Here is a 230,686-nt window from a genome sequence, read left to right as displayed (position 1 = left end):
CCGGCTGACGGCGCGCCGAGAGGAACGTCGTGCCGGGCGGCAGCTCGAGCGTCGCGACGACGCCCGGCGCGGCCTGGGTGCCCGTCACCTTGATCTCGATCTCGTAGACCAGCTCGCCGCCGATCGGCGCCGGGTCGACGCGATCGTCAAGCGCAACTTTGAGTGGCCCGGCGAGCGCCGCGGTTGGCGCCAGGAGGAGGACGGCCGCGAAGAGGAAGGTGAGGAGCGCCATGGCGTCGGCGGTAGCAGCGTGGACGAGGTGCAGGCAAGCCAAAATCGCGGAACGAACGGACGTCGAAGAGCGTCGCGCGTCGTTCGAGCGCCGGACGCGCTTCGGGCGCACGTCGAGGCATGCGGGCGAACGTGGCCGCTCGTCCGATGCGGCAACGTCGGGTCGTGCGGCGCACCGTCGCGGCGGACGCTTCCCTGCGAGCTTCGTGGCCCACTCGCTGCGGCGCACCGATCGCGCCCGCTCTCTGACGTCGCGCGGCGGATCTGGTATGGGCCCCGCATGGTGCAGGCCCGCAACCCGGCGCTCGAGCCGCGCGACGAGCGGTCGGGCGACCGTACGTTCTACGTCTTCAACGCCGTGGTGTCGGTCGCGGCGCTGGCCTTCATCGCCTGGATCCTGCTGGTGCGCACCGCGGCCCCGCCGGGCGAGGTCGACCTCCGCTTCATGCCCGCGGTCAACGCGAGCTTGAACGCGCTCGCGACGGTGCTGCTCGCGGCGGGCTGGATCGCGATCCGACGCCGCGCGATCCACGTGCACAAGCGCCTCATGGTCGCGGCGTTCGCCGCCTCGGCGCTCTTCCTCGTCGGCTACCTCGCGTACCACTACGTGCACGGCGACACGCGCTACCAGGGCGAGGGCCTGCTGCGCGTCGTGTACTTCGTCGTGCTGATCACGCACGTGCTGCTGTCGATGGCGGTGGTGCCGATGGCGCTCGCCGCGTTCTGGTTCGCCTGGCGCGGGCAGTTCGCGCGCCACGCGCGGGTGACGCGCATCCTGCTGCCGATCTGGCTCTATGTCTCGGTCACCGGCGTCGTGATCTTCTTCATGCTGCGCGGCAGCGTCCCGTCCGTCCCGTGACGCGCTCGACCTTCCGGCACCGCGTCCCGTTCTACGAGACGGACGCGATGGGCATCGTCCACCACGCGAACTACGTGCGCTACCTCGAGCTCGCGCGCATCGCCTGGATGGACGAGCACGACCGACCGTACCGCGAGTACATCGCCGACGGTCTGCACTTCTCGACGACGCGCGTCGACCTGCGCTACGTGCGCCCCGCGTGCTTCGACGACGTGCTCGAGGTGACGACGTGGCTCGACTGGGTCGGCGGCGCGTCGCTCGGCATGGCGTACGAGATCACGCGCGACGGCGTGAAGATCGCCGAGGGCATCACCGAGCACGCGATGGTCGACGGCAGCGGGAGGCCGCGTCGCATCCCGCTCGAGCGCCGCGAGCGGCTCAGCGCGCTCGCCGCCGACCCAACGCCCCGCGCCGCGCGAAGACGGCGAGAAACGGCAGACCGCTAGCCGCGACCAGCAGCGCCACCGCGCACTCGAGCGGACGTCCGAGCAGCATCGCGACCGCGATCGCGACGTTCGCGACCAGGTAGAGCGCAGGCACCACCGGGTAGCCCCACGCGCGGTACGGACGCTGCGCCGTCGGACGGCTCCAGCGCAGCGCGTAGAGCGCGCTCGTGTCGGCGATCGTCGCCAGCACGATCGCGAAGGTCGTGTAGTTGAGGACGTTCGGGAAGCCCTGCAGGACGAGGATCAGCGCGATCGCGGTCACCGCCTGCGCGACGATCGCCACGTGCGGCGTGCGGAAGCGCTCGTGCACCCGCTCGGAGCCCGCGAAGAAGAGGCCGTCGAGCGCCATCGCGTACGCGATGCGCGGCCCGACCAGGATGGTCGCGTTCAAGCAGCCCAGGATCGAAAGCAGGATCAGCCCCGCGACCACCGTGCCGCCGAGCGGGCCGAAGAGCGCGATCGCCGCCGCCTCGCCCGCGCGCGGCTCGCCCGCGAAGACCTCCATCGGCAGCGCGTGCAGGTAGAGCGCGTTGAGCAGCAGGTAGAGCGCGGTGCAGACGCCGAGACCCAGGAACAGCGAGCGCGGCAGGTTGCGCTGCGGCTCGCGGATCTCGCTCGCGACGAACACCGACGCGTTCCAGCCGAGATAGCTGAACAGCACCGGCGACATCGCGAGCCCGAAGCCCGCGAGCGTCGCGTCGCCGGGTGCGAAGCTCTCCGTGCCCGCGCCCGGTGCCACGTGCGGCGTGAACAGCCAGCCCACGACGCCGAGCCCCGCGAGCGTCGCGACCTTGAGCGCGGCGCTCAGGTTGTTGACCAGCGCCCCCGGACGCACGCCGACGTAGTTCACCCACGACGTGACAACGGTCAGCGCCACCGCGACCGCGACCTTGCCGCCCCTGCCCAGGTCGACGAACGGCCCCAGCCCTTCCGCGAAGCCGATCGCCAGCGTCGCCACCGTGCCCGCGTAGATGACGAAGAACGAGAGCCAGCCGACGAGAAAGCCCGCCGCCGGGTGGTACGCCTCGCGCAGGTAGACGTAGTCGCCGCCCGCGTGCGGGTACATCGCGCCGAGCTCCGCGTTGGCGAGCGCGCCGGCGAGCGACAGCAGCCCGCCGAGCGCCCAGGCGAGGAGGAAGAGGCTCGGATCCGGCAAGCTCGACGCGACGACGCCCGGGGTGAGGAAGATGCCGACGCCGATCACCGAAGACACCACGAGCAGCGTCGCGTCAGTGAGCGACAGCGTGCGCTCGAGGCGGTCGTGCGGGTGGCGGTCGTCGTGCGGCGGCGCGGTCGGTGGCGCGGGCGAGGGGCGCTCGGGGGGCCTCGTCACGCGGCGGGGTTTAGCAGAGTGGGGTGCGTTGGGCTGCGGGGTGAAGTCGGAACTCAGGGAGCAGTCGACGCGATCGCGCTGACGCCGTCGTCGCGCTGCCCTGGCCCGTCACGGCAGCCGATGCGGTCGGTGATCGGCTGGGCAGTCGGTGTCGCACCAGTTGGTGCCGTCGGCGTAGGTCGAGTGGCGGGTCGAGCAGCCGATGATGCGGTCCGCGCCGTACTTTCTCTCGGAGTCGAGGCCGCGCGCTCCATGAGCGCGTCCTCGCAGTCAACCGCCTGATCTCAGGGCAGCTACCTTGCTTACGGCATTGGGCTACGACATCTTCACGCTGCCTCGGCCCAGGCGCTTGAAAGCACTTCTGCTTGCTGAAGAACCGTTTGTGTCGCTTTCTCCTGCTTGTCCGGAGGATACCCGTACTTGCGCAGGAGTCGCCTCACGTAGACCCGCAATTGCGCCCGCACGCTCTCGCGGATCGTCCAGTCGATGGTGACGTTCTTCTTGACCGTAGCGGCGAGCTCGCGCGCGATGGTTTTCAGCGTTTCGTCGTCTTGTTGCGGATGTGTGGCTGCCACTCCTTGGGGTCGGACCCTGAACCGGTCATGACGACCTTGAGCGCGCCTTCTTCATCGGATTCGCCATGCCATTCCGGGCGCAGCGCGATCAGCTCGCGGTAGAGCGAGACGGCGATGCGGCGGCTCATCACCACCACCATGGCCTTGCCCTCCATCGCCTCGCAACGCCTCTCGTAGCTCCACGAGGTCACGGGCGATGAGCTTTAGTCGCTTCTCGCTGCCGACCAGGGCCTCGAGCTGTGCCCACCTTCTCTTCAGCTGCTCCTTGCGCTCGACTTCCTCGCCCTCGGTGACTTCCTCGAACTGCGCATCGATCTTCGGGCGTTCCGTCTCCGAAAGTTCGAGCTTCGCGAGGCGGCTTTCGTAGTAGATCGGCACCGTAGCGCCGTCGTCCACCGCGCGCTGGATGTCGTAGATGCTGATGTAGTCGCTGAAGACCGCGCGCGTGTTGGCGTCAGTCTTCTCGATCGGCGTGCCGGTGAAGCCGACGAACGATGCGTTCGGTAGCGCATCGCGCATATGACGAGCGAAGCCGTCGATGAAGTCGTACTGACTTCGATGCGCCTCGTCGGCGATGACGACGATATTGCGCCGTTCCGAGAGCACGGGGTGGCGGTCGCCGCGTTTCCGGCAGGAACTTCTGAATGGTGGTGAAGACCACGCCGCCGGAGGCGACTTTCAGTTTCTCACGTAGGTCGGCGCGGTCCTTGGCTTGCACCGGCAGCTGGCGCACCAGGTCGTGGCAGCGGGCGAAGGTGCCGAAGAGCTGATCGTCGAGGTCGTTGCGGTCGGTGATCACGACGATGGTCGGGTTCTTCATCGCCGGGTGCAGGATCACGCGTCCCGCGTAGAAGGCCATCGTGAGGCTCTTGCCCGAGCCCTGCGCGTGCCAGACGACGCCCACGCGTCGATCGCCAGGTTCACCGCCCGGCTTGCGCCCTCTCCCGTACCGTCCCGATGCGTCCGCGACGTGCCACTCGGCGAGAGCCGCTGCGCGCAGCGTTTCTTCCACCGCAGCATTGACGGCGTGGAACTGGTGATAGCCGGCCATCTTCTTGACGAGCTTGCCGCCGCCCTCGTCCTCGAAGACAATGAAATAACGCAGAAGGTCGAGAAAACGGCGCCGCTCGAAAACGCCATTGAGCAACACCTCGAGCTGCGAAACCGTCGCCGGCGCATCGACTTCGCCGGAGAGTGCGCCAGGGCTTGAACCACTCCTTGCCGGCACCGAGCGTGCCGATGCGCGCTTCCACGCCGTCCGAGACGACGAGCACCGCGTTCGTCGTGAACAGAGCGGGAATCTGCGCCTGATAGGTCTCCAGCTGCTGCCTCATGGGCCGATCCAGTGGCTCACCGGGTGCATCAGGAACTCCTCGATCGGAATGCCGTCGCCGCCAACCAGCAGCTTGCGCTGAGGTTTGAAGGCCGCGGCGAAGGCATCCATCCCGGGCAGGGTGTCGGTGGAGCGACCGCTCTTGACCTCGATGGCGGTCAGCCGGCGGCCGGCGCGCACGACGAAATCCACTTCGCGATTGCGGTCGCGCCAATAGAAGAGGTTGCATTCACCGGCCATTGCGGCGTTGGCGAGATGCGCACCTACCGCGGATTCCGTCAGCCTGCCCCAGTACTCGCGGTCGGCACGTGCCTCATCGAAGGTGTAGTCGCCCAGCGCCGAGAACAGCGCGGTATTGAGCACCTGCAGCTTCGGGCTCGACGCGCGGCTGCGCACCGCTTGCCCCGCGAACTTGGGGAGGCCGACGAGCATGCCTGCGCCAGCCAGCAGGTCGAGGTAATGCGCCAGCGTGGTGGTGTTCCCCGCTTCCTGGAGCTGGCCGAGCATCTTGGTGTACGAAAGGACCTGTCCCGAGTAGCGGCACCCCAGCTCGAACAGCCGCCGCAGCAGCGCCGGCTTGTCCACGCGGGTGAGCAGCAGCACGTCGCGGGCGATGGTGGTCTCGATCAGCGCGTCGCGCACATAGCGCACCCATCGCGCGGGCTCGTCCACGAGCGGCGCCGCGCCGGGGTAACCGCCGTAGAACATGCTCTTCTCGACTGGCCAGCCGAAGGCCTGCTGCATCTCCTGCGCCGACCAGTGTGGCAGGTAGAGAATTTCGAATCGCCCTGCGAGGCTCTCGGACAGGCCGCGCTGGATCAGCAGCGGCGCCGAGCCGAGCAGCACGACCTTCAGCGCCCGCCGCCTGCGGGTGTCCTCGTCCCACAGGCGCTTCACCGTCTCGGACCAGCCGGGGATCTTCTGCACCTCGTCGAGCACGAGCACGGCGCCGTCCCCGAGCAGCCGCCCCGCATCCCACTGCTGGGCGATCCACTCGGCCCCGCGCAGCGTCGGCTCGTCGGCGCTGACAAAATGCGCCGGCATGCCGGCCTGCTCGACCACCTGCTGTGCCAGCGTGGTCTTTCCCACCTGGCGCGGCCCCGCCACCACCTGGATGAAACGCCGCCGCTCCGCCAGCCGGCGGGCGAGGACGGAAGCCTGGGGGCGCTGATACGCCATTACAAATTACTCAATGCCCTGAGCAATTTTACTCAGGGCAATGAGCGTGGTCAAGCGAGGTCGGCCGTTTCTGCTTCCTGGATCTCCTTGAGCGTGCGGCCGCCGGCATCCTTCCATTCGACGCGGCCATTGGCCGATCGTCCGAGCAGCACCCCTGCGGCGGTCGACGGTGAATTGAACGTGTAGTCCTGCGTCAGCCTGTAGGCGTCGCCCTCGAGTGCGAATACGCCTTGCTCGAGCAGCGACCTTCGGAGTGCCACCATGTAGGCATGACAGGAAGGAACCTCAGTCTTGACCGCGCGGGATCCGGCGCGCACCACGAAGCCCTCGCTGCCATCGACGCCGCGTGCCTCGATCCCCTTCGCCTTGAGGAACAGCTCCCGAGAATACGTGGCGCCTGCTCTGGCCTTCTCGAACAGGTTGATGCCCACGATGGGCAGACACAGCAGTAGGTCTTCAAGGAATCCTTCTGCATCAGCGGCATCCGCCTCGGACAAGGCCGGTCGCTGCGGCACGTTCCCATTGTCAAGCTCCGCGCGCTTCGCTTCTGCCGCAAGCTCGACCAACCGCGCTTCGAGGTACTGGACGTGTGCCTTGTTCAGATTCTGATCCTTGCTTGTGAACACCGCGGCGTGGGTCCAGAAGTCCTTCTGTCGGGCATGCTGATCCAGGCGCGACTGCACGACGTCGCCTTCACCCACATAGACGCGAGGCAACTGCCCGGACTCACCGGGTCCCCAGAGAATGTAGACGCCAGTGCGGCCGAGTTCTGGTCGCTTGCGCGCCCCCGCGTACTGCGCGCGGGGGAACACCAGTCCCTGTCCGGTCCAGTTGGACTTCTCGACGATCCGCAGTCCTTCAGGTTCTCCGGAGGGGATGAAGATGCGGGCGGAGAATCCCTTCGCTGTCGTCATGTTTCGACCCTTTCCAAGAATTCTTCTGCGTCTCGAACTCGAAGCGTGCCGGACACGAGCTTGGGTAGTAACGCATCGCGTAGAGCGCCGAGCATTCGAGCCTCCTGCCGGCACTCATGTGTGCGGTCAATGAGCGGCTTTGTGAGGCGTTCAAAGGCGCCAATAACCGTACGAGGTGGATTGAGTGTGGCGAGTCGCAGGATTGCCTCGGGCTGCATTCGCTGGTGACTCTTGGATGTTCCAGTAACTAGACCTTCCAGCTCTCGGCGAAAGCCGCGCGATCTCATCAGACAGTACGCATACGTGCGGCCGAAGGGCGAGCGAGGCGCGAACACAACGAACTCGGTAGAGCAAACGGCTCGTTCGCTCGGTCCAACCTCCAGGAGCCAGACGCGCTCTATTTCCGGATTGAGCTTCGAGAGCAGGATGGTGCCCGGTGGAACACGGGTCTTCTGACTCTTGATGGCTGCTCCGGGTTCCGTTGCCGACGATTGACCGTGGTCGAAAGCGGGGATGCTGAAATGACGGAAGATGAGGTTGGGGGAATCTGCCGGATTCTCGTTCTCACGAAGACGCTCGACGACATCTCCGAACGTTCCAACCCCCCATCCCTTCGGAATCTCTCCAAGTTCCGAGTCCTCGAAGGAGTCACGGAAGAGGTCGGCGATGTGTTTGGGGAGACCGGGATCGTGGCCTTCGGCCTTCGCGCGGACGGGGTCGAAGTCCACGAACCAGGACTTGAACAGCGCCCGTGCCATCGCCTCCAGCGTCTCGCTTATTCGCCGGTTCAGTTCGATCTTGTCGTCCAGCGTGCCAAGGATGTGGGCGATGGCGCGTTGTTCGTTAAGGTCGGTTCGAACGAAAACGCGGGCTTGATGAAGGTGATTGTGATTCAGTCCTGGAACCGCCGCCTTATCGGAATATGCAGAGAAATCTAAGGCGCGGAGGAAGTAGCTAATGAAACGCGGGTCATTGCCTCTGAAGTCACGTACGTAGAGCGTGGTGTTTTAATGGCCAGAAATCCTGGGGAATGTAGAAGACTTGGCCGAGCGTTCCATATCGGTCAGTGACGACTCCCGGCCCCTTGACCATTGCCTCGTCGTGATAATTGGTTACACCAGAGGACGAGACGATAGGCACCGTGCCGTGCCGACGGGCTTGTTGGGGAAGATCGTAGCCGCGCTTCAGCTCAATTTCTTCGCCGAGTGCACACGCGCCACTCACCCGCCATATCCCAGCTCCTTCAGATTGGCGGCAATCATGGCATCCAGCCTCGCGGCCTCAGCCTGCTGCTCTCGTAGCTGTACGACGAGGCGCTTCATCTTCTCCTCGAATGGCTCCCCGTCGTCCTCCTGCATTTCGCGCCGACATAGCGGCCGGGCGTGAGCACGTAGCCGTGCTTGCGGATCTCCCTCGAGCGTGGCGCTTTTGCAGAAGCCAGGGATGTCCTTGTACTCGCCGGCGTCCTTGTCGCCGCGCCAGGCGTGGGGGCGGTATCGCGAATTCGGAGGATGCGCGAAAGCAGGAAGCCCTTGAGGCAGTGGGCGGTGAGGCAATACGCCCACGTGTACCCGCGGAATCCGTCGCCCGGCCTGATCTAGCCAGCGCGCACACCTCGAGACCAGCGTCCCGTGAAATGACTGAATTTTCGCGTGCACGTGCCCGCCACCGATGCTGCGGACGGGGGACTTGCGATGCCCTTTGAGATGGATCGCAGTAGCGAGAGGTGGGGGGTCAGCGTCCGGTCTGAGCAAAACCGGCTCGAACAGGCTCCACGGAGGTTGGTGCGGGCGCTCGCGTCATAGACCGTGCTCTCTGGTGTCCATGCCAGGGTAGCGGTTCAGGTCGGTGGATGCCTGATTGACTCGACTTGAAAAGTCGATGTGCTGCGAGGTCGAGGTCTCGGGGCGACCGGCGGAGAAAGTCCTCGCCGGTCGGATGCGAACGCGGCGGCGACCCTCGCGACATCACCCACGTCGTGGGCGGCGTGAGCCGACGCCCTCGTCGCGCTTCACCTCGACGACGGTGGGTTTGTGAAGTCGCGGCGGTCTGCGGCTGACGATCGTCCCCTAGCGCCGCGGCCCTTCGCGGCGCCGCCGTTGATGCGGTCGGTGGTCGGCGGGCAGTCGGTGTCGCACCAGTTGGTGTCGTCGGCGTAGATCGCGTCGCCGTCCGAGCCGGCCATGATGCGGTCCGCGCCGCAGGTGCCCTCGATCGAGTCGTAGCCGCGCCGGCCGACGAGGGTGTCGTCGCCCTGGCCGCCGACGATGTAGTCGTCGCCGAGGCTGCCGTTGGTGCTCGCGTTGGCGAAGTAGGGCGGGGGCTCGCGGGAGAAGTACTCGAGCTCGTCGTCGCCCGCGGCACCGACCAGCCTGACCAGCACGTGCGACAGGATGACGTAGACGACGTCGTGGCCGGGACCGGCGTTGATGTCGACCTTCGACAGGTCGGTGAACGTGCACTTGACCTGGTAGCTGGTCCACTGCGGGAGGTAGAGGTCCTCGGGCCGACCCGCCGAGACGTCCTCGGGCTCGGAGATCGCGACGCAGCCGGGCCCGGGAACGATGTCGCCAGCCTCCTCGGCGATGTAGGCGGCGCCCTCGTCGCGCTTCACCTTGAGGGTGATGATGTTGCCGAAGCGACCTCGTTGGGGTTCCCCTTGGTGACGTCGCGCACCTTGAGCGTCTAGCCGGCGACCCAGACGCGCGTCGCGGACGCGTGCGCCGGACCGACCGCGGAGGGCACCAGCAGCGCGCTCGCGGCGAGCGCGGTGAGACGGACGCGGTTCCTCTCGGTCCCTCCTTCGCAGCGCTCGTCGGGTCGCGGCGCGGTGAGCCGCGTGGCGACCGCGGCGCGTCAGGGGTTGCAGTTCTTCGCGATCTTGTCGACGCCGTCCGTGTCGACGCTGTCCTCGCCGTCGCCGCAGTTGATGCGGTCGGTGGTCGGCGGGCAGTCGGTGTCGCACCAGTTGGTGTCGTCGGCGTAGATCGCGTCCCAGCCCGAGCCGGCGTTGATCTTGTCCGAGCCGCAGGTGCCCTCGATGTAGTCGTCGCCGCGCTGGCCGACGATCGTGTCGTCGCCCTGGCCGCCGACCAGGTAGTCGTCGCCGAGGCCGCCGTTGATGTTCGAGGTGGAGAAGTAGGGCGGCGGCTCGCACGAGAAGTACTCGAGGTCGTCGTCGCCGGCGCCGCCGACGATCTTCACCGGCACGTGCGACAGCAGCACGTAGGCGAAGTCGTCACCGGGGCCGGTGTTGATGTCGACCTTCCGGAGGTCGGTGAAGGTGCACTTGACCTGGTAGCTCGTGTACTGCGGCAGGTAGAGGTCCTCGGGACGTCCGGCGGAGATGTCCTCGCCGTCGGTGATCGGGACGCAGCCGGGGCCGGCGACGACCTCGCCCCAGTCGTCGGCGATGTACGCCGCGCGCTCGTCGCGCTTCACCTTGAGGACGATGGCGTTGGTGAAGTCGACCTCGTTGGGGTTGCCCTTGGTGATGTCGCGCACCTTGAGCGTCTTGCCGGCGATCCAGACGCGCGTCACGGCGGCTTCCGCCGGAACCGCCACGGTGAGTGCGAGCAGCGCGCTCGCAGCGAGCACGGTGGTGAGGAAGCGGTGGTTCATCTCGTCCCTCCTTCGCAGCGACTTCACGTCGAGAGAAAGCACGAATGCGAGCGCGCGACAAGCAAAAAAGCAACCGGATCGCTTCGTCCGCGAACGACGCGCGCAATCGCGACGCAATCGCGACCGTGCAGGGGAGGGTGGTGGTCGAAGCGACGCGCCTGGTGGTCGAGCTGGACCGGCCTGGTTCATCTCGACCACCGCTCCGAGCGCGCCGACCGATCGTCCGGCGACACCGGACAGCCGCGCCTGACCAGCCGAAACCGACGAGCCCGATCTGGCCAGCTCGATCGGCCGCGCCCGCTCGCGCGCGCGCGCTCAGCGATCGCGCCAGCGCCCGTTCTCGTGCACGACCTCCGCGAGCGGACGCCGCGGACGCCAGCCGACCTCCTCGAGCATCGGCTGCGAGCGGAACGCGATCGGGTGCCCGACGCAGAGGTAGGCGACCGGCTCCACGCCGTCGGGCAGCGCGAGCTCCTCGCGCAGCACCGCGGGCTCGACGATGCTCACCCAGCCGACGCCGATGCCTTCCGCCCGGGCCGCGAGCCAGAGGTTCTGCACCGCGCAGCAGGCGCTGAAGCGCAGCGCCTCGGGCTGCGAGATCGTGCCGAGCACGGCCTCGTCGCCCGGACGGAGGTCGACCGCGACGCAGACGTTGAGCGGCGCGGTGACGATGCCCTCGAGCTGCAGCGACAGGTACTTCTCGCGCCGCTCGCCGCGGAAGCGCTCGGCCTCGCGCGCGCGGCAGCGGAGAAAGCTCTCGCGGATCCGCGCGCGCTGCTCGCGGTCGCGCACCAGCACGAAGCCCCAGGGCTGCGAGAAGCCGACGCTCGGCGCGTGGTGCGCGGCATCGAGGATGCGCTCGAGCACCTCCGGGTCGACGTCGCGCTCGGGGGCGAAGTGACGCACGTCGCGCCGCGTGCGGATCACCTCGTAGACCGCGCGACGAACGTCTTCGGCGAGCGCGAACGGCTCCTGCGGGACGAGCAGCTCGTCAGGAGCGCGCACCGCCGCCACCGCTCGACTGGGCGCGGCCGCGCTCCTGCACCTTGGCGCGCCGCGCGGCGATCGCCTCGGGCGTCACGCGGCTCGCGTGCGCGCGCGACGCCTCGGCCTCGATGCGCATGCCGTCCGCGAAGGTCACGGCGTAGCCCTCGTCGATCACCCGCTTGTAGGCGCGCAGCAGCTCGGGGTCGCACGACAGCATGTCGCGCGCGAGCGCCTGGCAGGTCGGCAGCAGCTCCTCGGGCGCGACGACGCGGTTCACGAGCCCCCACGCCTCGGCCTGCTGCGCGGAGAGGTAGTTGCCGGTCAGCGACAGCTCCTTCGCGCGGTAGATGCCGATCGTGCGCGACAGCTTCTGGCTCAAGCCCCACCCGGGCATGATGCCGACGCGCGCGTGCGTGTCGGCGAAGCGCGCCTCGGTCGACGCGATCAGCACGTCGCAGGCGAGCGCGAGCTCGAAGCCGCCGGTGATGGCGAAGCCGTTGATCGCGCCGATGATCGGCTGCTCGAGGCGGGCCATCGTCTTGACCAGCTCGCCGCCCGAGATCGCGGCCTCGGTCTCGTTGGCCGCGGTGTCGCCGGCCTCGCCGCCGAGCTCTTTCAGGTCGAGACCTGCGCAGAAGGCGCGCCCGGCGCCGGTCAGGATGACGACGCGCGTCTCCGGATCCGTCGCGAGCTCGCCGAACGTCTGGATCAGCGCGCGGCGCAGCGCGCGCGACAGCGCGTTCATCGCCTGCGGACGGTTCAGCGTCAGGGTGGCGATGCCGTCCGCCTTCTCGACCTTGAGGACCTGCTCTTCCATGCCCCTGCACTGACGCGCCGCATGCCGGTTTGCAACTCGACCTCTCGCAGAAGGGGCCGCCCCCTTTATCCCCGCCGACGACTTCGGCTATGGTCCGCGGCTATGGCTTTCAGCTTCTCGGACGTTCCCTTCGACATGGGCTCGCAGATCGAGGCCCGGGGTCTGCACCCCGAGCTCGGCCCGCGCCCCTTTCTCCACCACGGCGCGAAGACCTGGACCTACCGGCGCTACCGCGACGAGTCCGTGCGCATGGCGCACTTCCTCTTGCGGCGCCTCGGCTACATCGAGGAGGGCAGGCCGGGCAACGTCGCGATGCTGCTCGAGAACCACCTCGAGCTGCTGAGCCTGTACGGCGGCTGCGCGTACGCCGGGCTGAAGCTCTTCGGCGTCAACACGGGTCTGCGCGGCGAGACGCTCGCGGGCGTCATCAACCAGTCGCGCTCGCGCATCCTGATCGTCGACCAGCGCCTGCAGGACGAGGTGATGCGCATCATCTCCGACCTCGAGACCGTGCCGCGCGAGAACGTGCTCTTCCTGCGCAGCTACCAGGATCAGGAGGTCGCGGGCCCCGATCTGATGGAGTGCGTGACCAACGAGATCGGGCCGGTCGAGAAGGAGCTCGAGCGTCCGGACGTCAAGGTCGACCCGAACGAGCCGCTGATGGTGATCTACACCTCGGGCACGACCGGGCTGCCGAAGGGCATCCTCAACAACCACATGAAGCTCCTGCTGATCGGCATGGCCGTGTCGTCGAACCTCGGGCTCACCGAGAACGACATCGGCTACGCCTGCATGCCGCTGTTCCACTCGAACGCGATGTTCCTGGGCTTCCAGCCCGCGTTCCACGTCGGCGGCCAGCTCGCGCTGCGCGAGCGCTTCAGCGCGTCGAGCTTCCTGCCGGACGTCTTCCGGCACGGCGTGACCTACTGGAACTACGTCGGCGAGCCCGTGCACTACGTGCTCGGCGCGATCTCGCGCGAGTACGGCGGCGACGAGGAGCGCATCCTGCGCGAGGTCACGAACAACCCGAAGAACAAGCTCAAGTACGCGGTCGGCAACGGCGCCGCGGCACCGGACATCGAAAAGTTCACCAAGTGGCTCGGGCTCGAGGACATGTTCGAGCTCTACGGCTCGACCGAGGCCGCGATCAGCACCTTCCGCCGCAAGGGCGACCCGCGCGGCTCGGTCGGCGAGATCACCGATCCGGCCGTCAAGATCCTCAACGAGAAGGGCGAGGAGTGCCCGCCGGCGATCCTCGACGCGGACGGCAAGATCACGAACTACGCGGAAGCCGTGGGCGAGATCTGCCGCTGCGCGCCCGACACCGGCCTCTTCCAGGGCTACTACGACAACCCGCAGGCCAACAGCTCGAAGTACCGCGACGGCGTCTACCACTCGGGCGACCTCGGCCACATCCTGATCCGCGACGGCAAGCGCTACCTGTTCTTCGACGGCCGCACGGACGACTGGATCCGCAAGGACGGCGAGAACTTCTCGGCGCTGCAGGTCGCGCGCCTGATCCAGGAGCACGACGACATCGTGCTCGCGGCGGCCTACGGCGTGCCGTGCTCGGTGTCGGACGAGCTGGTGATGGTGGCGCTCAAGCTGCGCGAGGGCGCGACCTTCGATCCGCAGAGCTTCTTCGACTTCTGCGAGGCGCAGGTCACGGGCGGCGGCATGGACCGCAAGTGGTTCCCGGACTTCGTCCGCATCGTCGACGAGTTCGAGTACACGCAGACCGAGAAGATCTTGGTGCGCAACCTGAAGAAGGTGCACTTCGATCTGAACCGGCTCGGCGACGACGCGCGCATCTACTGGCGGCGCCGCGGCGACACCACGTTCCATCCGTTCACGCGGAGCGCGTACGAGGAGCTGCGTCGCGAGTTCGCCGAGCGCGAGAAGCTCGATCTGCTCGATCGCTAGCTGCGGAGCGGGCGCTCGACCGTCGATTCCTCGTCGAGGCGCCGCCGGTGCGCGGCGAGGAGGTCGCTTCGGGTCACGATGCCGACCACGGCGTGCGGGCGCTCGCGCTCGACCACCGGCAGGCGGCCGACGTTCTCGCGCAGCATGTGGTCGGCGGCCTCGCGCAGCGAGTTGTCGGGGTGGACGACCGCGGGCGGGCGCTTGACGAGCTCGCGGATGCGGCGCGTGGCGTCGGCGCGCGCGTCGTCGCCGTCGAACAGGTCGCGGCGCGTCAGCACGCCGATCAGGCGTCCGTCGGCGGCCGTGACCGGGAAGCCCTGGTGGGTGGTCGGCGGCGTGTGCGAGCGTAGCCAGTGCTTGACGTCGGCGACCGTGGCGTCGGCATCGAGCGTCACCACCGGGTTGCTCGCGACGTCGCGCACCAGCACCTGATCGAGGAAGTCGGCGGCGTACTCGCCGAGCACGCGCGCGCCGCGCCGCACGATCTTCTCGGTCATGATCGAGTTGCGCAGCAGCAGGCACGAGACGAGGTAGGCCGAGCTGCAGCCGGCGAGGAGCGGCAGGAGCCCCATCGGCTGCTGCGTGGTCTCGAACGCGAACACCACCGACGCGAGCACCGCGCGCGAAGCGCCCGCGAAGATCGCCGCCATCCCGACCAGCGCGCCGATCCGCGGGTCGATCGCCGCGTCGGGAAGCATTGCTTGCGCGGACGCGCCGAGCAGGGCGCCGAGCGCGCCGCCGACGGTGAAGAGCGGCGCCAGCGTGCCGCCCGAGGTGCCGCTGCCGAGCGCGATCGCCCACGACGCGAGCTTCGCGACGCACAGCACGAGCAGCGGCGCGCCGAGGATGCGTCCCGACAGGATGTCGTCGATGTTGTCGTAGCCGACGCCGAGCGTGCGCGGCACGAGGTAGCCCGCGACGCCGACCGCGACCGCGCCGAGCGCCGGCCACCACATCCAGTGGATCGGCAGGCGGGCGAAGCCGTCCTCGATCGCGTACACGAGCCGCGTCACCGCGACCGCCGCGAAGCCGATCACGAGCCCGAGCCCGGCGTAGACGGCGAGGGCGAGGTCGGTCGGCCGCGCGAGCTCCGGCATCGCGAACGCCGGCTCGGCGCCGACCAGCGCGAGGCGCACGCCGGTCGCGGCGACGCTCGCGAGCGCGACCGGAATCAGCGAGCGCGGCCGGTACTCGAAGAGCAGCAGCTCGACCGCGAGCAGCACCGCCGACACCGGGCTGCCGAAGGTCGCCGCCATGCCGCCAGCGGCGCCCGCGGCGAGCAGCGTCTTGCGCTCGTGCGCGGTGATGTGCAGCACCTGGCCGACGAGCGAGCCGAGCGCGCCGCCGGTCGCGATGATCGGCCCCTCGGCGCCGAACGGTCCGCCCGTGCCGATCGCGATCGCGGCCGACAGAGGCTTCAAGAACGTCACCCGCGGCGCGATGCGGCTGCGGTTGAAGAGCACCTGCTCCATCGCCTCGGGGATGCCGTGGCCGCGGATCGCGTGCGAGCCGTAGCGCGCGAGCAGCCCGACGACGAGCCCGCCGACGACCGGCACGAGCACCACCGCCAGGCCGAGGTGATTGTCCGCCGGCGACGCCGGCGCGACGCTCAGGCGTCCGAAGAACGCGGCGTTGGTGAAGAGCGCGATCAGCGCGGTCAGGAGCTGCGCGACGAAGCCCGCCGCGCAGCCGACCGCGAGCGCGCACGCGCTGACGTACAGGATGCGCGGCGTGACGAGCGTCGTCGCGCGCGGTGCTGCGAGCTCGAGCGAGGGCGAGACCGGCAGCGCGCCCGACGTGGTGCCGGCTGGCGCGGGCTGCAGCTCGCTCACGTCGACCGCTTCCGCGCCCGGGCCCGCGCGCGGCGGGCGCCGTCCTCGAAGAACATCTCCGCGGCGCCGTCCGCGATGCCCATCTCGCGTACCAGCGCCTCGAGGCCGCGGCCGAGCGCCTCGCGCTCGCGCGCCGGCATGCGCTCGAGCGCCGCGACGACGCGCGCCTGCGCCGGCTCGGCGGGCACGCGGCGCACGAGCGCGCGGCCGCGCGGCGTGAGCGCGATCTCGGCGCGCCGGCGGTCGTCCTGCGCGCGCCGGCGCACGACGAGCCCGGCCTCCGCGAGCCGCGTCACCACCACCGACACCGAGCTCTGGTCCGTGAACGTCCGCTCCGCGAGCTCGTTCACCGACATCTCTCCCTCGTGCGCGAGGACGTGCAGCACGAAGAGCTGCGCCGCGCTCACGCCGTGCTTGCGCTCGGCGACGCGCGCGGTGAGGCGCAGCTCGCGGACGATGCGGCGCAGCGCCTCGAGGATCGTCCGCGTGTCGCGCCCGTCGCCCGTGCGCGCGCTCTTGCGGGGCGCCGGCAATTGCATGGTATCCAATACGACTTAGGGAAGCCGTTTGGCGCGCGCAAGGGACGCTTCGGGTTGCCACGGCTGCGGCGTCCTGCTCTGGTCGCGCGAGGAGGGTCCCATGTCGGCGCACTACCACGATCCCGAAGACATCAAGCGGCTGCGCGAGATGAAGCAGCTCGCGCCCGCCGAGTACGAAGCGTGGCTCGGCCTCGAGCGCATCGTCGGGCGCGAGGACGGCGCGATCCCGCGCAAGTACCGCGAGCTGATCGCGATCGCGGTCGCGCTCACGACGCAGTGTCCGTACTGCATCGAGGCGCACGCGCGCGCCGCGAAGAAGGCGGGCGCGACGCGAGAGGAGATCACCGAGGCGACCTTCATCGCATCCGCGCTGCGCGCCGGCGCCGCGGCGACGCACGGCACGATGGCGCTCAAGCTGTTCGACGCCGCGTAGAAATCGGAGGCTCGGGCGGGCCGCCGGCGCTCCTCCCGGAGGGGGGTGGCGCGCTCGGCGGCCGTCAGCCCGGCGCGCGATGCGTCCGCGCGCCTGTCCGCCCGCGGTCGGGTTCAATCCGCGGCCGTCAGCTCGGCGGCGGCAGGTCGAGCAGCTTCGCGAGCCCCTGCGTGCAGGTGTTGTTGCGCTCGAAGTCGTCGGGCGTCGGCAGGTTCGCCGCGCGCACCAGCGCGGCGATGCGGATCATGATGATCGCGAAGCGGCAGGCCGCGAAGACCTCGTAGTAGTGCAGGTCGCGCACCTTGCGCCCCATCAGCTCCTCGTAGCGCGCGATCGTCTCCTCGCGCGTCGGGAAGCCTGCGAGGCGCGGCACGCCGATGCCGTCCGAGTGGTGCCAGTCGAGGAACAGCCACCAGCCGAGGTCCTGCTCGGGGTTGCCGAGCGATACCATCTCCCAGTCGAGCACCGCGACGCAGCGGTTCTGGTCGAAGATCATGTTGCCGATGCGCGCGTCGCCCCAGCACAGCGCGACCGGCTCGTCCTTCGGCTGGTTGGCGACGAGCCACTCGAGCGCCGGCTCGACCGTCGGCTGCGGACGCCCCTCCGCCGCCCACTCGAAGAATTTTTGGTAGTACGCGAGCTGCTGGGCGAGCGGCGTCGCGCCGCGCTCGGGGTGGTCGAGAAAGCCGAAGCCGAGCGCCTTCCAGTCGAGCTTGTGGACGCGCGCGAGCTTGTCGAGCCCGTCCCACCACAGCGCGGCGCGGCCCTCGGGCGTCATGTCCACGCACGGGCCCGAGACGTGGTACGGCGGATGGTCCGGCGGCACGATGCCCTCGATGCGGTCCATGACGTAGAAGCTCGCGCCGAGCACGTCGGGCGCCTCCTCGAACCAGCGCAGGTTCGGCACCGGAACGTCGGTCGGCGCGAGCCGCTGCATGACGTCGTACTGCAGGCGCAGGTCGTACTCGGGAAAGACCTGCGCCTGCGGCCGCACGCGGATCACGAGCGGCTCCGTGCGACGCTCGCCGCCTTGCGCGTACGCGAGGTCGCAGAGCAGCGTCTCGTTCGAGAAGCCCATGCCGGGCGAGAGCAGGTTCTCCACCGCGACGTCGCGGGCGTCGGGCAGCTTGCCCGCGAAGTACTCGGTGAGCCGTGTGCGCGCGAGGTCGAGGTCCCGTTGATCGCCGATCGCCATCCTGCCGTCCTCCGCGGCCGACCTCGCTATCACATCGGCGGCGCGCGAGGCGACCGCAGCAGACCTGCTTGCCGCGAGATCGCCGACGCGACATGGTGCCGCGCGTGGCGACCTTCATCGACGTCGCGGGGGCGCGCAAGCGCGAGGGCTTGCGCCTGGTGCTGACCGCCGGCGTGCCCGGCCCGTGGAGCGAGGCCGCGAAGGGCATCTTCTACGTCAAGCGCCTGCCGGTGACCTACGTGCGCCAGGAGCTCGGCGGCGCGAACGAGGAGCTGCGCGAGTGGACCGGCCAGACGAGCGCGCCGGTCGCGGTGTGGAACGACGAGCGGCCGCGGACGACGTCGCTCGAGATCCTGTTCCTCGCCGAGCGCCTCGCGCCCGAGCCGCCGCTGATCCCGCGCGACCCCGAGCTGCGCGCGCAGATGTTCGGGCTGTGCCACGAGCTGATCGGCGAGCAGGGCTTCGGCTGGAGCCGGCGGCTGATGCTGCTGCACCCGATCCTCGCGGGCGCGGGCGACGCTGCACCCGAGGGCATGCGGCGCATGGCGGCGAAGTACGGCTACTCGCCGGAGGCGGCGGCCGCCGCTCCGGCGCGCGCCGCGGAGGTGCTGCGCCTGCTCGCAAGCCAGCTCGCGCGCCAGCGCGCGGCGGGGAGCCGCTTCCTGATCGGCGACCATCTCACGGCGCTCGACATCTACTGGGCGACCTTCGCCGTGCTGGTGGCGCCGCTGCCGGAAGAGCTCTGCCCGATGCCGGCCGCGATCCGCGCGGTCTACGCGATCGACGACGAGGTCGTGCGTCCCGCGCTCGACCCCTCGCTGCTCGAGCACCGCGACTTCGTCTACCGGGAGTACCTCGAGCTGCCGGTCGACTGCCTCGACGACGCCGCGCGCGAGCGCGCCTGACGCGCACCGCGCGGCGCGGCCTTGCGCGGCGCAGCGGCGCTCGCGACAACGCTGCGATGGCTTCGAAACCCGCGCCCGCAGACGACCTCGTCGCGTACGCCGCCGCGTCGCGCGCGAGCTACGAGAAGCACCTGCGCGAGCTGGTCGAGATCCCGAGCGTCTCGGTCGACCCCGCGCGCAAGAAGGACGTGCGCCGCGCCGCCGAGCGCGCGGCCGCGCTCGTGCGCTGGGCGGGCGGCGAGGCGCGGCTGATCGAGACCGGCGGCCACCCGCTCGTGCACGGTCGCCTCGGCAAGGACCCGCGCCTGCCGACGGTCACGATCTACAACCACATCGACGTCCAGCCCGCCGACGAGCCCGAGTGGCGCACCGATCCGTTCCGGCTGAAGATTGACGGCGAGCGCTACGTCGCGCGCGGCACCACCGACGACAAGGGACCGGCGCTCGCAGCGCTCTACGGCGCGCGCTGGGCGCGCGAGCACGACGTGCGGGTGAACGTCGCATTCCTCTGGGAGCTCGAGGAGGAGATCGGCTCGCCGCACTTCGCGGCGACGCTGCGCAAGCACCGCGCGGTGCTCGCCACCGACTCGGTGATCGTCAGCGACACGGTGTGGGTGTCGCGCACGCGCCCCGCGTGCCCCGCCGGTCTGCGCGGCCTGCAGGGCTTCCGGCTGTCGCTGCGCACCGGCGAGACCGATCAGCACTCGGGCACGACCGGCGGCGCCGCGCGCAACCCGGTCGCCGAGATCGCGGAGGTCGTGGCGTCGATGCTCGACGCGAAGACTGGCCGCGTCAAGATCAAAGGATTCTACGACGACGTCGAAAAGCCGACGCGGGCGGAGCTCGAGGACCTCCGGCGCTGCGGCTTCAGCGTCGCCGCGTTCAAGAAGGACCACCTGTTCCGCTCGATTCGCACGAGCGACGCGCTCGACGCGATGAAGCGCCTCTGGCTCATGCCGACGCTCGAGGTGCACGGCATCGCGGGCGGCTACCAGGGACCGGGCGTCAAGACCATCGTGCCGCCGGCGGCGACGGCCATCATCTCCTGCCGCCTCGTGCCCAACATGCGGCCCGAGAAGATCGTGCGGCTCGTGCGCGAGCACGTCCGTCGCGTGAACCCCGACGTGCGCGTCGAGCCGGAGCACGCGCTGCCGGCGTACAAGGGACGCACGACCGGTCCGTACGCCGACGCGGTGCGCGCGGCGATGAAGGCCGCGTTCGGACGCGAGCCGGTGTTCGTGCGCGAGGGCGGCTCGATCGGCGCCGTGCTCGCGATGGAGCAGATCCTGCGCGCGCCGGTCTACTTCCTCGGGCTGTCGCTGCCCGAGCACGGCTACCACGCGCCGAACGAGAACTTCGACTGGCGTCAAGCATCGGGTGGGATCGTCGCCTTCGGGCGCTACTTCGAGAGGATCGCGGCGCTCGGGCGCGGCGTCCGTCCGTAGCGGCGGCGGTCGTCGGAACCCGCCGCCGGCGTCCGTCGCGACGTCGCGTCGGTCAGCGCTACAGCTCGACCTCGCGCCCGAGCAGGATGACGCGCTCGGGCGGGATTCCGAGCGCGCTCGTCATCGGCGGCGTCAAGCGCGCGAGCAGCGCGAAGAGCTGCTTGCGCCAGCGCGCCATGCGCGACGGACCGGTCGCGAGCAGGCGGTCGGCGGAGACGAAGAAGTCCGTGCTCGCGACGTCGAGCAAGAGCCCGTGGGTCGCGCAGCACGCGGCGATCGTCGCGATGTGCGGCCTTTCCATGAAGCCGAAGAACGCGAGCACGCGGTAGACGCCCTCGCCGAGGTCGAGCACGATGGTGCGATTCTCGTCGCGCACGCGCGGCTGCTGCGCGCTGCCGGTCGACAGCAGCACGACCCGCTCGTGCAGCACGTGATTGACGGCGAGGTTGCGCTCGAGGATGGCGGGAATGCTGCCGGTGTTGCTCGTCCAGTACACGACGGTGCCGGGCACGCGGCGCGGCGGCTGCTCGCGCAGCTCCTGCACGAAGCGCTCGACCGGCGTGCCCTGACGAATCAGCACGGACGCGAGCTCGCTGCGGCCGCGCTTCCAGGTGGTCATGACGGTGTAGGCCGCGAGCGCGATCGCGATCGGCACCCAGCCGCCCGACGCGATCTTGTCGAGGTTCGCGATCAGGAAGGCGAGGTCGACGACGAGGAAGGCGCCGGTCACCGCGGCCGCGGCGGGCAGCGGCCAGCCCCAGTGACGACGCGCCACCTGGTAGAAGAGGACGCTGGTGATCGTCATCGTGCCGGTCACGGCGATGCCGTACGCGTCGGCGAGCGCGTCCGAGCTGCGGAAGCTCAGCACCAGCAGGATGCACAGCGCCATCAGGCCGTAGTTCACGTGCGGCATGTAGATCTGGCCGCGCTCGACGTCCGAGGTGTGGATGATCGGAAAGCGCGGCGCGTAGCCCAGCACGACGGCCTGCTGCGTGAGCGAGAAGGCGCCCGTGATCAGCGCCTGCGAGGCGATGATGGTCGCGAGCGTCGCGAGCCCGACGAGCGGGTAGAGCCCCCACTCTGGCGCGAGGTCGAAGAACGGATGCCGGCTCGCGACGCCGCCCTCGAGCAGCAGCACGCCCTGCCCGAAGTAATTGAGCACGAGCGCCGGGAAGACCACCGCGTACCACGCGGTGCGGATCGGGCGCGCGCCGAAGTGGCCGAGGTCCGCGTACAGCGCCTCGCAGCCGGTGACGACGAGCACGATCGAGCCGAGCACGAAGACCGCGTCCGCGACGTGCGAGGTGAGGACCGCGAGCCCGTAGCGCGGATCGAGGGCGTGCAGCACCGACGGGTGACCGGGCTGCTCGAGCAGGATCGCGCGCGCGCCGAGCACGCCGATGACGACGAACCAGACGAGCATCGTCGGCCCGAACACGGCCGCGACGCGCCCGGTGCCGTGCTTCTGCACGAGGAAGAGCGCCGCGAGCACGAGGACCGTGAGCGGCACGACGACCGGCCGGAACGCCGTGGTCGCGACCTCGAGGCCTTCCATCGCCGACAGCACCGAGATCGCCGGCGTGATGACGCCGTCGCCATAGAGCAGCGCCGCGCCGAAGATGCCGAGCGCCGCGAGAACGTGCGCGCCGCGGCGCGGGCTCGCGTCGTCGGTCGGAGCGTGGTGCGACGTCGCGAGCGCGAGCAACGCCAAGATGCCGCCCTCGCCCTGGTTGTCCGCGCGCAGCAGCACGGTGAGATACTTGACGGCGACCACGAGGACCAGCGCCCAGAAGACCAGCGACAGGACGCCGAGGACGTTCTCGGGCGTCTGCGGCACCGCGCGCGGTCCGATGAAGCACTGGCGCAGCGCGTAGAGCGGCGACGTGCCGATGTCGCCGTACACCACGCCGAGCGCGCCGAGCGCGACGAGCGGTAGCGCCTGCGCGCGCTGTCCCGGCCGCACCGTCCGCTCGGCCGCGCTGCGGTCGTACGGACGCGGCTCCCGCGGCGTGGCGTGCGCCACGCCGCTCGCCGTCCCACGATCGCCCATCAAGCCGTTTGTCGGCGCAACGGCCGCGGAAGTCCAATTCTCCGCCCGCCGTGGCGCCGCGCGGGGCTCACTCGCGCCGCTCGCGCCGGTGACGCCGGCTCAGCGCGTGCTCGCGGAGCGCGTCGCGGCGGGCTTCGCCGGCAGCTTGGCCTCCGCGGCGGCCGACGGTCGCGCCGACGGCTTCGCGGCTGCGGCGGGTGACGGTTTCGCGGGCGCCGCCGACGCAGGCGCGGCCTCCGGCGCCGGACAGCCCTGCGTGCGCTGCACCACGCCCGCGACCGGCACCGTCTCGCCCTGGAAGCGGCCGTGCAGCGCGTCGACGCCGCACTGCGGGCGCGCGAGCGGCGTCAGCTCCTCGCGCTGCTTGCGCTTCTGGTCGGTGCTGACGCCGAGCCGCTCGTCGCGCCCCGCGACGAGACCGGGCTGCGCCTCGCCGTCGCGGTTGAACGACCACGCGAGCTGTGCCGGACCGAGCGGCAGCGGGTCGCCCGCATCACCCGGCGCGCCCGTCGACCAGACGTGCCACGTCTTTCCGTAGCTGTTCATCTTGTCCTTCATCAGCGCGCGCTCGGCGGCGTCGGGGATGCCGGGTGCGACGAGCTGGCCCGAGAGGATCTCGTAGTCGTGCGGATGCCAGTAGCGGCGCTCTTCGACGGGCAGCGTCTCGAACAGCTTCTCGGAGATGATGTACTCGATGCCGTTCATGCGCGCGTCGGCGCCGTTGCCGTCGAACAGCACGCACTGCGCGAAGTCCTGGTTCACCTGGTGGCAGTAGTGGTGCGCCTCCATCTGGTGCGCCGGATCGTCCTTCATCGGGTGGAAGCCCACCAGGTACACGTCGAGCCCGTCGAGCGGCTCGTTGCCCTGCAGCAGCGCGGCACCCGCTTCCAGCATCTTGGTGCGCGCCGTCTTGTCGGCGCCGGGCGGCGTCTGCGCTTTCGGATCGGCGGCCTGCGCGCCGAGCAGGTAGCCTGCGAGCGCGACGGGTCCCAGCAGCAACAGCGCGATCGTGCGCGCGACGCGCGTGGTGGGGCTCGGCAGCTTCATCGACACCTCCGCTCGGGCGGGGCCGGCCCAGCCCCAAGCCTAGTCGCGAGCCGCGGTGGGGAGAAGCCCTCGCGCGCCGATCAGACGCGCGGTCCGGTGAACACCGGGGCGAAGCCGCCACCCGCGGTGCGGAAGTTCGTCGTCTGGCCCTGGTAGAGGCGCGCGGCGACGAGCTGCACGCGGCCGTCGTAGACGTAGTTGCGCAGATCGAGCTTCAGTGGACGCTCGACGCCGTCGAGCTCGATCGTGCGCTCGCTCGGCGGCACGATGCGCTGCGCGACGTACGGCCGCTCGAGGACCGTTTGCCACGCCGTGCGCGTCAGCTTGTCGCCGCGATACGCCGCCTTGCCGCCGTAGCCGTCGACCGGCTTGAAGAACCGGCCGCGACGCTCGCGCCACCACTCTTCGGCACGCGCGGGATCGACCAGCACCGTGCGCGGCACGGCGGCTTCGAGCGTGCGCACGGTCGCGTCGTCGACGCCGAGCGCGCGCAGACGCTCGGGATCGGAGAGCAGCGTCAGGTTGCGCTTGTCGGCGTAGATCGCGTGCGCGCGCGGGTGCGGCGTGATCACCGCATCGTCCGCGAGGTAGGCGTCGCGCAGGGCCGCGTTGCGCGGCGCCGACAGCGCGAAGTCGGTGAGCCGGTTGTAGACCAGGTCGATGCGGGTCGCGCCGTGCCACAGGGCGCCGTCCGCGTGGCGCAGCTCGCCCGGATCGATCACGACCGCGTGCAGGCCGCCGCGCGCGAAGAGCTGACGGAAGAGCAGGAACTCCGGGTGCAGGTACTGCGCGGTCGGCTCCTCGTCGACGATCGCGACGCTCGTGAGCGGCTGCTCGCCGCGCGCGAGACGCCACTCCTCGCGGAAGGTGCGCAGCACCTCGTCGTCGAGCTGGGTGAGCCCGGGCGTGACGCTCTCGAGCACGCTCGACAGCAACGGCTCGACCTCGTCGCAGCACGCCTTCTGCGCGGCCCCCAGCGCCGCGTTGAGCAGCGCGCCGCCGGCGTTGGTGTTGATCTCGATGAGCTGCGGTCCGCTCGGGCCGAGGTGAAAGTCGTAGCCGAGGAAGACGCCGCGCGGCTTCGCCGGGACGCGCGCGATCTCGGGCGCCCAGCCGAGCACGACCTCGCGCACGGCGGGCGTCGCGAGCGTGCGCTCGACGGCGGCGATCACCTCGCGCATGCGCTCGACGTGCTCGCGCGACACGAACACCGGCAAGCTCGCGAAGAGGTGCGGCTGGTTCTCACGGATCGAGCGATAGAGCCCGACGGTGTCCGGACCGGACTCGAGGCACGCCGCAAGCGCGTCGGGGTCGACGGTGATGCAGCGACAGCTACGGTTGAGCTGTTCGGCGGCTTCGTTGGCGCCGCTCACGACGCCTTCGCCTCCTCGGCGACGGCCTCCTCGCCGCGCAGCTGCGGGAACGTCAGCAGGAAGCGGCTGCCCTCGCCGAGCTCGCTGTGCACCGACACGTCGCCGCCGATCATCTCGATCATGCGCTTGACGATGAAGAGGCCGAGGCCGAAGCCGTCCTCGGCGTCGCGGCCGGCGGCGCGGTAGAAGCGGTCGAAGAGCCGCGGCAGCGCCTCGGGCGAGATGCCCGGTCCCTCGTCGCGCACCTCGATCTGGTGCCGCGCGGTCGGGGCGTCCCAGCGGACGCTCACCGCGATCGGCGCGCCGCGCGCGTACTTGAGCGCGTTGCCCACGAGGTTGCGCAGCACCGAGTGCAGCTTCTTGCGATCGGTCACGAGCTCGGGCGTGCCGGGCGCGACCGTCCACGTCACCGGCGCGCCGTGCTCGAGCACGACCGGGTCGAGCTCGCGGCGGAGCTCGTCGATCAGCGCGTCCGCGGTGAACGTGGTGACCTCGTTCCTGACCGCGCCGTCGCCGCCGTCGGCGCGCAGCATCCCGGCGATCATCTCCTCGACGTGCAGCGCGTTCGCTTCGATCCGCTGCAGCGCCTCGAACAGCTCGCCGCGCGACAGGCCGGACCCTTCTTCCGCCTCCTCCTGAAGGATGCTCGCGTAGCCGAGGATCGCGTTCAGCGGCGAGCGGATGTCGTGCGCGAACGCGGCGAGGAACTCTTCCTGGATCTTCGCGAGACGAGCGTGGCGAGCGATGTAGCGCTCGCGCGCACGCGCGGTCGCCGACGCGAGCGCGCACAGACCCGCGACGGCGAGGCTGCCGGCAAGCCGCGTCGTGAGGACGAACACCGTGTCCTTCGTGCCCAGCGTGTGGATCGCGTGGTCGTAGAGCAGCGCCGTCGCGACCAGCGCCGCGACCGCTCCGCCGCGGAAGCCGAGCCCGTAGCCCGCGAGCGCGACCGGGAACGCGTAGGTGAAGACGAGCCACAGGTGCTCGTCGATCTCCTCCTGCACGAGCATGGTCACGAGCATGAGGAGCGCGACCAGGACGCCGACCTTCACCGGGTTCGTGCGCAGCCAGCGCTCGATGCGCTCGATGTGCTGCACCAGCGAGCGCGCGCGCCGTGGGCTGTCGTTGGCGTTGCTCACGTCGTGGATGGCTCTCCCGGCCGTCCGCCCCACGGCGGCAGGAGCGGTCACGGACGTGCTTCGGGGATGCGACGCAGCATCATGGTCTGCGTCGCGAACGCCAGCAAGCGGCCCTGGTCGTCCCAGATCTCGGCGCTCGCGGTCGCGTAGCCGGCGCGCGCGCGACGGACGTGCACGTAGTTCAAGACCCACTCGGAGGTCGTGTCCTCGAGGAAGTGCACGGTGAGATCCAGGCTCGGCGCGAAGAACGGCGGATGGTTGGGCCCGAGCTTCTGCTTGAGCGCGGGCGGCATGGTGTCGGCGATCGGCGGCAGCGCGAACGGATCGAGCCGCCCGTCGGGCAGGCGCTGCGGGATCCGGTAGCGGAACCAGCGCGCGATCCGCGCCGGACCGGGCTGCCAGTCGCCGCCCATCCACCACGGGTGGCCGAGCGCGAGCCGCGTCTCGAGGTTGCGGAAGAAGGTGGGCCGGAGCTGGCGCTCGATGCCGTCGGGGTCCTCGTCCATCGACACCGCCTGGTCCGGCGGCGGCACGGCGGGCGGCTCGGTGTCGATGACGTCGACGCCCGCGCGGTCGCGGCCGAAGGTCGCGCTCACCTCGAGACCCGGACCCGGCATCGTGGTCGACGACAGCTGCGCGCGCACCTGCGCCGCCGCCCCGCCGTGGCGCAGCACCTCGACCCGCACCTCGAGCGGACCGGCGGGCACCGGCGAGCAGAAGTGCGTGTTCGCCGAGATCGGCCGCAGCTCGGGATCGCCGAGCTCCTCCTGCATGGCGCGCATCGCGACCGTCATCAGCACGCCACCGGACGGCGTGCGGAAGTTCCACGCGTCGGGCAGGTTGGCGGTGTACCAGCCAGGCGCGACGCGCAGACGCGTGACGGCGGTATCCGTGGCGAGGTCGTTGGGCGGCATGCGTTGCGTCAGCGCGGCGCGAGCGCGCGCAGCATCTGCTCCGTGATCTCGAAGGGCGCGCCGGTCGGCAGGTTGACCAGCGCCATGCCCATCCCGTTCTCGCGCCACTCGGCGAGCTTGTCGCGGCAGTACTCCGGCGAGCCGCAGATCGCGATCGCGTCGATCAGCTCGTCGCTGACGGCGGCGGCCGCCTCCTTGCGCTTGCCCTCGTTGTAGAGGTTGCGCACGAGGTTCGCGTTCTCCTCGAAGCCGTAGCGGCAGAAGAGCGCGTGGTAGTAGACGCCCATGCCGCCGATGTAGAACGACACGGTCGGCTTGATCATCGAGCGCGCCATCGCGCGATCCTCGAGCGGCACGACGGCGACGAACGGCGCGACGTCGAGCTCCTTCGCATCGCGTCCCGCGCGCCGCGCGCCTTCCTCGAGCAGCGCGATGCCGTCCTTCAGGTGCCGGTACGGCCAGAAGGTCGGCACCCAGCCGTCGGCGATCGCGCCGACCTCGCGGATCGCCTTCTCCTGCAGCGACGCGACGTAGACCGGGATGCGCGGACGCAGCGGCGTCATCTCGAGCTTGAAGTGCCGCGCCTCGAAGAGCGTGCTCATCTCGGGCGTCAAGCGCTCGCCGCGCCACAGCGCCTGCGCGATGCGGATCGTCTCCTTGAGGCGCGTGAGCGGCTTCTCGTACTTCACGCCGTGGAAGTTCTCGACGACGTTCTTGCCGCTCGTGCCGAGCCCGAGGATCGCACGGCCCTCGGAGATCTCGTCGAGGGTCGCGGCGCTCATCGCGAGGAGACCCGCCGAGCGGCTGAACACGTTGGCGATGCCGGTCGCGAGCTTGAGCTGGCGCGTGGCGAGCGCGATCTCGGTCAGGAGCTGAAACTGCTCGTAGGACCACGCCTCCGGGATCCAGATCGAGTGGTAGCCGAGCTCGTCGGCAAGCCGTGCCGCTCGCAGCACCTCCTTGCGGTTGTAGCCCTTCCAGAACGGAACGATGCCGATGCGCTCAGCCATGCTTCTCGTGCCTCCTGATGGCGCGAGCGACCGCGCCCGCGCGTCCGCGGCATGATGCAATGCGGAGGCCGAGGACGCCAGTTTGCGCTCCGCGCGGCGTGCGCGCCGCTCGGGATCCTCGCCGAGGCCTGTTGCACGGCGCCCGAAGCCGCGTCATGGACGAACACGACGAGGGACGACGAGGCCACCGACGATGGATTACTTCGCGGAGTATCGACGCAAGCTGACCACGCCCGAGGATGCCGTCGCGAGCATCCCGCCGCGCGGCGCGATCGGGCTCGGCATCGCGGTCGCGCAGCCGCCCGCGCTGCTGCGGGCGCTCGGCGCACGCGCCCGTGCCGGCGACGTCGAGGACCTCGCGGTCTACTACACCTACGCGCTCGAGCCGCTCGCCGAGAGCTTGCTCGTGCCCGAGCTGCTCGGCGTGATCCGCCCGCGCCCGACCTACCTCGTCGCGTACGACCGCAAGCTGATCGAAGCTTCGGGAAGCTTCGCGAGCGTCGACTACGTGCCGGCGAACCTGCACCAGCTCCCGCGGCTCTTCGAGGAGAGCATCCCGCTCGACGCGTTCCTGGTCTCCGTCTCGCCGATGGACCGCTTCGGCTACATGAGCCTCGGCACGTGCATCGCGTACTCGCCGGCGGCGGCGCGCAGCGCCAAGCGGCTGATCGTCGAGGTCAACGAGCGCATGCCGCGCACGCTCGGCGACACCATGCTGCACGTCTCCGAGGTCGACGCGATCGTCGAGCACACCGCACCGCTGACGTCGTTCCCGTCACGCCCGCTGAGCGACGTCGACCGCAAGATCGGCGAGCAGATCGCCGCGATGATCGAGGACGGCGCGACGCTCCAGCTCGGCGTCGGCGGCGTGCCCGACGCCGTCACCGAGTGCCTGAGCGATCGCAAGGAGCTGGGCATCCACACGGAGCTCTTCACGCCGGGCATGATGCGGCTCATCCAGAAGGGTGTCGTGACCGGGACGCGCAAGCGGACGTTCCGTCGCAAGCATCTCTTCACGCTCGCGATCGGCGACGAGGAGTTCTACGCCTTCATGCACGACAACCCGGGGCTCGAAGGTCAGCCCTGCAACGTGACCAACGATCCGGCGAACATCGCCGCGAACGACAACGTGGTCTCGATCAACAGCATCCTCGAGGTCGACCTGTACGGGCAGGTGAACGCCGAGTTCCTCGATCACCACGAGTTCAGCGGCATCGGCGGGCAGCACGACTTCGTGCGCGGCGCCTACCGCTCACGCGGCGGCAAGTCGTTCCTCGCCTTCCACTCGACCGCGCACGACGGCACGGTATCGCGCGTCGTGCCGCAGCTCGAGGGCGTGGTCAGCGACCCGCGCATGGACGTGCACCATCTCGTCACGGAGCACGGTGTGGTGAACCTGAAGGGACGCTCGACGCGCGAGCGCGCCGAGCTGATCATCTCGATCGCCGACCCGAAGTTCCGCGACGATCTCGAGCGCGAGGCGAAGAAGCGTCAGCTGCTGTAGCGCGCGTCGCGCACACTTCGCGGCGCGCGGGCGCGGCACACTCCGGCGGCGAGCGGGCTGCGGACGCACGCAGCCCCTGGCGAGCTGCAGACGCAGCCCCGTGCCCTGGGTCAGCGAGCGGGACGCGGCAGCCGGCCGCTCCGCCGGCCCGCTCGCTTCACCTCGCCGCGGGGGAGGGCCGCGCGCGGCGAGGCGCATCGCTCGGTCAGGCCGGAGCGGGTTCCTCGAACGAGACGGCGCCGGAGCGAACCACGCCGACCAGCGTCCGACAGCGCTGGCGGGTCCCGTCGGCGCCGCGATCGCGCAGCACCACGTGCGCGACGCCGTTGCCGAAGCGTCCGAGCGCGAGGCGGGCACGACGGGCGGCGCGCTCGCGCAGTTCGTCGATCGTCGTCCTTCGAGCGGCTCGATGCATGTCCGTTACCTCTCTCCGGACGGGCGAACGCCGTCCGCCGACGAGCCTAGGCAGGTTCCGCGATGTGAGCAAATAGATTATCCTCGCGTGATCGATCGGGAAAACCTATGAGACGAAACGCGTCGGAGTGGCTCAACTACCACCACCTGATGTACTTCTGGATGGTGGCGCGCGAGGGCAGCGTGACGCGCGCCAGCTCGGAGCTGGGGCTCGCGCAGCCGACGATCAGCACGCAGATCCGGCAGCTCGAGGAGGATCTCGGCGAGAAGCTCTTCGTGCGCACCGGACGCAACCTCGTGCTCACCGACGTCGGGCGCGAGGTCTACCGCTATGCGGACGAGATCTTCGCGCTCGGCCGCGAGCTGCTCGACGCGGTGCGCAACCGCTCGGGCGACCGGCCGCTGAAGCTCTCGGTCGGGGTCGCGGACGTGCTGCCGAAGCTCGTCGTCTACCGCTTGCTCGAGCCGGCGCGACGCCTGCCGCAGGGCGTGCACATCGTCTGCCGCGAGGACAAGCCCGAGCCGCTGCTCACCGACCTCGCGCTGCAGAAGCTCGACCTGGTGCTCGCCGACGCGCCGGTCGGGTCGACGTCGAGCGTGCGCGTCTTCCACCACCTGCTCGGCGAGTGCGGCGTCACGTTCGTCGCCGCGCCGGCGCTCGCGGCGCGCTACCGCCGACGCTTCCCGGCGTCGCTCGACGGCGCGCCGATGCTGCTGCCGGCGGAGGGCAGCGTGCGACGCCGCTCGCTCGACCAGTGGTTCGCGACGCAGCGCATCCGGCCGCGGGTGGTGAGCGAGTTCGAGGATGACGCGCTGCTCAAGGCGTTCGGACAAGCCGGCGCCGGCATCTTCCCGACGCCGTCGGTGATCGAGGCGCAGGTGCGACGTCAGTACGGCGTGAGCCTCGTCGGCCGCACCGAGGAGGTGCGCGAGCGCTTCTACGCGGTGTCGCACGAGCGCCGGCTCAAGCACCCGGCGGTGCTCGCGGTGTGCGAGGCGGCGCGCGGCGGACTGTTCGGCTGACGCGCGCGACGTCCTCGCCGGCGCGTGCCGGGCAGCTCCGCGGACGCGCGAATCGTCGTGGCCGGCGCGCGGCTGTGGTACGACCTCGCCATGCTGACCCAAGCGGAGATCGACGCCCACCTGCAGCGCATCGCGAAGGACGGCTACACCATCGTCGAGAACGCGATCGAGCCGGACCTCGTCGACGCGCTCGCCGCCGACCTCGTGCGGCTCGAGAAGGAGCTCGGCATCGAGCCCGCGAACAACGACTTCGAGGGCTCGAAGACCTGGCGCATCTACAACCTGCTCGTGCACGGCAAGCTGTGGGAGCGCGTGCCGGTGCACGAGAACGTGCTGCCGATCGTCGAGGGCGTGCTCGACCCGGGCTGTCTCGTGTCGTCGCTGTCGTCGATCGCGATCGGTCCGGGCGAGAAGGCGCAGCCGATCCACGCCGACGATCAGCTCATGCCGCTGCCGAAGCCGCACGTCGCGACGGTGTGCAACAGCATGTGGGCGCTCACCGACTTCACCGAGGAGAACGGCGCGACGCGCGTCATCCCGGGCTCGCACCTGTTCGACCGCTCGCCGACCTACGGCAAGCACTACGACAGCATCCCCGCCGAGATGAAGAAGGGCAGCGTGCTGATCTGGCACGGCAGCCTGTGGCACGGCGGCGGCGCGAACCGCACCAACGAGCGCCGCGTCGGCATCGCGATGAACTACTGCGCGGGCTGGATCCGCCAGCAGGAGAACCAGCAGCTCGGCATCCCGCGCGAGATCGCGCGCGGCTTCTCGCCGCGGCTGCGCGAGCTCGTCGGCTACGGCGTCTACCGCATGCTGATCGGCCACATCGACAAGCGCACCCCGGCGGAGGTGCTGCTCGGCGACGCGCCGTCGGGCTCGATGGTGTGGGACGCCGCGCGCACGTGAAGCGGCTCCGGGGCGGTCTCCGAGGCGACCCGGCGCGCGCGCCCGTCGCGTGGCTCGTCAGGATGTGCTTGACGTAGCGTCGGAGCGCGGCGCGCTTCGCGGCGTGCGCGTCGTCGCGGGGCCGAGCTCGGCGCGCAGGTTCACCTGGTCGTGCGACACCAGCAGGCGCGCGCCGTGCTCGCGCGCGAGCGTCGCGAGGAAGGCGCGCAGCTCCTTCTGCCGCGCGTCGGACTCCGGGACGAGGAGCTTGCGGTAGAGCCACGGCTTCGGCACGTCGTGCAGGATGCCGTCGAGGTGATTGACGGTGTCGCCGGCGAACGCGTAGAGGCGCTCGCCGCCCTCGGTCGCGACGCGCGCGAGCACGATCTGGCTGCCCGGCGTGTGGCCGCCCGCGTCGATCACCGCGACGCCCGGAAAGCCGGGCACGGCCAGGAACCGCTCGCCGGAGAGCGTCGCGCGCTCGACGCACGTCGCCTCGTCGAGCAGCGCGAGCCCGGGGCGCGTCGTGTGGTTCGGGCGCGCGGACTGCGCCTCGGTCATGAACGCCGTGAGCCTCGTCTCCGGCGCGGCCGCGCACAGCGACAGCACGCCGTCGACGTGGTCGGTGTGCAGGTGGGTGAAGACGATGCCGCGCACGCGCGCGGCGGACGGGCCGAGCACCGCGCCGATCGCGCCGCGTGCGACGAGAGGACGCGCGCCGCCGAGCCACTCGATCTGGCGTCCGAACTCGAGGGCCGGCTCGCGCCGCATGCCGGCGTCGATCAGCAGCACGCGTCCGTCGGCCCACTCGAGGACGAACGCGGGGTGGCTCATCACGTACGGTCGCGCGGGTGTCGGGTCCTCGTTGGGCTCGAGCACCGCGGTGCGCGGCATGCGCTGCGACGCGGTCTCGACCCACCACAGGCGGACGGGCAGGGCGCTCGCGGGCTCGGCGCGGAAGCGCGCCAGGTCGTCGGCGGTCGGCAGCGGCGCGCGCTCGCGGTCGATCGCGCGGTGCGCCTGCACCAGCACGGCGCCGAGCGCCAGCACCGCGAGCGCGAGCAGCGCGGCGACGCCGATCAGGATCCGGGAGAGGAGGCGCTTCGGCACGTCGGAGGCTCTGAGCGCAAACGGCTCCGGCGTCAAGCGGCGGCGCGCGAGCTCGCTCGTCGTCGCGACCGCGCACGAGAGCAGCTCGAGGCACGCCGCGACGCTTGCGCCGCGCTGACACTCATCGTCACGTGACGACGCTCGCGGCGTGCGAGCCCTCGACTCACGTGACGGCGCTGGCGCCGCGCGAGCGCTGCTCGCTATGCTCGCCGCGTGGCGCGGCCGTCGCGGGGTTCGGAGACGCCGTCTACGCGAAAGCGCGGACGGTCGGGCGGCGCGCCTGCGCGTCCGCCGCGACGCGGCGTCCCCTGGCGTCCGACGCGCGAGCAGATCGCGGCCGCCGCCGGCCGCACCGTCCCGGACGTCGTCGCCGATCGTCTCGCCGTGCTCTTCTGCGGCATCAACCCGAGCCTGTACTCCGGAGCCGTGCGCCACCACTTCGCGCGCCCGGGCAACCGCTTCTGGCCGGTGCTGCACGGCGCGGGCTTCACGGACCGCCTGCTGACGCCGTTCGAGGAGGACGAGCTCCTCGCGCGCGGCGTCGGCGTGACCAATCTCGTCGCGCGCGCGACCGCGTCCGCCGCGGAGCTGACGCGCGACGAGCTGCGCCGCGGCGCCCGCGTGCTCGCGGCCAAGGTACGCCGTCACCGTCCGGCGATCGTCGCGTTCCTCGGCATCGAGGCCTACCGGCACGCCTTCGCCCGCAAGGACGCGAAGCTCGGCGAGCAGCCCGAGCGCCTCGAGGGCGCGCGCGTCTGGGTGCTGCCGAACCCGAGCGGGCTCAACGCGCACTACCAGCTGCCGGAGCTCGTGCGGATCTACCGCGAGCTCGCGGAGGCGGCGGGGCTTCTCGAGCGCGATGCCCAAGCTCTGCGCCGCTCGCGCGCCGCGCGGTAGCGACGCTCGCGCACGTCGCGAGGTCGCGCAGCGCGCGAGCGGCGCGGACGTGACGTCGCGAGGCGAACGCTACGCGGACGACGGCTCCGCGGCCCCCGCCGCGCCGTCCGTGCCGAAGAACCAGTCGAGCGCCGCGGTCTGGAAGCCGCGCGACGGCCAGTGGATGCCGCCCTCGTCGATGCGCAGCTCGACGTCGTAGCCGAGGCTGCGCAGCAGCTCGACGTTCGGCGTGCACACGAGCTCGAACGGAAACACCGTGTCGTGCGTGCCGTGCTCGAGCAGGATGCGCGGCTTCGGATCGTCGGGACCGATCGCGTTGCCGTCGATCGCGACGAAGCCCGCGGCCCAGCCCATCACCGCCGAGAAGAGACGCGGGTTCGAGAGCCCGACCGCGAGCGCGTAGCTCGCGCCGTCCGAGTAGCCGATCAGTGCTTGACGGGCAGGATCGATCGGCACGCGGCGGTAGATCTCGACGTAGAGCCGCTCGAGGAAGTCGAGGTCGGGGCGCCCTTGACCGACGAGCAGGTCCCACGTCGGGTAGGTCGAGCGCGGGATCAGGAACAGCGCGTCGCGCCGAGCGGCCTCGTCGCGGTAGGCGCGGCAGAGAAGCTCGTCTTGACGCCCGGCGCCGTGCAGCACGGTGATCAGCGGATAGCGACGATCCGGATCGATCACCGGCGGCGTCAGCAGGAAGGCGTGCGTGACGCCGTTGCGCACCATCGCGATTCCGTCGGGCGGTGCGTCCAGGGCCCGCTCCGGGAGCTCGTGCACGACGCGCAGCGCCAGCGTGTCCACGCGGGCGAACCTACGCGGGATGCGCCGCCGTCGCCAGCGATCCGACGAACCGTCTTCTTCTCCCGGCCGTTTCGCGCCAGGATGAGCGCCAGCCACGGCCCCCGGACGTCGGCCTCGAGGAGGGACGCGATGCGCTACTTCAAGCTCTGGCTCGGCCTGGGGCTGATCGTCGCCCTGTCGTTCGTCGTTCTCGGCTACTACGGCGTCCGGATCTACCAGCAGGCGCCGCCCGTTCCGGAGCGCGTCGTGACCGACGACGGTCGGGTCGTGCTGACCGGCGACGACATCCACGACGGCATGAACGTCTGGCGGACGACCGGCGGTCAGGAGCTCGGCAGCATCTGGGGACACGGCGCGTACGTCGCGCCGGACTGGTCCGCCGACTGGCTGCACCGCGAGTCGCTGTGGCTGCTGAACCAGTGGTCCGCCGCCGAGCACGGACGTCCGTTCGCCGAGCTCGGCGAGAGCGAGCGCGTCGTGCTGCAGCGTCGCCTCGAGGACCTGATGCGCACGAACCGCTACGACGCCGCGAGCGGCACGCTGACGATCCCCACGGACCGCGCGCGCTCGATCGCCGCGATGACCGACTACTACGCGGCGATCTTCGGCGACGCGGAGAGCTTCCCGCCGGAGCTGCGTGCGATCGCCGACGGCGGCTTGCAGCCGCCGGAGCTGCGCGATGCGTACGCGATGCCGGCGCTCACCGTGCGCGACCCCGAGCGTCGTCGGCAGCTCGGCGCATTTTTCTTCTGGACGGCGTGGGCGTGCGCGGCGGAGCGTCCGGGCGGCGCGATCGAGCAGGTCGACGCCTCGAGCACGACGCCGCGTCCGGTGTCGTACACCAACAACTGGCCGCCGGAGCGCCTCGTCGGCAACCGTCCGACGGGCGAGATCGTGGTGTGGTCGGTGCTGAGCTTCGTGCTGCTGCTCGCCGGCGTCGGCGCGCTCGTCTGGTACTACGCGAGCCTGCGCGGGCGCGAGGAGATGCCCGACGAGCTGCCCGAGAAGGATCCCCTGCTCGCGATCCAGGCCACGCCGTCGATGCGCGCGACGCTCAAGTACTTCTGGGTCGTGGCGGCGCTGATCGTCGTGCAGGTGATCCTCGGCGCGGTCACCGCGCACTACGGCGTCGAGGGCGGCGGCTTCTACGGCTTCCCGCTCGCCAACTGGCTGCCGTACGCGGTGACGCGCACCTGGCACCTGCAGCTCGGGCTGTTCTGGATCGCGACCGCGTGGCTCGCGACCGGGCTCTACATGGCTCCGGCGGTGTCGGGGCACGAGCCGCGCGGGCAGAAGGCGGGCGTCGACTTCCTGTTCGTCTGCTTGCTGGTGATCGTCGTCGGGACGCTGTTCGGCACCTGGTACGCGACGCGCCAGCGGATGGGCTTCACGACGAACTTCTGGTTCGGCCACCAGGGCTACGAGTACGTCGACCTCGGCCGCTTCTGGCAGGCGTTCCTGCTGGTCGGGCTCTTCCTCTGGCTCGGCTTGATGCTGCGCGCGCTGTGGCCGGCCTTCCGCAACCTCGGCGAGCACCGCCACCTGCTCGCGCTGTTCGCGGTCGCGTCGGCGGCGATCGCGCTGTTCTACGGCGCCGGGATGTTCTGGGGGCCGCGCACGAATCTCGCGATCGCCGAGTACTGGCGCTGGTGGGTCGTGCACCTCTGGGTCGAGGGCTTCTTCGAGGTGTTCGCGACCGTGCTGATCGCGTTCCTCTTCGTCCGCATGGGGCTCTTGCGTGGCGGCGTTGCGACGGCGGCGGTGCTGTTCTCGACCTGCGTCTTCCTCTTCGGCGGCATCCTCGGGACGTTCCACCACCTCTACTTCTCGGGCACGCCGACCGCGGTGCTCGCGATCGGCGCGACGTTCAGCGCGTTCGAGGTCGTGCCGCTCGTGCTGATCGGCTTCGAGGGCTACCAGAACTTGACGATCGCACGCGCGCGACCGTGGGTGTCGGCCTACAAGTGGCCGATCTACTTCTTCGTCGCGGTCGCGTTCTGGAACCTGGTCGGCGCGGGGCTGTTCGGCTTCCTGATCAACCCGCCGATCGCGCTCTACTTCATGCAGGGTCTCAACACGACGCCGGTGCACGGGCACACCGCGCTGTTCGGCGTCTACGGCATGCTCGGGATGGGGCTTCTGCTGTTCTGCCTGCGTGGCTTGACGCGCGATCGCGAGTGGCGCAACGGGCCGATCAGCTTCGCCTTCTGGTCGGTGAACGTCGGGCTCGCGCTGATGGTGCTGCTGTCGATGCTGCCGGTCGGCATGCTGCAGACCTGGGCGAGCGTCGAGCACGGCATGTGGTGGGCGCGCTCCGCGCAGTTCCTGCAGACCGAGCTCATGGACACCCTGCGCTGGCTGCGCGTCGTCGGCGACACGATCTTCGCGATCGGCATCGTCGTGTTCGGCTGGTTCGTGCTCGGGCTCAAGACCGGCTGGTCGCTGCGCGCGGAACGCGAGCACGCGCTCGAGCAGTGGGCCGAGCCGGTGCGCGCGCCGCGCTGAGGAGCGGTCACGCGCAGGACGAGCGCGACGCGGACGCCGCGCCGTGTCGCCTCAGCCGCGTGCGCCGCGGTACGACGTGACGCGCGCGACGAAGTCGGCGCGAAAGCGCTCCGCGTCGACCGCGGTCGCGCAGCGCATGACGAACGAGCCCGGCGTGCCGCGCGGCGCCTCGAGCGTGCGCAAGACGCCGCTCTCGATCGTCGGCAGGATCGCGAGCTCCTCGAAGCCACACGCGGAGCCGCCGTAGACCGCGGCCAGCGCCAGCGGGTCGTGCAAAAAGGCGACGTTGTCGGGCGCGATCGCCGCACCCATGGCGCCGAAGATGCGCCGCATGTGCGGCGTCCAGGCGCGCACCGCCGCGGCGATCGCGTCGTGGAACGGCGTGCCGGCGGCGGCGATGCGCTCGAGGTCGTCCGGCGCGAGCCGGGTCTGCAGCGTGACGTCGGCGGTGACGAGCGTCGTCGGGATGCCGGCGCGCAGCACGGCGAGCGACGCGGCGGCGTCCGAGCACAGGTTGTAGTCGACGCCGGGCGCGAACTCGTGCTCGCCGTACGCGACGCGGCGGACGTGCCCGCCCATGATCGTGAGACGCTTGATGCGGCGCGCGAGCGCCGCGTCGCGCTCGAGCACGCGCGCGAGGTTGGTCATCGGTCCGACCGCGACCACCTCGAGATCGTCCTCTGCACGCAGCAGGCGCACGAGCGCGTCGACCGCGTGCTCGCCCGACGCGAGCCGCTCGCCGGGCGCGAGCGCGAAATCGCCCTCGTCGCCGAGCCAGAGGAACTGGCCGTCCCCGAGCGGGCGCTCGCAGCCGGCGTACACCGGGACGTCGCGCCGTCCCGCGAGGTCGAGCAAGCGGCGCGCGATCGCGCCGCGCCGCGCGGTGTCGGCGGTGACGGTGGTGACGGCGACGAGCTCGATCTCGGGCGACGCGAGCGCGAGCGCCAGGCAGAGCGCGTCGTCGGCGTCGGTGCCGATGTCGGTGTCGAGGACGAGGCGCGTGCGGCTCACGGCGTGGATCCTTTGGTCAGCAAGGCGGCGAGCGCCGCGGGCGACGCCGGCGGTCGGCGCGCGAGCCGATCTCCGAGCTCGACCGCCGCGAGCGCGTGCCGCGTGTCGCGCACGGCCGCGACCCGCGCCGCACCGATCGTGCGCCGTAGCACCTCGAGCGCGGCGTAGCGTGCGACGTCGGCGAACACGGGCGGCGCCTCGCCGGCAGCGCTGACGTACGCGTCCCAGGTGTCGGCGGCGAGCTCCGCCGCGTCGTGCAGCGCGCCGCGCGCGACACCCGCGAGCACGAGGTGCGCGAGCAGCGTGCCGACGTCGAACGCCGGATCACCGAAGTGCGCGATCTCGGCGTCGAGCAGCTTGACGCCGCCGGGCGGCAAGAGAACGTTGCCGGCCTGCACGTCGCCGTGCACGAGCGCTCCGCGCGGCTCGAGGTAGCGCCGGTACGCGCGCGCGGCGATCGCGCGCAGCTCGTCGTCCCGCCACAGACGCTCGGCGCGCGCGCGCAGCTCGGGCTCGAGCGGGAAGTCATTGGGCGCAAACGGCAACGCGAAGACGTGATCGCCGTGCAGGCGCTGCATCTCGTCGTTGCGGAAGTGCGCGGCGAGCGAAGGATCGTGCGTCGCGGCGTGGACGCGCGCGAGCAGCGCGGCGAGGTCGCGCAGCGCGTCCCGGACGTCGGCGCCACGCAGCAGCGCGTGGTCGAGGCGCTCCGCGTCGCCGAGGTCCTCGAGGACGAGGACGCGGCGTGCCTCGTCGAAGAAGAGCACGCGCGGACACACGCCGCGCGCGTCGTGCGGCGCCGCGCGCTCGAGCCAACGGTGCTCGAAGACGATGCGCTCGGTGCTCGCCCGGTACTGCGGGAAGCGCTCGAGCGCCGGACGCGCTTGCTTGACGACGATGCTCGTCCGTCCTGCGATGCGTGCGCGCCGCACCCAGTTGATGTTGCCGTCGCCGGCCGGCTCGACCACGACGTCCTCGGCGCCGGACGCGAGCCCGATCGAGCGCAGGTAGGCGGGCAGCAGCGCCTCGTCGAGCGCGTCTTCGGTCGCGAGCGCCATCGCGCTCGTGAATGGACGCTGGCTCGACGCGAAGCAAGTCGCGCCGCGAACGGCCGTCCCGATTGACCTCGCTGGCGGGCCTGCCTAGACGAGACGGATGCCGGACGATTGGCGCAGCGGACCGCGCCGCGAGCGGCGCGACGACGACGTGTTCGCCGAGGTGCGCGATCTGGTCGAGGCGATGCGCGCCAAGATGCGCGGCGGCGGGGGCGGAGGCAACGGCGCACGCGCGCCCGGACGTCCGGTGAGCCCGTGGCCGTTCGTCGCGATCGGGCTCGCGCTCTGGCTCGCGAGCGGCTTGTTCATCGTCGCCCCGGACCAGCGCGGCGTCGTGCTGCGCTTCGGCAAGGTCGTGCGCGAGGTCGGGCCGGGCCCGGGCTACCACCTGCCGTGGCCGATCGAGACCGTGCTCAAGCCCGAGGTGACGCGCATCCGCAAGGAGGAGTTCGGCTTCCGCACGCTCGACGTCGGACCGCCGGCGCGCTTCCGCGACGTCGACCAGGAAGCGCTCATGCTCACGGGCGACGAGAACATCGTCAAGCTCATGTTCATCGTCCAGTACCGCGTGAAGAGCGATCCCGACGCCGCCACCGACTTCCTGTTCAACGTGCGCGACCCGGCCGGGACGGTGCGCGCCGCGGCGGAGGCGGCGATGCGTCAGGTGATCGGCAGCAACGCGATCGACGACGCGCTCACCGACGACCGCGAGCGCATCCAGCAGGAGGCGCAGGCGCTGCTCCAGGAGATCCTCGACTCCTACGACTCGGGGCTCTTGATCGAGACCGTCAAGCTACAGGACGTCGACCCGCCCGACCAGGTGTCGGACGCGTTCAAGGACGTCATCTCCGCGCAGCAGGACCGCGAGCGGATGATCAACGAGGCGCGCGGCTACTCGAACGACGTCGTGCCGAAGGCGCGCGGCAAGGCGGCGCAGATGCTGAACGACGCGGAAGGCTACCGCCTCGCCAAGATCCAGGAAGCGAACGGCGCCGCGCAGCGCTTCATCGCGCTGCACGAGGAGTACGCGAAGGCGCCCGACGTCACGCGGCGGCGGCTCTACCTCGAGACCATGGAGGAGATCCTGCCGCGCATGGACAAGGTGCTGATCGACGACAAGGCGGGCGAGAGCGTCGTGCCCTACCTGCCGCTCGACCAGATGCTGCGCCGGCGCGAGCCGCAGGCGGCGGAGCCGGCTTCGCGATGAGCGCGCGCGGGAGGCGAGGCTGATGGACCGTCGCTGGGCGCTCGTCATCGGCACGGTGGTGGTCATCGTCGCGGTGTGGAACCTCGCGCTGTTCACCGTGCCGACGTGGATGCACGCCGTCGTCCTGCAGCTCGGCGAGCCGGTGCGCACCGTGCGCGAGCCCGGGCTGTACTTCAAGATCCCGTTCATCCAGACGGTGCTGTACTTCGATCGTCGTCTGCTCGAGTACGAGGCGCCGTCGAAGGAGCTGCTGACGCGCGACAAGCAGCAGCTCGTGGTCGACAACTACACGCGCTGGCGGATCATCGACCCGCTCAGGTTCTACCAGGCGGTGCGCGACGAGGCGGGCGCGCAGTCGCGGCTCGACGACATCGTGTACTCGAACCTGCGCGAAAACTTCGGACGCCAGACGCTGCGCGACGTCGTCAGCGCGAAGCGCGAGCAGATGATGCGCGACGTGACGATCAAGAGCGACCAGAAGGCGCGCGACTACGGCATCGAGGTGGTCGACGTGCGCGTCAAGCGCGCCGACCTGCCGGAGAAGAACGAGCAGAACGTCTTCAACCGGATGCGCACCGAGCGCGAGCGTCTCGCCAAGAAGTTCCGCGCCGAGGGCGACGAGGAGGCGCGCAAGATCACGTCGGAGTCCGACAAGCAGGTGCGCGTTCTTCTCGCCGAGGCGCAGCGCCAGGCCGAGGTGCTGCGCGGGCAGGGCGACGCCGAGGCGGTGCGCATCTACGCCGAGGCGTACGGCCGCGACCCCGAGCTGTTCGCGCTGGTGCGCACGCTCGACGCCTACAAGCGCGCGCTGCCCGACGGCACGGCGCTCGTGCTGTCGCCGGACAGCGAGTTCTTCCGCTACCTGAAGAGCCTCGAGCCCGCGCCGCGCTCGACGCCGGCGCCGCAGTGAGCCGCGTCGCGCGCGGACGTGCGCGATGAACCGCTTCGTCGTCGTCCTGCTGGTGTGCCTGCTCCTGCTGCTCTACGTGCGCTCGCCGATCGACCTGCTGCCCGACCGCATCGGTCTGCTCGGGCTGCTCGACGATCTGCTGCTCGCGTTCTTCGCCGTGTGGTGGCTGCGTCGCGGCGGTGGCGCGCAGCGCCCGCGCATGACGGCGCGGCAGCGCGCGCGCGGCCCGGCGGGCTTCGGCGCGGCGGGCGCGGGGCAGCGCGCAGGCGAAGGGCGAGCGGGGCAGGGTGGCGCGGAAGGTGACGACGCGCGTGACGCGGCGTCGGGAGCCGAGCCGGCCTGGGATCCCTACGCGGTGCTCGGCGTCGCGCGCGACGCGTCGGCGGAGGAGATCGCGCGCGCCTACCGCGAGCAGATGAAGCTCTACCACCCGGATCGTGTCGCGGGGCTCGGGCGCGAGCTCCAGGAGCTCGCGCACCGGAAGGCGGTCGAGATCCAGCGCGCGTACGCGGAGCTGTCGCAGCGCGACGCGTGAGCGTCGGCGCGCGGTCAGTCGTCTGCGCTGCGGCGCTCGCGCGCCTTCGTGCGCGCGGGTCGCGGCGCGAGCGCCCCGTGGTATGGTCGGCGGAGCGATGCTCGCACTGCTCCTCATGGGCGCCCTGGTCGGCGTACGCCACGCGCTCGAGGCCGATCACGTCGCCGCCGTCGCGGCGCTGACGACGCGCTCCGCATCGCTCGGCGACCGGGTGAAGCTAGCGGCGGCCTGGGGCGGCGGGCACGCGGCGAGCCTGATGGTCGCGGGCGCGGCGCTCGTGCTGCTCGGCGTGTCGCTGCCGGAGCCCGCCGCGCGCGGCTTCGAGGCGCTCGCCGGGGTGGTGCTCGTCGCGCTCGGCGTCGACGTCCTGCGACGCGTGCGCGAGCGACGCATCCACGTCCACGTCCACCAGCACGGCGACGCGGCGCCGCACGTCCACGTGCACGCGCACGCGGGCGAGAGCGCGCCGCACGAGCACTCGCCGCACCACCACGAGCACCCGGCGACGCCGCTGCCGCGCGCGCTCGCGGTCGGCACGCTGCACGGTCTCGCGGGCTCGGGCGCGCTCGTCCTGCTGGCGCTGCCGATGCTCGGCTCGCCGGTACGCGCGCTGCTCTACGTCGCGACCTTCGCGATCGGCTCGATCGTCGGCATGGTGCTGTTCTCGCTCGCGCTGTCGCTGCCGCTGGTCTGGTGGCCGCGGCTCTTGCAGGCGTCCACGGGCAAGATCGAGACGGCGCTCGGCGTCGTGACGATCGCGCTCGGCGGCTGGATGGCGCTGCAGGCGGCCGCGTTCTGAAGCGCGCGCCCGCGTGACTCTGTCGCGTGCGGCTCAGGAGCGCAGCGGCGTCAGCCGCAGGCGCATCGCGACGCGCTCCTTCGCGGGCAGCCCGCGCTCGACCTCGGCGCGCAGCAGCGCGCGCAGCGCGTCGGGGAGCTCGCGCTCGCCGAGCACGCGAAAGCCCATGCTCGCGTAGAACGGGGCGTTCCACGGCACGTGGCGAAAGGTCGTGAGCGTGATCGCCGGATAGCCGCGCTCGCGCGCCGCCTTGATCACCGTCGCGAGGAGCGCGCGGCCGAGGCCGCGGCGGCCGTGCTTCGGGTGGACGTCGATCTCGTGCAGGTGCGCGTTGCCGTCGAGCTCCTCGAGCAGCGCGAAGCCGACGGGCCGATCGCGCCCGTCGACCGCGACCCAGAGGAAGTCCCGCGCGACGGCGCTCGCGAGGTCCTCGCGCGGGAGCGTCTCGCGCGCGAACTGACGCGCGAACCCGTACGGCTTGAAGAGCGCCGCCGCCGCGCGCTCGATGCGCGCGAGCAGGGCGACGTCGTCCGGCCGCGCGAGCCGAATCGCGTAACGGTGCACGGCGGCGCATCGTACATGCTTTGTCGTTGCGGCGCTTGGCCGGTCCGGCGCTGGGCTGCGAAGTCGGCGTGCGCCGATCGCGCGCGCTGGCCTTTTCCATCCGCTCGAAGCTTCGCGGCGCGAGGCGTCGCCTGTGCCGAAGCAAGTACCGTGGCTTTGCGAAGCTTAGTTGATTCGCACTCCCGTCCACTTTAGGGTCGCCAGGTTTCGACCTTGGGATTGGCGGGGGAGCCGTGACACGTTGGACGTTCGTCCGCGTTGGCTCGTCGGCTGTCGGTTCCGTGCTGGTGCTGCTCGTTGCCGTGCCAGCGAGAGCGCAGTCGACGCCGAGCAGAGTATCGCAAGCTTAGATGCAGGACGCGCGCGAAGCTTCGCGAGATCCGTTCGAGGTGAAGGCGGCGGTGCCGGCGTCGCCGATGTTTCGGCGAACGCCGATGCCGTGGCGACGGAAACGATCTACACCGGCCCCACTGCCTCGGGTGAAGCCGTACGCGTCCTCGCGAGGGCCTACGCGCTCCGAGATCTGAGCGAAGACTCGGCACCGCGACCCATCGTCGTCGGCCCCGCGGATCTCGATGCTCCCTGGATCGTCGCGAAGCTCCGAGAGGCGTACGAGGCGGGGTTCGCCGTCGCCGTCACCGACGCCGAGGTCGCCGACATCGATCGTCTGCACGAGTTGATGTCACACGAGGGGAGCGCTCACCCGGGCGCGGAGGTGAAGCAGGTCGCCCTCGCTGCCGTGCGCAGGGCCGAGCGGCCCGACGGGCAGCTCAACTACGGCTCGCATCTGCTGGCTGCCACGCGTCGCTGGGGGCATGCCGCCCCGATCAGACCGAGTTCGAGTTCACCACCTCGTCGGGAATCGATGCGGGCTACCATCGCAGCGGTCACGACACGACGTTCCAGAACGTCGAAGTCAATCGAACTCGTTCGTGCCGATGCCCTTCGGGCGCATCTTCGCGCTGCAGCCGCCGACCGTCACCGCGGTGAGCCCGTCGTGCGTCGTGCCCGGTCGCGCTTCACGATCCAGGGGACGGGGTTGTACCCGTCGCTGGTCGAGGCGGTGCTGATCGGCGGCACGGCCGTCGACGCGACCAACGTCCAGACGACCAGCGACACGGAGATCGAGGTCATCGCCCCCGACACCAACGAGTGCCGGCACGAGGCCGGCTGCGCGGTCGCGGTACAGACCACCGAGGGGACGTCCAACACGAACGTCAACGTCGTGATCCGCCACGAGTGCGGCTGAGGGCCTGCGAGGCCTGCGGCACGGGAGGGATCGCTCGCGCGTGCCCGGGCGCGATTGGCGCTCGCGGCTGCGCCATGGAATCGTGCGGGCGATGGCAGCACTCACACATCGCTCGCTCGTCGCCGTTCTCGTCCTGCTCGTCGGGGCGTCGGCGTGCCAGCGCACCGTCGAGCACCCCTTGTTCCCGCTCGAGGCCGGGAGGAAGTGGATCTACCTCATCACGACCGAGCCGAACGACGGCGAGGAGCCGATCGCGCTCCAGGTCACCACGGTCGGCCCCGAGACCCTCGAGGGGCAGCGCGTCGTCCGACAGCAGATCGAGCTCGGCGACGAGACCCACTTCCGCTTCATGGCGGTCGACGAGCGCGGCGTCTACCGCTACGCGACGCAGTCGGCCGGCGAGGCGTCGCCGACCCTCGAGCTCGGGCGCGACGACCTGATCGTCCTCGACCCGCAGAAGGGCAGCTCGTGGCGCGGCGAGGCGGCCTTCTCCTTCCTCGACGGCCCCGACCGGGTGCCGATCGAGTCGGTGGTCGAGCTGACGAACGACACCGTCGACGTGCCGGCCGGACGCTTTCCCGGCTGCGTGAAGGTGCGCGTCAGCGGTCAGGCGCGCGTCGGCGAGCGCACGCTCACGCTCACCGAGCAAGTTTGGTACGCGAAGGGCGTCGGCATGGTGAAGTCCATCGTCGAGGAGAGCGAGAGCGGTCCGGAGCCCCGCAGCGTGCGGGTCACGACCGAGCTCGCGTCGTACTCGCTGTGAGCCGGCCGGTCGGCGCGCCGGTTCGTGCCGCGGGCCCGACCTGATACGCTGCGCACGACATCGCGCGGAGGCGGAAGCATGGAGATCAAGGACCTCGACCACGACGAGCAGCTCGCCCTGGTGGGCCTCGTCGAGTTCATCGGTGAATCGAACCGGGAGATGACCGACGAGGAGCTCGAGCGCATCTCGAACGTCGCGGCCGCGCTCGGGCCGGCGACCTACCGGCGCCTGGCCGAGGAGGCGGACCAGCGCTTCGAGGACGAGGAGGCGCTGCGCCGCTTCCTCGCCGGAGCCGGACGCGCCGAGGCGCGGGAGCTGGTCTACGCGACCGCGCTCGAGATCGCGATGGGCGACACGATCCAGCCGAGCGAGTCGCAGCTCCTCGACTGGCTCGCGAAGACCTGGGGCATCGACGTGCGCTTCGACGGAGGGGCGGGCTCCTGAGCGGGGCCGTCCGCGTGAATCGGCTTTGTAAGGGCTACGTCGCGCCGCGCCCTGCGTTGCCGGCCGCGAACGTCGTCCCTCCGGATGCGTCAGCGCCTTCGGGCGCGCTTCGCCGTGGCACGAACCCTGCGGCTTCCCCCGCGAAGGAGGCTCGCCATGCAGGACGTTCGACCAAAGGAGCGCACCGACGAGCGCGGTGCAATCGGCTGGGTGCTGCTCTGGCTGATCGGCATCCCGATTCCGATTCTCATCGTTCTGTTCCTGATCCGCGGCTGCACGTGAGGCGGTCGGCGGCTCGCCCCGCACGACCGGTCGAAACGGCGACGCCGGCGTGCTAGGGGCGGCTGCGAGCTTTGGACCCTGACCCAACACGCGGGACCGCCGTCGGCGGCGCCCCCATGCTGGCGTCGCGCAGGCGGGGTCCCAGTTGACCGTGCTCGTCGTCGCGGTCGCCGTCCTGGTGGTGATCGGGACGGCGCTGGCCCTCGCGGAGGCGGCGCTGACGCGGGTATCGCGCGTGCGCGCGATCTCTCTCCGCCAGGAGGGGCGCCCGAATGCGGCCCTGCTGGAGAAGATCGCGTCCGATCCGCCGCGCTACCTGAACGCCGTCTACCTGGCGGTGATGCTGGTGCAGAACGGCTCGGCGATCCTGGTCGCGATCATCGCCGAGAACTCCTTCGGGGCGGTCGGCATCACCGTCGCCTCGGTGCTGTTCACGCTCGGCTACTTCGTGGTTGTCGAGGCGATGGGCAAGACCTTTGCGGTCCTGCACAGCGACCGCGTCGCCTTGATGCTCGCGCCCTTCGTCTGGGTGCTGGCCTGGATTCTCGCCCTGCCGACGCGCGCGCTGATCGGGCTCGCCAACATCCTCTTGCCGGGGAAGGGCCTCGAGAAGGGACCGTTCGTCACGCCGAACGAGATCCGCACCATGGCCCAGGTCGGGCACGAGGAGGGCGCCATCGACGAGACGGAGAAGGACATGATCCACTCCGTCTTCCACTTCCGCACGAGCGTCGCGCGCCAGGTGATGGTGCCGCGTCCCGACGTCGTCGGCATCGACCTCTCGTGCTCGCTCGCCGACGCGCAGGAGATCTTCGTCCGCCACGGCTTCTCGCGTCTGCCGGCCTACCGCGGCGACCTCGACAACACCGAGGGCATCATCCACGCGAAGGACCTGCTGACCGTCCGCCAGCAAGGGCGCACCGACGTGACCCTGCGCGACATCATGCGCCCGGTGCACTTCGTCCCCGAGTCGAAGCGCCTGGTCGACCTTCTGAAGGAGATGCGCGAGCAGCAGTTCCACATGGGGCTCGTGGTCGACGAGTTCGGCTCGGTGGTGGGGCTGGTCACGCTCGAGGACCTGCTCGAGGAGCTCGTGGGCGAGATCGCCGACGAGCACGACGTCGACGAGGGCGACATCGAGATGCTCGGCGACGGCCGCTACCGCGTCGACGCGACGATGGCGATCTCGGATCTGAGCGACGTGCTCGGCGTCGAGCTGCCGCGCGAGCGCTGGAACACGGTCGGCGGGCTGATGTTCGGCCTGCTCGGCGCGATCCCGACCGCCGGCGAGAGCGTCGTGTACGACAACCTGCGCTTCACCGCCGAGCGCGTGCACGGACGGCGCATCGTCAGCGTGCTGATCACGACCGAGCCGACGGTCGCGGCGCGCACCGGCTCTTGACGGTGCGCGGATCCTCGTCGTCCGCTAAGTCTGCCCTCGGGACGAGGCGCGCATGAACCGCGAGCGGATGATCGCAGCGCTCACGGACGGTCCGTGGGACGTGCTCGTGATCGGCGGCGGCGCGACCGGGCTCGGCGTCGCGGTCGACGCGCAGACGCGCGGCTACCGCACCGTGCTGGTCGAGCAGTACGACTTCGCGAAGGGCACCTCGAGCCGCTCGACGAAGCTCGTGCACGGCGGCGTGCGCTACCTGCAGCAGGGCAACGTCGCGCTCGTGCTCGAAGCGCTGCGCGAGCGCGGGCTGATGTGCCGCAACGCCTCGCACCTGGTGCACGACCTCGCCTTCGTCGTGCCGCGCTACCGCTGGTGGGAGGGGCCGTTCTACGGCATCGGCCTCAAGCTCTACGACCGCCTCGCCGGCAAGCTCAACATCTCGCGCTCGCGGCTCCTCGACCGCGAGTCGACGATCGAGCGCATCCCGAACGTCGAGACCGAGAACCTGCTCGGCGGCGTCATGTACCACGACGCGCAGTTCGACGACGCGCGGATGGCGATCGCGCTCGCGCAGACCGCGGCCGACCACGGCGCGCTGCTCGTCAACTACATGCGCGTCGACCGCCTGATCAAGGACGAGGGCACGGTGTCGGGCGTCGTCGCGACCGACGTCGAGACCGGCACGAGCCACGAGCTGCGCGCGCGCGTGGTGATCAACGCGACCGGCATCTTCGCCGACGACATCCGCCGCATGGACCAGGCGGACAGCGAGCCGATGATCCAGCCGAGCCAGGGCGTCCACCTGGTGCTCGACCGCGCGTTCCAGCCGAGCGACACCGCGATCATGGTGCCGCACACCGACGATGGCCGCGTGCTGTTCGTCATCCCGTGGCACCAGCGCGTCCTGGTCGGCACCACCGACACGGCGATGGACCACGCCGACATCGAGCCGCGCGCGCTGCCCGAGGAGGTCGACTTCATCCTGCGCAACGCGGCCCGCTACCTCGATCGCCAGCCGACCCGCGACGACGTGCTCAGCGTGTTCGCCGGGCAGCGTCCGCTGGTGCAGCCGGTGGGCGGCGCCGCGGCGCGCGGACGCACCAAGTCGATCTCGCGCGAGCACTCGGTCGTGGTGTCGGACTCGGGGCTCGTGACGATCGTCGGCGGCAAGTGGACGACCTACCGCAAGATGGCGCAGGACACCGTCGACGACGCGGTCGAGGTCGGCGGCCTGCCGGAGCGGCCGTGCGTCACCGAGAACCTGCGGCTGCACGGTTGGCTCGCCCGCAACGATCCGCGCGTGCCGCACGCGCTGCACATGAAGATGTACGGCGCCGACGCGGAGGTCGTGCAGGCCTTCCTCGACGACGACCCGGCGCGCCGGGTGGCGCTGCACCCGCGGCTGCCGTACGTCGCGGGGCAGGTCGCGTGGGCGGCGCGCCACGAGATGGCGCGCACCGTCGAGGACGTGCTCGCGCGCCGGACGCGCAGCCTGCTGCTCGACGCGCGCGCCGCGATCGAGGCCGCGCCGGCGACGGCGCGCATCCTCGCCGCCGAGCTCGGCCGCGACGCCGCCTGGGTGCAACGCCAGGTCGAGGAGTTCGAGGCGCTGGCGCGCGGCTACCTGCTCTCCGGCTGACGCTACCAGGGGAGGGCGTTTTGCGCGCCCGGCGGATGGGCTAGGACGGGGCCATGGCGATGCCCGAAGGCTTGCCGCAGAGCGACGCACGCGAGGCGCCGGCGCTGCGCCAGCCGAAGGCGCGTCTCTCGCGTCGCGCCGTCGGGCTGATCGTCGCGGGCGTCGCGGTGCTCGTGGTGGGGGCCGTCCTCGCGACGCAGGTCGACTGGCGCGCGCTCGATGCGCACGCGATCGCCGAGCGCGTGCGCGCCGCGGGCCCGATCGGCCCGCTCGCGCTCTTCGCGCTGCTCGTCGTGCAGTGCGTGATCGCGCCGCTGCCGTCCGAGCCGCTGATGATGGCGGCGGGCTTTCTCTATGGACCGTGGGCGGGCTTCGTGCTCGCGTGGGCGGGCGTCATGGTCGGCGCGACCGCGTGCTTCGTCGTCGCGCGCAAGCTCGGACGGCCGGTCGTCGAGCGCTTCGCGTCGCCGCAGAAGCTCGCGCTGTTCGACGAGCAGCTCGCGCGCCGCGGGCTGCTCGCGACGTTTCTCGCCGTGCTCGGCGTGCGCGCGCTCGCCCACGGGTCGTTCGACATCGTGAGCTACGCGTGCGGGCTGATCGCGTTCCCGCTGCCGCTCTTCCTGCTCGCGAGCGGCGTCGGCGTGGTGCCGAAGGTGTTCGCGTTCACCTACCTCGGCGCGAGCGCGGGCGAGCGTCCGGGATGGCTCGACGCGACGATCCTCGTCGGGACGTTCGGCGTGCTGCTCGCGCTGCCGTGGTGGTGGCGTGCGCGGCGCCGCCGCGCGTCTGCGGCCTGACGCCGTAGACGCCTCCGTGAGACGCCGGAGGCGAATCCGGCTCGCGCGCCGGGGCGGGCTTCCGTAGACTCGAGATCCGTGCGGCACGTCTTTCTCGCGACCCTGACGCTCGTCGTCGTCGCGGCCGTGGTCCTCGCGCTTCGCGCGGAGCGGGCGTCCCAGGCGAGTGCGCGGCCGAACGTCCTCCTGGTCTCGATCGACTCGCTGCGCGCCGATCACCTCGGCGCCTACGGCTACGAGCGCCCGACGAGCCCGAACATCGACCGTCTCGCGAGCGAGGGCGTGGTGTTCGAGAAGGCGATCGCGCCCGCGCCGTGGACGGTGCCTTCGCACATGACGATGCTGACCGCGCTGCCGCCGGAGGTGCACGGCGTCACCAAGCACACCATGGCACTCGCCCCCGAGGCGGTCACGCTCGCGGAGGTGCTGCGCGACGAGGGCTACGCGACGGCCGCGTTCGTCTCCGGTCCGACCGTCATGGCGCACTACGGATTCGGGCAGGGCTTCACGCTGTTCGACGAGTCGACGGCGACGCCAAACCGTGCCCTCGCGCGGACGGGCATCACGTCGCCCGCGCTCGTCGAGCTCGTCGACGACTACCTCGACGCGTGGGATCGCAAGGGCCGTCGCGCGCCGTTTTTCATCTTCTTGCACATGTGGGACGTGCACTACGACTACGAGCCGCCGCCGCCCTACGACCGCATGTTCGATCCGGACTACGCGGGTCATGCGGACTTCAGCGACTTCGAGCGCAACCAGAGCATCCGTCCCGACATGGACCCGCGCGACCTGCAGCACCTGATCGCGCTCTACGACGGCGAGATCCGCTGGACCGACGAGAACCTCGGCAAGATCCTCGACCGCTTGCGGCAGCTGCGCGTGCTCGACGACACCATCGTCGTGGTCACGAGCGACCACGGCGACGAGTTCTTCGAGCACGGTCTCAAGGGCCACTCGAAGACGCTGTACGACGAGGTGCTGCACGTGCCGCTCGTCGTGCGCTTCCCGCCGCGCGTCCCGCCCGGGCGCCGCATCGCGAACCAGGTGCGTCTGATGGACGTTGCACCGACGATCCTCGGGCTCGCGGGCATCGAGGCGCCGGAGCGCTTCGGCATGAGCCGCGACGAGATGCCGCTACCGTACGGCCACGTCGACCTGACGCCGTGGATCACCGGCGCCGGCGAGGATGCGCTGCCGGACGAGCTGCCGGCGTTCAGCATGGCGACGGCGTACTTCGGACCGCAGTGGTCGATGCGCACGAACGCGGGCAAAATGATCCGCTTCGAGGCTGGGCGGCGCATCGAGGTCTACGACCTCGAGCAGGATCCTCGCGAGAAGCACAATCTGTACGGCACCGGGAAGGCCCGGGCGCTGCTGCAGGCGTTCGCGCCGGTGTTCCAAGGCTGGGAGAACATCTGGCGCGTGCTGCCGGCCTTCGCCGTCGAGCGCAAGCCCACGCAGTCGCACGAGGCTCGGCTGCGCGCGCTCGGCTACATCGAGTAGCGGACGGGCCGCCGGAGCCGGCCGCGCCCCCTCGAGGCGAAATCTTGGGGGGCGCCGCCCCTGGGGTCGTCTCCCGAGGTTCGTGCCCGAGGCTGCGGAGACGCATTCTGGTCGGCGCGCTGCTCGCGATCGCGCTGCCGCTCGGCGCGATCTCGGCGTTCGGCAACGCGCCGATCCGTCGTGAACGACGACTTCGACGACTGCGCGCAGAACCTCGCCTGCCTCGAGCCGCCGTCGGCTGCGTCGCCGGCGGAGCGGGCGCCGCGAGACCTCAGCGGCGCAGGTCCTGCGCGAGCTCGATCAGGTTGCCGTCGGGATCTCGCACGTAGGCGGTACGCTGACCCCAGGGCCGCGTCGTGGGCGGCGTCACCGCCTCGACGCCCGCCGCGGCGAGCTCGGCGAACGCGGCGTCGCAGTCCTCGACCTTGAAGCCGAGCTCGAACGCCGGCGCCGTGCGCGACGGCGGCTCGAGCGGCGTCCCGAGCGTCTCCGCCATCGCCTCGCGCGCGTAGAGCGAGAGCCGCGTCGTGCCGGCGCGGAGCTGCGCGTAGCGCTCGGCGCGGTGCTGCAGCTCGAGCCCGAGCGTGCCCTGGTAGAAGGCGAGCGCGCGCTCGAGGTCGGCGACGATCAGCACGACGTAGTCGAGGACGCGAAGCTGCACGCCTCAGGCTCCGTCAAGCACCGCCGCCGGGGCCGAGCCAGGCGAAGGCGTGCGCTAGCGCGGCGTGGCCGCCGGTCGCGAGCACGTCGCCGTGCGCCATCACGACGCGGTCGAAGTCCCAGCGCAGGATCTGGTCGAGCGAGCGTCGGGCCGCGGCGCGGTCGCGGATCGCCAAGCGCACGATGCGGGTCGGCCCGAAGCCGCGCGTCGCGCCGACCAGCCGGAGAAAGAGCCCCGCGCGCTTGGACGAGCCGAGGTTGAACACCAGGTCCGTCAAGATCAACGTGCGCGACGTCGGGTGCAGCAGCGCGACCTCGTTCATGAGCGGCGCGCCCGCGACCGGACAGGCGAGCACCTCGTCGCCCCAGAGCCGCTGCGCGGTCTCGGCGTCGAGCACGTGCGCGAAGCGCAGGTCGCGACGCTTTTCGGCGAGCCCGGGTGCGCCGACCAGCTCCGCATCCGGGTACGCCGTGACGTACTCGGCGAGATAGAAATGGTGCACCTTGCACGGGCCGACCACCCAGCGCACGCGTCCGAGGGCGTCGAGCGCGGCGCGGGTCGCAGGGTCGAGCGCGACCGGCGAGTGCAGGACGAGATCGCCGTTCGCCAGGCGGATCACCGTCATGCGCGTGCCGATGTCGCCGACGACGAGCTTCAGCGGGCGGGTCGCGATCCAGAGGTCGCGGTCGAGCTGCTCGAGCGGGCGGTCGTCGCTTTGCGCGTGCGCCATCAGTCGGCGAGCGCGGCGCAGGCCGCGACCTCGTAGGCGCGGTGCAGCAGCTCGAACACGTCGTCGCGGATACCCGGTGAAATCTGCTCGTTCACCGACACGACCACCGAGCGGCGTCCGTCGAGCGTCGCCGCGGCGAACTGCGTGTAGCCGAAGATGTTGCCGGTGTGGCCGTAGAGCGTGCCGCAGTCCGTCTCGTAGCGGAAGATGCCGAGGCCGGCGGAGTTGCGTCCGGGGCCGGGCGGCTCCGACGACGCGCCGGGAATGAACTCGAGCTGCTGCGCGCGGGCCTCGCCGCCGAACAGCTTGCCGCCGGCGTAGGCGCGGATGAAGCGGTTCAGCTCGAGCGGCGTCGACACCACGCCGCCCGAAGCCCAGGTGTAGCCCGCGGCGAGGATCTCGCTGACGTCGAACGGCAAGCCGGGAGCGACGTCGTAGCCGTGGATGTACGGCCGCGGCATCCGGTAGCCGGACGGCAGCGACGTCTGACGCAGACCGAGCGGGCTCAGCACGCGCGCCGCGAGCAGGTGCTGGTATGCGCGGCCCGTCGCGGCCTCCGCCATGAGCCCGACCAGGATGTTGTCGGTGTTCGAGTAGCTGTAGCGAGAGCCCGGCTCGAACTCGAGCTCCTCGTCGGCGACGTACTCGACGAGCGCGCGCGGCGGCACCGGAACGCGCGGAAAGGCGTCGATGCGCTCGGCGAACTCGAGGCTCGAGGTGAACGAGGGCACGCCGCTCGTGTGGTTCAAGAGGTCGCGCAGCGTGACGCTCTCCCAGCCGTTGCCGAGCCCGGGCAGAAGCTCGCCGAGCGTGTCGTCGAGCGACAGCAACCCGCGGTCGACGAGCGAGAGCGCAACCGCGCCGCTGAAGGCCTTGGCGACGCTCGCGACCCGCATGTGATCGGTCGGCCGCATGCGACGGCGCTGCGCGACGTCGCCGAGCCCGGCGGTGAAGACCTCGAGGCGTCCGCCGCGCTGCACGACCGCGATCGCGCCCGGCGGACCGTCGGGCGCCGCGACCACGTCCTGCAGCGCGCGATCGAGCTCGGTGTCGATGAGAGAGGAGGGCGCCTCGCGCACGGTGGCGGCGAGCAGCGCCGGACAGAGAACGAGCGCGATCGTGGTCGCGCGGAGCGTTGACATGGCGCGACCGTCTATCCCCGCCGTCGAGCGCAAACAAGCGCGGACGCCGTCGAGCTCGGCGTCGGGCCGACGAGCGAGCGGCAGGGGAATCTTCTAGACGCGCTCCGGACCCTCGAACAGCGCGCGCTGGCGCTCCATCCACACGCTCATCAGCGCCGTGCGCGGCAAGCCGAGCTTGCGCAGCTCGTCCGCGATCGGGTGCGTGCCGAGGATCAGGTCCGCGCCGCCGAGCGTGAAGCCGACGCCGCTCGCCGTGGCCTTGAAGCGCGTGCGGTGCAGCACGCCGTCGATGTAGGAGTACGTGCTGAGCGTCGTCTCGCCGAGCGTGCGCGAGCCGCCGCGCGGCACGCTCAGCGTCAGCACGTGCTTGCCGTCCATCACCAGGCGGCAGGTACGGCGTCCGCCCGCGTCCTCGAACTCGATCTGCTCGACGGTCTTCGGGAAGCCCCAGATCCCCTCGCCGGCGTCGCGCGTGAAGCTCTGGTTCACCGGCAGCTTCCAGATCCAGGTCGCGAGCGAGCTGCGGAAGAGCTCGATCGCGCTGCCGATGTACGGGATGCCGAGCGCGGGCTGCTCGCCGCGGCGGCGCACGAAGAACGCGAGCGAGACCTCGTCGTAGTCGCCGAGGTCGTTGTCGCGGTAGTCGATGATCGCGATCGAGAACAGCGCTTGCCCGGGCAGCACCTCGACGACGTCGAGCTCCGGGCCGGGCAGCAGCGCGCGCGCCGCACGCGCCGACACGAGATAGGTCACGGCGCCGGACGAGGCGTCGCGTACCTCGACCGGCAGCGTCACCTCGCGTCCCTGGAAGACGTAGCGCCCGGGACGCCGCTCCGTCGCTTCTTCCTTCCGTGCCGCTTCGCCGTTCATGGCTCGCTCCTTCGACGCGATTCGCGCGCGCGTCAGTCGACGCTCGGCAGCCCGCCCGCTTCCTCGACGCGCTTCTGCAGGATCGCCCGCCGCTCGCGCAGCTGGCGGTGGGTCAGCGACTCGACGCCGTCCTCGAGGCCGAGCTGCGCGCGCAGGTTGGTCGGGTCGAACGGGTTCGACGCCGGATCGAAGCCGATCTCGCTCAGGATGCGCGCCCCGTGCCGCGTCGCGAAGTACGCGTAGACCTTGCCCACCTCGGCGAACAGATCGATGTCGGGCGCGAGCCGCACGATCGCGCCGTCGATGAAGATCATGTTCTTGACGTAGAGCATCAGGTGCTTCGGCAGCTTCGCGCCGCGCGCGAGGAGCGCCTTCAGGATGTCCTTGATCTCGTTGATCAGCTCCTCGCCGCTCATCTTGGTCGGATCGCGCACCGGCCTGTCGATCTTCAGATCCTTGATGAGCCCGCGGATGTCGACGTCCTCGGGCAGCGCGCCGAGGTCGCGGAAGGCGGCGATCTGACCCTTCACGTCGTTGACCGCGCCGGTCATCATCATGCGCAGGAAGGCGAGCCGCTGCTTGTCGTTCATGCGGCCCGTCATGCCGTAGTCGAACAGCGCGACGCGGCCGTCCTCCATGACGAACAGGTTGCCGCCGTGCAGGTCGCCGTGGAAGACGCCGTAGATCATCGCGCCCTCGAGGAACGCGATCAGCAGCGAGCGCAGCACGCCTTCGGTGTCGATGCCGGCGGCGCGCATGCCGTCGACGTCCTCGTACTTGAAGCCGCGCAGGCGCTCCATCACCAGCACCCGGCGCGTCACCAGATCGGGGTGCGGACGCGGCACGACGATGATCGTCTGCCCGGCGTCGCGCAGGACGTGCGCGATGTCGAGCATGTTCTCGGCCTCGAGGCGGAAGTCGAGCTCCTCGACGATGGTCTCCGCGAACAGCTCGACGAGCGCCGGCGGGTTGGCGAGCGCCGCGACCGGGATGCGGCCGACGAGCCACGGCGCGATCCACGCCATCGCCTCGATGTCGGCGCGCACGAGGCGCGCGACCTGCGGTCGCTGCACCTTGACGACCACCTCCTCGCCGGTCTTCAGCACCGCCGCGTGCACCTGCGCGATCGACGCCGCGGCGAGGCACTCGCGATCGAAGCTCGCGAACACCTCCTCGAGCGGACGGCCGAGATCCTCCTCGACCACCTGGCGCACGGTGTCGAAGCTCTCGGGCGGCACCTGGTCGCGGCAGAGCTTGAACTCCTCGACGAGCTCGTCGGGGAAGATCCCCTGGCCCGACGACACGATCTGGCCGAGCTTGATGTAGGCCGGTCCGAGGCGCTCGAACGCCTTGCGCAGCCGGCGCGACAGCCCGGCGCGCGACGCCGGGCCGCCCTCGCGGTACTCGCCGAGGCGCCAGCCGACGAGGGCCTTGCCGAGCAGCGCTGCCGCCTCGGCGAAGCGTCCGAGCGGCGGGATGCGCCGCGCGCGCGTGAGCACGGGCACCTCGGCGCGCGCTGCGGCGCGCAGCCGCTCGGTGTCGGCGCGCCAGGGCAGGCGCTCGACGTCGAGCTGCCAGGGCCCGCGCTCGCTGAAGGCGCCGAAGGCCAGATCTGCCGGTGCGGGCTCGGAGGAGGCGTCCATCCGGCGCACTCTAGCCGACCCGCCGACGCGGCGCAGCGAGAAGCTGGGACGTCGTGTCAGCCATCCGAGGACTGCAGCTTCTGTCGCTGCGCGGCGCGCGCCGCGCGGCTCTCCTCGGTGACCCACACCGCGGCCGCGGCGAGCGCTTCCTCCGGCGTCTCGGCGCGCACCCGCGCCGCCGCTTCCGCCACGAGCTGCGCCTTGGTGTGCGCGTACGCCTCGCGCGGGAACTTGCCCATGCGCGCCGCGCGGCGCAGCACCGTCGACTCGAGCGCGTCGGCCGCGAGCAGCTCGTCGACCACGCCCAGGCGGATCGCCTCCTTCGCCGGGTAGATCGCCGCGCCGAGCAGCAGCTCGGTCGCGCGCGGCGCCGTCAAGCGCAAGCGGACGATCTCGAGCGCGACGCGCGGGAACGACGCGCCGATCGCCACCTCGTTGAGGCCGATCTTGTAGTCGCCGTCGAGGCCGAGCCGGTAGTCGCAGGCGAGGGCGAGCACGAGGCCGCCGGCGATCGCGTGACCCTGCACCATCGCGAGGGTGGGCTTCGGGAACGTCAGCAGCTCGAGGTGCGTGTCGCGGTAGAGGCGCTGCATCTCGAGCGCGCGCGCCTCGTCGCGGCGCGGCGCGGTGAGGTCGAAGCCGCCGCTGAAGAAGCGGCCCGCGCCGGTCAGGATCAGCGCGCGGACGCTCGGGTCGTCGCGCGCCGCCGTGAGCGCGGCGCCGAGGTCGGTGAGCAGCTCCTCGTCGATCGCGTTCGCCGGCGGACGGTCGAGCGTCAGCAGACGGACGCCGCCCTCGTGGTCCTCGCTGCGGACGGTGTTCACGAGCACCTCCTCGCGGCTTCTCTACGACGAAGCGCCGCGGCCGCTCAACGAGCCCGCGCGCGACATGCTAGACGCTCGCGGCGATGTCTCGCGCCAACGCGAGCCGGGCGCTGCGCCGGCGCTGGCGGGCGATCCCGCGTCCGGTCGTCGGACGCGTCCTGCCGCCCGACCTGCGCGCGCCGCGCGTCGCCCGGGTCGGACGCGAGCTCCCGGAAGGGCTGCACGATCCGGGCTTCGCGACCTTGCTGCGGCGGATCGACGGCGCGCCGCTCTTGCCGTCCTACAAGGTCGAGCCGTTCTTCCGCGGCGCCGACGCGTTCGCCGCGATGCGCGACGCGATCGCCGCGGCGCGCCGCGAGGTGCTGCTCGAGTCCTACATCTTCAACGACGACCGCGTCGGGCGCGAGATGGCGCACCAGCTCGCCGAGGCCGCGCGGCGCGGCGTCACGGTGCGCGTCCTCGCCGACGCCTTCGGCTCGTCGGCGACGCGCCGGGAGTTCTGGCACCAGCTGCTCGAGCGCGGCGTCGACGTGCGGCTCTACAATCCGCTGTTCTCGAAGCTCTGGAACCAGGCGCACCGCGACCACCGCAAGATCCTGGTCGTCGACCGCGACGTCGCCTTCACCGGCGGCATGAACGTCGGCGACGAGTACGGGCTCACGAAGGTCGACGGCGTCGACCCGTGGCGCGACACGCACGTCGCGGTCACGGGGCCCACCGCGTGGGAGATGGCGGTGGTGTTCGCCGAGGGCTGGCACCGCGCCGGCGGCACGCCGTTCGAGCTGCCGCCGCTGTCGCCGGACTTCGACGACGGCGTGCCGACGCTGGTCCTCGACTCGCGTCCGGGTCGCGGCCACGAGGAGTCGGCCGCGGTGCTCGCCGCGATCATCGGCGGCGCGCGACGCTACGTGTGGATCACGAACTCGTACTTCGCGCCAAAGACCGCGCTGCTCGACCTGCTCGGCGACGCGGCCGCGCGCGGCGTCGACGTCCGCCTGCTGCTCCCGGCGCTGAGCGACGTGCCGATCGTCCGCCATGCCGGGCACGGCTTCTTCGCGGGGCTCTTGCGGCGCGGCGTGCGCGTCTTCGAGTACGAGGCGTCGATCCTGCACGCGAAGAGCCTGGTCGCCGACGACTGGGTGTCGGTCATCGGCTCGACCAACATGGACTACCGCTCGTTCCACTGGAACGCGGAGTGCAACCTGGTCTTCCTCGACACGACGACGGCGGCGCGGCTGCGCGAGGCGTTCGAGAGCGACCTCGAGCTGTCGCGCGAGATCGTGCTCGACGAGTGGCGCCGGCGGCCGCTCCTGCACCGCATCGGCGACGGTCTCGCGCGTTGCTTGACGCCGCTGCTGTGAGGTCCGCTCAGAGCTGCTCGGGGTGCTCGAGCAGATCCTTCAGGCGCTCGAGCGCGCGCGCGGCGTAGAAGCCGTCCTCGGTGCGCTCGTCGAAGGTGTACTTGAGCTCGAACACCTCGCGCGCGACCACGCTGCCGTCCTCGGCGACGTGCGGCGCGCGGTGCACGCGCCCCATGGTGACGAAGATCGGCGTCGTGCCGTGCTCGAAGAGGTGGTGGTAGGCCGCGTCGAGCCCGACGCTGCCCAGGTTGGCGACGAACGCCGACGCATAGAGCGGGTCGTTCTCGATCATCTGCCGCGGCAAGAGGCCGGCCGCGTCGAGCCGGCGTCCGAAGCGCACGAGTAGCTTCCGCGCGAAGCCCGGCAGGCGCAGGATCTGGTTCACCTCGCGGTCGCTCGCCGACTCGCGCCCCGCGCGCCCGTCCTCGAGCACCTCGTAGATGCGGTCGACCATCTCGAGCAGCGACTCGGAGGTCGAGAAGCGCATCTTGCGCGCGAACACCGGTGCGTCGGCGTCGAAGCGCATCTTCGCGCTGAAGGCGAGCCAGATGCCGTCGCGGTCGTAGTGCCGTCCGCCGACGACGAAACGGTTCAGGCGCGGGAACTCGGCGAACACGTGCGTCAGCCCGCGCAGCAGCAGGTGGAACTGCGTCACGGGCCGGTCGGGAGAGCGGTTGGTGTTGAGACGTGCGGCGAGCTCGCGCGTCGGCGTCGCGTGGATCTGCTGCGCGAACAGCACGTAGGCCTCGTTCCGCGTCGGCATGAGGTAGGGCATCATGCGCCGCAGGTTGCTGAGGCCGGGTGAGGGTGATCCGTCGATGCGCTCCTTCAGTGGCATGGATCATCTCTCCGTGCTTGGATCGCCCGCAAACGTCAAGGAGCAGCCGATGTCGGAGAGCGCGCAAGAGAGCTGGAACGTCACCACGGCCCCGTCCCCCTTCGCGATGCCGCTTGAGGAGGCGATGCGCACGCAGCGCGCGGTGCGCCGCCTCAAGCCGGATCCGGTCGACGACGCGCTCGTGCTGCGCTTGATCGAGCTCGCGCTCAAGGCGCCGACCGGCAGCAACGCGCAGAACTGGGAGTTCATCGTCGTCAAGGACCGCGCGGTGAAGGAGCGGCTCGGCCGGCTGAACCGCCAGGCGTGGAACATCTACGGCCGCATCGGGCGCTGGGTGAGCCGCAACGATCCGAAGATGATGCGTCTGCTCGACGCGGTGCAGTGGCAGGCCGACCACTTCGCCGAGATCCCGGTGGTGGTCGTCGCGTGCCTGCGCGGGCCGCGGCTGCCGTTCCCGCCGCTCGCGGCGACGAGCTACTACGGCTCGATCTACCCGTCGGTGCAGAACCTGCTGCTCGCCGCGCGCGCGGCCGGGCTCGGTGCGGCGCTGATCACGCTGCCGCTGTGGAGCACGATCCTCGCGCGGCGCGCGCTCGGCCTGCCGTGGAGCGTGACGCCGTGCGCGGTGGTGCCGCTCGGCTGGCCGCGCGGCAAGTACGGGCCGACGACGCGCCGTCCGGTCGGCGACGTGGTGCACGTCGACCGCTACGGCAACCAGCCGTTCAAGACGAAGAGCTGAGCGAGCGAGGCGCGCCGAGGCATCGGCGCGCCTCGCGATTCTGCGTCGTCTTCCGGGCCGCGGCGTCGCGCGACGGACGCGCGTCCATGTCTTGCGCCCGAACCGCGCGTCGCGCACCGCGCCTGCGCGCCGCAGCGCGACGATTCGCGCCCGTTCGCGCGCGTCATCGGCCGTTTGGCGACCGCCGCGCGCGACGGACTTGCCTCCCAGGCGGATGTGCGCTTTGATCCGGGTCGGTACTAGAACTTTTGTTCTAGAAGGGAGTCGAGGAATGGCAACGACCACCGTATTGATCCGCAACGCACGCATCGTCGACGGCACCGGCGCTCCGGCCCGCGAGGGCTCGATCGCGGTGCGCGACGGCAAGATCGTCGCCGTCGGCGAGGTGCCGGCCGGGACGCTGCCCGCCGGCACGCGCGAGATCGACGCGCGCGGGCAGGTGGTCGCGCCGGGCTTCATCGACGTGCACACGCACTTCGACCCGCAGATCTGCTGGGACCGTCTCGCGACGCCCTGCCTCGAGCACGGCGTGACGACGATCCTGATGGGCAACTGCTCGCTGTCGCTCGCGCCGGTGAAGCCGGAGGACCGCCGCGCGCTCGCCGGCATGTTCAAGCAGATCGAGGACATCCCGCTCGCGACCTTCGACGAGGGCGTGCCCTGGAGCTGGGAGACCTTCCCGGAGTACCTCGACTTCATCCGCCAGGACCTCGGCATCAACGTCGCCGCGCTGGTCGGGCACTCGCCGCTGCGCAGCTACGTCATGGGTCCTGCGGCGCAGGAGCGCGCCGCGACCGAGGCGGAGATCAAGGAGATGTGCCGCGTGCTCGCGGACGCGATCCGCGGCGGCGCCGCCGGGCTCTCGACGTCGTACGTCGACATGGACGAGAACATGAAGCCCGTGCCGAGCCGCTTCGCGACGCGCGAGGAGGTCATCGCGCTCGGCCGCGCGATGAAGGAGGCGGGCCGCGGCCTGATCCAGACCGTGCCGGTGTTCTACAACCCGCCGCAGCAGCTCGAGAACATCCGCGAGATGGGCGAGATCTCGCGCCAGACGGGTCTCCTGTGCTCGATCGCGCCGATCGTGCACTCGACGACCAGCACGCTTTGGTCGGACTCGCTGGCCGCGCTCGAGGAGGAGCACCGCAAGGGCGCGCGCGTCTACGGCCAGTCGATGCCGCGCACCTTCGACATCAACATCCGCCTCTCCGAGACCTCGTTCCTGCTGATGGCGATGCCGGCGTGGAACGAGATCATGCGCATGCCGCGTGAGCAGAGGAAGCAGGCCTTCGCCGACCCCGCGCGCCGCGCCGACCTGCGCACGCAGTTCCACATGCTGCGCTTCGGCATCCCGATGCTGGACGACGTGCTCACCGTCGGGCGCGTCGCGCGGCCGGAGAACCAGGCGCTGCAGGGCCGTCGCCTCGCGGAGATCGCGCAGGAGCGCGGCGTCGAGCTGCCGGACGCGATGCTCGACATCGCGGTGTCGGAGGACCTCGAGACCGAGTTCTCGCTCGCGAACTTCCTGCACGTCGATCCGGACGGCGTCACCGCGATCCTGAGCCACCCGATGATCCACATCGGCGCGAGCGACGCGGGCGCGCACATCTCGCAGTTCTGCGGGGCCGGCGACACGAGCTACCTGCTCGCGCGCTGGGTGCGCGAGCTGAAGGCGTTCACGCTCGAGCGCGCCGTGCAGCGTCTGACGAGCGAGCTCGCCGACGCGTTCGGCATCCGCGGCCGCGGCCGCATCGCGCCGGGCCAGGCCGCGGACCTCGTGATCTTCGATCCGGACTCGATCGACCGCGGTCAGGAGGACTTCGTGCGCGACGTCCCGGGCAACGCGAACCGGTACGTCCGCCACGCGAACGGCATCGACAAGGTGCTGGTCAACGGTGCGGTCGTGTGGGAGGACGGCGCGTACACCGACGCGCGCACCGGCCAGATCGTCTGACGAGCGAAGCGGGGCGCGGGCGGATGCGCTCGCGCCCCGCGCGCGCTGTGGGCGTCGGCGCGAGAGCGCGCCTCGCGCCGCCACGCTCAGGCGTCGCGCCGCAGGATGTGGCGCGCCGCCGCGGGCAGGTCCTCGACCACGGCGTCGACCGGGGTGTCGCCGAGCCGGCGCTGCTCCTCGACGCCGTGACCCGTCAAGACGAGGATTCCGCGGCAGCCGGCGTTGGCCGCGAGCACCACGTCGCTCACGTGGTCGCCGATCATCCACGAGCCCTGCAGGTCGATGCCGAAGCGGTCGCGCGCGTGGAACAGCGGCGCGGGATTCGGCTTGCGGCACTCGCAGCCCGCGTCGGGCAGGTGCGGGCACATGTAGGTCGCGTCGATGCGGATGCCGCCCGCCGCGAGGTCGGCGAGCAGCCGATCGTGGAAGCGCCGGAAGTCCTGCTCGCTGAAGATCCCGCGCGCGATGCCGCTCTGGTTGGTGACGATCGCGAAGCGGAAGCCCGCGGTGCGCAGCAGCTGCAGCGACTCGATCACCCCGGGCAGGAGCTCGTAGTCGTCGAGCCGATGCCCGTAGCCGACGTCGCGCACCAGCACGCCGTCGCGGTCGAGGAAGACGAAGCGGGAGCCGAGCATCGGCAGGCGAGGTAGCCGGTCGCGCCGCGGCCGGCAAACGCGCCGACGCGACCACGGGCCGACGCCCCACGCGCTCGACGCTCGTCGCGACGCGCGAGCTTGCGCGTCTGCGCCACGACCGCGAAGGAAGCGCGATGCCGCGCGTTCGCTCCGTGACCGTCTACGCCGGATCCTCGACCAGCGCCTCCGAGCGCCACCTCGAGGTGGCGCGCGTCCTCGGCCGCGAGCTCGCGCGCCACGGCTGGTGCGTGGTCTACGGCGGCGCGCGCATCGGCCTCATGGGCGCGCTCGCCGACGCCGCGCTCGAAGCGGGCGGCCGCGTCGAGGGCGTGATCCTCGACACCTTCGCGCGCGTCGCGCACGCGAGCCTGCACGATCTCGTCACGGTCGGCGACATGCGCTCGCGCAAGGCCGGGCTCGCTCACCGCGGCGACGCCTACGTCGTCCTGCCGGGCGGCTTCGGCACGCTGGAGGAGCTGTCGGAGATCCTGGTCGAGCGCCAGCTCGGGATGCACCGCAAGCCGCTCGTGCTGGTCAACGTCGACGGCTTCTGGGATCCGCTGCTCGAGCTCATCGAGCGTCAGATCGCGGCGAGCCTGGTGAAGGAGCGCTACCGCGCGCTGCTGACGGTCGTGCCCGGTCCGCGCGAGGCGGTCGAGGTGATCGCGCGCTGGGCGAGCGAGCCGGACGAGGACGCGCCGACGGTCGACCTCGACAAGATCCTCGAGTAGCCCGCGGGGGCACCTGTCCGCACGCACGCGCATGCACGCGCAGACGCCCGCGCGCATGCGCTCGCGCGCCGCATGAACGCTCACGTCCGCGCGAGCACCTCGTCGGCGAGACGCGCGACGTGCCGCAGCTGCTCGTCGACACCGCCGCGCGACTGCAGCGGGATGAGCCGCGACACGCCGAGGTCGGCGAAGCGTCGCGCGACGTCGCGGTCGAGGCGCACGCTCGGCGTGACGCTGATCTCGAAGCCCGCGAGCCCGCCCGGACGTCCGAGCTCGCGCGCCGCCTGCTCGAGCCCGTCGATGCAGCGCTTGGTCGCCTCGAGGTCGAGCGCGAAGCCGTACCAGCCGGAGCCGTGCGCCACCGCGCGGCGAAACGCCTCCGGCGAGTGCCCGCCGACGACGATTGGCGGATGCGGCTTCTGCACCGGACGCGGAAACGCCTGCACGCCCGCGAAGCGCACGAAGCGACCCTCGTACGCCGGCTTGTCCTGCGTCCACAGCGCGAGCATCGCCTGCAGGTAGTCGATCGCGCGCGCGCCCTTGTGCGCGAACGGCACGCCGAGCGCGTCGAACTCCTGCTTCAGGTAGCCGACGCCGAGGCCGAAGATCAGCCGCCCGCCCGACACCACGTCGACGCTCGCGAGCTCCTTCGCGAGCACGAGCGGGTTGCGCTGCGGCAGGATGATGATCCCGGTGCCGAGCCTGATGCGCGTGGTGTGCGCGGCGAGGTACGCGAGCGCGACCGCGGGATCGAGGATCGGCGTCTCGGGCGGGCTCGGCGACGGCGGCGCCTGCGGGTCGGGCAGGACGACGTGCTCGGCGGTCCAGACGGAGTCGAAGCCCGCGTCCTCGGCGGCGCGCGCGACGCGCGCCGCGGTCTCGGGCTCGGCGCACGGGCCGAGGTTGATGCCGAAGAGACCGAGCTTCATGCCGCTTCCTCCCTGGACGTCGCGACGCCGCGCGGGCGTCGTCCATCGCAGCCGCCCACTGTGGCACGACCGCGCAGCCGTCGCACTGGTCGCATGGGTCGCGCGGGTCGCCACCACGCGGCGAAGGCGGGTCAGCGCGCGTCCGACGCGGCTGGCACGCTTCTCGCGGACGCTCGGCGCATGGCAACGGTGAAGAAACGGATGGGCCGCCTCCCGGGCGTGCCGGGCGACTGGCGCAGCTCGCCCGCGTTCTGGTCGATTCTCTGCCTCTCGCTGCTGGTGATGCTGGTCGGTGCTGCGGTCGCGGGGTTTTCCTCGCCGCAGCACGGCGGCGTGCTGGTGAGCGTCGGCGTTGCGGGGCTCGCGCTCACGGCGGCGATCGCCGGCATGGCGTCGCTGCGCTCGCGCCGCGACCCCGACGAGCGCCTGCGCGAAGCGCCCTGACGCTTGCAAGCGCTACAAGCGGACGCGCAAAGGCTGCCCGCGCATCCTCGCCGCGAGCTTCGTCAGAGCACGCGCCGGTAGTGCTCGACGGTCGGGAACGGATCGTAGAAGTGGTGCAGCAGCGCCTTCCAGCGCTGGTACTCCGCTGAGCCGCGGAAGCCCTCGGTGTGCGCCTCGAGCGTCTGCCACTCGACGAGCAGCAGGTAGCGGTCGTCGCGCTCGACGCAGCGCTGGAGCTGGTGCGAGAGGTAGCCCGGCATCGAGGCGATGATCGACTGCGCCTCGCGGAACGCGGCCTCGAACTCCGCTGTCTGACCGGGCCGGACGTCGAGCACCGCCACCTCGAGGATCATTCATCGTCTCCCATCTGCTGCGCGCTCGCCGAGCCCGCGGCTGCCGTCTCCGAATCCGCCGTGGGCGGCGCGCCCATCAGCGCGGCTTCCGGCGCGGCCTCGCCGCGCGCGACGAGCTCGATCGTGTGCTCGAGCAAGCTCAAATTTCCCGGCTCGCCGTGTCCCGGGACCACGATCACGGCGTCGCCGTAGCGCTCGCGGACCTTGCGCATGGCGCCGGGCCAGCTCTCGAGGTCGGCCTCGGCGATGTAGCCGAGGTTGCGCGCGTCCGCCGACTTGACGGCGCAGCCGCCGACGAGGACGCGCGCGGACGGAATCCACACGACGACGTTGTCGCGCGTGTGCGCCGCGCCGGGGTAGAAGATCTCGAGACCGCCGACCCGCACGACGTCGGAGCTCGCGAGCTCGGGGATCGGCTCGGTCGTCGTCACGCCGCGCTCGGCGACGATCGCGGCCGTCGTGGGGTGCACGAGCAGCGGGATGCCGCGCTCGGCGAGCGCGCGCGGCCCGCCGACGCGGTCCTCGTGCGAGTGGGTCGCGATCACGCGCGCGACCGGCTGGCCGAGCTCGGCCTGCACCCAGTCGAGCAGCGCGACCGTGGCCTCCTCGCCCCAGGCGGTGTCGACGATCACGATCTCGTCGCCGTCGCGCACGACGAGCCCGTTCGACGGCGCGCGCAGCTCGCCGATCCTCCGCCACGAGACGTGACGCCAGAGGCCGGGCGCGAGCTCGCTCACCAGCAGCAGGTCGCCGACCCGCCACTCGCGCGGCGCGCGCGGGCTCGCGGTTGGCGCGTCCGCGGCGGGTGGCTGCGCTGCAACCGGCTCGGCCGCGGCAACCGCCGCCACGCCCGCGGACGCGGGTACACCCGCGCCGGCGGCGGCGCGCACCGACGCCGACGTCACGCCGAGGGCGAGCACTAGCGCCAGCACCATCCTCGACGCGACGCTCGCGCGATCGAGCGTCGTCGAGCAACGCGCCACGGCGTCAATCCACCGGCGGCAGATGCGTCGGCGCGGGCGACGTGAGCAGCACGCCGCCGTCGACCATCAGCGTCTGCCCGCTGACGAAGCGCGCCTGCTCGGAGGCGAGGTAGACGATCGCGTCCGCGACGTCCTCGGCGGTCGCGAGCCCGCGCAGCGGCGTCAGCTCGCGCATCTCGCGCTTCAGGGCCTCGTGTCCTTCGCCCGCGTAGAAGCGCGTCGAGTCGGTGTCGGCGTAGACGAAGTTCACGCAGTTGACGCGGATGCCGCGCGGCCCGAGCTCGAAGGCGTACTGGCGTGCGAGCATCTCCATCGCGGCCTTCGCCGCGCCGAGCACGCCGTGGCGCGGCACCGTGCGCACGCAGTCGTAGCCCGACACCGCGACGATCGCGCCGCCGCTCTCCGGCATCAGCGCGGCGGCGCGCTGCACGCCGAAGAGGAAGCCTTCCACCGTGATCGCGAACGTCTTCGCGACGTGGTGCGGCTTGACCTCGAGGAGCGGCTTGAACGCCGTCGCCGCGGCGTTCGGGACGAAGACGTCGAGACGCCCGAAGAGCTCGCCGATGCGGTCGAACGCGGCGTCGCGCTGCGCGGCGTCGCCGACGTCGAGCTGCACCGGCTCGCCGCGTCCGCCGCGCTTCTCCGCCTCGCGCGCGACCTCCTGCGCGAGCTCGAGCTCCTTGCGATAGCCGAGCGCGATCGTCGCGCCGCGGCTCGCGAACGCGAGCGCCGCCGCGCGCCCGATGCCGCGCGACGCGCCGGTGATGAAGACGACCTTGCCCGCGAAGTCCTGCACGAGGGCGCGCTACCACGCGGCGCTCGCGCACGGCAACCGACCTCGTCTCGGTCCGTTACGTCAAGCGTCGAAACGTCGACGCTTCGTCGCCGAGGTCGCGCGCCGCGCTCTCGAGCAGGCGACGCCGCAGCTCGGCGTCCGCGAGCGAGCGTGCGGACGCTTCGAGGAGGCGCGCGTGCACGGCCGCGTGGCGCTCGGCGTTCTCGCGATCTCCGCTTCGTCGCGCGAGCTGCGCGAGAAGCGCGTGCGCGCGCCAGGCGAGGCGCGGCGTCGAGATGCGATCGGCGACCGCAATCGCGCGCCCGAGGCGGTCGCGCGCCTCGTCGGGACGCTCGAGCTCGAGCAGCGCGCGTCCGGCGGTGATCAGCGCACGCGCCTCGATCTTCGGCGCGCGGTGCCGCACGGCGCCCGCGACCTCGCTCTCCGCGACCGCGAGCGCGCGCTCCGGCGCGCGGCGCGCGAGCTCGATGCTCGCGCGCGCGTTGCAGACGTGCAGCGCGTAGCGCCAGCGCATCCACGCATCGGTCGAGCGCGCGAGCGCGGCCTCGATCGGCTCGAGCGCGCCGCACGCGTCGTCGAGGTGTCCCGCCGCGAGGTGGTCGAGCGCCAGATTGATCTCGGAGTTGGCGACGATCTCGGGGTCGCCGAGCTGGTGTGCGACCTCGGCGGCGCGCGCGTCGTACTCGCGCGCGCGCACGTGGTCGCCGACCTCGCCGAGGCACCAGCCGAGCGTGTTCAGCAGCCGGCTCTTCCAGGCGCGATCGCCGATGCGGTCGCAGATCTGGTAGCCCTCCTCGAGCAGCGCGATCGCGCCGCCGTAGTCGCCGAGGCAGCAGCGCGCCTTGCCGATGAACCAGTACGGCCAGACGACGAGGTGGGCGAGGCGCAGCTCGCGGCCGATCTTCATCACCTGCTCGGCGAGCGCGATCGCGCGCGAGAAGTCGCCGGTCCACTCTGCGAACAGCGTCTGGTTGAAGCGGACGTGTCCCTCGATCGCCGGGAAGCGCCCGGCGCAGAGCTCGAGCGCGCTGCTGCACTGGCGCTCGGCGTCGGCGATGTCGGCGTCGAGCACGGCGCGCATGAAGCCGCGCAGGTTCTTCGCGAGCGCGACGCCGGGACGCGGCTCGGGCGCAGGCCGCGCCAGCACCTCGTCGGCGAGCGTCAGCGCATGGTCGTAGTCGTGCGCCCAGAAGTGGCTCTGTCCGGCGAGCGCGCGGTAGAGCTCGGCGCGCGCGGGGTCGGTGCTCGCGCGGCTCGCGCGCTCGTACGCAGCGCCCGACGCCTCGAACTCGCTGAGGTAGAAGCACGCGAGCGCGAGCGACGCCTCGAGGTGCTCGCGCGTCGCCGTGAGCGCGCGCTCGCCCAGGCAGTCCGCGATCGCGAGCGCTTCGCGGCAGTGCTCGACGACGGCGCGCGTCGCGTGGCGCTCGGCGGCCTTGGCCACCGCGCGGCGGTGGTACTCGAGCGCGCGCTCCCACTCCTCGGCGCGGGTGAAGTGGTGCGCGAGCGTCTCGTAGTGCTCCTCGAGGCGGTCCGCGTAGAGCTCCTCGATCGCGAGGCCGATCGTGCAATGCAGCGCCTTGCGCCGCTCGCTGACGACGCTCTGGTAGGCGACGTCGTGCGTCAGCGCGTGCTTGAACATGTAGGCGAGCTCGGGATGGACCTCCTTCTCGTAGATCAGCTCGACGGCGCGCAGCTCCTCGAGCTGCGTGCGCACCTGCTCGCCGGCCTCGATGATGCGCTCGAGCAGGCGCAGCGCGAACTCGCGTCCGATGACGCTCGCGACCTGGATCGCGCGCCGCGCCTCGTCGGCGAGACGGTCGATGCGCGCGGTGAGGACGTCCTGCACCGTGTCGGGGATCGAGACGTCGGCGAGGCTGCGCGTGAGGACGACGCTGCCGTTCTCGGCGCGCAGCGAGCCGTCCTCGATCAGCGAGCGCGTCACCTCCTCGACGAAGAACGGATTGCCCTCGGCCTTGCGGGCGATCAGCGCGCGCAGCTCGTGCGGCATGTCCGCCGTACCGAGCATCGTGCCCGCGATGGTCGCCATCTCGTCGTCGCCGAGCGGCTGCACGACGACGCGCTGGTAGTAGCTGCGGTCGCCGAACGGGTGCGCGTAGCCCGGCCGGTGCGAGCAGACGAGGAGGACGCGCATCCCCTGGATGACGCTCGCGACGAAGCCGAAGAACTCCTCGGAGGTCGAGTCGATCCAGTGCAGGTCCTCGACCACGATCACCACCGGCTCCTGCTGCGCCGCGCGGACGAGCAGGACGCGCATCGCGCGGAAGGTCTCGCTGCGCCGGCTCGCCGAGTCGAGCGCGGCGACGGCGGCGTCGCCCGCAACCGGTGGCAAGGACAAAATCTGACGCAGATAGGGCAGGGTCCAGGCCACGTCGGGGCCGAACGCGGCGACGCCGACCTCGAGCTTGCGCCCGGCGCTCTCCTCGTCGTCGCGGTCGTCGATGCCGTAGAAGCGCCGTAGCCCGTCGATCACCGGCAGAAACGGCGTCGTGCCGCCGTAGGACGCGCAGCGACCCTCGATCCACAGGTGCGAGCGGTCGGCGAGGCGACGGCGGAACTCGAGCAGCAGGCGCGACTTGCCGATGCCCGCCTCGCCGACCAGGAAGACGACCTGGCCGCGGCCGGCCTCGGCGCTGCGGAACGCGTCCTCGAGCAGCCCGAGCTCACGCTCGCGGCCGACGAACGTTCCCGCCGGCAGCTCGCCGAGCGGCGACGCGGCGCGGGCGCGCGCCGCGACCACGGCGTACGCGGTGACGTCGTCCTCGGCGCGCGGTCCGAGCTTGAGCGGCCGCGGCTCGAGGTCGCAAACCTGCGCCACCTGGCGCGCGATCCGCGCCGACACCAGCACGTCGCCCGCGCCGGCGTGGCCGAGCATGCGCTCGGGCAGCGCGAGCGCGTCGCCGAGGGCGAGGACGCGCAGCTTGCCGGACGATCCCTCGACGGCGAAGCGCACCTCGCCGAGGTGCACCGCGATGCGGATCTCGGGACGCGGCTCGGGCGAGGTCGCGGCGAGGTGCTGGATCGCGAGCGCCGCCTGCACCGCGCGCTGCGGCGTCTGCTCGAGGGCGCGCGGCACGCCGAACGCGGCCGTCAAGCGCGAGCTCGTCTCGTCGAGCAGCACGCCGCCGAAGCCGCGAAGCCGCTCGACGATCGACTGCTTCCAGCGCGCGACCACCGTCCACGGCTCCCAGCGCGGCCCGGCGTCGTCGGGCTCGGCGAAGAAGAGGTCGAGCGACAGCGTCGCGGCGCGCTTCTGCTCCCAGCCGGCGACGTCGCTGGCGGTGGTCTCGCGGCGCGCGGCGAGCGACTCGTCCGGTCGCTGCGCCGCGTGCGCGGCGCGCACTGCGTGCGCGGCGCCCGTGCGCGTCGAGCGCGCCGCACGCGGCGGCGGCGGCAGCTCGATGACCGAGAAGCGATCGATGCCGAGCCGGCGCATGCGGTAGCGCAGCGCGTTGCGTCCGATGCCGAGGAGACGCGCGGCGGCGACGACGTTGCCGCCCGAGCGCGCGAGCGCCGCGCGGATGCGCGTCGCTTCGTCGTCGTCGTCCGCGAGCGTGGCGGACGCAGCGTCCTGCGTCGCCGGTGGACGTGCGAGCGGAGCCGATCCTGCCTCCATCGCCGCTGGCGGCTGCGTGGCCGGCGCGAGCGGCATGCGCAGGCGCTCGAGCTCGTCGACGGTCAGCTCGCCGTCGTGCCCGAGCAGCGTCGCGCGCTCGACCAGGTGCGAGAGCTCGCGCACGTTGCCCGGCCACGAGTACGTCCGCAGCCAGCGCCGCGCGTCGTCGCCGAGGCGGCGCGGTGCGAGCCCGTGCGCGCGCGCGAAGTCGGCGAAGAGGCGCTCGGCGAGCAGCACCGCGTCGTCGTCGCGCTCGCGCAGCGGCGGGATGCGCAGCACGAGCACGGCGAGGCGGTGGTAGAGGTCGGCGCGCAGCCGACCGCTCGCGACCAGCGCCTCAAGGTCGTGCTGCGTCGCCGCGATCAGCTTGACGTCGACCCGTCGCGCCGCGACCGCGCCCAAGCGCCGCACGCTCTTCTCCTCGATCGCCTTCAAGAGCTTCGCCTGCAGCGGCAGCGACAGCGCGTCGATCTCGTCGAGGAACAGCGTGCCGGTCGACGCCGCTTCGAAGAGCCCGGGCTTGGCGCGCCGCGCGTCGGTGAACGCGCCCGCCTCGAAGCCGAACAGCTCGGCCTCGAGCATGGTGTCGGGGATCGCCGCGCAGTTGACGTCGATGAAGGGGTTCTGCGCGCGCGGGCCGCTGTCGTGCAGGACGCGCGCGACGAGCCCCTTGCCGGTCCCGGTCTCGCCCTGCAGCAGCACGGTCGGCACGTGCGGGTTGCCGACGGTGTCGAAGGTCGCGAGCCGCCGCACCTGATCGCGCAGTCCGACGATCGCGTCCGAGGCACCGAGGATCGCTGCGCTCGGGTGGGTCAGGGGCATCGTGGGCCACCATACGGCGATTCGCGGGCGCAGGGCCAGACGTGGCCCATCGGCCAGATGTGGCCCAAGGTGGTGGCTGCGCGTGCGGCCTTGGTCGCGGCAGAGCTCGAAAAGTTCAGCGTTCACGGCGCGCCGCCCGCGGCATGGCGCTTGCCGTACGCCCGTGCGGCCCGCACGGAGGCTGGGCCCCACGGAGGCAACCATGGCTCTCGACGAGGCGAAGGTTCACCAGTTCGTGGAGAAGGCGATGAGCGACCTCGGCTCGGCGCTGACGGCGTCGCTGGTGGTGATCGGCGACAAGCTCGGTCTCTATCGCGCGATGGCCGGCGCCGGACCGCTCACCCCGGCCGAGCTCGCCGCGCGCACCGACACGGTCGAGCGCTGCGTGCGCGAGTGGCTCGCCGCGCAGGCGGCCGCCGGCTACGTCACCTACGACGCGGAGACCGGCAAGTACGCGCTGCCCGACGAGCACGCCGTCGCGCTCGCCGACGACGAGAGCCCGGCCTGCGTCCTCGGCGGATTTCAAGGCATGACGGCCGCGATGCGCGCCGAGCCGAAGGTCACGACGGCCTTCCGCCACGGCAACGGTGTGGGCTGGCACGAGCACGAGCCCGATCTCTTCCTCGGCACCGAGCGCTTCTTCCGCCCGGGCTACAACGCGAACCTCGTGTCGTCGTGGATCCCGGCGCTCGACGGCGTGCGCGAGAAGCTCGAGCAGGGCGCGACGGTGGCCGACGTCGGCTGCGGGCACGGCGCGTCGACGATCATCATGGCGAAGGCGTTTCCGCGCTCGCGCTTCGTCGGCTTCGACTACCACGCGGCCTCGATCCAGAGCGCGCGCGAGCGCGCCGAGCGTGCGGGTGTGGCGGACCGCGTCCGCTTCGAGGTCGCGGCGGCGAAGGACTACCCGGGCACGTACGACCTCGTCACCTTCTTCGACTGCCTGCACGACATGGGCGATCCGGTCGGCGCGGCGCGCCACGTGCGCTCGACGCTCGCCAAGGACGGCACCTGGATGCTGGTCGAGCCCTACGCGAACGACGACGTCAAGGACAACCTGAACCCGCTCGGCCGCGTGTACTACTCGGTGTCGACGCTGGTGTGCACGCAGGCGTCGCTCGCGCAGGAGGTCGGCCTCGCGCTCGGCGCGCAGGCCGGCGAGAAGCGCCTGCGCGACGTCTGCACGAAGGCCGGCTTCAGCCACTTCCGGCGCGCCACCGAGACGCCGTTCAATCTCGTGTTCGAGGTCCGCGCCTAGAGCGCGCGGCTCGCGACCGAGGTCTTTCCCGCCACGTTCTGCCCGAAGGGCGCCGCGCGTCTCCCCCTCCAGCGCGCGCGGCGCCTCCCGCCTTTCCCTTCCGTTCCGTGCGCGGGTGCTGCGTGCGGCCCGCGGCGTCCGCCGGACGCTCCGGCTTGGCCGCCCGGCGCGGCTGCGCTAGTCACGACGGGTGGCGAGCAGACAGACGACTTCCGTCCCGACGCGCGCGCAGCGCGTGCGCGAGCTGGTCGCGCGCGGCGAGCCGCTGGTCATGGGCGGCTTCTACGACGGCGTGTCGGCGCGCCTGGTCGCGCGCGCCGGCTTCCCGCTCGCGTTCATGGGCGGCTACGCGGTCGCGGCGTCGCTGCTCGGCGAGCCCGACATCGGCCTCCTGACGCAAGCCGAGATGGCGGACGCGGCGCGTCGCCTGTGCCGTCTGGTCCCGTGCCCGGTATTGGTCGACGCCGACACCGGCTACGGCTCGGTGCCGAACGTCGTGCGCACCGCGGAGCTCTACGCGCAGGCCGGTGCGGCGGGGCTCTTCCTCGAGGATCAGGTGTGGCCCAAGCGCTGCGGGCACATGGCGGGCAAGGAGGTCGTCGAGCGCAAGGAGTGGCTGACCAAGCTGCGCGCCGTGCTGCAGCTCCGTCCCTCGATCGACCTCTTCATCGTCGCGCGCACCGACGCGCGCGGGCCGAAGGGCTTGAAGGAAGCGATCATCCGCGGCCGCGCCGCGCGCGACCTCGGCGTCGACGCGGTGTTCGTCGAGGCGCCGCAGTCGGTCGCCGAGCTCGACGCGATCGCGCTCGGCGTGCCCGGGCCGAAGGTCGCGAACATGGTCGAGTGGGGCAGGACGCCGCTCCTCGGCGTGAAGGAGCTGCACGAGCGCGGCTTCGACCTGATCGTCTACCCGGTCGCGGCGATCCTCGCGCAGGCGAGGGCGCTCGAGGACGTCTATGCGGCGCTGCGCCGCGACGGCAGCACGGCGCACGTCATGGACCGGCTCTATCCGTTCGAGCAGCTCAACGCGCTGCTCGGTCTCGAGCAGCACCGCGCGCGCGAGCAGGCTGCGGTGCCGGTCGAGGTCAAGACCACCGCGCCGCCGCCGCGACGTCGGCGCTCGGCGTGAGCGGAGCGCTCGCGAGCGGAGCGCTCGTGCGCCCGACGCTCAGGACCCGAGCTCGACGATGCGCTCGAAGGCCGCGGCGTCGAGCGGCATGACGCTGAGGCGCGACTGCCGCACGAGCGCGATGTCGCGCAGCGCGCGGTCGCCCTTGATCTGCTCGAGGGTGACCGGCTTCGCGAGCTTCTTCACCGGCTTGAGCTCGACCGCGAGCCAGCGGGGGTCGTCGGCGGTCGGGTCGGGAAACGCCTCGCGCGTCACCTCGCAGATCCCGACCACCTCGCGCGCTTCGCCCGAGTGGTAGTACAGCACGCGGTCGCCCTTCTTCATCGCCGCCAGGTTGTTGCGCGCCTGGAAGTTGCGCACGCCGTCCCAGGTCGTCTTCTTGTCCTTGACGAGCTGGTCGAACGGGTAGCTGGACGGCTCTTGCTTGACGAGCCAGAACTGCTTCGCCACGCGACTCTCCTCTCCCCCAGACGAAAACGGCGGCGTGGCCCGAAAGCCACGCCGCCGTCGTGTGCAGCAATCGGGCGGCGAGGGCAAGCGCCCGCGCCACCCGAGTGGATCAGATCGCCGCTTCGAAAAGACCCGCGGCGCCCATGCCGCCGCCGATGCACATCGAGACGACGCCCCAGCGCTTCTTGCGGCGCTTGAGCTCGAGCAGCAGCGTGCCGACCAGGCGCGAGCCGGTCATGCCGTACGGGTGGCCGATCGAGATCGCGCCGCCGTTCGGGTTGAGCTTCTCGGGATCGATGCCGAGCCGGTCGCGGCAGTAGACCGCCTGCGACGCGAATGCCTCGTTGATCTCGAAGATGTCGATGTCGTCGATCTTGAGGCCCGCGTGCTTGAGCAGCTTCGGAATCGCGAACACCGGGCCGATGCCCATCTCGTCGGGCTCGCAGCCGGCGAACACGCAGCCGCGGAAGAAGCCGAGCGGCTCGATGCCGAGCTTCTTCGCGCGGTCCCAGCTCATGATCAGGTTCGCCGACGCGCCGTCCGAGAACTGCGACGAGTTGCCCGCGGTGACCGAGCCGCCCTCCTTGAACGCCGGCGGCAGCGCCGCGAGGCCCTCGAGCGTCGTGTTCGGACGGTTGCACTCGTCGCGGTCGACGGTGACCTCCTTCTCGCTGGTCTCGCCGGTGGCCTTGTCCGTGACCTTCATCTTGACGGTCATCGGGACGATCTCGTCCTTGAACTTGCCGGCCTGCTGCGCGGCCGCGGTGCGCTGCTGCGAGAGCAGCGCGAACTCGTCCTGCTTCTCGCGCGAGACCTTGTAGCGCTCGGCCACGATCTCCGCGGTCTGGCCCATCGGCATGTAGATGTCTTTCTTGTGCTCGAGCAGCCAGGGGTTGAACAGGTTCTTCGTGTTGATGTCGTTCTGCAGCATGGTGATCGACTCGAGGCCGCCGCCGATCACCGCTTCCGCGCCCTCGACCTGCACCATGTGCGCCGCGACCGCCACGGCGTTGAGGCCGGACGAGCAGAAGCGGCTGACGGTGGTGCCGGGGACCGTGACCGGAAGACCGGCCATGATCGCCACGTTGCGTCCGACGTTGAAGCCCTGCGGCCCCTCGGGGAAGCCCGTCCCCATGACGACGTCCTCGATCTCGGCCGGATCGAGCTGCGGGGTCTTGCGCAGGACCTCCTTGACGCAGACCGCCGCCATGTCGTCGGGGCGGGTTTGGTTGAAAGAGCCGCGGAACGACTTGGCGAGACCGGTCCTCGCCGTCGCGACGATGACTGCTTCGCGCATGGGCATCTCCTGACCTCCGGGTGAACGGTTGAGAACCGGCCCGGTCGGCCGGCACCCCGGAAATTCGCAGTTGGAGTGCGGACACGCAAGACGCTTCGCCCCATTTGCCGAGGCGCCGCGCGCTTGGCACCCTGCGCACGCCGTGCGGTCGGGAACTGGGGCGAGGGAAAGGACGCGGCTGCGGCGTCTTGGCGCGCCGCGCGCGGGGCGTCGCGCGGTGCCGGCGCGACGCGGCGGTGCGGAGTCGGGCAGGGCGCCTTGCGCCCTGCGGGTCGGGTGACGCATGCGCGCGGTGGTGCAGCGGGTGACCGAGGCCCGCGTCGAGGTCGGCGGTGAGGTGGTCGGCAAGATCGGCCTCGGCCTGATGGTGCTGCTCGGCGTCGGGCGCGACGACGACGCGGCGGCGGCGCGCGCGCTCGCAACCCGCATCGTCGGTCTCCGCATCTTCGACGACGACGCCGGGCGCATGAACCGCTCGCTCCTCGACGTCGGCGGCGAGATGCTCGTCGTCTCGCAGTTCACGCTGCTCGCCGACACCAGCTCGGGGCGCCGACCGTCGTGGAGCGCCGCCGCGCCCGGCGAGCAGGCGGAGCCGCTCTACCGCGAGTTCATCGCGCGCGTGCGCGAGCTCGGCGTCACCGTCGCGGAGGGCCGCTTCGGCGCGCTCATGGACGTGCACCTGGTCAACCACGGACCGGTGACGCTGATCTTCGGGTGAGCGGCGCGCACGAGGCTCCGGGTCGCCCCGCGGCGCGCGCCTCGGAACGTCTCGTCTGGGCGCTGCTGCTCGCCGCCTCGGCCGCGTTCGTCGGCGCGATCGTCTTCGCGGTGCCGCCGAACATGGACGAGTACGTGCACTACCACCCGATCGCGTGCGCCGCGTTCCCGCTCGCCGCGCTGCACGACCTGCGCGCCGGCTGCGACGGGCGGCTCGACCTCGCGCTCTTCGGCCACTTCTTGCCGCTGCGCGCCTACCGCTACGCCGGTGCGAGCACCGCGCTCTGGTACTGGCCGCTCTACGAGCTGTTCCCGAGCCGGCACGGGCCGCGTCTGCTCGGCGTCGTGTCTCTGTTCTTGACGTCGCTCGGGATCGCGCGGCTCGCACGCGTGCCGTGGCGCGTCGCCTGGCTCGCGGGCGCGTTCTGCGTGCCGCTCGCCTTCACGATGATCGTCGACACCGGGCCGGTCGGCTACCAGGTGGTCGCGACGGTGTGGGGCGTCGTGCTGGTGCGCTTTCTGGTGTCGCAGGAGGAAGGCGTGGCGCGCGCTCGCGTGCTCGCGGCGAGCGTGCTGCTCGGCCTGGGGCTCTTTCTCGCGGTCGAGAAGAAGCCGTTCTTCGTCTACCAGCTGCCGGGCCTCGCGCTGCTCGGGCTCGTGCTCGGCCGTCTCGACGCGCGCGCGGCGGACGGGCGTCCGGGTTTGGTCGTCGCGGCCGCGCGCCTCGTGCCGGCGGGGCTCGTGCTCGCCATCCTGGTCGCGATCCTGGTCCACGCCGAGACGCGACGCGGCTACCCGTACCTCTACGACCTCACGCGCGTCGGCAGCTCGATCCCGCTCACCGACCTCGCCGCCCAGCTCGAGCACCTGCGCACGAGCCACCTGCTCGAGTACTTGACGGACTTCCGCACCTTCGGCCACCGCGTGTTCGGCTTCCATCCCGGAGCGCCCGAGCCCGCGACGGTCGTCTGGTGGCTGCTCGTCGTGCTGGCGGCGGCGCTCGGCCTGCGTGCCTCCAGCGAGCGGCGCGGGCTCGCGCTGCGGCTCGTGGCGTGCGTGCTCGCCGCGCTCGTCACGCTCGTGCTCGTCAACTTGAACCGTCTCACGTGGGGCGGGCACCACGTGATCGGCGCCTGGCCGTTCCTCGTCGCGGGGCTCGCGTTCGCGCTGCAGGCTGTGTGGCGCGCCGGACGTCGCGGCACGGTGGCCGTGCTGCTGCTCGCGCTCGCCGCGACGCAAGCTTGGGTCCTGCGCGACACGCTCGCGCGCCGCCCGGATCCCGTCTCGAGCTGGGACCTGGTCGCGATCCACGACCACCTCGACGCAAGCGGGCTCGCCGAGGATCACGTCGTCGTCGCGCTCGACTGGGGCTCGTACTACGTGAAGTCGCTCTACGGACCGCGCGAGCAGCTCGTCACCTGGGTCGAGCCGCTGCGCGAGCGCGAGGAAGCCCGGCGCCTGCGCGCGCTCGCGCGCCGCACCGGCCGCAAGCTCGCCGTCATCCGACGTCGCGACACCAGCGCCGACCTCGCGCTGCTCGAGTCCGAGCTCCCGCCGCTCGAGCGCCACGACGTCCCCGGCACGGCCCCCGACGCCGACTGGCAGCTCTGGCTCGAACGCTGAGGCGCGGCAGGCGAACCAGCCGGCCAACCCCGCCGAGGGAGCTCACCGGGCGCGGGCGGAGGGCCCGGTAGCACCGTCCGCCCGCACCGGCCTCAGGCTCAGGATGTGGGCGGGTACAGGTTCTGGAACACGTAGTCGGCGATGCGCCGACCCTGTGCGATTCCCTCGGTCTTGTCGAACGACCAGTGGATGCCGAGGTAGATGCGGCTCTGGCCGTTCTCCTCCTCCGCCTCCGACAGCGACACGAAGCTGCGCGGCTTGAGCTCGCGCACCCTGCCTTCGTTGTCGAGGGTGATGCCGTTGTACTCGTCCGAGACGAAGGTGAAGGCGATCTCGTCGGTGCCGAAGAAGCGGCGCAGCGTCTGGAACAGCGCGCCGCCGAAGCCCGCGTGGCCCGACGGGTAGGCCGGGAAGGGCGGCGTGAAGTTCGGATCGCCCGTGTTGCTCGCCGGCGCGCCGAACGGCGTGAAGGTCGGGTCACCGACCGTGAGCGGGTTGCCGTCGCCGGCGCCGGTCGGACCCGTGCCCTCGTCGGCCTCGCGGATGCCGGTCACGGGACGCCAGAAGTCCCAGTAGTACTTCGACTCCCAGATGCCGATCGCGGCGTCCGCCATCGCGACGTTGGCGATCGCCAGCAGCCGTGCGAGCTCGACGGTGTCGACGCCCTCCTGCTCCGCGATCGTCATGATGAGCTGGTTGTAGAGCCGCGGCGGCGCGCACAGGCTCGGCAGCCCGTCGTACGCCCAGTAGATGCCGATCGACGTCTGCTCGTCGGTGCGCTCGGTCGGCGTCGTCTTGCCGTCGCCACCGAGGCGCTTCACCTCCTCGTACGCCGCCGCGTACTCCGGGCTGTCGAGCGCGGGCGGCGGCGGCGTGCGGAACTGCGAGGACGAGGTCATGACGAACGGCCGCACCTCGCCCCAGCGTCCGCCGAGCGCGCGCGGGTCGTTGGTCACCGGGTCGGGACGCCAGCGTCCCGGCAGGTCGCTCGTCACGTAGTCGACGCCGATGATCGGCTCGGGGTGGTCCGAGCCGTCGTTCAGGCGCAGCTCGAGGATCGATTGCGCCGCGCGCCGGCCGAGGTCGATGCCGGCCTCCTTCGCCGGGCCGTCCGGGATGCCGGCGAGCGCCGTCGCGAGCTCGGCGTCGAAGCTCGGGGCCTGCGACGGGAACACCGCGACCAGGGTGTCGTGCGCCGCCTGCGCGATCGCCGCCTTCATGTCGCTGCCGGCGGTGTCCTGCGGCAGGCCGGTGTAGCTCAGGTAGCCGCCGGTGATCGCATTCACCGCCTCGAACACGGCGACCTGCACGATCGCGATCGCGCGGCTCGCGCGTCCGGGTCCGAGCTGCTCGCCGTAGACGCGGCTCTCGCCCGGCTGGACCGGCGTGTGGTCGATGCCGCTCGCGTCGACCGCGACCTGGTTCCAGTGCTTGACCCACGAGACCGGCGCCAGAGGCGACGACGGCGGCCCGCCGTCTCCTCCGCCGCCTCCACCGCAGCCAACCAGGCTCGCCAGGAGGAGAGCGCAGCTCAGCGCCGAGATTCTGCGTGGGGTTTTCAAGACGAGGCCTCCGGGATGTTCGAGCTGCTCCGAGGTGTCCGACCGCTGCGAAACAGACGGACGGCGACTGCGGAAGCTGACACGCCTCGGGGTGGGCTGGCAACCGAAGAAACGAAGGGCGGCGTGCGCGCCGGGGGCGCGGAGCAGCGGACGTGCCAGAAAACGCTCGCTTTCGCGTGGTCTGCGACGCCTCTGAGGCTTGCGTCGCTGCACGACGTCGCGCGGACGCGACGTTCGGAGCCAGGAGCGCTGCGGCGATCGAGCGCTCTAGCGAATCGTCGGCGCTCCGTCGTCCGCGGAGCCTCGGTCGGCAGCGCCCCGCCTCGCCGGCCGCAGCCGGTACACGCTCACGAGCGGACCGCGCTGCTCGCGCGACGGACGGGCCTCGAAGAGCAGCGTCGCGCGCTCGCGCAGGCGCTCGTAGAACGCGACTTGACGCGAGTAGCGCTCGGGATCGCGCGTGTACCGGCCGTACATGTTCGTGCTGATCAGCAGGTACTCCCAGCCCTCGCGGCGATAGAACGAGAGCGGGTGCTGCGACAGCGTCGACGGCGCGTACGTCTTGAAGCGCTTCGCGCGTGCGCGCGGCGAGATCAGCGGCGCGGTGTACCACTCGTATGCGATGCGTGCGCCGTCGGGGACGTTGGCGAGGAGCCACTCGAGCGCGATCACCTCGGTTGAGGGTCGAGCGTAGAGCCGCGACAGACGGATCGCCTCGCGCGTCGGGCCGATCGCGACGGCGACGGTCACGGCCGCGGCGAGCGCCGTCGCGACGGCGCGCTGCGCAGGCGCCGCACGCACCGCTCGCGCAGCAACGCTCGCGAGCTCGACGAGCGCGTGCGCCGCGAGCGCCGCGAGCACGGGCAGGGCCGGGATCACCCAGCGCTGCCAGTGGATGCCGAGCGAAGAGATGCCGACCACGAACACCGCGGCGTAGAGCGGGAGCAAGAGCGCCGCGAAGCGCCGCCGCCAGGCGAGCAGGGCGATCGCGAGCAGCGCCAGCGCGAGCTGCGGCCAGCCGATCGCCTGCGGGATCGCCTCGAGCAGGTAGAAGCGGACGTTGCCGAGAAAGCCGAGCTGGTCGATCCCGGTGTGTGCGCTCTGGTTGCGTGCGGCGACGAGGAAGCCCTGCAGCGCGGCCGACGCGTCGAGCAGCATGTACGGCGTGCTCGCGAAGAACGCGATCGGCACCGCGAGCCAGCCGGCGAGGAGCGCGCGCAGCGTCGTGCGCTCGCGCGCGCGCAGCAGAAGGTGGAGGTGCGCCGCGGCGAGCACCGCGCCGGTCGACGCCATGAGGTAGCGCGACGCGATCGCGAGCCCGAGCGCGGCTCCGGCGAGCGCCTGACGCGCGCCCGTCGGCTTGGCGAGCGCACGCAGCACGAGCCCGAGGTAGAGCAGGCCGTAGAACGTCGCCGCGCTGTCGGTGCGCAGCGGCTGCGCGTACTCGATCGCGAGTGGCGAGGTCGCGGCGAGCACGGCGGTGACCGCTGAGGTCGCAGGACCGAAGAGCAGCCAGGCGATCCACGCCGCGGCGGCGACGCTGCCGACGCCGTACGCGACGCTCAAGTAGCGTCCGGTGCGCACGTAGGGCGCGAAGCCGCCGGTGAAGAACTTGATGCGGATTCCGGGATTGGGCTTCGTCCACGAGCCGCCGTGGAACGCGGCCTCCTGCACGTGCAGCAGCGCCGCGAGCGGATAGATCACGGTCGAGCCGGGGTAGCCGAACCAGCGCGGGTTCAGATCGCCGCTCGACGCGATGCGGACGGCGGGGCGCACCAGCACGTCCTCGTCGACGTCGCGCCCGTCGGGCAGGTTGCGCTCGACGCCCCAGAGGTGAAGCCCGAGCGAGACCGCGAGCGCGGCGCCGATCACGACGAGGGCGAGACGCCGTGCGAGCGCGGAAGGCTTCTCATTCCGAATCGACGGCCGATCCACGTCAAGCGCAGACATGCGTCACTGGAATTGGCGGGACGTTGCGGATCAGCGCGCCGCGCCGCCCGCGGCGGTCGCGCTCGGCTGCGCCTCGCCGGCGGCCGACGTCCGCGGCGGCAGCGCGAGCGTGAAGGTCGCGCCGACCTCGGCGTTGTTGCGCGCGCTCAGCTGCCCGGAGTGCGCTTCCGCGATCGAGCGGCTGATCGACAGACCCATGCCGAGGCCGGTCTGCTTGGTGGTGAAGAACGGCTCGAAGATGCGCTCGAGGTCGTCGGCGCGCACGCCCTTGCCGCGGTCGCTGACCTCGATCTGCACGCGGCCCTGCGCGTCGAGCGCGGTGCGCAGCGTGACCGCGCGCGTCCCCGGCGGCGCCGAAGCCATCGCGTCGAAGCCGTTGCGCACGAGATTCATGATCACCTGCTCGATCTGGATGCGGTCGACCTCGAGCTCCGGCAGCTCGTCCGCGAGCCGCAGCTCGAGACGCACGCCGAGCCGGCGGGCCTCGGGCTCGAGCAGCTGCGCGACCCCGCGCACGAGGTCGTTCACGTCGGCGGGCTCGCGCGTCGGGTCCTCCTTGCGCACCAGCGCGCGCAGCCGTCGGATGATCTCGCCCGCGCGCAGCGCCTCGCCTGCGATGCGCTCCATCACCTCGAGGAACGTCTCGGGCGCGACCGTGCCCGAGCGCAGGCGTCGCGCGCAGCCCTTCGCGAAGCCGACGATGCTCGCGAGCGGTTGGTTCAGCTCGTGCGCGAGCCCGGCTGCCATCTCGCCGAGCGACGACACGCGCAGCACGTGCGCGAGCTCGGCCTCGTGCGCGCGCGTCCGCTCGTCCGCCTGCTTGCGCTCGCTGATGTCCTCCGCCGTGCCGAGGATCTGCAGCGGCTCACCGTGCTCCGTGCGCGTGAAGACGATGTTGCGGCAGTGCACCCAGCGCCAGCCGCCGTCCGCGTGCCGCACGCGCAGCTCGGTCTCGAGGATGCCGTCCTGCGGGATGCGCCTGAGGCGCTCGCGGGCGCCCTGGATCGTGTGCGCGAGGTCGTCCGGGTGGATGTGCTCGATCAGGAACGGCATCCCGTCGCGGTACACGTCCTCGACGGGATAGCCCAGGATCCGCGTCACCTGGCGATTGACGTAGGTCACGGCGCGCTCGGGGACGTCGAAGATGTAGAGGATGTGCGGTGTCGCGTCGGCGATGCGCTCGATGAACCTGCGCGTCTCGATCAGCTCCTGCTCGCGCTCCCGCGCCTCGCGCTCGGCGATCGCGCGCTCCATGCGCCGCAGCTTGTCGAGCTCGCGCTCCGCCGCGCGGCGTCGCTGCTCGAAGCGCCGGACCTCGAACGCCATGTACAGCGAGGCGAGGCAGGCCATGAAGATGCCGACCATCACGAGGTCGAAGTCGCGCGGCCGGGTGGTCACGAACGACGCGGCGACGACCAGCGGCACCTCGGTCGCGGCGATGGTCCCGAGCTGCGCCGGCACGCCCCACGGGAGCAGTGCCGCGACCGCGATCACCAGCGCCATCGAGACCAGCAGCGTGATCGTGATCTCGTCGACGAGGATGCTCGCGATCGCTTGACCGACGCACAGCACGACGATCGCGAGCAGCCCGAGCCCGATCGTGTAGCGGCGCGACGCGTCCGAGCGCAGGAGGACCCAGAACGTCAGCAGGAGGAGGATCTGGGCGACGCGGACCGCGGCCAGCGCGGCGAGGTTCGTCTCGCGGGCGACGAGCTCGATCGCGAGGAAGACGGCGAGGCCGACGATCAGGATGTGCAGGCCGACGCGAACCCGCTCGACCAGGAACGCCGCCTCCTCGGCGTTCTCACCCGTCGCCGTCGCCACCGGTCGCGTGGGAAGCTCGGCGCCTCCGCGGGGCGTCATGAGTCGCCGATATGCGACGCCCCGCGGAGCGAGTCAAAGCTGTTCCTCGTGCGACCTCACAGAACGTACTCGAGCTGCACGCGGACGTTCGAGCGATCGCGCACGAGGCCGATCTGGTAGCGGTACACGCCGCTGTTGATCGTCGTGTAGTCGACGATGAAGCGCCACGGGTCGCGGGTGAAGCGCAGTCCGGGCTGGAACAGCAGCATGCCCTGCCAGTCGTAGAACATGTTGAAGCCCGGCGTGACCTGCAGGTTCACCTTCGTGAACGGCGCGTGCACGTTGTACGTCGTGTTGATCGCGAACGTGTGCAGGAAGGTGTCCTCGACGAGCGGGATCGTGCGCTGCGAGTTGTTCGGCTCGGGCACCGGGATCGACTGCAGCTCCTGGTAGTCGAAGATGTGCCGGTAGAAGAACTGCGTCGAGATGAACAAGGTCTGCTGCGGATTGATCCAGCGCACGAGCTGGTTCGTGTCCCATCCGATCGCGAGGTTGAAGGTGTCCTGACGGCTGACGGTGTCGAACTCGCCGTTGATCACCGGGAGCAGGAAGTTCTCCGCGAAGTCGGCGGTGACGCCCTTGCCCGGGAAGCCGCGCTCGGTCGGTCCGACGAACAGCGCCTCGTCCTTGAACCACGCGATCTCCGAGCGCAGCACGCTCTTGAGCGACGGCAAGGCCGTGGTCATCGAGGCGCCGTTGACCCACACGAGCGGCGCGAACTGCTCGGCCGTCAAGACACTATTCGGCGCGTAGCCGGGATCGTCGGGACGCGCCGCGCGAAAGCGAACGGCCGGGATGTCGAGCATCGTCTGGTAGCTCGCCAGCGTGAAGGTGAAGTCCTCGAGGTTGAAGACGAAGCGCCCGCCGCCGCGCAGATTGTGGAAGGTGCGGCTCGGGCCGATCTGGTCGGACAGCAGCACGCCGCTCGGCGGCCCGAGCGGCGTCGCCCACGGCGAGCCGGTCGGCGGCCCGGGGATGAACGCGACCGTGTTGTCGAACGCGACGTAGCCCTCGACGAAGGCCTGGTTCATCGGCCCGAGCGAGCCGATGTTGTAGCTCGCGCGCAGCATGTTGAGCGGCACGCGGCGTTCGTCGAGGTCGATGAAGAAGCCGCCGAAGCTCGAGTCGATCGGGTTGATGTTGTCGAGCAGGCGGAACACGTCGGTCTCGCCCCAGGCGAGGTTCTGGCGTCCGAAGCGGATGAAGACCGGACCCTGCTCCCAGTCGATGAACGCCTGGAACAGCCGGTTGCGATAGCTCGCGACCTCGCGCAGGCGGTGCCGCGTGCGCTGCAGGCGGCTCGTCGCGAGATCGGTCGAGGATCCTCCCTGACGCAGGATCTCCTCGATCTCCTGACGCGACTCGAGGTTGTTGCGGTACGCGCTCGGGCCGAAGTCGTAGATGCCCTCGTACTCGCCGCGGTACGTCAAGTTGTATTTGAAGGACGTCACGCTCTTCGGGAGGATGTCGCTCCACCAGTCGAGCAGGTCGTGATTCCACTTGACCTCGAGGAAGTAGCGGTTCTGGATCAGGTTGCCGGCGCCCGAGTAGGGGAACGTGCCGCCGAAGCTGCAGGTGTTCGGGTCGGCGGGGCAGGTCGGCGGCTGATTTCCGGGCCGCGTCGACTGCTTGGCCATCGTGCCGATGCGCGCGTTGACGTACGCGCGGATGCTGACGTTGATCGTGCCGTCCTCGTTGATGGGGATGGCCCGCGCCGTTTCGGCCTGCGCAGCGAGGATCAGCATCGCCGCGCCGATCGCCGCCGCACTGCTCGTGAGTCGACACCTCGAAAGCCCGTACGCCATCGCAATCCCCTCCTTTGGATTGACGACGAACTGCTGTTCTGGATGGACGGCCGAACTGCTCTTCTGTCGGGGCCGCGTTAGAGCACGAGCCGCGGCGGCGCGCGACCGATCGCGGGAGCGCTCGCGACGCGGTGCGTCTCCGAAGCCCGGGTACGCTGCTGCGCCTGCAAAGCTCGTACGCCGTTGCGCGGCGGCGGCGCGCTGGCTAGGTCGAGCGCGTGTTGGGTCCGTCTTGGTATCGCGGCTCGTCGCCGTTCGTGCGCTCGGCGGGCAGGCCCGGCTTGTCGCCCCTGCTCGACGGCCAGCTCGTGGTCGGCGAGTACCCGACGCCCGCGGACGCCGTCTGGCTGCGCGAGGAGCACCGCATCGACGCCGTCGTGAGCCTGCAGGACGACGCCGACCTCGCGAGCAAGAACCTGCGTCTCGCGGAGCTCGTGCAGGCGTACGCCGAGGCCGGGATCGCGTTCCACCACCATCCGGTCGCCGACGGCGACGCCGAGGATCTCGCGCGCTCGCTTCCCGCGATCCTGGCGCGGCTCGAGGAGCTGCTCGCCGCGGGACGTCGCGTCTACGTGCACTGCAACGCCGGCTTCAACCGCGCACCGACGGTCGCGATCGCCTATCTGCGCGCGCACCGCGGGATGTCGCACGAGGAGGCTTGGCGCTCGGTGAAGGAGCGCCGCTCGTGCGCGCCCTACCGCCGCGCGCTGGAGCTGTTCTTCGGTGAACCGGTTCCTTGATCGTCTCTCCTGTCCGTCTCGCTCGGCCGCGACGCGGAGCTCGTCTCGTGACGTGCTCGCAGCGTTCGTCGGCGCGCTGCTCCTCGTCGTCGCGGTGGGGAGCGCCCGCGCCGAGCCGTACCTGATCGACTACGACGAGAGCCTGCTCGTCGTGCGCGTGTACCGCGCGGGCGTCGGCTCGGTGTTCGCGCACGACCACGTCGTGCGCGCGACGCGCTGGGACGGCTCGCTCGACGTCAACGAGGCGCCGGTCGCGCTCGCGGTCGACGTCCGCGTCGACGTGCAGGGGCTCGAGGTCGACGAGCCCGAGATGCGCGAGCGCTTCGGCCTCGACGGCGTGCTCTCCGACGACGACCGCAGGAAGATCCGCGAGACGATGCTCGGTCCGACGCAGCTCGACGCCGCCGCGCACCCCGAGATCCGCTTCCGCTCCTCGGAGATCGACCGCGCCGACGGCGGCTTCCGCGTCGGCGGCGAGCTCACGATCCACGGCGTCACGCAGCGGGTCGTCTTCCCCATGCAGGTCGAGCGCAACGGCGTCGAGCTGCGGGCGCGCGGTGCGCTGCGGGTCAAGCAGTCCGACTTCGGCATCGAGCCGTACAGCGCCATGCTCGGCGCCGTGCGCAATCAGGACGAGATCGACCTGCTGTTCGACGTCGTCGCCCGCCCGCTTCGCGCCAAGCGTTGACCGCGGCGTGACGCCCCGGTCGCCCGCCGTGGTACAAGGGAGCCATACGGCTCAGGAGGCGGGCGCATGGGCATGCGAACCGAGACCGACAGCCTGGGACCGATCGAGGTCCCGAGCGACGTCTACTACGGCGCGCAGACGCAGCGCGCGATCGACAACTTCCCGGTGTCGGGGCAACGCTTCCCGCGGCGCTTCATCGAGGCGCTCGGGCTCGTCAAGTGGGCCGCGGCGAAGGAGAACGCGGCGCGCGGGCTGATCGACACGAAGCTCGCCGACGCGATCGCGCAGGCCGCGGAGGAGGTGATCGCGGGCAAGCACGATCGCGACTTCGTGGTCGACGTCTTCCAGACCGGCTCCGGCACGTCGACCAACATGAACGCCAACGAGGTGATCGCGAACCGCGCGATCGAGCTGCTCGGCGGCGAGAAGGGCAGCAAGACGCCGGTGCACCCGAACGATCACGTCAACGCGGCGCAGTCGTCGAACGACGTGATCCCGACCGCGACGCACATCGCGGCGCTGCTCGCGTTGCGCGACGACCTCCTGCCCGCGCTCGAGAAGCTGCGCGCGAGCCTCGCGCGCAAGGCCGACGAGCTCGCGACCGTGGTCAAGACCGGGCGCACGCACCTGATGGACGCGGCGCCCGTGACGCTCGGCCAGGAGATGGCGGGCTACGCGGCGCAGATCGCGAAGGGGATCAAGCGCGTGCGTGCGGTGCTGCCCGAGCTCGAGGAGCTCGCGCTCGGCGGGACGGCGGTCGGCACGGGGCTCAACGCGCCCGAGGGCCACGCCGCGGCGATCATCGCGCGCATCGCCGAGCGCACCGGGCTGGATCTCCGGGAGGCCGAGAACCACTTCGAGGCGCAGGGCGCGCGCGACGCGTGCGTGTCGGCGAGCGGCGCGCTGCGCACCGTCGCCGTGAGCTTGATGAAGATCGCCAACGACCTCCGCTGGCTCGGCTCGGGACCGCGCGCCGGCCTCGGCGAGATCCGTCTGCCCTCGCTGCAGCCCGGCTCGTCGATCATGCCCGGCAAGGTGAACCCGGTGATCCCGGAGATGTGCCGTCAAGTCGCGGCGCAGGTGATGGGCAACGACGTCGCGGTGTCGATCGGCGGCGCGCTCGGCGACTTCGAGCTCAACGTCATGATCCCGGTGATCGCGTCGAACCTGCTGCAGTCGATCGCGATCCTGTCGCGCGCCTGCGTGCTGCTCGCCGAGCGCTGCGTCGACGGCATCGAGCCGAACCTCGAGAAGTGCCGCGCCGACGCCGAGCGCAACCTGCAGATCGGCGCCGCGCTCAACACCGTCATCGGCTACGACCGCGCCGCGAAGATCGTCAAGGAAGCCGAGGCGAGCGGCCGCTCGATCCGCGAGGTCGCGGCGGAGCAGGGCGTGCTGTCACCCGAGGAGCTCGAGCGCGTGCTCGACCCGCTGCGCCTGACCCGCGGCGGCGTCATCTGAAATGCGCCATGCAGACTCGGGGCGCGATTTCATGATTGCCGTGCACTTCCCAGGCGCGCTGCCGCTGGCTAGCTTGACTGTCCGTCTCCTCGAGGTACCGCAACGATGCCCGTCGCGTTCGACACGCTCGCCTACGCCCGCCGTCTCGCCGGCGCGGGGGTGCCTGAAGAGCAGGCGGCGGCGCATGCGGAGGCCCTGGTGAGCGCGCTCGGCGAAGAGCTCATCGTCCGGCGCGATCTCGAGCCGCTGGCGACGAAGGAGGACCTGCGGCGGTTGCGCGACGAGCTGCTCGACCGCGCCGAGGAGCTCGACCTGCGTCTCGAGGCGCGTCTCGAGGCCCGGATGGAAGAGCTGGAGCAGCGGCTCGGTGCGCGGATCGACGTGCTCGAGCAGCGGCTCGGTGCGCGGATCGACGAGGTGGAGCAGCGGCTCGGTGCGCGGATCGACGAGGTGGAGCAGCGGCTCGGTGCGCGCATGGACGCGCTCGAGCAGCGGCTCGACAAGCTCGAGCACCGCGTGGAGGAGCTCGAGCGTCGCTTCGGCGAGCTCAAGATCGAGCTCCGCGAGATGGAGAACCGTCTGCTGCTGCGCGTCGGCGCGATGATCGTCGGCGGGTTCGGCGTGCTGACGGCGGCGCAGGCCTGGCTCTGAGCGCGTCCGCCGGTGGGAACCGCCGCCGGGGCTTGGGTGACCGTGGGCGCGGGACGCGAGGCCCGCGCCCGGCGGCACGCACGCTTCGGCGTCGGTCCCCACCGCACTGCCCCGCCGCGGAGCACGCCCGACGCGGCGTCCGCGAGGCAAAGCGTCGCGCGCACCGTCAACCAGCGCCCGCTCACGAGACGCGGTCGAGCAGCCGGTACGTGAGCTGCGGCTGCGCGAAGCCCTTCAGCGTCAGCTCGCCGACCAGCTCGGTGCGCACCGTGTCGCGCAGCTCGGCGGCGACGCGCGCCGTGATCAGGATCTCGCCGGGCGCCGCCGCGGCGCTCAGCCGCGCCGCCAAGTTCGACACCTTGCCGATCACGCCGTAGTCGCGCCGCCCCTCGTAGCCGATGAAGCCGCAGGTCGCGTAGCCGCTGTCGATGCCCATGCCGACGTCGATCGCGTAGCCCTTGCGCGCCCAGCCCTCGCGCAGACGGCGCACGTCGTCGCGCATCGCGAGCGCCATCTCCGCCGCGCGCCGCGCGTGGTCCGGCTGCTCGAGCGGGTCGTTGAAGAACACCATGAAGCCGTCGCCGGCGAAGCGCTCGAGCGTGCCGCCGAACTCCGCGATTCGCCGCCCGGTCGCCGCGTGGTACTCGGCGAGCGTCGCCATCACCTCCTCGGGCTCGACGCTCTCCGAGAACGACGTGAAGCCGCGCAGGTCGGCGAACACGACGGTGACGAGCTTGCGCTGGCTGCGCAGCTCGGCGGCGCCGCCGCGCGCCATCACCTGGTCGATGATCTGCGGCGGGAAGAAGCGCTTGAGGTCGGCGAACTCGAGCTCGCGCGCGCGCAGCCGGTCGGTGGCGCGCACGCGGAGCAGCGCCTGCGACGCCTGCTGCGCGACCGTCGACAGCGCGTCGATCTCGGCCGCCTGGTAGACGTCGCCCGTGCTGCGCGCGCCGACCGCGAGCCCGCCGATGACGCGGCTGTCCTCGAGGATGGGGATCAGCAGCTCGGCGCGCAGACGATCGAAGCCCGCGTAGCACTCGTCCTTGACGTTCGAGAACTGCGGGTCGACCGCGATGCGGTCGCGCAGGATCTCCTTGCGCGTCGTGCGCAGCAGCAGCACGACGGTCTCGTCGCCGAGCGGCATCGTGCCCGAGACCGGCGCGCCGTCGCTCGAGCGCACGCGCTCCTCACCACCGGTCGTGCCGGCGAGCAGGAACGCGACGCTGCTGCGCGCGTCGCACAGCCGCTCGGGAGCGCGCGTCAGCACGTCGAGCACGTCGTCGACGGTGCCGCACGTCGCCATCTCGTTGCCGATCTCGCGCAGCAGCTCGGGGAAGTGCGCACGCTGCGGATAGAGCCAGTCGTCGAGCCAGGCGTCGAAGTGCGGCCAGACGTAGAGCAGCGGCAGGAGCAGCAGCGCGACCGCGTACGGACGCACCGACACCAGCGCGACCGCGAGCAGCGTCAAGACGCCGACCACGGTGGCGTAGATCAGCGCCCGCCGCACCGCGATGCGCGCGTTCATCAGCTCGGGGCGCAGCGTGATGCGCGCCAGCGCGACCACCAGGATGCCGAGCGCCCAGAACGCGAAACGCATGTCGAAGCCGGTCACGCCGATCGCCTGCTGCGCGAGCTGCAGGACGACCAGCGGGCCGAGCCCGAAGACGATGCCGGCGAGCAGGATGCGCGCGCGCTGCTTGACGAGCGCGTCGCGCGAGCGCACCGCGTGCTCCGCGCAGCGCACGACGAACAGCACGATGGCGGCGACCATCGCGACCGCCGCGGTCGTGCGCGTGTAGGCGAACGGGCCGACGAAGCCGAGCCGCCAGGCGACGAGGTTGTAGAGGCCCTGCGCGACGCCGCCGCCGTAGATCAGCCACAACGCGCCGCGGCCGCGCAGCAGCAGCCGGTGCGGCACGGGAAAGGCGAGCGCGAGGTGGTAGGGCACGAACGCCGTGACGCCGATGATGAAGCGAAAGTAGACCGACGCGAGGAGATCGCGGTCGTCGGTGATCGGCACGAAGATGGTGATCAGCGCGGCGCCGACGATGGTCGCGAGCGCGTACAGCGCCCAGCTCGTGATCTCGTAGGGGCGCAGCGCGAAGACGAGCGTCCCGACGACGAAGAAAAGCAGGCCGATGAGCCCGCTGCCGCCCTCGGTGAAGAGCGCGTCGTGCCAGTCCCAGAGCTGCACCGGCACGGTGACCTCGCGCACCGTGCCGTCGATGCGCTCGAAGGTGATCGTGTTGCTCGCGCCGAGCTCACGGCGCACCGCGGGGATGCGCTCCGTCAGACGGTCGAGGTCGGAGAGCGCCACGCCGTTCACCGCGAGCGCGATCCCGCCGCCGCGCAGCCCGGCGTCCGAGGCGTCGGGCCGCGTCGGCGACACGACGCCGCCGTCGATCAGGAAGCCGACGTCGGGCTCGCCCACTCGCCGCAGCTTGTCGGCGACCGTGATCCAGAGCCCGAACAGGAACACCGCCAGCAGGAGGACGAACAGCGCCTTCTGCCCGAGCGTTCCCGCGGCGAGGCGCGCGCGCGGGCTCTCCGTCGTGCGTCGCGGCGGCACCTCGCGCAGCGCTCGGACGCGGTGGGGACGCTGCGGCGGCGCCTCGAACCTCGCGCCCGGGATGGCTGCGGGGGGCATCTCGAGGCGGCATCCTAGACGGTTCGCCCGAATGCCGCACGCGTCGGCGCGCGATCCGGCGCCGCCGTCGATCGCTCGAGGCCGAGGCCCGCCCGTCGCGCCGCTACGGGTCGCTAGACGTGCAGCGCGCGCCCGTCGACCGCGAGCGCCGCCTCCTTCATCGCCTCGGGCAGCGTCGGGTGGGCGTGCACCGAGCGCGCGATGTCCTCGGAGCTCGCGCCGAACTCGATCGCCACCGCGGCCTCGGCGATCAGGTCGGACGCGTGCGGGCCGAAGACGTGCACGCCGAGCACGCGGTCGGTCTTGGCGTCGGCGATGATCTTCACCTGGCCCTCGATCTCGCCCATCGTCTTGGCGCGTCCGTTGGCGGCGAACGGGAACTTGCCGATGCGGACGTCGAGGCCGCGCGCCTTGGCCGCCTCCTCGCTGATGCCGACGCTCGCGAGCTCGGGGAAGGTGTAGACCACGTTCGGGATCGCGTCGTAGTTGACGTGCCCGGCCTTGCCGGCGAGCAGCTCGACGCAGGCGACCCCTTCCTCCGACGCCTTGTGCGCGAGCATCGGACCCGCGATCACGTCGCCGATCGCATAGATCCCGGGGACGTTGGTCGCGTAGCGCTCGTCGACGACGATCCGCCCGCGCTCGTCGAGCGCGACGCCGACCTGCTCGAGCCCGAGCAAATCCGGGTAGGCGCGCCGTCCGACCGCGACCAGGACGACGTCGGCGCCGAGCTCGGCGGTCTTGCCGTCGCCCGAGCGCAGCGTCAGGCGTACGCGCTCGCCCTCGACGCTCGCCGACTCGACGCGCGTGTCGAACTTGAACGCGAGACCTTGCTTCGCGAGCGAGCGCTCGAGCAGCTTCGCCATCTCGCGGTCCATGCCCGGCACGGCGCCCGGCGTGAGCTCGATCACCGTCACCTTGCTGCCGAGCCGGCGCCACACCGAGCCGAGCTCGAGCCCGATCGCGCCCGCGCCGACCACCGCGAGCTCGCCCGGCACCTCGGTGAGCTCGAGCGCGCGCGTCGAGTCGATGATCCGCTTGCCGTCGAACGGCAGCCCGGGAAGCGCGATCGGCACGCTGCCGCTCGCGATCAGGATCGCCTTGGTGTCGAGCGTGCGCTCGCCGCCGTCTTTGTCCTTGACGACGACCTGCCCGGGCTTCGCGATGCGCGCCGTGCCGGTGACCTGCTCGACGCCGTTCTTCTTGAACAGGCCGGCGATGCCGCGGGTCATCGTGGTGACGACGCGCGTCTTGCGCTGCATCATCTTCGCGAGGTCGACCGACACGCTGCCGACCTCGATGCCGTGCTCGGCGAAGTGCTTGCGCGCCGCCTCGTAGAGCTCGCTCGAGTGCAGCAGCGCCTTGCTCGGGATGCAGCCGACGTTGAGGCAGGTGCCGCCGAGCGCCGGGTCCTTGTCGACGCAGGCGACGCGCATGCCGAGCTGGCCCGCGCGGATCGCCGCGACGTAGCCGCCGGGTCCGGCGCCGATGACGACGAGATCGTAGGGTTGTGCGCTGGCCGCGTTCGCGGCGGGTCGCTCGGACGCCACGGTCAGAGCCCGAGCAGCAGTCGCGTCGGGTCTTCGAGCGCTTCCTTGACGCGGACCAGGAACGTCACGGCGCCCTGTCCGTCGACGATGCGGTGATCGTAGGACAGGGCGAGGTACATCATCGGTCGGACGACGATCTGGTCGTCGACCACCACGGGGCGCTTCTCGATCTTGTGCATGCCGAGGATGCCGCTCTGCGGCGGGTTCAGGATGGGCGTCGAGAGCAGGGAGCCGTAGACGCCGCCGTTGCTGATGGTGAAGGTCGCGCCGGAGAGATCGTCGACCGAGAGCTTGCCGGCGCGCGCGAGCTCGGCGAGGCGCGCGATCTCGCGCTCGATCTCGGCGAACGACAGGCGGTCTGCGTTGCGCACGACCGGCACGACGAGCCCGCGCTCGGTGCCGACCGCGACGCCCATGTGGACGTAGCGGCGGTAGACGATCTCGTTGCCCTGGATCTCTGCGTTGAGCTCCGGCACCTCGCGCGCCGCGTGACAGCAGGCGGCGACGAAGAACGACATGAAGCCGAGCCCGACGCCGTGCTTCTTCTGGAACGCCTCCTTGTAGCGCGTGCGCAGCTCGATGATCGCGCTCATGTCGGCTTCGTTGAACGTCGTCAGGATCGCGGCGGTGTGCTGCGCCTCGACCAGGCGGCGCGCGATCACCTGACGCATGCGCGACATCGGCACGCGCTCCTCGAGCTGGGCTTCGTCGCCGAGCTCCGGACGCGGCGCGCGCGCCGGCGCGGCGGCGCGCGCGGCGGACGCGCTCGGCGCGGAAGCCGCAGCGGCACCGCTCGACGCGGAGGTCGCGGATGCGGCCGGCGCCGAGATCGGCGTGACCTTGCTCTTGCGCTGCTCGGCGAGCTCGAGCACGTCGGCCTTGGTCAGGCGGCCGTGCGGGCCCGTGCCCTCGACGCCGCTGACGTCGAGGTTCTCCTCGGCGACGATGCGGCGCACGGCCGGGCTGAGCGGCTGCTCGGCCGCGGGCTTCGCCGACGCGACGGACAGCGCCTGCTCGGTCGGCCTCGCGGACGTCGACGGTGCCGCGGCGGGCGCGGGCTTGGACTCTGTGCTTGTCGCCGCAGCCGCGGGCGCCGGCTTCGCCGCTTCGGGCGCAGCCTGAGCAGGCTCGGTCGCGCCGGCCGCGGCGCCCTCGGCGGGCTCGATCACCGCGACGACGTCGCCCTCCTGCACGGTCTCGCCGGCCTTCTTCAGCACCTTCAGCCGACCCGACTGCTCGGCCGCGAGGTCCATGTTGGCCTTGTCGCTCTCGAGCTCGAGGATCGGCTCGTCGGCCTGGACCAGCTCGCCGTCCTGCTTGATCCAGCGGCCGATGACGGCCTCGCTGACCGACTCGCCGAGCGACGGGATGCGAACCTCGAACGCCATCAGCGGGACCTCGCCGCGGCCTGCGCCTTGGCCGCGTTCGCGATGCGACGCGGACGGGTCGCGGGACGCTCCGGAATGCCGTCGAACACCGCCGCGAGGAGCGCCGCCTGCTCCTTGCCGTGCAGGCGGTACGAGCCGGTCGCCGGGCTCGCGGCCTCGTCGCGGCCGGCGTAGCGCAGCGAGCGGTCGCCGAGCAGCGGCGGCAGGTGCTGCGTGATGTACCACCACGCACCCATGTTCATCGGCTCCTCCTGCAGCCAGACGACGTCACGCGCATTGGGATAGGCCTCGAGCACCTCGGCGATCCGCTGCGCCGGGAAGGGGTAGAGCTCCTCGATGCGGATCGCGGCGACGCGCAGGTCGGCGCGGTCCTCGCGCGCCTTGGCGAGGTCGTAGAACACCTTGCCCGAGCAGAACGCGATGGTCGTCACGCCGTCGGGATCGAGCGACACCGGATCGGGCAGCACCGGCTGGAACGTGCCCTCGGTGAAGTCCTCGATCGCCGAGCTCGCCGCCTGCGCGCGCAGCAGGCTCTTCGGCGACATGACGATCAGCGGCTTGCGGAACGGGCGCAGCATCTGGCGGCGCAGGAGGTGGAAGAACTGCGCCGCGGTGGTCGCGTTGACGACCTGCATGTTGTCGTCGCCGCAGAGCTGCAGGAAGCGCTCGAGCCGCGCGCTCGAGTGCTCCGGACCCTGGCCCTCGTAGCCGTGCGGCAGCAGCATCACGAGGCCGTTCGCGCGCTGCCACTTCGACTCGCCGGCGGCGATGAAGGTGTCGATGATCACCTGCGCGCCGTTGGCGAAGTCGCCGAACTGCGCTTCCCACAGCGTCAAGATCCGCGGCGCCGCCGACGAGTAGCCGTACTCGAAGCCGAGCACGGCGGCCTCGGAGAGCATGCTGTCGATGACCTCGAAGGTCGCCTGCGTCTCGCCCTCGCGCGCGATCGCGTTGAGCGGCACCCACTCCTCGCCGGTCTCCTGGTCGTGCAGCACGGCGTGGCGGTGGCTGAAGGTGCCGCGCCCCGAGTCCTGACCCGAGAGGCGCACCGCGGTACCCTCGAGCAGCAGCGAGCCGTAGGCGAGCATCTCGGCGCAGCCCCAGTCGATGCCCTTGCCGCGTCGGACCATCTCGAGACGCTGCTCGTACTGCTTCTTGACCTTCGGGTGCGCGTGGAAGCCTTCGGGGATGCGCGCCGCGCGCTCGGCGATCTGCTCGAGGCGCTCGCGCGGCACGGCGGTGTGCGCGGTGCGGTCCTCGCCGGCGGGGCCGAGCCCGCTCCAGGCGTCGCCGAAGCTGAACACCTCCTGACGCGGCCGGAAGTCGCGCGCGTAGGAGAGGGCGAGGTCGAGGATCTCGTTGACCTCCTTGCGCACGCCGTCGAGCTCTTCGGGCCGGAAGCCGTGCTGCTCGACGAGCCGCGACGCGTAGATCTTCGGCGTGCCGGGGTGCGCCGCGATCTTCTTGTACATCGTCGGCTGCGTGAACGTCGGCTCGTCGAGCTCGTTGTGGCCGTACTTGCGGTAGCAGACGAGGTCGATGACGACGTCCTTGCCGAAGCGCTGGCGGAAGCCGAGCGCGAGGCGGACGGCCTGCACGGCGGCCTCGGGGTCGTCGCCGTTCACGTGGAAGACCGGCGACTCGATGATGCGCGCGATGTCGGTCGCGTAACGCGTCGGGCGGCCCGAGGACGGCGGCGTGGTGAAGCCGATCTGGTTGTTCACCACGATGTGCACCGTGCCGCCGGTGTAGTAGCCGGGCAGGTGCGAGAGCAGCAGCGTCTCCGCGACGATGCCCTGGCCGACGAACGACGCGTCGCCGTGTACCAGCACCGGCACGACCTTCTCGTGGTTGCGGTCGCCGAGCAGCTGCTGCTTCGCCCGCACCTTGCCCTCGACCACGGGGTTGACCGCCTCGAGGTGGCTCGGGTTCGGCGTCAGCGAGACGTGCACCGTGCGGCCGTTGCTCGCATGGTGGTCGCGCGAGTAGCCCTGGTGGTACTTGACGTCGCCGTCGCCCTGCACCCAGTCCGGGAGCGTGCTGCCCTCGAACTCCGAGAAGATCATCTCGTAGGGCTTGCGCACGATGTTGGCGAGGACGTTGAGACGTCCGCGGTGCGCCATGCCGAGCACGAGCTGCTCGACCGACATCTTGGCGCACTCCTCGATCAGCATCTCGAGCATCGGGATCAGCGTCTCGCCGCCCTCGAGCGAGAAGCGCTTCTGCCCCGGATACTTGACGTGCAGGAACTGCTCGAAGGCTTCGGCCTCGACGAGCTTGGTGTAGATCAGCATGCGCGTCGAGCGGTCGAGGTCGGGGACGTTGCGCGACGCCTCCATGCGCGTCTCGAGCCACTCGCGCTGCTCGGGATCGCGGATGCCGGTGTACTCGACGCCGAGCGTGCGGCAGTAGGTCTCGCGCAGGGCCTGCACGAGCTCGCCGAGCGTCGTGGGCGGCGGCTCGCCGCGGAACCCGCCGGGATCGACCGCCCGCTCGAGGTCGGACTCCTTGAAGTTGAAGCGGTCGATCGTGAGCAGCGGGTGTGCGCCCAGCGGCTCGCTCAACGGGTCGATGTGTGCGAGCAGGTGGCCGAGGTCGCGGTACGCCGCGACGAGACCGTAGGTCTTCGGCCGGTCGCTCGTCGCCGGAAGCCCGTCGGCGCCGAGCACGGTGGCTTCGGCACGTCCGGTCTCGACGCCGGCGAAAAACGCCCGCCAGGTGGGTTCCAAGCTCTCTGGGGCGCGACGGTATTGCTCGTACAGCCGATCGATGAACTCGGCGTTGGCGCGGTTCACGAAGTCAGGCGCTGACAACGGTTCTCCCCATCCCCCCGATTCGGCCCCGCGGTCGCCGCGAAGCGCACACGGGGCAGTCATCTTTGTAGCGCGTTTGACGAGTCTGCCCAACTTCATCGGCCGCATTGCGTGTTTTGATTGATCCGCCGCCCGGGAACCGGCAGGAGGGACGCGCATGGCCGCCGCGCCGCAGGGGCCGAGAATCGCCGTCGTGCTCTCGGGCGGTGGTGCGCGCGGCGCGTACGAGGCCGGGGTGCTGTCCTACGTCCTCGACGAGCTGCCGCAGCACCTCGGCCACCCGGTCCGCTTCGCGATCGTCACGGGCACGAGCGTCGGGGCGATCCACGCCTGCTACCTCGCCGCGACCGGCGCGACCCCCGGCAGCGGCGCGAAGCTGATCGAGCTGTGGCGCTCTCTATCGCTGACGCGCGTCTACCGGCTCGGCGTCGCGGACCTGCTGCGGGTGCCGCTCTGGCTGCTCGGACGCGTCGGCCGGCCGGCGCCCGCGCACAAGCCGCACGGCCAGGGGCTCGCGCTGCCGGGCCTCTTCGACACCACGCCGCTCGAGGACATCGTCGCCCACCAGGTGAGCTGGGCGCGGATCCGCGGCAACGTCGAGCGCGGCGTCATCGACGCGCTCGCGATCACCGCGACCGAGATCGCGACCGGGCGCTCGGTCGTCTTCTTCGAGAGCCGCGACGGCGCGGCGCCGCACTGGCCCGACGACCCCTTCGTGATCGCGCGCCCGACGCGGATCCGCCTCGACCACGCGCTCGCCTCGGCCGCGATCCCCGTGCTGTTCGCGCCGCGGCGGATCGACGGCACGTTCTACTGCGACGGCGGGCTGCGGCTGAACACGCCGCTGCTCCCCGCGCTGCGCCTCGGCGCCGACCGCGTGCTGGTCATCGGCCTGCGCCACCGCCGCCCGAGCGACGTCGAGGACCGCATCGCGCGCCAGCGCGAGCTGTCCTACCTCAATCCCGCCTTCCTCGCGGGCAAGGTGCTGAACGCGCTGCTGCTCGACCGCGTCGAGAACGACGTCCAGCAGCTCCGGCTGATGAACGCCGTGTTCGAGACCGGGCTGCGCGAGTACGGGCCCGACTTCCTCGACCGCCTGAACCGCACGGTCGAGAAGATGCGCGGCACGCCGCTGCGCGTGGTCCCGTGCTGCTTCATCCAGCCGTCGCACGACCTCGGCGAGCTCGCGGGCAAGAGCCTGCCGTCGCGCGGGGCGCGCACGGAGCTCGCCGACCGCGTCGCCGGCGCCGCGATGCGCGCCGCCGCGCGCGGCGCCTTCACCGACAAGGACCTGCTGTCCTACCTGCTGTTCGACTCGGCCTACACGCAGCCGCTGATCGAGCTCGGGCGCGCGGACGCGGCGGCGCAGCACGACGAGCTGCTCGAGCTGCTGCGCGACGTCGAGCCCGCGCAGCGCGCGGCCGTGTCCTGACGAACCTCGGGGATCAGCCGCCGAGCAGCCCGCGCAGCAGCGGACCGAGCCCGCCGACCACCAGCGTGACGACGATCACGCCGGCGAGGTCGAGCCAGATCCCGTGGCGCATCATGGTGGTCAGCGGGATGCGGCCCGAGGCGTAGACGATCGCGTTGCACGGCGTCGACACCGGCAGCATGAAGCCGAGCGACGCCGCCATCGTCGCCGCGAGCGCGGGCAGCAGCGGGTCGATCCCCGACGAGCGCGCGAACGCGATCACCACCGGCACGATCATGTTGACCGACGCGGTGTTGCTCGTCGTCTCCGACAGCGCGGCCGCGATCAGCGCCGAGAGCGCGATCAGCCCGAGCTCGCTCTCGACGCCGACCAGCGAGGTCAGCGCGAACCCGAGCCGCTCGGCGAGCCCGGTGGTGAAGGCGAGCGTGCCGAGCGCGATGCCGCCGCCGTAGAGGAAGACGATCCACCAGTCGATCTGCACCGCCTCGCGCCAGTCGAGCGTGAACTCCAGGCGCCGCAGGTTGGTCGGCAGGACGAACAGCAGACCCGCGGCGAAGAGAGCGACCACGCCCTCGGGCAGCGCGCCGGTGTACGCGCGGTACGCCGGGTGGTCCTGGCCGAGGACGAGCGCCATCACGCCCGGCGTGATCCACAGCACCACCGCGACCGCGAACGCGATCACCGTGTTCACCTGACCGCGCGTCCACGGTCCGAGCGCGCGGCGCTGCTCGGCGATCGTCTGCGCGACGCCCGCGAGGTGGACCTGGCGCTCGGACGACGACCACAGGAGGCGCGCGATCATCGCCGCGAAGGTCAGCACGACGACCGGCACGCCGAGCGCGATCCACGAGAAGAACGCGACGTCGACGCCCATCTCGCGGCGAAGGAAGCCGATGCCGATCAGGTTCGGCGGCGTGCCGACCGGCGTCGCGACGCCGCCGATCGACGCCGCGAGCGCGTTCGACAGCAGCAGCGCCGAAGCGAAGGCGCCCGCCGTGCGCGTGTCGCGCAGAGAATCGAGCGAGCGCAGCAGCGCGATCCCGATCGGGAACATCATCGCGGTGGTCGCCGTGTTGCTGATCCACATCGACAGGAGGCAGCTCGCCGCGGCGTAGGCGACCAGCACGCGCGCCGGACGCTCGCCGACGCCGCGCATGCCGAGGATCGCGTACGCGAAGCGGCGGTCGAGGCCGTGGAAGAAGATCGCGCGCGCGAGGATGAAGGTGCCGATGAAGAGGAAGATCAACGGATCGGCGAACGGCGCGAACGCAGCCTGCGCCGGCGCGACGCCGAGCGCGACCGCGGCGGCGACGCCGAGGAACGCGGTCATCGCCATCGGGATCGCCTCGCTGACCCACAGCACGACCACCGCCGCGAGCACCGCGGCGAGACGGTGCGCCGGCTGCGGCATGTCGGCCGACGCGAACCAGGCGACAGCGAAGGCGACCGGCGCCAGCACGAAGCCGAGCCGCCTGCGCCACAGCTCGAAGCGCGCCTCGCCGTCGAGCGCGGGCGGGGCGGAGGTCCGTCGCTGGGCTTGCATGGGAGCGCCGATCGCTACCCCGTCGGGCGGCGCGCCGCCAGCGCTCGGAGCGCGACGCGCGACGTGCGCAGGTCGTGGCACGCCCCCGTCCGTCTGCTAAGCACGGCGAGATTTGCCGGTCGCCCGTGCGGCGCTCGAGGAGGACGAGAAGGCAATGACGACCACGGCCGAAGATCTGCGGGACGTTCATCCCGGACGGCAGCAGTTCTCGTTGGCGCTGGCCGTCGCCGCGACCATCCCGGGCATCCTGATCCGGATCTTCGACTTCCACCTGTCGCACCCGGTCGAGGCACTGCTCTTCGGTCTCGCGATCGTCGGCGCCGCGTTCATGCTGTCCTGGGCGGCGGAGGTCGCGCAGCTCGACATCTCGGCCGGTCTCGCGATCGCGCTGCTCGCGTTCATCGCGGTGCTGCCGGAGTACGCCGTCGACATGGTCTTCGCCTGGAAGGCGGGGCTCGCGGTCGCGGAGTACGGTCCGGACTGCAATCCGCCCGGAGGCGTCGTCGCCTCGCCGTGCTCGCTCGCGCTCGCCAACATGACGGGCGCGAACCGGCTGCTGATCGGCGTCGGCTGGTCGATGGTGGTGTTCATCGCCTGGTACCGTACGCGCGCCCGCGGACGGCGCTTCGAGGCGATCGAGCTCGAGCGGCCGCACTCGATCGAGCTCGCGTTCCTCGCCACCGCGACGCTCTACTCGCTGACCCTGCCGCTCAAGAGCACGATCAATCTCTTCGACGCGCTCGTGCTGGTCGGGATCTTCGTCCTCTACACGATCCGCATCGCCAGCGCGCCGGCGGAGGAGCCGCACCTGGTCGGCCCCGCGCGCTACATCGGCGGCTTCCCGACGCGGCAGCGCCGGCTCGCGGTGGCGCTGCTGTTCCTGTTCTCGGCGACCGTGATCCTGCTCGTCGCCGAGCACTTCGCCGAGGCGCTGGTCGCGACCGGTCTCGCGCTCGGCGTCAGCGAGTTCCTGCTCGTGCAGTGGCTCGCGCCGCTCGCGTCCGAGGCGCCGGAGCTGCTGGTCGCGGGACTCTACGCGTGGCGCCTCAACACCGCGGCCGGCCTCGGCACGCTGGTGTCGTCGAAGGTCAACCAGTGGACGCTGCTCGTCGGCACGCTGCCGCTGGTCTTCGCGATCTCGTCGGGTGGGCTCTCCGGGCTGCCGGTCGACGCGCACCAGCGTGAGGAGCTGCTGCTCACCGCCGCGCAGTCGGTGTACGCGGTCGCGATCCTGGTCTCGCTCTCGATCTCGACCTGGGAGGCGCTCGGCCTGTTCGGCTTGTTCTGGCTGCAGTTCATCCTCGGCGCGATCGTTCCGCCGGAGTGGGTGCTGGTCGAGCGCGTGGGCGTCTCGGTGCTCTACCTGCTGCTCGCCGGCTGGATCATCGCGCGCGACCGGGGAAGGGTGCCGCAGCTCCTGCGCGACGGCTTCCGCACGTCGCACGCGGAGCTGCACGCGGAAGACTGAGCGCGCTTCAAGCGCCGAGCATCACCATCCCGCCGTCGACCGCGATCAGCTGGCCGGTGATGAAGTGCGCCGCAGGGCTCGCGAGGAAGACCATCACCGGCGCGACGTCGCGCTCGGGGTCGCCGAGCTTGCCGCCGAGCGGGATCATGCGCTGCATGGTCTCGAGCGCCATCTCGCGTCCGACCTCGCCGAGGCGCTCGAGGTAGGCGTCGTACATCCGCGTCCAGGCCGCCGGCGCGACCGCGTTGACGGTGACGCCGTAGCCGCCCCACTCCTGCGCGGCGGTGCGCGTGAACGCTTGCACGCCGCCCTTCGAGGCCGCGTAGTGCGACGCGCCGACCATGCCGCGCACCGCGGCGCCCGAGCCGAAGTTGATGATGCGTCCGCCGCGCTCCTTCATGTGACGGAACGCCGCCTGGTTGGTGAACACGGTGCCCATCAGGTTGACGGCGAGCATCCGCGCCCAGTCGTCCTCCGAGAGGCTCTCTGCGGGACCGCTGCCCTCGATCGCGGCGACGTGGGCGAGCACGTCGAGCCGACCGAGCCACGCGACCGCGTCGGCGAACACGGCGTCGACCTCGCGCTTGCGCGACACGTCGCAGTGGAAGTAGCGCGCGCTCTCGCCGAGGGTCGCGACGCGGGCGCGTCCGGCGTCGTCTTCGACGTCGAGCGCCGCGACGCGCGCGCCCTCGCGCACGTATGCGGCGAGCGTCGCCGCGCCGATGCCGTTCGCGGCGCCGGTGACGATGATGCCGAGTCCGTCGAGCTGCATGTCCGCTCCTTCGCGTCGCACGACGCGGTGGACGTCTTCGTGCGCAGGTTCCTTTGCGGGCGGGCGGTGAGGCTATAGGTGTAGGAATCGCAGTGCGACCTCAAGCAAAGGCTGCGATCCAGCTCGTGCTGTTGCTCGTGCTGCTCGGCGAGGGGCGCGCGGCGGAGGAGAGCGGCTTCATGCCGCTCGAGCGCTTCGACGCCCGGCGCTCCTGGCGCGTCACGACGGTCGAGGTCGAAGGGCTGAACTTCCTGCAGCGCTTCCTCTACGTCTCCAAGCTGCAGACGCCGACGCGGCCGTTCTGGGTGTTCTGGCGCGAGCGCCCGGAGTTCCACGCCGCGGACCTGCAGGCCGACGCGACGCGGATCGAGCGCGAGCTGCGCGCCGAGGGCTTCTACGAGGCGAAGGTCGAGCCCGAGGTCGAGATCCTGCAGGAGCCGCGCGACGGCCCGACGCCCGACACGCCGGGCGAGCCGGGTCTGGTGCGCGCGCGGCTCGTGGTCACGCTCGGCGAGCGCGTGCTCGTCTGCCGGGTCGACGTGGATCTCGGAGCGCTGCCCATCCCGTCCGAGGGCATGCGACGGCTGCGCAAGAACTTCGCGCTCGTCGTCGGGCGGCCGTTCACCGAGAGCGACTACCAGGGCGCTGCGCAGCAGCTCGTCGACTTCCTCGGCGAGAACGGCTACGCCGCGGCGAGCGTCGAGCGCCGCGCCGTCGTGGACGTCCCGCGTCTCTGCGCGGACGTCACGTACCGCGCGCATCCGGGCGAGATCGCAGTCTTCGGCGAGACATCGATCGAAGGCCTCACCGAGGTCTCGAACAACCTCGTCGAGCAGGAGCTCGCCTACGAGCCGGGCGAGCTCTACGACACGCGCAAGACCGCGGAGACCATCCGTCGCCTGCGCGGGCTCCGTCTCTTCAACATCGTGCGCCTCGAGCCCGAGAAGGTGGTCGACGGGGTGGCGCCGATGAAGCTGACCGTCACCGAAGGTCCGACGCGCGAGATCCGTCTCGGCGCCGGCTACAGCACCGAGGACGGCGTGCGCGGGCTCGCGTCGTGGAGCCACTACAACTTCCTCGGCGGCGGACGGCAGCTCAGCGTCTCCGCGCGCGTCTCGCAGGTGCGACGCTCGATCGCGGCGAACTTCCTGCAGCCGTACTTCCCGACGCGCAACATGAAGACCTACGTCAACTTCACGCTCGGGCAGGACGACGAGTCGACCTACGTCGACGACTTCGTGCGCCTCGTGCCGCGCATCGACTGGCGGGTGAACAGCGAGACCGAGGCGAGCTTGTTCTTGACGGCGGGCTACGACTCGCTGTCGAGCGTGAGCGACGCGTCGCGCGACGCGCTGCCGGGCTTCGAGAACTCCGGCTTCACCGTCGCGCCGGGCGTCGCGCTGCGCTGGTCGCGGCTCGACGATCCGATCAACCCGACCAAGGGAGTCGCGCTGGGTGGCTCGGTCGAGGTCGCGAACGAGGGCTTCGGCAGCGACTTCGATTGGTACCGCCTGATCGTCGACGGGCGCGCGTACCGTCCGCTGTGGGGCGACTGGGTGCTCGCGACGCGCATCATCGCCGGCACGATCGTGCCCTACGGCGACACCGACCAGATCCAGTTCTGGGACCGCTTCTACGCCGGCGGCACCGGCATCAACCCGGTGCGCGGCTACGCGCGCCGCCGCGTCGGCCCGCTGTCCGCCTCGGACGATCCGATCGGCGGCCGCAGCGTGGTGGTCGGCAGCCTCGAGCTCCGCCACCCGCTCTGGGGACCGTTGCAGGGCGTGCTGTTCGTCGACGCGGGCGACGTCGAGCTCTCGGCGTGGCAGTTCGATCCCGGCAACGTGCAGACCGGCGTCGGCTTCGGCGTGCGCGCGGTGACGCCCGTCGGACCCGTCGAGCTCGACATCGGCTTCGGCCTCGACCGCGGCCGCAGGCTCGACGGCAGCGATTCGGACGACTCGCTGGTCCAGGTACACTTCACCATCGGGCCGAACTTCTGAGGGACCCTTCTTTGCGCACGCTTCGCTACGTCGTCATCGCGCTCGCCGGGCTGATCGGCCTGGTGGTGCTGCTGCTCGCGGGCGTGCTGCTGGTCTCCGACGTGTCCGGCGTGCGCGCGACGCTGCGCCCGCGCCTCGAGACGCTGCTCTCCGAAGCGCTGCGCCTGCAGGTGCGGATCGGCGAGCTCTCGGCGCTCAGCCTGTGGCGCGGCGTCCGCGCGCAGGACGTGACGCTGTCGGCCGAGGGCGAGCCGCTGATCGCGGCGCGCGCGCTCTGGATACGGCCGGACCTCGTCACCGTCCTGCCGCCGCGCCTCGGCCTCCGCGTCGAGGGCGAGGGGCTCGCCGTCGACATGCGCCGACGCGACGACGGCACCTTCGACCTCGTGCAGGCGTTCGCGAGCGACGAGCCCGAGCCGGCGGAGGAAGCTCCGCCGCCCGAGTGGCTCGACGCGATCGACGTCGTGCTGCGCGACGGCCTGGTGCGCGTCGCGGGCGTCGCCGAGCAGCCGCTCGTGCTGTCGGCGGTCGACGCGCACGCCGTGCTGGTGCTCGGCACGCCGGGGCGGCTCACGATCGACACGCTCGAGACGAGCTTCGGATCGGCGTCGCGGCTCGCGGCGCGCGGCTGGCTCGACCTCGGCGCGCCGTCGGCGCTGGAGGTATCGCTCGAGGTTCGTCCGCTCGCGGGCGTCGACCTGCAGCCGCTCGCGCCGCAGGTCGCGGCGGCCGCACGGCTCACCGGCACCGTGCAGGTCGTGGGCACGCTCGACGAGCCGCGCGTCGAGGCGCACCTCGCGGCCGGCGCCGGCAGCGTCGACCTCTGGGGCGCGCTCGCGCACACGGCGACGGGCGACCGGCTCGACGCCTCGTGGCAGCTCGTCGGCATCGATCCGGCGACGCTGATCGAGGGCGGACCGCCCGCCGCGGTGTCCGGCGCGGGCAGCGTGCAGGCGGTGCTCGGCGAGGGCGTCCCGCGCGAGCTGCAGGCGGACGCGCGCTTCTGGTCGTCGCGCGTCGGCGACGTCGCCGCCGACTGGATCACCGCGCAGGCGCGCCGCGAGGGCGAGCGGGTGCTCGTCGACGTGCAGCTCGCGGCGCCGAACCAGGCGGCGAGCGCGAGCCTCGCGGCGTGGGTCGGCGTCGACGAGCCGCACGCCGCGGCGGGAGAGCTGCGCTTCGAGCTGCTGCGTCCGGCCGACCTGCCGGCGCCGGTTCCGGAGACGCTTGCCGACAGCGAGCTGCGCGGTCGGCTGACGGCGAGCGCGAGCGCGCTACTCGGCGACGAGCGCGCGCTGCAGGCCGAGCTGCAGCTCGAGCGCGGACGGCTGCGCGGCGTGCCGCTCGATCGGGCGCTGGCGCGCGCGCGGCTCGACGGCGGCATCGCGTCGCTCGACGAGCTGCGCGTCGAGGGCGGCGCGACCAAGCTTCTCGCCTGGGGCTGGACGCAGATCGATGGCCCGCCCGAGCAGCGCCAACTGCGCGCCGGCGTGGTCGGTCCGATCGATCTCGCGCTCGTGCCCGACGCGCGCGGCGTCGTGCGCGCGGACGTCAGCGCGTGGGGGACGACGTCGGCGATCGACGCGCACGCGACGCTGCGCAGCAACGGCGACGTCCAGCTTCCGGCCGTGCGCGGCACGCTCACCGTCGACGCGAGCGCGCGCGGCGTCGGCGGTGACAGCCCGAGCGCGCGCGTCGCGCTCGACGCGCGCCTCGTGCCGCGCGACGACCTCGCGGTGACGCTCGGACCCGAGCCCCGCACGCTCGACCTCGACCTCGCGTGGCGACGTCCGCGCCCCGGCGAGCCGACGCTCGCCGCCGCGGCGACGCTGCAGGGCGCAGCACCCGACCAGGTCGAGGTCGAGCTCACGGCGACCGAGCCCGACGGCCGCAAGCACCGCGTCGTGGGCCTCGTCGAGCGCGCGGGCGAGACGATCTCCGCGCGTCTCGACGAGCTGCGCTTCACGCCGCCCGAGGGCGTGACGTGGTCGCTGCTGCAGACCGCGACGGTGTCGTACGGGCCGAACCGCATCGCGGCGCGCGACCTCGAGCTCGGCTCGCGCGCGGGGCGCATCGAGGTCGACGGCGAGCTCGTGCGCGACGGACGCAACGACCTCGCGCTGTCGATCGTCGACCTCGATCTGAAAGAGGTGTGCACGCTCGCGGGGCTGCGCCAGGATTGCGCGGGCGAGCTCGACGCGGCGCTACGGCTCGCCGGGACGACGGCGAAGCCCAACGTCGCGGGCGACGTCCGGGTGCGCGGCCTCGCGCTCGCCGGCCAGGACTACGGCGGCGCCGACCTGACGCTCGCGACCGAGGAGCGCCTGGTCGTCGCGGGCTCGCTCGGGCAAGCGCCGCTCGGGCCGCTCGAGCTCGCGGCGCGCGTGCCGCTGGTCGGCGGCTGGCCCGCGCCCACGGTCGCCACGGATCGTCCGATCGACGCCACCGTGCGCGGCGACGACATCCAGCTCGCGGGCTTCCGCGCCTTCGCCGAGGACGCGGTGACCGAGCTCGGCGGGCAGGCGAACATCGAGGTCGAGCTCGCGGGCACGCTCCAGAAGCCGCGGCTCAGCGGCGGCATCGACGCGTCCGACATCCGGCTCACGCTCGCCGCGACCAACGCGACCTGGCGCGACGGCCGCCTGCGCATGAGCTTCGTCGACGACGCGATCACGCTCGACGAGCTCTCCTTGCGCGACACGCAAGACGGCTCGGTGTCGGGGCACGGCAGCGTGCTGCTCGGCGGCGGGAATCCGTCCTTCGACCTGACGATCGAGCTGCGCTCGCTCGAGGTCGCGGCGCGCCCGGACGTCGTCGCCGACGCGAGCGGCGACGTGCGCATCGACGGCAGCGTCGCGCAGCCGCGGATCGCGGGCCAGATCAGCATCGACTCGGCGACGATCCGGCCGGCGCTGCTGCCGGGCGGAAGCGGTCCGCCGCCCGACACGACGATCCACGTGATCCACGCGCACCCGCCCGACGAGGCGCAGCCGAAGACGATCGGCGAGGCGCTCGAGCGGGCGGCCGAGGAGGCGCGCGAAGCCGACGAGGACGTCGACGAGGAGGAGGACGAGAAGGAGCCGGCGCTCTTCGACCGCGTCACGATGAACGTCACCGTGACGCTCGTCGGGCCGGTCGTCGTGCAGCGCACCGACGCGTACCTGCGGCTCGAGGGGCAGGTGTACGTCACCAAGGCGCCCGACGATCCGCTGCGCGTCAGCGGCCAGATCTACTCGATGCGCGGCTGGTACCTCTTCCGCGGCCGCCGCATCGTGCTGCAGGAAGCGTACCTGACGTTCTCCGGCGAGACGCCGATCAATCCATACTTGACGGTGCGCGCGAGCTACCAGACGCCCGAGTACACCGTGCGCATCGGCATCGAGGGCACCGCGACCACGCCGGAGCTCGAGCTGTCGAGCGAGCCGCCGCTCGATCAGAGCGACATCCTGTCCGTGCTGCTGTTCGGCAAGACGACGCAGCAGCTCACCAGCGGGCAGGGCACGGAGCTGCGTCAGGAGGCGCTCGGGCTGCTCGCGAGCTACGTCGCGCCGGAGCTCGAGCAATCTTTGATGGACACCTTCGGGCTCGCGAGCCTGACGTTCCAGCTTCCGACCGGCAGCTCGTACGGCTCGGTCGGCGTCGGCCGCTACTTCGGCGACGACATCTTCGTCTCGATCGGGCAGACCTTCGGCGGTCCGCAGGGCGGGACGACGCGTCAGCTCTCGGGGCTGGTCGGCTCGTCGCTCACCGTGCAGTACTACTTGACGCCGAGCATCACGGTGCAGACCTCGTCGTCGACCGAGGGCGAGAGCGCGCTCGACGTCATCTGGCACCGCCGCTACTGACCGCAGCTCGAAATCTGGCAGCGCCGCCCGCAAGCGCTTCCGCGGCGCCCGCGGGGCAGGTTGCCCCACCGCATCCGCCATCGTGCGCCACCGCCAGACTTTGCGCTCCTGCCGCCGCGAGAGCCTGCCAAGTGTGCGGCATTTCGAGGTTGCCGTGGCACTCGAATTGCTCGATGCGGCGGCCGCGAATTTGGGCGTGGAGGGACAGTCGATGACGGTGCAGAGCGTTCGAGCACGCCGGGCTGCTCCGGCCGGGATCGTTGCGGTCGTTCTTCGGTCGATCTTGCCCACATTGCTCACGCTCGTCGCGGCGCCGTCCGCCTTCGCGCAGACGCTCACGGGGCTGTCTCTCACCCCGGCCAACGCCATCACGATGCAGCAGGGGCAGGTCGTGCAATTCGTCGCGACCGCGCACTACAGCAACGGCGCCACCGCGGACGTGACCAGGGATGCGCAGTGGACGTCCGGCTCGACGGGCGTGGCGATCGTGCAGAATCCCTTCAATCCTCAGCTGCTCCACCTCAAGGGGCACGTGACCGCCGTCGCGCCCGGCAAGACCAACATCACGGCGCAGTACGGCGGGCTGACGGCCCGCACCCAGGTGACGGTGACCGACACGGACATCGTCGCGATCATCACCAAGCCGACGAGCAAGAACCTCGAGGTCGGCATCCCGACGCAGTTCAAGGCGACCGCCATCTTCCTCGACGACTCGGAGGACGACGTCACCAAGGAGGTGCAGTGGTTCTCGAGCGATCCGTCGGTCGCCACGGTGAGCAACACGCCTCCCACGCAGGGTCTGGTGACGCCGCTCAAGCCGGGGACCGTGGTGATCACGGCGCGCGACCCGAAGAGCGGCGTCCAGAACGCCGACGGCCAGGCCAACGTGCGCGCGCAGGCGACCCACCTCGCGTTCGACCCGCCGCACCTGGTGATCGGCAAGGGCATCAAGTACCCGATTCGCGTCTACGTCCACCGCGCCGACGGTACGCGCAACCAGGTCACCAGCGACGTCGAGATCTCGGCCGTGCCGGCCGGCATCGTTCGCATCAACAAGGCGAACAAGCTGGTCGGGCGCAAGAACGGCATGGCGACCCTGTCGGCGTACGACCCGAAGCGCAACCTGTGGACCACGGCGAGCGGCAACGACGCGACCGTCGAGGTGCGCGGCAAGCTGAAGGAGCTGCACGTCGACCCGGTGCGCCTCACGGTGGGCGAGCAGAAGAACGCGCGCGTCTGGGCTCTTCTGAACAGCGGCATGAAGTCGTCCGACCTGCGCCGCATCGTGCAGTGGTCGGTCCTCGACCAGACCATCGCTGGCGTCGGCAACTCGGCGAACGACATCGGCACGGTGGTCGGCAAGAAGAGCGGCGTCACCACGCTGCGTGCGTTCTACAAGACCTTCGCGTCGTCCGAGGTCGACAACCTGCAGGTGCTCGGCAATCTGCAGTCGGTCGCGCTCGAGATCGGCGACGGGCGCTTCCCGATCGGCGAGGAGATCGAGGTCAAGGCGCGCGGCACCTACGAGAACGACATCAAGCTCAACATCACCGACAAGTGTGAGTGGTCGGTCGTCAACCCGAACATGGCCGAGGTCGACAACCAGCCCTCGTCCGTGGACGGCGACGGCAAGGGCTGGGTGAAGGGCAAGGCGCTCGGTCAGACGGTGCTGCGCGCGACTTGCGAGGGCAAGACGGCGCAGGCGCAGATCCAGGTCATCGGCACGATGACCGGCCTCGTCGTCCAGCCCGCGATGACCGAGATGGAGGCCCTCGAGGAGAAGCAGTTCAAGGCCATCGGTCAGTACAGCGACGGCGAGACCAAGGACCTGACCAAGCTCGTCTCGTGGACGTCGAGCAACCCTGGCGTGGCGACGGTCGACGACGTCGACGACCGCGGCACGGTGTTCGCGCTCACGACCGGCAGCACGAACATCGTCGCGCGGAAGGGCAACTTCGTCGCGACCGGCACGGTGGTGGTCAACGCAGGCATCGTGCGCATCGAGGTCCTGCCCGACGGCAACACGATCCGCGGCAGCACCAAGCTGAAGATGCGCGCCAACGGCATCCGGGCGAACAACAAGAACCCGGCGCCGCTCACCAAGCGCGTCGTCTGGTCGTCGGCGAATCCCGAGATCGCGCGCGTCAGCAACCGCAAGGGCGAGGAGGGCACGGTCTTCGGCGGCGGCGTCGAGGGCACGACGACGATCACCGCGACGCTGCCCGGCACCGACTTCACGGCGTCCGCGAAGGTCACGACGAGCTGCCTGCTCGACAGCATGGAGTTCGGGCAGACCAGCAAGAGCTGGCGCATGGGCCGCGCGAAGCGCGCGAAGATGATCGGCATCTACATGTGCCCGAACCGGTCGACGCGGAACATCACGCAGAACGTCGAGTACACGTCGAGCAACCCGAGCGTCGCGGTGGTGAGCAACGAGCCGAAGGCGGTCGGGCTGATCACGCCGGTCTCGCCGGGCACGACGGTCATCACGGCGGTCGATCCGTCGACCGGCAAGAGCGCCACGAACTCGCTGCTGGTGACGATCCTGCCGTAGCGCTCGACCCGTAGCCTTTCGCCGCGAGCGGCCGCGCAGCCCTCGACAACTGCGCGGCCGCTCGATACCGGAAGAGCACCGTGGGGCTCCCGCCGATCCTCGACGCCCGCCCGGCGGCGGTGCGCACCGTCGTACGGGCGACGCGGCTCGCGCGGGCGCGTGCCTGGTGTGCTCTCGCGCTGGTCGCGGTCGTGACGCTGAGCGCGGGCTGCGGGCGGCGCGACGACACGCCGCTGCAGCCGGTCTACCGGCTCACCAGCGTGCTCGAGCGGGGGATCCCGCGCGGGACCCCCGAGCGCTGCGCGGTGGGCGACGAGTTCCGCCTCGCGATCGGCTGCGTGCCGTTCCTCACGGTGGCGAGCACGCGCCTGCCGCGTCCCGAGGGCGACGAGCTGCACCTCACCGTGGACGTCCCGCCGGACGCGCACCGCAGCACCATGGTGCTCGAGCCGCGCGTGCGCGGCACCAAGGACTGGCAGCGGGTCCCGTCGCAGATCCTGCCGCCGACGCAGAAGCTGCAGCTCGAGCTCGCGCTCCCGATCCCCAAGGAGGTCGTCGGCGACGCGCTCGGCGTGCAGATCTTCGGCCGGCCGCTGCCGCCGAACGAGCAGACCCACAGGACGCGGCCGCTCAAGATCGGCCACGGTGCGGAGCTCGTCGTCGGCCTCGGGATGGAGGAGACGGCAGTCCGCCTCGGCGCGTCGCCGGTCGAGTTCCGTCTCAGCGTCGAGACCGACGACGGGACGCGCGAGCTCCTCAGCGACACCCTCGATCCGCTGCGCGACCAGCAGTGGGTCGACCGTCGCGTCGACCTCGCGGATCTCGCCGCGCAGACGGTGCGCTTCCGCTTCGAGACCCGGGTCGTGCCGCGTCCCGGCGCCGACCCGGCGACGTCGTTCGGCATCCCGCTGTGGGGCGCGCCGCAGGTGCTCGAGCCGCGGCGTCGTGACGGACGCCGCAACGTCGTGCTGATCTCGCTCGACACGCTGCGCGGCGACCACCTCGACGGAACGCTCAACGGCATCCCGCTCATGCCCGAGCTGAGCGCCATCGCCGCGCGCGACGGCACGGTGTTCGAGAACGCCTACACGACGTACCCGTCGACCTCGGCCTCGCACATGTCGATGTTCACCGGTCTCTACCCGGTGGTGCACAACGTCGTGTTCGCGACGCACACGCTGGCGCCCGAGATCACGACGCTGCCCGAGGTGATGGCGCGCAACGGCTATGCGACCGTCGCCGTCACCGAGAACGGCATGCTCGCCGCGCCCGCGGGCTTCCTGCGCGGCTTCGACTACTACCGGGAGTTCAAGGGCTCGACGATCTGGGACGCGAAGGGGGAGATCGAGCAGACCTTCGGCGCCGGCCTGCGCTGGCTCGAGGAGCACCCGGACGAGCGGTTCTTCCTCTTCCTGCACACCTACCAGGTGCACGTCCCGTACACGCCGCCGCCGGAGTTCGACATCTTCAAGACCTGGGAGCGCGACGGCGAGCAGGTGCCGATCGACGCGACGACGCCGAAGTTCGTCGTCGACCGCAACCTCTACGCCGGCGAGGCGCGCTACACCGACAGCGTCGTCAAGCAGCTGCTCGAGCGCCTCGCGGCGCTCGGGCTGCTCGAGGAGACGATCGTCGTCATCACCGCCGACCACGGCGACGAGTTCGGCGAGCACGGCACGATCGGGCACGCGAAGCACGCCTACGACGAGGTGCTGCACGTGCCGATGGTGTTCATCGCGCCGGGGCTCGTGCCGGCGGGCAAGCGCATCGCGACGCCGGTGTCGCTCGTCGACCTGATGCCGACGCTGCTGTCGCTCGTGGATCTGCCGGTGCCGCCCGGCGTGCAGGGACGCAGCCTCGTGCCGCTGCTGCGCGGCGAGACGTTCCCCGAGCCCCGCGTGCTCTACGCCGAGGCGCCGGCGTGGGGACGTCAGGGCAAGCGCCGCACGGCCGCGCGGCTCGCCGGCTTCAAGTGGATCTTCCAGGAGAACGAGACGGTCCCGAACGAGATCTTCGACCTGACGGTCGACCCCGGCGAGAAGGCCCCGCTCGACGACCCGCAGCTCGTGCGCATCGGCCAGCGGCTGCTCTGGCAGTACCGTCGCAGCGCCGGCGTCGCGGCGGCGCAGGCGACCGCGCCCGAGGCCGATCCGCTCGCCGATCCGAAGCCGGAGATCGACCAGCGCACGGTCGACAAGCTGAGGGAGCTCGGCTACCTCGACTGAGCCGACGCCTCCGCGTCGTTCGCTTCGTCCGCTCGAGCCGGCGCCTCGACCGCGAGCTTGCGCCCGTCGGGCGACAGGAAGCGCGGCTGCGCGAGGCCGGACGCCGCGAGACGCGCGGCGAACGCCGTCTTCAGCACCCCGAGCCCATACTTGACGCTGCGCGGGAAGTTGATCGACGACGAGTCGGTCGCGTAGCGCGTCGGGCAGGTCACCTCGGCGATGCGGAAGCCGAAGTGCAGCGCCTGCACCAGCATCTGGTTGTCGAAGACGAAGTCGTCGTCGTTCTCCTCGAGCGGCAGCGTGGTGAGCAGCCGACGCGAGAACGCGCGGTAGCCGGTGTGGTACTCCGAGAGCTTCTGGCGTATCAGCAGGTTCTGCGACAGCGTCAGGAAGCGGTTCGCGACGTACTTGTAGACCGGCATGCCGCCGCGCAGCGCGCCGCCGCCGAGGATGCGCGAGCCGAGCGCGGCGTCGAACAGCCCGCTCGCGACGCACGACGCGAGCGCCGGGATGAGCAGCGGCGTGTACTGGTAGTCCGGGTGGACCATCACCACGATCTCGGCGCCGCGGCGGAGCGCCTCGGTGTAGCAGGTCTTCTGGTTGCCGCCGTAGCCGCGGTTCTTCGGGTGCACGATGACGTGCAGCCCGAGCTTGCGCGCGAGCTCGACCGTGCCGTCGCGCGACTGGTCGTCGACCAGCACGATGTCGTCGACGATGTCGCGCGGCACCTCGGCGACCGTCTGCTCGAGCGTCTTCTCGGCGTTGTACGCCGGCATGACGACGCAGACGCGCTTTCCGGCGATCATGCCGCCCCTCCGCGAGCGAGCTCCGGCGCGCGCCGCGCGCGGCGACGCAGCGCCTGGTGGACGGCGTAGAGCGCGACCGCGATCGGCGGCAGGGCGAGCGGGAAGGCGAGCGTGCGCGCCGCCGAGGCCGGCGGCGCGACGTCGACGTCGGCGCTCGCGACGACCTGCGCCTCGCCACGGCGCGCGCTCGCGGTCAGGCGGAAGCGTCCCGGCGCGTGCAGCTCGAGGAGCGCCGCCTGCAGCAGCTTGTTGGTCGCCGCGTCGCGCGTCAGGGCAGCGGTCATCGCGGGATGTCCTCCCTCCAGATCCTCGATTCGCAGCTCGACCTCGGCGTCGAGCACCGGCACGCCGCGCTCGTCCTGCACCAGCGCGCTCACGTCCGCGACCCCGACCCGCAGCGGCGTCGGGCTCGTGAGCAGCGTGAGGGCCAGGCCGTCGGCCTCCGTGCGCGCCCGCACGAGGCCGCCATCGGCGCGCGTCGTGGCGGGCATGGCGACCGTTCCTAACAAGAGCGCCGCCAGCAGCGCCACGCGCGCCACGTGCCGGCGTGCCGCGCGGCGGGGGACAGCGTCGGCGCGGGCGTCGCACGCTCGCATCGACCGCGGGCGGCTCACGAGTGCACCATCGTGCCGCGCATCTCCATCGGCTGCAGCAGCATCCACACGCCGGCGGCATAGAGCGCGACCCCGAGCGCCGTCCAGGGCAGCGCGAGCGCGAGCTGCCGGCGCGCTCCGTCGACGCGCTCGACCGCGATCCGCCACGCGACCCACAGGGTCAGCAGCAGGCCGACGTCGAGGATCAGGACCAGCGTCGGCGTCAGCCAGGCGAGGTCGCCGTGCGGCGCGGCCCCGCCCCAGTCCGGGCGGCCGAGCGCCGCGACGCCGAGGTCGGCGGCGCCGCGCTGCACGACCGGCCACAGCGCGCCGCCCCCGGTCGCGAGGTGGAAGAGCAGGTGCGCGAGCCACATGCCCGCCCCGAGCGGCAGCAGCGCGCGGGCGAAGCGGCAGACGAGCTCGCGCAGCGTCGCGCCGCAGCCGGAGAGCGCGCGTCCGAGCGCCGCGCAGGCGACGGCGAGCGCGAGCGGCAGCGGCACCAGCGCCAGCACGAGCAGCGCCGTCGCGACGGCGCCCTCCGGCAGCGCCAGGCGGCGGACGAGCGCGTCCTGCCAGCGCACCACCGGCGCGACCATCCCCGCGGCATTGGCGAACGCCGCGAACACCAGCACCAGCGCGAGCGCCGCGACGTCGACGCGCATCGACAGCCGGCCGAGCGACGAGCGGCGCGGGTCGCGGATCAGGTCGACGGCGGGCGCCACCGCGAGCACGCCGACGTTGCCGTGCGGGCAGGCGTCGGCGCAGTCGAGGCAGAACGTGCAGTCGAGGTTTCCCGCCTTGCGCGGCAGGTAGAGCGCGAGCTCGCAGCCGCGGGCGTGCGCGTTGCCGCGGATGCAGTCGTGCGTCGTGCAGGTCGCGCACGCCTCGGGTTGCTTGACGCGGACCTCGAACGGCGACAGCGCGGCGTACGCGAACTGGAGCTGTCCGATCGGGCAGACGTACTTGCAGAAGCTCGCGCCGCGGAAGAGTCCGTCGACCGCGAGCGCGCCCGCCGCGTAGCCGACGACGAGCCAGGCCGTCCACCACGGGCTGTCCCACACGTCGGCGACCTCGTAGACGACGAACCAGGCGACGAGCACGCCGACCGCGAGCCATTTCGAGCGCAGCGCGCGTGGCCAGGCGAGGCGCGCCGGCAGCACGCGCCTGCCGAGCTCGCGCGGCACGAGGAACGGACAGACGGCGCAGAACCAGTTGCCCGCCGCGAGCAGCACCACCACCGCGAGCGCGCGCACCCACGTCCAGGGCAGCACGCCGGCGAGGTTCATCGGCGACATCTGCGGGCCGAGGAGCCCGTCGGCGACGATCAGCGCCGCGAGCGCGAAGCTCGCGAAGCGCAGCGCCTGCCGGCTCCTGCGGCTGCGCAGCAGCGCGCCGAGCGCGGGCACGTCGAGCAGATCGAAGGCGCCGCGCGCGCGTGCGGCGCGGGCGCGCTCGCGTGGATCGCCGAGCAGGGCGCGCGCCACGGCGCGCGCGGACGCAGCCTGCTCCGCGGGCGTCTCGCCGGGGCGGACGAGGCGCGGCGACAGCAGCTGAACCGAGATCACCGCGGCCGGCACGAGCGAGCAGATCGCGCCGACGAGCCACATCAGCGCGCCCGCGGCCGACTGGTCGCCGAGCGCGGTCGTGCCGGCGAGGCGCGGCGCCGCCGCGTAGCTCGGGTAGATCACCTCCTCGGAGAACGACAGCAGCGCGGAGAGCGCGGTGTTCGCGAGGTCGGCGACGACCAGGTACGGAATCACCGTCCAGCGCGGCCAGCGCATGACGCTCGGCCACGGCGCGACGACCGGCCACCAGAAGAGCAGGGCGGTCGCGAGGAAGGTCGCGTGCTCGACCTGGTGGCAGCGATCCGAGCGCAGCGCGAGCTCGTACAGCGCGGGCACGTGCCAGAGCCAGGTCGTCGCGACGAACGCCGTCAAGCACACGAGCGGGTGCGAGAGCGCGCGGCCGAGCGCGCGCAGCTCCGGCGCCGCGAGGAACGGCCCCAACGCTTCGCGCGCGACCGCGCGCGGCAGCCCGCGCAGGAGCGGCATCTGCGGCGCGCCCAGCAGCAGCAGCGGTGCAGCGACCATGGTGATCAGGAGGTGCTGCACCATGTGCACGGTGAGGAGGAACGGCGCGAAGGCGTCGAGCGGCGAGGCGACCGCGACGAGCAGCACGACGAGCCCCGCGAGGAAGGCCGCGAGGCGCGCGACGCCGAAGCGCGCCGGCATCTGCGCGTGCAGCGCCCGCCAGCCGCGGACGTAGACGACGCCCGTCGCGACCAGCGCCGCGATCAGCCACGGGTCGAAGCGCAGCGACTCGAGGGCCGCGCGCGTCACCGGATCCACTACTTCACCTCACGGCCGTGCGCGGACTTCGCCGCGCGGCCGCTTCAGCCGGCGCCGCCCTGGCGCGCCGACGCCTCGCGACCCGGCACCGCCGGCAGCTGCGAGTCGCGAGCCGGCGGCTCGTTTTCGGGGTGCAGCGTGGTGAGGAAGGCGACCAGCGCCGTCACCTCGGCCGGGCTCAGGTTCTTGCCGTAGGCCGGCATGTTGCCGCCGCCCTGGATCACCTGGCGGATCAGCTGGTCGCGCGTCAGCCGCGTGGCGACGTCGTCGAGCGCCGGACCGCGCTCGCCGCCGAGGCCGCCCAGGCTGTGGCAGTTGCGGCACTGCTTCGCCTGCAGCACGAGCGCGCCCTGCAGCTCGAGCGGCGTGCTGCGCTTGACGTTCTCGACCGGCACCGGCGCGCCGCTCCACGCCGTCATGTCGGGCGACCACGGCGAGTAGGTGCCGAGCCAGCCCAGCGTGCCGAGGATCAGGAAGACCATGATGACCAGGATCCAGGCGCCCGGACGCCGCTTCCAGCTCTTCTCGCCGGTGTTCGAGTAGAACGGCAGCAGGAAGGCGAGCAGGATCAGCATGAGCGGCGCCGTGAGGATCAGCGGCGTCTCGAGGTAGGGCGGCAGCAGCGCCAGCGCCGAGAACAGCGGCAGGAACCAGAAGTCCGGGCGCGGGTTGGTCTCGATCAGCGTCGGGTCGGGGATGCCGTTCGGACCCTTCGGACCGATGAACGCGGCGCACGCCGCGATCGCCAGGATGACGAGCCCGCCGAACACCAGGTCGCGGGTGATGCCGTGCGGCACGAACGGCTCGCCGTCGCGCTCGACGAGCTCGTGGTACTCGGCGATGTAGCGCTCGCGCGTCACCAGCCGTCCCGGCATCGGCCACTCGTTGATGCCGATCTTGACCACCAGCAGCAGGTGCACGCCGACCATCAGCAGCAGCACGCCCGGGATCACGAAGACGTGCAGCGTGAAGAAGCGCGACAGCGTCTCGCCCGCGATGATCGGACCGCCGAGGATGAGCTGCACGAGCTGCTCGCCGATCAGCGGGAAACGCGCCGCCATCGACGCGCCGATGCCGAGGCCCCAGTACGCGTCCTGGTCGAAGCGCATCACCTGGCCGGTGAACGCCATGCCGAGCGTGCACAGGAAGAGCACGCAGCCGACGATCCAGGTGAGCTCGCGCGGGTACTTGTAGGCGCCGAACATGAAGACCTGCACGAGGTGCACGGTCATCAGGGCGACCATGAAGTTCGAGCCCCAGTAGTGCATGCCGCGCAGGAACCAGCCGAGCGGCTGCTCGTAGTTCAGGTACTCGAGGCTCTGCCACGCCTCGTCGGCCGCCGGCACGTAGACCATCGCGAGGCAGATGCCGGTCACGAGCTGCAGGATCAGGCAGACCAGCGTCGCGCTGCCGAAGACGTACCACCAGCTCGCCGTGTTGCGCGGGATCGGGTGGACGATCGACGGCAGGAACGACTCGCGGAACTTGACGCGGAAGTCGATCCACTCGCCGATCGCGGCGAGCCGACTGCGGGAGGTCTTGCTCCTGTTGTCGTCGCTCACGTCACACCGGGTTGGCCAGCGTCGGGATCTGGCCGCCGCGGACCCAGAGGTCCTCGCCGCGGATCTGGTACTCGTACTCGAAGAGCCCGCGCGGCGGCGGACCGGACGCGCGCGAGCCGTCCTCGTAGTACACGCCGCCGTGGCACGGGCACATGAACAGCTTCGACTCGGGGAACCAGCGCACCGGGCAGCCGAGGTGCGCGCAGTTCACCGCGAACACCTGGAGCTGGTTCTCGGCGATGCGCCGCACCCAGCACGCGACCTTGCCGGTCTCGCCGTCCCACGGGACGATGAACGGGTTCTCGTAGGTCGCGAGCCGCGTCTGGCCGACGGGGAACTGCGACAGCGGCCCGAGCCGCACCCACGCCTGGTACGAGCGCTTGCGCAGCGCCGCCGCGACGTAGCCGATGATCGGCACGCTGATCAGCGCCGCCGCGACGACGTTGATCGCGATGCCGAGCTTGAGGAGAAAGTTGCGCCGCGTGTTGCCCGACGCGGCCTCGGGCTTCTGGCCTTCGGGGTTCTCGCGTTCCATCTCAGTTGCTCCGAGCGTTCCGGACGTAGGGCTGCCCTGGGAACTCGCTGCGCTGCGACGCGAGCCACGCGACGACGTCCGCGATCTGCTGCGCGGTCATCGGCGTCGCGCCCTGCTCGCCGCGGAAGTCCGGCATGCCGAGGTCGGTGCGTCCCGCGATCACGGTCGAGCGCAGCGCCTGGTCGCTGACCAGCGCGAGGTACGATGGATCGACGATCGAGCCGCGCGCGGTGCCGTCGGCGCCGTGGCACGACGCGCAGAACGTCGCGTAGACCTCGGCGCCGCGCGCCGGATCGCCGAGCGGCGCGCTGTAGGGCGGCAGCTCGACGCCGGCGAGCTCGCTGGGCTTCCCCCAGCGCTCGCGCATCTCGCGCACCAGCGCGGCGATCTGCTCGTCGGTCAGCGTGCCGCCCTCGGAGATCGCGAACGCGGGCATCGTCGTTCCCGGCACGCCGCGCGCGATCACCTGCTGCAGGTCCTCGTCGCTCGCGACCGCGAGGTAGAGCGGGTCGTTGAGCGGTCGCGCGGGACCGAGGCGTCCGTCGGCGCCGTGGCAGCCCGCGCAGTTCGTGCCGTAGAGGCTCGCGAAGTCGAGCACCTGGCTCGGCAGGCGATACTCCTCGCTCTTGGTCGGCTTGCCCGGCAGCGAGTCGCAGCCCGCGGCGAGCGCGAGCGCGGCGACGAGCGACGCGAGCCGCAGCAGCGCGCCCCTCATCGCTTCTCCTCGTCGTCCTCGCGCATGCCGCCCTCGAGGCCGATGCGCATCGCGAGCGGCAGCGCCTGCAGCGTCCGGACGCGCCGCGTGCGGGCGACGATCAGCCCCGCGACGACGCCGAACACGATCTGCGAGGCGATGAACCAGCCCCAGTGGATGCGCGCGTTGAGCGCCGGGTTGATCACGCCGAGCGAGGCCCAGACGAGACCCGTCCACAGAAGCGGCGCGACCACGCCGCCGAAGAACACCGGACGCCGCGGCATGGTCGGCAGCAGGAAGGCGTAGAGGAAGCCGACCAGCAGCGACATGATGCCGTGAACGATGGTCGCGACGACGAGCGCCGTCGCGTCGAAGCTCCGGAGCTGCTCGACCGACGCGCTCGCGAGCGACCACAGCGCCGCGGCCGCGAGCAGGTTGATCGGGTACCAGATGCTGCCCGCGACGATGATGCCGAACGCGCAGGCGACGAGCGCCATCGCGGCGCCGCCGCCGAGCCCCGCCCACACGCCCGCGGAATAGGGATGCACCTCGACCGGCAGCCGCATGCGGTGCGCGTGCGGCCCGCCGGGCGTCAGGTGCTCGACCGTGTGCGGCACGGGCTGGATCTCTCGCGCGCGCAGCGCCGGCGGGCGCAGCGGCACGATCTCCGTCTCCTCGACCGGCAGCACCGAGCGGAACCAGCCGACCGCGCAGACGACGAACAGCACCGCGCCGACGATGGTCGTGAAGACGTGCGTCACGAGCCCGGCGAAGATCAGCGTCACGCCGAGCGCCGCGAGCAGCGGCCAGGCGGTCGGCGCCGGCAGGGCGACGCTGTCGATGTTCTCGTCTGCGCGCTCGCTCATAGGCCGATCACGTAGACCACGGTGAAGACGACGATCCACACCGTGTCGACGAAGTGCCAGTACCAGGAGAGAACCTCGGTGCGCTCCGCGTGCGCGGGCTTCACCGCGCCGAAGAGGGCGAAGAGCAGCACCAGCGTCAAGAGCAGAAGCCCGATGAAGACGTGCAGCGCGTGGAAGCCGACCAGCGAGTAGAAGGTCGTGCCGAAGAGGTTCGTGCGGATCGTGAGGCCGTGCTCGTAGATCAGCCCGTACCACTCGATGCCGGTGCCGACGAGGAACTCGAGCCCGAGCAGGATGGTCACGAGCCACCAGAGCGTGAAGGTCGCCACGCTGCCCGCGCGCAGCGCGCGGATCGCGAGCACGATCGTCACGCTGCTCGACAGCAGGCAGATCGAGTTCAGGATCGGCGGCTCGAGCACGTCCGCCGGGTAGGGGCCCGCCAGGCTCTTCCCGATGTAGTAGAGGTACGCGACCACGAAGATCGCGAAGAACGAGCTCTCGGTCAGGATCAGGCACGCCATCCCGACGCGGCCCTTGTTCGGGAGCTCCCACGTCGTGGGCAGCGGCGGCGGCTGCGGGGCGGTCATCGCGTCCGATGCGGTGCTCATTCGTACTTCCAGTCCGGGTCCTGCGGATGCTTCAGGTCCCACAGCGGCCGGCGGCTGTGCACCACGGGGATGCGCTCGAAGTTGTACTCCGGCGGCGGCGACGTCGTGGACCACTCGAGCGTCCACGCGTCCCACGGATCGTCACCCGCGACCTCGCCCTTGCGGTACGAGCGGATCAGGTTCCACACGAAGAACAGCAGCCCCACCGCCTGCACCGCGACGCCGAGCGAGCAGATCAGGTTCAGCGTGTCCCAGCCGCGCCCCGCGTCGTAGGTGTAGATCCGCCGCGGCATGCCGAGCAGACCGGGGAAGTGCATGGTGAAGAAGGTGATGTAGAACCCGGTGACGAAGATCCAGAAGTGCAGCCGGCCGAGCTTCTCGTCGAGCATCCGCCCGGTGACCTTCGGGTACCAGTAGTAGATCGCGGCGAAGATGTTGAAGAGCAGCCCGCCGATCAGCACGAAGTGGAAGTGGGCGACGACGAAGTACGAGTCGGAGAGCTGGAAGTCCCACGCCGCGATCGCCAGCATGACGCCCGTCAAGCCGGCGATGACGAACGAGAAGATGAACGCCGTGCACCACATCATGGGCATGCGGAAGCGGATCTTCCCGCCCCACATGGTGCCGAGCCAGTTGAAGATCTTGATTCCGGTCGGCACCGCGATCGCCATCGTCGACGCGGCGAAGAACGTGTTCGCGGCCGGCGACAGCCCGACGACGAACATGTGGTGCGCCCACACCGACATGCTGATGAAGCCGATCATCACCGTCGCGCCGACCATGAACGGGTAGCCGAACAGCGGCTTGCGCGAGAACACCGGCACCACCTCGCTCGCGATCGCGAACGCCGGCAGGATCAGCACGTACACCTCGGGGTGCCCGAAGAACCAGAAGAAGTGCTGCCACAGCACCGCCGAGCCGCCGGCCTGGGTGTCGAAGAAGTGCGCGCCGAGGAAGCGGTCGAAGAGCAGCATCACCTGCGCGGCGGTGAGCGGCGTCAGGATGACCAGCGACAGGATGCAGTTCACCAGCATCAGCCAGACGAACAGCGGCATCTTGCCGTAGGTCATGCCCGGACAGCGCATGGTGATGATGGTGGTCGCGAGGTTGAGCGCGGTCGCAGTCGAGCCCAGCCCGCTCACCAGGATGCCGAGGGTCCAGTAGTCGGTGCTGTTGCCGCGCGAGAAAGCGCGTCCGGTGAGCGGCGAGTAGGCGAACCAGCCGACGTCGGGCGCAGTACCGGCGCCGTACAGACCGTCGCCGCCGAGGAAGCTGAAGTAGAGCAGCAGCCCGCCGAACAGGAACAGCCAGAAGCCGAACGCGTTGAGCCGCGGGAAGGCGAGGTCGCGCGCGCCGATCATGAGCGGCGTCAAGTAGTTCGCGAACCCGAAGAACATCGGCATGCCGACCAGGAACACCATGGTCGTGCCGTGCATGGTGAACAGCCGGTTGAAGGTCGTCGGCGGCAGGAAGTCGTTGTTCGGGAACGCGAGCTGGATGCGCATCAGCGTCGCTTCCAGCCCCGCGATCAGGAAGAAGCCCAGCGCCGACGCGATGTACATCACGCCGAGCTTCTTGTGATCGACCGTGACCGCCCACTCGTGGACCTTGGTCCACAGACCGGCGCTCGCGGCGTCTTCGCGCGGTCGGGCGATTCCTTCGTCGAGCACCGTCACGGTGTGTTGCTCCTCACTTCAGCGTCACGAGGAACGCCGTCAGCTTGTCGATCTGCTCGTCGTCGAGCTTCATCGCCGGCATCAGCACCCCCGGCTTGAACGTGTTCGGATCCTCGATCCACGCGCGCAAGTTCTCGGGCGTGTTGAGCGCGGCGCCGGCGCCGATCGTCGTGCGGCTCATCAGGTGCGTGAGGTCGGGGCCGAAGCGACCGTCGGCGATCGTGCCGTCGAGCGAGTGGCAGTTGACGCAGGCGGTGCGCTGGAAGATCGCGCGGCCCTCGGCGACGCTCGGGTCGCTGGCCGCGGGCGCGCGCTGCGCCGCGGCCCAGCGCTCGAAGTCGTCCGGCTCGTGCACGATCACGCGCAGCAGCATCCGCGCGTGCTGCGTGCCGCAGTACTCGGCGCACTGTCCGAGGAACGTGCCGGTCACCTGCGGCTCGACCCAGAGCCGGTTGGTGCGGTTCGGGACGACGTCCATCTTGCCCGCGAGCTGCGGGACCCAGAAGGAGTGGATCACGTCGGCGGACTCGAGCGTCAGGTAGGTCGGGCGGCGCGCGTCCGCGGTGCTGACCGGCAGGTGCAGCTCGTTCGCCGTCACGACGCCGAGGTCGGGGTAGTGGATCTCCCACCACCACTGGTGTCCGATGATCGTGACGTGCAGCGAATCGGGCGGCGGCTCGCTCGCCTGGATCTCGTCGATCGTGCGCCAGGTGGCGAGGAACAGCACCAGCACGATCAGCACCGGCACGATGGTCCACGACCACTCGATCGGGTTCGAGCCGTAGACCTGCGGCGGCTCGCGGTCGTCGCCGGGGCGCGCGCGGTAGCGCCACACGCACCAGAACAGGATGCCGCTCACGGTGAGGAAGATGCCCGCCGCGATCGCCGACACCAGGAACGACAGCTGGCGGATCGCCTCCGCCGGCGGCGACACCGGGGCGAACATGTTGGGGATCGGGTGCACCGCATCGCCGTACGCGCCCAGCGCAAGCGCTGGAGCGGCGAGCATGGCCAGCACGGCGAAGCACTGCGCTCGGTTGCCGCTACCTGGTCGCACTTCCGACCTCACCCCCCAGAGTCCGAACCGCGCGCACACTACACACGATCCTATTCCGGCGTCAAAGCGCAGAGGCTTTAGCGTGCCCGGCGTACGCGATTCGACCGACAGCTTTCGTGGTTGACGCCGCTGCTGCAAGCCCTCCCGCGCAAGCCGTGCCGTCGCGTTTGCCGTGCACGGCCCGCGCGTCTTGCGGCTCGTCGCCCGGCGCCGATAGGAAGGACGCCGGATGGACCTCAGGTTCTCGCCGGCCGCGGAGAGCTTCCGCGCCGAGCTGCGCGCGTGGCTCGAGCGCAACGTGCCGCGCGAGTTCGCGGCCGGCGAGGTCGAGTTCGCGACGCTCGACGAGGAGTTCGCCTTCCTGCGCGCGTGGCAGGCGCGCCTCGCGCGCGACCGCTGGGTCGGCGTGCACTGGCCGCGCGAGTACGGCGGACGCGGCGCCGGCGTCGAGGAGAACTACATCTTCCAGGAGGAGATGGCGCGCGCGCGGGCGCCGGAGGTGATCAACCGCATCGGCGTCAATCTCGTCGGGCCGTCGCTCATGAAGCACGGCACCGAGGACCAGAAGCGGCGCTGGCTCGCGCGCATCCTGTCGTGCGAGGACGTCTGGTGCCAGCTCTTCTCCGAGCCCGGCGCCGGCTCGGATCTGACCTCGCTGCGCACGGTCGCCGTGCGCGAGGGCGACGTCTATCGCGTCACCGGGCAGAAGGTCTGGACGAGCTGGGCGCAGTATGCGGACTACGGGATCCTGCTCGCGCGCACCGATCCTTCGGCGAGCAAGGCGCGCGGCATCTCGTACATGGTGGTCGACATGCGCGCGCCGGGCGTCTCCGTTCGGCCGCTCCGGCAGATGACCGGCAGCTCGGAGTTCAACGAGGTGTTCCTCGACGACGTCCGCGTGCCGCGCGAGAACCTGGTCGGCGAGGAAGGGCAGGGCTGGGAGATCGCGCAGACGACGCTCGCGCACGAGCGCGGCACCGCGCCGCGCCAGCTCGTCATCCACCGCATGCTGCTCGACGACCTCGTGCGCCTCGCCCGTGACGCACGTGCGGACGCGGCGCTGCGCCAGCGCGTCGCGCAGGCGGCGATCGAGGTCGAGATCGCGAAGCTCAACAACTGGCGGACGCTGACGCGTCTCGTGCGCGGCGAGCCGCTCGGCCCCGAGAGCTCGTTCATCAAGCTCTACTGGAGCGAGATGAGCCAGCGCATGCACGACACCGTGATGCAGGCGCTCGGTCCGCGCGGGATCCTCGACGGCGGCCCGCACGCCGCGGCGCGCGGACGCTTGACGCGCTCCTACCTCTACTACCGCGCCGCGACGATCTTCGCGGGCACGAGCGAGGTGCAGCGCAACATCATCGCGCAGCGCGTGCTCGGGTTGCCGCGGTGAAGCGCGCTCCCGCGAAGCGCACGCCGCGCACGGCCGCCGCGCGCACCCGCAAGCCCGCAGGATCGGCGCGCAGCGCGCGCAGCTCCGCACGCCGCGCACGCCCTGGCGCACGCTCGACCTCCACCGCGCTGCCGCTCGCGGGCCTGCGCATCCTCGACGTCGGCACGCGCATCGGCGCGCCGTTCGCGGCGACGCTGCTCGGCGACTTCGGCGCCGAGGTGATCAAGATCGAGCAGCCGGGCGTGGGCGACTTCATGCGCACGATCGGACCGTTCGAGAACGGCTACTCGCTGTGGTGGGCGGTCGAGGGGCGCAACAAGAAGTCGGTGACGCTCGATCTGCGCAAGCCCGAGGGCCAGGAGATCTTCAAGCGCCTGGTCGCGGTGTCGGATGCGCTGGTCGAGAACTTCCAGCCCGGGACGCTCGAGGGCTGGGGGCTCGGCCCCGACGTGCTGCGCGCGATCAATCCGGGGCTCGTGCTGTCGCGGGTCAGCGTCTACGGCCAGAGCGGGCCCTACCGCGACCGTCCGGGGCTCGACCGCAACGGCATCGCGATGGGCGGGCTTCTATACTTGACGGGCTACAAGGACCGCCCGCCGGTGCGTCCGGGCGTGATCATTTCCGACTACTTGACGGGGGTGTTCAACGCGCTCGGCGTGATGATCGCGCTCTACGAGCGCGATCGCCGTCCGGACGCCGGCCACGCGCGGTCCAAGACGCGCACCGGGCGGGGCGCGAAGCGCCCCAGGAAAGCGAAGCAGACGGAGGCCGGCGAGGGGCAGACCGTCGAGCTCGCGCTTTACGCCTCGATCCTGCGCATCCTCGAGCACACGATCGCCGCCTACGACCGGCTCGGCATCGTCCGCACGCGCGAGGGCAACCGGCTCGCGAACTCCGCGCCGCTCGACAACTGGGAGACCGCCGACGGCCAGTACGTGAGCCTGATCGCGGCGGGCGACGGACTCTTCCCGCGGCTCGCGAGGCTGATCGGGCGCGAGGACCTGCTCGCCGACCCGCGCTTCCGCACGCTGGAAGCGCGCTGCCGGCATGCCGACGAGATCAACGACATCGTCGCGCGCTGGGTGAAGCAGCACGACGCCGCCGAGATCGAGCGGCTCTGCGTCGCGGCCGGCGTGCCGTTCGCGCGCACCTACAGCGTCGCCGACATCTGCGCCGACCCGCACGTCGCCGAGCGCGGCGACATCGAGACCGTCGACGACCCGGTCGTCGGACCGGTGCGCATGCAGGGCGTCTACCCGCGGCTCTCGCGCACGCCCGGGCGGATCGCGCGCGGCGCGCCGCGCCTCGGCGAGCACAACGACGAGGTCTACGGCAAGCTGCTCGGGCTCTCGGCGCGCGAGCGCGCCCGCCTGCGCGCGGCGGGCGTCATCTGAAAGGGAAGGCGCTCGCGTGAAGGCGACGGCGCGCGGCGGCGGCGAGGTCCGGCTCCTCGAGGAGATCGCCGCCAACGCGGTGGCGCCGTCCGTCGTTCAGCTCCTCGACGGCTGGCTGCTGCGCGCCACGCCCGACGCGCCGTTTCGACGCAGCAACGCGGTCCTGCCGATCCGCTTCGACCGAGGAGCGCTCGACCGAGCGCTCGACGAGCGCCTCGCGCTGGTCGAGGACTTCTACCGGCGCCACGGCCTGCCGGTGCGCTACCAGATCAGCCCCGCCGTCGAGCCGCAGGATCTCGACGCCGTGCTCGCCGCGCGCGGCTACGTGGTCGAGGCGCCCGTCGTGGTGCAGGTCGCGCGTGCAGAAGATGTGGCGGCGCGCACGCGGCGCGACGTCCCGGGCAGCGTCCGCACGACGCCGCCGGACGACGCGTCCTGGCTCGACGCCCACGCCGAGGAGCAGGACGACCCGCGGCAGCGCGCGCGTCTCCTCGCTTACGGCCGGCTCCTGCGCCGCGCGAGCCCGCGCAGCGTCGCGGCGCGCGTCGAGGTCGGGGGCGCCGGCACCGTCGCCGTCGGCTTCGCCGTCCTCGAGCGCGGCTGGTGCGGGGTGTTCGGCATGGCGACCCGACCGGACGCTCGCCGGACCGGCGCCGCGAGCGCGATCCTCCACGCCTTTGCGGCGACCGCGCTCGCCGCAGGATCGCCTTCGATGTACTTGCAGGTCGAAGCGGACAACGATCCTGCACTGCGGCTCTACGCCGCGGCCGGGTTCGGGACGCGGTACGGCTATCACTACAGGAGCCTCGACCTGCTCTCGCGGCAGGGGTGAGGCGAGGAGGCATCATGGCGGCACGCTCTCCCGAGGATTGCGACCGTCTGTTCTGTGAGGGGATCAACGCCGGCGACGCGGCCGCGGTCGCGGCGCTCTACGAGCGCGACGCCGTGCTGCTGCTCGACGGCGAGCGCTACGTCGGACCCGACGCGATCCAAACCGTGCTCGAGGGCTGGATCGCGACCCGGCCGAAGGTCGAGGCCAACGTGACGCAGGTCCTCCAGGCGGGCGACGACCTCGCCGTGCTGTACAACGACTGGCGCGCGACGATCACCGACGCGCAGGGCAAGCAGACCGTCGGCTCGGGCAAGGCGATCGAGATCGTCCGCCGCCAGGCCGACGGCACCTGGAAGTTCGTCATCGACGATCCGAGGGCGCGCGGGTGAGCGACGAAGCCTCCATCCTGGTCGGCAAGAGCCTCGAGGGCAGCCCGCAGCGGCTGCTCGCGCGCATGGCGAACCGGCACGGTCTCGTCGCCGGCGCGACCGGCACGGGCAAGACGGTCACGCTGCAGCTCCTCGCCGAGTCCTTCAGCCGGCTCGGCGTGCCGGTATTCGCGGCCGACGTGAAGGGCGACCTCGCCGGCATCAGCCAGCCGGGCGGAGGCAATCCAAAGATTGCCGCGCGCGCCGCGGAGCTCGGCCTCGGCGAGCTCGCGTACGAGGGCTCGCCGACGACGTTCTGGGACGTGTTCGGCGAGCTCGGCCATCCGGTGCGCACGACGGTCTCCGAGATGGGCCCGCTGCTGCTCGCCCGCCTGCTCGACCTGAACGAGACCCAGGCGGGCGTGCTGTCGGTCGTCTTCCGCGTCGCCGACGACGAGGGCTTGCTGCTGCTCGACCTGAAGGATCTGCGCGCGATGCTCACCGACGTCGCCGCGCGCGCGAAGGAGCTCAACGTCGCCTACGGGCACGTGTCGGCCGCGAGCGTCGGCGCGATCCAGCGCGCTCTCCTTGCGCTCGAGGAGCAGGGCGGCAACCACCTCTTCGGCGAGCCCGCGCTCGACATCCACGACCTGATCCGCACCGTCGACGGACGCGGCGTGGTCAACGTGCTCGCCGCCGAGAAGCTCTTCCACGCGCCGAAGCTCTACGCGACCTTCCTGCTCTGGCTGCTCTCCGAGATCTTCGAGCAGCTTCCCGAGGTCGGCGACCTCGACCGCCCGAAGCTCGTCTTCTTCTTCGACGAGGCGCACCTGCTGTTCGACGACGCGCCGGACGCGCTGCGCGACAAGATCGAGCAGGTCGTGCGCCTCGTGCGCTCGAAGGGCGTCGGCGTATATCTCGTGACGCAGCATCCGACGGACGTGCCGGACGCCGTGCTCGCGCAGCTCGGCAACCGCGTGCAGCACGCGCTGCGCGCGTTCACGCCGCGCGACCAGAAGGCGGTGCGCGCGGCGGCCTCGACCTTCCGCGCGAACCCTGGCGTCGACGTCGAGCGCGCGATCGTCGAGCTCGGCGTCGGCGAGGCGCTGGTCTCGTTCCTCGACGGCAAGGGGATGCCGACGCCGGTCGAGCGCGCGCTGATCTGTCCGCCGACGAGCCGCATCGGCACGATCACCGCAGACGAGCGCGCGCGGATCGTCCAGGCGTCGCCGCTGCGCGGGCGCTACGAGCGCGTCATCGACCGCGAGTCCGCGTACGAGATGCTGCGCGCGCGCGCCGAGCAGGCGCGCGAGGACGGCGAGGATGCGCGTGGGACTGCCGGGGGCGCGCGCCGCGACGACGCGCGCTCGGGACGCGGCGGCGGCGGACGCTCGAGCGGTCGGCGCCGCGACAGCGTCGGCGAGGCGATGCTCAAGAGCGCCGCGCGCTCGATCGGCACTGCCGTCGGCCGCGAGCTCGGCGGCAGCCTCGGCGCGCGCATCCTGCGCGGCGTGCTCGGCTCGCTGCTCGGCGGCCGGCGCTGACCTCGTCGTCCGCGCCGTGCTCGCGACGTGCCGCCGTGGCGATGCAGCGCGCACGACGCGCGCTCACGGCTCCGGCACCGTCGAGAGCTGCGCGCAGGTCGATCGCGAGATCCTGGAACGTCGACGGCGTGAAGCGCGCGTCGCCGGCGAGCGACTCGGGCGAGCGTCAGCGAGCCGTCGGCGGCGCGCAGGAAGCGCTCGAGCGTGCGCTTCTGCGGATCGACGATCCAGTACTCGGGCGTGCCGCTTCCGAGAGCCACGAAGACGCTGCCTCACGCTCTCGGCGCGTTTCGAGGGCACGGCGTACACGATCCGCGCCGACGACGGGCCTTTACCCCGGCGGCGCGGCCGTCGTAGGTAGACCGGCATGGAGATCCTGAACGGCATCCGCGTGATCGAGGTCACGGAGTGGGGCTTCGTCCCGTCGTGCGCCACGGTGCTCGCCGACTGGGGCGCCGACGTCGTCAAGATCGAGCACCCGCTGCGCGGCGACTCGATCCGCGGCCTGATCACCTCGGGCATGATCCCCGGCGCGAAGGGCGTGAACTTCTTCGTCGAGCAGCTCTTCCGCAACAAGAAGAGCGTCGGGATCGACATCGCGAAGGACGCCGGACGCGAGCTGCTCTACAAGCTGGTCGAGAAGGCGGACGTCTTCGTGACCAGCTTCCTGCCCGAGGCGCGCGAGCGGCTCAGGATCACGTACGAGGATCTCCAGAAAGTCAATCCAAAGATCATCTACGCGCGCGGCCACGGTCAGGGGCAGAAGGGCCCGGACGCGAACCGCGGCGGCTACGACGCGCTCTCGTTCTGGGCGCGCGGCGGCGTGGCGAACGTGCTGACGCCGCCGGGGCAGCCGTTCATCCAGCAGCGTCCGGCGTTCGGCGACTTCACCGGCGGGATGTTCCTCGCGGGCGGCATCGCGGGCGCGCTCTTTCATCGCGAGCGCACCGGGCAGGGCCTCGAGGTCGACGTCTCGCTGCTCGGCGAGGCGGTGTGGATCCTGTCGCCCGACATCGTCGCCGCGATGACCTACGGCTTCGAGCTGCCGAAGGGCGGGCAGGGCGGCACGCCGAACCCGCTGGTCGCGACCTACGAGTGCGCCGACGGACGCCACCTCGTGCTGATGATGCTGCAGCACAACCGCTTCTGGCCGATCTTCGCGAAGGCCGTGCAGCGCGACGACCTGCTGCAGGACCCGCGCTTCAACCCCGACGAGGTCCGCGCGCAGAACGGCCCCGCGCTGCACGAGGAGCTGCGCGCGATGTTCAAGAGCAAGCCGCGCGCGCACTGGGCGGAGCTGCTCGATGCCTCGGAGTGCATTTGGGGTCCCGTGCAGTCGCCGCTCGAGGTCGTCGAGGACCGTCAAGTCAAAGCGAACGGCTACATCCTCGACGTCGACCACCCCGAGCACGGCAAGGTGCGCGTCGCTGCGAGCCCGGTGCAGTTCGGCAACGAGCCGCCGCGCGTGCGCAACCACGCGCCCGACGTCGGCGCGGACACCGAGAGCGTGCTGCTCGAGGCCGGGCTCACGTGGGACGACCTCGGCAAGCTGAAGGAGCAGGGCGTCATCTCCTGAGAGTCACGCCAGCCGATCACCGCGAGTCGTCACCACCTCACATGCCGCAGCTTCCCGACCACCTTCCGATCCTCGACCGTCCCGGTGCGCGCCGCGTGCGCGAGCCGGTCTACGTCGAGCGCGAGATCACCGAGCCGGTCGACGTGTGCGACGCGCGCGGACGCCTCAATCCCGACGCCGTCGGCTTCGCGCGTCAGCCGCTGTTCCGCGCCAACCTGCGCGGCCACTGGCCGCGCAAGAAGCGCTGGAACTTCTGGAACTGGATCGCGCCCGACTTCGTCTTCTCGGTGACGCTCGCCGACATCGACTACGCGGCGTTCTGCTCGTTCACGCTCACCGACTTCCGCGACGGCAAGCACTGGACGGGCTCGTCGTACGTCCGGCCGGGGAGCATCGCGCTGCCGGAGCAGGTGGACGCGACCGTCGGCTTCCAGGGCGGCGGCCTCACCTACGAGAACCGTTTCGAAGGCAACGACCTCGCGGTGCGCTTCCGCGGCAAGGCGGGCGACGGCACCGAGGTCGTCGCCGACTTCAAGGTGAGCCGTCCGCCCGGGCACGAGAGCCTGAACGTCGTCGTGCCGTGGAGCGAGACGCGCTTTCAGTGCAACTCGAAGCACGCCGCGCTGCCGTGCACGGGCGAGGTGCGCGCCGGCGAGCGCCGCTACGTCTTCGAGCCCCGCACCTCGTTCGGCGTGCAGGACTGGGGGCGCGGCATGTGGCCGTACCGCTCGTTCTGGAACTGGGGCGTGGCCACCGGCTGGGCGGGTGACGTGCTGCTCGGCGTCAACTTCGGCGCCCGCTGGACGACCGGAACGGGCGCCAACGAGAACGGCATCCTGTGCAACGGTCGCCTGCACAAGATCATGGAGGACCTGCGCTGGGAGTACGACGCGGCGCAGTGGCGCAAGCCGTGGCGCGTCGTCGCCGAGCACTCGGGCGTGCTCGACTTGACGCTCGAGCCCGTCGCCGCGCACACGCCGCGTCTCAACCTCGGCGTGCTCGCGACCGGCGGCGTGTGTGCGTTCGGCCGCTGGCGCGGACGGGTCCGCGTCGAGGGCCGCGACATCGCGGTCGACGGCCTGATCGGCTGGGCCGAGGAGTTCGCGCACCGCTGGTGAGCGCACGCGCGTCGCGCTCGTCGTCTAAAGTTTCGGCGCCGAACGGCCGACCTCGCTGGAGATCGTTTAGACTCGTCCCGCGGGCTCTCGCGGGACGCCAGCGGGAGGTAAGCTATGCGTTCGGTTCGTCGGCGCCTCGGCGTCGCCGCTCTGGCGACCGTGGTCGTTCTCTCCGCTCCGGCGGCGCATGCCCAGCGCGAGTCCGGGGTTCAGTGCACGTCGGATCGCAGCGGCGTGCTGATCAACAAGGACGTGAACGACGAGTCTTGGGTGATCACCTGGCGCACCCGCGACGGCTACACGACGGGCAACGTGATCACGGCGGACGGCGGGGTCGCGTTCCTGTCCTGCGAGCTCGACTCGATCCGGGACGGCATGGTGAACCTCCAGTGCAGCTCGACGACCGCGTGCTCGGAGACGAGCTGTCCTGGGTACACGCCGGTCTCGGAAGAGCCGATCGCGATCCCGTGCTCGTTCTTCTCGGCGCCGTGCAGCCCGATCCCCGGGCGACCGTTCGACTCCAATGAGCTCACGTGCGCCGGCAGCCCGCCGCGCTACCCGTACGACAGCGAGGAGTCCTGCGCTGCGTTCGCCGCGGAAGGCGGTTGCGCGCGCTACGCGTACACGCCCGGAAGCTGCACGATCGTGAACTGCTGCACGCTGCCGGCCTCCTGCCCGTAAGCGACGCTTGCGACAGCAAGTGCGGGCGGGCAACACGGCGCCATGAGCACCGTTCAGCCCGAGCTGCACTTCTGGTACGAGTTCGCGAGCACGTACTCCTACCCCGCCGCGATGCGCATCGAGGACGCTGCGCACGCGGCGGGGGTGCAGCTCGTCTGGCGGCCGTTCCTGCTGGGGCCGATCTTCTTCGCGCAGGGCTGGAACGACTCGCCGTTCAACATCTACCCCGTGAAGGGCGCATACATGTGGCGCGACCTCGCGCGCGTGTGCGCCAAGCACGGACTGCCCCTGCGTCGTCCCTCGCGCTTCCCGCGCAACGGTCTGCTCGCCGCGCGCGTCGCGCTGCTCGCCGCCGACGAGGGCTGGTGCGGCGCGTTCACGCGCGCCGTCTACCACGCGAGCTTCGCCGAGGACCGCGAGATCAGCGACCGCGAGGTGATCGCGGACATCCTCGCGCGCCTCGGCCGCAACCCCGACGACGTGCTCGCGCGCGCACAGACGCCCGAGCACAAGGAGCGGCTCAAGCATCAGAACGACGAGGCGGTCGCGCGCGGCATCTTCGGCGCCCCGAGCTTCGTCACCCGCGACGAGCTGTTCTGGGGCAACGACCGGCTCGAGGACGCGCTCGCCTGGGCGCGCGCGCCGCAGCACGTCGCGCCGCTCTGACGACGCGCACGCCGCTCGGCGTAGCGCCGCTCTGACGACGCTCGCGCGCGCCGAAGCGCGGCGCGCGCTCTAGTCGTTCTTCCGCGCGAGCCGCCGCGTGGCCCGCGGCGAGCACTCGAGGTCGCCGATCATCCGGATGGCCTGGACCGCGGCGGTGAGCGTCGCGCCGACGTCCTCGCCGTCGAACGCGTCGGGTCCCTCGTCGACGATCGTGCGCATGCGCGCGTCGAGCTCGAGCAGGCGCTGCTGGTCGGGACCGCGGAACAGCGCCAGATCCTTGCGCCCGAGGCGGAACACCTCGCTCAGCACGACGGCGTCGTCGTAGGTCGCGAGCGCCGGGTTCGGCGGCACGAACGTCGGACGCTCCTCGGACTCGGCGAGCGCCACCGCGACGCGGAACGCGATCCGGCTCTGCGCGCGCAGCTTGTCCCAGTCGACGCGGTGCAGCTCGTCGCCGGTCGTGTGGTAGCAGGGCACCTCGGAGTCGGAGAAGAACACCGTCGGCACCGAGCCGGCGACGAAGTTCGCGTAGTCGCTGCGCTCCTGGCCGAAGATGTAGCTCAGCTGGCGCGTGCCGAGACCTTCCGCGGCGACTGCGTCCGCGACCACGCGCTTGAGCAGCTCGCCGCCGGTCTCCGGCGCCACCGCGAAGCTGATGTGCGCGAGGCTCGGCAGCATGCGTCCGCCGAGCAGGTCGAAGTTGACGTAGGCGACCGTGCGCTCGAGCGGCACGACCGGGTTGCGGACGTAGTACTCGGAGCCGACGAGCCCGTCCTCCTCCGCGTCCCACAGCGCGAGCACCACCGAGCGACGCGGCGGCTCCGGCAGGCGGCGCAGCGCGTTGCCGAGCGCCAGCACGGCGGCGACGCCGGTCGCGTTGTCGAGCGCGCCGTTGCAGACGCGGCCCCCGCCCGGCACGGACCTGCAGCGACCGACGTGGTCGTAGTGTGCGCCGACGACCACGTACTCGTCCGGCAGCTCGCGGCCGGGAACGATCGCGAGCAGGTTGGTGCCGCGCTGGCCGCGGAACTCGAACGGCTGGCGGTAGGCGTCGTCGCCCGAGCGCGAGGAATCGAGCCCGGGGCCGATCGCGCGCAGCTTCGCGATCAGGTAGCGCTGCGCGCGCAGCGAGCCCGGGGTGTCGTTGTCGCGGCCCTCGTAGGCGTCCGAGGCGAGGCGGCCCGTGACCGTGCGCAGCCCGGACTCGGCCCAGCGCACGGTCCGCTCGACGTCGGCCTGGTCGAGCGCGTGCGCGCGCTCGGCGAGCAGGGCCGCGAGCGCGAGCCCGCACAGCGCGGCGCACGCGACGCGGCGGCGGCCGTGGCGCTGGTTTCCTGGCGAAGAGGGCGTCTGGATCATGGCATCGTCTCCGAGCGCTGCGCGGCGCAGCGGGCGCTGCCGGTTCAACCGCCCCGGGCTCGCGAGGCTAGACGGAAAACGCCTTGGCGCGTGCGCGTCGCGCGCGGCGTCGGACGTCGCGCCGCGTCGTTCGCGCGACACGACGGGTTCGCGCCCGACGCAAGCCCGCGCACCGCCCGCGCGTCGAACGCTCGAGCTCGCTCAGGCGTCCAGACGCACTCAAACGTCCAGCCCCGCCGCGCGCATCAGCGCGAGCGCGTTGCTGCGCGTCACCACACCGGGGCGCATCCGGTAGTCGAACGACATCGTCCCGTCCTCGACGTGGTCCTCGAAGTGCATGTTGGCGATCGGGTACGTCGAGCGCCCCGCGATCTCGGCGAGCGCCAGGTCGTGCGTCGTCACGAGCCCGATCGCGCCGAGCTCGAGCAGGCGTCGCACCACCGCCTCCGAGCCGATCCGCCGGTCGTGCGAGTTCGTCCCGTGCAGGATCTCGTCGAGCAGGAAGAGCAGGGGAGGGCTCCGGTGCGCGAGGTCGGTGATCTGGCGCAGGCGCAGCACCTCCGCCTGGAAGCGCGAGCGTCCGTCGAGCAGCGAGTCGCCGACCCGGATCGACGCGCCGATCGCGAGCGGCGTCAAGCGAAATCTGCGCGCGCGGACCGGCGCGCCGGCGAGCGCCAGCACGACGTTGAGCCCGGTCGCGCGCAGCAGCGTGCTCTTGCCCGACATGTTCGAGCCGCTGACGATCAGCGCGCGCTGCTCCGGACCGAGCCTCAGGTCGTTGCGCACGCAGCGCGACTCGGGAAGGAGCGGGTGGCCGAGCCCTTGCGCGTCGAGCTCGGCGCCGTCCTCGAGGATCTCGGGAAACGGATCGTGCGGATGCTCCCAGGCCTGCCCGGCGAGCGACGCGAGCGCCTCGATCTCCGCGACCGCTGCGAGCCAGCGCTCGATGCGCGCGCCGTGGCGCGCGCGCCAGCGGTCGATCGCGCACGCCATCTGGATCGGCCACAGCAGCAGCAGCGCGATCGGCACGAAGAGCAGGTTGCGCCCCGAGTCGGCGAGTTCGACGCGACGCTCGAGGCCGCGGATCGTCTGCGACGCGGGCACGCCGTCATCGGCGAGGCGCGCCGTGAGCTCGGCGAGGAGCGGTGAGGTAAAGCGCTCGCGCTCGAGGCGCAGCAGGATCGCGCGCAGCTGCGAGAGCTCGCGCCCGGCGCGGTCGAGCCCGCGCTGCGCCGCCGCGACCCGTCCGCGCACCGCGCCGAGGAACGCGCTCTGCGCGAGCGCCGCGACGAGAAACGGCGTGATGCTCGCGTCGGGACGCGTGGCGAGCGCGAGCGTGACGATCGAGCACAGCGACAAGAGCGCGGCGATCACCGGGATCGCGACGCCGGTCAGCGTCGCGGGGCGCGCGCCCCACGCGGCGAGCCGCTCGGGTTCGATCTCGCTGCGCGCCGCGCCGCCGAGCGCCGCGAGGTCCTCGCGCAGGTCGAGGCGCGGACGCAGCTCGGCGACCGCCGCCTGACGCGCGCGCACGACCGCGGGCGCGGCCGGCGCGGCGAGCCACTGCGCGAGCAGCCGCTCGCCGCCGCGCGTGCGCGCGTCGCACAGGAGATCGAACAGCGAGCCGTGGCCGAAGACGTCGAGGTCGGCTGCGTACGGGTGGTCCTCGGCGACGTAGTCGGTGCTGGTCGGGCCGGTGCCGGGCCAGGCGTCGCCGAGGCGCGCGAGCCCGCGCTCGTAGAAGCGCACCGCGCCGGCCGCGCGCTCGCGCTCGCGCCGCACGCGCACGTGCCACAGGACGAGCGCCGCGAAGGTCGCGATCGGCACGAGCAGCACGGCGAGCGGCAGCGCCGCGCGGTCGATCGCGAGCCAGGCGAGCACGACGCCGGCGACGAAGGTCGCGAGCCGCGCGAGCCCGAGCGCGCGGTTTCGACGCTCCGCCGCGGCAAGCCGCGTCCGCCGCTCGGCGAGCCTGCTCTCGTACTCGCGTCTCGGGTCGTGCGTGGCGGGCGCGGCTTGCGGAGCGGGATCGATCGTCAAGTATGGACCGTCGTCAAGCCGGAAACAGCTGGCGCTCGACCTCGATCGCCTTGCGGAACGACGGCCGCTCGTGGACCGCGGCGATGTGGCGCGCCAGCTTCGGCCAGCGCTGCGCGTCGATCGAGCACTTGGCGTGCTGCATGTTCACGATCGGGCTCGCGATCGCGATGTCGGCGATCGAGAAGCGTCCGTCGACGATGCCGTCGCCGCCGTCGAGCTGGCTCTCGAGGTAGTCGAAGAGCGGCGGCAGCTCCTCCTCGAGCGCGGTGCGCACCACCGACTCGTCGCACGGCTTGCCGAAGAACAGCGGGTTCAGGACGCGCTGGATGAACACCTTCGGACCGATCACGCCGACCAGCGCGGTGTCGGCCCACTCCTCGAACCACAGCGCGCGCCCGTACGAGGCGGGCTCCTCGGGGTAGAGCGCCGGGGTCGGGAACTTGCGCTCGAGGTAGGCGCAGATCACCGAGGAGTCCGGCAGCACGGTGTCGCCGTCCTTGAGCACGGGGATCTTGCCGAGCGGGCTGATCTTCTTGAACTCGTCGCTTACGTTGAACGGGATCACCGGATCGAGCTCGTAGTCGAGCTGCTTCTCGGCGAGGGCGATCAGCACCTTGCGGACGAACGGCGACGCATTGGCGCCAAGCACGGTGAGCATTCGCGAGGCCTCCTCGGTTGGATTGGACACGCCGAACAAAGATGGCCGCCTGACGGCCGCGTCGGATCATACGTGACGAGCCGGCTCAGTGAAGCGCCGTGCTGCGAAATCGCCATGTGCGGCGCGTTGTCGCCTGCGCCGTGTGAGCCCAGCGGATGGCTCGGCGGCGCGCGCGGCTGGCGGAGCAGGGCGGCGTCGCGTGCGGCCCGCGTGCCTCCGCGAAGATCGCGTGCGACCTCAAGCGACCTGCGCGCCGCGCCGAATAGCCGACGAGGAGCCGCGTCTCATGTTCGCGAGGAGTTTCTCTTGAGCGACCTGTCCTGGCGTCCCTCCGAGGCCGAAGCCGTTCTTCGTACGATGCTCTCCGTCGCCGGCGTCGGCGGCCACCGCGTGCCGCTGCCGATCGAGCGCGAGCTCGTCCTGGCGGTGCAGCGCCACCTGCTCGGCACCACGCTCGACGTCGACGCGCTCGCGCCGTCGCCGCCGTCCGATCTGCACGAGATCGTCCGCGACCCGCTGCGGCTCGACCGGCTCGTGCGCTGCGCGCTGCTCGTGCCCTACGTGTCGCTCGAAGCCGAGGTCACGAAGATCGCGGTGGTCGACGCGCTCGGGATCCGGCTCGGCATCGGCGCCGGCGTGCTGCGCGACCTGCACCGCGCGCGTGAAGCGCACCTGCGGCGCGTCGTGCTCGACCACGTCCGCCGCGGCGAGCGGCTCGTCTTGACGGTGCACAGCTCGCCGCAGGTGCGGGCGCTGGCCGACGGCCTGCGGCGCGAGCCCTGCGACGACGCGCTCGTCGCGCGCTGGCGCGAGCTGCGCATGCTCCCCGTCGGAACGCTCGGCCGCACGCTGCACGACCTCTTCCGCACGCGCGGGCTCGCGCTGCCGGACGAAGGCGGCGCGTGCGACGAGGCGCTCGTGCGCCACGACGTGCTGCGCGTCCTCGGCGGCTACGACCTCGATCCGGCGGGCGACCTCGCGCTCGCGGGCTTCGCGTCTGGCGTCGCGGGCGTCCCGCGCGGCGACCAGACGGTGCTCGAGCTGCTCGCCGAGGCGCACGCCGGCGCGCAGCTGCGGGCCGATCCGGGCTCGGCGCTCGCGTGCACGGGCGGTGGCCTCGAAGCGGCGCTGCTCGCCTACGAGCGTGGCGTCACGGTGCGCGCGGCACTCGGTGCCGATTGGGATCCGTGGTCGCTGGCGAGCGAGGACCTCGGCGCGCTGCGCGAGCGCTGCGGTCTCGCGGAGCCGTCGGCCGCGCGCCGTACGCTGCACGAGGACGAGCCGCGTCCCGCGCGCGTGCGCGCCGCCTGAAGCGCCCGGCCGGCGCGGCCGCGACCCGACCGTCGCGCTAGGGCTCGTTGCCGAGCACGGTGACGCACGCGACCGCCGCGGGCCCGCCCAGGTTGTGCGCGAGGCCGATGCGCGCGTTCTTCACCTGACGCGCCCCGGCGCGGCCCTGCAGCTGCTGCGTGCACTCGTAGATCATGCGCGCGCCGGTCGCGCCGATCGGGTGGCCGAAGGACTTGAGGCCGCCCGACGGGTTGATCGGCTTGGCACCGTCGAGCGCAAACTTGCCGTCCTTGAGGTCGCGGAAGCCCTCGCCGCGACGCGAGAAGCCGAGGTCCTCGTAGTTCAGGATCTCGGTGATCGAGAAGCAGTCGTGCACCTCGGCGAAGTCGACGTCGTCGGGCGTGAGGCCAGCTTGCTGGTACGCCTGCTGCGCCGCCTTCACCGTCGCCGGGAAGCTCAGGTAGTCGTAGCCCGGCTTGTTGTGGATCTCGGCGCTCTGCACCGAGAGCCCGATGCCTTTGATGTACACGGGCGTCTTGGTGAAGCTCTTCGCGAGGTCGGCGCGGCAGAGGATGACCGCGGCGGCGCCGTCCGTGGTCGGGCAGCAGTCGAAGAGCCCGAGCGGCGCGTAGATCATCGGCGCCTGCAGCACCTTCTCGGGGGTCACCTCCATGCGCATGTGCGCCTTGGGCGACAGCGTGCCGTTGTGGTGGTTCTTGACGGCGACGTTGGCGAGATCCTCCTTCGACGCGCCGTACGTCTTGAAGTAGCGCCGCGCCGCGAGCGCGAAGATGTGCGGTGCGGTCTCGCCGAAGTCGATCAACGGGTGCGAGCGGTACGGCTTGCCGTAGCCGCCGTCGCGCATCTTCTCGTAGCCGACCGCGAGCGCGACGTCGTAGAGCCCGGCCGCGATCGCGATCGCCGCGCTGCGCACGGCGTCCATGCCGGACGCGCAGTAGTTCTCGACGCGCGTCATCGGGATGTCGAAGAGCTTGAGCGCGTCGCCGAGCGGCGTCGCGCTCTGACCCGAGAACTGCACGCCGAGCCACGCGGCCTCGATCTGCGACGGCTCGATGCCGGCGTCCTCGTACGCCTCGAACGCCGCCTCGCAGATCAGATCCTCGCGTGACGCGTCGTAGCGCTCGCCGAACTTGCTGCAGCCCGTGCCGATGATCGCGACCTTGTTCTTGATGTCCATGCCGCTCCTCGGGGTGTCGTCGGTTCAAGCACCGGCGTCTGGCGCTGTAAAGACGGCGCGCTGCGCGGCCTGGCGGAGGCGCTCGCCGGTGCGCGGCGTGAGGTCGGACGGCGGCTTCAGGTAGACGTCGAAGTAGCGCAGCAGCGCGACGTTGTCGTCGTCGATGCGCGTCGCGGCGCCGCGTAGGGTGCGGCGCGCGGCGTCGGCGAGCACACGGCCGCGCGCGGCGCTGCCGCAGTGCACGCGCGCGAGCGTCGCGCCGTGGACGATCGCGGCGGCGAGGAAGAAGACCAGCACGCGCTCGGCGGCGTCGTCGTCGAGGTTCGCTCCGGCGTCGAGCACCGGGTGCTCGAGCGCGACGTTGGTGAAGCCGCCGATGTGCAGCGCCGAGCTCGCGCGCTCGCGCATCCACGCGGGAGCACGCTCGACGAGCGCGGCGAGCTGCTCGCGCCACGCGGCGCCGCTGAGCGTCACGGCCCGGCCGGAGATGCGTCGCATGAGCCGCGGATACACGGTTCGGCGGCGGGCGAGAAGCGGCGGCGGCTCGTGCGCGCCCTTGCGTCGCCGCGAACGAGCGGAGCTCGTGCGACCGCGACGCGTTCGACGTCAGGCCGAGCACGACGTCCGAACCGCGAAGTTTTTGCAAGGTTGATTGCTGCTTCGGGCGCTGCGTAGCTTGCAGCCTTCTGGATGCCGTGTCGGATAGGAGCAACGTTCGAGAGACGCGAGTGAACCATTGCCTTCAGCTTCTCGCCCGCGGCCGCGCGACTACGTGCGTTCGTCCTTGCAGCGGACCCGATCCGTCGCGCGACGAGGGCACGACGATGCCGGCGGCCCAGCGGCCCGACGTCAGCGCCCACGCGTTTCCTGGCCTCGGAGTCGTCCTCCGCGAGCTCGCGGCGCGTGTCGCCGCGGTGCTCCTGCTCGCGCTGCTCGGCTGCTCGTCGTCGGATTCCCCGCCCGCTCCCGGCGGAGGCGACATCGTGCTGATCACCGTCGACACGTTGCGCCCCGACCACCTCTCGCTGTTCGGCTACGAGCGCCAGACCTCGCCGCACCTCGAAGCCTGGTTCGGCGAGCAGGGGATCCTCTACGAGCGCGCCTACTCGACGGAGGCCAACACGCCGCCGAGCGTGGTGAGCATCCTGAGCGGTCTTCTGCCGGAGAAGCACGGGGTGAGGCGCTTCTACCAGCTCCTCGATCGCTCGGTGCCGCTCGTGACCGATCTCCTGCCGGCGCGCTACACCACGGCGGCCTTCGTCTCGAACATCGTCCTCACCAAGGAGGCGCTGGGCATCGCGTCGCGCTTCGACCACTACGACGACGAGGTGAACGAGCACACGGGCTGGCGCAACGTCTGGGAGCGCCGAGCGGAAGCCACCACCGACGCCGCTCTGCGCTGGGTGCGCGACAAGGCCGATCCCGACTCGCCGCTCTTCCTCTGGGTGCACTACATCGACCCGCACGCCCCCTACGACGCCCCCGCCGACTGGCCGCGCCGCTTTCGCCACGAAGGCTCCCGTCCGGTTGTCGTGAAGCGCATCCCGCTGCCCATGCGCGTCAACCTGAAGAAGGACGCGCTCGATTACGTCGACGCGTACGACGAGGAGATCGCGTACACCGACGCAGAGATCGGCCGGCTCCTCGCGGGGCTCGACGAGCTGCGCGGGCTCGACGACGCGCTCCTCGTCTTCACCGCCGACCACGGCGAGAGCATGCTCGAGCACGAGCAGTGGTTCACGCACGGCTACCACGTCTACGAGGAGATCGTGCGCGTGCCGCTCGCGATCCGCGCGCCAGGCGCGAAGCCCGAGCGGCGCACGCAGCTCGTGACGGGCGCCGACGTGGCGCCCACGATCCTGCGCTTCGCCGGCGTCGCGCTGCCGGAGGAGCTCGAGGACGTCGACCTCGTGAGCGGCCGCGGGCTCGGTCCCGGGCGGCGGATCTTCGTGGAGGCGTCCCAGCCCCGGCTGCAGTGGCGCGCGGTGGTGCAGGACCGGAGCAAGTGGCTGGCGGCGATCCGCCCCCGAACCCGCGTGGTGCGCCGACGTCTCTTCTACGACCTCGCGGCGGATCCCGAGGAGCTCCGTCCGCTCGCCTGGCGCGACGGCGACGAGGCGCCGCGCGAGCTCCTCGCGCGCATCCAAGCCGATCCCGATCCCGGCGGCGCCCCGGCGCAGTTCGCCGCCGGAAAGCGTCGGGACGACCTCAAGCGCAACCCGCGCCTCACGGCGGAGACGCGCAAGCGGCTGCGCGCGCTGGGCTACGTCGATCCCGATTGAGGGACGGTGGGGGAAGGGCTACGGCGGGCGCCGCCGAAGCCGCGCGCGCGTCGGCGACGGATCAGAGATCCTCGGTCGTCGTCGGCGACGTGGTCGCGGCGGGCGCGGACGCCGCCTCCGCCCCCGGCTCGTTGCACGCGACGATCAAGTTGCCGAACGGGTTCGCGCGCGGCGCGACACCGTTCACGATCCGGTAGCCGTTCGGGCACGCCTCGCGCGCCGCGACGTAGCAGTCCTCGAGGGTCTGCAGGGGGCCGTTGCAATCGACGTACGTGTACGGCTTGCCGTCGCTGCCGTAGATCCTGGTCGACGTCACGCTGCACCCCGCGGCGAAAGCCGGGAGCAGGGCGACGATCGCCGCGATGCGACACGCGCTGCTCATGGGCAAAGGGCGTAGCACGAGACCCGGCCGCGGGAGAAGCGGAGCGCGAGTGCGTCAGCCGCGCGTCGCGCCGACCTCGCTCGACGACGTCGCCGGCGAGCCGAAGAAGCCGATCACCCGCGCGCGCAGCCGGTCCATCGCGACGTAGGTCACCGGCACGACCAGGAAGGTGAGGACGGTCGAGAAGAACATTCCGCCCGCGACCGCGACGCCGAGCGGCGCGCGCGCCTCGCCGCCCGCGCCGCCGCCCAGGGCGATCGGCAGGATGCCGACGATGGTCGACAGCGCCGTCATCAGGATCGGGCGGAAGCGCGTGCGCGACGCCTCGAAGGTCGCCTCGAGCAGACCGAGCCCGCGCTCGCGGAGCTGGTTCGCGAACTCGACGATCAGGATCGAGTTCTTGGTCACGAGTCCGACCAGCATGACGAGCCCGATCTCGCTGAACAGGTTCAGCGTGCCGCCGGTCGCGAGCAGCGTGACGAGCGCGCCGGTGAACGACAGCGCGACCGCGACCAGGATCGTCAGCGGGTGCACGAAGCTCTCGAACTGCGCGGCGAGCACCAGGTAGATGATGATGACCGCGAGGAAGTAGGCGAACACCAGCGCGTTGCCGGACTCGAAGTAGTTCTCGGACTCGCCCGAGTACGTGATGCGGTAGCCCTGTCCGTCGGGCAGGACCTCCTCCGCGATCCTCGTGAGCTCGGTCAGCACGTTGCCGAGCGGCGCGCCCTCGGCGAGGTAGCCGGTGATGGTCGCCGAGCGCAGGCGGTCGAAGTGCGGCAGGCCGCGCGGCGCGACCGACTCCTCGAAGCGCACCAGCGAGCCCAGCGGGATCAGGCGTCCGTCCTGGCTGCGCACGTAGGTCTCCAGCAGGTCGCGTGGGTTCATGCGCTCGCTGCGGTCGAGCTGCGCGATCACGTCGTAGGTCTCGCCCTGCAGCTTGAAGGTCGAGAGCTCGAGCCCGCCGAACAGGATCTGCAGCGTGCTCGAGATCTGGCGCACCGAGACGCCGAGGTCGCTCGCGCGCTCGCGGTCGATGTGCACCTCGAGCTGCGGCTTGTTGAGCAGCAGATCGGTCTGCAGGTTGACGAGCCCGGGGATCGAGCGCGCGCGTAGGATGATCTCGTCGACGTACTGCGCGAGCTGCGCGACGTCGGGTCCCTGCACGACGAGCGACACCGGCGCGCCGCCGCCCGTCGTGCTGAGCGCCGGCAGGTTCATCGGGAACGCCTGGATGCCGCCGAGCTCGGCGAGCTGCACCCGCAGGTCGTCGACGACCTTCATCTGCGTGACGTCGCGGGTGTCGGACGGCGTCATGGTGGCGAAGATCGCGCCCTCGTTGACCAGCCCCGGCGTGCCGATGCCGAGCGCCACGACGGAGAACGCCTTGGTGACCTCCGGCACCGCGAGCACGATCTTCTCGACCTCGTGCTGGTAGCGGTCGGTGTACTCCATCGTGCTGCCTTCGGGCGCGCGGATGATCGCGCGCACGGCGTCGCGGTCGGCGGTCGGGATGAACTCGCGGTCGATCACGCCGAGCAGCAGCACGCCGAGCGCGACCCACGCGAAGCCGCCGACGAGCGTCATCGCCGGGTGCGTCAGCACCGGACGCAGGACACGCGCGTAGGCGGAGGCGAGCGCCTCGAAGCCGTGCGCGAGCTTCGCCTTGATGCCGGTCTCCGGGCCGCCGTGCTCCTTCAGGATGCGCGCGCACAGCATCGGCGAGAGCGTGAGCGCGACGAAGCCCGAGATGCCGACGGCGGTCGCGACCGTGATGCCGAACTCGCGAAACAGGAGACCGGTCGTGTCGCTGAGAAACGCGAGCGGCAGGAACACCGCCATCGTCGAGACCGTCGCCGCGATCACCGCGAAGCCGATCTCGTCCATGCCGCGGCGCGCGGCCTCCATGCGCTCGGTGCCCTGCTCGATCCACCGGGTGATGTTCTCGAGCACGACGATCGCGTCGTCGACGACGAGACCGATCGCGAGCGTGAGACCCATCAGGGTCAGCGTGTTGATCGTGAAGTCGAGCCAGTAGAGCACCGCGAAGGTGCCGACCAGCGACACCGGGATCGCGACCGCCGGCACGATCGTCGCGCGCAGCGAGCGCAGGAAGAGGAAGATGACGATCACCACGAGGATGATCGCCTCGATGATCGTCTGGCTGACGTCGGCGAGCGAGCGCTCGATGAAGATCGACGAGTCGAAGGCGGTCTCGATCGTGACGCCGGGCGGCAGCGTCTTCGCGATCTCCGCGGCCTCCTTCTTGACGGCGTTCGCGACGTCGAGCGTGTTCGCCTTCGATTGCTTGACGATGCCGAGTCCGACCGCGGGCTTGCCGTTGAAGCGCACGAGCTTGCGCTCGTCCTCCGGGCCGACCTCGACGCGTGCGACGTCGCGCAGCCGCACCGTCTCGCCGTTCACCACGGCGACGGCGAGCGCCTCGTACTCCTCGGGCGTCTTGAGCTCGCCGAGCGTGCGGATCGTGAACTCGCGGTCGACGCCCTCGATGCGGCCCGACGGCAGGTCGACGTTCTCGCGCGCGAGCGCCGTCTGCACGTCGGCGATCGTGAGGCCGTGCGCGGTGAGGCGCGAGTTGTCGATCCAGATGCGCATCGAGAAGCGCTTCTCGCCGGCGATCAGCACCTCGGACACGCCCGGCAGCTTCGCGAGCCGGTCCTGCACCTGGGTCTCGGCGATGGTCGAGATCTGGATCTGCGAGTAGTCGTCGCCGTAGAGCGCGAGCCACATGATCGGCGAGGCGTCGGCGTCGCGCTTCGCGACCACCGGCTCCTCGGCGTCGTCCGGCAGCTCGTCGCGGGCGCGCGCGACGCGGTCGCGCACGTCGTTCGCGGCGACGTCGACGTCGCGGTCGAGGTGGAACTCGACGGTGATCGTCGAGACCTGCTCGCGGCTGAGCGACGTCAGGTGCTTGACGCCCTCGATCGCGATGAGCTGGTCCTCGAGCGGCTGCGTCACCGAGGTCTCGACGACCTCGGCCGCGGCGCCGGGCAGCACGGTGGTCACGGAGACCACCGGAGGATCGACGTCGGGAAACTCGCGGTTCGGCAGGCGCCCGAGCGAGATCGCACCGAACAGCATGATGACCAGCGACAGCACGGTCGCCAGCACGGGCCGCTCGATGCAGATCTGCGAGAGCCTCATGGCGCTCTAGGGCGTTCGTCCGCTGTCGGAGGGCGTGGCGCCGGTCGCGATGACGGACTCGGCGCGTCGCACGGGGGCGCCCTCGGCGACCTTGTGCGTGCCGGCGGAGACGATGCGGTCGCCCGGCGCGAGGCCGGCCGTCACCTCGACGCGTCCCTCGCTGCGGATGCCGAGCTCGACCGGCACGCGGTGCGCGACGTTCTCGTCGTCGACGCGCCAGACGAAGCTGCCGCGCGCGTCGTAGGCGATCGCGCTCTCCGGAACGACGATCGCGTCCTCGTGCTGCGCGAGCTCGAGGTGGATGTTGGCGAAGAAGCCGGGACGCAGACGGAGGTCGTCGTTCGGCACGAACGCCTTCATCAGCAGGCGGCGGTTCGCGGGGTCGAGCGACGGCGCGACGAAGTACACCTCGCCGGGGAAGCGCTCGCCGGGATAGGCGGCGACGGAGATCTGGACCGGCAGGCCGACCTTGGCGAGCGGCACGCCGATCTCCGGCACGGTGAAGACGAGCCGCAGCCGCGAGAGCGCGTCGATGCGGACGAGCTCGGTGTCGGTGTCGACGCGGTCGCCGGGCGACACGCGACGCGCGCCGAGCACGCCGTCGAACGGCGCGCGGATCTCGGTGCGGTCGAGCTCGACCTGCGCGAGGTCGCGCCGCGCGCGCGCCGCCTCGAGCCGCGAGACCGCGGTGTCGAGCTCCGCCTGCGAAAGCGTGCGCTGCTTGGTGAGCGACTGCGCGCGCCGGTACTCCTCCTCGGCGAGCGCCAGCGAGGCCTGGGCCTCGGCGAGCCGCGCGCGCTGCTCCTCGTCGCGCAGCTTGAAGAGCAGGGCGCCGCGCTCGACGCGCTGACCCTCCTGGAACTCGACGCTCGCGATCACGCCCTGCGTCTCGGGCTTGAGGACGACCGTCTCCTCGGCCTCGAGCTGACCGACGAGGTCGACGGTCTCGCTGATCGAGCTGCGCCCGACGGTGATCATCTCGACCGCGACGGGCGGCGGTCCGCCGCGGTTGGCCGAGCCGGCGCGGTCGTTGCACCCGGCCGCGAGCGCGGCGAGCGCGCTGACCACGACCACCGTCCGAAGGCTGCGCGCCGTCTTCGAGGAGAGGTGTTTCACGCCGTCGTGCCCGGGGATGCTGCTCGCCGCTGACGCGAGCTGGGTGCGGCGGCGCGGTTGCGCCGTGGCAAGCCTTGCTGGCGGCGAGTGGAGAGCGTGCTCGCGAGAGTGCCGCAGGAGGCGCGGGCTTGCAACTCGCAAGCGCACGGTGCGCCGCGTCGGCGTGAGATTCCGGCGTGAGGGTGTCGCGTGACGCCCCGTCACGATGCCGCGCCGAGCGCTCCCGCCGCGCGCCACGTCCCACGCTTCGGGATGCCCGGTCCTCTCGCCGCTTCCCCTGCGGGCGGTCGTCGAGGCAATGTCGTCGCCCCGTGAGCATCGACACCCCCACCAACTTCGCCGCCCTCGACGCCGCGATCGTCGTCGTCTACCTCGTCGCCACGACGCTCGCGGGCGTGCTCGCCAACCGGCGCGTGGGCGGGATCGCCGCCTACGTCGTCGGCGGCCGCGCCGCGGGGACCTCGCTCAACGCCGCGAGCTACGTCGGCACCGGGCTCGGCCTCGTGACCCTGATGTACGCGTCGATCGACGCGTTCTCCTACGGCTTCTCCTACGTCACGCTGGCGCTGGTCAGCTTCCTGGTGAGCCTGTTCCTCGGCGTGACGGGCTTCGTGATCGGGCCGCTGCGGCGCCTCGAGCTGCTGACGATCTCGGAGTTCTTCGAGCGCCGCTTCGACCGCCGCACGCGCATCATCGGCGGCTTCATCGGCGCGCTCGCCGGCATCCTCAACATGGGTCTGTTTCCGAAGATGGGCGCGACCTTCGTGACGTTCTTGACCGGCGCGTCGCTCACCGCGCCGAGCGCCGAGACGATCGTCAACCTCGTCATGTCGCTGCTGATCGTCGTCGTGGTCGCGTACACCGTGCTCGGCGGCATGATCTCCGTGCTGGTGACGGACTACCTGCAGTTCGTCGTGCTGACGCTCGGGCTCCTCGTCGGCGTCGTCGCGTGTCTCTGGCACCCGCAGCTCGGCTGGGAGCGGATCGTGCACGCCATGGCCGCGGAGCGCGGCGCGCGGATGTTCAATCCGGTCGCCGAGGACGGCTACGGCTGGATCTGGGTCGTGTTCAACACCGTCGTGTTCGCGGCGGCGGCGGTGTGCTGGGCGCCCGAAGCCTCGCGCTCGTTGACCGCGCGCAGCGAGCGCGTCGCGCGCTTGACGTTCCTGCTCGCGGCGCCCGGCCAGTTCATGCGGCTCGCCGTGCCGTCCCTGTTCGCGGTCGCGATGTTCTGTCTCGTCGCGCAGGCGCCGGACCTGCAGGCGCACTTCTTCCCGAACGGCCTCGCGGGCGACGCGGCGAACGCGGAGCAGGCGATGCCGTTCTTCCTGAGCCGCGTCGTGCCGAGCGGCGCGCTCGGTCTGGTCGCGGCGGGCGCGCTCGCCGCGTTCATGTCGACGCACGACAGCTACCTGCTCTGCTGGGCGTCGGTGCTGACGCGCGACGTCTACGTGCCGCTCGCACGCAAGAAGGTCGACCAAGCGACGCAGATCCGGCTGACGCGCCTCGGCGTGGTCGCGATCGGCGTGTTCTTGCTGGTGTGGGGCGTGTGGTACGAGCTGCCGGAGAGCGTCTGGACCTACATGGCCGTCACCGGAACGATCTACATGAGCGGCGCCACCGTGGTGCTGATCGGCGGGCTCTACTGGTCGCGCGCGTCGTCGGCGGGCGCGCTCGCGGCGCTGCTCGGCGGACTCGTCGCGGTGGTCGGGCTGTTCCGCGACGCGCTCGGCCGCTGGACCGGCGTCGACGTTCCCGGCGAGGTGATCGGGCTCGCGTCGTACGTGTTCTGCGCGATCCTCTTCGTCGTCTTCTCGCTCGCGATGCCCGACCGCGAGCGTGCTACGGGTCGGGAGCGATGAGCCTCGAATCCTGGATCTCGTTATGGACGTGGGTCTACGCGCTCGGGCTCGGCGCGTTCTTCGTGCTCGCGCTGGTGATGGTGCCGCTCGGCGCGCGCGACGTCTGGCGGCTGCTGCGCTCGCTCGACGAGCTCGAGAAGGAGGCGCGATGATCCTCCGCCTCGGCTCGCAGGAGATCGATTCCGCGGATCCCCGCGTCGCGCTCGAGCTGCGCGACGCGAGCGCGCTGCTCGGCGACGCGCGCGCGCTGCGCGAGCGTCTCGAGGAGGACGGCTACCTCCTGCTGCGCGGCTTCCACCCGCGCGAGGAGGTGCTGCGAGCGCGCAGGGCGATCGTCGATCACCTCGCCGCGGCGGGCGCTCTCGCGCCCGGCACGCCGCCGGAGGAGGCGGTCGCCGCCGCGTCGGTCGCGCCGCCCAACATGAAGGGCCGGCGCGAGATCACGCACCATCCCGCGGTGCAGCCGATCCTCGAAGGACCGCGCTTGATGGCGCTCTTCGCGGAGCTGTTCGACGGACCCGCGCGCTCGTTCGACTACAAGTGGCTGCGTGCGACGCCGCCCGGCGAGTTCACCGGCGTGCACGTCGACGCCGTGTACATGGGCCGCGGCTCGCAGCGTCTGCTGACCTGCTGGACGCCGTTCGGCGAGGTCGGGCCGGAGCTCGGCGCGATCACGCTCTGCGTCGGCTCGCACCGCTCACCGGAGCTCGCGCGCGTCCGCGAGACGTACGGGCGCTCCGACAACGAGCGCGACGGCTACGGCGGCTGGCTGACGACCGAGCCGCTCGAGCTCTCGGAGCGCTTCGGCGCGCGCTGGGCGACCACGACCTTCGCGCCCGGCGACGTGCTGATCTTCGGCATGCAGCTGCTGCACGCCTCGTTCGTCAACGTCACCGACCGCCACCGTCTGAGCTGCGACGTCCGCTTCCAGCCGGCCGCCGAGCCGATCGACGAGCGCTGGGTCGGCGACGCCGCGCTGGCGCCGAAGAGCGACCCCGGGCCGCGCGCGGCGACGCCCGAGATGCGCGCGGCGTGGGGGATCTAGGGAAGCGTCACGCGCGCTCGCGTCGTGCCGCCATGCCCGCGCAGGACGGAGCGGCCGGGTAGGCGCGACGTCCGATCCTCCGCGCGTCGTGCGAACGCGCGCGCTCGTCGCGCCTCGCCGCGCTCCTCGCCGCGTTCTCGCCGATCGGTCGCGCGGTTGTGTCCCATCCGGCCGTGCAGTAGCTGGCGCGCCGTGGCAGCCCGGGGAGCCAGCGGATGCGCAAGGATCTGACCCTCGCCGGAGCATGGACGCAGTACGTGCTCCGCGGGCTCGATGCGTGCGGGCTCGACGTGCGCGCGATCTGCCAGCGCTGCGGCCTCGCCTACGCGGAGCTCGACGATCCCGACGCGCGGGTGCCGCGCGACGCCGCGGGGCTCGTCTGGCGCGAGGCGGCGCGCGTGTCGCGCGACCCGCTGCTCGGGCTGCACGCCGCGATGCGCATGCCGATCGGGCTCAACAACCTGCTCGTGCACCTCGTGATGGTGAGCCCGACGCTGCTCGACGGCTTCGAGCGCGCGGCGCGCTACCAGCGCACGCTGACGCACGCCAACGTCCTCTCGGTCAGGCCTCTGGGCGACGGCGTCGCGCTCGTGCTGACGCGCGTCGACGGCGACCTGCCGGTCACGCGCCACGAGATCGAGTTCCAGGCGGGGCTGCTCGCGCGCTTCGGCGCGTTCGTGCTCGGCGACGCCTGGCGCCTCGACGCGGTCCGCTTCGAGCACGCCGCGCCGACGTGCGGGCGCGCGGCGCACGAGGAGGCATTCGGGTGCCGCGTCGAGTTCGCCGCGCGCGACAACGCGCTGGTGGTGCCGTACGACGTGATCACGCTGCCGTCGCCGCACCACAGCCCGGGCATGATGCGGACGCTCGAGGCCGACGTCGCGGCGCTCGCGGAGCGGCTCGGCACGCCGTCGATGACGGCGGAGGTGCGCGCTCGCCTGCGCGACGGGCGCCGCTGCCGCACGTGCGACATCGCGACCATCGCGAGCGAGCTGCACGTCAGCGTGCGCACCCTGCAGCGGCGGCTCGGCGAGGAGGGCGCGCGCTTCAGCGACGTGCTCGACTCGGTGCGTCGCGACGTGGCGCTCGAGCTGCTCGCCGAGGGGGCGACGCTCGAGCGCACGGCGCACGCGGTCGGCCTGTCGGGCGCGCGCGCCTTGATCCGCGCGACCAAGCGCTGGACCGGGCAGGCGCCCGGCGCGGTGCGCGGCGAGCATCCGGCTGAAGATCCCGGAGGGTAGGGCGGTGACGCCGTCCGCGGTCTGGACGGCTCGTCGATCGCGTGCGCGACGGGTCATGGCGCTCGTGGGGCGCGTCTTGGCGTCGTCGGTCACCAAGAATGGCGCCCCTCGTCGCGCGAATCGCGCTAACGGGGCCGGTGGTTCTGCAGGGAGAACCGCGGACCATCACGACGGAGGAACCGTGCCCATGCTCAGCAAGCACCGCCGGCGCAGCGCTGCCACCGTGCTCACCCGCGCGAGCGTCGCAGCCGTCGCCCTCGTCGCGTCGACTGCGACCGTCCACGCCGATCCGACGTTCTTCCCGAAGAGGATCGCCGCCTGGACCGACAAGCAGTTCGACCACGACTGCTTCTGGGGCGGTCCGCGCGGCATGGACTACGCGCGGCTGCCGAACCCGCAGCCGATCCAGATCCCGAACCTCTACCCGGACGTCGGCTCGACGTACTTCGTCGCGCAGTTCAAGCTGCCCGAAGGCGCATACTTGACGATCCAGGGCGACGCGCCGTACGAGCGCTACTTCTCGTTCACCATCGCGAACAACCTCGCGGGCGGCGGGCTCGGCGGCGGCGACTTCCTGCGCGACGAGTTCATCATCCCCGATCCCGGGAGCGTCAATCCGGCGCAGCGGACGACGCGACGCGACGCGAAGAACCGCCGCTACACGGTGCGCGTGCTGCCGGGCCCGGTGCCGGCCGTCAAGGAGCCCAACACGGTCTACACGCCGACGGCGGACCGCGACGAGCTCGTGCACCTGTCGATGCGCAACTACATCCCCGACCAGTACCTCGACGGCACGGGCGGCGTCGGCCTGCCGCGCGTCACGCTGACGCTCGCCGACGGCACGACGCAGACCGGCGAGGAGATGTGCCGTACCCTCCAGGTCACGAAGGAGCAGACGGCGAACGCGACCTTCCCGCGGGACTTGTGGGAGCAGCTGATCGCGGAGCAACCCGACCCGGCCAACGCCCCGGCGCAGAACCCGCCGCGGTGGGAGCGCTTCTGGAACGCGCTCTACAGCATCGCCGGCTTCTTCATCGAAGATCAGGAGCTGCGTGCGCGGACGTTCCCGCCCAACGAGGCCGGCGGTCTCGCCGCGAATCCCGACACGCGCTACCTGTTCACGGCCACGTCCGCGAACTTCGGCGACGTGCTGTACATCACGGCGCGGATGCCGGTCACGCCGCGCACGTACCGGCACAACAAGTTCTGGCCCGAGTCGTACCAGGTCCGCTACTGGTCGATGTGCACCGCGTCGTCTCCCGTCATCGGATGGAGCTACGACTGCGTGTGGGACGAGCAGATCCCGGTCGACGAGAACGGCGACTACCACATCGTCCTCAGCAAGCGGTCGAAGAAGCCGCGCAACGCTCGTCCGGAGTGCGGCTTCTACTGGCTCGACATCGGCGACGGCGACGGTTACGACGGCCCGGCCGCGCGCGAAGCGGTGAACGTCGCGTACATGCGCTTCATGGCGGCGGACCCGAGCTGGGAGCAGGCGCCGCAGAAGATCACGACGCCGGGCACCGAAGAGGAGGTCATGGGCCCGTACTTCCCGCGCTCGCAGTACATGTCGAAGGCGACCTTCGAGGCGTTCGGCTGCCCGGCTCGGGAGCGCGGCTCCGTGCGCAAGCCGTCGCTGCCGCAGCCGAGCGAGTGATCTGCGCGTCGTCCACGTCGCCCGCGTGACGACGTCGCCGCGGGCGATCTTCGCTGGCGGCTCGACCACGGCGCCGCGCACGTTAGAACGGTGCGCGTGAAAGCCGGATCGAGCTGGACGAAGGCGGTCGTGGCGGTGCTCGTGGTCGCGGCGACGTGGACGTGGGGTGCGCCCGCGCACGGCTTCGAGCTGCTGCAGCGCGACAAGGAGGTGCGGCTCACCGCGGCGCCCGACGGCGGCGGCAGCGCGCGCATCCGCGTCGGCGCGGATCGCGCGCTGCGCGACGTCCGCGACCCGCGCTGCCCCGCGGTGACCCGCGTGCGCATCTCGGCGTACGTCGACTACCGCTTCACCGGCGCCCCCGAGGTCGAGCTGCCGTGCGCGCGCTGGCAAGCGACGCCGAGCGGCTACGTCTACGACGACCCCGACGGCACGGCCGCCGGCATCCGTCGCATCGCCTACGGCCGCGACGGACTCACGATCGAGGCGCGCTCGCCCGGCTACACGCCGATCTCGGGACCGGTCGGCTTCGTGCACGTCCGCTTCGCGATCGACGACCGCCAGCTCTTCGTGCGCTTCCACCGCTTCTCGCGCAACGACGCCGAGGAGGTCGTGAGCCCGCGCGCGAGCCGCGTGGCCGCGGACGGCGAGCAAGCGTTCTGGGACGTGCTCCTCGGCGACGAGCGCGACAGCGACCGCGCGCTGCGCGCGCTCGCCCGCGCGGCGTCGAGCAACCCGCGCGACGGTCGCTCGCTGTTCCTCACCGGGATGCTGCGCCTCTACCGCTTCGAGCGCGTGACGCCCGACCCCCGCAACCCGACGGCCGCGGGCAAGCGCGAGATCCTCGCCGGCGCGGCCGCGCACGAGCGCGCGCTGCCGCTTCTCTGGGACGGCACCGGCGACGGCCGCGTGCCCGGCTTCATCGGCGCGGTGATCTACAAGAAGGGCGTCGCGTTCGGCGAGGCGGACGTCGAGGAGCGTGGCCGTCGCCTGATGAACGAAGCGGCCGAGGCCGACGCGCTGTTCAACGGCTTCATTCCCTTCGGCTTCGGCCCCATCGCGCCGCCCGACAGCGAGGGCTACGCGACGATCCTGCACCTGCTCGACGTCGTCTTCCCGACCGTCGCCGGCGAGTGCGGCACGCAGCCCGAGATCTGCTTCAACGACGGCCTCGCCCCGCACAACCTCGAAGGGTCGTTCGCGCTGTTCGGCGACCTCTACACCAAGGCCGGCCGCGTCGCGGACGCGGTGCGCAACTACGAGCTCGCGGCGAATCTCGGCGAGAGCAACGGCTGGACCCCCGCGTTCCTCGCCAACGTGCGGCGCCTCGCGGCCGAGGCGCCCGCGCGCGCGGCGCTCTATGCGGACGACGACCCGACGAACGATCCGCCGTTCACGGACTTCGGGGGAGTCGGAAACTGCGCGTACTGCCACAACCGGTGACGCTGGTCTGACGGCGGCGGATCAGCGACACACGAAGCGGCTGCCGGCGCCGCCGGCGGCGCAGCGCTCGGCGGCGAAGGTCGCGACCGCGCAGCGGCCGGCTGGACCTGCGAGGCGCTCGTGGCCGAGGACGACCGTCACCCGCAGCGGGCCCGCGGGCATCTCGAGCGCCGCGCCGCGCGCCTGCAGGACGACGTCGATGCGCGGCGCGCGCGGACGCCGATCCGTCAAGCGAATCGCGCGCAGGCCGTGCGCGTCGGCGGCGCACGCCGGCGCCGCGAGCTGGCTCGAGCGGTTGCGGTAGCGGAACCTGCCCGCCTTCGCCGAGCAGCCGTCGCCACGCGGTCTTTCCGTTTTCGCTCGATCCGGGTCGCGAGTTGCAACGCCGAGCGGATCACGAGACACGTGATCGCATGAGGCTGCGCGGCCCGCCGTCCATCGCCGTCGTCGTGCTCGCCTACTTGGCTCTTTGTGCTTGCGACGACGGCTCCACGACGCGGGGCTCGCTGACGTGGACGTGGCGATACACCGGCGTCGGCCCGGACGGCGCCCCGATCACGGCGCGCGGCGTGTTGCGCACGGATCGCGATCCCGACGGCGATGGCTGGTACGCGATCGAGAGCATCGAGGGGCAGCGCAACGGCGTGCGCATCACGGGTCTCTATCCCGCCGGCCAAGCCATCCCCGGCAACGTCGATCCCGCGAACGGCGCTCCGTTTGCCGGCGACAACCTCCTGCGCCAGAGCGGCGCGGCCCACACGCCGCAGCTCGACGAGAACGGGCTGCAGTTCTCGCTCGGCGACGGCACGTACTCGAACGTCTTCTTCGCGTCGTTCCGCGAACCGCCGACGTACCTCGAGTTTCACTCGGTTCCGCCGTTTCCCGAGGGCGTGGTGCCGCCGAACAGCGAGCTGCCGGGGACGTTCTCGGCGGAGGTGCGCGTCCTCGGGGAGTGACGGGGCGGGCTAGGCGCGAGCGTCCTCGGCCTCTTCGATGGACGTGCGGCTCACTGCGCCAGCGCGGCGATGCACTCCTCGCGCGCCCGCCACAGGTCCTCGAAGCTCCGCTCGCCGACGATCTCGGGGTGCTCGCTCATCCACTGCCGGAGGTAGCGCTGATGGAACGCGAGCTTGTACTCGCCGATCTGCTCGGGAGTAATCGCTTCCTCGTGCAGGAGCTCACGGATCGGCTCCGCCGGCTCGACGCCGGAGCGCGTGACGTCGATCCGACGTCCGGCGTACGTCAAGTAGCAGTGCGCCTCCGGAAGCCACGGGAGTCCGTGCTTCTCGAGCACCGCTCCGACACCCGGCGTGTTCGCCTCGCGCATCGCGTAGATGCCGAGCATGAGCGAGAGGGCGATGCCCTGCTCGCGCGCGAGCGCGGCGAGCAGGGCGTGCTTGGTGCTGCACGTTCCCTTGCTCTCGCGGAGCACGGCGGCGAAGTCGCCGCGGTCGGCCGTGCGGCCGTAGGGGAGGGCGTGCAGGTGTCGACCGGCGGTGCGGAGGTCGCGGATGCCGAGCGCGAGAAACGCTGCGCTCAGCGGACCCGCCGGTGTGAGCTCGTGGTCAGGCAAGGCGATCCAGGACTCCATCACGACGCCTCCGCGGCTGCGACGTCGACGACGTGCCAGCCATCCTGGAGCCTACAGCAACACGTCATTCACGGCGAGGCGGTCGCGTCAAGCACATCTCCCGCTCATCCGCCAGCGAAATCCTTCCAGAACCAGCACTTGTGAAACGCGTCGAACTCCGACATCGGCCGATACACGCGCCCGGGCGGCACGAGTGACGCAAGCCAGCCGTCGCCCGAGCGCCTGAGCGGACGCCACCCTCCGCCCGGCTCGCCGTACTTCGCGAAGTTCGTCCAGGCGCGAATCATGTCGTCGGAAAGCGCTTCCTGCTCCGGCGTGAACATCGGGTCGTAGCCCGCGTAGTCGAAGAGGTACGGCAGCTCGAAGCCGTGCGACGCGCCGTAGGGGAAGGTCGCGGGCGGGAAGCCGAGGGTGAACGCGTTCTCGTCGGCGAACTCGTACGCGTAGACCCGCGTGCGCTTCGCCATGGCGAGGTCGGCTTCGAACGCGGGACACGCAAAGATGTAGTCCGTCAGGAACGCCGTGTAGCAGAGGTCGAGGCTCGGGTAATCGCTCGTGGGGTACGCAGCCAGCACCTCGGGCGTGCGCGGGCCGAAGAACACGCTGGTGAGCACCGGCAGAAGCTCCGGCGTCAGCGGACCGATTTCTCGATTGACGTAGAGCGCGATGTAGAGCCGCATCTCGTCGCGCGTCGTGCCGTTCATCACCGGCACGCGGTGGAACTTGCCGCTCGCGAGCGCGGCGTCGATCGAGCTCGGCAGGACGTGGCCGTCGACGTTGGGCGTCGCGGCGATCCCGATGAGCGCGGGATTGCCGAGCAGGCTTTGGTGTTCGACCAGGGTCTCGACCGGCACGGCGCGCAGGCACTCCGCCGTCTGGTCCGTGCACCCGACCGCGCTGGCGAACGCCTGACCCATGGCTTCCGCCTCGGCGAGCGTCGGCAGACGCTGCTCGGACGTGCCGCTCTGGCTGATCGCGCGCTGGAAGAGCCCCTTCGCGGTCGGCGAGACGAGGTGCGTGAAGACGCTGTTGCCGCCCGCCGACTCGCCGAAGATCGTCACCCGCCGCGGGTTGCCGCCGAAGGCGGCGATGTTGCGCTGCACCCACTGAAGCGCGAGCTGCTGGTCCATGATCCCGTAGTTGCCCGAGCCGCCGTACGGAGATTCGGCGCTCAGCGCGGGGTGGGCGAGAAAGCCGAGCGCGCCGAGTCTGTAGTTGATGGTGACGACGATGACGTCGCCCTGCGTCACCATCTTGGTCGGATCGAACTGGCTTCCGGAGCCGAGGAAGTACGCGCCGCCGTGGATCCAGAGCATGACCGGGTAGCGACGGCCGCCGTTCTGCGCCGCGCGCAGCGCCTTGGTCGGCACGTAGACGTTGAGGAAGAGGCAGTCCTCGTTCGTGGCCGTGGGGGCCGGACACTGCGGGCCGAACCTGGTCGCGTCGAGCGGCTCGGTCCACGGGGCGCGCGGCTGCGGCGGTCGCCAGCGCAGCTCGCCGACGGGCGGCTCGGCGTAGGGAATCCCGAGGAAGGTCGCGATGGTGGCGGTCACCGTCCCGACGACCGGCCCTTCCATCGTCTGGACGGTCGGCGACGGCAGTGATTGCGCTCGTGTCGCATGCGCCGACGCCGCCAGCGCGAGGCCACACGTCAGCACGAGTCCGACGACGTTGCGGAGAAGCATGCGGAACACTCCTGTTCGGTCGGTGGCGACCTTGCTCACTGTGTGCTTGACGAGCTGGGTTGGCGCTGCGCGTCGGGCGCGCCTTGCGGCATGACCAGCAAGGCCACCTGCTTGAGGGCGTCGAGCACTTCCGTGATGCGCGCCGGCTCGCGCACCAGGATGCGGTGCAGCGCGAGGCCGTCGAGCAGCGCGACCGCGAAGCGCGGCGCGACGTCGTAGAACGGATTCGGCTCCTGCGGCGGCGGAAAGAGCGCGCGGAAGGTCTCCTCCATCGTGTCGCGCAGCCGCTCGTTCATCGACGCCACCGCCGGTCGCAGCTCGTCGTCGGTGCGCGCGGCGACGACGAGCTCGAGCCACGCATCGAAGGTCGGGCTCTGCACGAGCGACCACAGCAGGTCGATCGCGGCCGTCACGCGATCGCTGCCTTCGGGAAGCTTCTCGAACGCCGCGATGAGCTCGGCGCGCCGCCGTCCCAGCAGGTGCTCGACGGCGCTCGTCACGAGCTCGACCTTGGTCGGGAACTGGTGCAGCTGCCCACCGCGCGAGACGCGGGCGCGCCGCGCGATCTCGGGCGTCGAGGTGCGCGCGTAGCCGAGCTCGCGCAGGCAGTCGATCGTGGCGTCGAGGATGCGCGCGCGGGTCGCGGCGCTCTGCTCGGCCCGAGTCTTTCGCCGCGGCGCCCCCATCGGTGCGGGTCGGATAGCGGGTGCGGAGACAGACAGTCAAGACTGACTGTTGAAAGTGACGCTAGTTCAGTAGGTTGGCGGGGTGTGGTGGCGGTTGGCGGAGCGCGCCGGGGGCGGGCGCGCGTCGCCCGGCCACGATCCGAGGGGTAAGGATCTGGGTGCTCTCGTATGTCGCGGGGGCATCGTGACCGTCGCAGGAGCGAGGAGCAGCGCATGAAGGAAGCGGCGACGACCGGGGCGCAGTCGGCGTCCGAGCTCGTCTCGAAACGCATCGCCGAGCTCGGCGACTGGCGCGGCGCCACGCTCAGCCGGATTCGCGCCCTCATCAAGGAGGCCGACCCGGACGTGGTGGAGGAGCTCAAGTGGGCCAAGGCGACGAGCCCGGGCGTTCCCGTCTGGTCGCACGACGGGATCATCTGCACCGGCGAGACCTACAAGAGCGTCGTCAAGCTCACCTTCGCGAAGGGCGCATCGCTGAAGGATCCAGCCGGTCTCTTCAACGCGAGCCTCGAAGGGAAGGTGCGCCGCGCGATCGACATCCGCGAAGGCGACCCGATCGACGAGGCAGCGTTCAAGGAGCTCGTCCGCGAAGCCGTCGCGCTCAACCGTGCGAGCACGTCGAAGCGCTCGAAGGCCGCGACGCGCTAGCGAGCTCGAGGATCCAGAGAGCGTTGCATGGAGCACTCACGGTTCGCCGTGTGCGAGCCGCATGACGGCTCCTGCGCTTCGGCTTTCGTTCGCAGGTGTCGTCTCGGGGCGACGGGTGCGATCGTCGTCGTCAATCAAATTGTCTTGACGCAACTCCGGCGGCGTGATGGCTGAAGGCCAAAGGAGGCCAGCATGTCCGTCATCAAGCGTGCGGCCATCGTCGTGGCGGCGATTCTCATCGCCGGAGAGGCGTCGGCGCTCGACATGTGCTTCGAGGGCGGCGCGCAGTTCTTCGTGGCAAAGAGCTACCGGCGACCGCCCAAGGGGACGTGCCGCCCGCTCACGGGATACGAGGCCTCGACGAGCGTCCCCTTTGCGGCGAACGGTACCGCTTGCCTGAACGTCAGCGGCGATACGCTGTACGTGCAGTGGGTCGCGATCGTCGGAGCCGGCAGGGTGTTCATCGTCCGGATGACGCTTCCCCATCCCTCGCTGACGGGAGGGGAGTCGCTCTTCAGCAACATCAGGGAGACCGGTACGGTCGTCAACGTGACCGGAGGGCGGGCGTTCAAGTGCAAGCCGCCGCCGATCCCGTGAGCGCCGAGCGAAGCGCGTCGGCTTGGGTCGCCTCCGCAGAGCTGCTGCGCGCAGACGTGAGGCGATGCGCCACGAGCCGACGTTCAGCGCCCAGCCTCAAACACCGCGTTCAGTTCGGGAAACGGCACCGCTCCCTCGAGCCCCTCGAAGCTCCCGTGCTCCGCGATCTCGCTCGCCGCGCGGATGAACGCGCCCCACGCCGTGCGCGCGAGCGCCGAGCCGACGCTGATTCGCCGCACCCCGAGCTCGGCGAGGTCGCCGACGGTGAGGCCGACGCTCGCCATCATGAGGACGTTGACCGGCTTCGGCGCGACCGCGCGCACGATCGCGGCGATGTCCTCGCGCGTGCGCGGACCCGGTGCGAACAGGACGTCGGCGCCGGCGTCCGCGTACGCTTGCAGGCGCCGGATCGCGTCGTCCAGCGGCCGTGGATGTCCGACGAGAAAGCTCTCGGCGCGTGCCGTCAGCAGGACGCGCACGCCCTTCGCGTCGATCGCCGCGCGCGCCGCGCGGATGCGCTCGACGGCGAGCGTGAGATCGTAGAGCGGTCGATCTTCCTCGCCGGTCGCGTCCTCGACCGAGAGACCGGCGACGCCGGTATCGACGCACGCCGCGACGTTGCGCGCCACGGCTTCGGGCTCGTGCGCGTAGCCGTTTTGGAAGTCGGCGTTGACCGGCAGGTCGGTCGCGGTGACGATGGCGGCGACGTGGGCGAGGACCTCCTGGAGCGAGCAGCCCGACACGGTGTCGGTGCGGCCGAGCGTGAACTGGAAGCCGGCGCTGGTGGTCGCGAGCGCACGAAAGCCGAGGTGACGCAGGTAGCGCGCGCTGCCGACGTCCCAGGGGTTCGGAATCACGAAGCAGCCGGACTCGTGCATGCGCGCGAATGCGGCGCGGCGGCTCTCGAGGTCGTGCATGACCGGCATCCTTTCTCGGTTGCGGGGGCATGTCGACCGCGTCCGCGTGACGCGAAATCCACGCTCGGAGATTCGCGTGCGGCACGAGCCACGCGGATGTCGGCGCTCGATCGTCGGCGACGAGCCGGTGCGCTGCGCAGCCGGCTACCGGCAGCGACGCGCGTCGCTCTTCGCGTGCGTTCTAGTAGGCGGGCACGACGAGCAACGATTGCGCCGAGCTTTCGAGTGAGACGGCTGCGCGCACCTTCGATTTGCTGAATTTCCCGGCGCGGAGCAGGACGTGAGGGCTCGTCAGCACGGCGGCCGTGCCTCGGACAGGCAACGCCAGGAAAGCGATGCAGCCGACGATCGACAGTGCGAGACGGAGCATGACCGACCTCCTTTCGACCGGGGCGACGAGCCCGCGCATCGCTGCGCCACCATCCGCCCGCACGTCCAGTGACAATCGGCTTCTGGCTCCAAGCGAAAAAAATCTGCTGGATGGAACGAACTTCATTGACTCCGTCGACGCATCCGTGAGAGCAACGACGGACCTGGCACGTCCGCCTCAGACGGGCCTTGGAGAGAAGGCCCTTGGGAGCCGCGCATGGTCAGAAAGCCTCTGGGGTTTGCGCCAGCAGTCGGAATCCTTTTCTTGGCGTCGACGGCAGGTGCTGCGGTCAAGACCACCCCGGCGCTGCAGAAGGGCCAAGCGGACTACTTCGTCTGCCGCGTGCTGAACGCCGGTCCAAAGCAGCTGTCCGGCCTCGCGCTGAGGATCCACGACAGCAACGGTTCGGTGCTCGCGGTAGCCAGCCCCATCGCGCCCTCTCCGGGTTCGACGACGTCCGTGGCGTACTTCGGCAACGACCAGGTCGGGTACTGTACGCTGGAGGGGGCGTTCGCGAGGAAGCGTGCGCTCCTGACGTTCTGCGCCGTGCGGTCCGGCGAGACGATCTGCGAGAACGCGGTGGGCGACCCGGGGCTGTGACCGGCTCTCTCGCTCGCCACCGTCCCTCGATCTCCTTCCGGGCCACCGGCGCGTTCGACGTAGCGGCGCTTTCGGGCGCGCCGGCGTCCGTGCGAGGCCGCGCTGTGAGAGAACCGTGCGAGGTGAGGCAGTCCCGCGAAGAAAACTCAGCTTGAGCACCGCGCGACGCGGTGAATAGAGTCCCGGGCAGGCGTCAGGCACGCCGCTTTCGAACCCGCAGCATCGGAGCCCGAAATGCCTGCCATGCCCGCAGCCCCCCCCTGGCGGATCCCGGCGAGCCTCGAGCTACGAGACGAGTTGCAAGTCGCAGCGACCGAAGCGGTCTGGGCACTTCGAGCTCTGTCCGAGAATTGTGACAAACATTGCCAATTTCTGGCAGCTCTCGCGCCATGGCGACGACGACCATGAACATCTCGCTGCCCGATGCGCTCAAGGAGTTCGTCGACTCCGAGGTAGCCTCCGGCGGCTACACGAGCGCGAGCGAATACATCCGAGAGCTCGTGCGCGAGCGCAAGGCCAAGAAGGAGCTCGACCAGCAGCTTCTCGCTGCGCTCGAAAGCGAAGATCTGGGCGCGCTCCCACCGGATTTCTTCGACAAGCTCCGGCAGCGAGCCCGCGCACGCGGCCTCGACCCGCTACCTACACCGTCAAGTCACGCGGGCGCTTGAGCTCTCCCACCGGGAACACCGGCAGCAGGTTCGCCTCCTGAAACCTCGGCCCCTCCGCCGGCGTCACGAACCACCCCGTCGGGCACATCGTCAGCACCTCGACGAGCGAGAACCCGAGCCCGCGCCGCTGCGTCTCGAGCGCGGCGCGGAGGAGCTTCTTCGTCTTCTTGACGCCCACCGGCGTGTGCACGGTCCCTCGCGCGAGGTACGCGACGCCCTCGAAGCCAACCAGCATCTCGGGCAGCCGGATCGGGTAGCCGTGGCGCGCGGGATCGCGTCCGGACAGCGTCGACTTCGTGCGCTGGCCGATCACCGTCGTCGCCGTCATGTGGCCGCCGGTCTCGCCGAACGCCGCGTTGTTGAGGCAGATCGCGGTGATCCTCTCGCCGCGCGCTGCCGCGTGGATCACCTCCTGCAGACCCTCGGTGATCATGTCGCCGTCACCCTGCAGCGTGAACACGAGCCGGTCGGGCAGCACGCGCTTGACGCCGGTCGCCTGCGCGGGGGCGCGGCCGTGCATGGCCTGCTGACAGTCGATCTCCATCAGCGCGGCGAACGCGGTGTAGCAGCCGATGCCGAGCACGCAGATGGCGTTCTCGCGCTCGCCCATCTCGTCGATGCTCTCCATCAGGACGCGCACCGCGTTGGGCTCGCCGCAGCCGGGGCAGAGCGAGTGCGTGTTGGTGCCGAGCAGCGGCGAGCGCGTGAAGACCTTCTGCATGCCCGGCACGTCCGGCGCGTGTGTCGCGTCGCTCATCTCTCGCTCCGTACGATCACGCGGCGCTGCGCCGCGGATACACCTCGCGCAGCCTCTCCAAGATGTGCAGCGCGTCGATCTTCGGCCCGACGCCGAACCCCGAGCCGTCCATCGAGATCTCGCCGATGAAATGCACCGGCGCGCGTCCCTCGACGCCGAGCCGCACGTCCTGCACCATCTGCCCGGCGTTGTTCTCGAACACCGCGACCGGCACGCCGCGCGCGCCGAGCTCGGCGTATTTCGCGTACGGGAACGGCACCAGCGTGTACGGCCGCACGTAGCCGACGCGCAGCCCTTCCTCGCGCGCGAGCTTCGCGGCGAAGCGTGCGAATCTGCCGAGCACGCCGAACGCGCTCACCACGAGCTCGGCGTCGTCGAGCCACGCGGTCTCGACCCGCGTCTCGCGGGCGGCGATCTCGCGGTGGCGCTCGACCGCTTCGCGCATCGGGCGCGTCGTGTCGACGCCGTGCTCGCCGGGGCCGATGCCGGCGTGCGGCTCGGCGTCCTCGCTGCGCATGCCGAGCGACGTCAAGAGCCGCGGTGGGCGGCCGCGCGCGCCGGTCGTCGCCCAGGTCTTCTCGGGCAGCGGCTCGAGCGTGTCCGGTGGCGGCGTCAAGCACACGGTCTCCGACGTGTGGCTCAGGATGAAGTCGCCGTAGATCAGCACGGGGTGGCGCCACTTCTCGGCGAGGTGAAACGCACGGTACGCGGTGTCGACCGCTTCCTGGGCCGACGCGGGCGCGAGCACGATCATGCGGTGCGAACCGTGTCCGCCGCCGCGCGTGCACTGGAAGTAGTCGCCTTGCCCGCGGCCCATGTTGACCACCACCGCCGGGATGCGGCCGAGCACCACCTCGGACAGGCTCTCCTGCATGAGGCTCATGCCGTTGGTGGTCGAGGCGATCATCGCGCGCACGCCCGCGCCGGCCGCGCCCCACACCATGTTGATGCCCTCGATCTCGGACTCGACGTTGATGCACACGCCGCCGACCTCGGGCATGCGGCGCGCCATGTACTCGAGCACCTCGGTCGAGGGCGTCATGGGATAGCCGCAGTAGAAGCGACATCCCGCCTGGATCGCGGCCTCGGCGAGCGCGTGTCCGCCTTCCAGGAACGCACGCGGCGCCGCGCCAGCCGCCGCCACCTTCGCGCCCGAACCGACACTCACCTCCCGCACGCTCGGGCCTGCGTCCGTCGTCACGCTCACGCCCGCGACTCCCCGCGCGCCGCCGGCACGGACGGCCACACCGCGCGGAACACCTCGAAGCAGTAGTCGGGACAGATCTCCGCGCAGAGCTCGCAGCCCGTGCAGCCGTCCTTCAGCACGGGGTAGCGAAAGCCGATCGCGTTCACGGCCTGCGACATCTCGAGCACCCTGGGCGGGCACACCGGGATGCAGAGCTCGCAGCCCTTGCAGCGCTCGACGTCGATGCGCACCGTGCCGACCGCCTTCGCCACCTCAGCTCGCTCCCTTCCACGCCGGCGCGCTGCGCGCGCACGCTGCGACGGCGGCTGCTCCCGCCTGCAGGCAGCGGACGTTGATCGGGATCGTGTGGTGCCGGTAGGGCGGCAGGAGCTGGCGCAGCGCCTCCTCGAGCGACGCCGCTTCGACCACGCCGGTCAGCGCGCAGAACGCGCCGAGCGCGACGAGGCTCTGTCCTTGCGGGTACTCGAGCTCCGCCGCGAGGCGACCCGCGTCGACCGCCTCCCAGCGGCAGTCCGGACGCGTCGCGGGCTGCGCGAGCAGCGTGCGGTTGTAGAGCACGACGCTCCCAGGACGCAGCTTGCGCTCGATCGTCGCGAGCTCCGCGGGGTGCATCGCGATCGCGGCCCAGGCCCACGGCACGACCGGCGGCGCCTCGACCGGCTCGTCCGCGACCACCACCGTGCACTCGCTCGAGCCGCCGCGCATGCTGCCCATGAACATGCTGAACTGCATGACGTACCGGCCTTCGAGCATGCCGGCGTGCGCGAGCATCTTGGCGGCGAGCTGCACGCCCTGGCCGCCGATGCCGGAAAGAAGGATCTCCCGCTCCATGGCGACTTGCGCTTTCGCGTGCGGAGACCGATATACGCCCGCGCGCCCAACGCGGGAAGCTTCGTCGTTGTGCCCGCGGGCACAATCCGCGCAGTTTTCGGACGCCGATGGAGGTGCGACAGAAGCGCTGGCTCGCGCGCGACATTTCGGGAAAGCTCGATCCTCACATGGCTTCGGAGACTTCCAGCATCGCCCCCGACCACGAAACGAGCCGAACCCCCGACCCGGCGCCCGCGCCCTCCGGGGACGCGCGCACGCTGCTCGTGCTCACCTACCGCTGGCCGCCGCAGGGCGGGGTGAGCGTCCAGCGGGTGACGAAGTTCGTCAAGTATCTCGCGCGCAAGGGCTGGCGGCCGGTGATCCACACCGTCTCGAACCCGTACGCTCCCGTGCGCGACCAGGGGCTCGAGCGCGACGTGCCGCCCGGCGTGACCGTGTACCGCACGCCGACCGTCGAGTGGGAGGCGATCGAGTCCTCGCTCGCGAACGTCGTGCGCAAGCTGCGCGGCGGGTCGGCGAAGCGCGCGCCCGCGCGTGACAACGGCGACGCCGACGCCGCCGACACGCTCGCGCGCGAGGCGGCGACCGGCACCGTCGGACGCACGGAGCGCGAGGCGCGGCGCATGCGGCACGGACAGCTCGGCGCGCTCGGCAACTTCGTCTGGTCGCGCCTCCTCGTGCCGGATCCGCAGATCGTCTGGGCGGGCGCGGCCTACGTGCGCAGCCTCGCGATCGCGCGTCGCGAGCGTCCGGCGGCGATCTTCTCGACCTCGCCGCCGAACTCGGTGAACGTGCTCGCCGCGGCGCTCGCCCGCAAGCTCGACGTGCCGTGGATCGCCGACCTGCGCGACCCGTGGACCGAAGGTCCGCGGCGCAAGCAGTGGTACCCCGGCAACCCGCGCCGCAAGGAGCGCGAGGAGCGCTGGGAGCGCGAGATCTTCGAGCGCGCGCACTCCGTCGTCGTGACGACGGAGGCCACGCGCGCCGACTTCCTGCGCAAGTACCCGTCTTGCCCGCCCGACAAGGTGGTCGTCATCACGAACGGCTTCGACCCCGAGGACTTCGCGCACGTGACGAGCGAGCCGCGCTTCCTCGAGCCGGGGCTGCTGCACGTCACGGTCACCGGTACGGTCGAGACGCTTTTTGACTTGACGCCGTTTCTCACCGCCGTGCGCGACCTCGTGCGCGAGGACGCCGACGCGCGCCGTCTGCTGCGCGTCAACTTCGTCGGCACCAAGCGCCAGCCGCTCTACGACGAGTTCATCGCGCGCGAGGGCATCGGCGACGTGGTGCGCTTCTTCCCGTTCATGCCGCATGCCGACAGCGTGCAGTACGTCGCCGACAGCCAGGTGCTGATGCTCTGTCAGGTGCCGCGCGAGGACTCGGGCGCGATCAAGATCCAGGGCAAGATGTGCGAGTACCTCTACACGCGCAAGCCGATCCTGGCGCTCACCATCCCCGGCGAGACCGCGACGATCCTCGAGCGCGCCGGCGTCGGACGCATCGTCGACCCACGCGACGTCGGGGCGCTGCGCGGCGCGCTCGAGCAGCTGCTCGCGGAGTTCTGCGCCGGCGGCTTGATCGTTCGGCCCGACGAGGCGACGATCGACGAGTTCGATCGCGCCAAGCAGGCCGAGAAGCTCGACCGCCTGCTGACGGCGGCGGTCGCAGGACGCTGAGGACATGGCTCGGAGCACCACCGCAGCGGCCACCGGACGTCGGCTCGCCGACGACGCGCGCCGCGCACGCAAGCTGGCTCAGGGACTCCGTCGGCTCGGCTGGCCCGAGCCGAGCATCGAGCGGCTCCTCGAGAGCGCGGAGCTGGTGACGATCCCGCGCGGCCGCGTCATCTACCGCGACGGCAGCGCCGCGACGCGGCTCTACTGGATGCTCGACGGTGTCGCGAAGCTGTCGATCCCGGGGGCGCTCGGACGGCGCGTGCTGGTGACCCTCGCCAAGCCGGGCTCGCTCCTCGGCAGCTACATGGTGGTCGGCGGACGCCGGCTCGACACCGCGAGCGCGCTCACCCAGATCCGCGCCGCGGCGATCGACGTGCCGACCTTCCAGGAGATCGTCTCCGACCTGCCGCCGCAGATCATCCAGGTGATGACGCGCGGCACGCTCGACTACTTCTCGCGCACCTTCGTGCGCACGGTGAAGCTCTTGACGCTCGACCTGCGCGGCAAGCTCGCGCTCGGGCTGCTCGACGTCGCGGAAGGCTTCGGCGTCGTCGATGCCGACGGGCGTCTGCTCAAGGTGCGGCTCACGCACGAGGAGCTCGCCGAGCTCACCGGCGTGTCGCGGGCGCGCGTCACCAAGACCCTGCGCGAGTTCGAGGAGGCGGGCTACGTCGTGCGCCGCGGCCGCGATCTGGTGGTGAACGCGAAGCTGCTGCGCGAGCTGTGCGGGTGAAGAGCCCCGCCGCGGCGACCTGGCTCGGCGCGCTGGCGCTGATCCCGGCGCTGACCATGGCGCTCGCGCTGTCGACGGGCTGCGCGCGCCCGCGCGCGAACGCCACGTCCGCGACGTCTGCCGCGTCCGCCACGCCGGCGGGCGCGGTCGCGCCGCGAACCAAAGCCGCGCCGCTCGACCCCGAGCGTCTCTACGTCGTGCTGGTCAACGGCGGGGGGAACCGCGCCGGCAACTACCAGTCGCACGTCGTCCACCTGCGGGCGCTGCTCGAGGTCCTCGCGGAAGCCGGCGTGCCGCGCGAGCGCATCACGGTGTTCGCGAGCGACGGCGAGGATCCGGAAGCCGACCTCGCGACGCGCGAGCTGCTGCCCGAGGGCAAGGGCTGGCTGCTCGAGGGGACGTCGCTCGAAGGCCCGCTCGGCCGCCCGATGCAGTACGTCAGCACCTCGATCGAGGGCCAGACGCTGCGCGCGGCGACGCCCGAAGCGGTGCGCGCGTGGTTCGCGCGCGAAGGGAAGGAGCTCCGTCCGGGCGACACGCTGCTGCTCTACGTCACCGACCACGGCACGCCGAACCGCGAAGATCCGACCAACACCAAGATCACGCTCTGGGGCGACAAGCAGTCGCTGTCGGTGCGCGAGCTCGGCGAGTCGCTGCGCGAGCTCGCGCCGGGCGTGCGCGTCGTCATGCTGATGTCGCAGTGCTTCTCGGGCGGCTTCGCGCACCTCGCGCGCCGCGACGACGTGGCGAGCGAGCTGCCGTCGGGCGAGGTTTGCGGCTACTTCGCGTCGACCGCGCAGCGTCCGGCCTACGGCTGCTATCCCGAGAACCTCGGCGACGACAACGTCGGCCACTCGGTGCGCTTCATCGAAGCGCTCGCCGCGAACGGCAGCTTCGTCGGCGCGCAGGCGCACACGCTGGTCCACGACCGCACGCCCGACGTTCCGCTGCGCACCTCGGACGTGCAGCTCGAGCTGCTGCTCGAGCGCGCCGCCGCGGCGAGCGGCACGACGCTCACCGCGTACGCCGACGAGCTGCTGCGCGAGGTGTGGCGCGATCCGGCGCCGTTCGAGCCGCAGATCCGCCTGCTCGACCGCATGGGGCAGAGCTACGGCTTCGCGAGCCCGCGCTCGCTCGCCGAGGTCGAGGAGCGCCTCGAGCGTCTGCCCAAGGTGCGGGAGCCGCTGTCCGAGCACGCCGACGCCTGGAGCGAGTCGCTGAGCGACGCGACGCGCGCCAACCTGCAGCGCTTCCTCGATGCGCACCCGGACTGGAAGGCGAAGGTGTCCGCCGACCGAATCCGTGGCTTGACGCCGGAGCAGGCGCGCGAGCTCGGCAACGAGCTGCTCGACGCGCTCGAGCCCTTCACCGAGCGCGACCAGGAGACCGTCGAGCGTCTCACGGTCCTGCGCGAGCGCGCCGAGACCGCGGACGCGATCTCCTACCGCATGGAGGTCCGCGAGGCGGCGCTGCTGCGCATGCGCGCGCTCCTGCTGCGCATCGCCGGCGAGCAGTACCTGCGGACGCGCGCGAGCGACGAGGAGCGCGCGGCCTTCGCGGCGCTCGAGCGCTGCGAGGACGTCGTTCTCGACGTCGGCTCGGGCGAGGCGCCGCCGATCCCGAAGGAGGACTTCCCGTCCTACGAGGACGACCTGCGCGCCGCGAAGGCCGTGCTGCCGGCGTGGATGGGCATCCAGTTTCGCCCGGTGAGCGAGGAGCAGCGGCAGGCACACGGCCTCGAGAAGGGCGCGGTGTCGGTGCGCCTGGTCTACCCCGACTCGCCGGCGGCGCGCGCTGGGCTCGAGGTCGGCGACATCCTGATCGGACCGCCGGGGAAGCCGTTCGACGAGCCGCGCCGCATCCGCGAGTGGACGATGCTGCAGAAGGTCGGCGAGCCGCGCGAGCTCGAGGTGCTGCACGAGGGGAAGATCGTCCGCCGCACGCTCGTGCCCGGCGAGCACCCCGGCAAGTTCCCCGAGCTGCCGGCGCCGCCGCGCGTCGGCAGCGTCGCTCCTCCTTTGCGCTTGACGAGCTACACCGGGACGCCGCCGACCACGCTCGCGACGGGCGCGCCGCACCTGCTGTTCTTCTGGGCGACGTGGTGCAAGCCGTGCAAGGCGTCCGTGCCCGAGCTGCTCGCGTTCGCGCGCGAGCGCGGCGTCGAGGTCGTCGCGATCACCGACGAGGAGCCCGCGCAGCTCGACCGCTTCTTCGGCGCGCTCGCCGAGGACTTCCCGAAGCTCGTCGCGATCGACGCGAAGCGCGAGGCGTTTCTCGCCTACGGCGTGAGCGGCACGCCGACCTTCGTGCTGGTCGACGGCGACGGCATCGTGCGCAGCATCTCGACCGGCTACACGCCGGCCAAGGGCCTCCAGATCGACGGCTGGACCTGGGCCGGACGTCCGACGGCCGGCTCGTGAGCCGCGTCCGCCGCCGTCAATCCGCGCGGACCAGCCGCACCTCGATCGACGGACCGTAGTTCCAGAGGATCGCGTCGCCGACGCGCGTGCGGCGCACGACGATGTCCGGGATGCCGACGGGGCGCAGCACGAGCGCGTTCTCCTCGAAGGTCGCGACGACGACGATCGGCACGAAGCCCACCGCGGAGACGTCGTGCACGCCGTTCTCGACGGTGCCGTCGGCGCGCATGTCGTGGATCACGCCGGTCGACGTGACGACCACGCGGTCGCCGCACTGCTCGATGCGCTCGACGTGCTGCCAGAGCGGCATGTCGGGCGGCGCCGGCTCGCCGTCGATGTAGACCATGTCGCTCTTCCACAGGCCGCGCAGGTCGGGCGCGTGCGGGACGAGCGGCTCGGTGCAGCGCGCGAGGATCGGCGGCGGCATGACGTCGCCGTAGCCGCCGGGCGGCGTGTGCGCGACCGGGATGTCGCTCGCGCGCACGATCGCCGGATCGGCGTCGCCGCAGCCGGCGAACGCGAGCGCCAGCGCGAAGGCGAGGGCGAGCAGCGCGCGGGCTCCGCGTCGACGCGCCCTGGTGTGGGGAATCGCTCGGGGCTCCAAGCGCAGCATGCTCAGCCTCCCGTCGGCGTCGCGGCGATGAAGCGCATCACCACGTCTGCGAGCTCCTCGCCCTTGTCCTCTTGCAGGAAGTGTCCGGCGTCGCGGATCGTGACGTGCTCGACGCCGCGCGCGCCCGGCACCTCTTCCCGGAAGCGCTGCTCGAGCCCGCGCGTCACCGGGTCGCCGTCGCTGAACGCCGTCAAGAACGGACGCTCGAAGCGGCGCAGCGCGTCCCACGCGCGGCGGTTGTCCTCGATCGCCGCGTCGTCGGGCGCGAGCGGCACCAGGCGCGGGAAGCGCCGCATGCCGGCCTTGTAGCGCTCGTCGGGGAACGGAGCGTCGTAGGCGCGCTCCATGTCGGCCGTCATCTGGCGGGCGTTGATGCGCACGACGTCGCTCGCGCGCACGTCCGGAAACTCGGCGCAGTACTTCTGCCAGAACAAGAATGGCGGCGGGCCGCTCGGGTCGGCGAACGCCGCGGCGACACCCTGCATGTCGGGCACCGGCAGCGAGTCGTACATCGAGCGCAGCATCGGCCCGACCTCCGGCGGGAGGCCCTTCGCATCGGGCAGGCCGGTGTTCGCGGCGACGACGCGCGCGAAGCGCTGCGGCTGCGCCGCGACCATGCGCAGCCCGATCAGGCCGCCCCAGTCCTGGCAGACGAGCGTCGCGTCGCGCAGATCGATCGCCTCCATCCAGGCGTTCATCCAGGCGACGTGGCGCGCGTAGCTGTAGTCGTCCTGCGACGTCGGCTTGTCCGAGCGGCCGAAGCCGACGAGGTCGGGCGCGACGACCCGGTGTCCCGCGGCGGCGAAGCGCGGGATCATCTTGCGGTAGAGGTAGGCCCACGTCGGCTGGCCGTGCATGCAGAGGATGGGCGCAGCGTCGCGCGGGCCTTCGTCGACGTAGTGGAGGCGCAGCGTGCCGCCGTCGCCGTCGGGGACGTCGACGTAGTGCGGCGCGAAGCTCCAGCCCGGGAGACCCTCGAAGCGCTCGTCCGGCGTGCGCACGACGTTCATCGTCAGACCTCCTCGGTCCGCGTCGCGAGCAGCCACTGCCCCTCGAGCCCGGCCGCGCGGTGCACGCCGATCTCCTGCACCAAGGGATGGGTCGCGATCTCGAAGAACGCCTTGCGCGACGGGTACTCGACGAGCGCGATCAGGTGGAAGCCTTCGGCGCCGGTGCCCATCACCTGCGACTCGAGGCGTCCGTTCCAGATCACGCGCGCGCCGCGCTCGGCGATGAACCTCAGCATCGACGCGGTGTAGCGACGGTACGCCTCCTCGCCGCTCACGTCGTCGTCCGGCGCGTCCGCGCGCTCCTTGAAGCGCAGGAGGTTGACCATGACCACCGGTCCGTCGTCGGGCGCAGAGAGCAGCTGCTCGATCTGCGACTTGTCGGGGTAGAGCGCTAGCGTCATCGTCTCCTCCTGCCGCGGGAGTCGACCGCGGCGCTCGCAGCTGGCATCATGGGTGCCGGAAGAAAGTGGCACGGTGAATGTCATGAAATCAAGAGTCGAGCGCGAGGTGGGCGCAGGGCAGGGGGCGAAGCCCCGCGTCGACGGCCGCGAGGTGCGCGGGCTGCGCAGCCGGGACGCGATCGTCAGCGCGCTGCTCGCGCTGATCGCCGAGGGCCATCTGGTGCCCACGGCGCAGCAGGTGGCCGAGCGCGCCGGCGTCGGTCTGCGCAGCGTCTTCCGGCACTTCAACGACCGCGAGAGCCTGTTCGCCGCGATGGGCGAGCGCGTCTTCGCGAGCGCCGCGCCGATTTTGCTCTCGGACGAGCCGAGCGGCACGCTGGTCGAGCGCGCGCGAGAGCTGGTCGCGCGTCGCGCCCAGTTCTTCGAGCAGATCGCGCCCTACAAGCGCTCGGCGAACCTGCGCCGCGCCGACTCGCCGTTCATCAAGTCGCGTCACGCGGAGCTGGTGCGCGGTCTGCGCGCCGACCTGCTGCGCCGCCTGCCCGAGCTCGCCGACGCGCGGCCGGACGAGCTCGAGGTCCTCGACGCGCTGACCTCGTTCGAGACCTGGGACCGGATGCGCAGCGACCAGGGGCTGTCGCGCGAGCACGCGCATCGGGCGCTCGAGGAGGCCGTGCTCGCGCTGGTGCGCAAGGCCGTCGCGGGCGCGCGCAAGGCGGGCCCCGGCGCGGGCTCTGCCGCAGCCGCACGCCGCTCGGGGAAGGGGGCCGCGGCCGCACGCAAGTGAGCAAGAGGCTGCGTCCCCGCCGAGCGCTGGACGATCCGCGGAGGCTCGGATAGGGGAGCCGCGCTGAGCCAACCCAAACGTCGGGGGGTGAAGATGGATCGCAGCCTTGCTCGTACGCTCGCTGTCGCGCTGCTTCTCTGCGCCGCACCCGGGGCCCACGCCGCCCAGCTCAACGTCGACTCGACGGTCGACTCCACCGACACGAATCCCGGCGACGGCAAGTGCGTCTCGAAGGCCGGCGGCTGCACGCTGCGCGCCGCGATCGAGGAGGCCAACGCGACGACGCTGTCCGACACGATCATGGTGCCGGCCGGCACCTACGTGCTGAACTCGCCCGACGAGGGGCCGAACTACGCGCAGAGCGGACCGCTGTTCCTGAACGGCGAGGTCGAGGTGATCGGCGCCGGCGCGACGTCGACGATCATCGACGGCGGCGGCAAGGCGCGCGTCTTCGAGACCCAGCTGAACTCGGTGATCAGCCTGAGCGGGCTCACGATCCGCAACGGGCTCGCGAACGGCGCCGACGGCGGCGGCATCCTGAGCCGCGGCCACCTGAAGCTCAGCGACGTCACGCTCGACGGCAACCGCAGCAAGACCGATCCGCAGAACGCGAACGGTCGCGGCGGCGCGCTGTTCGTCGCCGAGGGCAGCGACGCGAAGCTGCTCGACGTCCGCATCACCAACAACACCGCGGACGGCCGCGGCGGCGGCGTCTACAACGACGGCTCGCTGCAGATCATGAACGGCACGGTGCGCGGCAACGCCTCGCTCACCGACGACGGCGGCGGCATCTGCAACTCGGGCACGCTGAAGCTGTTGATCACCGAGGTCGACGGCAATCGCGCGACGAACGGCGGCGGCATCGACAACGTCGAGGGCTCGGTCGAGATCACCGACTCGACGCTCGCCGCGAACACCGCGAGCTCGAGCGGCGGCGCGATCTTCAACTCGGGCACCGTCACCGCGGTGAACTCGACGATCAGCGGCAACACGGCGGGCGGCTCGGGCGGCGGCATCCTGAACCGCGCGCAGGGCACGGTCGCGCTGAACAACGTCACGATCGCCAGCAACCGCGCCGGCTCGGGTGGCGACGCGAAGGGCGGCGGCATCGCCAACGACGGGACGGGCGCGGTGACGGTCGCGAACAGCATCATCGCCGCGAACACGGCCGCGAACGGCGCGGACTGCGCGGGCGTCCTGACCTCGCAGGGCTACAACCTGCTGCAGAGCGACGCCGGCTGCTCGATCGCCGGCGACACGGCCGGCAACGTGATCGGCAAGGACGCGCAACTCGCGGTGCTCGCCGACAACGACGGTCCGACCCGCACGCAGGCGCCGGCGGCGACGAGCCCGGCGATCGATGGCGGCAACCCCGGCAAGCCGACCGGGCGCGACGGCACCTGCGCGCCGGCGGACCAGCGCGGCAAGTCGCGCGAGGCGGGGCGCTGCGACATCGGCGCCTACGAGACGACGGCGGCGGCCGCGGCGCGCTGAGAGCCGGCCGCGTCCGTCAAGCGCGGGGCGTCCGCGCTTCCGTCCTGCGCTGAGCTTTTCACGGCCGGCGCGCGCCGAGCGCCCGCGGGGGCGGTGCGCCCCGATCTCGCGTCGGATGCGAATTTCGCCTTGCTCCGTGCCGGGCACGCCGGCATAGTCGTCGCGCCACAACCGGCAGTGCGCCGCGGCCCGCGGTGCGAGCCAACCCCCCCGACACACCGAGGCCAGGGAGCACCGCCATGTCGTCATTGCGACTCGTCCCCTCGTTGCTGCTTTCGTCCTTCCTCGCCGCCGCGCTGGCGACGCCCGCGCAGGCGCAGCTCGCCGACTCGGCGTGGCCGTGCTTCCAGCACGACGCCCAGCACACGGGACGGACGCACCTTCTCGGCCCGGACGATCCGACGGTGCTCTGGTCCTACAAGGGCAAGAACCGGCTCGTCGCCACACCGTCGCTCGGCGCGGACGGGACGATCTACCTCGGCCACGGGCGCAACCCGATGTGCGCGATCGATCCCGCGGACGGCTCGGAGATCTGGTGCACGACGCGCAACAAGGGCACCTTCGCGGATCGCTCGTCGCCCGCGGTCGCGGCGAACGGGAACATCTACATCGGCGGGCGCGACAACGATCTGTGGTCGGTGCTGCCCGACGGCACGACGCAGTGGAAGTTTCACATCCCGACCGACGGCGACGTGACGACCTCGCCGATGGTCGGTCTCGGCGGGCTCATCTACATGGGCTCCGACTCGCTGAGCGCCGGCTACTTCTACGGCATGCGCCCGGGGCCGGTCGCCGATCCCGCGTGGCTCAACATCCTCGGCGGCGGGCTGCGCAACGTGTCGCCCGCGCTGAGCCACGACGGCTCGGTGGTCTACGTGACGACGTCGGGCTACCAGCTGCACGCGATCGACGCGCTGACCGGCGTCGAGCTCTGGCGCACGGTGCTCGAGCGTCGGCGCAACGGCGCGCGCGGGCCGAACTACACGCCGGTCGTCGGCGACGACGGCACGATCTACGTCGGCTTCGATGACGGCCTCTTCGCCGTGAACCCGGACGGCTCGGTGAAGTGGCTCTTCGCGACCGCGCCGCGCCGCATCTACTCGCCGCCCGCGCTCGGCCACGACGGCACGATCTACGTCGGCGCCGCGCGGCGCAACGACGGCCAGCTCTACGCGATCCGGCCCGACGGCACGCTCGAGTGGTCGACGCGCGTCACCGGACGTCTCGTCAACACGGCTCCGGTGGTCGACGGCGCCGGCACCGTCTACCTCGCCGCGGACCGCACGCTGTGGGCCTTCCGCCCGCACGGCAACGGCCAGGGCGGCGCCGACGTCAAGTGGTCGCTGACGCGGTTCGCGCGTCGCGTGCTCGAGTCGGGGACCGTCATCGGCCCGGGACGCGTGCTCTACCAGGGCTCGCGCGACACGCGCCTCTACGCGATCGGCGAGCGCGGCTGAGCGCGGACGAGCGGCTCGTCAAGCACAAGCAGCGTCGCGACGCGCGTCAGGCCGAGCGCCGGGCGCGCTCACGGCATCGCGACGATGCAGATGCCGCAGGCCTGCGGCGCGCCGCCGATGTTGTGCGACAGCGCGACGGTCGCGTTCTTCACCTGGCGCTTCTCGGCCTTGCCCTGCAGCTGCTTGTAGTTCTCGTAGATCATGCGCACGCCGGTCGCGCCGGTCGGGTGGCCGAAGGTCTTGAGCCCGCCGTCGGTGTTGACCGGTAGCTCGCCGCTGAGCTCGAAGGTCCCCGACGCGATGTGCTCCTTCGCCGAGCCCTTCTCGCAGAATCCCAGGTCCTCGTAGGCGAGGAGCTCGGTCAGCGTGAAGCAGTCGTGCACCTGCGCGACGTGGATCTCCTTGCGCGGGTTGGTGATGCCGGCCTGCTCGTAGACCTGGCGCGCCGCCATCTCGGTCGGCTTCCAGCGCAGGAAGTCGAAGCTCGGATCCTCCTTCGGATCCGGGGCGAGCGCGATGCCGATGCCGCGCACGAGCACGTAGTCGTCGCGGAAGCTCTTCGCGAGCTCGCGGCGCGTGAGGATCGCGGCGGCGGCGCCGTCGGACTGCGCGGCGCAGTCGTAGAGCCCGAACGGCCACGAGATCATGCGCGCGTTGAGCGCGTCCTCGACCGTGATCTCGCGCTTGAGCATCGACTTCGGCGCGAGCGTGCCGTTGTGGTGGTTCTTGACGGCGATCTTCGCGAGGTCTTCGCGGCCGGCGCCGTAGGTCTGGAAGTAGCGCGCCGCGACGTGGCTGAACCAGCCGGCGGGCGTCGCCGGCAGGCCGCGCACGCCGGTCACGGCGACGCTCGGCCCCGAGACGCCGCGGTCCTTCGGCTTGTCGAAGCCGACGACGAGCACGGTGTCGTACATGCCGCTCGCGATCGCGAGCACGCCGTAGCGGAAGGCGTCGGTGCCGGTCGCGCAGTAGTTGACGACCATGCTCACCGGACGGTCGTACATCTTGAGCGCGTCGGCGACCTCGGCCGTCCCCTTCGACGGGTACTGCGCGCCGCAGAACACGGCCTCGATCTGCTTGTGCGGATCCTCGAGCCCGGCGTCGGCGTAGGCCTCGTACGCCGCCTCGACGATCATGTCCTGGGGATCCTTGTCCCAGTTCTCGCCGAACTTGCAGCAGCCCATCCCGACGATGGCGACCTTGTCGCGGATTGCCTGTGGGTTCATGGCCGTTCCCTCGTCTCTTGTGCTCAGCGTCGCGCCGGCGTGCACTTCCAGAAGTAGTTCGGAGTGCCGCCCGCCTCGTGGATCTTGCGGAAGGTAAGCTCGACGGGGAGGTCGAGCTTGACCTCCTTCGGGTTCACGTCGGTCATCTGGATGTAGAGCCGCGCGCCCAGCACGTCGGTCACCGTCGCGACCAGCGGCGGGTTCGGGCTGCCGGCGAAGTTGTCGAAGGTGTACGACTTGAGCGTGCCGATCTGGTCCGAGAGCCGGACGTGGTCGAACTCGTCCTTGGTGTAGCAGGTGAAGCAGACGCGCTGGTGCGGGTACTGCACCTGGCCGCACTTGCGGCACTTCTGCGCGCGCAGGCTGATCTCGTAGTCGCGGTCGCGGAAGTGCTTGGTCGCCGATAGACCCGCGCCGGCGCGGCGATCGTTCTCGGTGACGAGCAGCTGGCGGAAGCGCAGGTACATGTCGTAGCTCGGCAGCTCGGCGCGCCGCTCGAGGTGCCAGCGCACGCCGCGCCGGTCGCGTCGCTTCTCGACCGGCTGCGCGACCTCGAAGACCAGCGCGTCGGCGCCGTCGCCGTAGCCGACGACGAGCAGACGATCACCGGGCTTCGCGACCTCGAGCGCGGCAGCGAGCAGCAGCGGCGCGAAGGCCGCGCCGCAGTTGCCGACCTGTCCGAAGAGCGGGTCCTGCACCTGCGTCGCCTCGAGACGCAGCTCGCGCACGAGCGTCGCGTGGCTGCGCTTGTCGGGTCCGTACAGCGCGACGCGCGTGAAGTCCTTCGGCTCGAGCTTGGTCTTCGCGAGCAGCCCCGCGACCACTTCCTTGACGTTCGCGCGGTAGCCGTGGTCGACGATGAAGCGCTCCTCCCAGGCGTGCACGAACGGGTCGCCCTCGGTTCGCCAGACGTCGATGATCTCGTCGGCCACCGTGTGGCTCGCGGTGCAGGCGGCCGCGACGTCGGTGTCGCCGACCAGGAACGCGACGCCGGCGTCGCCGAGGTTCGCCTCGGCCGGTGAGCGCGGCGACGCCATGCGCGTGTCGCCGATCACCACCAGCACGCGCTTCGCCGATCCGGCCTTGACGGTGTCGAGCGCCGCGCGCAGCGCGTTCGTGCCGGCGCGCAGCGAGTCGCCGATGTCGGCGGTGAGCACGTCGCGCCGCAGGTCGAGCGCCTTCGCGACCAGCGCCGCCCCCTGCTTCTCCTTGAAGGCGTAGGAGGTCGACGCGAACAGCACCCCGTCGACGGTCGAGCGGTCGATGCCGGCGAGGCAGTCTATACCGGCCGCTACAGCCAGCGTGAGCGCGTCCTCGTCCCAGTTGGCGACCGCCTTCTCCGGCCCGCCCTCGGTCCGCTTGCCGCCGTGGATCGCCGCCAGCGGCAGGCGAAGATAGGGAACGTACGCGCCGAACGAGGTGATGCCGACCATCGAGGTTTTCTCCTTCGGAGGGTGCAGGGTCGGCTCACGGTTACGACCCGCGCCAAAAAACTGCAAGCAGCGAGGCGGTTGCTAGAGCGGGATCTCGAGGCCGTCGTTGGCGAGCTCTTCCGCGATCTCGCTGCTGCGCGCGCGGACCTCGCGCCCGAGATGCGTCAAGACCAAACGGTCGCACTCGAAGCGCGAGCGGTTCTCCTCGATCTCGACGTAGCGGACGTGTTTCGGGACCTTGGTGTCGAACGTCGAGCACTCGCAGAGGAAGAGGTCCGCGCCGCTCGACTGGCGGAGCAGGTCGGGGGTCCACGCGGTGTCGCCGGAGTAGACCACCGTCTTGCCGCCGAAGCGGAAACGGTGACCGAGCGACACCTGCTTCTCCTGGTGCGGCACGCGGAAGCTCTCGAGGCGCGCGTCGGCGACTTCGGTCGCGTCGCCGTCGCCGACCTCGACGAAGCGAACCTCGAAGGGAAGCTCGTGCTCCCGCGCCTCGGAGTAGAGCGCGTAGTACGCCTCGAAGACGCGCCGCTCGGTGTCGGGCGGACCGACGACGATCAGCGGCCGCGTGCGCGGCGTCTCGTAGGTGTACTCGAGCAGCAGGAACGGCACGCCCGCGAAGTGGTCGCCGTGCAGGTGGCTCAGGACGACGGCGTCGATGCTCGCCGTGTCGCGCCCTTGCGCCTTGAGCGCCGTCAGCAGACCGGGGCCGGCGTCAATCAAGATGCGGCCTTGGCCGGTGTCGAGCAGGTAGCCCGCGCAGTGGCGACCCGCCGAGCCGAAGGCATCGCTGGTGCCGAGGCAGATGAGGGAACGCATCAGACGAGCCCTGCTCGCATGGGCGAGGATTGCCACAGGCCCAAAGCGAAGTCACGCCGAACATTCAACGGCATCTGCGGTGCGGAACTTGAGCGCCAGCGCCGCAGAGCGTGAGTCGTCAGCGTAGCGGGAGCTCGCGTGCCGCAGCGTTCCCGCATGCTTGAGCGTGCGCCTGGGTGAACGCCGCTGCGCGGGCGACAAAGCATCGGCGGCAGCGTCGACTGCGGCGTCTTTTTCAATCGGCCGCGCGCGACGCGAAAGCGGCGAGCGTCAATCGTCGGCCGCTCTCGACCGCGATCGTCATCTTTTCAACGGTGCCGTCACGCGCTCGCTACGCGCAAGCTATGGCGACGTGCCGCTGCGCGCGCAGAACACGGCACTTTCACGTGCGCGACTCATGGCACCCCCGTTGCTGACCCGCCCTGCAACGGGGAGGGTCCGATGCGGCCGAGTGCTTGTGGAATCGTATTTTCTGTAATTGTTGCGTTGTCGTGTGCGACGACGGCTCGCGCGACGACGTGGGTCGTACCGGAGCAGGAGGAGATGCTCGAGACCGCGGACGCGGTCGTGCTCGCCACGGTGAGCGATCTGCGCAGCGTCGAATCGTACGACGGCTCGCAGATCGCGACCGAAGTCACGCTGCGCGTACACGAGGGGTACAAGGGCGCGCGCGCGGGTGACCGCTTGGTGCTGCGCGAGTTCGGCGGCGCCGTCGGTGATTCGCGCCAGTGGATCTTCGGCTCGCCCGAGTACAGCGTCGGCGAGACCGTGCTCGTGTACTTGAAGGTCGACGAGACCGGCGTGCTGCGCACGCATCACCTCGGACTCGGCAAGGTGAGCGCGCGCGTCGCGAACAACGGCCGCATCTGGCTGTCGCGCGTGAGCCCGAAGGGGCGCGGGCGGCGCATCGAGTCGCTCAATCGTTTCCTGCGTCGCGTTCCGCCGACGCTGCGCAACGCCGAGCCGGTGGTCGCGAACGCGCCGCAGCTCGTCGGCCGCGCGCAGGCGACCACGCAGTTCCGCCTGATGCAGCCGGCGTCGCGCTGGTTCGATTTCCCCGTGCGCGTCTTTGGCGACCTGGTGGGGGACGCGTACATCGGCACGTCGGGCAGCCGTCAATCCGTCATCGAGGCAGCGGCCGCATGGAGCGGGCTCCCTGGCTCGACGATGAATCTTAAGTATGACGGTGAGCGTCAGGGCACCGGCTTCCAGTGCGTGCCGGGCGCGCTCACGATCTCCTTCAACGACCCGCGCAACGAGATCGACGATCCGAAGAGCTGCAGCGGCGTTCTCGCCGTCGGCGGCTTCTGCGCGAGCGGCAGCATCCGTCCGGGCACGCCGTACCAGACGATCACGTCGGGCTCGGTCGTGTTCAACAACGGCTGGAACAACTGCGGCTTCTGGAGCAAGACCGACTTCCGCAACTTCAAGGAGGTGCTGACGCACGAGCTCGGCCACGCGCTCGGTCTCGCGCACTCGGCGGACACGCACACCAGCAGCTCCTTCGTGAGCGACGCCACCATGTACTGGATGGCGCACTTCGACGGCCGCGGCGCGGGTCTGCGCGACTACGACCACGGCGCGATCGCGTACCTCTACGACTCGGGCGACACGAGCTCGGCTCCGCAGCCGACTCCGAAGCCGACCGCGACTCCGAAGCCGACGGCGACGCCCAAGCCGACGCCGACTCCGAAGCCGGCTGGGCCGACGCCGACTCCGAAGGCCGATCCGCTCGACAGCGACGGCGACGGCGTGCCGAACGCGAGCGACAACTGCCCGAACGTCGCGAACCCCGGTCAGGTGGACCGTGACGGCGACGGCATCGGCGACGCGTGCGACGCGTGCGCCGACCTGCCGAACCAGCGTCCCGACCAGGCCTGCACGCTGCTCTCGGGCAAGGCGAACATCACCGCCTCGACCCGCTCGGACGACGCGCAGATCGTCTTCGAGGGCAACTTCGGCGGTCTGGTCGACACGCGCACCGTGCCGACGATCCGCTTCGAGTTCGCGATCAGCAGCGACCAGATCCACGCCTTCGACGTCCCGGCGGGGGCGCTGCGTCCGAACCGCAACGGCACCACGGCGAGCTACAACTCGCGCAACCTCGCGGTGAGCCTGCGCCGCGCCCAGAAGGGCGGGATGCTCGTCAACCTGCGCGCGATCGCGCCGGAGGTGAAGAACCTCATCGGCAACGCGCTGGCGGTGCGGGTCGTCCTGCCGAACACGAGCGCCGCGATGATCGTGCCGTGCGCGACGCGCACGACCGGCTCGCGTAGCTTGACGCAGTGCCAGGCGAGCCAGAAGCGCAACACCGGCTCGGGCACGAGCGGCTCCGGATCGAATGGCTCCGGCACGAGCGGCTCGGGTTCGAGTGGCTCGAGCGGCGGCTCGAGCGGCACGCCGAAGCCGCCCGCGTCGCGCGGCTTCCCGCGCGGGATCGCCCGCTGAGCACGCGCTGATCGTGACCGGCGGACGGGTCGCGGGCGCTTACGACGCGCTCGCCGGCTCGTCCGCCGGCTCCGTTTCGAGCCCGGCGCCGTCAGCACCGCCTTCGCCGTGATCGGCGAGCGGGGTGGCGGTCGGCGCCGGGCTTTGCGTTGGCGCGGCGGCGTCCTCGCCGGTCGCCGCAGCGGAGCCGGCCGCGCCGGAGCTCGCTGCGTCGGAGCCGGTCGCGGCGCTGGTGATCGACTCGAAGCGCGCCGCGAGCGCCGTGAACCGCGACTCGAGCTTGGCGAGCGCGTCGTGCGCCTCGTCGAGACGCTCGCGCAGCCACTGGCGGTCCTGGTCGACGTTCTTCAGCGCGGCCTCGAGCTCGCGCACGCGCGGGCTCGTCACGATCAGGTAGTCGCCGCCGCCGGCGGTGATCAGGAAGGCCGCCGTGCCGGCGATGCCGATCAGCAGGCCGAGCAGGAGGCCGATGGTGAATCGCGTCATGAAGGTTCCCTCGTCGTGGTCGCCTGCCGGTCGCCCAGCTCGAGGACGAGCTGGCTCGGGCCCGTGGTGAAGCCCTGCGCCTCGAGCGCCGCGCGCACCTCGGGGGCGGGCAGGGCGGCGTCGATGGCGACGCAGCCGCGACGTCGCGCGCGGTCGATGGCGCAGGCGACGAGCGCCTCGGTGTCGCGCCGCGTCTGCTCGGCGCCGGCTTCGTCCCATGCGTGCACGGCATCGATGGTCGCCGTGAGCCCGCCGTGCGCGAGGCTGCGGCGGTAGATGACCGCGACCACGCCCCGCACCTCGGCCGCCCGGTCGAGCACGTAGAGGTCGGCGGCGAGCGTCTTGGTCAGCCGCCGCAGGGCGCGCACGCGGCGCTCCGGCGGCCCGCCGACGACGTGCAGCAACGCCGGGATGTCCTCGCGGCGCGCGCGACGGATGCGCTCTGGGCGGCGCTGCGGGTCCGGCTGCATGGCGGGCTCGTCTACCACACGGCCCCTGCATGTCGTAGAACGGCGCACGGAGATTGAAGAGGCGCCGTGCAACGAGCGTCCATGCGTCCTAGAAGATCACGCGCGCGACTCACGAAGCGCGCGAATCGGTCCGAAGACAGCATCGAGAAGTAACGTCGGCGGCGCGACCCCGATCGGGCGAAGGTCTCGGTTGACTTAGAGATGGCCGGGTCCTTATCGTGTTGCGACCCGGCGAGCCGGTCGAGGTCGCCGCTCGATCCTGCGGCCGATGTCGCGGGCAAGAGGGATGGCGGAATTCATGGCCAAACAAGAGAAGTCCACGGTCAAACCGAAGATCACCATCATCCCTGGGCGCGGCGTGGCCCAGACCATCAACTACCTGCTCGAGGACCGAGACGATCTCGAATGGCTGGTCGCCGTCGGACGCAACAAGAACGGCGAGATCTTCTTCTACGACACCGGCGGCGACATCGTCGAAGACCTGGGCACGCTCGACTACCTGAAGCAGCGCATCATCCGCGCCCACTTCGGCGACGAGCCGGAATGACGCGCTGAGCCAGCAGCGAGAAGGCCGTCAGTCGGGGATCGGGTCCGGGCAGAGCGCCAGAACCTCGTCGCCCTGCTCGACGAGCGGCACCGCATACAGCGCCTTGCCGCAGGCGGGACCGAAGACGCACTCGCCGCGGTCCGGCTCGTAGAGCGCGCCGTGGGTCGGGCAGACCAGGAACTCGCCCGCCTCGTCGAAGAACTGGTTCTCGACCCAGTCCATGGTCATCGGGATGTGGCGGCAGCGGTTCACGTACGCCCGCAGCTGCCCCTGCCAGTTGACCACGAAGCACTCGATCTCGCGCCCGCCGCAGCTCAGGACGAACTTCTTCGAGCGGCCGGGCGCGAGCTCGCCGGCGCGCAGGATGGGGACGCCGGATGGCCCGGATCCGCTCGCGTCGCAGCTCACGCGCTGGCTGTCTAGCGGAGGCGCGGCGCGCCCGCCACGCGCTCCATCGCGACGCGCCGGCAATCGGCGTCATGCAGCGCTCGGCCTCGCGCGGCCGATGAGCGACTTGCGGCCTCTCAGCGACGCGCCGCCTCGCGCAGCGCGGCCAGCAGCCCGGTGAGCGAGGTCGCCTCGAGCACCAGATCCGCCGACTCCGCGTAGGCCGCGAGCGCGCTGTCGCCGGTGTTCCAGCGCTCGCGCGGCTCGGGCACAGCCCAGACGACGGCGCGGACGCGGCGCGCGAGCCGCCGCAGGACGTCGGCGCGCGCCGGGCGTCGGTTGTTGCGCGCGTCGCCGAGCACGAGCAGCACCGTGCGCCGGTCGAGGATGCGCTCGGCCTGCGCCTCGAGGTCGGCGAGCGCCGCGCCGTGGTCGGAGTACGCGTGGTAGTCGAGCTCGCCCTCGGGGCGGACGTGGCCGTCCTCGAAGTCGATCGGCACCAGGCGGTCGACGAACGCGAAGCGCGTGACGCGCGCGAACGCGCTCTCGGCGCCGGCGAGGATCGTCAGCAGCAGATCGCTCGCGCGCGCGACCGAGCCCGAGACGTCGCACAGCACGACCAGGTTCGGCTTGCCGGGACGCCGTCCGCGGCGCTGCAGGTCGATCAGCGCGCCGCCGCGCGCGACCGCATGGCGGATCGTGCGTCGGATGTCGACGTGGCCGCGGCGCTCGCGGCGCTCGCGCCGTGACGTGCGCGCCGCGAAGCGCCGTCCGAGCTCGCGGGCGACGGCGCGCGCGCGGTCGAGCTCGTCCGGGTCGAGGTCGGCGAAGGGACGCTGGCGGAGCGGCGCGGGCGGAGGAGGAGGAGCGCCGGGTCGGTCGTGCACCGGTCCGTGGCGCGCCGGCAGCGCGGCGTGGCGCGAATCGGCCGGACGCTCGGCGCGCGGACGCGCGCTCTCGGCCTTCGCGCGCGGCGCTTCGCCGGCGCGCACGCCGACGCGCGGCTCGTGCGGCGACGAGAGCGCGCGGGACGCCGCCTGGGACGCGGTCTGCGCGACCGCCGGCGCGCGCGTCGGGCGCGCGTCGTCTCGCCTCTCCCGCTCTTCGCTCGCGCGCGGCGCGCCGCCGCCTCCGCCCCCCGAGCCTCCGGACGGCGCGCCCGCGTGGCCGTCGTCGCCCGCAGCACCCCGACGCCCGCGCTTGCGGCTGCGTCCGCCCGACGCCGGCAACGGCAGCAGCGGGAAGTGCTCGTCGAACGCGGCGTCGAAGGCCGCGCGGTCGTTCTCGTCCTTCACGAGAGCTGCGGCGAGCGCTTCGCGCAGCACCTCGCGCTCGACGCCGACGGCCTCCACCGCCGCCATCGCGTCGAGCGTCTCCGCGATCGAGACGCGGATCCCGACCGCGCGCAGCCGCGTGACGAAGCTCAGCAGACGCTCGCGCACGACGCCCATCCAACGCGCCGCAGGCGGCCAGTCAACCGCAGGCTCGGCGACGCGCGAGATCGAGCAGGCTGCGGGCGTCCGGTTGCGCGCACGCGGCCGTCGCTCGTATACCGAGCGGTACACGCGCGAGCCGGAACAGGAGGAGACGTGGCAGCGACCTCGAGGCGCCCGCTGAAGCAGGGCTATTTCACCGTACCCGACGATCCCGCCGAGCCGCCGCGGCTGCTCGGCACGCGCTGCGACGCGTGCGGCGAGCACTTCTTCCCGCGCCGCGCGGTGTGCGCGAAGTGCATGTCCGAGAACACGAGCGAGGTGCTGCTCGGTCCGAACGGCACGCTCTACAGCTACACCTTCGTGCACTTCCCGCTGTTCGGCTCGACCAAGATGGAGCACGTCGGCTACGGCGTCGGACAGGTCGACCTGCCGGAAGGGCCGCGCGTGCAGGTGCCGCTCGCCGGCAAGCAGGAGGACTACAAGATCGGCATGCCGCTCGTCGCCGAGCTCGAGCCGATCCGGGAGGAGGGCACGACCGAGGTGGTGATCCTGCGCTTCCGCCCGACCAGCGTCGCCGGAGGTGCGGCATGAGCAACACGAGAGAGGTCGCGATCCTCGGCGTCGGCATGCATCGCTTCGGCATGTGGCCCGACTCGAGCAACGCCGAGATGGGCCGCATCGCGGGGCTCGCCGCGCTGAAGGACGCAGGGCTCACGTTCAAGGACGTCGACGCCGCCTTCGTCGGCCAGATCTTCGCGCCGGTGATGACCGGCGTGCGCGTGATGAAGGAGTTCGGCCTCACCGGCTTGCCGGTGCAGCGGCTCGACAACGCTTCGGCGACCGGTTCGGCGTGCCTCTACGAGGCGGTCGCCGCGGTCGCGCACGGCCGCTACGACGTCGTGATGGTGCTCGGCTTCGACAAGATGACGAGCATGGTCCAGGACACGACGGCCGGCACCGATCCGGCGAATCTCGAGGACGCGATCCTGCCGGCCGCGTTCTTCGCGATGTGGGCGACGCGCCGCATGCACGAGCGCGGCACCAAGCCCGAGCACCTCGCCAAGATCGCCGCCAAGAACTGGAACAACGGCGCGCTCAACCCGATGAGCCAGCGCCAGCCCGACAAGCCGGTGAGCGTCGAGAAGGTGCTCGCGTCGCGCATGGTCGCCTGGCCGATGACGACGATGATGTCGTGCCCGATCGGCGACGGCGCGGCGTGCGCGATCGTCGGACCGGCCGACCTCGCACGCAAGCTCAACCCGGGACGCCCGGTGGTGAAGGTCGTCGCGTCGGCGCTGCAGAGCGAGCGCTACGAGCGCGGCCACCTGTTCATGGGCCCGGTCGTCGGACCAGCGCGCATGACCGTCGACACCTCGAAGGCCTGCTACGAGCAGGCCGGGCTCGGACCGAAGGACCTCGACCTCGTGCAGGTGCACGACGCCTTCGCGATCGAGGAGCTCGAGTACTACGAGCTGCTCGGCGTCTGCGCGCCCGGCGAGGCCGAGGCGTGCATCGAGCGCGGCGACTTCGAGCTCGGCGGTCGCGTGCCGTTCTCGACCGACGGCGGTCTGATCGCGCGCGGCCACCCCGGCGGTCCGACCGGGCTCGCGCAGATCTGGGAGACCACGCTGCAGCTACGCGGCGAGGCGGGCAAGCGTCAAGTGGAAAATGCGCGCACGGGGCTCTGCCACATGATGGGCGGCGGCAGCGTGTGCGTGATCCACATCCTGCAGAAGGGCTGAGCCGGAAGAGCTCCGCTCGGCGGCGGCGCTCGGCGCGCTGGACGACGGCGCGTCGAGCAGCCCCGCGCGGCGCAGCGCTGCGAGGATCCGCTCGGCCATGAGCTGATGGCCGAGGCTGCTCGGGTGGATGTGCTCGCCGAAGAGCAGGGCATTCCCCAGATGCGCGGCCTCGGTGAGCTCCGCGATCTCGAGGTACGGCACGCCGCTCGCCTCCATCGTCGCGCGCAGCGTGTCGCGATAGAGGCGCATCCGCCGGCCCTCGGGCGGGTTGGTCTGCGGATCACGGTAGACCGGGCCGACCACGAGCACCTGCGCGCCGTGCTCGCGCGCGAGCGCGACCATCGCGCCGATGTTCTCGACGTAGCGCTCGAGCGGCACGCGCGGCTGTAGCCGCGGCGGCGGGCCAGGAGGGGGCGCGCCCGGACCGTTCGCCCACCACGACCAGAGGTGGAGCAACGCCTGGCTCGAGCTCACGACGGCGCGCAGCACCGTCGGGAGGAAGCCGCGCGACATCACGACGTGGTCCGGGCTCGGCTTCAGCGACACGTCGTTGAAGCCGAAGCAGATGATGACCAGGTCGGGCTCGAGCGCGTCGATCCAGCGCTCGAGCAGCAAGAGCCCCTGGTGCGTGCTGTAGCCCGGCACGGCGAGCGCGATCACCTCGACGTCGCGCGCGGGATCCTCGGCGCGCAGCAGGCGCTCGAGGCGACGCGGGTACGGCGCGTCGTCGCGGTCGTACTGCTCGGGCGCGTCCGGGAAGACCAGCGGGATGCGGTAGCCGAAGGTCACCGAGTCGCCGAGGCAGACGATGCGGAACGTCCCCGGCCGCTTGCGCTCGATGCGCTCCGGATGGCGCAGGCCCTGCTCGTTGGTCGACACGACCGTGAAGTCCCAGATCGTGCGGTCGACGTTGGGGCGCAGCCGCCAAAACAGGACCGGGTCGCCCTCGAAGAGCGGTTGCTGGTTGCGCGGTGTCCTGTCCGGCGGATCTCCGAACAGCGTCAAGAAGAAGTCGCGGCTCGAGTAGTGCGGCAGCGTCGCGCGCACGGCGAGCTCGACGGCGCCGAGCACGGCCGCGAACACGAGGAGCGGGAGGACGATGTTGCGGACGCGCCGCGCTGCCATGGACCGACCATCGCAGCGTGCGCGGGGCGCGGATGTCAAGCGCGCCGCGGCGACGGTGGCGTCTTGCCGCCGCGGCGCGCTTGCGCTCGGGCTACGGACAGCCCGTGCCGCCGAAGTTCGTGCAGTCGTTCGGCTGGTTGCCGGCGAGCTGGTTGCCGGTGAAGGCGGCGATGACGCCTTCGTTGAAGATGCCGCCGCCGCCGAAGGTCGCGCGGTTGCTGCGGATCGTGCTGTTGCGGACGGTGAGCTTGCCCTTCGCGCCGCTCGACGCGTCGTTGTAGATCGCGCCGCCGGCGCCGCCGAACTCGATCGTGCCGTTCAGCCCGGCCGCGTTGCTCTCGAGGGTCGTGCGCTCGAGGACGATCTCCTTGCCCGCGGTGTTGAAGATCGCCGCGCCGAAGCCGTCGGTCGCGTTGCTCAAGAAGACGGTGTCCTTGATGGACAGCAGCGTCGCGGTGTTTTGCAGGGCGCCGCCGAGACCGACCTGGCAACCCGTGCCGCTGCACAGCGAGCGGTTGCGGGCGAAGCGGCTCCCCATCACGTTGGACTCACTCCCGGCCAGCAGGGCGATCGCGGCGCTGCGGCAGCTCGTGCCCTCGCAGCGCGACTCGTTGGACTCGAGCACGGTGCTGCTCAGAGTCACCTCCTGCGAAGAGAGCCGGACGAGCTGCTCGACGAAGCAGCGTGCACCGGTGCAGCTCAGCACGTTCTGGTCGATGTCCGTCGTGAGAAGCGTGACCAGAAAGGGCGCGACGGCGGCGAGAACGCCGCGCGCTTCGCAGTCGGAGTTCGCGCAGCCGACGGCGTTGTCGCGCACGAGGCTCTCCTCGACGTCGATCCGGCCCGCGCTCGCGAACAGATCGACGACGTCGAGGAGGATGCAGCCCTCGCCGATGCAGGCGACGGCGCTGTCGAGCACGCTCGAGTCGAAGACGGTGACGCTGTCGACGCCGTCGACGTCGAGCACCGAGCCGGCACGGCAGCCGGGGCTGTCGCAGAAGACCTTGTTCGCCTCGAGCGCCGCGCCGTCGATCTCCACCGACGTGCCGGCGGCGAAGATCGTGCCGCGCGTGGCGCAGGCGTTGCCTCTGCAGCGCGCGAGGTTGTCGATCCCCGCGAGCTCGCGCAGCACGAGGCGCTCGCGCGCATCGACGGAGAGCACGCTCCTCGCGATGCACTTCTCGCCGTTGCAAGAGCTCTGCGTGCCCTCGACGACCGCATCTTCGAGCAGGATGCCGCGCCCGAAGAGATCGATCTGACCTCCGAGGGCGCACTCCGCTCCCTCGCAGGAGCTGTCGTTGGTCTGGGCGCCGATCTTGGTCAAGACGACGTCCCCGGAGCCGCCCTGCGCTGCGAAGACGGGGCGTGTTGCGCACGCATCGCCGAAGCAGCGCGTCTCGTTCGTGCTGATCTCGACGTCGTGGATCGTCGCGCCCTCGCGGCCGAGCAGGCCGTAGAGCGGGGCGACGTCGCAGCCGTCGCCGACGCACGAGGCGCGGCTGTCCGTCAGGTCGAGGATGTTGGCCGTGATGGTCCGCGCCGTGACGCTGATGGCGCCCCCGGCGATGCACTGCTCGTCGAAGCAGGTCGACGAGTTCTTCGTGACCGTGGTCCTCTGGAGGGCAAAGTCTGCGACGGCAGGGCCCGCCGCGCGGTACATGACGATGGCCGACGTTCCGGCCGCGCAGCGTGAGCCCTCGCAGCTCGTCGAGTTGAGCGCGATCTTCGAGCGCCGGATCACCAGCGCCCCGCGCCGACGGCGCGGATCGCAGCGCCCTGGCGGTCGTCGTTGCAGCTCTCGCCGACGCACTTGGCCGTGTTGCGCACGACCGCGGCGCGCTCGATCGTGAGCTGCCCGGGGCCGTTCATCTCGATGGCGCTCGCGCCGGTCGCGCAGCCGTCGCCCGTGCAGCCGACGTCACCCCGGGTGATGGTCATGTTGACGAGGAACGCGTCCACCCCGCCCCTCGCCTGAGGGTCGACGTGGAACACGCGGTCGCCGTCGCCGACGACGTTGAGCTTCCCGATCCTATTCTTGACTTTGGTCTTGAAGCCTCTGCCCTCGATGCGGACCGACTCGGCGATGTCGAGGTCGCCGCCCAGATCGAGGTCGTCGCCCGCTCCGCCGAGCTTCAGCACGTAGCCGCCGCGGCGCAGCTTGATGACGTCGACCACCGGGTGCGGATCGCCCGCGACGCATTCGCCCGGGGTGCGTCCCGAGGGCCTGTTCGTGTTCGCCGCGGTGACCGCCTCGCGCAGCGAGCAGCGGCCGTCGTCCGCGACAACGTCCTTCTTCATCGTCACCTGGATCGTGGCGGCCCTCGCGGCGTCGGCGCCGCCGAGCGCGAGGACCAGGAGGCTCGCCAGGGCGAGCCGGATGGTGCTCGGGTTCATGATCACTCTCCCTCCCGCCGTGTGGCGGCACGTTCGTCCGGGAGAGGACGACGCAACGCGCCCTGCCGATTGCAGGCGGCCGACCTCTCGCGCGCCGCCGCAATCGGCGCGGCGGTTCTGCGCGTCCTTCGCGACGGATCGACGACGCGACGAGGAGGGAGACAACCATGCGCTTGACGAACCTGCGGCGGTCCGTGCCGGTCGCCGCCTTGCTGCTTTCGATGCTCTCGACCTCGGGCTGCCTCTTCTTCGAGGCCCCGCAGCCGGCCGTGCCGCTCACCGCCGACGAGCAGAAGCGCGTCGTGGCGTGCCACAAGGTGATCGCCAAGCAGAGCGTCAAGCTCGCGAGCACGATGATGCAGCAGCTCGACCGCTGCGCGAACGAGGCGCTCGCGCTCTCGCTCGAGAGCGAGCGCGAGCTCGACGGCTCGAACGTCGCCGACTACGTGCGGCGGCGCCAGCAGGTCGCGGCGCGCTGCGAGGCCGGCTACGCGCGCATCGGACGGGTGACGACGCGGATGATCGACACGATCGCCGCGCGCTGCGCGAGCGTCGAGAGCCTCGTCGTCGCGGACGTGTCACGCGGCGATCCGCTCGGCTGGAAGACGCTGGATGCGTTCATCGAGCAGCTGAGCGGCGACGACCTCATCGGCTCGATCGAGGACGTCGCCGGGCTCGCGTGCTCGGGGACGGTGGAAAGCCTCGAGCGTCGCATGCCGCAGATCCTGCCGCGCGCGAGCGACCTGCTGCACACGTACCACGGCATCCACGACTACGACGAGGCGCAGGAGTACCTGCGCTCGTTCCTCGACCCGCGCTGCGGCGCCATGCTCGAGAGCTGAGCGGATCCGTCGCGCGGTCGGGGACGAACGCGTCCCGACCGTCCGACGTGCGGCGTGGCGCGAGCGCGCGCCCGCGAGCGGCCGACGCTCTGGCTAGGCCGCCTCGCGCCCCGCGCTCGCGCCCATCTCCGCGCGCCAGCGCGCGCGGATCATCTCGGTCGTCTCGCGCGAGCCGTCGGGGCTCCAGCCCGGCGGTCCGAAGAGGTAGCCCATCACCTCGCGCAGCGAGCGCGCGGTGCGCAGATCGCGCAGGATCGCCGCCCACTCGTGAAACGCGATGCGCAGCGGGTTGTAGGTCGAGATGTTCTTGACGATGCCGTAGCGCGGCGGATCGGCGGCGGTCTCGGCGACGAAGGTGCCGAACAGGCGATCCCAGACGATCAGCACGCCGCCGTAGTTGGCGTCGAGGTAGCGCGGGTTGGTCGCGTGGTGCACGCGGTGGTGGCTCGGCGTGTTGAGCACGAGCTCGAGCGGAGCCGGGAGGCGGTCGATCGCCTCGGTGTGGATCCAGAACTGGTAGAGCAGGCTCGTCGCCGTGAAGAACAGCACCACGTCCGGCGGGAAGCCGATCAGCACGAGCGGCAGCCAGAAGATGAAGCCGAGCGTCGCCTTGCCCGTCCACGTCTGGCGCAGCGCGGTCGACAGGTTGTAGCGCTGCGAGGAGTGGTGCACGACGTGGCTCGCCCAGAACCAGCGCCGCTCGTGCGACACGCGGTGGAACCAGTAGTAGGCGAGGTCCTCGGCGAAGAAGCACGCGACCCAGACCCACCACGCGTGGCCGAGGTCGAAGAGCCGCAGCTGGTGGACGCCGACGAACGCCGCGACCACCAGCGAGCCGATCAGCGCGCTGACGATCACGCTGCCCACGCCCATCGTCAGGCTCGCCGCGGTGTCGCGCGGCTCGTAGCGCACGCGGCGCCCGCGCTTGCCGGCCCAGAGCTCGAGCAGGATGCAGGCGATGAATCCCGGCACGGCGTAGAGGACGAGCTGCGACGATTCCATGGTCCGGCCCTCGAATGCGTTACGTGTTGTCGACGAGCTCGCGTGCGAGACGCCGGAGCTCGGCCAGCACCGCCCGATCCCCCTCGCGCTCGCCGTACAGCCCGCGCGCGACGGCCATGCCGAGCATGGCGTCGAGGATCAGGTCGAGCAGCACGGTGAAGCGCGCGCCGTGCTTCGCCGCCTCGGGGAAGTACTCGCGCGCGAGCTTCATCACGTTCTCGCGGTGGCGCGCGGCGACCGGCGCGAGCGCCGCGCGCAGCTCGGGGTCGGTGCGCGCGGCGAGGTAGAGGTCGAGCGCCGCGAGGTGACGCGGCTGGAGGAACATCTTCCACAAGAGGTCGACCGCCGCCTCGACGCGATCGGCGTCGGGCGGGATCGCCGCGAAGCCCTCGCGGTACGCGTCGGTCAGGCCCTGGAAGACGTGCTGCACGGCGGCACCGATGAGCTGCGCGCGCGTGCCGAAGTGGTGGAGCTGCGCGCCGCGCGACACGCCGGCACGCTCGGCGACGACCGTCGTGGTGGTGCCGCCGTAGCCGAGCTCGACCAGCGACTCGACCGCCGCGTCGAGCAGCCGCGCGCGCGTCGTGGCGCTGCGCTCTTCCTGCGTGCGGCGAGTGGCGGGCGCGGCCTTCGGCATGGCCCGGCACCGCTATCGCGAAGGAAACAAACAGTCAAGCTTGCTTGTAAGTTTTCTGCGCCGCTCCCGCGAGCGTCTCGTAAGCCTGCGACAGCGCAGCAGATTTCTCAGGTCCGCGGATGGCCCGGACGCTCGCCCGGCGGCACCAGGACGCAGTGCGTGCCGCGGTAGATCGTCGGGATGCACTTGTTGCAGTGGATGCAGGTCGCGTCCGCCGTCTCGCCGCGCTGCCAGCGCGCGATCAGGTCGGGCTCGCGCAGCAGCGCGCGCCCGAGCGCGACGAAGGCGAAGCCCTCGCCGAGCGCGCTGCGCACGGTGTCGAGGCGGTTGATGCCGCCGAGCAGCACGAGCGGCACCGACAGCGCGTCGCGGAAGCGGCGCGCGAGCGGCAGGAAGTACGCCTCCTCGAACGGGTAGCTCGGCAGGAAGCGCTTGCCGAGCAGCCGGAACGCCGTGCGGATCGGCTGCGGGAACGACGCCGCCATCTCGGCGATCGGCGCGTCGCCGCGGAACATGAACATCGGGTTCTTGAGCGAGCTGCCGCCGGTGAGCTCGAGCGCGTCGAGCGCACCGTCGGATTCGAGCAGGCGCGCGGCCTCGATCGCGTCCTCGAGCGCGACGCCGCCCCGGAAGCCGTCCGCCATGTTGAGCTTCGCGAGCACGGCCATCGAGTCGCCGACCGCGTCGCGCACTGCGCGCACCACCATGCGCGGGAACTCGACCCGGTTCGCGACGCTGCCGCCGAAGCGATCTTTTCGCTTGTTGAGCGCGGGCGAGAGAAACGCGCTCAGCAGGTAGCTGTGCCCGAGGTGCACCTCGATCGCGTCGAAGCCGGCGTCGCGCAAGAGCGACGCGGCCGACGCGAAGTCGCGCACGATGCGCTCGATGTCGCGCTCGTCGACCGCGCGCGTGAAGCGCATCGCCAGCGGGCTGAACTGGCGCGACGGCGCGAGCCCGCGCCGTCCCGTCGCCGCGGCGACGGGTCCCGCGTGCCCGATCTGCGCGGAGATCGCGGCGCCCTCGGAGTGCACCGCGTCGGCGAGCCGACGCAGCCCGGGCACGGCCGCCGGACGCACGACGATCTCCGCCGGCGCGCCCTGACCGTCCTCCGACACCGCGAGGTACGCGACCGTGGTCATCGCGACGCCGCCCGCGGCCATCGTGCGGTGGAAGTCGATGAGGCGGTCGGTGACCAGGTTGTCGCGCGCCATGCCCTCGAAGGTCGCCGCCTTGAGGAAGCGGTTGCGCAGGCGCAGCGGGCCGAGCTGCGCGGGCGCGAACGGATCGACGGCGTGCGGCGTGCTGCTCGTCATGGTCGTGCGCCGGCGCGGGCGCCGGCTCGCCGACGCGTATCAGCGCCCGCGCCGCGGTCGCAAACGGAAGGACGTATTCGCACAACGGCTGCCGACACGCATTCGCGCCCACGACCGCTCGCCCGTGCCCGCTTGCCCGCGCCCGCACGCCAGCGCGGCGCCGCAGCGCCTCTCGACGGCGCCCGGCGCATTCGGCAGACCTGATCACCGTGGACGACGCTCGAGAGGACGAACAGGAACAGCTCGCACGCGCGATCGCGCTCCTGCGGAACAGCCGCCGCGCGCTCGCGCTCACCGGCGCCGGGCTCAGCACCGAGTCCGGCATCCCCGACTTCCGCAGCCCGGGTGGCGTCTGGGAGCGCTACCGACCGATCGAGTACGGCGAGTTCCTGCGCTCGGAGGCCGCGCGGCGCGAGCACTGGCGGTACAAGCGCGAGACCATCCCGCCCATGCTGCGCGCCCGGCCGAACGCCGGGCATGCGGCGCTCGCGCGCCTCGAGCACGCGGGCCGGCTCGCCGCCGTCGTGACGCAGAACATCGACGGCCTGCACCAGGCGGCGGGCAGCATGAAGGTCCTCGAGCTGCACGGCACGAACCGCGCCGCGGTGTGCCTCGAGTGCAACGCGACCGAGCCCATCGAGCCGGTGCTCGAGCGCCTGGAAGCGGGCTGCGAGGTGCCGCGCTGCCTCGCGTGCGACGGCATCCTCAAGCCCGCGACGGTGTCCTTCGGACAAGCGCTGCCGCGCGACGTGCTCGAGGAGTCGATCCGGCTCGCGAGCGCGTGCGACTGCCTGCTCGCGATCGGCTCGTCGCTGCAGGTGCAGCCGGCGGCGTCGCTGGTCGACGTCGCGAAGCAGGCGGGCGCGAGCGTCGTCATCCTCACGCGCTCGGCGACGCCGTACGACCCGATCGCCGACGCGCGTCTCCGCGCCGCGCTCGGCACGACGCTGCCCGCGCTGGTCGACGGCGTCCTCGGGCGCCCGTCGTGAGCGCGCGGCTCGGGTTCGGGGTCGCGCTGCCGAACTACGGTCCGCTCGCTCGGCCGGACGCCCTGCTGCGGCTCGCGCGCCGCGCGGAAGCGCTCGGCGTCGACTCGGTGTGGGTCGCGGATCATCTCGTCGCGCCGGTCGAGGTCGCGAGCGTCTACCCGTTCGACCGCAGCGCGAATCCGAAGCCCGGCGACATGGGCGTCATCGAGCACTTCTACGAGCCGCTCACGACGCTCGCCTTTCTCGCCGGCGCGACCGAGCGCGTCCGGCTCGGGGTGAGCGTCTACGTGATGCCGTACCGCAACCCGGTGGTGACGGCGAAGATGGTCGCGACGCTCGACGCGCTCTCCGGAGGCCGCGTCATCTTCGGCGTCGGCGTCGGCTGGCTGCGCGAGGAGTTCGCGGCGCTGGGCCAGGACGCGCGTCACCGCGGACGCGTCACCGACGAGTACCTCGAGGTGTGCCGGCGGCTCTGGCGCGACGAGGTCGCGTCGTTTGCGGGGCGGCACTACGTGCTGCCGGCGGTGCGCAGCGGCCCGAAGCCGGTGCAGCGCCCGTTGCCGCCGATCTGGGTCGGCGGCAACTCGCAAGCGGCGCGCGAGCGCGCGGTCGCGCTCGGCGACGGTCTGCACCTCATCGACCTCTCACCGGACGAGGTCGCAGCGCACGCTACGGAGCTGCGCGCGGCGCTCGCGCGCGCCGGGCGGGATCCGGCGTCGTTCACCGTCAGCGTGCGCAAGGGCATCCTGGTGCGCGACGCGGACCGCGACGACGACCGTCCGCTCTACGGCACGCGCGACAAGATCCGGCGCGACGTCGAGGCCTACGCCGACGCCGGCGTCGGCTACCTCGTGAGCAACCTGCGCCAGGCGCGCTCGGTCGAGGCGCTCGAGGAAGCGCTCGCGCAGGCGGCGGACGCGATCCTCGGCGCTTGAGACCTCGACGAGTGCGGCGCGCCGGCGTGCGGCGCCGTGACCTTCAGCCGAGCTTCAGCCGGTCGTGCGCGCGAGCACGACGGTCCACGGGATGACCGCCATCGTCAAGTACACGACCGCGAGGTAGGCGAGCCCCGGCTCGACCAGCCGGTGGTGGCCGCGCCGGTAGAGCAGGAAGAGGCAGCCCAGCGCGACCGCCTTCATCGCGACCAGCCCCGGCCCGTGGCCGAGCGACTCCATCGCCCAGCGCACGAGCGGATTGCCCTCGGCGAAGCCGCGCGCGACGCCGAGCGCGGTCACGTACCCGTCGGCGACCTGCAGCGCGACGTTGGTCAGCAGCAGGGCTTTGAGGCGGTCGAGCGGAGCGAGGAGCGAGAGCACGCGCGCCCGCCGAGCAAGCTCCGCACCAGAAAGACCTCCGATTTGCCGAGGCTTCCGGTGGCGCGGATCGCGCAGCTCTGCACGATCGGGTCGCAAATCATCGCGCTCCTGCGATGAGCGCTGCGATCTTGCCTTGCGCCTTGCGCACGTCCTCCTCGTGCTTGAGCAGCAGGCCTTCGGTCGCGCGCACCGCGGCGGGATCGAGCTCCGTCACGCCCATCGCGACCAGCGCGCGCGCCCAGTCGAGGGTCTCGGCGATCGACGGCGCCTTGCGCAGGTCGAGCTTGCGCAGCCCGGCGACGAAGCGTGCGATGTGACCGGCGAGCGCCGCGTCGAGCCCCGGAACCTTCTCGGCGACGATCGTCGCCTCGATCGCGGGACCGGGGAAGTCGATGAAGACGTGCAGGCAGCGCCGGCGCAGCGCCTCCGACAGCTCGCGCGCGCGGTTCGAGGTCAGGACGACGACCGGCGGGTGCTTCGCGCGCACGGTGCCGAGCTCGGGCACGCTCACCTGGAAGTCGCTCAGCACCTCGAGCAGGAAGGCCTCGAACTCCTCGTCCGCCTTGTCGATCTCGTCGATCAGCAGCACGACGCGGCGGGGCGCCGAGATCGCGCGCAAGAGCGGCCGCTCGAGCAGGTACTCGCGCGAGAAGATGTGCTCCGAGACCTCGCTCCACGGACGGCGCTCGGCCTGATCGCTCTGAATGCGCAGGAGCTGCTTCTGGTAGTTCCACTCGTAGAGCGCGCGCGCCTCGTCGAGCCCCTCGTAGCACTGGAGCCGCACGAGCTCGGTGTCGAGCAGCTGCGCGAGCACCTTGCCGATCTCGGTCTTGCCGGCCCCGGCCGGTCCTTCCGCGAGGAGCGGCTTGCCGAGCTTGACGGCGAGGAAGATCGCGGTCTCGACGCGGCTCGTGGTGAAGTACTTGAGCCGCGCGAGCCCCTCGCGGATCTGCTCGAGCGTCGGCGCGTCCATCGACATGCGAACGCCTCCTACCAGACTCAAGCCGCGCCTGGCGACGCCTGCGTGCGACGTCTTTGCGCTGCGGAGGTCCGGTGGTACGGACGACGCCCGCATGGAGCTCCGCAAAGCGCCGTCCGCTCGCGAGGAGAGCGCGCAAGCTAGACCTCTCCGCATCGCGATCCTCGGGACGCGCGGCATCCCGGCCGCGTACGGCGGCTTCGAGACCTTCGCGGAGCAGCTCGCGGTGCGCCTCGCCGTGCGCGGACACCAGGTGACGGTGTACGGGCGCACGAACAGCGTCGATCCGACGCTCGACGGGCAGCTGTACCGCGGCGTCCGTCTGGTCGTGCTGCCGGCGCCGACGCGCAAGCACCTCGAGACCGTCGTGCACACCTGGCGCGCCGCGCGCCACGCGTGCCGCGAAGAATTCGACTTTGCGCTCGTGTGCAACAGCGCGAACTTCGGCGTGCTGCCGCTCCTGCGCCGCGCCGGCATCGCGACCGCGCTCGCGGTCGACGGCATCGAGAGCGAGCGGCGCAAGTGGGGCGTCCTCGGACGCAGCTTCTACCGCCTCGCCGCCGTGCTCGGTCCGCGCTTCAGCGACGTCGTGGTCGCCGACTGCCGCGTGATCGAGCAGCACATCCGCGCGCGCGGCGTCCGCAACGTGACGATGATCGCCTACGGCGCGTTGCCGCCGGCGGCGCGCGGCACGGGCACGCTCGAGCGTCTCGGCGTCACGCCCGGACGCTACGTGCTCTACGTGAGCCGCCTCGAGCCCGAGAACAACGCCGACGTCGTGATCCGCGGCTACCTCGCCTCGGGGGTCGAAGAGGAGCTGGTCGTGGTCGGCGACGCGCCGTACGCGGACGCGTACAAGGCGCGGCTGCGCGAGCTCGCGGCGCGGAGCCCGAAGGTCAAGATGGTGGGCGCGGTCTACGGCGCGGGCTACGACGAGCTGCGCGCGCATGCCGCCTGCTACGTGCAGGCGACCGACGTCGGCGGCACGCACCCGGCGCTGCTCGAGGCGATGGCGGCTTCACTGCCGGTGATCGCCAACGACATCCCGGAGCACCGCGAGGTGCTCGGCGACGCGGGCTGGTACTACGCGAAGAACGATCCGGACGACCTCGCCGCGCGTCTGCGCGAGGTGCTCCTGCTGCCGGGCGCGGAGCAGGCGCGCAAGGAGCGCTCGCGCGCGGCGCTCGCACGCGTCACCGCGCTCTACGATTGGGAGCGCGTCACCGACGACTACGAGCGGCTCGCGCGGCGTCTCGCGCGGCGCGGCGCCTGACCGTCGAGCTCGTCGTACAGCGTCCGCGCTGCGGCGAGCTCGGGCGGCGCCGGCTCGGCGGTGAACGGCGCGCAAGCTTCGTCGAGCAACCGTCGTGCGTCCGCGTGGCGGCCTTGCGCGGCGTGCAGCTCGGCTGCGGCGAGCGCGGTGCGCAGCGTCCACAGGTGCGCGCCCTGCGCACGCGCGATCTCGAGCGCGCGCGCGAAGGCTGCCGCCGCGCCGGCGTCGTCGCCGCGGCGCAGGAGCGCCGTGCCGCGCAGGCGGTGCAGCTCGGCCGCGTGCCGCATCTCGCTCGAGCGTTCGGTGAAGGCGAGCGCCGCGTCGATCTCGTCGAGCGCGCTCGCGACGTCCCCTTGTTCGAGCAGCACCTCGACGAGCAACCCGCGGAACAGCGACGTCGCGAGCAGCTGGTCGTGCGCCTCGTACGCGGCGATCCCCGCGCGCACCGCCTCGGCGTCGCGGTCGGCCCAGCCGCGCACCAGCGTCGCGACCACAGTGTGGATCGGAAACTCGTGCTCGAGCGCGATCTCGGCGGCGGAGTCGGCCTGCGTCCGCGCGCGCTCGCGCTCGCCCGCGGTGGCGAAGTACTGCGCCGCGACCTCGCGCGCGTAGGACAGGTTGTACGGGTTGCCCGCCGCCTCGGCATACTCGAGCGCGCGCGCGATCCACTCGTGTCCCTCGCCCGGACGCCCCTCGAGCAGCGCGCTGAAGCCGAGCATCGTGCGGCACACGACCGTCGGATCGAGCGGCAGCGACGGCATGTCCGGCGTCCACAGCGCCTGCGCGCGCGTCAGGTGCTCGCGTGCTGCGGGCACGTCGCCCAGGTTGAAGAGCGTCGAGCCCAGCGTGACGTGGCCGAGAAACGAGAAGAACGGCACCTGCAAGCGCTCGGCGGTCGCGAGCAGGTCTTCGGCGATCGCCTTCGCGCGCGGCAGCTCGGCGCGCATGACGTGGAACGTGTAGAGGGCGCCGTGCGCTTGCACGCGCGCGAGCGGCTGATCGAGGCGGTCCGCGACCTCGAGCGCGCGGCGGTGCGCCGCGACGGCGTCGTCCGACGCGCAGCCGCGCGCCGCGAAGTACGCGCCGCCGAGGTCGAGCAGGCACCCGAGCTCGGTGCGCAGGCGATCCTCGGTCTCCGGCAGCCGGCCGAGGTGCTCGAGCGCCGCCTGGACGTGCGTGATCACCTCGCGGTCGGCGAAGCGGCGCTTGGCGGCCGCCGCGGCTTCGCGGTGGTAGCGCGCGGCGCGCGCGTCGTCGCCGGCGCGGGAGAAGTGGAAGGCGAGGGTGGGCGCGATCTCGCCGCTGCGCTCGCCGTACGCGCGCTCGAGGCGCTCGCCGATCGCCGCGTGCAGGCGACGGCGCGCGGTCGGCGCGAGCGCGCGGTCGATCTCTCCGCGGAAGAGCGAGTGGCGGAACGCGTAGCGCGCGCTCACCGTGCCGTCCGGCCAGCTCGCGAGGCCCGGCAAGGGGACCAGGAAGCCGAGCGCGGTGAGCGACGTGCACGTCGTCTCGGCGACGTCCGGCGAGTCGCCCGTCGCGGCCGCGACCGCGGCGACCGCGAACTCGTTGCCGACGATCGACGCGGCATCGAGCACGCTGCGCTCGTCCGGCGAGAGGTGACCGAGCTGCTGCTGCGCGAGCTGCCGCACGCTGTCCGGGACGACGTCCGTGAGCGGCGCCGTGAGGCACCAGCGCCCGTCGCGGACGGCGAGGATGCCGCGCGCCTCGAGCGGGTAGATCAGCGACGCGAGGAACAGCGGGTGGCCGTCGGTGCGCGCGTAGAGCTCGCGTGCGACGGCCGGGTCGACCTCGTGGCTCGAGAGCTTTCGCGCGACCCAGGTCTCGGTGTCGGCGCGCGTCAGGAGCTCGAGCGCGATCTCCGTGCAGCGCTCGCGCGCCTGCAGGCTTTGCTTGACGCCTTTCAGCGGATGGTCGCGCAGCGCGACGTCCACCGGACGGTAGCTGCCGATCAGCAGCAGGCGCGCGGGCTTGGTGCGCTGCGCGAGGTAGGCGAGGGCGTCGATCGTCGAGGTGTCGCTCCAGTGCAGGTCCTCGAGCACCAGCACGAGCGGACGCTCGGCGGCGAGCGTCTCGAGCATCTCGGCGAGCTCGCGCAGCATGCGGTCGCGGCTCGGTGAGACGACGCGGCGGCGGATCGCCTCGGCGCGCGCGTCGTCGATGAGCGCGGGCATCTGCAGGAGCCAGCTCGGCGCCCAGCGCTCGAAGGTCGCGACCACCTCGCGGCCGTCCGCCTCGCGGCTGAGCCGCCCGAGCAGGTCGAGGATCGGCAGGTAGGCCTCGCTGTCGCCGATCAGCTCGACGCACTGCCCGAGCGCGACCCGGGCGCGGGTCGTCGCGCGGAGCTCTTCGGCGAAGTGCTCGAGCAGCGTCGTCTTGCCGAGCCCGGGCTCGCCGGTGACGAAGACGACCTGACGCAGCCCCGAGTCGGCGCGCGCGTACGCGCGACGCAGGGCCGCGAGCTCGCGGTCGCGTCCGACCAGCGTCGTCGCCGGCGTCGCGTCCGTGTCGGCGTCGTCCTCGACCAGGAGGCGGTAGCCGCGCCGGCCCACGGTCTCGAGCACCGCCGGGCGACATCCGTCGTCGCCGAGCGCGGCGCGGATCTCGCGGATGCAGACGCGCAGCACGGTCGCGCTCACCGTCGTGTCGGGCCAGCAGGCGCGGAACAGCTCCTCCTTGGTGACCAGCCGTCCGCGCCGGCGCACGAGCTCGCAGAGCACGGCGAACGACTTGGCGCGCAGCCGGATCTCGCTGTCGCCGTGCCAGAGCCGGCCGGCGGCTTCGTCGAGGCGGAAGGGGCCGAAGGTGGTCATCGGGACATCGTGCTGCAGGCGGGTCGGGCGCGGGCGATGCGAGGGTACGGCCCGGAGCGGAGATCGTCCACCGTTCGTCCGCGCGCGCGGGTTGAACGCAAATCGAACGCTTTCTCCCTGTTCCGCTCGAAGGTTTCGGCGCTACCCCGGCCGGCCATGAGCACCGACAGCCGATCCTTCTCCACGAGCGCGGCCCACACCGTCCGCTTCCCCGCGGCCCGCGCCTTCCTCGTCCAGTTCGGCGGCGAGGCGCCGCTCGACGGCCGCGCCGAGCACCTCGCGTCCGGCGAGGCGATCCGCTTCGACTCCTGGACCCGCCTCCAGCAGTTCGTCGAGCGCCGGCTCGAGGAGGACCGGTCGTGATGGCCGCCGGAACGTCGGAGAAGCGTCGGGCGCGCGAGCCCTGGATCCGCGCCTCGTGGTGGTCGGTGCTCGCCGTCACGCTGGCGCTCACCCAGGTGGTTCCGCTGCCCGTGCTCGGGGTGCGCAGGGCGCACGCCGATTCGAACGCGAACGGCATCTGCAGCTCGATCTGCGAGCCGCTGCCCGAGGGCGGCATCATGTGCATGCAGGATCCGAACGACCCCGACTGCAACGGCGGCGGCGGCATCCCGCTCATCCAGTTCTGCCACTGCGCCGACCTGACCTCGTTCCCGATCCAGGGCACGCCGAACGCGGAGGTCTGCAACCAGCCCGACACCTGCCTGAACCACGGCGGCTGGGCCGACGGCGAGCCCGGCACGTGTCAGTGCCGCGACGGCTTCAGCCTCTCGATCCACGGACAGCCGAGCGACGCGGTGTGCGGGCCGATCTGCACGGGCCACGGCGGCTGGATCGACGGCGACGACGACATCGAGATCGCGCATCTGCGCTTCTTCCGCAGGCCGGAGGCGAAGCTGCGCATGTACGACCCCGACACCGGCGCGGTGACGCGCGACGAGACCTTGCCCGCGACGCAGGCGCTGTACGCGGTCGAGCAGGGCGCGATCGACGACGTCCTCGCGCGCCACGGGCTGCCGGCGAGCGAGCGCGACCGGGTCGCGATCTGGGCGCGCGACCAGGTGCGCGCGGAGATCTTCGGACGCGTCCTCGAGATCCTGCTCAAGCCCGCGAACCAGCGCAGCGAGGACGAGCAGCGCGTTCACGACTGGCTCGAGATGCTCGTCTGGCAGCGCCGCATCGACGTCGCGCAGAACGCGCTCGACCAGTTCCACTCGCTCCACTACGCGGTCGAGTACGCGACCTGCGACTGGCACTCGCCCAACACGACCGTCGTCACGCTCGGGCGCGACGAGAACGGCAACCTCAAGAACTTCGTGACGACCGGCTGCTCGCCCGGCGTCGACGGCATCCCGAACACCGACCCGACGCCGAACGAGGGCACCGACGAGGAGATCGCGCTCGGCCTCGACGACGGCGAGACCTGCTTCGCGTTCGACAACTTCCTGCGCCAGCACTACGACAACATGACGTCGATGCGCTGCGCCGGCGTGCCGACGCCGTTCGACGTCTTCGCGGTCTTCGGCCACCCGACGGTCGAGCAGTTCCTCGAGTACGGCTACGCGCTCGCCGACCGCGACGTGATCGTCACGCCGGGCTTCACCTCGGTGCTCGGCAACACCTACAAGGCGCTCGCGTTCAGCATCGGCGCCGGGACGTCGCTGGTCGCGGCCGGCGCCATCGGGCGCGCGATCTACGCGGCGGGCGGCTGGACCGCGTTCGCGAACACGTTCTTCCCGTTCGCGGGGCGGTCTGCCTACGTCGCGTCGAAGACGCTCACCGAGGCGGGCAAGACGGTCGCGAGCAGCATCCGGCTCGTCTCGGCGCTCGGCGCCGCGGCGGTCGTTCTCGAGGTGATCTTCGCGATCGTCACCGCGGTCACGACGCTGCTCGACATCATCGAGTTCAGCGAGCTGCCCATCAAGCTCAAAAACATCGTGCGCACCGCGCAGGGCGAGACCGAGACGACCTACCAGGTGTCGGAGAACTACACCTTCACCTCCGGGCGGCCGAACCTCGCGGCGCTGGCGCAGAGCGACGCGGGCAAGCAGGAGATCTTCCGCGTCCTGGTCGCGACCATGGCGCCGGAGATCGATCTCACGAACGAGGTCGCGCCGCCGCACGACACGACGCTCACCTGGGCGATCCGCGACCAGAACGGCAACCCGGTCGTCACCGGCACCCCGGAGACGCGCCACCTGCTGCAGTACAAGGCCTGGGACGGCAGCGCGCCCTACGAGCTCCAGCGCGCGAGCCTGTTCCACGGCTGGCTCAACACCGAGGCGACGCTCGAGAACGGCACCCCGGTGCGCGCACTCGACCTGGGCCTCGACTACAAGGCCTGCGACGGCAAGGAGCGCCGCGCGTGGCGCGTGCCGAACGACGAGTTCGTCACGGTCGCGATGGGCGACACGCTCGAGGACGCCGACCCCGCCGACACCGAGCAGGGCAAGTGGTTCTCGTACCTCGACTGGAGCGGCGCGTGCCGCAGCGCGCGCATCAACCACCGTCCGACGGCGACCGGCATCGTCGCGAGCGGCTCGACGGTCGAGGGCGGCACGCAGAGCTTCTCCGCGACCGGCTCGGACGCGGACGGCGACGTCGTGTCCTTCGTGTGGGAGTTCGGCGACGGCGCGACCGCGAGCGGCAGCTCGGTGACGCACGCGTTCGCGAACGAAGGAACGTACGTCGTGCGCGCGACCGCGGTCGACGCGTTCGGCGCGCACGGCAGCAGCAGGACGACGCAGGTGACGGTGACGAACGCTCCGCCGAGCGGGCGCCTCGTCGTCCCCGAGGAGCCCGTCAAGCACGGCGAGCCGTTCGTGGTCTCGGTCGCCGACGCGACCGATCCGTCGCCCGCGGACCGCGCGGCCGGCTTCTCGTACGCGTTCCGCTGCCCGAACGACGCCGACTTCGGTCCGTGGAGCGAGCCGACGACGGGCGTCGCCGAGACCACCTGCGTCGCGACCACGCTCGGCGACAACGCGGTCGCCGCGCGCATCCGCGACCGCGACGGCGGCATCACCGAGCTCAACGGCACGGTGACGGTCGACAACGTCCCGCCGACGATGCTCGCGATCGAGCTGCCGGATGCGCCGATCATCCCGGACCGTCCGTACACGGTGAGCGCGCGCTTCACCGACGTCCTGCCCGAGGGCACCTACACGGTGACGCTCGACTGGGGCGACGGCACGCAGTCCACCGCGACGTCGCCGATCGACGGCGAGGAGGGCAGCGTGAGCCTCACGCACGTCTACGCGGGCGTCGGGACGTACGTGATCACGGCGTACGTGACCGATCCGCAGGGCGCCGCGAGCGAGCCGCTCGAGGTGCAGGCGCGGTCGATCACGATGGGCTGCCGCGTGAACGGCGTGGTCGGACCGTGCGTCGGCACGCCGGGGCGCGACCGCATCATCGGCACGCGCGGCGACGACGTGATCTACGGCGGCGACGGCGACGACATGATCCGTGGCAACGGCGGCAGCGACCGTCTCTACGGCGGTCCGGGCAACGACAGGTTGTTCGCGCTCGGCGGCGAGGACTTCCTCTACGGCGGCGACGGCGACGACATCCTGCGCGGCGGTGCGGGCAACGACCTGCTCGACGGCGGCGCCGGCAACGACCGCCTGGTCGGCAACCACGGCGACGACACCCTCATCGGCGGCCCGGGCAACGACCAGCTGCGCGGCCGGCTCGGCGCCGACGTGCTCGACGGCGGCGAGGGCGACGACGTGGTCGACGGCGGCGCCGGCACCGACCGCTGCGGCGACGCCGACCTGACGCGCCCGTTCAAGGGATGCGAGCTGCCGCTCGAAGATTGACGTGACGCACGCGCGCGGCTTCGCGCCGCGCGCGTGCCTTGCGCCCCCTTCCGCACTGGGCTAACGCGCACCCTGGGATGGCCGCGGTTGCGGGAAGGCACGCCGGGGTGGGCCCGGGCCTGAGCTCCGGGGGTTCTGCCGCGCCGAGCCCCGATCGCAACAACGGGCGCAGCGGCTTTCGCCGCCAGCGCGCGGTGGCGCGCGCCGGTCCTGCCGCGCACTTCCGCCACCTCGCGCAGATCGTCGACGGGCTCCTTCTCCTGCTGGCGTTCCCGCTCGCGTACTACGCGAAGACCCGTCTGCTGCCCGCCGACTTGACGCGGCTCTACGACCCGGAGGTCTACATCGCGCCGGCGGCGGTGGCCGCGATCGCGACCCTGGTCGCGATGTGGTGGCTCGACTGCTACGCGTCGTCGCGCCTGCTGCACCTCTGGGACGCCGTGCGCCGCACCGCTGCCGCCGTCGGCCTCGCGCTGATCTTCACGCTCGCGGTGCTGTTCGTCTTCAAGCTCAGCTACGTGAGCCGTCTGTTCGTCGGTCTCTACGGCGTGAGCGCGGTCGTGCTGCTGTCGACGGCGCGGGTCGTCTTCAGCCACGTCGCGAGTCGATTGCGCGCGTCGGGTGCGGGGGCGGCGCGCGTCCTGCTGATCGGCGACGACGAGACGACCGAGCGCTTCGCGCGCGTGCTCGCCGACGAGGCGGCGTTCGGGGTCACGGTGGTCGCGCGCCTGTCGCCCGAGGCGCTACGCGCGCCCGAGCGCTCCGTGCTCGGCGAGAGCCGATCCGGAACGTCGGGCGATCCGCCGATGCTGACCTCGCTCGCGGAGTTCCTCGGCCGCGAGGCGATCGACGAGGTCGCGGTCGCGACCGACGCGTTCAGCGCGCGCGAGATCGGCTACCTGATCCAGGCGTGCGACCGCGAGGGCGTCGTCCTGCACCTCGCGCTCGACGCGCTCGGCGCGGGTCTCGAGCGCGCGACCCTCGAGCAGATGGCGGATCAGCGCCTGCTGTCGGTGAACCCGCAGGAGCACTGGCCCTGGGGGCGCGCCGTCAAGATGGCGATCGACCTCGTGCTGGCGCCGATCCTGATCCTCGCGACCGCGCCGCTCTGGCTGATCATCGCGATCGCCATCAAGCTCGACTCGCCGGGGCCGGTGTTCTTCGTCCAGGAGCGCATCGGGCTCAACAAGCGGCGCTTCAAGATGTTCAAGTTCCGCAGCATGTACGAGGGCTCGGAGCACTTGAAGGACGTGCTGCACGACCTCAACGAGGCCGACGGACCGATCTTCAAGCTGCGCCGCGACCCGCGCGTGACCCGCGTCGGCCGCGTGCTGCGCCGCTTCGACCTCGACGAGCTGCCGCAGCTGATCAACGTCCTGCTCGGCGACATGAGCCTGATCGGGCCGCGGCCGATGCTGCCGAGCGAGATCTCCGGCTTCGAGCCGTGGCAGCGCAAGCGCTTCTCGATGCCGCCCGGGATCACCGGCCTCTGGCAGGTGAGCAACCGCCTCGGCCAGCCGTTCCTCTCCGGACTGCGCGCCGACCTCGAGTACATCGACCGCTGGTCGCTGCGCCTCGACCTCGAGATCGCGCTGCGCACCATCCCCGCCATCCTGCGCGACCGCGTCGCGCCGTGACCCAACCGAACGACGACCCCATGAGCGGTGATCCCATCCCGCAGCTCGACCTTCGTGCGCAGTACGCTGCGATCGCGCACGAGCTCGAGCCGGCCGTGCTCGAGGTGCTGCGCAGCGGACGCTGGGTGCTCGGCGAGCGCGTCGCCGCCTTCGAGAGCGAAGTCGCGCAGGCGATCGGCGTGTCGCACGCGATCGGCTGCGCGTCGGGCTCGGACGCGCTGCTGCTCGCGCTGCTCGCGCTCGACGTTCGACCTGGCGACGAGGTGGTGACCAGCGCCTTCACCTTCTTCGCGACCGCGTCGGCGATCGTGCGCATCGGCGCGGTGCCGGTGTTCGCCGACATCCGGCCGGACGACTTCCTGCTCGATCCGAACGCGGCCGCGCGCGCGGTCACGCCGAGCACGCGCGCGATCCTGCCGGTGCACCTCTACGGGCAGTGCGTCGACGTGCGCGCCTTCGACGAGGTCGCGCGCCAGCACCGCCTGCCGATCGTCGAGGACGCGGCGCAGGCGATCGGCGCTTCGCGCGACGGCGTCGCGGCGGGCGCGTGGGGCGACCTCGGCTGCTTCAGCTTCTACCCGACGAAGAACCTCGGCGCGGCGGGCGACGCCGGCCTGGTGACGACGGGCGACGGCATGCTCGCCGCCCGCGTCCGCCGGCTGCGCGAGCACGGCTCGGAGAAGCGCTACGAGCACGTCGAGGTCGGGATCAACAGCCGGCTCGACGCGCTCCAGGCGGCGATCCTGTCGGTGAAGCTGCGCCATCTCGCGGCCTGGACCGAGGCGCGCATCCGTCGCGCGGCGGTCTACGACGAGCTGATCGGCGCCGCCGGGCTCGACGGGATCGTGCGGCGTCCGACGGTCGCGCCGGGCGCGCGGCACGTCTTCCACCAGTACGTCGTGCGCGTCCCGCGGCGCGACGAGCTGCGCGCGCACCTCGCCGAGCGCGGCGTCGGCAGCGAGATCTACTATCCGATCCCGCTGCACCTGCAGCGCTGCTTCTCGTCGCTCGGCTACCGCGCGGGCGATCTGCCGGAGACCGAGCGCGCCGCCGCCGAGGTGCTGGCGCTGCCGATGTACCCCGAGCTCACCGACGAGCAGCAGCAGCGGGTGGTCGAGGCGATCGCGTCGTTCTACCGCTGACCGGCCGCCGCCTCAGTCGAGGAAGCGCGCGCGCAGCTCGGGATCGGGCATGACGCACGCCGGCTCGCGTCCGAACCAGCGATCGCGCCGGCGGGTGACGAAGCGGTAGAGCGGGTCGAGGAGCCGCACGACCATCGGCCGCTCGGCGAGCCGCGCGAGCCACGGCCGGTCGGTCGCGTGCGCGAGGGCGCGCAGCACCGCGGCGCTGCGCAGGCTGACCCGCCCGGCGCCGCCGCCAGCCGCGGGCTCGAGGACCACGACGCTGCCGTCGAGGCCGACGTCGCGCAGCTCCGGGTCGAGCGTCTCCTGGGCGAAGCGTCCCTGCAGGTGGGCCAAGCGCAGGCGTCCGGCGCGGTCCTTGGCCGCGAGGAACGCAACGCTGCGGTTACACAGCGGGCACGCGCCGTCGAAGAAGACCACGGGCGCGCGCGGGTCGTCGCCTCGTGCGGGACCGGCTTCGGCCATCGGCCGGCTCAGGCTAGCACGGGCGACGGGGCTTCAGGAGCGACGCGGGAGAGAGGAGAGAGGAAGAAGAAGCGTGACCGGGCGATCGCAGGTTCAGGGTCTCAGGGTACGGTTACGATGTGGGCGGAGAGGTCAGTTTGCTCGGGTGCGTGAGCCAGGATCTCGGTATCCGGTAGATCGCCCGGTCGGCCTGGGCGTTCAGCAAGCCCGGTGCCACCAGAACCATCGAAAAATCCGTTCAAGCGATCGCGCAACTCTGCAAGACCCGCATTTCCGCTATTGTTTCTTGCGGATCCGTCAGCGCGTCCCCATGCCAATCAGCGCTCACTTGCCGAGGCGAGCGAGATAGGCTTTGCGCAGCTCCTCGTGGAGCGCATCGCGCTGCTCATAGAGGCGGCGCGGCTTGCGCGGCGCGTGGGTCGCGAGCGCGTAGGCGGCGAGCACGGGCAGGCCGATCGTCGAGTCGACGTAGCAGACCACGGTGTCGGGCAGGGCGTCGGGGTTGATCTTGCCCCAGCTCACCGCCTCGGCCGGCGTCGCGCCGGAGAGGCCGCCGGTGTCCGGGCGGGCGTCGGTCATCTGGATGAAGTAGTCGTGCCCGCTCTCGTCGAGGCCGAGGACCTCCTGGATCTGCGGCTCGGTCTGCAGGACGAAGTTCTTCGGCGAGCCGCCGCCGAGGATGAAGACGGCGCTCTTGCCGCCCGACTGCTTCGCGTTCCAGACGATGGCGGCGGTCTCGTTGACGTCGCGCGAGGGGTTGATGCGCAGCTTGCTGCCCTCGAGCTCGAGCGCCGCGACGTTCATGCCGATCGACGAGTCGCCCGGCGACGAGGTGTAGATCGGCACGCCGTGCTCGTGCGCCGCCGCGAGGAGCGACTTGCGGGTGAGTCCGAGCGCGCGCTCGCGCTCGGCGACGTAGCGTCCCACCTTCCAGTGGAACTCCGCCGTGCCCATCTCCTGCTGGAACTCCGGCTGACGGACGACCTCGCGGTAGAAGGCGTCGGTCTTCAGCAGCACGTCGTAGTCGAAGAAGATGTCGTAGATCCGGACGACGCCTTCCTTGCGCAGCTCGACGTCGCTCACCGTCGGGTTGCCCTGGTGCATGGCGAGGCCGATGCCGTAGTGCGTGTCGTGGTAGAGGTTGGCGCCGGTCGACACGATCCAGTCGATGAAGCCGGCCTCGATCAGCGGCACGAGCGCCGAGGTCGCGAGGCCCGCGGGGGTCAGCGCGCCGGTCAGGCTCAAGCCGACCGTGACGTCGGGCTCGAGCATGCGACGCGAGAACAGCTGGCAGGCCTCGCGCAGGCGTCCGGCGTTGTAGGACAGGAAGCAGCGATCGACGAGGTCCTGCACCGAGATCCCGGGCGAGATCGCCAGGGGTTCGATCTTCGGCAGACGAGACAGCTTCTTGGCGCTCACGAGCGGTCGCCTAGTGGTTGCCCGCGAGCGTGGCAAGGCGACCGCGCGAGCGTGCTTGACCGCCCGCCGGGCCGCATCTAGAAGCCCCGCATCGCGGCGCGCGGGGTCATCTTGTTCTTCGCGAGCGGAGCGGGGTTGGGGTACGTGCCGTACGCTTCGGGCACGTTCGGCAGCCTGCTCGGCATCGCGCTGCACTTCGCGCTGACCGCGCTCACCTCGTCGCTCGCCGTGCACGCGGCGCTGCTCGTCGTGGCGGTGCTGGTGGCGATCTGGATCTCGGATCGCGCCGACGCGCTGCTCGGCGAGCACGACAGCGGCAAGATCGTGCTCGACGAGATCGTCGGGATGGCGATCGCGCTCTACGGCTTCGCGCCGTCGCTGCGCAACGTGATCGTGCTGTTCGTCGTCTTCCGCGTGCTCGACGTGCTGAAGCTCTGGCCCGCGAGCGCGATCGACCGGCGGATGCCGGGCGGCGCGGGCGTCGTGCTCGACGACGTCGTGAGCGGCGTCTATGCAAACCTGCTCGCGAGGGTCATCCTTTGAGCGTGCTGGAGAAGGTCGTCATTCTCTCGACCGGCGACGAGCTCACGACGGGCAAGATCGCCGACACCAACGCGCAGTGGATCGCGGATCGCTGCGTGTCGCTCGGTCTCGACGTGGTCGCGGTGCTCACGGTCGGCGACTACCGCGAGCGCATCGCGTGGGCGTGGGAGCGCGCCTTCGAGCTCGGCGATCTGGTGATCTCGACGGGCGGGCTCGGTCCGACGATCGACGACCTCACCACCGAGACCGTCGCGCGCGTGCTCGGCGTCGGCCTGCGCTTCGACGAGCCGTCGGCGGAGAAGATCCGTCAGCTCTTCGCGCGCCTGGGACGCGCGATGCCGGAGAACAACCTCCGTCAAGCACAGATCCCGGAAGGCGCCGTGATCGTCGAGAACGCGCTCGGCACCGCGCCGGGCTACCGCGTGTCCTGCGAGCGCCGCATCCCGGGTCCGGACGGCACCATGGTGACCGTGCCGCGCCACCTGGTCGTGCTGCCCGGCGTGCCGCGCGAGATGAAGCCGATGTTCGACGAGCAGGTCGTGCCGTGGATCCGCGAGCTGCGCGGCTCGAAGACGGTGCTCGCGGTGCGGATCTTCCAGACCTTCGGCATGAGCGAGTCGGCGCTCGACGAGGCGGTGAGCAGGATCATCACCCCGGACGAGGCGCGCGTCGGCTTCCGCGCGAGCTTCCCGCAGATCTCGGTGAAGCTCGTCGTGCGCGACCTGCCGGGTGCCGCCGAGCGGCGCCTCGAGGAGCTGTCGGCGCGCCTGCACGAGACGCTCGGTCCGGTGATCTTCGCCGAGGGCGACACCACGATGGAGGCCGCGACCGGTGCGGCGCTGCGCGCGCGCGGCGCGACGCTCGCGGTCGCCGAGTCCTGCTCGGGCGGGCTCATCGGCCACCGCCTCACCGAGGTGCCGGGCTGCTCGGCGTACTTCCTCGCCGACTACGTGACCTACTCGAACGAGGCGAAGCGCGACGTCCTCGGGGTGTCGCCCGAGACGCTCGCGCGGTTCGGCGCGGTCAGCGAGGAGACCGCGCGCGAGATGGCCGAGGGCGCGCGTCGGCGCGCGGGCGCCGACGTCGCGATCGCGACCACCGGCATCGCCGGCCCGGACGGCGGCACGCCCGAGCGCCCCGTCGGCACGGTGTGCTTCGCGCTCTCGGCGGAGGGCATGCTCGTCTCCCGCCGCCACCAGCTCTGGGGGACCCGCGACTGGGTGAAGCTCCTCACCTCGCAGCTCGCGCTCGACTGGGTGCGGCGCTGGGCGCTCGGGCTGCCGGTGGTGGAATCCGGCTTCCGCAGGTGATACGACCGCAGGTATCGAAAAAAAGGCGAAACTTGCTTTGCACGACATCGACGAGCCGACGGTCGCGAGTCTATAGGGTGAACAGCCAACGTGAGGGGCGAGCGCATCGCCGGGTTGAGGTCAGGAGGACGTGATGGACGCGAATCGTGAGCGGGCGATGGAGCTGGCGATGAGCCAGATCGAGAAGCAGTTTGGCAAGGGCGCGATCATGAAGCTCGGCGCCGATGCCCCGATCGAGGACATCCAGGCGGTGTCGACCGGCTCGCTCGCCCTCGACCTGGCGCTCGGCGTCGGCGGCGTGCCGCGCGGGCGCGTGATCGAGATCTACGGTCCGGAGTCGTCCGGCAAGACGACGCTCGCCCTGCAGATCATCGCCGAGGCCCAGAAGGAGGGCGGCGTCTCCGCCTTCATCGACGCCGAGCACGCGCTCGACACCGGCTACGCGCGCAAGCTCGGCGTGAAGCTCGAGGACCTGCTGGTGTCGCAGCCGGACAACGGCGAGCAGGCGCTCGAGATCGCCGAGACGCTCGTGCGCTCGGGCGCGCTCGACGTGCTGGTGGTCGACTCGGTCGCGGCGCTGGTGCCGCGCGCCGAGCTCGAGGGCGACATGGGCGACCCGCAGATGGGCCTCCAGGCGCGCCTCATGTCGCAGGCGCTGCGCAAGCTCACCGCGACCATCGCGCGCTCGCGCACGATCGTCATCTTCATCAACCAGATCCGGATGAAGATCGGCGTCATGTTCGGCAACCCGGAGACCACGACCGGCGGCAACGCGCTCAAGTTCTACGCCTCGGTGCGCATGGACATCCGCCGCATCGGCGCCATCAAGCAGGGCGACGAGGTGATCGGCAGCCGCACCAAGGTCAAGATCGTCAAGAACAAGGTCGCGCCGCCGTTCCGCGAGGCCGAGTTCGACATCCTCTACGGCCGCGGCATCTCGCGCGAGGGCGAGATCCTCGACCTCGGCGCCGAGGACGGGATCGTCGAGAAGTCCGGCTCGTGGTTCGCCTTCGAGGGCGAGCGCATCGGCCAGGGCCGCGAGAACGCGAAGGAGTTCCTGCGCGAGCACCCGGAGGTCGCGGCGCGGATCGAGGCCAAGATCCGCGAGAAGCGCGGCGTCCCGGCGCGCGGCGCCGCCGCCGCGGCCGCTGCGGCCGAGGCCGCGCCCGCGAGCGACGCGGCGTCGGGCGACGTCGAGAGCAACGGCAGCTCGCGCACCTCGGCCATGGCGGCGGCCGCCGGCCGCGGCGAGACCGCGGCGGCCGCGTCCTCGCGTCGCAAGTAAGAACTCACCTCGGACACGAGCGGGGGCGAAGGGCGCTTCGCTCCCGCTCGGCTCGCCTTCGCCGCTGGTCCGCCCCGACCGCGGCTCCCCCCGCCAGAAAATTCTTTCTTTTTGACCCCGCAGCGAGGCGTGCAACCAGAATTTGGTTGACACGCATTCCGACTGCTGGCTAGCTGAAGCCGCTCGGAGAACGAGCCGTCACGAACGGCCGGCCGGGCTACGCGAGCCAGTCCTTCCCGGGCGACGAGTCGACGCTGGTCCCTCGTCGTTCGGCGCCGTCGCAGCGTCGAGAAGCGTGGTCGATCCGTTCGCGCGGCTCCACTCCGGTGACGTGCACCGTCAGCACCGGAAGGACGTCAAGCCATGGATGGATTGACCCCCGTCGGTCGAACCGCCGCCGGCGCCGCGCTGTGGCGGATCGCGCACCTGCTGCTCGACGGCGAGCCGAAGATCTTCGTCGACTCGCTGGCGCAGCGTCTCCTCGGCGTCCCCGACGAGCACGTGCTCCGCGCCAAGGCGGCGTTTCCCGAGAGCACCGCGGCGTGGGTCGTGCGCTCGCGCTACACCGAGGATCGCCTCGCCGAGGCGGTCGCGCGCGGCGTCGAGCAGTACGTCATCCTCGGCGCCGGCCTCGACACCTTCGCGTACCGGGCGAGCGGGGCGCTCGCGCGCCTGCGGGTGTTCGAGGTCGACACGCCGGAGTCGCAGGCCTGGAAGCGCGAGCGTCTGGCGGCCGGGGGCATCCGGATCCCGCCGCGCTGCGAGCTCGTGGCGTGCGACTTCGAGAGGCAGTCGCCGTCCGACGCGTTCGCGCGCTCGACCTTCGACCCGCGCGCCCCGACCTTCGTCTCGTGGCTCGCGGTGACGATGTACCTGCGCCGCGACGCGATCGAGCGGACGCTGCGCTGGATCGCCGGGCTCGGACCGCGGACCGAGCTGGTTTTGACATACTGCGTGCCGGAAGCGCGAAAGCGGCCCGCCGTCCGCTTCGCGAGCCACATGGGCGCACGCTTCGTCTCGTTCTTCTCGACCGACGAGATGCGGCAGCTTCTGCGGGACGCGGGCTTCCGCGAGATCCGGCCGCTGACCCTCGAGGAGGAGCGCCGCGCGTACTTCAGTGGCCGGACGGACGGCCTGTCCCCGTCCGACACGGAGCTCCTGCTCTGGGCGCGGGTGACGCCGCCCGAGGAGCGCCCGCGCGCCTGACGCCGTCGCGGCGGGCGCTCAAGCTCCATCCGGAGTGCGCCGAAGGTCTCCTCGGGGGGTCCATGCTGTCGATCGACGACATCCTGCGTACGGCGCTCGACCGCGAGGCGTCCGACATCCACCTCAAGGTCGGCGCGCCGCCGTTCTTCCGCCGCTTCGGCCAGCTCGGCCCGGACGACACCTTTCCGGCGCTGACCGAGCAGGACATGAAGGACCTGATCGCGCAGATGGCGGACGAGAAGCAGCGCGAGCGGCTCGAGGCCGACCGCCAGCTCGACCTCGGCTACGGCAACGAGGAGATCGGCCGCTTCCGCGTCAACGTCTACCACCAGCGCGGCGAGCTGCGGATCGCGATGCGTGCGATCCCGCGCAACATCCGCTCGCTCGCGGAGCTCCAGCTCCCGAAGATCGTCGAGACGCTCGCCAAGGAATCGCGCGGTCTGATCCTGGTCACCGGCACGACGGGCTCCGGCAAGTCGACGACGCTCGCGTCGATGATCGACCTGCTGAACCAGACCGAAGCGCTGCACATGATCACGATCGAGGACCCGATCGAGTACACGCACGAGGACAAGCTCTCGATCATCAGCCAGCGCGAGGTCGGCGTCGACGTGACGAGCTTCGCCGCGGGTCTGAAGGGCGCTCTGCGTCAGGACCCGGACGTGATCCTGGTCGGTGAGATGCGCGACCTCGAGACCATCGAGACCGCGATCATGTCGGCCGAGACCGGTCACCTGGTCATGAGCACGCTGCACACGCTGGACGCCCCCGAGACCGTGACCCGCGTCATCCAGGCGTTCCCCGACCACCAGCGCGAGCAGATCCGCGTCGTGCTGTCGTCGGTGCTGAAGGGCATCATCAGCCAGCGGCTCGTGCCGCGCGCGGACGGCAAGGGGCTCGTCCCCGCGGTCGAGATCCTGGTCAACACCGCGCTCGTGCGCGACATCATCAAGGATCCGACGCGCAGCCCGCGCGAGCTCACCGACGCGATCGCCAAGGGCCACGTGTCGTACGGCACGCAGACCTTCGACCAGTCGTTGATGGGCCTCTACCGCGCCGGCCTCATCACCTACGAGGAGGCGCTGCGCCAAGCGACCAACCCGGACGACTTCGCGCTGCAGGTCAGCGGCATCAGCTCGACGTCGGACGCGCGCTGGGACAACTTCGATCCCACCGCGGGCACCGACGCCGCGACGTCGGTGCGGCCGGGCGGCGCGGGCGACAAGTCCGCGGCGCGACCGGCGCCACGGCTCGTCAAGCGGTTCTGAGGCACGCATCGGGTCTCGTCGCCTCGCTCGTGCGGGTTGGCACGGTGCAGCGTCATCCAAGGAGACCACGTCGACGGCTTCGTGCTGGACGTTCTCGACGAGGGGACGAGCAACTGCTGGCGCCGCAACGAGTTGAAGTCGGGCTCGGTGCCCGCGAGCGGCTGCCCGTAGCCGGCGTCCGCGCGGCGCCGCGAAGGACGTCGAGCGCGGCGGACGAGCGCCCGAGAGCAGTTCCGCGCAACGGTCACGGACGGCGCGAGGCTTGCCTCGTGGACCTTCCTGGTAGATTCCGGAAGAGTCCGCGAGCATGCGCTATCTCGCCCTAGCCACCGACTACGACGGAACGCTTGCCAGCGCGGGCGTCGTCGCTCGTGAGACGATCGACGCGCTCGAGCGGCTGCGCGGCTCGGGGCGTCGCGCGATCCTGGTCACCGGTCGGCGGCTCGAGGACCTGCAGACGGTCTACGACCGCTTCGACCTGCTCGCGTGCGTGGTCGCGGAGAACGGCGCGGTGCTCTACTGGCCCGAGTCGCGCGAGGTCGAGACGCTGGCGCCGCCCGTGCCCGACGCCTTCGCGGAGGTGCTCGTCGGGCGCGCCGTTCCCGTCGACCGCGGACGCGTGCTGCTCGCGACGCACCACCCGCACGAGGTCGAGGCGATCCAGACGGTGCACGCGCTCGCGCTCGAGCTGCAGATCGTCTTCAACGGCGACGCCGTGATGGTGCTGCCGCCGGGCGTGAACAAGGGCTCGGGTCTGCGCGCGGCGCTCCACCGCATGGGGCTCTCGCCGCACGAGGTCGTCGCGGTCGGCGATTCGGCGAACGACCACTCGCTGTTCGAGGTCTGCGAGTGCGCGGTCGCGGTCGCGAACGCGGTGCCGGCGGTCCGTGCGGAAGCGCACTTCGTGACCGCCGGTGCGAACGGGCAGGGCGTCGTCGAGCTGATCGACGAGCTCGTGCGGACCGACCTCGCCGGCAGGCAGATCGGCCCGCACCAGCGCATCGTGCTCGGGCTGCGCGACGACGGCAGCGAGGTCGACTTCCCGATCTACGGGCAGAACCTGCTCGTCGCCGGTCCGTCGGGCGCCGGCAAGTCGACGTTCGCGACCGGCGTCATCGAGCGCCTGATCGAGCAGGCCTATCAGGTCTGCATCATCGACCCGGAAGGCGACTACTCGACGCTCGACGACATCGTCACGCTCGGCAGCCGGCTGCGCGTGCCGCACATCTCCGAGATCAGCGGCGTGCTCTCCGAGCCGGCGACCAACGTCGTCATCAACCTGCTCGGCGTGCCGCTCGACGAGCGCCCGGCGTTCTTCGGCGAGCTCATGCCGATGCTGCTCGGCATGCGGGCGCGCACCGGACGGCCGCACTGGATCGTCATCGACGAGGTGCACCACCTGCTTCCCGCCGGCTGGGGGCTCGCGGCGGGTCTGCTGCCGCAGCGGATCGGCGAGGGGATGATGGTGACCGTGCGGCCGGGGCTGGTCGCGCGGCCGGTGCTCGAGCTGGTCGACGTCGCGGTCGCGGTCGGGCCGTCGCCGGAGGCGACGCTCGCCGAGCTCGCGGCGGCGCTCGGCAGACCCGCGCCGCCGGTGTCGACGTCACGCCTCGGGCGCGGGTACGTGCTGGTGTGGAACCTGCGCTCGGAGGAGCCGCCGTTTCGCGCCAAGGTCCTGCCGGCGCGCGCCGACCGCCTGCGCCACATGCGCAAGTACGCGGAGGGCAACCTCGGTCCGCACAGCTTCGTGTTCCGCGGTCCGCATGGACGCCTCGCGCTGCGCGCGACCAACCTCGTCGTCTTCTGCCAGCTCGCCGACGGCGTCGACGACGAGACCTGGCTCTACCATCTCCGCGGCGGCCACTACTCGGAGTGGCTGCGCAGCACGATCAAGGATCCCGATCTCGCGAACGAGGTCGCGGCCATCGAGGCCGAGGCGGCGCGCCTCTCGCCGCGCGAGAGCCGTCGCCTGGTGTGCGACGCGATCGACCGTCGCTACACGCTGCCCGCCTGACGCAGATCGCAAGCTGCGTGGCGGCGCATCCCGCGTCCGCGCGGGGCGTTGCCGGCGCATCTCTGCGCGGCTGCGTCCTCGTCCCCCATTGACGTCTCCCGCGACCTCTGAAATAAATCTGCAGTCATAGTGCCAATTGTTTAAGTCGCGTCACGATCACTCCGAAATCCTCCTCAGAACGGTCCCGCTCCAGCGCGGGGCTCGACGCGACACGTAGGAGGCTCGCCATGGTCCAGCGACACGGGTTCGACGCCTGCCGAGGGGCGCTCGCCATCCTCATCCTTTGCTCACTCCCCACGTTTGCCTTCGGCGCAACCGACGACGGCACGAGCTGCGCCCAGCAGAAGCTGCGTGCGGCCGGAGCGTATGCCGAATGCTTGTTCCTCGCCGAAGCGAAGGCTCTGCGCGACGCAGCAGCGCCCGACTACGGCGCTTGCGATCGGTTGCTTGCCGCGCGCTTCGCACGCGCCGAGCGTGACGGCGCATGCGCGGACCAGGGGAACCTGGAGGACGTCAAGCAATGGATCGGCTCTTGCGCTGCGGGAAGCGTGAGCCGGGCAGGGTGTGGGTCGGAGAACGGGCCTTTGCTCGGTGCGCCGGCGGCCGCCTGCGCGGATCGGACGAGCGAGGTGCAAGGGACGCTGGCGAGCCGGCGGCTTCCCATCATCCGCGACGGCTCGACCGGACGGCTCGGCGCGCTCGTGCTCACCTTCGGCGTGAAGGGGGACGTCGTGCCCGTCGCCGAGGCGGTCGAGGCGCAGGTCGTCACCTGGCTCGAGGAGCACGAGATCCCGGCGGCGTCGCAGCTCGCCCGCGTCCGGTGCCCGACCGGCGCCACGCTCGACGGCCAGACGAAGGCCTGCTTCGACGTGCGCGTCTACGTGCCGTACCTCCCCGACCGTGTCGTCTCGACCTTCGAGGGCATGCACCACACGCGGAGCCTGGTGCGCGGGCTCGAGCGCCACGAGGACTTCGGTGAGCGCCTGAGCTTCGTGGAGGGCAGGGGGCTCGCCTGGGGAACCGGCGGGGCGCTTCTGATCGCGCTGCGCAAGAGCCTCGAGCTGCCGGCCGACGCGCCATCCGACGCGCTTCCGGCGGTGACCGAGGTCGCGGCGACGAGCACGACCGCCGCATCCGAAACGATCACCGTCGACAGGCTGCTCTGGACCGCGTCGACCCACGTCACCACGAAGGACTCCGGCTACGAGCAGCGGGTCTTCGCCCCCGGCTTCAACGGCAAGGACGGCAGCACGGGGACGTGGGTGCTCGTCGGCCTCGGTGCGCGCGTCAAGAGCGGCGACCTCAAGTGCCTGCGCGGCAAGTTCCGCGACCTCGCGACGGGCGCCACGCAGATCATCGACTCCGGCGACTGCAGCAGCATGGAGAAGTACGTCGAGCTGCAGGCGCCGTACGTCGCGACCGGCGTCGAGATGAAGGTCAGCGACAACGAGGTGAAGGGCATCGGGCTCGGCTACGGCACGCCGACCTACACCGTCGACCCGTTCGCGCCCGACTTCCTGGTCGTTTCGCCGAACGCGTGGGTCTACAACGGTTCGTCGAGCGGCACCTACGCGCCCGATCCGGCGCTGATCGACGCGAGCTGGGAGTACGCGGTGGTCGGCGTCGAGGCAAAGGCGACGGACAGCAAGGTCTCCGGCCTGACGGTCTACCTCGGGCGCATCGCGACCGAGCCGATCGAGCCGACGGATCGGTGGAACGACTACACCGTCGAGGACATCGAGGCCGCGCTCGCCGAGGTCATGAACGAGATCTACGACGTCGCGGCCGACACCCTCACCTTCGAGGTCGTGCCGAAGTGTCCGGCGACCATCCCGTCGATCGAGCTCTGCGGCTACCTCTCCGCGAAGGGCTCGTACTCGACGAGCGAGATGGATCCCGTTTGCAAGGGCACCTGCGACGCCGTCTACGAGAGCTGCAAGCTGAGCCTCGACGCGTGCAAGGCCGTGTGCTGCTACGGCTGCGTCTGGGGCAAGACGTGCACGTGCAACTACAAGTGCAGCGACGAGCGCGACGCTTGCTACAAGGGCTGCAAGTCGGTCTTCAGCGGCTCCGCCGAGGTCGACGTCAAGCGCGTCAAGGGGCTCGAGAAGCTCAAGTTCACCGACTCGTCGATTCCGTTCCTGGTCGACGGCACCTCGATCGCCGCGGAGGTCAAGGCGGAGGTGTCGAAGCTCGAGGCGCCGACCTACTGGCGGCTCTGCCAGTCCGGCATCTGCGTCTCCGACACGACGCCGCTCGTGAGCGACAAGATGAAGGCGACGGCGACGGGCCTCCTCACCGCCAAGGCGTGTCCTTCGGGGCCGCCCGCGCTCTACTTCCAGATCCAGGACGTGAAGGTCGAGATCAGCGTCTGGGGCATCGACGACTTCGTCGACGATGTCGTCGGCATCGCCCAGAGCTCGCTCGACTGGCTCGCCGAGAACATCAGCGACATCTTCGAGTACGATCTCGAGGACGAGTACGAGTCGGTGCAGAAGGAGCTCGAGGACATCCTCGAGGTCGAGCTCAACGGCATGCTGCTGAACACGCCGATCGTCCCGTGTAGCTGACGAGCGGCGTCGTCGAGGGGCTGCCGGCGGGCGCGAGCGCAGAGCCGCCCGCCGGCGGCCCTGCGCCGTCCCGGCCGGCGCGCCGCGGTCACGGCGTGACGATCGGGAAGTTGGTGTCGAGCGCGTCGATCATCCCGACCAGCGCCGGCCAGGCGTCCGCGTCGCCCTCGGTGACGATGTTGCCCGACGCCGTCCGCACGCTCACCGGAACGCCGGCAAAGAGCGTCATCAGCATGTCGATGCGCTGCATGCGCACGGTCGGCGCTTCGCGCTCCTCGACGCCCTGCTCGTGCACGAGCACGCCGTTCTCGACCGTGATCAGGTGGCGCTCGTCGACGTCGGTCAGGACGAGGTTCAGGCGCAGCGGCTTCGCGAGCGCCTTCTCGGGGTCGAGGCGCACCGCCGCGAGATCGAGCAGCATCGAGGTCGGCGTCGCCTCGAGGACGTCGGGGCTCAGGCTCGGGGGCGGCAGCTGCACGACGCCGCTGCGCAGCTCCTGCGCGCCCGTCAAGTAGATGTTGCGCCACGTGCCGGCCTCGGCCTGGTAGGCGAGCTGCGTGTACACGTCGGCGAGCGCGTCGCGCGCCGCCTGGTCCTGCGGGTCGGCGAACACCGCGTGGTTCAGCAGCATCGCGGCCCAGCGGTAGTCGCCCTCGTCGGCGGCCTTTCGCGCGCGCTCGCGGACCGCCTCGGCGCCGCCCATCGCCTCGACGTAGCGCTTCGCCGCCGGCTCCGGCGGCAGCGGGTGCAGGTTCGCGGGGTTCGCGTCGTACCAGCCCATGTAGCGCTGGTAGACCGCCTTCGCGTTGTGGTTCATCGTCCCGTAGTAGCCGCGGTTGAACCACTGGCGCGCGAGCGGCTCGGGCAGCTCGAGAACCTCGGCGATCTCGACGCCGGTGAGCCCCGCGTTCATCAGGCGCACCGTCTGGTCGTGCAGGAACTTGTACGCGTCGCGGTGCGAGCGCAGGAAGGAGACGATCTCGTCGCGGCCGAAGCGCGGGATGCCGTGCGCCGCGAACATCACCTCGCTGTCCTCGCCGTAGAGCCGGATCGACTCCGTCAAGTAGTCGGCCCACGCTTTCGCGTCGCGCACCAGTGCGCCGCGCGCGGGCAGCAGGTTGTGCATGGTGAGGTTCGCGTTCTCCGCCATGAACAGCGCCCGCAGCCCCGGGAAGTAGGCGTTCATCTCGGCCGGCGCCTCGGTGCCGGGCGTCACCTGGAAGACCATGCGCACGTCGCCGATCAGCATCTCCTGCCCGGTGGTGGTGATGACGTCGGTCGGCGCGAGCATCGAGATCGTCCCGCGCGACACCGCCGGGCCGAGCCCCGAGGTCACCTCGCCCTCGGGGCCGCGCGGCAGCGTGAAGCCGAACTGGAAGCGCGCGCGCCGCGCCATCGCCGGGCCGGCGATGATGTTCTCCGACACCGCGTGCTCGGTGAACCCTTGCGGCGCGATGATCTTGACGCGGCCCGCCGCGACGTCCTCGCGCGACGTCACGCCGGCGACGCCACCGTAGTGGTCGACGTGGCTGTGCGAGTACACGACCGCGAGCACGGGCTTCCTGCCCACGTGCTCGGTGACGAGGTCGAGCGCCGCGCGCGCGGTCTCGGTCGAGGTGAGCGGGTCGATGACGATCCAGCCGCTGCCGGCGTCGACGAAGGTGACCGTCGAGACGTCGAAGCCGCGGACCTGGTAGATCTTCTCGGTCACCTTGTAGAGGCCGTGCTTGGTGATGATCTGCGCTTGACGCCAGAGGCTCGGGTTGACGGTCTCCGGAGCCTTCTCGCCGAGGAAGCCGTACGACGACAGATCGACGACCACGTCGCCCTTGGCGTTGCGGATCAGCGGATCGCTGCGGGTCGCGATGAAGCCGCGCTCCGCGAGCTCGAAGTCGAGGCGGGTGTCGGCGTCGATCATCTGCTGGATCTTCGCGAGCTGACGGCGCGACGCCTCGGAGGCCGAGACCTCCGGCGTCGGCGGCAGCTTCGGGCGTCCCATCAGCAGCGGCGCCACGACGCCGCCGAACGCCCACAGACCGGCCACGAGCAGCACGCCCGCGAGCAGCGCGCCCGCGACCATGCCGAGAAAGAAGCGTCCGCGTCTCGTCTGCATCGTCCCTCCAGGTCGTTCGCGCTTCTTAGCGACCGCGGCGCGACGTGGACAGCGCGGTAGGCTGCCGCGCAGAACGCGAGCTCGCTCCGCGCCCGCACGCGTCGCCTGTGCTATCCGCACGTCTCGTGCGCCGAGCGCGTTCGAATCGCCCGCCGCGGGAGCCGTCGTCGCCGTCGCCCGCCGTCGCGCGCGAGCGGGCGCTGGGCTCGGCGCTGCGCATGCTCGCGCGCCAGCCGCGCAGCCGCGCCGAGCTCGACGCGGCGCTGCGCCGCCGTGGGTACGGCGAGGACGTGGTCGCGGCGACGCTCGCCCATCTCGAGGAGCGCGGCTACCTCGACGACGCGCTGGTCGCCGACGCGGTCGCGCGCGGCGCGGAGCGCAAGCACTTCGGCAGCCGTCGCGTCGCGTTGACGCTGCGCCGCCGCGGCGTCGCCCGCGAGATCGTCGAGCAGGCGGCGCGGGCGAGCGGCGAGACGGATCTCGAGCGCGCGCGCGCGCTGCTCGCGCGCCGCTTCCCCCAGGGCGTCGGCGGCTCGCCGCGCGAGCGCCAGCGCGCCGCGCGCCTGCTGCTCGCGCGCGGCTTTCCGGGCGACGTGGTGCGCGAAGCGCTCGGCATCGACGTCGACGTGGGCGACGCGGGCGAGGACCCGGACGAAGCATGAGCCGGCGCGTGGTCGAGCGCGCGACGCGGATCTGTGGCCGGCAGGGCGAGGGCGGGGAGTCGCGCTCCGCGGCCTGCTTGATCGCCGCAGCACGGCGCGCCACAGTCCCGCCGTGCTCGCGCGCCGCCTCCGCAGAGCTCTCGCCGGCGCCGCCCTCGCGTGCGCGACGCTCGTCGCCTGCGCCGACCGCGCGCCGACGCCGCCGGCCGACCCGCCCGGTCCGGCCGATCACCTGCGGCTCGACGAGGCGTGGCTCGTCGGCACGCACAACTCCTACTGGGTCGACCGCGGGCACGCGAACGACGCGTTTGCCTCGGGCGTGCAGGAGAGCCTGCTCGACCAGCTCCTCGCCGATCACGCGCGCGCGATCGAGATCGACGTCCACCCTGACGGCGAGCGCCCGCGACGCTACCGCGTCTTCCACACCGTCCCCGGCAACAGCCTGTGCGACGACCTCGGCGACTGCCTGCGCCCGCTGCGCCTCTTTCACGCCGCGCTGCCGCGCCACGAGCCGCTGCACGTGATCGTCGAGCTCAAAAAATTCACAGGGCCGAGCTTCGACGCCGAGCACACGGTCGACGACCTCGAGGCGATCTTCGAGGAAAGCCTCGGACCGTGGCTCTTCCGGCCGCGCGACCTGCTCGCGCTCTGCGACCCCGAGGGCGCCGATCCCGATCCCGACCTCGCCGCGTGCGTCGAGACGCACGGCTGGCCGACGATCGCCGCGCTGCGCGGACGCTTCCTGGTCACCGTGCTCGGCAACTTCGACGACCTTTTGCCCGAAGCGAAGGGCACGCTCGACTGGGCGCACTTCACGCTGCGCGGCGACCTGCGCGCGCGCTCCGCGTTCTCGATGGCGTCGTCGTGGAAGATCCAGTGGGACACGCTGCCCGAGAAGATCCGCGCCGAGCTGTCGCGCGAGGACCTGGCGCGCGCGCTGCGGCGGGTCGTCTGGCTGCAGGTCGAGGACACGGCCGACCCGAACCTCGCTCCGTTCCTCGCCCGCAACGGCATGGTGCGCATGGGCGGCGCGCAGAGCGTCGCCGATCAGCTCGAGCGCATCGCGCTGGGCGCGCAGGTGCTGCAGGGCGACTCGCCGTGGATCCAGGCCCACGACCGCGGTCCGGCGCAGCCGCTGCGCCCGTTCGACGCGGACGCGGGCGAGATCGTCGAGCCCGGCGAGCGTCTCGTGCTCGATCCGCTCGCCGCGGGCGAGACGGCGAGCGCGCTGCACGACGTGCCCGCGTCGTCCGCGGCGCGCTGGGCGACGCTGCCGTCGGTCGGCGGCGAGGCGGACGCGATCCCGTGCCTCGTCGCGGCGGCGAGCGCGGACGCGACGTCGCACACCTCGTTCGCGGTCTGTCGCGACAAGGTGCGGGCGGGGCGCACGCCCGGTGCGCCGCTCGGCAGCGGCGATCCGGACGCCGAGAAGCTCCGGCTGCGCCTGCGGATCTGCCGCGACGGCGCGTGCGCGTGGACCGACGTCCGCGCGGAGGACGTCGCGCCGGGCGCGTCGCCGGACGAGACGGCGGCGCTCGCGACGCAGCTCGAGATCGGGCTCGCGCTCGGTCTCGAGGTCGAGCCGCAGGGCGGCGGCGCGTGCGCCCGCGCGCTGGTCGCGACCGACGTCGATGTGCAGGGCGATCCCGTCTGGCTGCCGGTTGGCGTGCCCGAGTGCTTCCCAGCGCCGCTTGCCGCGCAGGGCCTGCTCGCCGTCGCCGGGACGCGCCCCGGCGCGCTCTTCGCGGGCACGCGGCTCTGGATCGACGCCCGCGCCGCGCAGCCGGAGCTGCAGCTGCACCCCGTCACCGACGGCGCCGCCGTCGCGTTCGATGCCGACGGAGAGCGGCCGTGACGACGAGCGACGCCATCACCCGTCACCTCACCGCCGACCACGCGCGCCTCGAAGCGTTGCTCGACGCCGCGACCGCGCGCGGCGAGCCGTACGACATGGCGCCCTACGCCGAATTTCGCCGCGGGCTTCTCCGCCACATCGCGATCGAGGAGAAGCTGCTCCTGCCGGCGGCGCAGGAAGCCGCGGGCGGCACGCCGCTGCCCATGGCGGCGCGCCTGCGGCTCGACCACGGCGGGATCGCGTCGCTGCTCGTGCCCACGCCGACGCCGACGATCGTCGCGACGCTGCGCCACGTCCTCGCGCAGCACAACCCGGTGGAGGAGGGCCCGGACGGGCTCTACGCGCAGTGCGACGCGCTGCTCGCGTCGCGCGCGGACGAGATCGTCGCCGCGATGGAGTCCTACCCCGAGGTGCCGGTGAGCCCGCACAACGACTCGCCGCGCGTCCTGCCGGCGGTCGAGCGCGCGCTCGAGCGTGCGGGCTACGCGCTGGTCGTGAAGTCCTGAGAGCGCGGCGATGGCATCCCCGCGCCGCGCGAACGGCAGCGAATCGATGATAAACATGCGGAGGCCGTCGGAACTGCGCTGCTGCTCGCGGCGACGGCCATCCCCGGAGGAACGCCGATGTCGGAAGCGACGACCTTGCAGGACCGCAACCGGGAGACCGTCCGCGCCGCCTTCTTGCGGTGGCGCGACGGGACGGGCAGCGTCTTCGACCTGCTCGCGCCCGACGCGCAGTGGACGATCGTGGGCAACACGCCGGTTTCGAGGACCTTTGCCAGCAAGCAGGAATTTCTCGACCAGGTGATCGCGCCCTTCAACGCGCGCATGGCGCAGCGGCTCGTGCCGACGGTGCGCGAGCTCTACGCGGACGGCGACACGGTGATCGCGCTGTTCGACGCCGAGGGCACGGCGCGCGACGGCAAGCCGTACCGCAACACCTACACCTGGTACCTCGAGATGCGCGACGATCGCATCGTGCGCGTGCTCGCCTTCTTCGACTCGATCGAGTTCACGGATCTCTGGACGCGCATCACGCCCGACGCGCCGGCGCACTGACCGCCGCGCCTCCGAGCGACGAGGGCGGAAGCGCGCGCGCAGCGCGAGCCGATCACACAGACTGCCGTCGCCGGTCGGGAGCGGGCCGTGCAGGCGCGTCGGACGGGCGCGGCGCCCAGAGCGGGTAGTCGATCCCCGCGAGCCGGTTGATCACGAAGCCCTGCACGACCAGCAGCACGACCGCGAGCATCAGCACGGCGAGCTGCCACGGCTCGCGCAGGATGCCGAGCGCGACGATCAGCGTCGTCGCGCCGGCCGGCGGGTGCGGCACGTTGAGCCAGACCATGGCGCCGTTCGTGAGCCCGAGCGACAGCGCCGCCGCGCCGACGTTCGCCCAGTCGACGCCGTCCGCGAGCGCGGGGCCGCGGTCCGTGAGCCCGAACACGACGAGCGCGAGGTAGCCCGCGAGGACCCCGATCAGGTGGCCGCCGAGCGTGTTGCGCGGCGAGGAGGCGGGCTGCGTCGGCGTGTAGAACAGCAGGAACGCCGTCGGGCCGAGCGAGGGGAAGACGAACGGCGCGCCGGTCGCGACCGCCGCGGCCGCCATGAGGCCGATCGAGACGAGCCCGTTGATCAGCGAGAACAGCCCGAGGATCCACAGCCGCGAGTGGTGGGCCATCAAGGTCGGGAGCTGGAAGCGGTGCGCGATGCCGTGCAGCACGTGCACCATCTCGCCGCCGATCGGTCCCGAGCGGCGCGGCGGCGCAGGATCCGGGCCCTTCATCGCTGCAGGTAGCGGTAGAAGCCGGCCGAGCCGGCCGCGAGCAGGACGGAGAACAGCGCCGACGTCCACGCGAGCTGCGTGTCGTGCGCGTGCAGCGCGTCCAGGCCGACCGTCAAGAGGAAGATCTGCAGAGAAAGCAGCACGCCGACGAAGATGCCGACGGCGGAGGCGACCTCACGCGGACGCGCCATCGTGCGCCTCCTCTCCGAGGGCCCAGATCATGCCGTCCGCACGGAGCTCGACCGCGATCCGTCCGAGCGGACGCTGCGGCGGTCCGGCGAGCACGATGCCGCTCTTCGCGTCGAACACGCCGTCGTGGCACGGGCAGAACATCTGCCCCTCGCGCGGCCGGTAGGTGACGACGCAGCCGAGGTGCGTGCACTTCTGGCTGAAGGCGCGCAGCTCGCCGTCCGGCAGGTGGACCAGGATCGCCGGGTCGAGCTCGGTCGGGTAGCGGAAGAGGTACGCGCCACCCGGCGGCACGTGGCTCGCCGCGACGATCGGCTGCGGCGCGCCGCGGTTGATCGTGCGCAGCGACGTCCACGCCGCGACCCCGACGCTCGCCGCGGCGAACGACGCCGAGGCGAGCACGAGATAGCGGGCGAACTCGCGCCGCGTCACCTCGTCCTCGCCGTCCGAGGTGTACGGGAAGTCGGCGCGCCACTTCGGGACGCTCGCGTCAGCCATCGCTTCCTCCCTCTGCGAGCTCGTCGAGCCCGAACGGATCGTCGTGCCAGGTGCGCGCGTCGCGGGCGCCGAGAACGTCGATCGGCCCCGCGTCGTTCGCGACCGTCAGCACCTTGGTGCGCACGCGCTGCCGGCCGGAGACGAACTCGTCGACCAGCACGCCGCGTCGCGTGCGCGCGAAGTCCTCGCGCGTGCCGAACCACAGCGCCTGGCTCGGACAGACCGACGCGCACATCGGCGCGAGCCCCTGCGAGCTGCGGTCGTAGCACATGTCGCACTTCATCATCTGGTTGAGCTCGACCATCAGCTTCGGCACGCCGAACGGGCAGGCCAGCACGCAGTTCGAGCACGCGATGCAGCGCGGCTTGAGCGAGGACTGCACGACGCCGTCCTCGTTCTGCTTGATCGCGTCGGCGGGGCAGACCTCGGCGCACGTCGGGTCCTCGCAGTGCATGCAGACCATCGGCACGGTCTGCGTGCTCGCGCCACGGTCGACGAAGTCGAGGTGGATCATCGAGTGGCCGCGGTGCGTGCCGCACTCCTCGCACGCCTGCACGCACGCCTTGCAGCCGATGCAGCGGCTCTGGTCGATGACGAAGATCTTCTCGCCGGGGCTCGCGAGGATGGTCATGCGCTGGCGCTCCGCGACGCTCTCATCCCGGCGTTCCGTGCAGCGCCATGTCGCGCTCGTCGCGCACCGTACGTCCGGGCCCGACGCGCTCGACCCGCACCGCCGAGACCTTGAACTCCGGGATCTTCGAGATCGGGTCGAGCGCGCGCTGCGTGAGCTGGTTCGCCGCCTGCGCGCCCGGCCAGTGGTAGGGGATGAACACGGTGTCCGGGCGGATGGTCTCGACCACCGCGGCCGGCAGCGTCATCTCGCCGCGTCGCGAGCGGACGCGCACGAGGTCGCCGGTCGTGACGCCGAGCGACGCCGCGAGCCGCGGGTGCATCTCGCACAGCGGCTCGGGGTATTGATCGACGAGCGGGCCGATGCGCCGCGTCTGCGTGCCCGACAGGTACTGGCTCACGACGCGGCCGGTCGTGAGCCACACGGGGTACTCGTCGTCGACCACCTCGGCGGGCGGTCGATACTCGACGGGATGGAACTTGGCGCGGCCGCTCTTCGTGTAGAAGCGCCCACCCTCGTAGAGCCGCGGCGTGCCCGGGTGTCCCTCCTCGGGACACGGCCAGAAGACGCCCTTCTCGTCGACGATGCGCTGCCAGGTGATGCCGGTGTAGTCCGCGGTGCCGCCGTGCGAGGCGCGGCGCAGCTCCTCGAAGATCTCCTCGCTCGAGCGGTAGGGGAAGTAGCGCTCCTTGCCGAGGCGACGCGCGAGGTCGACCAGGATGTGCCAGTCGAGGCGCGCGTCGCCCGGCGGCTTCGTCGCCGCGTTGATCTTGATCACGCGTCCCTCGACGCTCGTGCTCGTGCCCTCGTCCTCCTCGTGCAGCGAGCCCGCGAGCACGACGTCCGCGTGGCGCGCGGTCTCGGAGAGGAAGAAGTCGATCGCCGCGTAGAACTCGAGCTTCTCGAGCGCCTCGCGCGTGAACGTGGTGTCGGGCAGCGAGACGAGCGGGTTGAAGCAGATCGACAGCAGCCCCTTGATCTCGCCGGCGTGGATCGCGTCGACGATCTCCTGCGCGGTGAGACCCTTGCCGGGGATGTCGTCGACGTCGCAGCCCCACACCGAGGCGACGTAGGCGCGGTGCTCGGGGTTGGTGATGTCGCGATTGCCGGGAAGCTGGTCGCACTTGTGGCCGTGCTCGCGCCCGCCCTGGCCGTTGCCCTGGCCGGTGATCGTCGTGACGCCGCAGCCGGGCTTGCCGTAGCGTCCGGTCGCGAGCCCGAGGTTGATGCACGCGAGCACGTTCTCGACGCCCTTGGTGTGGTGCTCGATGCCGCGCGCGTGCAGCAGCATGCCGGTCTTCGCCGTGCCCCAGAGCTCCGCCGCCTGCTCGATGCGCTTCGCCGGCACGCCGGTGATGCGCTCGGCCCACGCGGGCGTCGCGTCGCGCACCGCCTCGGCGGCCTCGGCGAAGCCCTCGGTGTGCCGCTCGATGAACTCGTGATCGAGCCAGTCGCGCTCGATCAGCACGTGCAGGATCGCGCCGAGCAGCGCCGAGTCCGTTCCCGGTCGCAGGCCGAGGAAGACGTCTGCGGTGCGCGCGAGCGGCGTCACGCGCGGGTCGGCAACGATCAGCTTCGCGCCGCGGTCGCGCGCCTGCCAGACGTAGCTCGTCGTGATCGGCGCGCACTCGGCGACGTTCGCGCCGGCGATGAACACCACCTCGGCGAGGCGGATGTCGCTCCACGGGTTCGACGCGCGATCGATGCCGAGCGCCATCTTGTTCGCGGCGCCGGCCGAGACCATGCAGAGGCGTCCGTTGTAGTCGAGGTTCGCCGTGCCGAGCGCGAGGCGCGCGAACTTGCCGACCAGGTACGACTTCTCGTTGTTCAGCGACACGCCCGAGAGCATCGCGAACGCGTTCTTGCCGTACGTCTCCTGGATGCGGCGGATCTCGGACGCGGTGCGCCCGAGCGCCGCGTCCCACGACACCGGGCGAAAGCCGGTCGGGCTCGTCGGGTCGCGCTCGAGCGGTCCGAGCAGGCGGTCCGGGTGGCTGCCCTGAAGATAGCGCTTGACGCCCTTCGGGCAGAGCTTCCCTTCGTTGAACGGGAAGTCGTACCAGGGCTCGAAGCCGACCACGCGCTCGTCCTTGACCTTGAGCACGATGCCGCACTGCTGGCCGCAGAAGCAGCAGTGGGTCTTCACCTCGCGGTCGATCTCGAGGCTGCCGGTCCAGCCGCCGGGCGGCTGACGGTTGAGGTGCGGTCCGTAGCGCGCGACGAGCTCCGCCTCGTCGCGTGGCAGCTCGGCCATCAGCCAAACCCTCCGACGCGCCGGCTCTGCGCGAGCGTCACCAGACGACGGCGGCAGGCCGGGCAGACGTCCTGGTAGCTGCCGCCGCCTTCGAGCGCGTAGTCGAAGCCGACCTGCGGCAGGACCTCCTTCAGGTCCCGCACCTGCATCGCCGACGCGAACGCGTCGCCGCACTCGGTGCAGCGCTGCTGCGGGCCGGCCGCTGCGGCTCGCTTGTAGAACTGCACGCCGAGGTTCGCCGGCCGCTGGAAGATGTGAAACAGCTTGCCGAACGGGATGTACATCAGCCCGAGGATCACCGTCAGCGCGTGCACCGTGGTGAGGAAGGCGTAGAAGCGCCCGCCCATCCACAGCGTCGACACGGTGAGCATGAGCCCCGTCACCGAGACGGCGAACAGACCCGCGAGCGCGAGGAAGTCCGTCGAGCGCTCGACGGCGAGCGCGCCCGGGTCGCGCACGCGGCGTCCGAGGAAGAGAAAGACGCCCGCCAGCACGAGCACCGCGGCGACGTCGAGGCCGTGGAACATGAGCCAGCCGAGGACGCTCGTCGCGTCGAAGTCGATCGTCGCCCACGGACCGACGAACGCGCGGTAGCGCGCCGCGTCCTGTCCCACCGACTCGAAGTGCAGCCAGCCGAAGACCAGCGGGAAGGTGATCGCCGCGGCGAGCACGCAGCCCCAGAAGACGAGCTGGTGCGCGATCCAGCGCAAGCGCGAGCGGTGCGCGATGAACGTCTGCCCGAGGAGATTCGTCACGACGAGGCTCGCGAGATGCTTGACGCTCGCGAAGCCGCCGGCACGGAACGCGCGCCAGCTCTGCCGGTGCAGCCGAGCGGTCGGCGGCCGCTGCAGCCAGACGGCGTAGCGGTAGACGGTGCCGAAGATCGCGAACAGCGTGCCGAGCAGGTAGCCCGCGAGCGCGGCGTCGAACCAGCGCAGCCCGCCGCTGCCGAGCACGCCGAGCACCACCGCGACGGCGACCGCGACCAGGCCCCAGGCCAGGGCCCGCGCGTCGAGCGCGGTTGGCGAGGCCGCGTCGGGTCGCATAGAGCCATCAGTGCCTGCGCGAGAGGTCGTGTCAATAGGTGTGTAAACGAGGTCAGGCGGCGAGCCTCCGGTTGACCTTCTTCTCCGCGACTCCGTCCACAAACTTGCTCCCCTGGTAGACCTCCTTCAGCAGCGCCGGCGCATTCAGCCGGCGGAACGTCT

General features: G+C 71.4%; 199 protein-coding genes and 2 pseudogenes (1 of these 201 cut by a window edge). 93 read left to right on the top strand and 108 right to left on the bottom strand.

All coding sequences use genetic code 11. The annotated features are described in order from the left end of the window. A protein-coding gene (locus VIS07_11520) for a hypothetical protein (GenBank protein HEY8516132.1) crosses the window boundary here: on the bottom strand, positions 1-232 show its beginning. 719 nt of this gene lie to the left of the window's left edge; 232 of the gene's 951 nt are visible here — the first part of the coding sequence; it begins with the start codon at positions 230-232; its stop codon lies beyond the left edge, outside the window. A 279-nt stretch (positions 233-511) separates the two neighbouring features. Here VIS07_11520 and VIS07_11515 point away from each other — a divergent pair, with 279 nt between their 5' ends. Together VIS07_11515 and VIS07_11510 are read left to right on the top strand one after the other, a co-directional pair. Beyond that, positions 512-1,090 carry a DUF420 domain-containing protein gene (locus tag VIS07_11515; protein HEY8516131.1) on the top strand — a complete coding sequence of 193 codons (579 nt, stop codon included), beginning with the start codon at positions 512-514 and terminating at the stop codon, positions 1,088-1,090. Continuing rightward, positions 1,087-1,536: a thioesterase family protein gene (locus VIS07_11510; protein HEY8516130.1), complete on the top strand. Its 450-nt coding sequence runs from the start codon at positions 1,087-1,089 to the stop codon at positions 1,534-1,536. The genes VIS07_11515 and VIS07_11510 overlap by 4 nt, the downstream gene beginning before the upstream one ends. Here the strand turns inward: VIS07_11510 and VIS07_11505 are convergent. The 11 genes and pseudogenes from VIS07_11505 to VIS07_11455 all read right to left on the bottom strand — a co-directional run bounded on the left by VIS07_11505 (position 1,469) and on the right by VIS07_11455 (position 12,295). After that, entirely contained in the window at positions 1,469-2,869 is a 1,401-nt protein-coding gene (locus VIS07_11505; GenBank protein ID HEY8516129.1) for an APC family permease, read from the bottom strand. The genes VIS07_11510 and VIS07_11505 overlap by 68 nt on opposite strands. Before the next feature lie 326 nt (positions 2,870-3,195). After that, the gene (locus VIS07_11500; protein ID HEY8516128.1) at positions 3,196-3,444 is read right to left on the bottom strand and encodes a type I restriction enzyme endonuclease domain-containing protein; all 249 of its coding nucleotides are present in this window, start codon (positions 3,442-3,444) and stop codon (positions 3,196-3,198) included. Continuing rightward, positions 3,420-4,772 (bottom strand): annotated as a pseudogene (locus tag VIS07_11495) (HsdR family type I site-specific deoxyribonuclease). Before VIS07_11495 ends, VIS07_11500 begins: the two are co-directional and overlap by 25 nt. Positions 4,773-4,774: 2 nt before the next feature. Further along, positions 4,775-5,956, bottom strand: a complete 1,182-nt coding sequence (locus VIS07_11490; protein HEY8516127.1) for an ATP-binding protein — start codon at positions 5,954-5,956, stop codon at positions 4,775-4,777. Positions 5,957-6,006: 50 nt separating this feature from the next. Further along, positions 6,007-6,870 carry a GIY-YIG nuclease family protein gene (locus tag VIS07_11485; protein ID HEY8516126.1) on the bottom strand — a complete coding sequence of 288 codons (864 nt, stop codon included), beginning with the start codon at positions 6,868-6,870 and terminating at the stop codon, positions 6,007-6,009. Further along, entirely contained in the window at positions 6,867-7,628 is a 762-nt protein-coding gene (locus VIS07_11480) for a hypothetical protein (protein HEY8516125.1), read from the bottom strand. The genes VIS07_11485 and VIS07_11480 overlap by 4 nt, the downstream gene beginning before the upstream one ends. Positions 7,629-8,090: 462 nt before the next feature. After that, positions 8,091-8,357 (bottom strand): annotated as a pseudogene (locus tag VIS07_11475) (N-6 DNA methylase). 524 nt (positions 8,358-8,881) lie between these two features. Further along, positions 8,882-9,484, bottom strand: a complete 603-nt coding sequence (locus VIS07_11470; GenBank protein ID HEY8516124.1) for a hypothetical protein — start codon at positions 9,482-9,484, stop codon at positions 8,882-8,884. A gap of 242 nt (positions 9,485-9,726) precedes the next feature. Beyond that, positions 9,727-10,491 (bottom strand): hypothetical protein, encoded by a 765-nt coding sequence (locus VIS07_11465; GenBank protein HEY8516123.1) that lies wholly within the window; start codon positions 10,489-10,491, stop codon positions 9,727-9,729. A 315-nt stretch (positions 10,492-10,806) separates the two neighbouring features. Then, positions 10,807-11,496, bottom strand: coding sequence for a 5,6-dimethylbenzimidazole synthase (bluB, locus tag VIS07_11460; protein HEY8516122.1), 690 nt, complete (start codon positions 11,494-11,496; stop codon positions 10,807-10,809). Next, positions 11,483-12,295 carry an enoyl-CoA hydratase gene (locus tag VIS07_11455; protein HEY8516121.1) on the bottom strand — a complete coding sequence of 271 codons (813 nt, stop codon included), beginning with the start codon at positions 12,293-12,295 and terminating at the stop codon, positions 11,483-11,485. The genes bluB and VIS07_11455 overlap by 14 nt, the downstream gene beginning before the upstream one ends. A gap of 102 nt (positions 12,296-12,397) precedes the next feature. On the opposite strand from VIS07_11455, the gene VIS07_11450 reads away from it, so the two are divergent. Then, positions 12,398-14,218: an AMP-binding protein gene (locus VIS07_11450; GenBank protein HEY8516120.1), complete on the top strand. Its 1,821-nt coding sequence runs from the start codon at positions 12,398-12,400 to the stop codon at positions 14,216-14,218. Here the strand turns inward: VIS07_11450 and VIS07_11445 are convergent. Both VIS07_11445 and VIS07_11440 read right to left on the bottom strand, forming a co-directional pair. Further along, positions 14,215-16,050 carry a chloride channel protein gene (locus tag VIS07_11445; GenBank protein HEY8516119.1) on the bottom strand — a complete coding sequence of 612 codons (1,836 nt, stop codon included), beginning with the start codon at positions 16,048-16,050 and terminating at the stop codon, positions 14,215-14,217. The two genes, VIS07_11450 and VIS07_11445, sit on opposite strands and share 4 nt — an antisense overlap. After that, positions 16,047-16,589: a MarR family transcriptional regulator gene (locus VIS07_11440; protein HEY8516118.1), complete on the bottom strand. Its 543-nt coding sequence runs from the start codon at positions 16,587-16,589 to the stop codon at positions 16,047-16,049. Before VIS07_11440 ends, VIS07_11445 begins: the two co-directional genes overlap by 4 nt. A gap of 100 nt (positions 16,590-16,689) precedes the next feature. Between VIS07_11440 and VIS07_11435 the strand changes: the two genes are divergently transcribed. Continuing rightward, positions 16,690-17,022 carry a carboxymuconolactone decarboxylase family protein gene (locus tag VIS07_11435; protein HEY8516117.1) on the top strand — a complete coding sequence of 111 codons (333 nt, stop codon included), beginning with the start codon at positions 16,690-16,692 and terminating at the stop codon, positions 17,020-17,022. Positions 17,023-17,149: 127 nt separating this feature from the next. On the opposite strand, the gene VIS07_11430 is transcribed toward VIS07_11435, so the two are convergent. Continuing rightward, a complete protein-coding gene (locus tag VIS07_11430) occupies positions 17,150-18,217 on the bottom strand; it encodes a phosphotransferase family protein (GenBank protein HEY8516116.1) in 1,068 nt (355 codons plus the stop codon). Between the two features lie 104 nt (positions 18,218-18,321). Between VIS07_11430 and VIS07_11425 the strand changes: the two genes are divergently transcribed. Both VIS07_11425 and VIS07_11420 read left to right on the top strand, forming a co-directional pair. Beyond that, on the top strand, positions 18,322-19,122 hold the full coding sequence (locus VIS07_11425) for a hypothetical protein (GenBank protein HEY8516115.1): 801 nt from the start codon (positions 18,322-18,324) through the stop codon (positions 19,120-19,122). A gap of 56 nt (positions 19,123-19,178) precedes the next feature. Continuing rightward, on the top strand, positions 19,179-20,567 hold the full coding sequence (locus VIS07_11420) for a M20/M25/M40 family metallo-hydrolase (protein HEY8516114.1): 1,389 nt from the start codon (positions 19,179-19,181) through the stop codon (positions 20,565-20,567). A gap of 58 nt (positions 20,568-20,625) precedes the next feature. Here the strand turns inward: VIS07_11420 and VIS07_11415 are convergent, their stop codons facing one another. The 6 genes from VIS07_11415 to VIS07_11390 all read right to left on the bottom strand — a co-directional run bounded on the left by VIS07_11415 (position 20,626) and on the right by VIS07_11390 (position 28,100). Further along, positions 20,626-22,617, bottom strand: a complete 1,992-nt coding sequence (locus VIS07_11415) for a potassium transporter Kup (GenBank protein ID HEY8516113.1) — start codon at positions 22,615-22,617, stop codon at positions 20,626-20,628. A gap of 99 nt (positions 22,618-22,716) precedes the next feature. Continuing rightward, entirely contained in the window at positions 22,717-23,664 is a 948-nt protein-coding gene (locus tag VIS07_11410; protein ID HEY8516112.1) for an OBAP family protein, read from the bottom strand. Positions 23,665-23,744: 80 nt separating this feature from the next. After that, positions 23,745-25,037: a hypothetical protein gene (locus VIS07_11405; GenBank protein ID HEY8516111.1), complete on the bottom strand. Its 1,293-nt coding sequence runs from the start codon at positions 25,035-25,037 to the stop codon at positions 23,745-23,747. After that, positions 25,034-26,176, bottom strand: coding sequence for a HAMP domain-containing sensor histidine kinase (locus VIS07_11400; protein ID HEY8516110.1), 1,143 nt, complete (start codon positions 26,174-26,176; stop codon positions 25,034-25,036). The genes VIS07_11405 and VIS07_11400 overlap by 4 nt, the downstream gene beginning before the upstream one ends. A 47-nt stretch (positions 26,177-26,223) precedes the next feature. Further along, positions 26,224-27,090, bottom strand: coding sequence for a thioesterase family protein (locus VIS07_11395; GenBank protein HEY8516109.1), 867 nt, complete (start codon positions 27,088-27,090; stop codon positions 26,224-26,226). Positions 27,091-27,098: 8 nt separating this feature from the next. Continuing rightward, positions 27,099-28,100: an LLM class flavin-dependent oxidoreductase gene (locus tag VIS07_11390; protein ID HEY8516108.1), complete on the bottom strand. Its 1,002-nt coding sequence runs from the start codon at positions 28,098-28,100 to the stop codon at positions 27,099-27,101. A gap of 193 nt (positions 28,101-28,293) precedes the next feature. Here VIS07_11390 and VIS07_11385 point away from each other — a divergent pair, with 193 nt between their 5' ends. Then, positions 28,294-29,604 carry an acetyl-CoA hydrolase/transferase C-terminal domain-containing protein gene (locus VIS07_11385; GenBank protein ID HEY8516107.1) on the top strand — a complete coding sequence of 437 codons (1,311 nt, stop codon included), beginning with the start codon at positions 28,294-28,296 and terminating at the stop codon, positions 29,602-29,604. Positions 29,605-29,809: 205 nt separating this feature from the next. Here VIS07_11385 and VIS07_11380 read toward each other — a convergent pair whose 3' ends face one another. Beyond that, a complete protein-coding gene (locus VIS07_11380) occupies positions 29,810-30,019 on the bottom strand; it encodes a hypothetical protein (GenBank protein ID HEY8516106.1) in 210 nt (69 codons plus the stop codon). 107 nt (positions 30,020-30,126) lie between these two features. Here VIS07_11380 and nhaR point away from each other — a divergent pair, with 107 nt between their 5' ends. After that, complete coding sequence (gene nhaR, locus VIS07_11375; protein HEY8516105.1) at positions 30,127-31,041, top strand: transcriptional activator NhaR; 915 nt, start codon at positions 30,127-30,129, stop codon at positions 31,039-31,041. 90 nt (positions 31,042-31,131) lie between these two features. After that, a complete protein-coding gene (locus tag VIS07_11370) occupies positions 31,132-31,950 on the top strand; it encodes a phytanoyl-CoA dioxygenase family protein (GenBank protein ID HEY8516104.1) in 819 nt (272 codons plus the stop codon). 57 nt (positions 31,951-32,007) lie between these two features. Here VIS07_11370 and VIS07_11365 read toward each other — a convergent pair whose 3' ends face one another. Beyond that, positions 32,008-33,039, bottom strand: coding sequence for an MBL fold metallo-hydrolase (locus VIS07_11365; GenBank protein HEY8516103.1), 1,032 nt, complete (start codon positions 33,037-33,039; stop codon positions 32,008-32,010). Positions 33,040-33,252: 213 nt separating this feature from the next. Here VIS07_11365 and mug point away from each other — a divergent pair, with 213 nt between their 5' ends. Next, positions 33,253-33,936, top strand: coding sequence for a G/U mismatch-specific DNA glycosylase (mug, locus tag VIS07_11360; GenBank protein HEY8516102.1), 684 nt, complete (start codon positions 33,253-33,255; stop codon positions 33,934-33,936). A 69-nt stretch (positions 33,937-34,005) separates the two neighbouring features. On the opposite strand, the gene VIS07_11355 is transcribed toward mug, so the two are convergent. After that, on the bottom strand, positions 34,006-34,731 hold the full coding sequence (locus VIS07_11355; GenBank protein ID HEY8516101.1) for a hypothetical protein: 726 nt from the start codon (positions 34,729-34,731) through the stop codon (positions 34,006-34,008). 129 nt (positions 34,732-34,860) lie between these two features. Here VIS07_11355 and VIS07_11350 point away from each other — a divergent pair, with 129 nt between their 5' ends. Next, positions 34,861-37,236 carry a nitric-oxide reductase large subunit gene (locus tag VIS07_11350; GenBank protein HEY8516100.1) on the top strand — a complete coding sequence of 792 codons (2,376 nt, stop codon included), beginning with the start codon at positions 34,861-34,863 and terminating at the stop codon, positions 37,234-37,236. A 51-nt stretch (positions 37,237-37,287) separates the two neighbouring features. On the opposite strand, the gene VIS07_11345 is transcribed toward VIS07_11350, so the two are convergent. Beyond that, a complete protein-coding gene (locus tag VIS07_11345) occupies positions 37,288-38,247 on the bottom strand; it encodes a nucleoside hydrolase (GenBank protein HEY8516099.1) in 960 nt (319 codons plus the stop codon). After that, positions 38,244-39,305 (bottom strand): hypothetical protein, encoded by a 1,062-nt coding sequence (locus VIS07_11340; GenBank protein ID HEY8516098.1) that lies wholly within the window; start codon positions 39,303-39,305, stop codon positions 38,244-38,246. Before VIS07_11340 ends, VIS07_11345 begins: the two co-directional genes overlap by 4 nt. A 97-nt stretch (positions 39,306-39,402) precedes the next feature. Between VIS07_11340 and hflK the strand changes: the two genes are divergently transcribed. The 4 genes from hflK (at position 39,403) to VIS07_11320 (ending at position 42,753) form a co-directional block, all read left to right on the top strand. Beyond that, entirely contained in the window at positions 39,403-40,509 is a 1,107-nt protein-coding gene (gene hflK / locus VIS07_11335) for an FtsH protease activity modulator HflK (protein ID HEY8516097.1), read from the top strand. A gap of 22 nt (positions 40,510-40,531) precedes the next feature. After that, entirely contained in the window at positions 40,532-41,419 is an 888-nt protein-coding gene (gene hflC, locus VIS07_11330) for a protease modulator HflC (GenBank protein HEY8516096.1), read from the top strand. Between the two features lie 25 nt (positions 41,420-41,444). After that, the gene (locus VIS07_11325; protein ID HEY8516095.1) at positions 41,445-41,954 is read left to right on the top strand and encodes a J domain-containing protein; all 510 of its coding nucleotides are present in this window, start codon (positions 41,445-41,447) and stop codon (positions 41,952-41,954) included. A 97-nt stretch (positions 41,955-42,051) separates the two neighbouring features. Further along, on the top strand, positions 42,052-42,753 hold the full coding sequence (locus tag VIS07_11320) for an urease accessory protein (GenBank protein HEY8516094.1): 702 nt from the start codon (positions 42,052-42,054) through the stop codon (positions 42,751-42,753). A gap of 33 nt (positions 42,754-42,786) precedes the next feature. Here the strand turns inward: VIS07_11320 and VIS07_11315 are convergent, their stop codons facing one another. Then, the gene (locus tag VIS07_11315; GenBank protein HEY8516093.1) at positions 42,787-43,317 is read right to left on the bottom strand and encodes a GNAT family N-acetyltransferase; all 531 of its coding nucleotides are present in this window, start codon (positions 43,315-43,317) and stop codon (positions 42,787-42,789) included. Between the two features lie 439 nt (positions 43,318-43,756). Here VIS07_11315 and VIS07_11310 point away from each other — a divergent pair, with 439 nt between their 5' ends. From VIS07_11310 to VIS07_11275, 8 genes are all read left to right on the top strand, one after another. Continuing rightward, positions 43,757-44,566 (top strand): hypothetical protein, encoded by an 810-nt coding sequence (locus VIS07_11310; GenBank protein ID HEY8516092.1) that lies wholly within the window; start codon positions 43,757-43,759, stop codon positions 44,564-44,566. Between the two features lie 91 nt (positions 44,567-44,657). Then, positions 44,658-45,329 carry a hypothetical protein gene (locus tag VIS07_11305; protein HEY8516091.1) on the top strand — a complete coding sequence of 224 codons (672 nt, stop codon included), beginning with the start codon at positions 44,658-44,660 and terminating at the stop codon, positions 45,327-45,329. Between the two features lie 78 nt (positions 45,330-45,407). After that, a complete protein-coding gene (locus VIS07_11300; protein ID HEY8516090.1) occupies positions 45,408-45,773 on the top strand; it encodes a hypothetical protein in 366 nt (121 codons plus the stop codon). 156 nt (positions 45,774-45,929) lie between these two features. Next, positions 45,930-46,055: a hypothetical protein gene (locus tag VIS07_11295; GenBank protein ID HEY8516089.1), complete on the top strand. Its 126-nt coding sequence runs from the start codon at positions 45,930-45,932 to the stop codon at positions 46,053-46,055. Between the two features lie 151 nt (positions 46,056-46,206). After that, the gene (locus VIS07_11290; GenBank protein ID HEY8516088.1) at positions 46,207-47,457 is read left to right on the top strand and encodes a hemolysin family protein; all 1,251 of its coding nucleotides are present in this window, start codon (positions 46,207-46,209) and stop codon (positions 47,455-47,457) included. Between the two features lie 52 nt (positions 47,458-47,509). Continuing rightward, a complete protein-coding gene (locus VIS07_11285) occupies positions 47,510-49,090 on the top strand; it encodes a glycerol-3-phosphate dehydrogenase/oxidase (protein ID HEY8516087.1) in 1,581 nt (526 codons plus the stop codon). Between the two features lie 53 nt (positions 49,091-49,143). After that, on the top strand, positions 49,144-49,887 hold the full coding sequence (locus tag VIS07_11280) for a TVP38/TMEM64 family protein (protein ID HEY8516086.1): 744 nt from the start codon (positions 49,144-49,146) through the stop codon (positions 49,885-49,887). Between the two features lie 78 nt (positions 49,888-49,965). Further along, positions 49,966-51,390: a sulfatase gene (locus tag VIS07_11275; protein HEY8516085.1), complete on the top strand. Its 1,425-nt coding sequence runs from the start codon at positions 49,966-49,968 to the stop codon at positions 51,388-51,390. A gap of 271 nt (positions 51,391-51,661) precedes the next feature. On the opposite strand, the gene VIS07_11270 is transcribed toward VIS07_11275, so the two are convergent. The 6 genes from VIS07_11270 to VIS07_11245 form a co-directional block, all read right to left on the bottom strand. Continuing rightward, complete coding sequence (locus VIS07_11270; protein ID HEY8516084.1) at positions 51,662-52,051, bottom strand: VOC family protein; 390 nt, start codon at positions 52,049-52,051, stop codon at positions 51,662-51,664. Positions 52,052-52,064: 13 nt separating this feature from the next. Further along, entirely contained in the window at positions 52,065-52,781 is a 717-nt protein-coding gene (locus VIS07_11265; protein ID HEY8516083.1) for a DUF4336 domain-containing protein, read from the bottom strand. Further along, positions 52,781-53,923 carry a serine hydrolase domain-containing protein gene (locus VIS07_11260; protein HEY8516082.1) on the bottom strand — a complete coding sequence of 381 codons (1,143 nt, stop codon included), beginning with the start codon at positions 53,921-53,923 and terminating at the stop codon, positions 52,781-52,783. Before VIS07_11260 ends, VIS07_11265 begins: the two co-directional genes overlap by 1 nt. Before the next feature lie 93 nt (positions 53,924-54,016). Then, positions 54,017-54,793: an acetoacetate decarboxylase family protein gene (locus tag VIS07_11255; GenBank protein HEY8516081.1), complete on the bottom strand. Its 777-nt coding sequence runs from the start codon at positions 54,791-54,793 to the stop codon at positions 54,017-54,019. Between the two features lie 32 nt (positions 54,794-54,825). Beyond that, positions 54,826-56,436 carry an AarF/UbiB family protein gene (locus tag VIS07_11250; protein HEY8516080.1) on the bottom strand — a complete coding sequence of 537 codons (1,611 nt, stop codon included), beginning with the start codon at positions 56,434-56,436 and terminating at the stop codon, positions 54,826-54,828. Between the two features lie 56 nt (positions 56,437-56,492). Continuing rightward, on the bottom strand, positions 56,493-57,260 hold the full coding sequence (locus tag VIS07_11245) for an enoyl-CoA hydratase/isomerase family protein (GenBank protein ID HEY8516079.1): 768 nt from the start codon (positions 57,258-57,260) through the stop codon (positions 56,493-56,495). Positions 57,261-57,343: 83 nt separating this feature from the next. Here VIS07_11245 and VIS07_11240 point away from each other — a divergent pair, with 83 nt between their 5' ends. Then, positions 57,344-58,621: a phospholipase D-like domain-containing protein gene (locus VIS07_11240; protein HEY8516078.1), complete on the top strand. Its 1,278-nt coding sequence runs from the start codon at positions 57,344-57,346 to the stop codon at positions 58,619-58,621. A gap of 7 nt (positions 58,622-58,628) precedes the next feature. Here the strand turns inward: VIS07_11240 and VIS07_11235 are convergent, their stop codons facing one another. Further along, positions 58,629-59,459 carry a 2-oxo acid dehydrogenase subunit E2 gene (locus VIS07_11235; GenBank protein HEY8516077.1) on the bottom strand — a complete coding sequence of 277 codons (831 nt, stop codon included), beginning with the start codon at positions 59,457-59,459 and terminating at the stop codon, positions 58,629-58,631. Positions 59,460-59,565: 106 nt separating this feature from the next. Here VIS07_11235 and VIS07_11230 point away from each other — a divergent pair, with 106 nt between their 5' ends. Beyond that, positions 59,566-60,198, top strand: coding sequence for a nitroreductase family protein (locus VIS07_11230; protein ID HEY8516076.1), 633 nt, complete (start codon positions 59,566-59,568; stop codon positions 60,196-60,198). Positions 60,199-60,469: 271 nt separating this feature from the next. Continuing rightward, positions 60,470-62,152, top strand: coding sequence for an amidohydrolase family protein (locus VIS07_11225; GenBank protein ID HEY8516075.1), 1,683 nt, complete (start codon positions 60,470-60,472; stop codon positions 62,150-62,152). A gap of 86 nt (positions 62,153-62,238) precedes the next feature. Here the strand turns inward: VIS07_11225 and VIS07_11220 are convergent, their stop codons facing one another. Then, positions 62,239-62,787, bottom strand: a complete 549-nt coding sequence (locus VIS07_11220) for an HAD family hydrolase (GenBank protein HEY8516074.1) — start codon at positions 62,785-62,787, stop codon at positions 62,239-62,241. A 134-nt stretch (positions 62,788-62,921) separates the two neighbouring features. Here VIS07_11220 and VIS07_11215 point away from each other — a divergent pair, with 134 nt between their 5' ends. Next, positions 62,922-63,518, top strand: a complete 597-nt coding sequence (locus VIS07_11215; protein HEY8516073.1) for a TIGR00730 family Rossman fold protein — start codon at positions 62,922-62,924, stop codon at positions 63,516-63,518. Positions 63,519-63,598: 80 nt separating this feature from the next. Here the strand turns inward: VIS07_11215 and VIS07_11210 are convergent, their stop codons facing one another. Further along, positions 63,599-64,447: an LLM class F420-dependent oxidoreductase gene (locus VIS07_11210; protein HEY8516072.1), complete on the bottom strand. Its 849-nt coding sequence runs from the start codon at positions 64,445-64,447 to the stop codon at positions 63,599-63,601. A 201-nt stretch (positions 64,448-64,648) separates the two neighbouring features. Here VIS07_11210 and VIS07_11205 point away from each other — a divergent pair, with 201 nt between their 5' ends. Continuing rightward, positions 64,649-64,891, top strand: coding sequence for a hypothetical protein (locus VIS07_11205; protein ID HEY8516071.1), 243 nt, complete (start codon positions 64,649-64,651; stop codon positions 64,889-64,891). 62 nt (positions 64,892-64,953) lie between these two features. On the opposite strand, the gene VIS07_11200 is transcribed toward VIS07_11205, so the two are convergent. From VIS07_11200 to VIS07_11185, 4 genes are read right to left on the bottom strand one after another with little or no spacing between them, the layout of a single operon-like run. Then, positions 64,954-65,244, bottom strand: coding sequence for an antibiotic biosynthesis monooxygenase (locus VIS07_11200; protein ID HEY8516070.1), 291 nt, complete (start codon positions 65,242-65,244; stop codon positions 64,954-64,956). Continuing rightward, the gene (gene bla, locus VIS07_11195) at positions 65,241-66,179 is read right to left on the bottom strand and encodes a subclass B1 metallo-beta-lactamase (protein ID HEY8516069.1); all 939 of its coding nucleotides are present in this window, start codon (positions 66,177-66,179) and stop codon (positions 65,241-65,243) included. Before bla ends, VIS07_11200 begins: the two co-directional genes overlap by 4 nt. A 52-nt stretch (positions 66,180-66,231) precedes the next feature. Beyond that, positions 66,232-67,023 carry an SDR family oxidoreductase gene (locus VIS07_11190; GenBank protein ID HEY8516068.1) on the bottom strand — a complete coding sequence of 264 codons (792 nt, stop codon included), beginning with the start codon at positions 67,021-67,023 and terminating at the stop codon, positions 66,232-66,234. Between the two features lie 55 nt (positions 67,024-67,078). Then, positions 67,079-71,482 carry a sigma 54-interacting transcriptional regulator gene (locus VIS07_11185; GenBank protein ID HEY8516067.1) on the bottom strand — a complete coding sequence of 1,468 codons (4,404 nt, stop codon included), beginning with the start codon at positions 71,480-71,482 and terminating at the stop codon, positions 67,079-67,081. A gap of 202 nt (positions 71,483-71,684) precedes the next feature. Between VIS07_11185 and VIS07_11180 the strand changes: the two genes are divergently transcribed. Together VIS07_11180 and VIS07_11175 are read left to right on the top strand one after the other, a co-directional pair. Then, complete coding sequence (locus tag VIS07_11180; protein HEY8516066.1) at positions 71,685-72,740, top strand: class I SAM-dependent methyltransferase; 1,056 nt, start codon at positions 71,685-71,687, stop codon at positions 72,738-72,740. Between the two features lie 190 nt (positions 72,741-72,930). Further along, the gene (locus tag VIS07_11175) at positions 72,931-73,869 is read left to right on the top strand and encodes an isocitrate lyase/PEP mutase family protein (GenBank protein HEY8516065.1); all 939 of its coding nucleotides are present in this window, start codon (positions 72,931-72,933) and stop codon (positions 73,867-73,869) included. Between the two features lie 39 nt (positions 73,870-73,908). On the opposite strand, the gene VIS07_11170 is transcribed toward VIS07_11175, so the two are convergent. Beyond that, complete coding sequence (locus tag VIS07_11170; GenBank protein HEY8516064.1) at positions 73,909-74,319, bottom strand: EVE domain-containing protein; 411 nt, start codon at positions 74,317-74,319, stop codon at positions 73,909-73,911. Between the two features lie 109 nt (positions 74,320-74,428). Then, positions 74,429-75,616 (bottom strand): acetyl-CoA C-acyltransferase, encoded by a 1,188-nt coding sequence (locus VIS07_11165; protein ID HEY8516063.1) that lies wholly within the window; start codon positions 75,614-75,616, stop codon positions 74,429-74,431. Between the two features lie 283 nt (positions 75,617-75,899). On the opposite strand from VIS07_11165, the gene dtd reads away from it, so the two are divergent. Both dtd and VIS07_11155 read left to right on the top strand, forming a co-directional pair. Continuing rightward, a complete protein-coding gene (dtd, locus tag VIS07_11160) occupies positions 75,900-76,334 on the top strand; it encodes a D-aminoacyl-tRNA deacylase (GenBank protein ID HEY8516062.1) in 435 nt (144 codons plus the stop codon). Beyond that, on the top strand, positions 76,331-77,956 hold the full coding sequence (locus tag VIS07_11155; protein ID HEY8516061.1) for a hypothetical protein: 1,626 nt from the start codon (positions 76,331-76,333) through the stop codon (positions 77,954-77,956). Before dtd ends, VIS07_11155 begins: the two co-directional genes overlap by 4 nt. Positions 77,957-78,054: 98 nt before the next feature. Here the strand turns inward: VIS07_11155 and VIS07_11150 are convergent, their stop codons facing one another. From VIS07_11150 to VIS07_11135, 4 genes are all read right to left on the bottom strand, one after another. Then, complete coding sequence (locus VIS07_11150) at positions 78,055-79,518, bottom strand: vanadium-dependent haloperoxidase (protein HEY8516060.1); 1,464 nt, start codon at positions 79,516-79,518, stop codon at positions 78,055-78,057. A 267-nt stretch (positions 79,519-79,785) separates the two neighbouring features. Continuing rightward, positions 79,786-81,390 carry a glycosyltransferase family 39 protein gene (locus VIS07_11145; GenBank protein ID HEY8516059.1) on the bottom strand — a complete coding sequence of 535 codons (1,605 nt, stop codon included), beginning with the start codon at positions 81,388-81,390 and terminating at the stop codon, positions 79,786-79,788. A gap of 108 nt (positions 81,391-81,498) precedes the next feature. After that, positions 81,499-83,292, bottom strand: coding sequence for an ATP-binding protein (locus tag VIS07_11140; GenBank protein HEY8516058.1), 1,794 nt, complete (start codon positions 83,290-83,292; stop codon positions 81,499-81,501). Between the two features lie 95 nt (positions 83,293-83,387). Then, entirely contained in the window at positions 83,388-85,136 is a 1,749-nt protein-coding gene (locus tag VIS07_11135) for a DUF1302 family protein (protein ID HEY8516057.1), read from the bottom strand. A gap of 218 nt (positions 85,137-85,354) precedes the next feature. Here VIS07_11135 and VIS07_11130 point away from each other — a divergent pair, with 218 nt between their 5' ends. From VIS07_11130 to VIS07_11115, 4 genes are all read left to right on the top strand, one after another. Then, positions 85,355-85,876, top strand: coding sequence for a dual specificity protein phosphatase family protein (locus VIS07_11130; GenBank protein HEY8516056.1), 522 nt, complete (start codon positions 85,355-85,357; stop codon positions 85,874-85,876). A gap of 52 nt (positions 85,877-85,928) precedes the next feature. Further along, a complete protein-coding gene (locus tag VIS07_11125) occupies positions 85,929-86,564 on the top strand; it encodes a YceI family protein (GenBank protein HEY8516055.1) in 636 nt (211 codons plus the stop codon). 66 nt (positions 86,565-86,630) lie between these two features. Further along, positions 86,631-88,025 carry a class II fumarate hydratase gene (locus tag VIS07_11120; protein HEY8516054.1) on the top strand — a complete coding sequence of 465 codons (1,395 nt, stop codon included), beginning with the start codon at positions 86,631-86,633 and terminating at the stop codon, positions 88,023-88,025. A gap of 105 nt (positions 88,026-88,130) precedes the next feature. Continuing rightward, positions 88,131-88,676 (top strand): hypothetical protein, encoded by a 546-nt coding sequence (locus tag VIS07_11115; GenBank protein HEY8516053.1) that lies wholly within the window; start codon positions 88,131-88,133, stop codon positions 88,674-88,676. Between the two features lie 181 nt (positions 88,677-88,857). On the opposite strand, the gene VIS07_11110 is transcribed toward VIS07_11115, so the two are convergent. From VIS07_11110 to VIS07_11095, 4 genes are all read right to left on the bottom strand, one after another. After that, entirely contained in the window at positions 88,858-91,323 is a 2,466-nt protein-coding gene (locus tag VIS07_11110) for an adenylate/guanylate cyclase domain-containing protein (GenBank protein HEY8516052.1), read from the bottom strand. 113 nt (positions 91,324-91,436) lie between these two features. Then, a complete protein-coding gene (lpdA, locus tag VIS07_11105; protein ID HEY8516051.1) occupies positions 91,437-92,873 on the bottom strand; it encodes a dihydrolipoyl dehydrogenase in 1,437 nt (478 codons plus the stop codon). A 2-nt stretch (positions 92,874-92,875) separates the two neighbouring features. Next, on the bottom strand, positions 92,876-94,261 hold the full coding sequence (gene odhB, locus VIS07_11100) for a 2-oxoglutarate dehydrogenase complex dihydrolipoyllysine-residue succinyltransferase (GenBank protein HEY8516050.1): 1,386 nt from the start codon (positions 94,259-94,261) through the stop codon (positions 92,876-92,878). Beyond that, positions 94,261-97,074 carry a 2-oxoglutarate dehydrogenase E1 component gene (locus tag VIS07_11095; protein HEY8516049.1) on the bottom strand — a complete coding sequence of 938 codons (2,814 nt, stop codon included), beginning with the start codon at positions 97,072-97,074 and terminating at the stop codon, positions 94,261-94,263. The genes odhB and VIS07_11095 overlap by 1 nt, the downstream gene beginning before the upstream one ends. Positions 97,075-97,231: 157 nt before the next feature. Between VIS07_11095 and VIS07_11090 the strand changes: the two genes are divergently transcribed. Continuing rightward, complete coding sequence (locus VIS07_11090; protein ID HEY8516048.1) at positions 97,232-98,506, top strand: patatin-like phospholipase family protein; 1,275 nt, start codon at positions 97,232-97,234, stop codon at positions 98,504-98,506. 13 nt (positions 98,507-98,519) lie between these two features. On the opposite strand, the gene VIS07_11085 is transcribed toward VIS07_11090, so the two are convergent. Continuing rightward, entirely contained in the window at positions 98,520-100,049 is a 1,530-nt protein-coding gene (locus tag VIS07_11085; protein ID HEY8516047.1) for a DASS family sodium-coupled anion symporter, read from the bottom strand. 154 nt (positions 100,050-100,203) lie between these two features. Between VIS07_11085 and VIS07_11080 the strand changes: the two genes are divergently transcribed. Further along, positions 100,204-101,517: a sodium:proton exchanger gene (locus VIS07_11080; GenBank protein HEY8516046.1), complete on the top strand. Its 1,314-nt coding sequence runs from the start codon at positions 100,204-100,206 to the stop codon at positions 101,515-101,517. A 7-nt stretch (positions 101,518-101,524) separates the two neighbouring features. Here VIS07_11080 and VIS07_11075 read toward each other — a convergent pair whose 3' ends face one another. Further along, on the bottom strand, positions 101,525-102,289 hold the full coding sequence (locus tag VIS07_11075; GenBank protein ID HEY8516045.1) for an SDR family NAD(P)-dependent oxidoreductase: 765 nt from the start codon (positions 102,287-102,289) through the stop codon (positions 101,525-101,527). 92 nt (positions 102,290-102,381) lie between these two features. Between VIS07_11075 and VIS07_11070 the strand changes: the two genes are divergently transcribed. From VIS07_11070 to VIS07_11055, 4 genes are all read left to right on the top strand, one after another. After that, positions 102,382-104,292: a BamA/TamA family outer membrane protein gene (locus tag VIS07_11070; protein ID HEY8516044.1), complete on the top strand. Its 1,911-nt coding sequence runs from the start codon at positions 102,382-102,384 to the stop codon at positions 104,290-104,292. 11 nt (positions 104,293-104,303) lie between these two features. Further along, positions 104,304-108,137: a translocation/assembly module TamB domain-containing protein gene (locus VIS07_11065; protein ID HEY8516043.1), complete on the top strand. Its 3,834-nt coding sequence runs from the start codon at positions 104,304-104,306 to the stop codon at positions 108,135-108,137. Positions 108,138-108,420: 283 nt separating this feature from the next. Beyond that, positions 108,421-110,691, top strand: a complete 2,271-nt coding sequence (locus VIS07_11060; GenBank protein HEY8516042.1) for an Ig-like domain-containing protein — start codon at positions 108,421-108,423, stop codon at positions 110,689-110,691. A gap of 80 nt (positions 110,692-110,771) precedes the next feature. Beyond that, positions 110,772-112,916 (top strand): sulfatase, encoded by a 2,145-nt coding sequence (locus tag VIS07_11055; protein ID HEY8516041.1) that lies wholly within the window; start codon positions 110,772-110,774, stop codon positions 112,914-112,916. Here VIS07_11055 and VIS07_11050 read toward each other — a convergent pair. The 10 genes from VIS07_11050 to coxB all read right to left on the bottom strand — a co-directional run bounded on the left by VIS07_11050 (position 112,904) and on the right by coxB (position 123,661). Beyond that, a complete protein-coding gene (locus VIS07_11050; GenBank protein HEY8516040.1) occupies positions 112,904-113,722 on the bottom strand; it encodes a glycosyltransferase family 2 protein in 819 nt (272 codons plus the stop codon). The two genes, VIS07_11055 and VIS07_11050, sit on opposite strands and share 13 nt — an antisense overlap. Next, positions 113,719-114,213, bottom strand: coding sequence for a hypothetical protein (locus VIS07_11045; protein HEY8516039.1), 495 nt, complete (start codon positions 114,211-114,213; stop codon positions 113,719-113,721). The genes VIS07_11050 and VIS07_11045 overlap by 4 nt, the downstream gene beginning before the upstream one ends. A 119-nt stretch (positions 114,214-114,332) precedes the next feature. Beyond that, a complete protein-coding gene (locus tag VIS07_11040) occupies positions 114,333-116,654 on the bottom strand; it encodes a cytochrome c oxidase assembly protein (GenBank protein ID HEY8516038.1) in 2,322 nt (773 codons plus the stop codon). A 53-nt stretch (positions 116,655-116,707) separates the two neighbouring features. After that, positions 116,708-118,225: a cytochrome b N-terminal domain-containing protein gene (locus tag VIS07_11035; GenBank protein ID HEY8516037.1), complete on the bottom strand. Its 1,518-nt coding sequence runs from the start codon at positions 118,223-118,225 to the stop codon at positions 116,708-116,710. 1 nt (position 118,226) lies between these two features. Then, a complete protein-coding gene (locus VIS07_11030) occupies positions 118,227-118,760 on the bottom strand; it encodes a Rieske (2Fe-2S) protein (protein HEY8516036.1) in 534 nt (177 codons plus the stop codon). 1 nt (position 118,761) lies between these two features. Further along, positions 118,762-119,475, bottom strand: coding sequence for a c-type cytochrome (locus VIS07_11025; GenBank protein HEY8516035.1), 714 nt, complete (start codon positions 119,473-119,475; stop codon positions 118,762-118,764). Next, positions 119,472-120,320 (bottom strand): hypothetical protein, encoded by an 849-nt coding sequence (locus VIS07_11020; protein ID HEY8516034.1) that lies wholly within the window; start codon positions 120,318-120,320, stop codon positions 119,472-119,474. The genes VIS07_11025 and VIS07_11020 overlap by 4 nt, the downstream gene beginning before the upstream one ends. Continuing rightward, on the bottom strand, positions 120,317-120,928 hold the full coding sequence (locus VIS07_11015; GenBank protein HEY8516033.1) for a cytochrome c oxidase subunit 3: 612 nt from the start codon (positions 120,926-120,928) through the stop codon (positions 120,317-120,319). Before VIS07_11015 ends, VIS07_11020 begins: the two co-directional genes overlap by 4 nt. Then, positions 120,925-122,547 carry a cytochrome c oxidase subunit I gene (ctaD, locus tag VIS07_11010; protein HEY8516032.1) on the bottom strand — a complete coding sequence of 541 codons (1,623 nt, stop codon included), beginning with the start codon at positions 122,545-122,547 and terminating at the stop codon, positions 120,925-120,927. Before ctaD ends, VIS07_11015 begins: the two co-directional genes overlap by 4 nt. 70 nt (positions 122,548-122,617) lie before the next feature. Next, a complete protein-coding gene (gene coxB, locus VIS07_11005) occupies positions 122,618-123,661 on the bottom strand; it encodes a cytochrome c oxidase subunit II (GenBank protein ID HEY8516031.1) in 1,044 nt (347 codons plus the stop codon). A gap of 229 nt (positions 123,662-123,890) precedes the next feature. Here coxB and VIS07_11000 point away from each other — a divergent pair, with 229 nt between their 5' ends. From VIS07_11000 to VIS07_10960, 9 genes are all read left to right on the top strand, one after another. Beyond that, the gene (locus tag VIS07_11000; GenBank protein HEY8516030.1) at positions 123,891-125,051 is read left to right on the top strand and encodes an acyl-CoA dehydrogenase family protein; all 1,161 of its coding nucleotides are present in this window, start codon (positions 123,891-123,893) and stop codon (positions 125,049-125,051) included. Next, a complete protein-coding gene (locus VIS07_10995) occupies positions 125,048-126,445 on the top strand; it encodes a CoA transferase (GenBank protein ID HEY8516029.1) in 1,398 nt (465 codons plus the stop codon). The genes VIS07_11000 and VIS07_10995 overlap by 4 nt, the downstream gene beginning before the upstream one ends. A gap of 16 nt (positions 126,446-126,461) precedes the next feature. Further along, the gene (locus VIS07_10990; GenBank protein ID HEY8516028.1) at positions 126,462-127,277 is read left to right on the top strand and encodes a GNAT family N-acetyltransferase; all 816 of its coding nucleotides are present in this window, start codon (positions 126,462-126,464) and stop codon (positions 127,275-127,277) included. A 14-nt stretch (positions 127,278-127,291) separates the two neighbouring features. Next, positions 127,292-127,666: an SgcJ/EcaC family oxidoreductase gene (locus VIS07_10985; GenBank protein ID HEY8516027.1), complete on the top strand. Its 375-nt coding sequence runs from the start codon at positions 127,292-127,294 to the stop codon at positions 127,664-127,666. Further along, positions 127,663-129,189: a helicase HerA-like domain-containing protein gene (locus tag VIS07_10980; GenBank protein HEY8516026.1), complete on the top strand. Its 1,527-nt coding sequence runs from the start codon at positions 127,663-127,665 to the stop codon at positions 129,187-129,189. The genes VIS07_10985 and VIS07_10980 overlap by 4 nt, the downstream gene beginning before the upstream one ends. A 367-nt stretch (positions 129,190-129,556) precedes the next feature. Beyond that, positions 129,557-130,765, top strand: a complete 1,209-nt coding sequence (locus tag VIS07_10975; GenBank protein HEY8516025.1) for a CoA transferase — start codon at positions 129,557-129,559, stop codon at positions 130,763-130,765. 41 nt (positions 130,766-130,806) lie between these two features. Then, on the top strand, positions 130,807-131,883 hold the full coding sequence (locus VIS07_10970; protein HEY8516024.1) for a DUF2804 domain-containing protein: 1,077 nt from the start codon (positions 130,807-130,809) through the stop codon (positions 131,881-131,883). A gap of 114 nt (positions 131,884-131,997) precedes the next feature. Continuing rightward, positions 131,998-132,564 (top strand): hypothetical protein, encoded by a 567-nt coding sequence (locus VIS07_10965; GenBank protein HEY8516023.1) that lies wholly within the window; start codon positions 131,998-132,000, stop codon positions 132,562-132,564. 42 nt (positions 132,565-132,606) lie between these two features. After that, a complete protein-coding gene (locus VIS07_10960) occupies positions 132,607-133,230 on the top strand; it encodes a 2-hydroxychromene-2-carboxylate isomerase (GenBank protein ID HEY8516022.1) in 624 nt (207 codons plus the stop codon). Between the two features lie 69 nt (positions 133,231-133,299). Here the strand turns inward: VIS07_10960 and VIS07_10955 are convergent, their stop codons facing one another. The 3 genes from VIS07_10955 to VIS07_10945 form a co-directional block, all read right to left on the bottom strand. Next, positions 133,300-134,589 carry a M28 family peptidase gene (locus tag VIS07_10955; GenBank protein ID HEY8516021.1) on the bottom strand — a complete coding sequence of 430 codons (1,290 nt, stop codon included), beginning with the start codon at positions 134,587-134,589 and terminating at the stop codon, positions 133,300-133,302. Positions 134,590-134,808: 219 nt separating this feature from the next. Next, positions 134,809-136,629, bottom strand: coding sequence for a DNA mismatch repair protein MutS (locus VIS07_10950; protein ID HEY8516020.1), 1,821 nt, complete (start codon positions 136,627-136,629; stop codon positions 134,809-134,811). Between the two features lie 13 nt (positions 136,630-136,642). Further along, complete coding sequence (locus tag VIS07_10945; GenBank protein HEY8516019.1) at positions 136,643-137,287, bottom strand: glutathione S-transferase family protein; 645 nt, start codon at positions 137,285-137,287, stop codon at positions 136,643-136,645. A gap of 306 nt (positions 137,288-137,593) precedes the next feature. On the opposite strand from VIS07_10945, the gene VIS07_10940 reads away from it, so the two are divergent. After that, the gene (locus tag VIS07_10940) at positions 137,594-138,598 is read left to right on the top strand and encodes a hypothetical protein (GenBank protein ID HEY8516018.1); all 1,005 of its coding nucleotides are present in this window, start codon (positions 137,594-137,596) and stop codon (positions 138,596-138,598) included. Positions 138,599-138,635: 37 nt separating this feature from the next. Here VIS07_10940 and VIS07_10935 read toward each other — a convergent pair whose 3' ends face one another. Together VIS07_10935 and VIS07_10930 are read right to left on the bottom strand one after the other, a co-directional pair. Continuing rightward, on the bottom strand, positions 138,636-139,775 hold the full coding sequence (locus tag VIS07_10935; GenBank protein ID HEY8516017.1) for an acetyl-CoA acetyltransferase: 1,140 nt from the start codon (positions 139,773-139,775) through the stop codon (positions 138,636-138,638). A 24-nt stretch (positions 139,776-139,799) separates the two neighbouring features. Beyond that, a complete protein-coding gene (locus VIS07_10930; GenBank protein HEY8516016.1) occupies positions 139,800-140,273 on the bottom strand; it encodes a hypothetical protein in 474 nt (157 codons plus the stop codon). A gap of 326 nt (positions 140,274-140,599) precedes the next feature. Between VIS07_10930 and VIS07_10925 the strand changes: the two genes are divergently transcribed. Beyond that, on the top strand, positions 140,600-142,057 hold the full coding sequence (locus VIS07_10925) for a sulfatase (protein HEY8516015.1): 1,458 nt from the start codon (positions 140,600-140,602) through the stop codon (positions 142,055-142,057). Between the two features lie 61 nt (positions 142,058-142,118). On the opposite strand, the gene VIS07_10920 is transcribed toward VIS07_10925, so the two are convergent. The 3 genes from VIS07_10920 to VIS07_10910 form a co-directional block, all read right to left on the bottom strand. Further along, positions 142,119-142,373, bottom strand: a complete 255-nt coding sequence (locus VIS07_10920; protein ID HEY8516014.1) for a hypothetical protein — start codon at positions 142,371-142,373, stop codon at positions 142,119-142,121. A gap of 120 nt (positions 142,374-142,493) precedes the next feature. After that, a complete protein-coding gene (locus tag VIS07_10915; protein ID HEY8516013.1) occupies positions 142,494-145,604 on the bottom strand; it encodes an efflux RND transporter permease subunit in 3,111 nt (1,036 codons plus the stop codon). 6 nt (positions 145,605-145,610) lie between these two features. Beyond that, positions 145,611-146,720 carry an efflux RND transporter periplasmic adaptor subunit gene (locus tag VIS07_10910; protein HEY8516012.1) on the bottom strand — a complete coding sequence of 370 codons (1,110 nt, stop codon included), beginning with the start codon at positions 146,718-146,720 and terminating at the stop codon, positions 145,611-145,613. A 311-nt stretch (positions 146,721-147,031) separates the two neighbouring features. On the opposite strand from VIS07_10910, the gene VIS07_10905 reads away from it, so the two are divergent. The 6 genes from VIS07_10905 (at position 147,032) to VIS07_10880 (ending at position 153,968) form a co-directional block, all read left to right on the top strand. Next, positions 147,032-148,582: a sodium:solute symporter family protein gene (locus tag VIS07_10905; protein ID HEY8516011.1), complete on the top strand. Its 1,551-nt coding sequence runs from the start codon at positions 147,032-147,034 to the stop codon at positions 148,580-148,582. Continuing rightward, positions 148,579-148,734, top strand: a complete 156-nt coding sequence (locus tag VIS07_10900) for a hypothetical protein (GenBank protein ID HEY8516010.1) — start codon at positions 148,579-148,581, stop codon at positions 148,732-148,734. Before VIS07_10905 ends, VIS07_10900 begins: the two co-directional genes overlap by 4 nt. Then, the gene (locus tag VIS07_10895) at positions 148,731-149,627 is read left to right on the top strand and encodes a phytanoyl-CoA dioxygenase family protein (GenBank protein HEY8516009.1); all 897 of its coding nucleotides are present in this window, start codon (positions 148,731-148,733) and stop codon (positions 149,625-149,627) included. Before VIS07_10900 ends, VIS07_10895 begins: the two co-directional genes overlap by 4 nt. 215 nt (positions 149,628-149,842) lie before the next feature. Continuing rightward, positions 149,843-150,868: an AraC family transcriptional regulator ligand-binding domain-containing protein gene (locus tag VIS07_10890; protein ID HEY8516008.1), complete on the top strand. Its 1,026-nt coding sequence runs from the start codon at positions 149,843-149,845 to the stop codon at positions 150,866-150,868. Positions 150,869-151,055: 187 nt separating this feature from the next. Beyond that, positions 151,056-152,525: a hypothetical protein gene (locus VIS07_10885; GenBank protein HEY8516007.1), complete on the top strand. Its 1,470-nt coding sequence runs from the start codon at positions 151,056-151,058 to the stop codon at positions 152,523-152,525. A gap of 96 nt (positions 152,526-152,621) precedes the next feature. Next, positions 152,622-153,968, top strand: coding sequence for a hypothetical protein (locus tag VIS07_10880; protein ID HEY8516006.1), 1,347 nt, complete (start codon positions 152,622-152,624; stop codon positions 153,966-153,968). A 21-nt stretch (positions 153,969-153,989) separates the two neighbouring features. Here the strand turns inward: VIS07_10880 and VIS07_10875 are convergent, their stop codons facing one another. Next, a complete protein-coding gene (locus VIS07_10875) occupies positions 153,990-154,199 on the bottom strand; it encodes a hypothetical protein (GenBank protein ID HEY8516005.1) in 210 nt (69 codons plus the stop codon). Positions 154,200-154,381: 182 nt separating this feature from the next. Between VIS07_10875 and VIS07_10870 the strand changes: the two genes are divergently transcribed. Next, positions 154,382-154,924 (top strand): PEP-CTERM sorting domain-containing protein, encoded by a 543-nt coding sequence (locus VIS07_10870; GenBank protein ID HEY8516004.1) that lies wholly within the window; start codon positions 154,382-154,384, stop codon positions 154,922-154,924. A 50-nt stretch (positions 154,925-154,974) separates the two neighbouring features. Here the strand turns inward: VIS07_10870 and VIS07_10865 are convergent, their stop codons facing one another. From VIS07_10865 to VIS07_10855, 3 genes are all read right to left on the bottom strand, one after another. Continuing rightward, entirely contained in the window at positions 154,975-155,559 is a 585-nt protein-coding gene (locus VIS07_10865; protein ID HEY8516003.1) for a hypothetical protein, read from the bottom strand. A gap of 104 nt (positions 155,560-155,663) precedes the next feature. Next, positions 155,664-157,244 (bottom strand): carboxylesterase/lipase family protein, encoded by a 1,581-nt coding sequence (locus VIS07_10860; GenBank protein HEY8516002.1) that lies wholly within the window; start codon positions 157,242-157,244, stop codon positions 155,664-155,666. Positions 157,245-157,279: 35 nt separating this feature from the next. After that, positions 157,280-157,930 (bottom strand): TetR/AcrR family transcriptional regulator, encoded by a 651-nt coding sequence (locus VIS07_10855; protein HEY8516001.1) that lies wholly within the window; start codon positions 157,928-157,930, stop codon positions 157,280-157,282. 213 nt (positions 157,931-158,143) lie between these two features. Here VIS07_10855 and VIS07_10850 point away from each other — a divergent pair, with 213 nt between their 5' ends. Beyond that, complete coding sequence (locus VIS07_10850) at positions 158,144-158,578, top strand: DUF1801 domain-containing protein (protein HEY8516000.1); 435 nt, start codon at positions 158,144-158,146, stop codon at positions 158,576-158,578. A gap of 192 nt (positions 158,579-158,770) precedes the next feature. Then, positions 158,771-159,175 (top strand): hypothetical protein, encoded by a 405-nt coding sequence (locus VIS07_10845; protein ID HEY8515999.1) that lies wholly within the window; start codon positions 158,771-158,773, stop codon positions 159,173-159,175. An 83-nt stretch (positions 159,176-159,258) separates the two neighbouring features. Here VIS07_10845 and VIS07_10840 read toward each other — a convergent pair whose 3' ends face one another. Beyond that, a complete protein-coding gene (locus tag VIS07_10840) occupies positions 159,259-160,092 on the bottom strand; it encodes an isocitrate lyase/phosphoenolpyruvate mutase family protein (protein ID HEY8515998.1) in 834 nt (277 codons plus the stop codon). Between the two features lie 181 nt (positions 160,093-160,273). Further along, the gene (locus tag VIS07_10835) at positions 160,274-160,462 is read right to left on the bottom strand and encodes a hypothetical protein (GenBank protein HEY8515997.1); all 189 of its coding nucleotides are present in this window, start codon (positions 160,460-160,462) and stop codon (positions 160,274-160,276) included. A 264-nt stretch (positions 160,463-160,726) separates the two neighbouring features. Here VIS07_10835 and VIS07_10830 point away from each other — a divergent pair, with 264 nt between their 5' ends. Next, positions 160,727-161,062 carry a hypothetical protein gene (locus tag VIS07_10830; GenBank protein HEY8515996.1) on the top strand — a complete coding sequence of 112 codons (336 nt, stop codon included), beginning with the start codon at positions 160,727-160,729 and terminating at the stop codon, positions 161,060-161,062. Between the two features lie 389 nt (positions 161,063-161,451). Continuing rightward, on the top strand, positions 161,452-161,730 hold the full coding sequence (locus VIS07_10825; GenBank protein ID HEY8515995.1) for a type II toxin-antitoxin system ParD family antitoxin: 279 nt from the start codon (positions 161,452-161,454) through the stop codon (positions 161,728-161,730). On the opposite strand, the gene VIS07_10820 is transcribed toward VIS07_10825, so the two are convergent. Genes VIS07_10820 through VIS07_10805 form a run of 4 tightly spaced genes read right to left on the bottom strand, consistent with a single transcriptional unit; the run spans position 161,702 to position 164,525 of the window. Continuing rightward, positions 161,702-162,487, bottom strand: a complete 786-nt coding sequence (locus VIS07_10820; GenBank protein ID HEY8515994.1) for a thiamine pyrophosphate-dependent enzyme — start codon at positions 162,485-162,487, stop codon at positions 161,702-161,704. The two genes, VIS07_10825 and VIS07_10820, sit on opposite strands and share 29 nt — an antisense overlap. 16 nt (positions 162,488-162,503) lie before the next feature. Beyond that, the gene (locus tag VIS07_10815) at positions 162,504-163,655 is read right to left on the bottom strand and encodes a 3-methyl-2-oxobutanoate dehydrogenase subunit beta (GenBank protein ID HEY8515993.1); all 1,152 of its coding nucleotides are present in this window, start codon (positions 163,653-163,655) and stop codon (positions 162,504-162,506) included. A 35-nt stretch (positions 163,656-163,690) separates the two neighbouring features. Next, a complete protein-coding gene (locus VIS07_10810) occupies positions 163,691-163,945 on the bottom strand; it encodes a 4Fe-4S binding protein (GenBank protein HEY8515992.1) in 255 nt (84 codons plus the stop codon). A 1-nt stretch (position 163,946) separates the two neighbouring features. Beyond that, positions 163,947-164,525 (bottom strand): 2-oxoacid:acceptor oxidoreductase family protein, encoded by a 579-nt coding sequence (locus tag VIS07_10805; protein ID HEY8515991.1) that lies wholly within the window; start codon positions 164,523-164,525, stop codon positions 163,947-163,949. Positions 164,526-164,692: 167 nt separating this feature from the next. On the opposite strand from VIS07_10805, the gene VIS07_10800 reads away from it, so the two are divergent. From VIS07_10800 to VIS07_10790, 3 genes are read left to right on the top strand one after another with little or no spacing between them, the layout of a single operon-like run. Then, on the top strand, positions 164,693-166,204 hold the full coding sequence (locus VIS07_10800; protein ID HEY8515990.1) for a glycosyltransferase: 1,512 nt from the start codon (positions 164,693-164,695) through the stop codon (positions 166,202-166,204). A gap of 4 nt (positions 166,205-166,208) precedes the next feature. After that, positions 166,209-166,937, top strand: a complete 729-nt coding sequence (locus tag VIS07_10795; GenBank protein HEY8515989.1) for a Crp/Fnr family transcriptional regulator — start codon at positions 166,209-166,211, stop codon at positions 166,935-166,937. Continuing rightward, complete coding sequence (locus tag VIS07_10790) at positions 166,934-169,357, top strand: redoxin family protein (protein ID HEY8515988.1); 2,424 nt, start codon at positions 166,934-166,936, stop codon at positions 169,355-169,357. The genes VIS07_10795 and VIS07_10790 overlap by 4 nt, the downstream gene beginning before the upstream one ends. 16 nt (positions 169,358-169,373) lie before the next feature. Here VIS07_10790 and VIS07_10785 read toward each other — a convergent pair whose 3' ends face one another. From VIS07_10785 to VIS07_10775, 3 genes are read right to left on the bottom strand one after another with little or no spacing between them, the layout of a single operon-like run. Continuing rightward, complete coding sequence (locus VIS07_10785) at positions 169,374-169,970, bottom strand: hypothetical protein (protein HEY8515987.1); 597 nt, start codon at positions 169,968-169,970, stop codon at positions 169,374-169,376. 2 nt (positions 169,971-169,972) lie between these two features. Beyond that, entirely contained in the window at positions 169,973-170,980 is a 1,008-nt protein-coding gene (locus VIS07_10780) for a haloalkane dehalogenase (GenBank protein ID HEY8515986.1), read from the bottom strand. A gap of 2 nt (positions 170,981-170,982) precedes the next feature. After that, positions 170,983-171,381 (bottom strand): DUF1330 domain-containing protein, encoded by a 399-nt coding sequence (locus tag VIS07_10775; GenBank protein HEY8515985.1) that lies wholly within the window; start codon positions 171,379-171,381, stop codon positions 170,983-170,985. An 82-nt stretch (positions 171,382-171,463) separates the two neighbouring features. Here VIS07_10775 and VIS07_10770 point away from each other — a divergent pair, with 82 nt between their 5' ends. The 3 genes from VIS07_10770 (at position 171,464) to VIS07_10760 (ending at position 175,119) form a co-directional block, all read left to right on the top strand. Continuing rightward, positions 171,464-172,168 carry a TetR family transcriptional regulator gene (locus tag VIS07_10770; protein ID HEY8515984.1) on the top strand — a complete coding sequence of 235 codons (705 nt, stop codon included), beginning with the start codon at positions 171,464-171,466 and terminating at the stop codon, positions 172,166-172,168. A 93-nt stretch (positions 172,169-172,261) separates the two neighbouring features. Then, the gene (locus VIS07_10765; GenBank protein ID HEY8515983.1) at positions 172,262-173,662 is read left to right on the top strand and encodes a choice-of-anchor Q domain-containing protein; all 1,401 of its coding nucleotides are present in this window, start codon (positions 172,262-172,264) and stop codon (positions 173,660-173,662) included. A gap of 239 nt (positions 173,663-173,901) precedes the next feature. Continuing rightward, positions 173,902-175,119: a PQQ-binding-like beta-propeller repeat protein gene (locus VIS07_10760; GenBank protein HEY8515982.1), complete on the top strand. Its 1,218-nt coding sequence runs from the start codon at positions 173,902-173,904 to the stop codon at positions 175,117-175,119. A gap of 68 nt (positions 175,120-175,187) precedes the next feature. Here VIS07_10760 and VIS07_10755 read toward each other — a convergent pair whose 3' ends face one another. The 3 genes from VIS07_10755 to VIS07_10745 all read right to left on the bottom strand — a co-directional run bounded on the left by VIS07_10755 (position 175,188) and on the right by VIS07_10745 (position 178,597). Next, on the bottom strand, positions 175,188-176,345 hold the full coding sequence (locus VIS07_10755) for an acetyl-CoA acetyltransferase (protein ID HEY8515981.1): 1,158 nt from the start codon (positions 176,343-176,345) through the stop codon (positions 175,188-175,190). A 23-nt stretch (positions 176,346-176,368) separates the two neighbouring features. Continuing rightward, a complete protein-coding gene (locus tag VIS07_10750; protein HEY8515980.1) occupies positions 176,369-177,778 on the bottom strand; it encodes a 3-oxoacyl-[acyl-carrier-protein] synthase III C-terminal domain-containing protein in 1,410 nt (469 codons plus the stop codon). A gap of 81 nt (positions 177,779-177,859) precedes the next feature. Next, positions 177,860-178,597, bottom strand: coding sequence for an MBL fold metallo-hydrolase (locus tag VIS07_10745; protein HEY8515979.1), 738 nt, complete (start codon positions 178,595-178,597; stop codon positions 177,860-177,862). A gap of 543 nt (positions 178,598-179,140) precedes the next feature. Between VIS07_10745 and VIS07_10740 the strand changes: the two genes are divergently transcribed. Next, entirely contained in the window at positions 179,141-181,045 is a 1,905-nt protein-coding gene (locus VIS07_10740; GenBank protein ID HEY8515978.1) for a thrombospondin type 3 repeat-containing protein, read from the top strand. Positions 181,046-181,084: 39 nt separating this feature from the next. Here VIS07_10740 and VIS07_10735 read toward each other — a convergent pair whose 3' ends face one another. Together VIS07_10735 and VIS07_10730 are read right to left on the bottom strand one after the other, a co-directional pair. Further along, entirely contained in the window at positions 181,085-181,531 is a 447-nt protein-coding gene (locus tag VIS07_10735) for a hypothetical protein (protein ID HEY8515977.1), read from the bottom strand. Next, positions 181,528-182,001 carry a hypothetical protein gene (locus VIS07_10730; GenBank protein HEY8515976.1) on the bottom strand — a complete coding sequence of 158 codons (474 nt, stop codon included), beginning with the start codon at positions 181,999-182,001 and terminating at the stop codon, positions 181,528-181,530. The genes VIS07_10735 and VIS07_10730 overlap by 4 nt, the downstream gene beginning before the upstream one ends. A 286-nt stretch (positions 182,002-182,287) precedes the next feature. Between VIS07_10730 and VIS07_10725 the strand changes: the two genes are divergently transcribed. Then, positions 182,288-182,548, top strand: coding sequence for a hypothetical protein (locus tag VIS07_10725; protein ID HEY8515975.1), 261 nt, complete (start codon positions 182,288-182,290; stop codon positions 182,546-182,548). A gap of 27 nt (positions 182,549-182,575) precedes the next feature. On the opposite strand, the gene VIS07_10720 is transcribed toward VIS07_10725, so the two are convergent. Together VIS07_10720 and VIS07_10715 are read right to left on the bottom strand one after the other, a co-directional pair. Beyond that, a complete protein-coding gene (locus VIS07_10720) occupies positions 182,576-182,956 on the bottom strand; it encodes a Rieske 2Fe-2S domain-containing protein (GenBank protein HEY8515974.1) in 381 nt (126 codons plus the stop codon). 116 nt (positions 182,957-183,072) lie between these two features. Beyond that, a complete protein-coding gene (locus VIS07_10715) occupies positions 183,073-184,377 on the bottom strand; it encodes a VWA domain-containing protein (GenBank protein HEY8515973.1) in 1,305 nt (434 codons plus the stop codon). Between the two features lie 147 nt (positions 184,378-184,524). On the opposite strand from VIS07_10715, the gene VIS07_10710 reads away from it, so the two are divergent. Together VIS07_10710 and VIS07_10705 are read left to right on the top strand one after the other, a co-directional pair. Continuing rightward, positions 184,525-184,962, top strand: coding sequence for an OB-fold domain-containing protein (locus tag VIS07_10710; protein ID HEY8515972.1), 438 nt, complete (start codon positions 184,525-184,527; stop codon positions 184,960-184,962). Next, positions 184,959-186,113, top strand: a complete 1,155-nt coding sequence (locus tag VIS07_10705; protein HEY8515971.1) for a thiolase family protein — start codon at positions 184,959-184,961, stop codon at positions 186,111-186,113. The genes VIS07_10710 and VIS07_10705 overlap by 4 nt, the downstream gene beginning before the upstream one ends. Here the strand turns inward: VIS07_10705 and VIS07_10700 are convergent. The 3 genes from VIS07_10700 to VIS07_10690 all read right to left on the bottom strand — a co-directional run bounded on the left by VIS07_10700 (position 186,006) and on the right by VIS07_10690 (position 189,632). Next, positions 186,006-187,238, bottom strand: a complete 1,233-nt coding sequence (locus tag VIS07_10700; protein ID HEY8515970.1) for a GDSL-type esterase/lipase family protein — start codon at positions 187,236-187,238, stop codon at positions 186,006-186,008. The two genes, VIS07_10705 and VIS07_10700, sit on opposite strands and share 108 nt — an antisense overlap. Positions 187,239-187,329: 91 nt before the next feature. After that, a complete protein-coding gene (locus tag VIS07_10695) occupies positions 187,330-188,979 on the bottom strand; it encodes a hypothetical protein (protein HEY8515969.1) in 1,650 nt (549 codons plus the stop codon). After that, positions 188,976-189,632, bottom strand: a complete 657-nt coding sequence (locus tag VIS07_10690) for a hypothetical protein (GenBank protein HEY8515968.1) — start codon at positions 189,630-189,632, stop codon at positions 188,976-188,978. The genes VIS07_10695 and VIS07_10690 overlap by 4 nt, the downstream gene beginning before the upstream one ends. Before the next feature lie 167 nt (positions 189,633-189,799). On the opposite strand from VIS07_10690, the gene VIS07_10685 reads away from it, so the two are divergent. Then, the gene (locus VIS07_10685; protein ID HEY8515967.1) at positions 189,800-190,474 is read left to right on the top strand and encodes a hypothetical protein; all 675 of its coding nucleotides are present in this window, start codon (positions 189,800-189,802) and stop codon (positions 190,472-190,474) included. A 93-nt stretch (positions 190,475-190,567) separates the two neighbouring features. Here the strand turns inward: VIS07_10685 and VIS07_10680 are convergent, their stop codons facing one another. From VIS07_10680 to VIS07_10670, 3 genes are all read right to left on the bottom strand, one after another. After that, entirely contained in the window at positions 190,568-191,476 is a 909-nt protein-coding gene (locus tag VIS07_10680; GenBank protein ID HEY8515966.1) for a sterol desaturase family protein, read from the bottom strand. 19 nt (positions 191,477-191,495) lie between these two features. Beyond that, positions 191,496-192,113 (bottom strand): TetR/AcrR family transcriptional regulator, encoded by a 618-nt coding sequence (locus VIS07_10675; protein ID HEY8515965.1) that lies wholly within the window; start codon positions 192,111-192,113, stop codon positions 191,496-191,498. 107 nt (positions 192,114-192,220) lie between these two features. Then, on the bottom strand, positions 192,221-193,426 hold the full coding sequence (locus tag VIS07_10670; GenBank protein HEY8515964.1) for an NADH:flavin oxidoreductase: 1,206 nt from the start codon (positions 193,424-193,426) through the stop codon (positions 192,221-192,223). A 209-nt stretch (positions 193,427-193,635) separates the two neighbouring features. Here VIS07_10670 and VIS07_10665 point away from each other — a divergent pair, with 209 nt between their 5' ends. Next, a complete protein-coding gene (locus tag VIS07_10665; GenBank protein HEY8515963.1) occupies positions 193,636-194,415 on the top strand; it encodes an NAD-dependent deacylase in 780 nt (259 codons plus the stop codon). Then, positions 194,412-195,350, top strand: coding sequence for an LLM class F420-dependent oxidoreductase (locus VIS07_10660; GenBank protein HEY8515962.1), 939 nt, complete (start codon positions 194,412-194,414; stop codon positions 195,348-195,350). The genes VIS07_10665 and VIS07_10660 overlap by 4 nt, the downstream gene beginning before the upstream one ends. Before the next feature lie 54 nt (positions 195,351-195,404). Here VIS07_10660 and VIS07_10655 read toward each other — a convergent pair whose 3' ends face one another. Both VIS07_10655 and VIS07_10650 read right to left on the bottom strand, forming a co-directional pair. Beyond that, entirely contained in the window at positions 195,405-195,731 is a 327-nt protein-coding gene (locus VIS07_10655; GenBank protein ID HEY8515961.1) for a DUF5658 family protein, read from the bottom strand. 97 nt (positions 195,732-195,828) lie between these two features. Further along, positions 195,829-196,704, bottom strand: coding sequence for a MoxR family ATPase (locus VIS07_10650; protein ID HEY8515960.1), 876 nt, complete (start codon positions 196,702-196,704; stop codon positions 195,829-195,831). A 100-nt stretch (positions 196,705-196,804) separates the two neighbouring features. On the opposite strand from VIS07_10650, the gene VIS07_10645 reads away from it, so the two are divergent. Continuing rightward, positions 196,805-197,983, top strand: coding sequence for a glycosyltransferase (locus VIS07_10645; GenBank protein HEY8515959.1), 1,179 nt, complete (start codon positions 196,805-196,807; stop codon positions 197,981-197,983). On the opposite strand, the gene VIS07_10640 is transcribed toward VIS07_10645, so the two are convergent. After that, positions 197,941-200,814, bottom strand: coding sequence for an AAA family ATPase (locus VIS07_10640; protein HEY8515958.1), 2,874 nt, complete (start codon positions 200,812-200,814; stop codon positions 197,941-197,943). The two genes, VIS07_10645 and VIS07_10640, sit on opposite strands and share 43 nt — an antisense overlap. A 156-nt stretch (positions 200,815-200,970) precedes the next feature. On the opposite strand from VIS07_10640, the gene VIS07_10635 reads away from it, so the two are divergent. From VIS07_10635 to VIS07_10620, 4 genes are all read left to right on the top strand, one after another. Then, on the top strand, positions 200,971-201,177 hold the full coding sequence (locus tag VIS07_10635) for a hypothetical protein (protein HEY8515957.1): 207 nt from the start codon (positions 200,971-200,973) through the stop codon (positions 201,175-201,177). Next, positions 201,177-204,635 (top strand): PKD domain-containing protein, encoded by a 3,459-nt coding sequence (locus tag VIS07_10630; protein ID HEY8515956.1) that lies wholly within the window; start codon positions 201,177-201,179, stop codon positions 204,633-204,635. Before VIS07_10635 ends, VIS07_10630 begins: the two co-directional genes overlap by 1 nt. 107 nt (positions 204,636-204,742) lie before the next feature. Next, positions 204,743-206,272 (top strand): sugar transferase, encoded by a 1,530-nt coding sequence (locus VIS07_10625; GenBank protein ID HEY8515955.1) that lies wholly within the window; start codon positions 204,743-204,745, stop codon positions 206,270-206,272. Positions 206,273-206,292: 20 nt separating this feature from the next. Next, positions 206,293-207,414, top strand: coding sequence for a DegT/DnrJ/EryC1/StrS family aminotransferase (locus VIS07_10620; GenBank protein HEY8515954.1), 1,122 nt, complete (start codon positions 206,293-206,295; stop codon positions 207,412-207,414). 12 nt (positions 207,415-207,426) lie between these two features. On the opposite strand, the gene VIS07_10615 is transcribed toward VIS07_10620, so the two are convergent. Then, positions 207,427-207,879 carry a DCC1-like thiol-disulfide oxidoreductase family protein gene (locus VIS07_10615; protein ID HEY8515953.1) on the bottom strand — a complete coding sequence of 151 codons (453 nt, stop codon included), beginning with the start codon at positions 207,877-207,879 and terminating at the stop codon, positions 207,427-207,429. A gap of 324 nt (positions 207,880-208,203) precedes the next feature. Continuing rightward, positions 208,204-209,298 (bottom strand): deoxyhypusine synthase, encoded by a 1,095-nt coding sequence (gene speY / locus VIS07_10610; GenBank protein HEY8515952.1) that lies wholly within the window; start codon positions 209,296-209,298, stop codon positions 208,204-208,206. 111 nt (positions 209,299-209,409) lie between these two features. Between speY and VIS07_10605 the strand changes: the two genes are divergently transcribed. The 7 genes from VIS07_10605 to VIS07_10575 all read left to right on the top strand — a co-directional run bounded on the left by VIS07_10605 (position 209,410) and on the right by VIS07_10575 (position 219,494). Further along, positions 209,410-209,841, top strand: a complete 432-nt coding sequence (locus tag VIS07_10605; GenBank protein HEY8515951.1) for a phosphatidylglycerophosphatase A — start codon at positions 209,410-209,412, stop codon at positions 209,839-209,841. A 2-nt stretch (positions 209,842-209,843) separates the two neighbouring features. Next, positions 209,844-211,151: a competence/damage-inducible protein A gene (locus tag VIS07_10600; protein ID HEY8515950.1), complete on the top strand. Its 1,308-nt coding sequence runs from the start codon at positions 209,844-209,846 to the stop codon at positions 211,149-211,151. A 133-nt stretch (positions 211,152-211,284) separates the two neighbouring features. Beyond that, on the top strand, positions 211,285-212,436 hold the full coding sequence (gene recA, locus VIS07_10595; protein ID HEY8515949.1) for a recombinase RecA: 1,152 nt from the start codon (positions 211,285-211,287) through the stop codon (positions 212,434-212,436). 363 nt (positions 212,437-212,799) lie between these two features. After that, positions 212,800-213,642, top strand: coding sequence for a class I SAM-dependent methyltransferase (locus tag VIS07_10590; GenBank protein HEY8515948.1), 843 nt, complete (start codon positions 212,800-212,802; stop codon positions 213,640-213,642). 62 nt (positions 213,643-213,704) lie between these two features. Further along, positions 213,705-214,910, top strand: a complete 1,206-nt coding sequence (locus VIS07_10585; protein ID HEY8515947.1) for a type IV pilus twitching motility protein PilT — start codon at positions 213,705-213,707, stop codon at positions 214,908-214,910. 307 nt (positions 214,911-215,217) lie between these two features. Further along, positions 215,218-216,924 (top strand): HAD-IIB family hydrolase, encoded by a 1,707-nt coding sequence (locus tag VIS07_10580; GenBank protein ID HEY8515946.1) that lies wholly within the window; start codon positions 215,218-215,220, stop codon positions 216,922-216,924. Positions 216,925-217,553: 629 nt separating this feature from the next. After that, positions 217,554-219,494 (top strand): hypothetical protein, encoded by a 1,941-nt coding sequence (locus tag VIS07_10575; GenBank protein ID HEY8515945.1) that lies wholly within the window; start codon positions 217,554-217,556, stop codon positions 219,492-219,494. Positions 219,495-219,582: 88 nt separating this feature from the next. On the opposite strand, the gene VIS07_10570 is transcribed toward VIS07_10575, so the two are convergent. Further along, the gene (locus VIS07_10570) at positions 219,583-221,607 is read right to left on the bottom strand and encodes an alkyl sulfatase dimerization domain-containing protein (protein ID HEY8515944.1); all 2,025 of its coding nucleotides are present in this window, start codon (positions 221,605-221,607) and stop codon (positions 219,583-219,585) included. A 125-nt stretch (positions 221,608-221,732) separates the two neighbouring features. Between VIS07_10570 and VIS07_10565 the strand changes: the two genes are divergently transcribed. From VIS07_10565 to VIS07_10550, 4 genes are all read left to right on the top strand, one after another. Further along, the gene (locus tag VIS07_10565) at positions 221,733-222,269 is read left to right on the top strand and encodes a regulatory protein RecX (protein HEY8515943.1); all 537 of its coding nucleotides are present in this window, start codon (positions 221,733-221,735) and stop codon (positions 222,267-222,269) included. Positions 222,270-222,381: 112 nt separating this feature from the next. Beyond that, a complete protein-coding gene (locus VIS07_10560; protein ID HEY8515942.1) occupies positions 222,382-224,124 on the top strand; it encodes a hypothetical protein in 1,743 nt (580 codons plus the stop codon). Continuing rightward, entirely contained in the window at positions 224,121-224,630 is a 510-nt protein-coding gene (locus VIS07_10555; GenBank protein HEY8515941.1) for a hemerythrin domain-containing protein, read from the top strand. Before VIS07_10560 ends, VIS07_10555 begins: the two co-directional genes overlap by 4 nt. A 117-nt stretch (positions 224,631-224,747) precedes the next feature. Further along, on the top strand, positions 224,748-225,182 hold the full coding sequence (locus VIS07_10550; GenBank protein HEY8515940.1) for a nuclear transport factor 2 family protein: 435 nt from the start codon (positions 224,748-224,750) through the stop codon (positions 225,180-225,182). A gap of 52 nt (positions 225,183-225,234) precedes the next feature. Here VIS07_10550 and VIS07_10545 read toward each other — a convergent pair whose 3' ends face one another. The 6 genes from VIS07_10545 to VIS07_10520 are packed head-to-tail and all read right to left on the bottom strand — an operon-like array spanning position 225,235 to position 230,524. Continuing rightward, complete coding sequence (locus VIS07_10545; GenBank protein ID HEY8515939.1) at positions 225,235-225,906, bottom strand: HPP family protein; 672 nt, start codon at positions 225,904-225,906, stop codon at positions 225,235-225,237. After that, a complete protein-coding gene (locus VIS07_10540) occupies positions 225,903-226,097 on the bottom strand; it encodes a hypothetical protein (protein ID HEY8515938.1) in 195 nt (64 codons plus the stop codon). The genes VIS07_10545 and VIS07_10540 overlap by 4 nt, the downstream gene beginning before the upstream one ends. After that, a complete protein-coding gene (locus tag VIS07_10535; protein ID HEY8515937.1) occupies positions 226,081-226,593 on the bottom strand; it encodes a Rieske (2Fe-2S) protein in 513 nt (170 codons plus the stop codon). The genes VIS07_10540 and VIS07_10535 overlap by 17 nt, the downstream gene beginning before the upstream one ends. Beyond that, entirely contained in the window at positions 226,586-227,224 is a 639-nt protein-coding gene (locus VIS07_10530) for a 4Fe-4S dicluster domain-containing protein (GenBank protein HEY8515936.1), read from the bottom strand. Before VIS07_10530 ends, VIS07_10535 begins: the two co-directional genes overlap by 8 nt. Positions 227,225-227,246: 22 nt before the next feature. Beyond that, positions 227,247-229,478 (bottom strand): molybdopterin oxidoreductase family protein, encoded by a 2,232-nt coding sequence (locus VIS07_10525; GenBank protein HEY8515935.1) that lies wholly within the window; start codon positions 229,476-229,478, stop codon positions 227,247-227,249. Further along, positions 229,478-230,524 carry an MFS transporter gene (locus tag VIS07_10520; GenBank protein ID HEY8515934.1) on the bottom strand — a complete coding sequence of 349 codons (1,047 nt, stop codon included), beginning with the start codon at positions 230,522-230,524 and terminating at the stop codon, positions 229,478-229,480. Before VIS07_10520 ends, VIS07_10525 begins: the two co-directional genes overlap by 1 nt. Positions 230,525-230,686: the final 162 nt, after the last annotated feature.

The organism is Candidatus Binatia bacterium (assembly GCA_036563615.1).
GTDB lineage: Bacteria > Desulfobacterota > Binatia > UBA12015 > UBA12015 > DATCMB01.
This window is presented reverse-complemented; position numbering and strand designations above follow the sequence as displayed.

Bases quoted from the DNA above. Each gene is read 5' to 3' on its own strand.
- VIS07_10765 (HEY8515983.1), top strand. From the start codon at position 172,262: ATGGATCGCAGCCTTGCTCGTACGCTCGCTGTCGCGCTGCTTCTCTGC.
- VIS07_10870 (HEY8516004.1), top strand. From the start codon at position 154,382: ATGAGGCTGCGCGGCCCGCCGTCCATCGCCGTCGTCGTGCTCGCCTAC.
- VIS07_10735 (HEY8515977.1), bottom strand. From the start codon at position 181,531: ATGACGCGATTCACCATCGGCCTCCTGCTCGGCCTGCTGATCGGCATC.
- VIS07_11440 (HEY8516118.1), bottom strand. From the start codon at position 16,589: ATGCAATTGCCGGCGCCCCGCAAGAGCGCGCGCACGGGCGACGGGCGC.
- VIS07_11085 (HEY8516047.1), bottom strand. From the start codon at position 100,049: ATGCAAGCCCAGCGACGGACCTCCGCCCCGCCCGCGCTCGACGGCGAG.
- VIS07_11240 (HEY8516078.1), top strand. From the start codon at position 57,344: ATGTCTCGCGCCAACGCGAGCCGGGCGCTGCGCCGGCGCTGGCGGGCG.
- VIS07_10530 (HEY8515936.1), bottom strand. From the start codon at position 227,224: ATGACCATCCTCGCGAGCCCCGGCGAGAAGATCTTCGTCATCGACCAG.
- VIS07_10965 (HEY8516023.1), top strand. From the start codon at position 131,998: ATGCGTTCGGTTCGTCGGCGCCTCGGCGTCGCCGCTCTGGCGACCGTG.
- VIS07_11230 (HEY8516076.1), top strand. From the start codon at position 59,566: ATGCCGCTTGAGGAGGCGATGCGCACGCAGCGCGCGGTGCGCCGCCTC.
- VIS07_11350 (HEY8516100.1), top strand. From the start codon at position 34,861: ATGCGCTACTTCAAGCTCTGGCTCGGCCTGGGGCTGATCGTCGCCCTG.
- VIS07_11220 (HEY8516074.1), bottom strand. From the start codon at position 62,787: ATGCTCGGCTCCCGCTTCGTCTTCCTCGACCGCGACGGCGTGCTGGTG.
- VIS07_11390 (HEY8516108.1), bottom strand. From the start codon at position 28,100: ATGGCTGAGCGCATCGGCATCGTTCCGTTCTGGAAGGGCTACAACCGC.
- VIS07_11410 (HEY8516112.1), bottom strand. From the start codon at position 23,664: ATGAAGCTGCCGAGCCCCACCACGCGCGTCGCGCGCACGATCGCGCTG.
- VIS07_11490 (HEY8516127.1), bottom strand. From the start codon at position 5,956: ATGGCGTATCAGCGCCCCCAGGCTTCCGTCCTCGCCCGCCGGCTGGCG.
- VIS07_11210 (HEY8516072.1), bottom strand. From the start codon at position 64,447: ATGAAGCTCGGTCTCTTCGGCATCAACCTCGGCCCGTGCGCCGAGCCC.
- VIS07_11435 (HEY8516117.1), top strand. From the start codon at position 16,690: ATGTCGGCGCACTACCACGATCCCGAAGACATCAAGCGGCTGCGCGAG.
- VIS07_11135 (HEY8516057.1), bottom strand. From the start codon at position 85,136: ATGGCGTACGGGCTTTCGAGGTGTCGACTCACGAGCAGTGCGGCGGCG.
- VIS07_11045 (HEY8516039.1), bottom strand. From the start codon at position 114,213: ATGCCCGCCACGACGCGCGCCGATGGCGGCCTCGTGCGGGCGCGCACG.
- VIS07_11110 (HEY8516052.1), bottom strand. From the start codon at position 91,323: ATGCCCCCCGCAGCCATCCCGGGCGCGAGGTTCGAGGCGCCGCCGCAG.
- VIS07_11165 (HEY8516063.1), bottom strand. From the start codon at position 75,616: ATGCGCGAAGCAGTCATCGTCGCGACGGCGAGGACCGGTCTCGCCAAG.
- VIS07_10835 (HEY8515997.1), bottom strand. From the start codon at position 160,462: ATGCTCCGTCTCGCACTGTCGATCGTCGGCTGCATCGCTTTCCTGGCG.
- VIS07_10525 (HEY8515935.1), bottom strand. From the start codon at position 229,478: ATGGCCGAGCTGCCACGCGACGAGGCGGAGCTCGTCGCGCGCTACGGA.
- VIS07_11430 (HEY8516116.1), bottom strand. From the start codon at position 18,217: ATGGCGATCGGCGATCAACGGGACCTCGACCTCGCGCGCACACGGCTC.
- VIS07_10630 (HEY8515956.1), top strand. From the start codon at position 201,177: ATGGCCGCCGGAACGTCGGAGAAGCGTCGGGCGCGCGAGCCCTGGATC.
- VIS07_10930 (HEY8516016.1), bottom strand. From the start codon at position 140,273: ATGCGACGCATCTCCGGCCGGGCCGTGACGCTCAGCGGCGCCGCGTGG.
- VIS07_10755 (HEY8515981.1), bottom strand. From the start codon at position 176,345: ATGAACCCACAGGCAATCCGCGACAAGGTCGCCATCGTCGGGATGGGC.
- recA (HEY8515949.1), top strand. From the start codon at position 211,285: ATGGACGCGAATCGTGAGCGGGCGATGGAGCTGGCGATGAGCCAGATC.
- bla (HEY8516069.1), bottom strand. From the start codon at position 66,179: ATGGTGCTGGCGCTAGTGCTCGCCCTCGGCGTGACGTCGGCGTCGGTG.
- VIS07_10885 (HEY8516007.1), top strand. From the start codon at position 151,056: ATGCTCAGCAAGCACCGCCGGCGCAGCGCTGCCACCGTGCTCACCCGC.
- VIS07_11030 (HEY8516036.1), bottom strand. From the start codon at position 118,760: ATGGAACGCGAGAACCCCGAAGGCCAGAAGCCCGAGGCCGCGTCGGGC.
- VIS07_10895 (HEY8516009.1), top strand. From the start codon at position 148,731: ATGATCCTCCGCCTCGGCTCGCAGGAGATCGATTCCGCGGATCCCCGC.
- VIS07_10705 (HEY8515971.1), top strand. From the start codon at position 184,959: ATGAGCAACACGAGAGAGGTCGCGATCCTCGGCGTCGGCATGCATCGC.
- VIS07_10960 (HEY8516022.1), top strand. From the start codon at position 132,607: ATGAGCACCGTTCAGCCCGAGCTGCACTTCTGGTACGAGTTCGCGAGC.
- VIS07_10975 (HEY8516025.1), top strand. From the start codon at position 129,557: ATGGAGATCCTGAACGGCATCCGCGTGATCGAGGTCACGGAGTGGGGC.
- VIS07_10825 (HEY8515995.1), top strand. From the start codon at position 161,452: ATGGCGACGACGACCATGAACATCTCGCTGCCCGATGCGCTCAAGGAG.
- VIS07_10945 (HEY8516019.1), bottom strand. From the start codon at position 137,287: ATGCTCACCGTGCTTGGCGCCAATGCGTCGCCGTTCGTCCGCAAGGTG.
- VIS07_10760 (HEY8515982.1), top strand. From the start codon at position 173,902: ATGTCGTCATTGCGACTCGTCCCCTCGTTGCTGCTTTCGTCCTTCCTC.
- VIS07_11080 (HEY8516046.1), top strand. From the start codon at position 100,204: ATGACGACCACGGCCGAAGATCTGCGGGACGTTCATCCCGGACGGCAG.
- VIS07_11225 (HEY8516075.1), top strand. From the start codon at position 60,470: ATGGCAACGACCACCGTATTGATCCGCAACGCACGCATCGTCGACGGC.
- VIS07_11385 (HEY8516107.1), top strand. From the start codon at position 28,294: ATGGATTACTTCGCGGAGTATCGACGCAAGCTGACCACGCCCGAGGAT.
- VIS07_11015 (HEY8516033.1), bottom strand. From the start codon at position 120,928: ATGAGCACCGCATCGGACGCGATGACCGCCCCGCAGCCGCCGCCGCTG.
- VIS07_10690 (HEY8515968.1), bottom strand. From the start codon at position 189,632: ATGAACCCGAGCACCATCCGGCTCGCCCTGGCGAGCCTCCTGGTCCTC.
- VIS07_10785 (HEY8515987.1), bottom strand. From the start codon at position 169,970: ATGCTGCGCTTGGAGCCCCGAGCGATTCCCCACACCAGGGCGCGTCGA.
- VIS07_10550 (HEY8515940.1), top strand. From the start codon at position 224,748: ATGTCGGAAGCGACGACCTTGCAGGACCGCAACCGGGAGACCGTCCGC.
- VIS07_10540 (HEY8515938.1), bottom strand. From the start codon at position 226,097: ATGGCGCGTCCGCGTGAGGTCGCCTCCGCCGTCGGCATCTTCGTCGGC.
- VIS07_11465 (HEY8516123.1), bottom strand. From the start codon at position 10,491: ATGAACCACCGCTTCCTCACCACCGTGCTCGCTGCGAGCGCGCTGCTC.
- VIS07_11050 (HEY8516040.1), bottom strand. From the start codon at position 113,722: ATGATCGCCGGAAAGCGCGTCTGCGTCGTCATGCCGGCGTACAACGCC.
- VIS07_10935 (HEY8516017.1), bottom strand. From the start codon at position 139,775: ATGGACATCAAGAACAAGGTCGCGATCATCGGCACGGGCTGCAGCAAG.
- VIS07_10955 (HEY8516021.1), bottom strand. From the start codon at position 134,589: ATGATCCAGACGCCCTCTTCGCCAGGAAACCAGCGCCACGGCCGCCGC.
- VIS07_11205 (HEY8516071.1), top strand. From the start codon at position 64,649: ATGGGCCGCCTCCCGGGCGTGCCGGGCGACTGGCGCAGCTCGCCCGCG.
- VIS07_11325 (HEY8516095.1), top strand. From the start codon at position 41,445: ATGAACCGCTTCGTCGTCGTCCTGCTGGTGTGCCTGCTCCTGCTGCTC.
- VIS07_11250 (HEY8516080.1), bottom strand. From the start codon at position 56,436: ATGGACGCCTCCTCCGAGCCCGCACCGGCAGATCTGGCCTTCGGCGCC.
- VIS07_10865 (HEY8516003.1), bottom strand. From the start codon at position 155,559: ATGGAGTCCTGGATCGCCTTGCCTGACCACGAGCTCACACCGGCGGGT.
- nhaR (HEY8516105.1), top strand. From the start codon at position 30,127: ATGAGACGAAACGCGTCGGAGTGGCTCAACTACCACCACCTGATGTAC.
- VIS07_11235 (HEY8516077.1), bottom strand. From the start codon at position 59,459: ATGCCACTGAAGGAGCGCATCGACGGATCACCCTCACCCGGCCTCAGC.
- VIS07_10820 (HEY8515994.1), bottom strand. From the start codon at position 162,487: ATGAGCGACGCGACACACGCGCCGGACGTGCCGGGCATGCAGAAGGTC.
- VIS07_10775 (HEY8515985.1), bottom strand. From the start codon at position 171,381: ATGACGCTAGCGCTCTACCCCGACAAGTCGCAGATCGAGCAGCTGCTC.
- VIS07_11090 (HEY8516048.1), top strand. From the start codon at position 97,232: ATGGCCGCCGCGCCGCAGGGGCCGAGAATCGCCGTCGTGCTCTCGGGC.
- VIS07_11020 (HEY8516034.1), bottom strand. From the start codon at position 120,320: ATGAGCGAGCGCGCAGACGAGAACATCGACAGCGTCGCCCTGCCGGCG.
- VIS07_11320 (HEY8516094.1), top strand. From the start codon at position 42,052: ATGCTCGCACTGCTCCTCATGGGCGCCCTGGTCGGCGTACGCCACGCG.
- VIS07_11115 (HEY8516053.1), top strand. From the start codon at position 88,131: ATGCCCGTCGCGTTCGACACGCTCGCCTACGCCCGCCGTCTCGCCGGC.
- VIS07_11255 (HEY8516081.1), bottom strand. From the start codon at position 54,793: ATGAACGGCGAAGCGGCACGGAAGGAAGAAGCGACGGAGCGGCGTCCC.
- VIS07_10740 (HEY8515978.1), top strand. From the start codon at position 179,141: ATGCTCGAGACCGCGGACGCGGTCGTGCTCGCCACGGTGAGCGATCTG.
- VIS07_11415 (HEY8516113.1), bottom strand. From the start codon at position 22,617: ATGGGCGATCGTGGGACGGCGAGCGGCGTGGCGCACGCCACGCCGCGG.
- VIS07_10645 (HEY8515959.1), top strand. From the start codon at position 196,805: ATGGAGCTCCGCAAAGCGCCGTCCGCTCGCGAGGAGAGCGCGCAAGCT.
- VIS07_10750 (HEY8515980.1), bottom strand. From the start codon at position 177,778: ATGGTCGGCATCACCTCGTTCGGCGCGTACGTTCCCTATCTTCGCCTG.
- hflC (HEY8516096.1), top strand. From the start codon at position 40,532: ATGGACCGTCGCTGGGCGCTCGTCATCGGCACGGTGGTGGTCATCGTC.
- odhB (HEY8516050.1), bottom strand. From the start codon at position 94,261: ATGGCGTTCGAGGTTCGCATCCCGTCGCTCGGCGAGTCGGTCAGCGAG.
- VIS07_10730 (HEY8515976.1), bottom strand. From the start codon at position 182,001: ATGCAGCCGGACCCGCAGCGCCGCCCAGAGCGCATCCGTCGCGCGCGC.
- VIS07_10590 (HEY8515948.1), top strand. From the start codon at position 212,800: ATGGATGGATTGACCCCCGTCGGTCGAACCGCCGCCGGCGCCGCGCTG.
- VIS07_10770 (HEY8515984.1), top strand. From the start codon at position 171,464: ATGAAATCAAGAGTCGAGCGCGAGGTGGGCGCAGGGCAGGGGGCGAAG.
- VIS07_10685 (HEY8515967.1), top strand. From the start codon at position 189,800: ATGCGCTTGACGAACCTGCGGCGGTCCGTGCCGGTCGCCGCCTTGCTG.
- VIS07_10900 (HEY8516010.1), top strand. From the start codon at position 148,579: ATGAGCCTCGAATCCTGGATCTCGTTATGGACGTGGGTCTACGCGCTC.
- VIS07_10680 (HEY8515966.1), bottom strand. From the start codon at position 191,476: ATGGAATCGTCGCAGCTCGTCCTCTACGCCGTGCCGGGATTCATCGCC.
- dtd (HEY8516062.1), top strand. From the start codon at position 75,900: ATGCGCGCGGTGGTGCAGCGGGTGACCGAGGCCCGCGTCGAGGTCGGC.
- VIS07_10615 (HEY8515953.1), bottom strand. From the start codon at position 207,879: ATGGCCGAAGCCGGTCCCGCACGAGGCGACGACCCGCGCGCGCCCGTG.
- VIS07_10700 (HEY8515970.1), bottom strand. From the start codon at position 187,238: ATGGCAGCGCGGCGCGTCCGCAACATCGTCCTCCCGCTCCTCGTGTTC.
- VIS07_11480 (HEY8516125.1), bottom strand. From the start codon at position 7,628: ATGGCACGGGCGCTGTTCAAGTCCTGGTTCGTGGACTTCGACCCCGTC.
- VIS07_10580 (HEY8515946.1), top strand. From the start codon at position 215,218: ATGCGCTATCTCGCCCTAGCCACCGACTACGACGGAACGCTTGCCAGC.
- VIS07_10585 (HEY8515947.1), top strand. From the start codon at position 213,705: ATGCTGTCGATCGACGACATCCTGCGTACGGCGCTCGACCGCGAGGCG.
- VIS07_11180 (HEY8516066.1), top strand. From the start codon at position 71,685: ATGGCTCTCGACGAGGCGAAGGTTCACCAGTTCGTGGAGAAGGCGATG.
- VIS07_11120 (HEY8516054.1), top strand. From the start codon at position 86,631: ATGGGCATGCGAACCGAGACCGACAGCCTGGGACCGATCGAGGTCCCG.
- VIS07_10840 (HEY8515998.1), bottom strand. From the start codon at position 160,092: ATGCACGACCTCGAGAGCCGCCGCGCCGCATTCGCGCGCATGCACGAG.
- VIS07_11380 (HEY8516106.1), bottom strand. From the start codon at position 30,019: ATGCATCGAGCCGCTCGAAGGACGACGATCGACGAACTGCGCGAGCGC.
- VIS07_10675 (HEY8515965.1), bottom strand. From the start codon at position 192,113: ATGCCGAAGGCCGCGCCCGCCACTCGCCGCACGCAGGAAGAGCGCAGC.
- VIS07_11215 (HEY8516073.1), top strand. From the start codon at position 62,922: ATGCCGCGCGTTCGCTCCGTGACCGTCTACGCCGGATCCTCGACCAGC.
- VIS07_11025 (HEY8516035.1), bottom strand. From the start codon at position 119,475: ATGAGGGGCGCGCTGCTGCGGCTCGCGTCGCTCGTCGCCGCGCTCGCG.
- VIS07_11485 (HEY8516126.1), bottom strand. From the start codon at position 6,870: ATGACGACAGCGAAGGGATTCTCCGCCCGCATCTTCATCCCCTCCGGA.
- VIS07_10545 (HEY8515939.1), bottom strand. From the start codon at position 225,906: ATGAAGGGCCCGGATCCTGCGCCGCCGCGCCGCTCGGGACCGATCGGC.
- VIS07_10855 (HEY8516001.1), bottom strand. From the start codon at position 157,930: ATGGGGGCGCCGCGGCGAAAGACTCGGGCCGAGCAGAGCGCCGCGACC.
- VIS07_11455 (HEY8516121.1), bottom strand. From the start codon at position 12,295: ATGGAAGAGCAGGTCCTCAAGGTCGAGAAGGCGGACGGCATCGCCACC.
- VIS07_11395 (HEY8516109.1), bottom strand. From the start codon at position 27,090: ATGCCGCCCAACGACCTCGCCACGGATACCGCCGTCACGCGTCTGCGC.
- VIS07_11340 (HEY8516098.1), bottom strand. From the start codon at position 39,305: ATGGCGCTCGCGACCGAAGACGCGCTCGACGAGGCGCTGCTGCCCGCC.
- VIS07_10925 (HEY8516015.1), top strand. From the start codon at position 140,600: ATGCCGGCGGCCCAGCGGCCCGACGTCAGCGCCCACGCGTTTCCTGGC.
- VIS07_11305 (HEY8516091.1), top strand. From the start codon at position 44,658: ATGGCAGCACTCACACATCGCTCGCTCGTCGCCGTTCTCGTCCTGCTC.
- VIS07_10520 (HEY8515934.1), bottom strand. From the start codon at position 230,524: ATGCGACCCGACGCGGCCTCGCCAACCGCGCTCGACGCGCGGGCCCTG.
- VIS07_10650 (HEY8515960.1), bottom strand. From the start codon at position 196,704: ATGGACGCGCCGACGCTCGAGCAGATCCGCGAGGGGCTCGCGCGGCTC.
- VIS07_11300 (HEY8516090.1), top strand. From the start codon at position 45,408: ATGGAGATCAAGGACCTCGACCACGACGAGCAGCTCGCCCTGGTGGGC.
- VIS07_11185 (HEY8516067.1), bottom strand. From the start codon at position 71,482: ATGCCCCTGACCCACCCGAGCGCAGCGATCCTCGGTGCCTCGGACGCG.
- VIS07_10640 (HEY8515958.1), bottom strand. From the start codon at position 200,814: ATGACCACCTTCGGCCCCTTCCGCCTCGACGAAGCCGCCGGCCGGCTC.
- VIS07_10570 (HEY8515944.1), bottom strand. From the start codon at position 221,607: ATGCAGACGAGACGCGGACGCTTCTTTCTCGGCATGGTCGCGGGCGCG.
- VIS07_11285 (HEY8516087.1), top strand. From the start codon at position 47,510: ATGAACCGCGAGCGGATGATCGCAGCGCTCACGGACGGTCCGTGGGAC.
- VIS07_10795 (HEY8515989.1), top strand. From the start codon at position 166,209: ATGGCTCGGAGCACCACCGCAGCGGCCACCGGACGTCGGCTCGCCGAC.
- VIS07_10670 (HEY8515964.1), bottom strand. From the start codon at position 193,426: ATGACGAGCAGCACGCCGCACGCCGTCGATCCGTTCGCGCCCGCGCAG.
- VIS07_11260 (HEY8516082.1), bottom strand. From the start codon at position 53,923: ATGTCAACGCTCCGCGCGACCACGATCGCGCTCGTTCTCTGTCCGGCG.
- VIS07_10970 (HEY8516024.1), top strand. From the start codon at position 130,807: ATGCCGCAGCTTCCCGACCACCTTCCGATCCTCGACCGTCCCGGTGCG.
- VIS07_10725 (HEY8515975.1), top strand. From the start codon at position 182,288: ATGGCGGAATTCATGGCCAAACAAGAGAAGTCCACGGTCAAACCGAAG.
- VIS07_10805 (HEY8515991.1), bottom strand. From the start codon at position 164,525: ATGGAGCGGGAGATCCTTCTTTCCGGCATCGGCGGCCAGGGCGTGCAG.
- VIS07_10620 (HEY8515954.1), top strand. From the start codon at position 206,293: ATGAGCGGTGATCCCATCCCGCAGCTCGACCTTCGTGCGCAGTACGCT.
- VIS07_11295 (HEY8516089.1), top strand. From the start codon at position 45,930: ATGCAGGACGTTCGACCAAAGGAGCGCACCGACGAGCGCGGTGCAATC.
- VIS07_10845 (HEY8515999.1), top strand. From the start codon at position 158,771: ATGTCCGTCATCAAGCGTGCGGCCATCGTCGTGGCGGCGATTCTCATC.
- VIS07_10800 (HEY8515990.1), top strand. From the start codon at position 164,693: ATGGCTTCGGAGACTTCCAGCATCGCCCCCGACCACGAAACGAGCCGA.
- VIS07_11515 (HEY8516131.1), top strand. From the start codon at position 512: ATGGTGCAGGCCCGCAACCCGGCGCTCGAGCCGCGCGACGAGCGGTCG.
- VIS07_10850 (HEY8516000.1), top strand. From the start codon at position 158,144: ATGAAGGAAGCGGCGACGACCGGGGCGCAGTCGGCGTCCGAGCTCGTC.
- VIS07_10915 (HEY8516013.1), bottom strand. From the start codon at position 145,604: ATGAGGCTCTCGCAGATCTGCATCGAGCGGCCCGTGCTGGCGACCGTG.
- VIS07_10745 (HEY8515979.1), bottom strand. From the start codon at position 178,597: ATGCGTTCCCTCATCTGCCTCGGCACCAGCGATGCCTTCGGCTCGGCG.
- VIS07_11280 (HEY8516086.1), top strand. From the start codon at position 49,144: ATGGCGATGCCCGAAGGCTTGCCGCAGAGCGACGCACGCGAGGCGCCG.
- VIS07_10780 (HEY8515986.1), bottom strand. From the start codon at position 170,980: ATGAACGTCGTGCGCACGCCGGACGAGCGCTTCGAGGGTCTCCCGGGC.
- VIS07_11450 (HEY8516120.1), top strand. From the start codon at position 12,398: ATGGCTTTCAGCTTCTCGGACGTTCCCTTCGACATGGGCTCGCAGATC.
- VIS07_11370 (HEY8516104.1), top strand. From the start codon at position 31,132: ATGCTGACCCAAGCGGAGATCGACGCCCACCTGCAGCGCATCGCGAAG.
- VIS07_11420 (HEY8516114.1), top strand. From the start codon at position 19,179: ATGGCTTCGAAACCCGCGCCCGCAGACGACCTCGTCGCGTACGCCGCC.
- VIS07_10985 (HEY8516027.1), top strand. From the start codon at position 127,292: ATGGCGGCACGCTCTCCCGAGGATTGCGACCGTCTGTTCTGTGAGGGG.
- VIS07_11075 (HEY8516045.1), bottom strand. From the start codon at position 102,289: ATGCAGCTCGACGGACTCGGCATCATCGTCACCGGCGCCGCGAACGGC.
- hflK (HEY8516097.1), top strand. From the start codon at position 39,403: ATGCCGGACGATTGGCGCAGCGGACCGCGCCGCGAGCGGCGCGACGAC.
- VIS07_10635 (HEY8515957.1), top strand. From the start codon at position 200,971: ATGAGCACCGACAGCCGATCCTTCTCCACGAGCGCGGCCCACACCGTC.
- VIS07_10890 (HEY8516008.1), top strand. From the start codon at position 149,843: ATGCGCAAGGATCTGACCCTCGCCGGAGCATGGACGCAGTACGTGCTC.
- VIS07_10860 (HEY8516002.1), bottom strand. From the start codon at position 157,244: ATGCTTCTCCGCAACGTCGTCGGACTCGTGCTGACGTGTGGCCTCGCG.
- VIS07_11200 (HEY8516070.1), bottom strand. From the start codon at position 65,244: ATGATCCTCGAGGTGGCGGTGCTCGACGTCCGGCCCGGTCAGACAGCG.
- VIS07_11000 (HEY8516030.1), top strand. From the start codon at position 123,891: ATGGACCTCAGGTTCTCGCCGGCCGCGGAGAGCTTCCGCGCCGAGCTG.
- VIS07_11265 (HEY8516083.1), bottom strand. From the start codon at position 52,781: ATGGCGCACGCGCAAAGCGACGACCGCCCGCTCGAGCAGCTCGACCGC.
- VIS07_10535 (HEY8515937.1), bottom strand. From the start codon at position 226,593: ATGGCTGACGCGAGCGTCCCGAAGTGGCGCGCCGACTTCCCGTACACC.